This is a genomic window from Okibacterium endophyticum (assembly GCF_054780075.1).
Genome location: NZ_BAAGXA010000012.1, coordinates 284220 through 514905, shown reverse-complemented (window position 1 = coordinate 514905; position 230686 = coordinate 284220). Strand labels below are relative to the sequence as shown.

The 230686-nt window shown below is 66.6% G+C and carries 203 protein-coding genes, 1 tRNA gene and 1 pseudogene (1 of these 205 running past the window's edge); 67 read left to right on the top strand and 138 right to left on the bottom strand.

The window, feature by feature from the left end:
- Positions 1–76: 76 nt before the first annotated feature.
- Positions 77–1231, bottom strand: coding sequence for an alcohol dehydrogenase catalytic domain-containing protein (locus ACYVF5_RS16410; RefSeq protein ID WP_460948376.1), 1155 nt, complete (start codon positions 1229–1231; stop codon positions 77–79).
- A 227-nt stretch (positions 1232–1458) separates the two neighbouring features.
- On the opposite strand from ACYVF5_RS16410, the gene purS reads away from it, so the two are divergent.
- Complete coding sequence (purS, locus tag ACYVF5_RS16405) at positions 1459–1719, top strand: phosphoribosylformylglycinamidine synthase subunit PurS (protein ID WP_460948374.1); 261 nt, start codon at positions 1459–1461, stop codon at positions 1717–1719.
- Between the two features lie 2 nt (positions 1720–1721).
- Positions 1722–2417, top strand: coding sequence for a phosphoribosylformylglycinamidine synthase subunit PurQ (gene purQ, locus ACYVF5_RS16400; RefSeq protein WP_460948372.1), 696 nt, complete (start codon positions 1722–1724; stop codon positions 2415–2417).
- Between the two features lie 123 nt (positions 2418–2540).
- Here the strand turns inward: purQ and ACYVF5_RS16395 are convergent, their stop codons facing one another.
- Both ACYVF5_RS16395 and ACYVF5_RS16390 read right to left on the bottom strand, forming a co-directional pair.
- Complete coding sequence (locus tag ACYVF5_RS16395) at positions 2541–3386, bottom strand: ABC transporter permease (RefSeq protein WP_460948370.1); 846 nt, start codon at positions 3384–3386, stop codon at positions 2541–2543.
- Positions 3383–4291: an ABC transporter ATP-binding protein gene (locus ACYVF5_RS16390; RefSeq protein ID WP_460948368.1), complete on the bottom strand. Its 909-nt coding sequence runs from the start codon at positions 4289–4291 to the stop codon at positions 3383–3385. The genes ACYVF5_RS16395 and ACYVF5_RS16390 overlap by 4 nt, the downstream gene beginning before the upstream one ends.
- A 173-nt stretch (positions 4292–4464) precedes the next feature.
- Between ACYVF5_RS16390 and ACYVF5_RS16385 the strand changes: the two genes are divergently transcribed.
- Positions 4465–4935 carry a DUF3817 domain-containing protein gene (locus ACYVF5_RS16385; RefSeq protein ID WP_460948366.1) on the top strand — a complete coding sequence of 157 codons (471 nt, stop codon included), beginning with the start codon at positions 4465–4467 and terminating at the stop codon, positions 4933–4935.
- A 1-nt stretch (position 4936) separates the two neighbouring features.
- Here ACYVF5_RS16385 and ACYVF5_RS16380 read toward each other — a convergent pair whose 3' ends face one another.
- Complete coding sequence (locus ACYVF5_RS16380) at positions 4937–5569, bottom strand: hypothetical protein (RefSeq protein WP_460948364.1); 633 nt, start codon at positions 5567–5569, stop codon at positions 4937–4939.
- 122 nt (positions 5570–5691) lie between these two features.
- Between ACYVF5_RS16380 and purL the strand changes: the two genes are divergently transcribed.
- Positions 5692–8004, top strand: coding sequence for a phosphoribosylformylglycinamidine synthase subunit PurL (gene purL / locus ACYVF5_RS16375; protein WP_460948362.1), 2313 nt, complete (start codon positions 5692–5694; stop codon positions 8002–8004).
- Between the two features lie 196 nt (positions 8005–8200).
- On the opposite strand, the gene ACYVF5_RS16370 is transcribed toward purL, so the two are convergent.
- Positions 8201–8866 carry a TetR/AcrR family transcriptional regulator gene (locus tag ACYVF5_RS16370; protein ID WP_460948360.1) on the bottom strand — a complete coding sequence of 222 codons (666 nt, stop codon included), beginning with the start codon at positions 8864–8866 and terminating at the stop codon, positions 8201–8203.
- A 147-nt stretch (positions 8867–9013) separates the two neighbouring features.
- Here ACYVF5_RS16370 and ACYVF5_RS16365 point away from each other — a divergent pair, with 147 nt between their 5' ends.
- Complete coding sequence (locus tag ACYVF5_RS16365; RefSeq protein WP_460948358.1) at positions 9014–11842, top strand: MMPL family transporter; 2829 nt, start codon at positions 9014–9016, stop codon at positions 11840–11842.
- Positions 11839–13905, top strand: coding sequence for a YhgE/Pip family protein (locus ACYVF5_RS16360; protein ID WP_460948356.1), 2067 nt, complete (start codon positions 11839–11841; stop codon positions 13903–13905). The genes ACYVF5_RS16365 and ACYVF5_RS16360 overlap by 4 nt, the downstream gene beginning before the upstream one ends.
- A gap of 21 nt (positions 13906–13926) precedes the next feature.
- On the opposite strand, the gene ACYVF5_RS16355 is transcribed toward ACYVF5_RS16360, so the two are convergent.
- The 15 genes from ACYVF5_RS16355 to ACYVF5_RS16285 all read right to left on the bottom strand — a co-directional run bounded on the left by ACYVF5_RS16355 (position 13927) and on the right by ACYVF5_RS16285 (position 30464).
- The gene (locus ACYVF5_RS16355; RefSeq protein ID WP_460948355.1) at positions 13927–14625 is read right to left on the bottom strand and encodes a hypothetical protein; all 699 of its coding nucleotides are present in this window, start codon (positions 14623–14625) and stop codon (positions 13927–13929) included.
- Positions 14626–14630: 5 nt separating this feature from the next.
- Positions 14631–16328, bottom strand: coding sequence for an alpha/beta hydrolase (locus ACYVF5_RS16350; RefSeq protein ID WP_460948353.1), 1698 nt, complete (start codon positions 16326–16328; stop codon positions 14631–14633).
- A complete protein-coding gene (locus ACYVF5_RS16345; RefSeq protein ID WP_460948351.1) occupies positions 16325–16618 on the bottom strand; it encodes a hypothetical protein in 294 nt (97 codons plus the stop codon). Before ACYVF5_RS16345 ends, ACYVF5_RS16350 begins: the two co-directional genes overlap by 4 nt.
- Before the next feature lie 169 nt (positions 16619–16787).
- Positions 16788–17678, bottom strand: coding sequence for a hypothetical protein (locus ACYVF5_RS16340; protein WP_460948349.1), 891 nt, complete (start codon positions 17676–17678; stop codon positions 16788–16790).
- The gene (locus tag ACYVF5_RS16335) at positions 17675–18295 is read right to left on the bottom strand and encodes a hypothetical protein (protein WP_460948347.1); all 621 of its coding nucleotides are present in this window, start codon (positions 18293–18295) and stop codon (positions 17675–17677) included. The genes ACYVF5_RS16340 and ACYVF5_RS16335 overlap by 4 nt, the downstream gene beginning before the upstream one ends.
- On the bottom strand, positions 18282–18827 hold the full coding sequence (locus ACYVF5_RS16330; RefSeq protein ID WP_460948345.1) for a hypothetical protein: 546 nt from the start codon (positions 18825–18827) through the stop codon (positions 18282–18284). Before ACYVF5_RS16330 ends, ACYVF5_RS16335 begins: the two co-directional genes overlap by 14 nt.
- A gap of 17 nt (positions 18828–18844) precedes the next feature.
- Positions 18845–20119 carry a hypothetical protein gene (locus ACYVF5_RS16325; RefSeq protein ID WP_460948343.1) on the bottom strand — a complete coding sequence of 425 codons (1275 nt, stop codon included), beginning with the start codon at positions 20117–20119 and terminating at the stop codon, positions 18845–18847.
- A 5-nt stretch (positions 20120–20124) separates the two neighbouring features.
- Positions 20125–20454, bottom strand: coding sequence for a hypothetical protein (locus ACYVF5_RS16320; protein WP_460948341.1), 330 nt, complete (start codon positions 20452–20454; stop codon positions 20125–20127).
- Between the two features lie 81 nt (positions 20455–20535).
- The gene (locus ACYVF5_RS16315) at positions 20536–20823 is read right to left on the bottom strand and encodes a WXG100 family type VII secretion target (protein WP_460948339.1); all 288 of its coding nucleotides are present in this window, start codon (positions 20821–20823) and stop codon (positions 20536–20538) included.
- 151 nt (positions 20824–20974) lie between these two features.
- Complete coding sequence (locus ACYVF5_RS16310) at positions 20975–25486, bottom strand: FtsK/SpoIIIE domain-containing protein (protein WP_460948337.1); 4512 nt, start codon at positions 25484–25486, stop codon at positions 20975–20977.
- Between the two features lie 70 nt (positions 25487–25556).
- Complete coding sequence (locus tag ACYVF5_RS16305; RefSeq protein WP_460948335.1) at positions 25557–26816, bottom strand: RDD family protein; 1260 nt, start codon at positions 26814–26816, stop codon at positions 25557–25559.
- A 127-nt stretch (positions 26817–26943) separates the two neighbouring features.
- Positions 26944–27849, bottom strand: coding sequence for an SDR family NAD(P)-dependent oxidoreductase (locus tag ACYVF5_RS16300; RefSeq protein WP_460948333.1), 906 nt, complete (start codon positions 27847–27849; stop codon positions 26944–26946).
- Entirely contained in the window at positions 27846–28142 is a 297-nt protein-coding gene (locus ACYVF5_RS16295) for a chorismate mutase (protein WP_460948331.1), read from the bottom strand. The genes ACYVF5_RS16300 and ACYVF5_RS16295 overlap by 4 nt, the downstream gene beginning before the upstream one ends.
- A gap of 106 nt (positions 28143–28248) precedes the next feature.
- Entirely contained in the window at positions 28249–29625 is a 1377-nt protein-coding gene (locus ACYVF5_RS16290; RefSeq protein ID WP_460948329.1) for a permease, read from the bottom strand.
- Positions 29619–30464: an ABC transporter ATP-binding protein gene (locus ACYVF5_RS16285; protein ID WP_460948327.1), complete on the bottom strand. Its 846-nt coding sequence runs from the start codon at positions 30462–30464 to the stop codon at positions 29619–29621. The genes ACYVF5_RS16290 and ACYVF5_RS16285 overlap by 7 nt, the downstream gene beginning before the upstream one ends.
- Before the next feature lie 346 nt (positions 30465–30810).
- Here ACYVF5_RS16285 and ACYVF5_RS16280 point away from each other — a divergent pair, with 346 nt between their 5' ends.
- Positions 30811–31128 carry a hypothetical protein gene (locus tag ACYVF5_RS16280; protein WP_460948325.1) on the top strand — a complete coding sequence of 106 codons (318 nt, stop codon included), beginning with the start codon at positions 30811–30813 and terminating at the stop codon, positions 31126–31128.
- 3 nt (positions 31129–31131) lie between these two features.
- Complete coding sequence (locus ACYVF5_RS16275; protein ID WP_460948323.1) at positions 31132–31923, top strand: nitroreductase family protein; 792 nt, start codon at positions 31132–31134, stop codon at positions 31921–31923.
- Positions 31924–31967: 44 nt separating this feature from the next.
- Here the strand turns inward: ACYVF5_RS16275 and ACYVF5_RS16270 are convergent, their stop codons facing one another.
- Positions 31968–32501, bottom strand: coding sequence for a hypothetical protein (locus ACYVF5_RS16270; protein ID WP_460948321.1), 534 nt, complete (start codon positions 32499–32501; stop codon positions 31968–31970).
- Positions 32502–32553: 52 nt separating this feature from the next.
- A complete protein-coding gene (locus ACYVF5_RS16265) occupies positions 32554–33666 on the bottom strand; it encodes a lactonase family protein (protein ID WP_460948319.1) in 1113 nt (370 codons plus the stop codon).
- Positions 33667–33737: 71 nt separating this feature from the next.
- Here ACYVF5_RS16265 and ACYVF5_RS16260 point away from each other — a divergent pair, with 71 nt between their 5' ends.
- On the top strand, positions 33738–34346 hold the full coding sequence (locus tag ACYVF5_RS16260) for a maleylpyruvate isomerase N-terminal domain-containing protein (RefSeq protein ID WP_460948317.1): 609 nt from the start codon (positions 33738–33740) through the stop codon (positions 34344–34346).
- A 51-nt stretch (positions 34347–34397) separates the two neighbouring features.
- Here ACYVF5_RS16260 and ACYVF5_RS16255 read toward each other — a convergent pair whose 3' ends face one another.
- From ACYVF5_RS16255 to ACYVF5_RS16220, 8 genes are all read right to left on the bottom strand, one after another.
- Positions 34398–36308, bottom strand: coding sequence for a glycoside hydrolase family 15 protein (locus ACYVF5_RS16255; RefSeq protein ID WP_460948315.1), 1911 nt, complete (start codon positions 36306–36308; stop codon positions 34398–34400).
- Between the two features lie 56 nt (positions 36309–36364).
- A complete protein-coding gene (locus tag ACYVF5_RS16250; RefSeq protein ID WP_460948313.1) occupies positions 36365–37651 on the bottom strand; it encodes an adenylosuccinate synthase in 1287 nt (428 codons plus the stop codon).
- Between the two features lie 130 nt (positions 37652–37781).
- A complete protein-coding gene (locus tag ACYVF5_RS16245; RefSeq protein WP_460948311.1) occupies positions 37782–38261 on the bottom strand; it encodes a DUF3151 domain-containing protein in 480 nt (159 codons plus the stop codon).
- A gap of 104 nt (positions 38262–38365) precedes the next feature.
- Positions 38366–39295 (bottom strand): ABC transporter substrate-binding protein, encoded by a 930-nt coding sequence (locus tag ACYVF5_RS16240; RefSeq protein ID WP_460948309.1) that lies wholly within the window; start codon positions 39293–39295, stop codon positions 38366–38368.
- 9 nt (positions 39296–39304) lie between these two features.
- Entirely contained in the window at positions 39305–40060 is a 756-nt protein-coding gene (locus tag ACYVF5_RS16235; RefSeq protein WP_460948306.1) for an ABC transporter permease, read from the bottom strand.
- Entirely contained in the window at positions 40057–40740 is a 684-nt protein-coding gene (locus tag ACYVF5_RS16230; protein WP_460948304.1) for an ABC transporter permease, read from the bottom strand. Before ACYVF5_RS16230 ends, ACYVF5_RS16235 begins: the two co-directional genes overlap by 4 nt.
- On the bottom strand, positions 40737–41636 hold the full coding sequence (locus ACYVF5_RS16225) for an ABC transporter ATP-binding protein (protein WP_460948302.1): 900 nt from the start codon (positions 41634–41636) through the stop codon (positions 40737–40739). Before ACYVF5_RS16225 ends, ACYVF5_RS16230 begins: the two co-directional genes overlap by 4 nt.
- Positions 41637–41988: 352 nt before the next feature.
- Positions 41989–50655 carry a DUF7927 domain-containing protein gene (locus ACYVF5_RS16220; RefSeq protein WP_460948300.1) on the bottom strand — a complete coding sequence of 2889 codons (8667 nt, stop codon included), beginning with the start codon at positions 50653–50655 and terminating at the stop codon, positions 41989–41991.
- A gap of 621 nt (positions 50656–51276) precedes the next feature.
- On the opposite strand from ACYVF5_RS16220, the gene ACYVF5_RS16215 reads away from it, so the two are divergent.
- Positions 51277–52791 carry an HNH endonuclease signature motif containing protein gene (locus ACYVF5_RS16215; protein WP_460948298.1) on the top strand — a complete coding sequence of 505 codons (1515 nt, stop codon included), beginning with the start codon at positions 51277–51279 and terminating at the stop codon, positions 52789–52791.
- Positions 52792–53002: 211 nt separating this feature from the next.
- Here the strand turns inward: ACYVF5_RS16215 and ACYVF5_RS16210 are convergent, their stop codons facing one another.
- The 5 genes from ACYVF5_RS16210 to ACYVF5_RS16190 form a co-directional block, all read right to left on the bottom strand.
- Complete coding sequence (locus ACYVF5_RS16210) at positions 53003–55597, bottom strand: LuxR C-terminal-related transcriptional regulator (protein WP_460948296.1); 2595 nt, start codon at positions 55595–55597, stop codon at positions 53003–53005.
- Between the two features lie 82 nt (positions 55598–55679).
- Positions 55680–58256 carry a helix-turn-helix transcriptional regulator gene (locus ACYVF5_RS16205; protein ID WP_460948294.1) on the bottom strand — a complete coding sequence of 859 codons (2577 nt, stop codon included), beginning with the start codon at positions 58254–58256 and terminating at the stop codon, positions 55680–55682.
- A gap of 127 nt (positions 58257–58383) precedes the next feature.
- Complete coding sequence (locus ACYVF5_RS16200) at positions 58384–58584, bottom strand: hypothetical protein (protein WP_460948292.1); 201 nt, start codon at positions 58582–58584, stop codon at positions 58384–58386.
- 228 nt (positions 58585–58812) lie between these two features.
- The gene (locus ACYVF5_RS16195; RefSeq protein WP_460948290.1) at positions 58813–66066 is read right to left on the bottom strand and encodes a DUF5979 domain-containing protein; all 7254 of its coding nucleotides are present in this window, start codon (positions 66064–66066) and stop codon (positions 58813–58815) included.
- Between the two features lie 202 nt (positions 66067–66268).
- On the bottom strand, positions 66269–66925 hold the full coding sequence (locus tag ACYVF5_RS16190) for a TrmH family RNA methyltransferase (RefSeq protein ID WP_460948288.1): 657 nt from the start codon (positions 66923–66925) through the stop codon (positions 66269–66271).
- A gap of 162 nt (positions 66926–67087) precedes the next feature.
- Here ACYVF5_RS16190 and ACYVF5_RS16185 point away from each other — a divergent pair, with 162 nt between their 5' ends.
- From ACYVF5_RS16185 to ACYVF5_RS16165, 5 genes are all read left to right on the top strand, one after another.
- Positions 67088–68038, top strand: a complete 951-nt coding sequence (locus ACYVF5_RS16185) for a metal ABC transporter substrate-binding protein (RefSeq protein WP_460948286.1) — start codon at positions 67088–67090, stop codon at positions 68036–68038.
- Positions 68035–68793 (top strand): metal ABC transporter ATP-binding protein, encoded by a 759-nt coding sequence (locus tag ACYVF5_RS16180; RefSeq protein WP_460948284.1) that lies wholly within the window; start codon positions 68035–68037, stop codon positions 68791–68793. Before ACYVF5_RS16185 ends, ACYVF5_RS16180 begins: the two co-directional genes overlap by 4 nt.
- Positions 68793–69683: a metal ABC transporter permease gene (locus ACYVF5_RS16175; protein ID WP_460948412.1), complete on the top strand. Its 891-nt coding sequence runs from the start codon at positions 68793–68795 to the stop codon at positions 69681–69683. Before ACYVF5_RS16180 ends, ACYVF5_RS16175 begins: the two co-directional genes overlap by 1 nt.
- Before the next feature lie 127 nt (positions 69684–69810).
- On the top strand, positions 69811–70497 hold the full coding sequence (locus tag ACYVF5_RS16170) for a metal-dependent transcriptional regulator (RefSeq protein ID WP_460948281.1): 687 nt from the start codon (positions 69811–69813) through the stop codon (positions 70495–70497).
- A gap of 41 nt (positions 70498–70538) precedes the next feature.
- The gene (locus ACYVF5_RS16165) at positions 70539–71339 is read left to right on the top strand and encodes an HAD-IIA family hydrolase (RefSeq protein WP_460948279.1); all 801 of its coding nucleotides are present in this window, start codon (positions 70539–70541) and stop codon (positions 71337–71339) included.
- Positions 71340–71401: 62 nt separating this feature from the next.
- Here ACYVF5_RS16165 and ACYVF5_RS16160 read toward each other — a convergent pair whose 3' ends face one another.
- Together ACYVF5_RS16160 and pyrE are read right to left on the bottom strand one after the other, a co-directional pair.
- Entirely contained in the window at positions 71402–73888 is a 2487-nt protein-coding gene (locus tag ACYVF5_RS16160; protein WP_460948277.1) for a hypothetical protein, read from the bottom strand.
- Complete coding sequence (gene pyrE / locus ACYVF5_RS16155; RefSeq protein ID WP_460948275.1) at positions 73885–74436, bottom strand: orotate phosphoribosyltransferase; 552 nt, start codon at positions 74434–74436, stop codon at positions 73885–73887. Before pyrE ends, ACYVF5_RS16160 begins: the two co-directional genes overlap by 4 nt.
- 330 nt (positions 74437–74766) lie before the next feature.
- On the opposite strand from pyrE, the gene ACYVF5_RS16150 reads away from it, so the two are divergent.
- The 4 genes from ACYVF5_RS16150 (at position 74767) to cofD (ending at position 78778) form a co-directional block, all read left to right on the top strand.
- Positions 74767–75771, top strand: coding sequence for a putative F420-0 ABC transporter substrate-binding protein (locus ACYVF5_RS16150; RefSeq protein ID WP_460948273.1), 1005 nt, complete (start codon positions 74767–74769; stop codon positions 75769–75771).
- Positions 75771–76832, top strand: coding sequence for a putative F420-0 ABC transporter permease subunit (locus ACYVF5_RS16145; RefSeq protein ID WP_460948271.1), 1062 nt, complete (start codon positions 75771–75773; stop codon positions 76830–76832). The genes ACYVF5_RS16150 and ACYVF5_RS16145 overlap by 1 nt, the downstream gene beginning before the upstream one ends.
- Positions 76829–77686 (top strand): ABC transporter ATP-binding protein, encoded by an 858-nt coding sequence (locus tag ACYVF5_RS16140; RefSeq protein WP_460948269.1) that lies wholly within the window; start codon positions 76829–76831, stop codon positions 77684–77686. Before ACYVF5_RS16145 ends, ACYVF5_RS16140 begins: the two co-directional genes overlap by 4 nt.
- A gap of 84 nt (positions 77687–77770) precedes the next feature.
- Positions 77771–78778 carry a 2-phospho-L-lactate transferase gene (gene cofD, locus ACYVF5_RS16135; protein WP_460948267.1) on the top strand — a complete coding sequence of 336 codons (1008 nt, stop codon included), beginning with the start codon at positions 77771–77773 and terminating at the stop codon, positions 78776–78778.
- Positions 78779–78816: 38 nt separating this feature from the next.
- Here cofD and cofC read toward each other — a convergent pair whose 3' ends face one another.
- The 10 genes from cofC to ACYVF5_RS16085 all read right to left on the bottom strand — a co-directional run bounded on the left by cofC (position 78817) and on the right by ACYVF5_RS16085 (position 88133).
- Positions 78817–79473 (bottom strand): 2-phospho-L-lactate guanylyltransferase, encoded by a 657-nt coding sequence (cofC, locus tag ACYVF5_RS16130; protein WP_460948265.1) that lies wholly within the window; start codon positions 79471–79473, stop codon positions 78817–78819.
- A gap of 140 nt (positions 79474–79613) precedes the next feature.
- The gene (pcaDC, locus tag ACYVF5_RS16125; protein WP_460948263.1) at positions 79614–80846 is read right to left on the bottom strand and encodes a bifunctional 3-oxoadipate enol-lactonase/4-carboxymuconolactone decarboxylase PcaDC; all 1233 of its coding nucleotides are present in this window, start codon (positions 80844–80846) and stop codon (positions 79614–79616) included.
- Positions 80843–82312 carry a lyase family protein gene (locus ACYVF5_RS16120; protein ID WP_460948261.1) on the bottom strand — a complete coding sequence of 490 codons (1470 nt, stop codon included), beginning with the start codon at positions 82310–82312 and terminating at the stop codon, positions 80843–80845. The genes pcaDC and ACYVF5_RS16120 overlap by 4 nt, the downstream gene beginning before the upstream one ends.
- Entirely contained in the window at positions 82312–82917 is a 606-nt protein-coding gene (gene pcaG / locus ACYVF5_RS16115; RefSeq protein ID WP_460948259.1) for a protocatechuate 3,4-dioxygenase subunit alpha, read from the bottom strand. Before pcaG ends, ACYVF5_RS16120 begins: the two co-directional genes overlap by 1 nt.
- Positions 82901–83695, bottom strand: coding sequence for a protocatechuate 3,4-dioxygenase subunit beta (gene pcaH, locus ACYVF5_RS16110; RefSeq protein ID WP_460948257.1), 795 nt, complete (start codon positions 83693–83695; stop codon positions 82901–82903). Before pcaH ends, pcaG begins: the two co-directional genes overlap by 17 nt.
- A gap of 251 nt (positions 83696–83946) precedes the next feature.
- Positions 83947–84708, bottom strand: a complete 762-nt coding sequence (locus tag ACYVF5_RS16105; protein ID WP_460948255.1) for an IclR family transcriptional regulator — start codon at positions 84706–84708, stop codon at positions 83947–83949.
- A gap of 7 nt (positions 84709–84715) precedes the next feature.
- Entirely contained in the window at positions 84716–85540 is an 825-nt protein-coding gene (locus ACYVF5_RS16100; RefSeq protein ID WP_460948253.1) for an IclR family transcriptional regulator domain-containing protein, read from the bottom strand.
- An 18-nt stretch (positions 85541–85558) separates the two neighbouring features.
- A complete protein-coding gene (locus ACYVF5_RS16095; protein ID WP_460948251.1) occupies positions 85559–86731 on the bottom strand; it encodes a thiolase family protein in 1173 nt (390 codons plus the stop codon).
- Entirely contained in the window at positions 86728–87414 is a 687-nt protein-coding gene (locus tag ACYVF5_RS16090) for a 3-oxoacid CoA-transferase subunit B (RefSeq protein ID WP_460948249.1), read from the bottom strand. Before ACYVF5_RS16090 ends, ACYVF5_RS16095 begins: the two co-directional genes overlap by 4 nt.
- Positions 87411–88133: a 3-oxoacid CoA-transferase subunit A gene (locus ACYVF5_RS16085; RefSeq protein ID WP_460948247.1), complete on the bottom strand. Its 723-nt coding sequence runs from the start codon at positions 88131–88133 to the stop codon at positions 87411–87413. Before ACYVF5_RS16085 ends, ACYVF5_RS16090 begins: the two co-directional genes overlap by 4 nt.
- Positions 88134–88365: 232 nt before the next feature.
- Here ACYVF5_RS16085 and ACYVF5_RS16080 point away from each other — a divergent pair, with 232 nt between their 5' ends.
- Genes ACYVF5_RS16080 through ACYVF5_RS16065 form a run of 4 tightly spaced genes read left to right on the top strand, consistent with a single transcriptional unit; the run spans position 88366 to position 89919 of the window.
- Positions 88366–88785 carry a MarR family winged helix-turn-helix transcriptional regulator gene (locus ACYVF5_RS16080; protein ID WP_460948245.1) on the top strand — a complete coding sequence of 140 codons (420 nt, stop codon included), beginning with the start codon at positions 88366–88368 and terminating at the stop codon, positions 88783–88785.
- Positions 88786–88805: 20 nt separating this feature from the next.
- Complete coding sequence (locus tag ACYVF5_RS16075) at positions 88806–89330, top strand: hypothetical protein (RefSeq protein WP_460948243.1); 525 nt, start codon at positions 88806–88808, stop codon at positions 89328–89330.
- A complete protein-coding gene (locus tag ACYVF5_RS16070) occupies positions 89327–89590 on the top strand; it encodes a hypothetical protein (protein WP_460948241.1) in 264 nt (87 codons plus the stop codon). Before ACYVF5_RS16075 ends, ACYVF5_RS16070 begins: the two co-directional genes overlap by 4 nt.
- Positions 89587–89919: a rhodanese-like domain-containing protein gene (locus ACYVF5_RS16065; RefSeq protein ID WP_460948239.1), complete on the top strand. Its 333-nt coding sequence runs from the start codon at positions 89587–89589 to the stop codon at positions 89917–89919. Before ACYVF5_RS16070 ends, ACYVF5_RS16065 begins: the two co-directional genes overlap by 4 nt.
- 54 nt (positions 89920–89973) lie before the next feature.
- Here the strand turns inward: ACYVF5_RS16065 and map are convergent, their stop codons facing one another.
- Positions 89974–90750: a type I methionyl aminopeptidase gene (gene map, locus ACYVF5_RS16060; protein WP_460948237.1), complete on the bottom strand. Its 777-nt coding sequence runs from the start codon at positions 90748–90750 to the stop codon at positions 89974–89976.
- Between the two features lie 75 nt (positions 90751–90825).
- On the opposite strand from map, the gene ACYVF5_RS16055 reads away from it, so the two are divergent.
- Positions 90826–91128: a helix-turn-helix domain-containing protein gene (locus ACYVF5_RS16055; RefSeq protein WP_460948235.1), complete on the top strand. Its 303-nt coding sequence runs from the start codon at positions 90826–90828 to the stop codon at positions 91126–91128.
- Between the two features lie 308 nt (positions 91129–91436).
- Here ACYVF5_RS16055 and ACYVF5_RS16050 read toward each other — a convergent pair whose 3' ends face one another.
- From ACYVF5_RS16050 to ACYVF5_RS16040, 3 genes are read right to left on the bottom strand one after another with little or no spacing between them, the layout of a single operon-like run.
- Complete coding sequence (locus tag ACYVF5_RS16050; RefSeq protein WP_460948233.1) at positions 91437–92393, bottom strand: siderophore-interacting protein; 957 nt, start codon at positions 92391–92393, stop codon at positions 91437–91439.
- Between the two features lie 18 nt (positions 92394–92411).
- Positions 92412–93218 carry a coenzyme F420-0:L-glutamate ligase gene (locus ACYVF5_RS16045; RefSeq protein WP_460948231.1) on the bottom strand — a complete coding sequence of 269 codons (807 nt, stop codon included), beginning with the start codon at positions 93216–93218 and terminating at the stop codon, positions 92412–92414.
- Entirely contained in the window at positions 93218–94219 is a 1002-nt protein-coding gene (locus ACYVF5_RS16040; RefSeq protein WP_460948229.1) for a TIGR03557 family F420-dependent LLM class oxidoreductase, read from the bottom strand. Before ACYVF5_RS16040 ends, ACYVF5_RS16045 begins: the two co-directional genes overlap by 1 nt.
- Positions 94220–94399: 180 nt before the next feature.
- Between ACYVF5_RS16040 and ACYVF5_RS16035 the strand changes: the two genes are divergently transcribed.
- The 6 genes from ACYVF5_RS16035 (at position 94400) to ACYVF5_RS16010 (ending at position 100679) form a co-directional block, all read left to right on the top strand.
- Positions 94400–95281, top strand: a complete 882-nt coding sequence (locus tag ACYVF5_RS16035) for an exodeoxyribonuclease III (protein WP_460948227.1) — start codon at positions 94400–94402, stop codon at positions 95279–95281.
- A 221-nt stretch (positions 95282–95502) separates the two neighbouring features.
- Positions 95503–96378, top strand: coding sequence for an ABC transporter ATP-binding protein (locus ACYVF5_RS16030; RefSeq protein WP_460948225.1), 876 nt, complete (start codon positions 95503–95505; stop codon positions 96376–96378).
- 127 nt (positions 96379–96505) lie between these two features.
- Positions 96506–97513: an aliphatic sulfonate ABC transporter substrate-binding protein gene (locus ACYVF5_RS16025; RefSeq protein ID WP_460948223.1), complete on the top strand. Its 1008-nt coding sequence runs from the start codon at positions 96506–96508 to the stop codon at positions 97511–97513.
- 56 nt (positions 97514–97569) lie between these two features.
- A complete protein-coding gene (locus tag ACYVF5_RS16020; RefSeq protein WP_460948221.1) occupies positions 97570–98481 on the top strand; it encodes an ABC transporter permease in 912 nt (303 codons plus the stop codon).
- A 99-nt stretch (positions 98482–98580) separates the two neighbouring features.
- On the top strand, positions 98581–99960 hold the full coding sequence (locus ACYVF5_RS16015; RefSeq protein WP_460948219.1) for a sensor histidine kinase: 1380 nt from the start codon (positions 98581–98583) through the stop codon (positions 99958–99960).
- A 2-nt stretch (positions 99961–99962) separates the two neighbouring features.
- The gene (locus ACYVF5_RS16010) at positions 99963–100679 is read left to right on the top strand and encodes a response regulator (protein ID WP_460948217.1); all 717 of its coding nucleotides are present in this window, start codon (positions 99963–99965) and stop codon (positions 100677–100679) included.
- 53 nt (positions 100680–100732) lie between these two features.
- Here the strand turns inward: ACYVF5_RS16010 and ACYVF5_RS16005 are convergent, their stop codons facing one another.
- The gene (locus tag ACYVF5_RS16005; protein ID WP_460948216.1) at positions 100733–101044 is read right to left on the bottom strand and encodes a hypothetical protein; all 312 of its coding nucleotides are present in this window, start codon (positions 101042–101044) and stop codon (positions 100733–100735) included.
- A 162-nt stretch (positions 101045–101206) separates the two neighbouring features.
- On the opposite strand from ACYVF5_RS16005, the gene ACYVF5_RS16000 reads away from it, so the two are divergent.
- From ACYVF5_RS16000 to acs, 4 genes are all read left to right on the top strand, one after another.
- Positions 101207–102091, top strand: a complete 885-nt coding sequence (locus ACYVF5_RS16000) for an ABC transporter ATP-binding protein (protein ID WP_460948214.1) — start codon at positions 101207–101209, stop codon at positions 102089–102091.
- Positions 102088–103176, top strand: coding sequence for an ABC transporter permease (locus ACYVF5_RS15995; RefSeq protein ID WP_460948212.1), 1089 nt, complete (start codon positions 102088–102090; stop codon positions 103174–103176). Before ACYVF5_RS16000 ends, ACYVF5_RS15995 begins: the two co-directional genes overlap by 4 nt.
- 199 nt (positions 103177–103375) lie before the next feature.
- Positions 103376–105067, top strand: a complete 1692-nt coding sequence (locus tag ACYVF5_RS15990) for a long-chain-fatty-acid--CoA ligase (RefSeq protein ID WP_460948210.1) — start codon at positions 103376–103378, stop codon at positions 105065–105067.
- Between the two features lie 141 nt (positions 105068–105208).
- Positions 105209–107269: an acetate--CoA ligase gene (acs, locus tag ACYVF5_RS15985; RefSeq protein WP_460948208.1), complete on the top strand. Its 2061-nt coding sequence runs from the start codon at positions 105209–105211 to the stop codon at positions 107267–107269.
- Between the two features lie 104 nt (positions 107270–107373).
- Here the strand turns inward: acs and ACYVF5_RS15980 are convergent, their stop codons facing one another.
- The 20 genes from ACYVF5_RS15980 to ACYVF5_RS15885 form a co-directional block, all read right to left on the bottom strand.
- Positions 107374–108018: an SDR family NAD(P)-dependent oxidoreductase gene (locus tag ACYVF5_RS15980; RefSeq protein WP_460948206.1), complete on the bottom strand. Its 645-nt coding sequence runs from the start codon at positions 108016–108018 to the stop codon at positions 107374–107376.
- A gap of 98 nt (positions 108019–108116) precedes the next feature.
- Complete coding sequence (locus ACYVF5_RS15975) at positions 108117–108890, bottom strand: alpha/beta fold hydrolase (RefSeq protein WP_460948204.1); 774 nt, start codon at positions 108888–108890, stop codon at positions 108117–108119.
- Positions 108887–109411, bottom strand: coding sequence for a PadR family transcriptional regulator (locus ACYVF5_RS15970; protein ID WP_460948202.1), 525 nt, complete (start codon positions 109409–109411; stop codon positions 108887–108889). The genes ACYVF5_RS15975 and ACYVF5_RS15970 overlap by 4 nt, the downstream gene beginning before the upstream one ends.
- Positions 109412–109627: 216 nt before the next feature.
- Complete coding sequence (locus ACYVF5_RS15965) at positions 109628–111772, bottom strand: ATP-dependent Clp protease ATP-binding subunit (protein ID WP_460948410.1); 2145 nt, start codon at positions 111770–111772, stop codon at positions 109628–109630.
- A 414-nt stretch (positions 111773–112186) separates the two neighbouring features.
- Positions 112187–112543, bottom strand: a complete 357-nt coding sequence (locus ACYVF5_RS15960; protein ID WP_460948200.1) for a hypothetical protein — start codon at positions 112541–112543, stop codon at positions 112187–112189.
- Positions 112544–112683: 140 nt separating this feature from the next.
- Positions 112684–114069 carry an LLM class flavin-dependent oxidoreductase gene (locus ACYVF5_RS15955; protein WP_460948198.1) on the bottom strand — a complete coding sequence of 462 codons (1386 nt, stop codon included), beginning with the start codon at positions 114067–114069 and terminating at the stop codon, positions 112684–112686.
- A gap of 112 nt (positions 114070–114181) precedes the next feature.
- Positions 114182–115387 (bottom strand): glycosyltransferase, encoded by a 1206-nt coding sequence (locus ACYVF5_RS15950; protein WP_460948196.1) that lies wholly within the window; start codon positions 115385–115387, stop codon positions 114182–114184.
- A 124-nt stretch (positions 115388–115511) separates the two neighbouring features.
- Positions 115512–116069, bottom strand: coding sequence for a DUF2017 family protein (locus tag ACYVF5_RS15945; protein WP_460948194.1), 558 nt, complete (start codon positions 116067–116069; stop codon positions 115512–115514).
- Positions 116066–116350 carry an ATP-dependent Clp protease adapter ClpS gene (clpS, locus tag ACYVF5_RS15940; protein ID WP_460948192.1) on the bottom strand — a complete coding sequence of 95 codons (285 nt, stop codon included), beginning with the start codon at positions 116348–116350 and terminating at the stop codon, positions 116066–116068. Before clpS ends, ACYVF5_RS15945 begins: the two co-directional genes overlap by 4 nt.
- A 74-nt stretch (positions 116351–116424) precedes the next feature.
- Complete coding sequence (locus ACYVF5_RS15935; protein WP_460948190.1) at positions 116425–117315, bottom strand: glycine betaine ABC transporter substrate-binding protein; 891 nt, start codon at positions 117313–117315, stop codon at positions 116425–116427.
- A gap of 521 nt (positions 117316–117836) precedes the next feature.
- A complete protein-coding gene (locus ACYVF5_RS15930; RefSeq protein WP_460948188.1) occupies positions 117837–118301 on the bottom strand; it encodes a dihydrofolate reductase in 465 nt (154 codons plus the stop codon).
- Entirely contained in the window at positions 118298–119092 is a 795-nt protein-coding gene (locus tag ACYVF5_RS15925; protein ID WP_460948186.1) for a thymidylate synthase, read from the bottom strand. The genes ACYVF5_RS15930 and ACYVF5_RS15925 overlap by 4 nt, the downstream gene beginning before the upstream one ends.
- Positions 119093–119299: 207 nt before the next feature.
- Positions 119300–120421 carry a class I SAM-dependent methyltransferase gene (locus ACYVF5_RS15920; RefSeq protein WP_460948184.1) on the bottom strand — a complete coding sequence of 374 codons (1122 nt, stop codon included), beginning with the start codon at positions 120419–120421 and terminating at the stop codon, positions 119300–119302.
- 16 nt (positions 120422–120437) lie between these two features.
- Positions 120438–121391, bottom strand: a complete 954-nt coding sequence (locus tag ACYVF5_RS15915) for a hypothetical protein (RefSeq protein ID WP_460948182.1) — start codon at positions 121389–121391, stop codon at positions 120438–120440.
- A 249-nt stretch (positions 121392–121640) separates the two neighbouring features.
- Complete coding sequence (locus tag ACYVF5_RS15910) at positions 121641–122054, bottom strand: heat shock protein transcriptional repressor HspR (RefSeq protein WP_460948180.1); 414 nt, start codon at positions 122052–122054, stop codon at positions 121641–121643.
- Between the two features lie 54 nt (positions 122055–122108).
- Positions 122109–123110, bottom strand: coding sequence for a DnaJ C-terminal domain-containing protein (locus ACYVF5_RS15905; protein WP_460948178.1), 1002 nt, complete (start codon positions 123108–123110; stop codon positions 122109–122111).
- Positions 123111–123118: 8 nt separating this feature from the next.
- On the bottom strand, positions 123119–123766 hold the full coding sequence (locus ACYVF5_RS15900; protein WP_460948176.1) for a nucleotide exchange factor GrpE: 648 nt from the start codon (positions 123764–123766) through the stop codon (positions 123119–123121).
- Between the two features lie 3 nt (positions 123767–123769).
- On the bottom strand, positions 123770–125644 hold the full coding sequence (dnaK, locus tag ACYVF5_RS15895; RefSeq protein WP_460948174.1) for a molecular chaperone DnaK: 1875 nt from the start codon (positions 125642–125644) through the stop codon (positions 123770–123772).
- A gap of 353 nt (positions 125645–125997) precedes the next feature.
- Complete coding sequence (locus ACYVF5_RS15890; RefSeq protein WP_460948172.1) at positions 125998–126519, bottom strand: hypothetical protein; 522 nt, start codon at positions 126517–126519, stop codon at positions 125998–126000.
- Between the two features lie 2 nt (positions 126520–126521).
- The gene (locus ACYVF5_RS15885) at positions 126522–128252 is read right to left on the bottom strand and encodes a PspC domain-containing protein (RefSeq protein ID WP_460948170.1); all 1731 of its coding nucleotides are present in this window, start codon (positions 128250–128252) and stop codon (positions 126522–126524) included.
- A 233-nt stretch (positions 128253–128485) separates the two neighbouring features.
- Here ACYVF5_RS15885 and ACYVF5_RS15880 point away from each other — a divergent pair, with 233 nt between their 5' ends.
- From ACYVF5_RS15880 to ACYVF5_RS15860, 5 genes are all read left to right on the top strand, one after another.
- Positions 128486–129727 (top strand): ATP-binding protein, encoded by a 1242-nt coding sequence (locus ACYVF5_RS15880; RefSeq protein ID WP_460948168.1) that lies wholly within the window; start codon positions 128486–128488, stop codon positions 129725–129727.
- Positions 129724–130389: a LuxR C-terminal-related transcriptional regulator gene (locus ACYVF5_RS15875; protein WP_460948166.1), complete on the top strand. Its 666-nt coding sequence runs from the start codon at positions 129724–129726 to the stop codon at positions 130387–130389. The genes ACYVF5_RS15880 and ACYVF5_RS15875 overlap by 4 nt, the downstream gene beginning before the upstream one ends.
- A gap of 58 nt (positions 130390–130447) precedes the next feature.
- Complete coding sequence (locus ACYVF5_RS15870) at positions 130448–130996, top strand: TM2 domain-containing protein (RefSeq protein WP_460948164.1); 549 nt, start codon at positions 130448–130450, stop codon at positions 130994–130996.
- Between the two features lie 162 nt (positions 130997–131158).
- Positions 131159–132646: an MFS transporter gene (locus ACYVF5_RS15865; protein WP_460948162.1), complete on the top strand. Its 1488-nt coding sequence runs from the start codon at positions 131159–131161 to the stop codon at positions 132644–132646.
- 220 nt (positions 132647–132866) lie between these two features.
- Positions 132867–133349: a glutathione peroxidase gene (locus ACYVF5_RS15860; protein WP_460948408.1), complete on the top strand. Its 483-nt coding sequence runs from the start codon at positions 132867–132869 to the stop codon at positions 133347–133349.
- Positions 133350–133461: 112 nt separating this feature from the next.
- Here the strand turns inward: ACYVF5_RS15860 and ACYVF5_RS15855 are convergent, their stop codons facing one another.
- The 4 genes from ACYVF5_RS15855 to ACYVF5_RS15840 form a co-directional block, all read right to left on the bottom strand.
- Positions 133462–134106, bottom strand: coding sequence for an SIS domain-containing protein (locus ACYVF5_RS15855; protein WP_460948160.1), 645 nt, complete (start codon positions 134104–134106; stop codon positions 133462–133464).
- A 66-nt stretch (positions 134107–134172) separates the two neighbouring features.
- Positions 134173–135696, bottom strand: a complete 1524-nt coding sequence (locus ACYVF5_RS15850) for a sugar ABC transporter ATP-binding protein (protein ID WP_460948158.1) — start codon at positions 135694–135696, stop codon at positions 134173–134175.
- A 17-nt stretch (positions 135697–135713) separates the two neighbouring features.
- Positions 135714–136715: a substrate-binding domain-containing protein gene (locus tag ACYVF5_RS15845; RefSeq protein WP_460948156.1), complete on the bottom strand. Its 1002-nt coding sequence runs from the start codon at positions 136713–136715 to the stop codon at positions 135714–135716.
- Between the two features lie 31 nt (positions 136716–136746).
- Complete coding sequence (locus ACYVF5_RS15840) at positions 136747–137739, bottom strand: ABC transporter permease (RefSeq protein WP_460948154.1); 993 nt, start codon at positions 137737–137739, stop codon at positions 136747–136749.
- Positions 137740–137892: 153 nt separating this feature from the next.
- Here ACYVF5_RS15840 and ACYVF5_RS15835 point away from each other — a divergent pair, with 153 nt between their 5' ends.
- Positions 137893–138879 carry a sugar-binding transcriptional regulator gene (locus ACYVF5_RS15835; protein WP_460948152.1) on the top strand — a complete coding sequence of 329 codons (987 nt, stop codon included), beginning with the start codon at positions 137893–137895 and terminating at the stop codon, positions 138877–138879.
- A gap of 172 nt (positions 138880–139051) precedes the next feature.
- Here the strand turns inward: ACYVF5_RS15835 and ACYVF5_RS15830 are convergent, their stop codons facing one another.
- From ACYVF5_RS15830 to ACYVF5_RS15815, 4 genes are all read right to left on the bottom strand, one after another.
- Positions 139052–140425, bottom strand: a complete 1374-nt coding sequence (locus ACYVF5_RS15830) for a permease prefix domain 1-containing protein (RefSeq protein WP_460948151.1) — start codon at positions 140423–140425, stop codon at positions 139052–139054.
- Between the two features lie 16 nt (positions 140426–140441).
- Positions 140442–140798, bottom strand: coding sequence for a PadR family transcriptional regulator (locus ACYVF5_RS15825; RefSeq protein ID WP_460948149.1), 357 nt, complete (start codon positions 140796–140798; stop codon positions 140442–140444).
- 177 nt (positions 140799–140975) lie between these two features.
- Complete coding sequence (locus ACYVF5_RS15820) at positions 140976–143444, bottom strand: alpha-ketoacid dehydrogenase subunit alpha/beta (protein WP_460948147.1); 2469 nt, start codon at positions 143442–143444, stop codon at positions 140976–140978.
- Between the two features lie 13 nt (positions 143445–143457).
- Positions 143458–144870 (bottom strand): dihydrolipoamide acetyltransferase family protein, encoded by a 1413-nt coding sequence (locus ACYVF5_RS15815; RefSeq protein ID WP_460948145.1) that lies wholly within the window; start codon positions 144868–144870, stop codon positions 143458–143460.
- Between the two features lie 213 nt (positions 144871–145083).
- On the opposite strand from ACYVF5_RS15815, the gene ACYVF5_RS15810 reads away from it, so the two are divergent.
- Positions 145084–146043, top strand: a complete 960-nt coding sequence (locus ACYVF5_RS15810) for a sugar-binding transcriptional regulator (RefSeq protein WP_460948143.1) — start codon at positions 145084–145086, stop codon at positions 146041–146043.
- Between the two features lie 126 nt (positions 146044–146169).
- On the opposite strand, the gene ACYVF5_RS15805 is transcribed toward ACYVF5_RS15810, so the two are convergent.
- From ACYVF5_RS15805 to ACYVF5_RS15760, 10 genes are all read right to left on the bottom strand, one after another.
- Complete coding sequence (locus ACYVF5_RS15805; RefSeq protein WP_460948141.1) at positions 146170–147675, bottom strand: mannitol dehydrogenase family protein; 1506 nt, start codon at positions 147673–147675, stop codon at positions 146170–146172.
- Entirely contained in the window at positions 147675–148406 is a 732-nt protein-coding gene (locus ACYVF5_RS15800; protein WP_460948139.1) for an SDR family oxidoreductase, read from the bottom strand. Before ACYVF5_RS15800 ends, ACYVF5_RS15805 begins: the two co-directional genes overlap by 1 nt.
- Complete coding sequence (locus tag ACYVF5_RS15795) at positions 148403–149218, bottom strand: class II aldolase/adducin family protein (RefSeq protein ID WP_460948137.1); 816 nt, start codon at positions 149216–149218, stop codon at positions 148403–148405. Before ACYVF5_RS15795 ends, ACYVF5_RS15800 begins: the two co-directional genes overlap by 4 nt.
- The gene (locus ACYVF5_RS15790) at positions 149215–150726 is read right to left on the bottom strand and encodes a rhamnulokinase (protein WP_460948135.1); all 1512 of its coding nucleotides are present in this window, start codon (positions 150724–150726) and stop codon (positions 149215–149217) included. Before ACYVF5_RS15790 ends, ACYVF5_RS15795 begins: the two co-directional genes overlap by 4 nt.
- 143 nt (positions 150727–150869) lie before the next feature.
- On the bottom strand, positions 150870–151862 hold the full coding sequence (locus ACYVF5_RS15785) for an ABC transporter substrate-binding protein (protein ID WP_460948133.1): 993 nt from the start codon (positions 151860–151862) through the stop codon (positions 150870–150872).
- A gap of 47 nt (positions 151863–151909) precedes the next feature.
- Positions 151910–153001 carry an ABC transporter permease gene (locus tag ACYVF5_RS15780; protein ID WP_460948131.1) on the bottom strand — a complete coding sequence of 364 codons (1092 nt, stop codon included), beginning with the start codon at positions 152999–153001 and terminating at the stop codon, positions 151910–151912.
- Positions 152998–153759, bottom strand: a complete 762-nt coding sequence (locus tag ACYVF5_RS15775; protein ID WP_460948129.1) for an ATP-binding cassette domain-containing protein — start codon at positions 153757–153759, stop codon at positions 152998–153000. Before ACYVF5_RS15775 ends, ACYVF5_RS15780 begins: the two co-directional genes overlap by 4 nt.
- Before the next feature lie 12 nt (positions 153760–153771).
- Positions 153772–154845 carry a class I mannose-6-phosphate isomerase gene (locus ACYVF5_RS15770; RefSeq protein WP_460948128.1) on the bottom strand — a complete coding sequence of 358 codons (1074 nt, stop codon included), beginning with the start codon at positions 154843–154845 and terminating at the stop codon, positions 153772–153774.
- Positions 154842–155885 carry a LacI family DNA-binding transcriptional regulator gene (locus ACYVF5_RS15765; protein WP_460948126.1) on the bottom strand — a complete coding sequence of 348 codons (1044 nt, stop codon included), beginning with the start codon at positions 155883–155885 and terminating at the stop codon, positions 154842–154844. The genes ACYVF5_RS15770 and ACYVF5_RS15765 overlap by 4 nt, the downstream gene beginning before the upstream one ends.
- 382 nt (positions 155886–156267) lie before the next feature.
- Positions 156268–156993: an SDR family oxidoreductase gene (locus ACYVF5_RS15760; RefSeq protein ID WP_460948124.1), complete on the bottom strand. Its 726-nt coding sequence runs from the start codon at positions 156991–156993 to the stop codon at positions 156268–156270.
- A gap of 194 nt (positions 156994–157187) precedes the next feature.
- On the opposite strand from ACYVF5_RS15760, the gene xylB reads away from it, so the two are divergent.
- The gene (gene xylB / locus ACYVF5_RS15755) at positions 157188–158687 is read left to right on the top strand and encodes a xylulokinase (protein WP_460948122.1); all 1500 of its coding nucleotides are present in this window, start codon (positions 157188–157190) and stop codon (positions 158685–158687) included.
- Between the two features lie 15 nt (positions 158688–158702).
- Here xylB and ACYVF5_RS15750 read toward each other — a convergent pair whose 3' ends face one another.
- Complete coding sequence (locus ACYVF5_RS15750; protein ID WP_460948120.1) at positions 158703–159218, bottom strand: hypothetical protein; 516 nt, start codon at positions 159216–159218, stop codon at positions 158703–158705.
- Positions 159219–159240: 22 nt separating this feature from the next.
- Positions 159241–159846: a dCTP deaminase gene (dcd, locus tag ACYVF5_RS15745; protein WP_460948118.1), complete on the bottom strand. Its 606-nt coding sequence runs from the start codon at positions 159844–159846 to the stop codon at positions 159241–159243.
- A gap of 85 nt (positions 159847–159931) precedes the next feature.
- Between dcd and ACYVF5_RS15740 the strand changes: the two genes are divergently transcribed.
- The 5 genes from ACYVF5_RS15740 to ACYVF5_RS15720 all read left to right on the top strand — a co-directional run bounded on the left by ACYVF5_RS15740 (position 159932) and on the right by ACYVF5_RS15720 (position 163724).
- Positions 159932–160005, top strand: a tRNA-Gly gene (locus ACYVF5_RS15740).
- Positions 160006–160237: 232 nt separating this feature from the next.
- A complete protein-coding gene (locus ACYVF5_RS15735) occupies positions 160238–160990 on the top strand; it encodes a potassium channel family protein (RefSeq protein WP_460948116.1) in 753 nt (250 codons plus the stop codon).
- Positions 160991–161230: 240 nt separating this feature from the next.
- Positions 161231–162478, top strand: a complete 1248-nt coding sequence (locus tag ACYVF5_RS15730) for a sensor histidine kinase (RefSeq protein ID WP_460948114.1) — start codon at positions 161231–161233, stop codon at positions 162476–162478.
- Positions 162475–163149, top strand: a complete 675-nt coding sequence (locus tag ACYVF5_RS15725) for a response regulator (RefSeq protein ID WP_460948112.1) — start codon at positions 162475–162477, stop codon at positions 163147–163149. Before ACYVF5_RS15730 ends, ACYVF5_RS15725 begins: the two co-directional genes overlap by 4 nt.
- On the top strand, positions 163146–163724 hold the full coding sequence (locus ACYVF5_RS15720) for a hypothetical protein (protein ID WP_460948110.1): 579 nt from the start codon (positions 163146–163148) through the stop codon (positions 163722–163724). Before ACYVF5_RS15725 ends, ACYVF5_RS15720 begins: the two co-directional genes overlap by 4 nt.
- A gap of 73 nt (positions 163725–163797) precedes the next feature.
- Here ACYVF5_RS15720 and ACYVF5_RS15715 read toward each other — a convergent pair whose 3' ends face one another.
- Complete coding sequence (locus tag ACYVF5_RS15715) at positions 163798–164517, bottom strand: SDR family oxidoreductase (RefSeq protein WP_460948108.1); 720 nt, start codon at positions 164515–164517, stop codon at positions 163798–163800.
- An 85-nt stretch (positions 164518–164602) separates the two neighbouring features.
- Here ACYVF5_RS15715 and ACYVF5_RS15710 point away from each other — a divergent pair, with 85 nt between their 5' ends.
- Positions 164603–165175, top strand: a complete 573-nt coding sequence (locus ACYVF5_RS15710; protein WP_460948106.1) for a TetR/AcrR family transcriptional regulator — start codon at positions 164603–164605, stop codon at positions 165173–165175.
- A gap of 96 nt (positions 165176–165271) precedes the next feature.
- Positions 165272–166288: a DUF2510 domain-containing protein gene (locus tag ACYVF5_RS15705; RefSeq protein ID WP_460948104.1), complete on the top strand. Its 1017-nt coding sequence runs from the start codon at positions 165272–165274 to the stop codon at positions 166286–166288.
- Between the two features lie 129 nt (positions 166289–166417).
- Here ACYVF5_RS15705 and ACYVF5_RS15700 read toward each other — a convergent pair whose 3' ends face one another.
- Together ACYVF5_RS15700 and ACYVF5_RS15695 are read right to left on the bottom strand one after the other, a co-directional pair.
- A complete protein-coding gene (locus ACYVF5_RS15700) occupies positions 166418–167185 on the bottom strand; it encodes a Pr6Pr family membrane protein (RefSeq protein WP_460948102.1) in 768 nt (255 codons plus the stop codon).
- Positions 167186–167421: 236 nt separating this feature from the next.
- Positions 167422–167688: a hypothetical protein gene (locus tag ACYVF5_RS15695; protein WP_460948100.1), complete on the bottom strand. Its 267-nt coding sequence runs from the start codon at positions 167686–167688 to the stop codon at positions 167422–167424.
- Positions 167689–168268: 580 nt separating this feature from the next.
- Here ACYVF5_RS15695 and ACYVF5_RS15690 point away from each other — a divergent pair.
- Positions 168269–168823: a hypothetical protein gene (locus tag ACYVF5_RS15690; protein WP_460948098.1), complete on the top strand. Its 555-nt coding sequence runs from the start codon at positions 168269–168271 to the stop codon at positions 168821–168823.
- 187 nt (positions 168824–169010) lie between these two features.
- Here ACYVF5_RS15690 and ACYVF5_RS15685 read toward each other — a convergent pair whose 3' ends face one another.
- Entirely contained in the window at positions 169011–170300 is a 1290-nt protein-coding gene (locus tag ACYVF5_RS15685) for a serine hydrolase domain-containing protein (protein WP_460948096.1), read from the bottom strand.
- A gap of 86 nt (positions 170301–170386) precedes the next feature.
- Here ACYVF5_RS15685 and ACYVF5_RS15680 point away from each other — a divergent pair, with 86 nt between their 5' ends.
- The 4 genes from ACYVF5_RS15680 (at position 170387) to ACYVF5_RS15665 (ending at position 172575) form a co-directional block, all read left to right on the top strand.
- Positions 170387–170689, top strand: a complete 303-nt coding sequence (locus ACYVF5_RS15680; protein ID WP_460948094.1) for a DUF2470 domain-containing protein — start codon at positions 170387–170389, stop codon at positions 170687–170689.
- 85 nt (positions 170690–170774) lie between these two features.
- Positions 170775–171191: a DUF4383 domain-containing protein gene (locus ACYVF5_RS15675; RefSeq protein WP_460948092.1), complete on the top strand. Its 417-nt coding sequence runs from the start codon at positions 170775–170777 to the stop codon at positions 171189–171191.
- A 27-nt stretch (positions 171192–171218) separates the two neighbouring features.
- Positions 171219–171815, top strand: a complete 597-nt coding sequence (locus ACYVF5_RS15670; RefSeq protein WP_460948090.1) for a hypothetical protein — start codon at positions 171219–171221, stop codon at positions 171813–171815.
- A gap of 112 nt (positions 171816–171927) precedes the next feature.
- Positions 171928–172575, top strand: a complete 648-nt coding sequence (locus tag ACYVF5_RS15665; protein ID WP_460948088.1) for a biliverdin-producing heme oxygenase — start codon at positions 171928–171930, stop codon at positions 172573–172575.
- 164 nt (positions 172576–172739) lie between these two features.
- On the opposite strand, the gene ACYVF5_RS15660 is transcribed toward ACYVF5_RS15665, so the two are convergent.
- Positions 172740–174038, bottom strand: a complete 1299-nt coding sequence (locus ACYVF5_RS15660; RefSeq protein WP_460948086.1) for an ATP-dependent DNA helicase — start codon at positions 174036–174038, stop codon at positions 172740–172742.
- Between the two features lie 168 nt (positions 174039–174206).
- Between ACYVF5_RS15660 and ACYVF5_RS15655 the strand changes: the two genes are divergently transcribed.
- Positions 174207–175481, top strand: a complete 1275-nt coding sequence (locus ACYVF5_RS15655; RefSeq protein ID WP_460948084.1) for a hypothetical protein — start codon at positions 174207–174209, stop codon at positions 175479–175481.
- Between the two features lie 24 nt (positions 175482–175505).
- Here ACYVF5_RS15655 and ACYVF5_RS15650 read toward each other — a convergent pair whose 3' ends face one another.
- The 21 genes from ACYVF5_RS15650 to ACYVF5_RS15550 all read right to left on the bottom strand — a co-directional run bounded on the left by ACYVF5_RS15650 (position 175506) and on the right by ACYVF5_RS15550 (position 195424).
- Complete coding sequence (locus tag ACYVF5_RS15650; protein ID WP_460948082.1) at positions 175506–177479, bottom strand: cytochrome c oxidase assembly protein; 1974 nt, start codon at positions 177477–177479, stop codon at positions 175506–175508.
- Between the two features lie 105 nt (positions 177480–177584).
- The gene (locus tag ACYVF5_RS15645) at positions 177585–177872 is read right to left on the bottom strand and encodes an HU family DNA-binding protein (protein ID WP_460948080.1); all 288 of its coding nucleotides are present in this window, start codon (positions 177870–177872) and stop codon (positions 177585–177587) included.
- A gap of 379 nt (positions 177873–178251) precedes the next feature.
- Positions 178252–178557, bottom strand: coding sequence for a 30S ribosomal protein S14 (rpsN, locus tag ACYVF5_RS15640; RefSeq protein WP_460948078.1), 306 nt, complete (start codon positions 178555–178557; stop codon positions 178252–178254).
- Positions 178558–178561: 4 nt separating this feature from the next.
- On the bottom strand, positions 178562–178729 hold the full coding sequence (gene rpmG / locus ACYVF5_RS15635) for a 50S ribosomal protein L33 (RefSeq protein ID WP_091182394.1): 168 nt from the start codon (positions 178727–178729) through the stop codon (positions 178562–178564).
- The gene (rpmB, locus tag ACYVF5_RS15630) at positions 178729–178965 is read right to left on the bottom strand and encodes a 50S ribosomal protein L28 (protein WP_460948076.1); all 237 of its coding nucleotides are present in this window, start codon (positions 178963–178965) and stop codon (positions 178729–178731) included. Before rpmB ends, rpmG begins: the two co-directional genes overlap by 1 nt.
- A 289-nt stretch (positions 178966–179254) precedes the next feature.
- Positions 179255–179668, bottom strand: a complete 414-nt coding sequence (locus ACYVF5_RS15625) for a Fur family transcriptional regulator (RefSeq protein WP_460948074.1) — start codon at positions 179666–179668, stop codon at positions 179255–179257.
- A 46-nt stretch (positions 179669–179714) separates the two neighbouring features.
- Positions 179715–180572, bottom strand: a complete 858-nt coding sequence (locus ACYVF5_RS15620) for a metal ABC transporter permease (RefSeq protein ID WP_460948072.1) — start codon at positions 180570–180572, stop codon at positions 179715–179717.
- A gap of 136 nt (positions 180573–180708) precedes the next feature.
- Complete coding sequence (locus ACYVF5_RS15615; RefSeq protein WP_460948070.1) at positions 180709–181563, bottom strand: metal ABC transporter ATP-binding protein; 855 nt, start codon at positions 181561–181563, stop codon at positions 180709–180711.
- Complete coding sequence (locus ACYVF5_RS15610) at positions 181564–182544, bottom strand: metal ABC transporter solute-binding protein, Zn/Mn family (protein ID WP_460948068.1); 981 nt, start codon at positions 182542–182544, stop codon at positions 181564–181566.
- Between the two features lie 211 nt (positions 182545–182755).
- A complete protein-coding gene (locus ACYVF5_RS15605) occupies positions 182756–183655 on the bottom strand; it encodes a glycine betaine ABC transporter substrate-binding protein (RefSeq protein ID WP_460948066.1) in 900 nt (299 codons plus the stop codon).
- 86 nt (positions 183656–183741) lie between these two features.
- The gene (locus tag ACYVF5_RS15600; protein WP_460948064.1) at positions 183742–184671 is read right to left on the bottom strand and encodes an ABC transporter permease; all 930 of its coding nucleotides are present in this window, start codon (positions 184669–184671) and stop codon (positions 183742–183744) included.
- Complete coding sequence (locus ACYVF5_RS15595; RefSeq protein ID WP_460948062.1) at positions 184671–186023, bottom strand: quaternary amine ABC transporter ATP-binding protein; 1353 nt, start codon at positions 186021–186023, stop codon at positions 184671–184673. The genes ACYVF5_RS15600 and ACYVF5_RS15595 overlap by 1 nt, the downstream gene beginning before the upstream one ends.
- 409 nt (positions 186024–186432) lie before the next feature.
- A complete protein-coding gene (locus ACYVF5_RS15590) occupies positions 186433–187800 on the bottom strand; it encodes a dihydrolipoamide acetyltransferase family protein (RefSeq protein ID WP_460948060.1) in 1368 nt (455 codons plus the stop codon).
- Positions 187801–187842: 42 nt separating this feature from the next.
- Positions 187843–188802, bottom strand: coding sequence for an alpha-ketoacid dehydrogenase subunit beta (locus ACYVF5_RS15585; protein ID WP_460948406.1), 960 nt, complete (start codon positions 188800–188802; stop codon positions 187843–187845).
- 110 nt (positions 188803–188912) lie between these two features.
- Entirely contained in the window at positions 188913–190058 is a 1146-nt protein-coding gene (locus ACYVF5_RS15580) for a thiamine pyrophosphate-dependent dehydrogenase E1 component subunit alpha (RefSeq protein WP_460948058.1), read from the bottom strand.
- Between the two features lie 4 nt (positions 190059–190062).
- Positions 190063–191184: a histidinol-phosphate transaminase gene (locus ACYVF5_RS15575; protein ID WP_460948056.1), complete on the bottom strand. Its 1122-nt coding sequence runs from the start codon at positions 191182–191184 to the stop codon at positions 190063–190065.
- Between the two features lie 61 nt (positions 191185–191245).
- Positions 191246–192007: an ABC transporter permease gene (locus tag ACYVF5_RS15570; RefSeq protein ID WP_460948054.1), complete on the bottom strand. Its 762-nt coding sequence runs from the start codon at positions 192005–192007 to the stop codon at positions 191246–191248.
- Positions 192004–192825: an ABC transporter ATP-binding protein gene (locus ACYVF5_RS15565; RefSeq protein WP_460948052.1), complete on the bottom strand. Its 822-nt coding sequence runs from the start codon at positions 192823–192825 to the stop codon at positions 192004–192006. Before ACYVF5_RS15565 ends, ACYVF5_RS15570 begins: the two co-directional genes overlap by 4 nt.
- A gap of 82 nt (positions 192826–192907) precedes the next feature.
- Entirely contained in the window at positions 192908–193750 is an 843-nt protein-coding gene (locus ACYVF5_RS15560; RefSeq protein WP_460948050.1) for a DUF4097 family beta strand repeat-containing protein, read from the bottom strand.
- Between the two features lie 95 nt (positions 193751–193845).
- Complete coding sequence (locus ACYVF5_RS15555; protein WP_460948048.1) at positions 193846–194373, bottom strand: histidine kinase; 528 nt, start codon at positions 194371–194373, stop codon at positions 193846–193848.
- Positions 194374–194455: 82 nt separating this feature from the next.
- Positions 194456–195424, bottom strand: coding sequence for a DUF389 domain-containing protein (locus ACYVF5_RS15550; RefSeq protein WP_460948046.1), 969 nt, complete (start codon positions 195422–195424; stop codon positions 194456–194458).
- A 106-nt stretch (positions 195425–195530) separates the two neighbouring features.
- Here ACYVF5_RS15550 and ACYVF5_RS15545 point away from each other — a divergent pair, with 106 nt between their 5' ends.
- Entirely contained in the window at positions 195531–195920 is a 390-nt protein-coding gene (locus ACYVF5_RS15545; protein ID WP_460948044.1) for a phage holin family protein, read from the top strand.
- Between the two features lie 36 nt (positions 195921–195956).
- Here ACYVF5_RS15545 and ACYVF5_RS15540 read toward each other — a convergent pair whose 3' ends face one another.
- Together ACYVF5_RS15540 and ACYVF5_RS15535 are read right to left on the bottom strand one after the other, a co-directional pair.
- Positions 195957–197417, bottom strand: a complete 1461-nt coding sequence (locus ACYVF5_RS15540; RefSeq protein WP_460948042.1) for an alpha/beta hydrolase — start codon at positions 197415–197417, stop codon at positions 195957–195959.
- Positions 197414–197731: a hypothetical protein gene (locus ACYVF5_RS15535; protein ID WP_460948040.1), complete on the bottom strand. Its 318-nt coding sequence runs from the start codon at positions 197729–197731 to the stop codon at positions 197414–197416. The genes ACYVF5_RS15540 and ACYVF5_RS15535 overlap by 4 nt, the downstream gene beginning before the upstream one ends.
- Before the next feature lie 218 nt (positions 197732–197949).
- Between ACYVF5_RS15535 and purB the strand changes: the two genes are divergently transcribed.
- Positions 197950–199332 (top strand): adenylosuccinate lyase, encoded by a 1383-nt coding sequence (purB, locus tag ACYVF5_RS15530; RefSeq protein ID WP_460948038.1) that lies wholly within the window; start codon positions 197950–197952, stop codon positions 199330–199332.
- A gap of 18 nt (positions 199333–199350) precedes the next feature.
- On the opposite strand, the gene ACYVF5_RS15525 is transcribed toward purB, so the two are convergent.
- From ACYVF5_RS15525 to ACYVF5_RS15470, 12 genes and pseudogenes are all read right to left on the bottom strand, one after another.
- Positions 199351–199620 (bottom strand): hypothetical protein, encoded by a 270-nt coding sequence (locus ACYVF5_RS15525; RefSeq protein ID WP_460948036.1) that lies wholly within the window; start codon positions 199618–199620, stop codon positions 199351–199353.
- A complete protein-coding gene (locus tag ACYVF5_RS15520; RefSeq protein WP_460948034.1) occupies positions 199617–200282 on the bottom strand; it encodes a hypothetical protein in 666 nt (221 codons plus the stop codon). The genes ACYVF5_RS15525 and ACYVF5_RS15520 overlap by 4 nt, the downstream gene beginning before the upstream one ends.
- A 79-nt stretch (positions 200283–200361) precedes the next feature.
- A complete protein-coding gene (dnaB, locus tag ACYVF5_RS15515; protein WP_460948032.1) occupies positions 200362–201732 on the bottom strand; it encodes a replicative DNA helicase in 1371 nt (456 codons plus the stop codon).
- A 903-nt stretch (positions 201733–202635) separates the two neighbouring features.
- A complete protein-coding gene (gene rplI / locus ACYVF5_RS15510; protein ID WP_460948030.1) occupies positions 202636–203088 on the bottom strand; it encodes a 50S ribosomal protein L9 in 453 nt (150 codons plus the stop codon).
- Positions 203089–203099: 11 nt separating this feature from the next.
- Positions 203100–203360: a 30S ribosomal protein S18 gene (rpsR, locus tag ACYVF5_RS15505; protein WP_460948028.1), complete on the bottom strand. Its 261-nt coding sequence runs from the start codon at positions 203358–203360 to the stop codon at positions 203100–203102.
- A 70-nt stretch (positions 203361–203430) separates the two neighbouring features.
- The gene (locus ACYVF5_RS15500) at positions 203431–203931 is read right to left on the bottom strand and encodes a single-stranded DNA-binding protein (RefSeq protein ID WP_460948026.1); all 501 of its coding nucleotides are present in this window, start codon (positions 203929–203931) and stop codon (positions 203431–203433) included.
- 131 nt (positions 203932–204062) lie between these two features.
- Positions 204063–204392, bottom strand: a pseudogene (rpsF, locus tag ACYVF5_RS15495) (30S ribosomal protein S6); the annotation flags it as partial.
- A 225-nt stretch (positions 204393–204617) separates the two neighbouring features.
- Entirely contained in the window at positions 204618–205640 is a 1023-nt protein-coding gene (locus tag ACYVF5_RS15490; protein ID WP_460948024.1) for a hypothetical protein, read from the bottom strand.
- Between the two features lie 219 nt (positions 205641–205859).
- Positions 205860–207182 (bottom strand): ABC transporter substrate-binding protein, encoded by a 1323-nt coding sequence (locus ACYVF5_RS15485; protein ID WP_460948022.1) that lies wholly within the window; start codon positions 207180–207182, stop codon positions 205860–205862.
- Positions 207183–207459: 277 nt separating this feature from the next.
- Entirely contained in the window at positions 207460–207753 is a 294-nt protein-coding gene (locus ACYVF5_RS15480; RefSeq protein ID WP_460948020.1) for a hypothetical protein, read from the bottom strand.
- A gap of 63 nt (positions 207754–207816) precedes the next feature.
- Complete coding sequence (locus ACYVF5_RS15475) at positions 207817–209070, bottom strand: trans-sulfuration enzyme family protein (RefSeq protein ID WP_460948018.1); 1254 nt, start codon at positions 209068–209070, stop codon at positions 207817–207819.
- Positions 209071–209187: 117 nt separating this feature from the next.
- Positions 209188–210675, bottom strand: a complete 1488-nt coding sequence (locus tag ACYVF5_RS15470) for a CCA tRNA nucleotidyltransferase (RefSeq protein WP_460948016.1) — start codon at positions 210673–210675, stop codon at positions 209188–209190.
- Here ACYVF5_RS15470 and ACYVF5_RS15465 point away from each other — a divergent pair.
- Entirely contained in the window at positions 210665–212590 is a 1926-nt protein-coding gene (locus ACYVF5_RS15465; protein ID WP_460948014.1) for a 5-oxoprolinase subunit B/C family protein, read from the top strand. The genes ACYVF5_RS15470 and ACYVF5_RS15465 overlap by 11 nt on opposite strands.
- 37 nt (positions 212591–212627) lie before the next feature.
- Here the strand turns inward: ACYVF5_RS15465 and ACYVF5_RS15460 are convergent, their stop codons facing one another.
- Positions 212628–213374: a class E sortase gene (locus ACYVF5_RS15460; protein ID WP_460948012.1), complete on the bottom strand. Its 747-nt coding sequence runs from the start codon at positions 213372–213374 to the stop codon at positions 212628–212630.
- Between the two features lie 128 nt (positions 213375–213502).
- Between ACYVF5_RS15460 and ACYVF5_RS15455 the strand changes: the two genes are divergently transcribed.
- Positions 213503–213661, top strand: a complete 159-nt coding sequence (locus tag ACYVF5_RS15455) for a hypothetical protein (protein ID WP_460948011.1) — start codon at positions 213503–213505, stop codon at positions 213659–213661.
- A gap of 74 nt (positions 213662–213735) precedes the next feature.
- Here ACYVF5_RS15455 and ACYVF5_RS15450 read toward each other — a convergent pair whose 3' ends face one another.
- A complete protein-coding gene (locus tag ACYVF5_RS15450) occupies positions 213736–214239 on the bottom strand; it encodes a hypothetical protein (RefSeq protein ID WP_460948009.1) in 504 nt (167 codons plus the stop codon).
- Positions 214240–214507: 268 nt separating this feature from the next.
- On the opposite strand from ACYVF5_RS15450, the gene ACYVF5_RS15445 reads away from it, so the two are divergent.
- Both ACYVF5_RS15445 and ACYVF5_RS15440 read left to right on the top strand, forming a co-directional pair.
- Positions 214508–215752, top strand: coding sequence for a sensor histidine kinase (locus ACYVF5_RS15445; RefSeq protein WP_460948007.1), 1245 nt, complete (start codon positions 214508–214510; stop codon positions 215750–215752).
- Entirely contained in the window at positions 215745–216374 is a 630-nt protein-coding gene (locus ACYVF5_RS15440) for a response regulator transcription factor (RefSeq protein ID WP_460948005.1), read from the top strand. Before ACYVF5_RS15445 ends, ACYVF5_RS15440 begins: the two co-directional genes overlap by 8 nt.
- A gap of 121 nt (positions 216375–216495) precedes the next feature.
- On the opposite strand, the gene manA is transcribed toward ACYVF5_RS15440, so the two are convergent.
- Positions 216496–217692 carry a mannose-6-phosphate isomerase, class I gene (gene manA, locus ACYVF5_RS15435; protein ID WP_460948003.1) on the bottom strand — a complete coding sequence of 399 codons (1197 nt, stop codon included), beginning with the start codon at positions 217690–217692 and terminating at the stop codon, positions 216496–216498.
- Between the two features lie 550 nt (positions 217693–218242).
- Between manA and ACYVF5_RS15430 the strand changes: the two genes are divergently transcribed.
- Both ACYVF5_RS15430 and ACYVF5_RS15425 read left to right on the top strand, forming a co-directional pair.
- On the top strand, positions 218243–220336 hold the full coding sequence (locus tag ACYVF5_RS15430) for a RecQ family ATP-dependent DNA helicase (protein WP_460948001.1): 2094 nt from the start codon (positions 218243–218245) through the stop codon (positions 220334–220336).
- A gap of 58 nt (positions 220337–220394) precedes the next feature.
- The gene (locus tag ACYVF5_RS15425; protein WP_460947999.1) at positions 220395–221258 is read left to right on the top strand and encodes an Fpg/Nei family DNA glycosylase; all 864 of its coding nucleotides are present in this window, start codon (positions 220395–220397) and stop codon (positions 221256–221258) included.
- A 47-nt stretch (positions 221259–221305) separates the two neighbouring features.
- On the opposite strand, the gene ACYVF5_RS15420 is transcribed toward ACYVF5_RS15425, so the two are convergent.
- Positions 221306–222115, bottom strand: a complete 810-nt coding sequence (locus ACYVF5_RS15420) for an alpha/beta fold hydrolase (RefSeq protein WP_460947997.1) — start codon at positions 222113–222115, stop codon at positions 221306–221308.
- Between the two features lie 35 nt (positions 222116–222150).
- Positions 222151–223899 (bottom strand): MFS transporter, encoded by a 1749-nt coding sequence (locus ACYVF5_RS15415; protein WP_460947995.1) that lies wholly within the window; start codon positions 223897–223899, stop codon positions 222151–222153.
- Positions 223900–224056: 157 nt separating this feature from the next.
- Between ACYVF5_RS15415 and ACYVF5_RS15410 the strand changes: the two genes are divergently transcribed.
- Genes ACYVF5_RS15410 through ACYVF5_RS15400 form a run of 3 tightly spaced genes read left to right on the top strand, consistent with a single transcriptional unit; the run spans position 224057 to position 229550 of the window.
- Complete coding sequence (locus ACYVF5_RS15410; protein ID WP_460947993.1) at positions 224057–225352, top strand: SGNH/GDSL hydrolase family protein; 1296 nt, start codon at positions 224057–224059, stop codon at positions 225350–225352.
- Positions 225353–225377: 25 nt separating this feature from the next.
- Positions 225378–226058 (top strand): DNA-3-methyladenine glycosylase I, encoded by a 681-nt coding sequence (locus tag ACYVF5_RS15405; protein ID WP_460947991.1) that lies wholly within the window; start codon positions 225378–225380, stop codon positions 226056–226058.
- A 57-nt stretch (positions 226059–226115) separates the two neighbouring features.
- On the top strand, positions 226116–229550 hold the full coding sequence (locus ACYVF5_RS15400; protein WP_460947989.1) for a DEAD/DEAH box helicase: 3435 nt from the start codon (positions 226116–226118) through the stop codon (positions 229548–229550).
- Between the two features lie 131 nt (positions 229551–229681).
- Here ACYVF5_RS15400 and ACYVF5_RS15395 read toward each other — a convergent pair whose 3' ends face one another.
- Positions 229682–230467, bottom strand: coding sequence for an SDR family NAD(P)-dependent oxidoreductase (locus tag ACYVF5_RS15395; RefSeq protein ID WP_460947987.1), 786 nt, complete (start codon positions 230465–230467; stop codon positions 229682–229684).
- A gap of 93 nt (positions 230468–230560) precedes the next feature.
- On the opposite strand from ACYVF5_RS15395, the gene ACYVF5_RS15390 reads away from it, so the two are divergent.
- A protein-coding gene (locus ACYVF5_RS15390) for a MarR family winged helix-turn-helix transcriptional regulator (protein ID WP_460947985.1) crosses the window boundary here: on the top strand, positions 230561–230686 show its beginning. It continues 363 nt past the right edge of the window; the window shows 126 of its 489 coding nt (coding positions 1–126); it begins with the start codon at positions 230561–230563; its stop codon lies beyond the right edge, outside the window.

Sequence of the window (230686 nt, the reverse complement as noted above, 5' to 3'; positions counted from 1 at the left end):
CGGGGCCAGCCGTCGCTGTCCACGGCGCGGCACTCGGGCCGCTGTCATCGCCTGACCTGACGCCGCGTCCGGGCGGTCACACCCTCGGCGAGAGCCCCACACGCAGATGCTCGCCTGTCGCGGCGAGCTCGAGTGCGTCGTCTGCGCGGTCCAGAGCAAGTGTTGTGCCGACGAGCGCCGCGAACGGATAGCGATGCCAGGCCCGCGCGAGATAGCGCACAGCGCGCGCCAGCTGTTCGGCTGTGTAGTCCTGCACACCCCTGACCTGCAGGTGCCGAGTGACGATCTGCTGCGGATCGATCGTGACGATCCCTCCGGCCGACAGACTGCCGGCAAGGATGACGACGCCGCCGACGTCTGCCAGCGACAGCAGCGTGTGCACGGCGTCCGGCGTGCCTGCCATGTCCATCGCAACCAGGCATTCCCCCGCCCCAGAGGCCATAACAGTCCTCAGGGCGGACTGGATGCCTGTCGGCGCCCCGGCGCGGACCGACGGGTCTGCGACGGCAGCGGCTCCGAACTCGAAAGCCATGTCCCGGCGTCTGGTGTGGGGGTCGACGACGATCACCGTCGCACCGGCGTCGGTCGCCAAGGCCGTTGCGGCGAGCCCAAGCGCACCGGCGCCCATGATGACGACTGTCGTCCCGTCGAGCTCAACGGCGGAGACAGCCGCCTCGATGGCGGCGACGGCCGTTGCGACGGCGCCGGGAGCCAGCGCGGCGACTGTTGCCGGGATCACCTCGTCGACGAGCACCACCGCCGTGCCCGCGAGGACCTGCACGTGCGAGGCGAAGCCGCCGGAGAGCTCCCACCCTCGGTGAACACGGTCGTGGCCGTAGACGGCGAGGCTCCTGCACTTCTGCGTCAGGCCCCGCACGCACCTGTCGCAGACGCCGCAACTCACGCTGATCGACCAGACGACGCGCATGCCCACCACCAGCCGGGTGCCGTCGACGGCGACAGCTTCCCCGCCGACGGCGACGACCCGACCGACCTGTTCGTGCCCGAGCACGAGCGGAGGTGTCGACGACTGTTCACCTCTCACCATCTGCAGTTCACAGCCGCCGATCACGGCGAGCTCGACCTCCACGAGCAGGTCTCCGTCACCGAGAGACACCCCGGGCACGGCGATCTGAGCGTGTCGCTCGCCCGCTCCGGGCCAGACCATCGCGAACGGTGGCGGCTTGAGCAGAACCTCATGCGGCCGCTCAGTCTTCATCGTCTGTGGCATCGAAGTTTCCCGTCACGTTCATGCGGCTCCCCTGTGGCCGCTGCCCCACCGTATGCGGCGGCGTCGAACGAGCCGCCACGGGGTGGTAAACAGATCGTGAACCACGACGTAACGCTCGGCGGGATCGGCGTCAGGCCGTGCAGGACGGTGCGGGCCGGTGCGGACGTTCACCGGACTGCAGCGGGTAGCATGGTGGCATCCACCCCTTTGAGATCCGGGAGATCACGGTGCCCACAATCGTCGTCGACGTTATGCCGAAGTCCGAACTGCTCGACCCGCAGGGCAAGGCCGTCTCCGGGGCGCTCGCACGCCTCGGCGTGAACGAGTTCACCGAGGTGCGCATCGGCAAGCGTTTCGAGCTGACCGTCGACGGCCCCGTCACCGAAGACACCCTCAGCGCGGCGAAGAGGATCGCCGAAGACATCCTCTCGAACCAGGTGATCGAAGACGTCGTCGACATCCGTGTCGCCGACGAGGTCGTGGCCTGACCATGAGAATCGGCGTCATCACCTTTCCAGGCTCTCTCGACGAGCGCGATGCCCAGCGGGCGATCCGCCTCGCGGGTGCGGATCCCGTCGCGCTCTGGCACGGCACACACGACCTCGACGGCGTCGACGCGCTCGTCCTTCCCGGCGGATTCAGTTATGGCGACTATCTGCGCGCCGGCGCGATCGCGGCCGTGTCTCCGATCATGACGGAGGTCGTCGACGCCGCCCGTCGGGGGATGCCGGTGCTCGGCATCTGCAACGGGTTCCAGATGCTCACCGAAGCCCACCTGCTGCCCGGTGGCCTCATCCGCAACGACCACGGCACATTCGTTCGCCGCGACCAGCAGCTGAGGGTCGAGAACGACTCGACCGCGTGGACCCGTGACTTCGCCGCAGGCGACGAGATCATCATCCCGTTGAAGAACGGCGAGGGCGGGTTCATCGCGTCGGACGAGGAGCTCGATCGTCTCGAGGGCGAGGGCCAGGTGGTGTTCCGCTACCTCGGCGTGAACCCGAACGGCTCGCTGCGTGACATCGCCGGCATCACCAGTGCAGCCGGCAACGTCGTCGGGCTGATGCCGCACCCCGAGCACGCCGTCGAGCCCGGCTTCGGGCCGGACACTCCCGCGGCGATGCGCTCGGGAGTCGACGGGCTCACGCTCTTCACCTCGGCGATCCGGGCGCTTCAGGCCGTATAGCCCCTGGCCATCGGACGCGTGTCCAAAAAAGCAGCCAAGATCGGCCGGCCGGCCGTTCTTGGCTGCTTTTTTGGACGTTCACCCCCGTCACGCGGTGAAGGGGGCACGTCACGTCACGTCACGTCACGTCACGTCGCGCTTCCAGCTGACCAGGTAGCCGATTCCCGCCAGAACCACCGCATAGGCGAGCAGCACCAGGCCGCCCTGCCACCACTCGAGCGTCTCGGTACTCTCTCCAGACATCACGGTGTAGATGCTCGATCCCACAAGGGCGTCGCTGGCCGCCCCCGGCAGGAACTTGCCCACGACCGCTGCCCAGTCGACGAACGCCGTGGCCATTCGCAGGATCGGCTCGACGAACTGCGTGAACGCGAGCAGGATCACGATCGAGCCGACCTGGCTCGGCACGAGCACACCGAGCCCCACGCCGATGGCCGCCCACAGGGCCATGGCGAGCACGGCCCGGCCGAGCATCGCCCAGGTCTCCGACTCACCGAGTGCCGGGTCCACTCCGAAGACCGTGAACCCGAGAGCGCCGAGCCCGACCGTTGCCACAAGGCCGATCACCCCGAAGAGCGCGCCGAAGACGAGCATGGTGAGCCACTTCGCCGCGAGTCCGATACCCCGTTGCGGTGTGGCGAGGAATGTCGGTGTGAGAGTCTTGTGCCTGAACTCGTTCGTCACGGCCAGAGCACCGAGCAGCGCCGGGAACACGTACCCGATAGCGGTGACCAGGCTATAGACCACGGGCGCGACGACCGCGACGGGAATGCCCGCGAGAGTGTCGCCCTGGTCCGCCGGCGCCATGTTCTCGCCCGACATCGTGGTCTCCAACCCGCCAAGGCCGAACGAGATCGCCGCCGCGATCAGCCCGACATACGCGAAGAGGATCGTCAGGAGTATCCACCACATACGGGTGGTGAGGGTCTTGGTGAATTCGGCCCTCGTGGCCGCGACGAACACGCTCACAGCGCGCCCTCCTCTCCGACGAGTGCGAGGAACGAGTCTTCGAGACCGCTCGCCGCCTTCTGCTTGAACAGCGAACTCACCTCGACGCCCGCGGCGAACGCGACGTGACCGATCTGAGACGGTTCGGCACCGCTCACCACGAGCCCGTTCCGGCCGAGGTCGAACACGAGGCTCGCTGCCTCGAGGGCCGCGGCGAGCGCTGCGCGATCAGGCGAATCGACAACGACCTTCGAGACCGTGTCGGTCTCGAGGTCTGCGAGGGTGCCGCGGTGAACGAGCCGGCCCTTGGCGATGATGACCACTTCGTCGACCGTCTGCTGCACTTCGCTCAGCAGGTGAGATGAGACGAGCACCGTGCGGCCTTCGGCGGCGAGCGCTCGCAACACCGTCCTGATCCACTTGATCCCCTCGGGATCGAGGCCGTTGATCGGCTCATCGAGCACAAGAACCCCTGGGTCGCCCAGCAGGGCGTACGCGAGGCCGAGGCGCTGGCGCATGCCGAGCGAATATCCGCCGACACGGCGGTCTGCATACTGTGCCAGCCCGACCGTCTCGAGAACCACACCGACGCGTGACGGGGCGATCCGTCCCGCCTGCGCATAGACGGCGAGGTGCTGCCGCGCCGTTCGTCCGGGGTGAAAGCTCGCGGCCTCGAGCGCGGCGCCGACCGTGGCGAGCGGGCGCTCGAGCTTGCCATACGGTGCTCCGCCGATCGTGGCACTCCCGCTCGTCGGCTTCACGAGCCCGAGCAGCATCCGGAGCGTCGTCGTCTTTCCGGCCCCGTTCGGGCCCAGGAACCCGGTGACGCGACCGGGCTCGACAGTGAAGTTGAGGTCGGTCACGGCGCTGACCTGGCCGAAGCGCTTGGTCACCCCTGAGAACTCGATCGGTACGCCGACTGGCATAAGGCTCCTTACCCGTTGTCAGACTGGTGGATGCTCCGGACATCGCCGGAGCTCCTCCTACTCTCTCAGCTTCACCGAGTCGGCGCATCCGCCGTCAGGCGGAAATCGCTCTCAGGGCGCACCATTGAGAGAATGGCCATGCCCGGCCAGCGGGCCAGACCCCTAGGAGTTCCGTGTCTCCCCGTCAGTACTTTCGCACCGTCGCCATCGCAGAGGCCGTCACCTGGACGCTGCTGATCGTCGGGATGCTGATGAAATACGTCTGGATGCCCGGCGAGACCGGCGACACCGCTGTGCGGGTCGGCGGAGGAGTCCACGGTTTTGTGTTCCTGCTCTATGCGGCGAGTGTTGTTCTCATCGGGGTGAACCAGCACTGGGGTCCCGCCCTGATCGCGCTCGGTGTGCTGACGGCGATCGTTCCATACGCAACCATCCCGTTCGACGTGTGGGCCGACCGCCGCGGACGGCTCGATGGTGCGTGGCGCCGCGAGACGAGCGACGACCCGCGCGATCTGCGCTGGTTCGACCGGCTGATGCGCTGGCTCCTGAGGCACCCGCTTGTGCTCGGTGTGATCCTCGTCGTGGGCGTCGCCCTTGTGTTCACCGTTCTGCTGCTCGTCGGCCCTCCAGGCGGCAGGGACTGATCTACCAGTCGTCGAGTTCGTCGACGGCGGCACGGAGACCGCGCCGCCGTTCGAGGAGCTCGAGATCGACCTCCCGCACCGTGCGCATCCGCTCGGCCCGCATCCGCGTGTACTCCTCATCGTCGGCCAGCCGAGAGGTGTGCCTGAGCCGTGCGTCGATCGCGGAAGACACCTCGCTCCACAGATCGAGCCTCACCGTGTCGACGATGCTGCTCGTGAACGCGTCGTCCGACGACAGCCGGCGGAGCTCGGCCGCCAGGCCGCGGTACACATCGCGGCGGCGCAGCAACGCCTCGGCGTCTGCCTCACGGTAATCGTGCTGGTGCTCAGAGATGCTCCATCTGTTGTCGAGGTCTCGCAGTTCGGCGGTCATTCGCGCCGCAGAGGCATCCTGCTCCTCCGCTTGCAGATTCAGCTCGGTTTCGACGTCACGGCGGATCTGCTCACGGTCGAAACGACCGCCGTCGCGAATCACGCGGATGAGGGCACGGTTCTTGACGTCCATGGCGATCGCCTGCCTGGCGATCAGCAGACCCTCCTCCACAAGGCGTCCCGCCGGAGCGAGCGGAACCGGGTCGGGATCGACATACGGGGCCATCCTGACGCGGCGTCTGCGCCGGAACCACCGCATCATGACTCCCACCGCATCTCCAGCCCGCCTCCTCACCGTCCGCATTCGAGCGTACCCTGCGGCTCGCCGCCCGCCGGTAGGATTGAACGGACTTCCCTGCCCCTCGATCTAGGAGCGCCCTCCCCGTGAGCATCCCTGCGACAGCAGTCGCCGACACCGTTGAGAACGCCCTCGCCACCCCGGAGAAGGAGCAGCCGTACGCTGCGCTCGGGCTCAAGCAGGACGAGTACGAGAGCATCCGCGAGATTCTCGGCCGACGCCCCACGAGCGGTGAGCTCGCGATGTACTCGGTGATGTGGAGCGAGCACTGCTCGTACAAGAGCTCCAAGGTGTACCTGCGGCAGTTCGGCCAGAAGGTCACGCCCGAGATGACAAAGAACCTGATGGTGGGCATGGGCGAGAACGCCGGCGTCGTGGATGTCGGCGAGGGCTGGGCGGTGACCTTCAAGGTCGAGTCGCACAACCACCCCTCGTACATCGAGCCGTTCCAGGGCGCGGCGACCGGCGTGGGCGGCATCGTCCGCGACATCATCTCGATGGGCGCACGGCCGGTGGCGGTGATGGACCAGCTGCGCTTCGGACGCGTGGACCACCCGGACACGGCGCGCGTGGTCCACGGCGTGACGAGCGGCATCTCGTTCTACGGCAACTGCCTCGGCCTGCCCAACATCGGCGGCGAGACCTTCTTCGACCCGGTGTATCAGGGCAACCCGCTTGTGAACGCTCTCTCTGTCGGCGTTCTTCGGCACGAGGACCTGCACCTCGCGAACGCGTCAGGCGTCGGCAACAAGGTTGTGCTCTTCGGCGCACGCACCGGCGGCGACGGCATCGGCGGGGCGTCCATTCTCGCCTCGGACTCATTCGGCAGCACCGGCCCGACCAAGCGCCCGGCCGTGCAGGTCGGTGATCCGTTCGCCGAGAAGGTGCTCATCGAGTGCTGCCTCGAGCTCTACCGCGAACGGCTGGTCGAGGGCATCCAGGACCTCGGCGCCGCCGGCATCTCGTGCGCCACGAGCGAGCTGGCCGCGAACGGCGACGGCGGGATGTTCGTCGAGCTGTCGCACGTGCTGCTGCGCGACCCCTCCCTGACGCCGGAGGAGATCCTGATGTCGGAGTCGCAGGAGCGCATGATGGCCGTCGTCGAGCCCTCCAAACTCGACGCGTTCCTCGCCGTCACCGCGAAGTGGGATGTCGAGACGAGCGTCCTCGGCGAGGTCACCGACACCGGTCGTCTTGTCATCAACTGGCACGGCGAGGAGATCGTCAACGTCGACCCGAGCACCGTCGCCGTCGACGGACCCGTGTATGACCGGCCTGTCGCCTATCCGACGTGGCTCGATGCGCTGCAGGCGGACACGGCATCCGCGTTGCCTCGTTCGAGTGATCCGGATGTGCTGCGCGACCAGCTGCTGCAGCTGGCCGGCTCGGCCAACCTCGCAGACAAGAGCTGGATCACCGACCAGTACGACTACTACGTGATGGGGAACACGGCCCTGTCGTTCCCCGACGACGCCGGGATGATCCGGGTCGACGAGGAGTCCGGCCTCGGCCTCGCGATCGCGACAGACGCGAACGGGCGGTACTGCCAGCTCGACCCGAAGCAGGGCGCCGCGCTCGCTCTCGCCGAGGCGTACCGCAACGTCGCCACGACGGGAGCGGTTCCCGCCGCCGTGACCGACTGCCTCAACTTCGGCTCGCCCGAGAACCCCGAGGTGATGTGGCAGTTCTCGCAGGCCGTCGAGGGGCTGTCGGATGCCTGTCTCGAGCTGGGCATCCCGGTGACCGGCGGAAACGTGTCGTTCTACAACCAGACCGGCGACACCCCGATCTTCCCCACCCCCGTCGTCGGTGTGCTCGGCGTGATCGACGACGTCGCTCGGCGCGTCCCGAGCGGCTGGCAGGACGAGGGCGACAACATCTACCTCCTCGGCGTCACACGCGAGGAGCTCTCCGGCTCGGCGTGGGCCGGAACTGTGCACGGGCACCTCGGCGGGCTGCCCCCTGAGGTCGACCTCGGCCGGGAGAAAGACCTCGCCGCCCTGCTGCACGCCGCCTCGCAGTCGTCGCTCATCGCATCCGCCCACGACCTGTCGGACGGCGGTCTCGCGCAGGCGCTCGTCGAGAGCGTGCTCCGATTCGGAGTCGGCGCGCGCGTCTGGCTCGGCGAGGTCATGCAGCGCGACGGGGTGGATGCCGCCACGGCCCTGTTCTCGGAGTCGACAGGTCGTGTGATCGTGTCTGTGCCGCGTGAGGACGACGTGAAGTTCCGCGGGTTGTGCGAGGGCCGCGGCTACCCGGTGCTGCGCATCGGGGTGACGGACGGAACCGGTGCAGACGCCGCACTCGAGGTGCAGGACTTCTTCACTCTGAGCGTCGACGAGCTGCGCACCACACACCGGGCGACGCTTCCCGCCGCGTTCGGGGCGACGATCGAGTAGGTCCGGCTCGGGCCCACCCGCTGGCCGCCTCGGCTCACCGCCTCACGCACAGCCTCACGATGATAGGAAAGAGTCATGAGGATAGGACGGATCTGGCTGGATGACCCTTTTCTCGTGGCGTTTCCCTTTTGCCGAGGCACGATCCTGTGACAGAGATGACCGCTCCTGCGCGGCAGCCGGGACGGGCTGGAGCCCGTCAGGCGATCGGGCGCGTCAGGTTGTGGACCAGCGCCGGCAGAACCCTCATGGCGAGCCGGTGAGCTGCTCCGTCTTCGTCGTGCTCACCGGACAGGATCGCCTCTTGCACCGATGACTCGTAGACGTCGACCACAAGACGTGTCAGGTCAACGACATCGATTGTGAACTCGAGCCCGATCGCCCGGATCGCCGCCTGGAGCACGTTCGCCAGCTCACGCTGAAAGTGCTTCTGATAGCTCAAGAAGCGCGACGCCACCTCGGGGTCGCGCATCGCCTGCAGCCGGAACTCGTTCTGCACGAGGCACCAGCGCCGATCGTCGGACTGCATCGCGAGAAAACCCTCGATCAGCTGCGCGATGCCGTTCTCGTCGAGCTCGGGCACGTCGTCGCGCTCCGGCAACTCTTCGATCGCCTGCTCGAGCCGGGTGATGCGCGAGGTGTTCTCGCGCTCGGCCAGGGCGAAGAACAGCTCTTCTTTGGTCTCGAAGTTCGAATAGAACGCACCGCGCGTGAAGCCCGCGCGCTCGACGATCGTCTCGATCGCGGCCGCGTGCACCCCCTGCTCAGCGAACACCTCGTACGCCGCGTCGATGAGCCGCGCTCGGGTCTTCCGCCGACGCGTCGTCTCGTTCAGCGACTCGTGCTCCGTTGTGGCGCTCGGCATGCTGACACCTTCCTGACAATGAGTTGCGATACACCAGTGTATCGGATACGTTCATGTATTGGATACATCCGTGCATCCAATGGGGGTCGACCTCCTCCGGCACAACGTGGTGCGACGTGATATCAATCTACTCAGCCAGGAGCCTGCGTGTCCTCACTGCTCTATTCCCTCGGCCGCCGGGCCTACCGCGCGCGCAGACTCGTTGTGACGTTGTGGATCCTTGTGCTGGCCGCCGCTGGCGGTGCAGCCCTGGCGTTCAACCAGGGCCTCGACAACGCGATCTCGATCCCCGGCACAGAGTCGCAGGCCGCACTCGACTCGCTCGCCAATACGTTTCCGCAGGTGAGCGGATCCTCCGCGCAGGCGATCGTCGTCGCACCCGAGGGCGGTTCCGTGCACGACAACGACATTCAGGATGCCGTCAGCTCGGCCGTCGACGACCTGAACGACATCGAGCAGGTCGCCCAGGCCACCTCACCGTTCGACGAGAACATCACGGGCGCGATCAATGACGACGAAGACGCCGCGCTCATCAGCATTCAGCTCGACGGCGAGAACGCCGACATCACCGAGGCCACCAGGTCGGCGCTCGTCTCTGCCATCGACGAGCTGAACGCAGACCTGCCAGACGGCGCAGAGGCCGTGCTCGGCGGGCAGCTCTTCAGCCAGAACATGCCGGCGCTCAGCCTGGTCGAACTCGTCGGCGTCGGCGTTGCGCTCGTTGTGCTCGTGCTCACGTTCGGGTCGTTCCTGGCCGCGGGGATGCCGCTCCTCACGGCCATGCTCGGCGTCGGCATCTCTGTGGCGCTGCTCTTCTTCGCGACGCTGTTCGGCCCGATCACCTCGACAACCCCGATGCTCGCGCTGATGCTCGGCCTCGCCGTCGGCATCGACTACGCCCTGTTCATCATCGCGCGGCATCAGGATCAGCTGAGAGACGGCCTCGAGCCCGAGGAGTCGGCAGCACGAGCAGTGGCGACGTCTGGCTCTGCGGTGATCTTCGCCGGCCTCACCGTGATGATCGCGCTGCTCGGGCTCGCCGTCGCCGGCATCCCGTTCCTGACGGTGATGGGCGTCTGGGCGGCCGTCGCCGTTGCGGTGGCCGTGCTCATCTCGATCACCCTCATCCCGGCGATGCTCGGCTTCGCCGGAGAGCGGCTGCGCCCCAGGCCGAGCAAGCGCTCGGCCAGGCGTGCGGCGCACCACGCCGCTCGAGCGGCCGCCTCCGCCTCCACAGATCGGGCAGGAACGGCGTCCACGCCACCCCCGCAGCGCAACCGCTTCTTCACGAGCTGGGTGAAAGCCGTCACACGGTTTCCGATCGTCACGATCCTCGCCGTCGTCGCGGTTCTCGGACTCGCCGCGGCCCCGGCACTCGGCCTGAAGCTCGCCCTGCCGGACGCCGGCGGCCTGCCAGAAGACGATCCGGCTCGCATCACCTACGACCTCGTCTCGGAGCACTTCGGCGAAGGGTTCAACGGGCCGCTGATCGTGACGGGCAGCATCGTCACGAGCACGGATCCGGTCGGCCTGATGGACGACCTCGCGAACGAGATCGAGAAGCTCGACGGCGTCGACGCAGTGCCCCTCGCCACACCGAACGAGACGGCGGACACCGGAATCGTGCAGGTCATTCCAGAGGGCGGGCCGGACTCGGATTCCACGAAGGCGCTCGTCAATGAGATCCGCGACCTGCACGACCACTTTCTCGCTGAATACGACATCGACATCTCTGTGACCGGATTCACCGCGGTGGGCATCGATGTGTCAGACAAGCTCGGGGCCGCACTGCTGCCCTTCGGGCTGATCGTCGTCGGTCTGTCGCTCATCCTGCTCACGATGGTGTTCCGATCCGTCTGGGTGCCGATCAAGGCGACACTCGGCTACCTGCTCAGTGTGGCGGCGGCATTCGGCGTCGTCGCCCTCGTGTTCGAGCACGGCTGGTTCGCCGATGCCCTGCACGTTCCGCAGCAGGGGCCGGTGATCAGCTTTATGCCGATCATCCTGATGGGTGTGCTCTTCGGCCTCGCCATGGACTACGAGGTGTTCCTCGTCGCCCGCATGCGCGAGGACTACGTGCACTCGGGAGACGCGCGACACAGCATCGAGACCGGCTTCGTCGGCTCGGCCAAGGTCGTCACGGCCGCAGCCGTCATCATGTTCGCCGTCTTCGCGGCCTTTGTGCCAGAGGGAGACGTCAACATCAAGCCGATCGCCCTCGGACTGGCGGTCGGGGTGTTCGTCGACGCGTTCGTCGTGCGGATGACCCTCGTGCCGGCAGTTCTGGCCCTGCTCGGCGAAAAGGCCTGGTGGATGCCGCGGTGGCTCGACAGGGCGCTCCCCTCGTTCGACGTCGAGGGCGAGGGGCTTCGCCACGAGCTCGAGCTCAGGGACTGGCCGCACCCGGGCTCGACGTCGGTGATCGCCGCCGCGGGGCTCACGCTCGACGCGCCGGCCTCCGCCGCAGACGCGGCACCGCTCTACAGCGACGTGAGCATCGACCTCGAGCAGGGCGGCACCCTCATCGTGCGCGGCGAGCACAGACGCTCCGTCACCGCCATGCTGCTCACGCTCTCGGGCAGACTCCACCACGGCACGGGCCTGCTCAAAGTGACCGGACTCGTTCTGCCGGTGAGGGCTGCCGCCGTGCGATCCCGTGTGGCGTACGCCGATCTCGGCGACGAGCCGGTGGCATCCGTTCGCCGCGCGCTCGCCGAGCGTCCGAGTGTGATCGTGATCGACGGAATCGATGCGGTCGCCGACTCCGCGTCGCGTCGGCAGATCGGCCGGCAACTCACGGCGGCACAGACCTGGGCGACTGCACGGGGCAGAACCCTCTCGATGGTGATCGGAACGATCACGACGACCCCCCTCGACGACGTGCTGCCGACGACCGCAGACGCCGTCTCCATCGACCTGGCCGACACGGCCGCACAGTTATCCGGCCGATCCGGCCTGCAGGAGGCAACGGTATGAGCACACCACGCGAACGGGCCGCCCGGTTCACCCCGCTGGGCATCGTCGGCGTCATCCTCGTCCCCCTCGTCGTCGCGGGACTGCTCCTCTGGGCGTTCTGGAGCCCGGAGGACCGCCTTGAGACGGTCACCGCCGCCGTGGTGAACAACGACTCCCCGGTCGAGGTGAACGGCCAGACGGTGCCGCTCGGCAGGCAGCTCTCGGCCGAGCTCGTCGGCGGAGATGCAGAGACGAACTACACCTGGGTTCTCACCAGTGACGAGGATGCCGCTGCCGGCCTCGACGAGGGAACCTACGCGGCCGTCGTCACGATTCCCGACAACTTCTCAGAAGCCGCCACCTCGTTCTCTGGTGACCCTGCCGATGCGGAACGCGCGCTGATCGACGTCGAGACGGGAGACAAGGCTCGTCTCGTCGACGACGCCATCAGCCAGACCATCACCTCGACCGCCGCCAGCCTGATGGGACGCCAGCTCACCGAGACCTATCTCGACAATGTGTATGTCGGGTTCAACACCCTCGGGGATCAGCTCGGCGAGGCGTCTGACGGTGCGTCCGAGCTCGCAGACGGAGCAGTCTCGCTCGCAGACGGAGCCGGACAGCTCGCCGACGGAACGACATCGCTCGCGGACGGCGCCTCTGCACTGGCCGGTGGAGCGGGCTCCCTCGCCGACGGTGCGTCGCAGCTCGCAGACGGAGCAGCGACAGCTGCATCCGGTGCTTCTGAATTCGCCGGGCAGCTCGGCACCTTCACCGGCGGTGTCACACAGGTCACCGGCGGACTCGAGCAGCTGAAGCAGCAGACCGCCGCGCTGCCGGGAACGGCCTCCACGCTGGCGGGGTACACCTCGGGGGCGGCGTCGGATTCGCTCGCCGTGGCGGAATCGGTCGGCGCAGCTGCCAAAGAGATCGGAAAACTGGCGGCGACAGCATGCACTGAAGATCCCGCGTCACAGTTGTGCGCTGCATTGAGCGAGCAAGCCGAGTCTCTGGTCGGAACGGCGGAAAGGGCGGGGTCCGTGGCCGAGAACGCCGGCTACGCCAACGGCTACGCCCAGGCACTCGCCGGAAACGACCCCTCACAACCCGGAGGCTTGCCCGCCCTCGCCGGAGGCATCGCGAGCCTCGCAGACGGCGCCGCACCGCTCGCGGCGGGGGCGCCACAGGTCGCCGCGGGTGCCACCACACTGGCATCTGGGATCTCTGAGCTCTCGTCGGGAGCATCCGGGCTCGCCGGCGGCAGCGCCGAGCTCGCGAGCGGCACCACAGAGCTCGCCTCGGGAGCCGGTGAACTCGCCACCGGCGCCACGGGCATCGCCGACGGCTCGAGCCGGTTGAGCAACGGCAGCACCACCCTCGCAGACGGGCTCGGCCAGGCGACGGAAGAGATCCCGAGCTACACCGAGAGCGAACGAGAGAACCTCTCCGGCGTTGTGGCCGAGCCGGTCACGACCTCCGGCGAACCCTCGATCGGCTTCGGAAGCTCGTCGCTGCCGCTCTATGCCGTACTCGCCCTCTGGATCGGAGCGTTCGCGACATTCATCCTGCTCGGCGCGGTTCCCGCGCGCGTGCTCGGCTCGACCAGGCCCTCTGCGCTGCTCGCGCTTCGCGCCTTCGCGCTCCCGGCCGTCATCGGCGTGATCCAGGGACTGCTCGTCACCGTGGTGCTCGGCATCGCACAGAGCTTCTCGCCGTCTGAGTGGTTCGCCTTCGGCACCATCGCGGTACTCGCGGGGGTGACATTCGCCGCCGTGAACCAGGCACTCGTGGGCTGGCTCGGCGGAGCAGGCCGGTTCATCTCGATGATCGTCGCACTCGTGGTGCTCGCGACCGGTGTGATCTCGACAGTTCCCGCGATACTCGACATCGTTCGCGACGTGCTGCCCGTGCAACCCGTGATCAACGGAATGCAGGCGGTGCTCGCGAGTGACACGGGAAGCGTGGTGACGGCATCCGCTGCCGGACTCGTCGGGTGGACCCTTCTCGCGCTGATCGCCACAACCCTCGCGGTCGCCCGCACGCGCACGGTGAGCATCCGGCAGCTCGTCGCCCAGCCCGCCTGAGCTCGGACGGCGGCTCAGCGGCTACGCGCCGTAGGGGGCTTTCGGGTACTCGGTGACCACCGGCTGCGGAACGACAGGGGTTCCGTCCTCGTTGTAATAGACCGGGCCGTCAGCGGGAAAGTAGAACTGCGGAACGGAGTCCGGCCCCTCGAACGCGGGAAGACGGCGTGACACCCCCGCCGGGAGTCGTTCCTCGCCGAAGACCAGAGCGCTCACGTCGTGGGCGGAGCCGGGAGCGCATTCCGTGCGGGCCGTCACCCGCACCTGATCGTGTGCCGGCCGGATGGTCACTACCGCGCGCCCGATCCGCTCGCCCTCCGCCACAACGACGTGCTCCTCGCCTTCGCCCTCGCCTCGAACCGTGACCGCGGGTGTGAGGCCGAGCTCGTCGAAGGCGCTCGCTGCCGCGGCGCTCAGCGCCTCGGCGTCCAGGTCCTCGAGCGTGACGACGCGGACGTAGTTGAACATGTAGCCGAACTCATCGGCTCCTCGCTGGCAGGACGTCCCCTGCGCGCCGTAGCCTCCCTGATCCACTGTCCACTCGCCCTCGTGGATCGCCATGATCACACCGTGCATGTCCTCCGCCATCGGGAAGTACTGCTCTGAGGCCTCCTCGTAGAGCGCGTCGCCTTGAGGCGCCGCCTGCGCGCATCCCGTCATCGTCAGCACCAATCCGACGGACAGCGCCGCCGGTCCTCTCCATCTGTTCGAGTTTCGCATGTTCATCACAGACGATACGGGTCCACCGGGAGCCAGTCGGGAAGATCCCAGAATCCGCTCTCGCTGCCCTCACCGTCCATCTCCGTTCCGGGTTCACCGTTCGCGATGATCTGCTGGATGTTGTAGAACGACTCCGATCCGTCCATCAGGTAACCACCGGGCCCGTCGCCCGTGTGCGCGCCGTGCCCCGGTGTCGCGATCAGCGTCTCGTTGTTCGCGTCGACGCCTCCGTCGCTGCCGAACTCGATGACGCCGGTCATCGTCTCGGGGACCGTGCCGTGCTGCGAGAGCAGAAGCGGCTCCCGCCCGACGCGGGCCCACAGGTCGTCCTCTGAGAGGGTCGCGAAGATCTGCGGTGCGTCCTCGGATGCGAGGTTCGCCAAGACCTCCGGGTCGACGGGGAAGCCGGCGGAACCCACAGCGATGAACTGGTCCACACCGAGGCCGCCCGGGTCGCTCCCGATCGCCAGAGCCGCTGTTGTGCTGCCGTAGGAGTGGGCGACCACACTGATCTGGGCGGATTGCCTGAGTTCGTCGAGCCCGCGCAGGAACCCCGCGAGAGCGGCAGCGCCGTCCTCTGCACGCTCCATAAACGGCTCCTCGGGCTTGGTGGGCGAGTCGTAGCCGAACCAGACCACCGTCGCCGTGCCGGGTACGCCGTTGTTGAGATCGATCGCCGAGAGCCCCCACTCACCGACCCCCGCGACGTCTGAGTCCATTCCGGGCACCAGGACCGACACGTTCTCGGCGTCGAAGTCGCCGTACCAGAGGGCAGCCGTGGTCTGTTCAGAGCCATTCGGGTCGAAGGCGATCAGGTGGCCGCCGTTGATGTCCACCTCGTTCCAGAGCGCGTCGATCTCGGAACGCTTGGGCTCATCGAGGTCGGAGTTGTACATGTCTTCAAGGATGCTGTAGTTCGCCTCGCTGCGGATCTCGTAGGGGATCCCGTCGAGGTTTCCGATGATCTCCGGATGCTGGGCGAGGAGTTCGGTGTGCAACTCCGGATGCTCGTTCCACAGCCTCAGTATCTCGGCGGGGTCGTTCGCGGCGAGAAGATCGTCGAGCAGTGTCCGAGCGTCGAGGGTGAGGGTGGAGTCCGTGCCGGCGGCCAGCTCCGAGAGCGCAGCATCGTATGCCTCGTCCCAGGCGCTGTAATAGCCCTCGTACTCCGCCCAGAGCGCGTCGAGCGTCTCTTTGGCTGCGTCTCGCGCCGCGACTGCCTCTCGGGCGGCGTCGTTCGCCTCGGTGGCGTCGGTGGTCCCGGTGGCCTCGGTGGTCCCGGTGGCCTCGAGGTCGGCATCCTCGCTCGCCCGCGATGTCCACAGCGCACTGAGGGCTGCGTTCTCAGCGGCGCCCGCCGCTCGCTCCCACTCGGCGTGCGCGGACTCGATGTCGTCGATCATGCCGTTCGCGCGTTCTGCGGATGCCGAGAAGGCGTCTGCATATCGCTGCAGCACACCGGCCAGCAGCTCCGCCTCCACGATCTCGGTCGTCAGCACACCGGCGAGCTCTTGCGCATCGGAACGGGCCGCACGGATCGATGCGCCGACGCCTTCAAGCTCCGTCGCGCTCTGTGCGGCGGAGCGCAGGTCGCTGAGGTGGCCGCCGACCCTTGTGAAGAGACCGTTCCAGTACGACATGGATCCCGTGTTCCCCTCGATCCGCTCGAGCGGGTAGCCGCGGGCGGGCGACGTCAGGCTCACGGCTGCTCCTGCCCGGTGAGTTCGAGATCGAGATCGCTGTACCGGTCGGCGATCGCGGTGATCGTCGACGACAATGCCGAGGCCGTCTCGATCCGGTTGTAGGCGGCGTCGTGCAGAGCGGTCATCCGCCGGTGCATCTCCAACCGCAGGGAGACGCGCTGACCCGGATTCTCGATGCCGGTGTCTTCTCCGATCACGTTCGCCGCTTCGGTGAGCAGATTCGTTGTCGCCGTCTGGAGTGCGCTCGACGCACCGTTCAGCGCCGCATAGAACACCTGCACATCGCTCATGCGCGCTCAATCCCCGTTCCCCATGGCCGGCTCGCCCGGCAAGGACCAACACTACGAGACCGCGGACGACGAGTCGATGGGCACCACTCCCCTCGTCCCGCGAGAGATGCCGACGTGCCGTCTCAGACGCGGCGGAACTCGTCGGCCGGTCAGCCGCTCGCGCGGCCGGTCATGACGTGGGGAGGATCTCGGACACATCGATGTCGCCGTCGTAGAACACCCAGGTGAGCCACGCGGTGGGGGTCAGGGTCCGCGCCTGAGCGATGGTCCGGGCATCGACCCCACGCGCCTCGAGGCGGTCGAGCCGGCTCAGCCAGTCCGCGCTCCCTTCGGCAGCACGCCCCTGTTCACCACGGGCAAGGCGCTCGGCAGTGCGTCTCAGGTCACGCGTTCGGCTGACGCGGACGCGGCTGAGCTCGCGGGCGCCTGGTCTGTCGTCGACCTCTGCCGTGCGTCGACGTATGACGTCGAACCGCAACGAGACAAGCAGGAGCAGCAGGAAGATCGCCGAGGTCACAGGCGTCCAGAGCGCGACCTGCTCGAGGGTGAATCCCCGAGAGTCCGATTCACCGGCGAAGATCCGGAAGGCGAGCATCACCGCGACGACGATGGCGACGATCACTGTGCACACGGTGCCGTAGCGGGCCGCCTGCCCCCGCGGGACCGGAAGCAGAAGCAGCGCTACGAGCAGCACGGCGGCGATGATCGCGGCGGGCGTGGCGACGGCGAATGCCAGTTCCGCGGAGATGTACGTGTTCCTTCGCCCCGCCGGCCCGAACATCACGGCTGCCGTCATGGCGGCCGTCAGACCGATGCCGAGCAGGGCGCCCCAGGTCCCCTGCCAGGCGCGAGACGACTCCGAGGCGGGTGAGCTGATGGGCGCTGCACCCTCGACGGAGACCCCGGGCGCCGCGAGCTGACGGCGACCACTGTGCAGGTTCCACAGCTGCAGGAACAGGCTTCGCCGCACGTCGCGATCCGCCGCTATCGTCTTGGCGGCGGCCTGAGCGACGGCGATCACATCGCTGTCCTCACCCTGCAGCCTGATGACACCGGTCATGGAGCGGTGACCGCCTCGTCTGCGCGGACCCAGGCCACCGTCGATGCCATCGCGTCGAAGATCGAGTGCACAGCGGTGACGTACTCGTCGTCGTCAGGGGTGTCGATCCCGATCAGCGCGGTGCCTCTGAGCATAAGTGCCTGACGGCGATTCGAGCCGGGGACGGGGATGACGTATGTGCTCTGCGTCTGCTGGGTCTCGCCGTCCGTTCCCTCTGTGCGTGCATGCCAGAAGACGATCTTCCCCTCCGGGTCGAGCAGCTGCGCGCCCTCATGGATCCGGGCGGTGACCCATCCGTCCAGTGAGCGGTCGGGCGAGTCCACGAAGGTGATGATCATCGAGAGCGACAGCGGTGCCTTGTCTGCAGCCCGGTTCGTCGGCAGCAGGATGTACTTCGCACCCGCACGCTCGAGGCCCTGCATGCTGCGGTGCAGTTCGGCGGTGAACTGACCGTCCAGATCGGGTCGTCCCGCCTTCTTGAAGACTTCCCGGGTGCGAAGCTCGACCTCGTTGCCAAGATCCGGGGTGACGGGAAAACACTGCCACTCGTCCGGCAGCAGCATCCGGAACAGCGGCGTCGCCGGCGCCAGGCCCAGAAGCTCCTCACGCAGTGACACGGGACTGCTCCTTCTCAACGGACTCGCCGATGGTGATGCGCTCGATCAGCTCTGTGAACAACTGCATACCCGAGCCGAGATGCGGCAGGCTCGGGCTGGTTGCAATCACTTCGAGCAGTGCGCCGTCGCGCAGAAGCTCGAACTGCAGGGTGCCAACGACTCCCACGTCCGGAACCTGGGTGAGCGTGGAGACCACACGCCCCCTGCTCGACGGGTGCTCGCCGAGGGGAAGCACCTGGCGCGGAAGCGACGCTGGCGCAAGCTCGGGCAGGTCGTCCAGGGTCTCGAGCTGCGTCTCTTCGCCGTAGACGCTCACCAGGGCTCGCCCCGGCAGGCCGTCTGGGCAGAAGATCATCGTGGCGAGCGCTGAGTCGTCTGCAAGGGCGGCGAGCCTCGCCAGATCCTGCGCCGTCTGCTCCGGATCGTTGCGCTCCGGCTCCGAGTGCAGCATGGCGACGCGCTCCCGTGCCCACTCCTCGCGCGCCGGCTCATCCATCGTCGGCACGGCCAGCAGCCAGCGGTCGTCCAGCACGACGTCGATCCTCCGCACTATCCGATGCCCCATCCGCCGGTCGCCCGGTCGAAGCCGAAGCCGGCACCTGCCTTGCCGAGCCCGTCGAGAAAGTCGAGCGCCTGGTTCCCACCGCTCAGCATGTCCTGCATGATGCTGCCGCCTGCGCCCTGACCGGAGAGGAATCCGGTGAGATTGTCCACGGCCCGGTTCGACAGTCCGGATGCGGCATCGCTGATCGCCGCGCTCGCCGCACCCTCCCTGCCCAGCAGCAGCCGTGACAGCATGGACGGGTTGCCGATGTCGTTGAAGAACTCCCGCATCACCCGCGTGCCGTTCTGGTTGAGGACCTGAGGGGAGTGGAACACCTCGCCCACCCGGCCGGCCCGCAGCACGCCCGTGAGGTGCGCCCCGTTGCGCCACCCCGCGCCGACGATGTCGCTCCCCATTCCCAGCAGGCCGTTTCCGAGCGCGGTGAGACGTGTTCCCGCTGCCGCGCCGCGCACAGCGCTGAAGGCGGAGAAGGCCTTGCCGAAGGGGAAGACGCCGATCGCCGCCATCGCGATGTCCCAGCCGTTCCCACGACCACACGACACCTTCCAGACAGCTACCGCGAGCGCGGCCAGCCCGACGATCGCCGCGATGAGGATGAACGGCCCGCCGAGGATGCAGGCCACGATGGCGAGCGCTATGCCCGCGTACGAGAGGATGTCGCCGAGAACCTCAAGCCAGGGCAGCTGGTCGTCCCACCAGGAGTCCTCGACCCCGCGGTCGTTGGCTCCCTGGATTCCCCTGCGAGCGTCTTCGTACGCGGCCCACCAGGTGTCATAGACGCCCTCGTACTCGACAGCCTTGGCCTTCCAGGCATCGCGATCCTCGTCGACGTCCGCGGCGGTGGTGAGGTCCTCGTCCGGTTCGCCTTCGGCGGGCGGAAGCATCGCGTCGTCCGCCTGCTGTCCGGCCGTCGTCCGGTACGTCGTCCAGAGTTCCTCCAGTGCGGGCAGGAGCGTGTTGAGCCTGGCCTGAGCGTCATCCAGCGCGCGGGCGTAGCTCGTGATGTGCCCGCCGCTCGGGCTGTAGCGCTCGCCCGCCGTGCGCAGATCCTTCGCGACGTCGCCGACTGAGTCCTTGATGCTGTCGAGGCTCTTGCCACGGCACTCCGCCCCGAGCGAGATCGTGTCGAGAAGGTCGGCTGCCGCCGTCATCTGATCGCCGAGGCTCTCGATCTCGATGCCGCGACGCTCGATCGCGTAGGCGTCTCCCGTGATCGGGAGGATCTCGTAGTTCTTGCCTGCGGTAGGAGTGCGGTCCATCCCGCTCACATCCTCTCGGGGATCTGGGGAGTCGTCTCCGTCTGGTCGAGGTTCGCGGCCGCCTCGTCGTCGAAGTCTGCCCAGGCCTTCGCCACGTCCTGCACGCGCTCCTGAAGACTTTTCACGTCTTCTTTGAGGGTGTCTCTGCGGTCGTTCCACGCACCCTCGAAACGATCGACCTCGTCTCGCAGCGCGCCCTCGCCGTGCGGATTGCCGATGGCGGCCTCCAGCTCGTCACCGCGGGATCCTGCGTTCTCGAACTCGTTGACGATGTTCTTCAACGACGAGTTCAGACGCTCCAGGTCTGACATCGGGATGTTGACGTCGCGTCCCATATCGACTCTTTCTCACGGGGTGTGCAGAGGAAAAGGGGCCGGCCTGGTATCGCCGGCCCCCGCCAAACCACTATCGGGTGCTCAGCCGCCTGCGAGCTGCTGATCCAGATCCTGGATCGCACGCATCATGCCGAGCAGGGATTCGGACATGTCGTTGATGCCGTCCACGGCGCCCTTCAGACCCGTCGTCAGCTCTGTGTAGCCGTCACCGAACTTGCCAGACGCATGCTGCGTCTTGAAATCCTCACCCAGCAGCGTGTCCACCTGGCTCTTCAAGGTGTCCAGCTGCCCCTGAATGTCGTCGCGAGCCTGTGACAGCGACGACGCCACCTGCTCCATCTCCGAATAAGATGCACCGAAATCAGCCATCGTCAACTCCCTCGCTCATAAAAACCGGACCACTCGGCCCGACACCACATCGTACGGAACAACCGACGACCGTGTCGACGGGGAGAACTCCCCATCCTCCCCTCAAGACCCCTCAGCCCCATCCCTCAGCCCCATCCCTCAGCCCCATCCCTCAGCGGAGGGTCATTTCGTCGACGAGCGGCAGCTGCACGGTGACCTGGCGGCCCGCCTGCACGAAGATGCCCCTGCCTTCGGGAAAGTCACTGCGCTTGACCTTCGGGAACGGCACCTTGAACACGGCGTCGCCGTCGAAGGCATCCGGTTTGAGGATGATGCCCTTGCGTCCCGCCTTGAAATCGCCGATGAAGCCGAAGCCGCTTGTGACCTGCGTGACGTCGGCGTCGCCGACGAGCAGGTGATCGCTGCGGTTGATCGCCTGGAACATCTCTTTCATCTGGCGCTCCGCCGGCCCGTCGGCGAACAGGGGCACGTCTTCGACGATCACGAGCATACGCGCGGTGATGGACTCGTCGACGGCGATCTCGGCGATCTCCTTCGCGAGCTCCTTGGCGTCGTCTGGGGTGACGGCGCTCCGCGTCCACGGCGCGTAGCCCTTGAGCTGAGCTCGTCGGCCGCCGAAGTGGAACAGTTTGACGTCGGGGTCGAAACGCCGCATGGCGGTGATGATGGCCTTCATCGCCGTGGTCTTGCCCGACAACGGCGGGCCGGCCACCACGAAGGTCCCCACCGGGTCGAAGTCCCGCGGGGCCAGAGTGTCTTCGGCCACACCCAGCACGGGGAAGTCACCGACCCGGTCTGGCAAGTCCTGCACGGCGAGGCGCGTCGGGAGCGCACCGATCTCGGCGACCTCCCGAGCCCCGGCAGAACGCAGCTCGGTCGCGAGCTGTTCGAGCAGCTTGGTCTGCTCCGCCACGTTCGGGGTGCCGCCGAGCGTGGCGATCTGGGTCTCACGGCCGTCGACGATCGCTCGTCCAGGGGACGACCTCTCGTCGAGCACGTCTTTCGGGGCGTTCAGCATCGCGTACCCGGACTCATCCGCGAGCCGCAGCACCACACGCCGCGAGACGTTCGCGCTCACGGCTGTCGGCACAGAGCCGGAGCGGTCCGCGCTCGCGACGACGTGCACTCCCAGGGGGCGGCCTTCGCCCAGAATCCGCATAAAGGTCTGATAGAACGGCATACGCGCCGTCGTCGACTCCCATTCGCCCCTGAACTGCGGAAGGCCGTCGATCAGCAGCAGGATGCGAGATTCGCTTGTGCCGGTGATCTCGCGATACTCGGTCAGGCTCGACGCGTTGGCGGCGCTGAAGCGTTTGCCCCGGTCGTCGAGCACGCGCGCCAGCGACCGCAGAATGCGCTGCACGCGCTCGGCGTCGTCGCCAGAGATGATGGAGCCGACGTGCGGGAGCAGCTCGAGGCTCTTCAGCGACCCCGAGCCGAAGTCGAGCCCGTACACCTCGACGTTCGACGCACCCTTGTCGAGCCCGGCGGCGATCGCCAGAGCGCGGAGCACCGTCGACTTGCCCGAGCCGCTCGTGCCGTAGACGAGAAGCGAACCGTCTTTGTCTGGAGAGAAGTACGCCGGCTCCTGCAGCTGCCGTTCCGGAACATCCGTTTTGCCCAGCGGGATCTTCCTGTCGCCGAAGACCGGCAGATCACGGATGTCGACCGTCGGCTCGAGATCGTCGAGCCACGGTCGGCGCGGGGCCGGGATGCGAGCCTGCGCGGCGGCCTTCACAAGACTGGCCACTATGCGCTTCTGATCGTTCGGCCCCAGGTCTTCATCGTGAGAGTCCGATTCCGGCGGCTGATCCGCTTCCCAGACCTGGATCGAGCCGAACCGCAGTTCGGCGACCTTGACCTCTGCGATCTGGGCCTCGTCGCTCGTCCAGCCGCCGGCATACGCGGACTGGAACGGCACAAGGCGACCCGGACCGGTTTTCGCGATTCCACGGCCGGGGATCGAGGGAGGGAAACTGGCCGCGATCGGGTCGTCGACGACATCTTTCGAATCCGATTCGTCCGCCATGCGCAGGGCGACCCTCAGGTTGGTGTTCGCCCGCAGGTTGTCTTTGATGACTCCGGCCGGTCGCTGCGTCGCCATGATCAGGTGGATGCCGAGGGACCTCCCGCGCTGGGCGATGTCGACGACGCCGTCGACGAACTCGGGGACCTCGGCCGCGAGCGCGGCGAACTCGTCGATGACGAGCACAAGGGCCGGTGGTGTCTCTGGGTCACGCCGTTTCTCGAGCTCGAGAAGGTCTTTGGCCTTCTTGCGGTTGAACAGGTGCTCACGGTGATGGAGCTCGGCACGCAGACTCGTCAGAGCGCGCCGGACCAGGTGAGGGCTGAGGTCGGTGACGAGTCCGACGCAGTGCGGAAGCTCAACGCAGTCAGCGAACGCCGAACCGCCCTTGTAGTCGACGAACAGGAACGTGACACGATCGGGGCTGTGGGCAGCGGCCATGCCGAGCACCCAGGCCTGCAGGAACTCGCTTTTTCCGGCGCCCGTTGTGCCGCCGACGAGAGCGTGCGGGCCCTGGGTCCGCAGGTCGAGGGTCATGGCATCCGTCTGCGACTGACCGATGATCGCGCGCAGGTTTCCCGCTTTCTTCAACCGCGGCTGCGGTGCGCCCGAGCGGTCGAGGATCGTGTTGTTCTGCCGCCAGCGGTCGATCGCCGCGTTCGGATCATCGGCGATCTCAGGGCCGACGAGTGAGAGGAACATCACGGAGTCCGGGATGTCTGACGAGTCCTCGATGACCGTGCTCGAGTCGACGACGGGCGCCAGCCGTTTGGCGAGCATGGTCATGTAGGCGTGTGAGACGCCTTCGAGCCGCACGTTCCGGTAATCGACCCCGCTCCGCACCGTGCCGACGGATGCTCTGTCGAGCCCGAGCGTGACGTCGACGAACGTGCGGCACACGGCGGGCAGGGCCTCGACGACGGGGGCGACGAAGAGACCGTACACCCCGACGTCGGCTCCGCGCTCGAGGATCTGCGTCAGCCGGGCACGGTCGACCGGAGCATCGTTTGTGACGATGACGAGAATGGCCGTCTGCCCGGGGAACGTCGCCTCTTCTGCGGCTCGCTTCACGTCTGTGCCGTACAGCATCGGGTCCCAGTCGTCACCGTATGGCGGTCGGGGAGAGGCCGCCTGGCGTGCACGGCGCAGCACGATCTCTTCGAGCCCGCTCAGCAGCGCGTTCCCGGTCGACGCAGAATCGGCGAGCGGCATGTCCTTCAAGGGATTCCGCTCGCTCGAGGTGTGGGGCAGCCACTTCAGCCAATCGAGTTCACTCGCCCATCCGGGCTCCGTCAACGCGACGGTGACGAGCTCATTGGGCGAGTGCATCCCGAAGAGCTGGACGGCTATCCCGCGCAGTGCGTCACTCGCGAGCGGTGTGGGCCCGGCGACCCCGATGGATCCGACGCTCTGCAGCGACTCGAGGATCGGGACGTCGTCGATCATCGCGTAGCGTTCTTCGAGCCGGTCCACCCGCTCGACGTATTCGACGAGGGCGTCGTTGGACTCGGTGCGCTTGATGGCCGTTCGGGCCTTGTCCGTGCATTCACCGAGCCGCACGGCGAGGAAGTTCCAGTGCTCTGGACGGCGGGTCCACAGCATCGGACCGAGTCTCATCGCCTCGTCGAAGACGACGGCGACGGCGGGGACCTCGTTCTGACGCACCTCCTGTTCCTGCGGATGCGCGTGGTACAGCCTCTCTTCAAGGCGTTCGAACTGCTCCTCGAACGAGGCGACTTCTTTTTTGAGCCGCTGGCCGAGGTTCGTCCGCTGAGAGATGAAGTTGCCGAACATCATCATCGGCGACGCCGCGATCATCAGCAGCGACAGGGCTCGCCCTGTCATCGAGAAGACAGTGATGCCCAGCAGGATCGGCGCGATGAGCATGGGCCACGGGAACAGACGCTGCACCTGATCGCGCGGAAAACGGGGCTCGGGGAGTTCTTGACCGCTGTATCTCTCTTCGACCCGAGGGCTGCGGTTGAACAGAAGGGCGCCTCCACGCTCGAGAACGGGGTCGGCGTCGTGAGAACCGCCGGTCTCGTTCATCAGGCGCACAACGAGTTCGGAGTCACCGAGTGTGAACTTCTGGCCCGGGATGACTCTGAGCCGCTGCACAAGGCCGCCGTCGACGAGGATTCCATTCGCGGAGTTGAGGTCGACGATTTCGACGAATGTTCCCGCGACCTCGACCCGTGCATGCCGTTTCGACACAAGAGGATCAGCGAGAGTGACGTCGTTGCGTTCGTCACGGCCAATGAGGAAATGCCCGATCGGCAGGGGGAACTCCTGCCCCGCCGACGGGCCTGAGACCACCGTGAGCACCGCAGAGGGCCGCGCCCGCACTGCTCCCGCTGCGGCACGACTCGAGCCGACGTCGACGACCTCGGCGAGAAAGCCGGAGCCGATCGGTGCGTCTCCGACGAGAAGGTCTGGGCTCAGCGTCTCGAGACGATCGCTCGTCGGCGGCGCGACAGAGAGGGTGAGAGTCGCCGATCGGGCGGCGGGAATGCTCCGCATCGGATCGGTCGTCGCGATCTGGCGTGCGACATCCGCCACCGTCGCTGTGGAGTCGGTCATCACGAGGATGTCTGTGAGCGGCGCAGCCGGGCGGCGCAGTGTGAGCTTGATCCTCATCGAACGGCCTTCCCGGGCTCTATGGTCTCGGTGCCCGTGGTCTCGGTGCCCGACATGTCGTGGATCTGGGTCATAACTGCGCCACCGTCAGGGAGCGGTCGCCGAAACGCACGGTGTCACCCACGTGGAGCTCTGCGGGTTCGCCTGCAGCGAGGGGCACCTCGGTGTCAGCGCGGACGATCGCGCTGCCGTTCGTCGACGCGCGGTCGACGACGAAGACGCCTCGGCGCGCGGGCACAATGGCGAGGTGGGTCTTCGAGACGGTGAGGGTGTCGTCGGCCAGCGGCACGGTCCGGGTGACGGACTCCCCGGCTGCGGCGCTCGGGTCGCGTCCGATGAGCGTCACTCCGCGCACCTCGAGAGGTTCACCTGTGTCGAGAACGAGGACGGCCCGCACCCCGTTCTGCACCCGGGTGGCTGGAGACGGGACCGGCGCGTGGGCAGGAGCGGGAGCGGAGGGCGCGGAGGGCCGAGGGCCGGGTGCCTGCGCCGGGAACGCGGGCGGAGCAGCAGAGGCCACCAGCGGGGTCGCGAGAGCGCCGGCGCCCGAGGTGGCTGTGCGCACAGCGGGCTCTGCGGGCACACGGTGTGCGCCGAGCACTCCCCCGGACAGGCGCGCACCCGGGGTGTACGGGGCGGCGGCGCCAGGGGCCACCGAGGTCGACAACGACGGCAGCGGCCGCTTCTCTGCGCGTTCCGGGGTGTTCAGGCGCTTGCGGGCGATGCGCATACGCTTCTCGTCATAGGGATTCAATCCACGGCGCGTGTCGACGAACCAGGTCGCGGCCGCGAGATCCAGCCAGCCGCGCCCTCGCCGTTCCCCGTCGAAGAAGGGTGACAGCGCGATCACGAACAGCGGTCCGACGAGGGGCACCGCGAAAGAGGCACAGGCCACGAGATACCTGACCACTGCACCACGCCAGAACCCCGGGCGCTCGAGGGTTCTGACGTTCACCGACCTGATGCCGACGATCGCCTTGCCGAGCGTGACACCCTTGCGACCGTGAAGGACGAGCTGCACGATCGTGTACGCGGTGATCAGGCCGTTCGAAGCGGCCACGGCGACGATGATCCAGACGAGATCGCTCCTCTGCAGGAACGCGGCCGGGTCGAAACCGTCGCTCGTGGCCTGCACGACAACGGGAACGACGAAGACCACTGCGGGCAGGGCGATCAGGACGGCGAGCGACCACTCGAGCACGGCGGCGAGCACACGCGGTCCCGTGCGTGCGGGCAGAAGCCCGAGCGATCGGGCATAGCCCGGATCAGGGCGTCCGTTCTCGTCGAGTCCCTCGATCGCCCGTTTACGGTCATCGATCTCCCAGATCAATCCGCGTCTCCTTCAGCTTCATCGGCCCGTGACCGATCAACGGGGCAGGCGCGCCCGCCCCCGGCTCGGCGTGCGCCCCGACAACCATACCGAGCAGCGACCGACGTGTCGTCAATGAGCGTTGTCATCACAACAGGCGGACGCCGGCGACCCGCTCGGCCTCCGCCCAGAACGCCGCGGCGACAGCACGATCCAGCGTGAGCGCGTTCGGCTTCGCGAGAACAGGACGCCCCTTCATCAGAAAAAGCGGCCCGACGTACTCGCCGCCCTGCACCGTGTCGGTCGCCGCACGCACGATGGGCCAGGCCCCTCGGTCCTTGCCCTGGGCGAACGGCCACTGCAGGTTGTCGACGAACCGTTTTCTGAGGCTCGGCTCTTTGACGCCCGGAACAGCCGGGCTGCGGCCGCTGATCGAATACCCCGGGTGCGCGCACACCGAGCGCACGTGGCTGCCTGCCTCGCGCAGGCGACGATCGAGCTCGAATCCGAATGACTGGGTCGCCACCTTCGAGCGGGCATACGCCGTCCAGCCGTCGTAGTGCCTGCGGAGCTGCAGGTCGTCCAGCCTCGGCTGCACCATCAGGGTCGACAGGCTGCCGAGGGTCACCACCCGCGCGCCAGGAGTGCGTTCAAGCGCGGGCATCGCGTGAGCGGTCAGCGCGACATGCCCGACGTAGTTCGTGGCGAGCACGAACTCGATCCCGTCGACGCTCTCGCGCCGGCGAACCGGAACGTGCACGACCCCCGCGTTCTCGATCAGAACGTCGAGCCGATCGAACGCGGCGAGTTCTTCGCCGGCTCGGCGCACCGACCCGAGGTCGGCGAGATCCAGGTCGACGACGCTCACGACGGCATCCGGAACCCGTCGCAGGATGGCCGCGCGTGCGGCATCCGCCTTCTCACGATTGCGGCAGCACAGCACAACCGATGCACCGGCCTCGGCGAGCTGCAGGCTCGTCCAGAACCCGAGACCCGCGTTCCCGCCCGTCACAGCGATGACCCTGCCGTGCTGCGGCAGCACCGTCCAGGTCATGCGCGGCCGGCTATGCGCTCGTGGTGGTGGATCACCTCTGCCACAACGAAAGTGAACCATTTCTCGGCAAAGGCCGGGTCGAGGTCGGCTTCGACCGCCAGGTTGCGCAGCCTCTCGATCTGCCGGGCCTCGCGTTCAGGATCCGCCGCGGGCAGGCCGTGCTCAGCCTTGAGCCTGCCGACCTCCTGAGTGAATTTGAAGCGCTCGGCCAGCAGGTGGATCAGTGCCGCATCGATGTTGTCGATGCTCTTGCGCTGGCGGGAGAGCTGTGCGGATACCTCGGAATCGGCCATGCCTTAAATGTATCGGCTGCAGGCCGCATCCGCCGGTGTGATTCGCACACCGGCGGATGCGGCCAAGGGCTCGGCGAAGCCTGCCGAGCCCGCCCGAGCGCGGGCCCTACGCGCGTTCGGGTGTGCTGAGGACCCGTGTCAGGACGGGCCGCGTCGAGCGGAGCGCCAGCCACACGAGTGTGAGGCCGGCTGCGAAGCAGGCGACGATGATCAGCATCGACACCGGTGCGAAGATCAGCGCGAAACCGGCGAGCGGCAGAACGAGCACCGCACCGACGAGCGCCGAGCCGATGACGACGAACCGCAGGGGCACCATTGTGGTGCGAGACCTCGCGCTCTCCATAACGTCGCGCGGCATGCCGACGCGATCGAGGTTGACGTACAGGTCGCGGCGGTCGAGGATCGCCGCCGCCTGGTTGACCCCGACAGAGCAGGCCACCATCACGAACGAGGCGATCAGGGTGATCAGGATGCCGGTGCGCACGTCGTTCAGAAGCGGATCGTCCGACTGCGCTCCCGCTTCGAACGTGTTGGCGAAAGCCACCCCCGTGCCGGCGACGACGGTGACGAAGCTCGTCATGGCCATGCCGCTGACCTGGCGCCACGCCGCCTTCGGCGACTCGAGGATTCCCCTCGCCGCGATGAGCTTCGCGGCGGTGCGAGCACGTTTGACCTGAATCTTCGCCACCACTCCGATCGCCCACGGGCCGATGAGGTTGAGCACGGCCACGCCGACGGCGAAGGTGAGCGCGAGCACAAGCACAATCGCCGCCAGGCCGGGGAGCACACCGAGGGAGCTGAGCACGATGTACGAGACGATGACGACAGCCGCTCCGACGACTCCGCGCAGCCAGTGCATCGTGGGGGCGGTCTGCCTGGTGCGAACGCCGAGCGGAGACACGATCACCTGGCGCAGGCCGACGACAGCGCTGAGCGCGGCCAGCAGGGCGACACCGGCGATGACCGCCGCGATGATCGGAACACCGAGCCAGAGCGAAGCCGCACCGATCGCCTCGCCGTTGAACGGGATCAGGCCGACGAGCGGCATCGAGAGCAGATAGAGCACAACGCCCGCGAGCGCCCCGATCACGGCGACGGCCGTCGACTCGAGAACGGTGATCCGCATCACCACTCCCGGTGTCGCGCCGAGCAGTCGCAGGGTGGCGAGCCGGTCGTCGCGCCTGCGCGCCGAGAGCCGTGCCGCGGCTCCGCTCAAGGTCGCGAGCGGCACAACGAGCAGCGCGAGGGCGAGCATGCTGAGCAGCTGGTACAGACCGGCGGTCTCTCCCGTCCACGACCAGAACATCAGCGCACCGCCGAGCACGATGAGCAGGAGTGCGGTGGTGACCGCGAAGGCGACGGCGGGCAGCACGATCGTCGCGCTGCTCTGGGCGCTCGGCCTGGCGAGCAGCCAGGTCAGGCGGGCGACGGGTGCTCCGCCACGGGCCTTCGGCAGAGCCGGAACGGCGGATGCGGCTACCACCGTGCACCGCCCTGCGGGGTCTGAGCACCCTGGACGTTCAGCGGGTTCTGGGGCGGAGCGGGCATGTCCGGCACCCGCACACCTCCGGCGACCGGCACGGACGTGGTGTGTGCGGCATCCGCTTCGACCCGTCCGTCGCGCAGACGCACGATTCTGGAGCAGCGTGCCGCGACCTGTTCGTCGTGGGTCACCAGCACAAGCGAGTGCCCCTGCCCGGTCGTCGACTCGAGCAGCGCCGTCATCACGTCGACGGAGGTGGCTGAGTCGAGAGCACCCGTCGGCTCATCGGCGAAGACCACTGTCGCCCCCGTGACCTGCGCGCGCCCAATCGCCACCCGCTGCGCCTGACCGCCGGACAGCTCGCCGATGCGCCTCGACTCGAGACCCGCGAGCCCGAGCACGGCGAGCCAGTGCTGGGCGCGGCCTTCCGCCTCACGACGTGGGTAGCCCGCGAGCATCAGCGGAAGGGCGACGTTCTCGACGGCCGTGAGCTCGGGGATCAGCAGCCCCTGCTGAAACACGAAGCCGAACGCCTCGCGGCGCAACCGCGACCGTTCCGTCTCGCCGAGCTCGTTCACCCGCACGAGACCGTGCGGGGCGAGCAGGGTGACGGTTCCGGCCTCCGGTGTGATGATGCCCGCGAGTGTGTGCAGCAGTGTCGTTTTGCCCGAACCCGAAGCGCCCATGATGGCCACGGACTCCCCCGCGAAAACGGCTATGTCGACGCCGGCGAGCGCGTAGGTACCTCCGTAGGTCTTGACCAGCTGCGTCCCGGTCAGAATGGGTGCCGACGGTGCGACCCCGGCCGGGCCGGTTGTGTATTCGCCTGTAGTGTTCATGCCTTTAATGGTCGTCGGCGGCGGCACACCGCGCGTCGTGCGCGAGGTGCATCCTCGTCATCCGAGAGGTGTATCTCGGTCAGAACATCTCGAACAGTGCGATGCACGTCGCGGATGCAGGCGGCGATCGTCGCCCGCGAGCACGGCCTCGAGTGAGCCTGGCCTCGCATGAGCCTGGCCTCGCTGAACGCCCCGGCGCGGGAGGAGGAAAAAGCCACGAGGCGAGGCCTCGCGCGCCCAAAACGTCCTTTCCCCGCGCCGTTTTCCTCTTCTCGGGCCGCTTGAGCATAACGCGCAGCTGCCGTACGGTCGAAAGCACACCCGGGTGACCGTCAGAAGGAGCACCGTGAGACCACTGGTCACCGCCGCCGCGGTCAGCTACGCGGCGAACTGCGCGCTCGGTGTGAGTGCGGCCACCGGGCGAGTCGACACCTCGCGCAGCCGATGGGTGCACCACGCCCTCTACGTGTGCACGGCAGCGCTGGCCGGTGCCGCCATGTCCTCAGGCATCCGGAACCGGTCGCGAGCCGGTTATCTGCTGATGCCGGCGGCGGTTCCGCTCACGCTCATCCCCTTCGCCGGTTCCCGCGGCCGGCGGCACACCGTCATCGCCCTTGCGGCCGCGCCGTTCTTCGTGCTGAGCCTGCTGAGAGCCTGGAGGTGACGCGTGGAGTTCCTCGACGTGGTGCGCAGGCGCAAAACGACGAACGGGCCGTTTCTGCCAGACGCCGTGAGCGACGAGCACCAGCGCCTGCTTATGGAGGTCGCGGCACGGGCACCGTCACAGCTGAACAGCCAGCCGTGGCGATTCGTGCTCATCGAAGAACGCTCCCGCATCGAGCAGATCGCCGCGATCAGCGGTGAGAGCATGACAGAGGCGATGTCGAACGGCACGTTCTTCGAGAGATATAAGCCGTACTTCCGCTTCAGCAGAAAAGAGATGCGAGAGAAGCGCAGCGGGATGCTGTTCGACAAGCTCCCCGCCGTCTTGCGGCCGTTCACCAGCCAGGTGTTCACCCCGCGCGGACAGAAGCTGATGAACGAGCTCCGTGTGCCGAAGACCCTCGGTGAGGAGAACCGCAGGCTCGTCGCCGGTTCGCCCCTGCTGCTCGGGGTGATGCTCGACCGCTCCGAGTACCGACCGGGCGAGCTCTCGTCGTTCTACTCGGTGTTCAGCATGGGCGCCGCCATGGAGAACGTCTGGCTGACGACCGTGGAACTGGGCATGGGCATCCAGTTCGTCTCGTTCCCGATGGAGGCGCCCGGCCAGTGGGCGCGCATCGAGAAGCTGCTCGAGGTGCCGGACGATCTCGAGCTGATGGCCGTCTACCGGCTCGGATACCTGCCGGAGCATCAGCGCCGCCCCGCGATCGACTGGTCGAGCCACGAACGACGGCTTCCGTCGCAGTATGTCTTCAGGGGGACCTGTGCGACGCCCCAGACCGGGTGGGACGCCTGACACGCTCCGCGCTGGTTCCCGCCCTCCGGGCGGTCCGGTGCCGCCTACAGGGTGTGGGCGAGGAACTCGAGGAGGATGGCAAGTCCTCCGACGCCGGCGAGGATGCCGGCGAGGAACAGCCTGCGCCAGAGCGTCAGCCGAACACGCCGGAGCGCGCCGAGGGCGAAGGCTCCGAGCGATATGGCGAGGATGACCTGGCCTGCGCCCAGTGCGGTTGATATGGTGACGACGCCGAGCGCGGCGAGGCCGAAGAGGAGCATCGGAAGAGCGATGGCGCCGAGAGCGCCGATGCTCACGCTCACCATGTGCTGGAGCTGGCGGCTCGTCGGCATCATGGAGTGCGTAGCGGCATGCGAGATCACGTCGGCCGCGAACCCGGCGAGGAGAACCCCGGCGGTCGTGACCAGAACGTTCAGCGCGGCCGTGCCCGCTGTGACGCTCTCGCTATGAGAGTTGAGCGCGATCAGAACGGCGAGCGCCGTGAAGGTCACATAGACGCGCTCCTTGAGGCGATCCGCCCGTTCCTCCGGCGTCCCCTCGTCTCGTTGAGCACGGCCTCTCGGAGGGCGCTGAGTCATTGCCTGTTCCTCTCTGGTCCCGTCACGCCCGATCCCGTCACGCCCGATCCCGTCAGGCCCTCGCGAGGCACGCGGGCGACCCGATCTCCAGGCGCCCGACGAGCGTGCGCGGCACACCGCGCTCATCGAGGCGCAGCGACGACACATGACCGGACCTCTCGTTGGCGACATGCAGAACATCGCCGTCCTCGAGGTGGTGTCTCGGCCCGTCTCCCCCGCTCTCGACATCCGCTATCGGTCGCAGCTCAGACCCGTCGCCGCGCACCTGCAGCGTGGCTATGCGGTTCGAACCCCTGACTCCCACGTGCAGCTGCTCCTGAGAGGGCGCGATCGAGATCTCGGACGCGGAGTCCCCGGTCTCGAGCGAGTCGGCTGTCGCGATGACGGATGCCGCGACGGACCAGCTGCCGTCGCGTGCCTCTCGCAGGGTGAACACCTCGTTCGAATACTCGGTCACAACGTGCAGGTGTCCGCTGGGGTGACGCACGAGGTGCCGAGGTCCCACACCGAACGGCAGTGTCACGCTGCCCGTCTTATGCAGGCCAACGCCCGACCGCCGCCAGAATCGCACCGTGTCGTGACCGAGGTCCGTGGTCACGAACCCGCCGCCGGGCAGGTCGAGTGAGGTGTGAGCGCGTGACGGTCTCAGCTGGGTGTCTGCCTCCACCGCGCTTCGCAGCGCCAGGTCGGCGAATGCGTTCTCTCCGAATCCCTCGCTCCCCTCGACGGCCCCGGCGAACGGATGGGCGTATGGATCGGTCGACGCCGCCGCGACGAGCGGCTCACCCGCCAGCGACCCGTTGGCGCCGAGCGGCACTGACACAACCCGGCCGTCGCCGTAGCAGGCGGCGACAAGGGCGTCCCCGGTCGCAGACAGGTGGCAGACGGAGTCGCCCACCTCGAGCGGGTCGCCGAGGGGGCGCAATCGGGTCTCACCGCTGCGCGCGAAAGCCTGCACGGTTCCGGATGCCTCGAGCGCCGCATAGACAACGGGCAGCGTGGGGTGCGTGGTCACCCACGAGGGCGAAGCCGCCACCGCCGCGCGATCGACGAGCTGGAGTGTTCCCGCCTGCTCCCGCCGAAGCAGGCTGATTCCCGTGCCGCTTCCTCCGGAGTCAGAGGTGTAGCTGCCGAGCCAGAAAAGTGCCGCATCAGAGGGAGCCATGTCGACAGTCTGCCAGCTCCGGGCGTCAGGATGCCGCTTCACTCCTGTCGCAGAACGTGCAACGATGAACCATGGTCACCGCGGATCGGTTCGCCCGAGCATCAGAGACGTTCTGCACGGTCGTGAGAGCGATCACACCCGACCAGTGGGAGTGGAACGCTCTCGGGGTGTGGGATGTGAGGTCGCTCGTCGGCCACACGGCCAGAGCCCTGATCACCGTGATCGACTATCTCGAGCTCGACCCGGCCGAACGGGCGGACATGCCGACGGCCGGCGACTACTACGGCCAGATCTATCTTGTGTACACCAACCCCGAGGCCATCGCGAAACGCGGAGTCGAGGCCGGCGAAGCGCTCAGGGACGATCCGGTCGGGGGCATCGAACGGCTGCGATCGCGAGCGCTCCAGCTCATCGACGCGCAGGACGCCTCGCGTCTGGTCTCACTCGGGGGCATGGGCATCCCCCTCGACGAATACCTGCGCACTCGTGTGTTCGAGCTCGTTGTGCACACTCTCGACATCGCGAGGGCGACGGGGCAGCATCCGCAGTTCGGCCCCGATCTCATCGAAGAGACGGCAGCGCTCGCCGCGGGAATCGCCGCCAGGACCGGGCGTGGCGAGCAGGTCATCCTCGCGCTCACCGGGCGCGAAGACCTGCCTCAGGGATTCACGGTGGTGTGAGGCGCGGTCGACGCTCGTTCACCCTGCCTGCACCGGCGGCTCGAGAACCGCTCAGGCGTCGCGCTCTCCGAGATGCGGGTGATCCTGCGGCCCGCCCGCGCCGACATAGTCGGTCCTCTTCTCGTCGAGCGGCGTCTCGCCCGTGGATTCCTCGCCTCTGGGCGTGCTGCCCGCTCCCCGCAGGCCGGCGCCCTGCGCCTTGCTGATGGCATCAGCCGCACGCACCAGCGTCAGGTGCGAGAACGCCTGCGGCGTGTTGCCGACGTGCCTGCCGGTCGCCGGGTCGACCTCTTCGGCGAGCAGCCCGACGTCGGAACAGAATCCGACAAGACGATCCATCAGCCTGATCGCGTCGGCCAGGCGCCCGCCGTGTGCATACTGCTCCACCAGCCAGAACGAGCACGCGAGAAACGGATGCTCCCCCGGAGGGAGGCCGTCGACGCCGACCTCTGTGCGATACCGCAGCAGCAGGCCGTTATGCAGAAGCTCACGCTCGATCATCGCGACCGTTCCGAGCATTCTCGGATCGTCATACGCGCAGAAGCCCACCTGCGGCAACTGCAGGAGCGATGCATCCACAGTGCCCGACCCGTAGTGCTGTGTGTACGAATTGAGCCGGGTGTCGAACCCCTTCTCGTTGATCTCGTCTGCGATCCGGTCGCGGAGTTCGGCCCAGTCGTCGGCGGGGCCGTCGAGGCCGTCATCGCGAACGGCGCTCACCGCGCGATCCAGCGCAGCCCAGACCATCACCCGTGAGTGGGTGAAGTACTGCGCCGGCCCGCGTATCTCCCAGATTCCCTGATCGGGGTTCTGCCAGGTGTCCTGCACGAACTTGACGAGCGCGCGCTGGAGCGGCCACGAGAAATCGGTCTCTTCGAGGCCGGCTTTTCTCGCCTTGTCGAGGGCGACCATCACCTCACCGATCACATCGGACTGGAATTGATCGACGGCCCCGTTTCCGATGCGCACCGGTGCCGCGCCGCGATAACCGGGAAGGCTTGTGATCTCGCGCTCCGGAAGATCACGCTCGCCGGCGAGCCCATACATGATCTGCACGTCGGCGGGGTCTCCGGCGATGGCGCGCAGCAGCCATGCGCGCCAGTTCTGCGCCTCGCCCTCGAAGCTGTGCAGGAGCAGGGCCTCGAGGGTGAGCGACGCGTCGCGCAGCCACACATAGCGGTAGTCCCAGTTGCGCTCACCGCCGAAGCTCTCGGGCAGCGACGTCGTCGCCGCCGCCACGATTCCCCCCGTGGACTCGTGCGTGAGGGCGCGCAGAACGAGCAGGGAACGGATGACCTCTTCGTAATACGGCCCCTCGTGGGCGCAGGTGCTGGCCCAGTCCGTCCACCAGGCGGTTGTGTTCTTCAGCGCCAGGTCGACCTCGGGCGCCGACGGCGTCGCGCGGTGCGAGGGGAACCAGGTCATGGTGATGTCGATGGTGTGGCCCTCGCTCACCGAGAACTCGCTCACGTGGGTGTGGTCGGCCGCGGTGAAATGCGGTCCCCGCACCACAACGGCATCCGGTCCGGCGACAGCGATCACGCCGACGTGGTCGTCTTCGCGCAGCTGTCGCACCCACGGCATCGCCGTCCCGTAGCCGAAGCGGATGCGCAGGTCCATCCCCATCTCGACGGTTCCGCGGATGCCTGTGACACGGCGCACGAGGTCGGCACGCCCGTCTCCGTGCGGCATGAAGTCGGTCACCTCGACCTCGCCGTCTCTCGTCACCCACCTGCTGACGAGAACGAACGTGTCACCCGCATAACTCCGGGTGACACGTGCGCCTGCGTCTTTCGGCGCGAGCTTCCACCTGCCGTGGTTCTCATCCCCGAGCAGGGCGCCGAACATCGACGCGGAGTCGTACCGCGGCATGCAGAGCCAGTCGATGCTGCCGTCACGCCCGACGAGTGCTGCCGTGTGGCTGTCACTGATCAGCGCATAGTCTTCGATGTTCTGGGGCATGCTCGGCTCTCTCACCTTTCGTTGGTGTGGCACATCGCCCGTGAAAGGCGTGCAGGTCAGTCGATCAGATCGTGCCTCACAACGATGGCATCCCTGCCCGGGCCGACGCCGATCGCCGAGATGCGGGAGCCGGACATCCGCTCAAGCGCGAGAACGTAATCCTGCGCGTTCTTCGGAAGGTCTTCGAAGGTGCGGCATGCTGTGATGTCCTGCTTCCAGCCGGGGAACTCTTCGTAGACGGGCTTGGCGTGGTGAAAATCCGACTGCGACACGGGCACGTCGTCGAAGCGCACGCCGTCGACCTCATAGGCGACACAGACCGGGATGGTCTCGAGATCGTCGAGAATGTCGAGTTTCGTGAGCACGAAGTCCGTGACCCCGTTGACGCGCGCTGCATACCGCGCGATCGGCGCGTCATACCAGCCCACCCTGCGCGGGCGGCCGGTGGTGGTGCCGAACTCGAAGCCCTTCGAGCGCAGGTAGTCCCCTGACGCGTCGAACAGCTCGGTCGGGAACGGACCGGCGCCGACACGGGTTGTGTAGGCCTTGACGATCGCGATCACACGATCGATGCGGTTCGGGGCGATACCAGACCCTGTCGAGGCTCCCCCGGATGTCGCGTTCGACGAGGTGACGAACGGGTACGTGCCGTGGTCGACGTCGAGCATCGTCGCCTGACCGCCCTCGAACAGCACGATCTCGCCGCGCTCGAGGGCGTTGTGCAATTCGAGAGAGGTGTCTGTCACCATCGGCCGCAGCCGTTCGGCGTACGAGAGCAGGTCTTCGACGATCTCGTCTGCCGTGATGGCTCGCCGGTTGTAGATCTTGACGAGCATGTGGTTCTTGACGTCGAGGGCGCCCTCGACCTTCTGCCGCAGGATGTTCTCGTCGAAGAGGTCCTGCACGCGAATGCCCACACGGTTGATCTTGTCGGCATATGTCGGGCCGATTCCCCTGCCGGTTGTGCCGATCTGCCGCTTGCCGAGAAAACGCTCCGTCACCTTGTCGAGGGTGCGGTGGTACTGCGTGATGATGTGGGCGTTGGCACTCACTTTGAGCTTCGAGACGTCGACGCCGCGTGCGCTCAGCGCTTCGAGCTCGTCGAAGAGCACCTCGAGGTCGATGACGACGCCGTTGGCGATCACCGGCGTGACGCCGTCTGTGAGGATGCCTGAGGGCAGCAGGTGCAGTGCATACTTCTCGTCACCCACCACGACGGTGTGCCCCGCGTTGTTTCCGCCGTTGAACTTGACGACGTAGTCGATGCGACTGCCGAGCAGATCGGTGGCCTTGCCCTTGCCCTCGTCGCCCCACTGGGCGCCGACGATCACGATTGCTGGCATAGCGGATGCCTCTTTCTCTTGTGGACGAATATCGGTGCGCCGTCACGGGGTGGGCGACGCGCGGGTGTTCTCACCGTGTGGGGGTGTCCGGACACCCGCACGAGGTGCAAAGACGCGCGCGCACGGCACGCTAGTCCTGTCCGCGGATGAAAAACGACTCGGTGGGCGGCTGTGGTTCACTCGGCAGGTGTTCCGTCTCGATACGGGCGAGAACCGTCTCGTCTGCGCCGCTCAGGAACGCCGTCAGTCGTTCGACCTCGTCTGCCTCGCCGATCGCCCCCGCAGACTTGCGCAGCTGATAGAGCGCGCGCAGCACACCGCGGTTGGGCTCGTGCGACCAGGGGATCGGGCCGCTGCCACGCCAGCCCGCCTTGCGCAGCGCGTCGAGACCGCGATGGTAACCGACGCGTGCATAGGCATACGATGTGACCGGATGGGCGGCGTTGAACGTGACCTCGGCGAGACGAGCCCAGGCGAGGGCAGAAGACGGATGCTCCATCACAACAGCAGAGATCTCGTTCGCCGTGGTCGCCGTTTCGAGGGCCGCGACGACCTCGGGCTCAGCAGGCAGACGGGTCTCAGGGGTTCCGAGCAAATCCTGTGAAGTCACGCGTCAAGCCTATCGGACGCTCGATTGCGACAGCTGAAGGCGGGCTGAGCCAGTCCGTGACGCTGGCGGGGGATGTCACACCCGCGCCCGGCGAACCATACGCGTCACGACAGGGACTCGGCGAGCCAGTCACTCGCAAGCACAGACGGTGACGCCTTCTCGTCTCCCTGGTTGCGCGCGTTGAGCTCGATCAGGTCTTCGGTGGTCAGAGCGGCCGAGATCTCGTTGAGGATCTCGACGACGTCGTCTGACGCCGCATCGGAGCTGATCAGCGGCAACACGTTCTGCGGCAGGATCATGTTCTCGGGGTCGTCGAGGGTGACGAAGTCGTTCTCAGCGATCGCGGGGGTCGTCGAGAAGAGATCGACCATGTTCGCCGTGCCGTCGGTGAGCGCCTGCACGGTGAGCGGGCCGCCCCCGTCGCTGATCGGAACAAAGGTCATCAGGTCGGCGGGAACCCCATAGATCTCGGTGAGGCCCTGGGGTCCGTACGGTCGTTCCTGCAGCTCAGGCGGGCCGCCGATCACCAGCTGAACACCGGCATCCGCCAGATCGGCGAGGCTGGTGATGCCGTGCTCCTCGCTGAACTCGGCTGTGATGTTGTAGCTGTCTTTGTCTTCTGCGCTCGACTGCTCGAGCACCTCGAACCCCTCTGGCACCGCCTCGACGAGTGCGTCGTACACCTCGTCGCTCGATACGGCAGTGGAGTCCTCGTCGAAGAACTGCAGCAGGTTGCCCGAGTACTCGGGAACGAGGTCGATCGATCCGTCTTCGAGAGCGGAGACATACACGTCGCGAGCGCCGATCTGCATGGTGCGATCCACCTCGAAGCCTGCCTCTTCAAGCGCCTGCGCATAGATCTCTGCGATGATCTCTGACTCGGCGAAACCCGCCGACCCGATCGCGATGGCGCCAGAGCCCGAGTCCGTCGGTGACCCGCCGTCGATGCTGTCGGCCGAGCCACACGCGGTGAGCGTGAGAAGACCGGCGGCGACGAGTGCTGTGGCCGCAATGCTGCGTCGTGAACTGAACATGGTGTGTCCTTACTGCCCCGCGGGGGCATAAACGTCAGAGAGGGATGAAGAGTTCGCGGGCCGGCGCGAGCCGAGCGCGCGGTCGGAGCGGATGCCTCGCACACCACGCGGCACGACAAAGCGTTGCACGATGGCGAACAGGCCGTCAAGAACGAGGGCGAGCACGATCACGAGCACGGCGCCGGCGATCATCTTCCCGTAGTCACGCACCGGAAGCGCGTCGATCAGGTAGCGGCCGAGGCCACCGAGGCCGATGTACGCTGCCACTGTTGCTGTGGCGATGACCTGCAGCACCGCAGAACGGATGCCGCCGATGATGAGCGGAAGGGCCAGCGGGACCTCGACCCTGACGAGGATCTGCCATTCGCTCATGCCGACGGCCCGCGCGGCGTCGACGGTCTGCGAATCGACGGATTCGACTCCCGAGTACGCCCCGGCGAGCAGCGGAGGGATGGCGAGAACAACGAGCACCGTCACCGTCGGTATCAGCGCGAACTGCACACCGAAGCCGAGGGCGACGGCGAGGTAGACAAGGAGCCCGAGGGTGGGCAATGCCCTGAGCGCGCCCGTCACGAGAATCGCCGCCGAACGGAACCGGCCGGTGTGCCCGATGAAGAGCCCGATGCTGATCGCTATCGCTGCCGCGATCATCACCGTCAGGGCTGTATAGAACAGGTGCTCGGCGATGCGAGCCGGGATGCCGTCTGGACCGGACCAGTGCACGGGGTCGAGGATCCAGAAGACGGCTTCGACGAACAGATTCATGCCGTCGCCGCCCTGCGCACAGCGCCCGAGGCGCGGCCACGAGCATCCGTCACACGAACCCAGGGCATCAGCAGTCGTCCGCCGCCCACGAGAATGAGGTCGAACACCACGGCGATGACCACCGTGCCGACGACGCCGGTGAGGGCCTCGGTGGGAAAACTGCGGTTGTAGCCGTCGGTGAAGAGGTAGCCGAGACTCGGCACGCCGAGCAGTGCTCCCACGCTCACCAGGCTGATCGTCGATGCGCTGACGACGCGCAGGCCGGCGAGGAGCACGGGACCGGCGAGGGGCAGGTCGACCTTCCAGAACCGGCCCCAGCCCGAGTAACCGACGGCTGTCGCCGAGCGCCTCACCCCCGGCTCGACCGAATCGAAGGCATCCGCCGCGGTTCGAGCCAGCAGGGCCACCGCATAGGCGCTCAGGGCGATGACCACGTTGGCCGGATCGAGGATCTGCGTGCCGATGATGACCGGCATCAGAAAGAACAGGGGCAGGGACGGAAGCGCGTACAGCAGGCCGCAGACCGTGAGGATCACACCTCGCGAGAGGCGATAGCGGTGGGCGATCCACCCGAGAGGCACCGCCAGCAGGAACCCGACCACGATCGGCGGCACGCTGAGCGCGATGTGGTCGAGGGTGAGCTGCCAGATCTGGCCGAAGTTCGCGATGACCCAGGTCATCCCCGCCCCACCGTCTCGTCCGCCGAAGGCGTGAGGGGGTCTGTGCTGTCTGCGCTGTCTGCGCCGTCTGCGCCGCCTGCGCCGCCTGGCGTCAGCACACCGGCCAGACGCCCGGTTCCGTCGACCACGAGCTGCCGATCGCCGTCTTGCCTGAGGTGCAGGGCTCGCCGCCCCCGGTCCGCCCCGACGAAACCGGTGACGAAGTCGTTCGCCGGGTGCGCCAGAATCTCGTCAGGGGTTCCGGCCTGGGCGATGTGACCGCCCTGGCTGAGGATGACCACCTGATCGCCGAGCAGGAACGCCTCGTCGATGTCGTGGGTGACGAACACTATCGTTTTGGCCAGGCTCTTCTGGATTCTCAGGAGCTCGTCCTGCAGCTCACCCCTGACGATCGGATCGACGGCTCCGAACGGTTCGTCCATAAGCAGGATGTTCGGGTCGATGGCCAGTCCGCGTGCGACCCCCACGCGCTGTTGCTGCCCGCCGGAGAGCTGCGCCGGATAGCGTTCGGCGAGCGAACGGTCGAGGCCGACGGTGTCGAGCAGGTCGAGGGCGGATGCGTGGGCCTGCTTCTTCTTGACACCCTCGAGCAGCGGCACGGTCGCCACGTTGTCGATCACCGTGCGATGGGGAAGCAATCCTCCGTTCTGCATCACATATCCGATGCGTCGGCGAAGGGCGACGGGTTCGAGGGTCGAGATGTCGTCATCGTCGATCGCTATCGATCCGCTCGTCGGGTCGACCATCCGGTTGATCATCCTCAGCAGGGTCGTTTTGCCGCTGCCTGACGACCCGACGAGCACGGTCACCTGCCTCGAGGGAATCGTCAGGCTGAAGTCGTCGACCGCCAGCGTTCCGCCGGGGAACCGTTTTGTGACGCCATCGAACCGGATCATCGGACCTCCTGCCCAGTCGGTGGCTTACCAGCCTAGAACCCACCACCGACATAACACCACGCGAGCGAGAGGCATTCCGCGTCTCGCGGATTCAGGTCGCCACGAGCGGGTTCAGGTCACCACGAGCGGAAGCGAAAGAACTCAACCAACGGAAGGTCTCGACGGGCTCGACGACCGAGGATGCTCGACCCGCGGAAGGTCTCGACAGGCTCGACCACCGAGGATGCTCGACCCGCGGAAGGTCTCGACAGGCCCGACCACCGAGGCACAAGGTGCTCGACTACCGGTGAGAGGCGATCGCCGGCTGTGCCCCGCCGGGGGTTGACGGGGCACAGCGGCTAGACCGGAGGTCTCAGAGCATCCGGTCGCTCTCGTCCACATCGACACCTGCCGCGTTCGCCGTCTCACGACGCCTGCGGGTGATCATCACCGCTCCCCCGCCAAGGACGAGCAGAGCGAGGGCGCCGACCAGCGCGGCCCAGGCGATGTCGCCACCGGTCACCGAGAGACCCGGCGGCGGCGGTGTCAGCTCGTGCGAGGTGCACAGCTGGGTGTCCGGCGCGCAGATCGGCTCTTCACCGGTCACCGCGATCACGTTGCCCAGGTGATGGTCACCCTGCCGGTCATACGCCTTCACCGTCACCGTGTAGGTGACCGTGACCTTCTCACCGGATGCCACAGCCCCGGTCACCCGGATGGTGTCACCCTCGGTGGCGACCGTCACCGACGCGTCTGACGAGGTCGGGCCACTGGTGATCGTCGCGTCGTCGAGCACACCGGCCATGTGGTCGGTGTAGTCGATCGGCGCAGGCGCAGCGTCCGGGTTCGTCGACACGTTCTCGAACGTGAGTGTGTAGGTCACCTGCTCACCCTGCGCGACCTTCGCACCCGATGCCGGGTTCGCGGACTTCGACGGCACCACGTTCGACACGTGGTTCACCGTGCAGTCCGGGCGCTCCTCGTCGGTCGGCACACACTCCTCCGGCGGCACCTCACCGTTCGGAACCAGCACGTTGCCGAGCCGGTCGTCGCCGCGAGCGCCGTCAGGGTTCACCGTCACCGTGTAGGTCACCGTGACGACCTGGCCAGGGATCAGCGTGCCGGTGACCGTGAACCGGTCACCGTTCAGAGCCGATACCGTGAGCGCAGAATCGGAGCTCGCCGGCATCGTGGTGATCGTCGCGTCGTCCAGGACCTTCGTCAGCACGTCGTCGCGGTTCACGTCCACATCCGCCTTTCCGGTGTTCTGGAAGTGCAGTGTGTACGTCACCTCCTGACCCGGCCGAACCGTGCCACCCGAAGCCGGATCGACGGTCTTCCAGTCGTCGAGCTCCCCGAGCGGATGCTCGGTCACCGGCGGCGGGAACTCCTCGCAGTCGGCATCCCCGTCGGCACACACCTCCGGCGGAACGTCTGGGGTCAGCACGTTCCGGGCGATGTTGTTGCCGCGATCGCCGTCCGGGTTGATGGTCACCTGGTAGGTCACCGTGATGGTCTGATCCTTCTGGATCGGGCCCGTGATCCTGATCTCGTCGCCGTTCCGCACCACGGTCACCGCGGGATCGGAGGGCACCGGCTCGGAGCTGACCGTGCCGTCGTCGAGGATGTCGGACAGATCGTCCGTCGCATCCACAACACCGGCGGCTTCACCGTCGTTCGTCCAGGTCAGCGTGTAGGTCACCACGTCGCCGGCCTGCAGTTCCTCGCCGGATGCCGGTTCGGACGACTTGCCCGGGACGACGTGCGGCAGGGGCGTTGTCACCACGACCGGAGGGTCACAGATCTCGGGATCGGCACACACCGGACCCGCCGTGTTCTCCAGCACATGGTTACCGGCGTTCGTCACCGTCACCGTGTAGGTGAAGGTCTCCGTGTCGCCAGATGCCAGGGCACCCGTCCAGGTCAGGATCGGCGCGGTGTACGACACCGTCCCAGCCGAGGCATCCGCGTCACCGTTGTAGGTGGCGTCGTCGATCACATCGGTCAGGTCGTCCCGAGCAACCGCCGGCTCCTGATCGGTGTAGTCGCCCTTACCGTCGTTCTTCACCGTCACCGTGTACTCCACGGTGTCGCCAGCCTTGACGTTCGCCGCGGCATCCGAAGTCTTCGTCACCGTCAGATGACGGATCGGGTTCTCGGTGCGACAGGTGTCGTCGTCCTCGGCACAGTCCTCACCGAGCACGTTGCCGAGAACGTGGTCACCCTGCTGGGCATATTCGTTCACCGTCACCGTGTAGGTCACCGTCACAACACCGTTCAGCGGGATCGTGCCGTCGATGTCGATCTGCGTGCCGTTCAGCGTCGGCGTCAGAACGGCATCCGACCTCGTCGGGCCGCCCGTCAGCGCCGCGTCGTCAAGCACACCAGACAGGTCGTCGAACGTGTCGACATCCACCGGCGCCTTGCCGACGTTCTTGAACGTCAGGGTGTAGGTCACGTCCTGACCGGCGACCACCGAGGTGCCAGACGCCGGGTTCGACGTCTTCGACTTCTCGAGCTCACCGATCGGATGCTCGGTCACCGGCGGCGGGAACTCCTCGCAGTCGACATCGCCGTCCTCACACACATAGGGCGGGATGTCGGGTGTGAGGACGTTCTTCGCAACGTTGTTGCCACGCTCTCCATCCGGCCTGATCGTCACCTCATAGGTCACGGTGACGACCTCGCCGATCCCGATCGGACCGGTCACCCGGATCTGATCACCGGTGCGCAGCACCGTGATCGCCGGGTTCACCGGCACCACGGCGGGCTCCGCCGTGACGTCGCCGTCGTCGAGCACGTCGGACAGGTCGTCCGTCGCATCCACAACACCGGCGGCTTCACCGTCGTTCGTCCAGGTCAGCGTGTAGGTCACCACGTCGCCCGCGTTGACACCCTCACCCGAGGCGGGTGCCGACGACTTCGCCGGCACAACGTGCGGCAGCGGCGTTGTCACCACGACCGGAGGGTCACAGATCTCGGGATCGGCACACACCGGACCCGCCGTGTTCTCCAGCACATGGTCACCGGCGTTCGTCACCGTCACCGTGTAGGTGAAGGTCTCCGTGTCGCCAGATGCCAGGGCACCCGTCCAGGTCAGGATCGGCGCGGTGTACGACACCGTCCCAGCCGAGGCATCCGCGTCACCGTTGTAGGTGGCGTCGTCGATCACATCGGTCAGGTCGTCCCGAGCAACCGCCGGCTCCTGATCGGTGTAGTCGCCCTTACCGTCGTTCTTCACCGTCACCGTGTACTCCACGGTGTCGCCAGCCTTGACGTTCGCCGCGGCATCCGAAGTCTTCGTCACCGTCAGATGACGGATCGGGTTCTCGGTGCGACACGTCGGATCGTCGGCAGGGCATCCCTCGTCCCCGCCGAGCACGTTGCCCAGAATATGGTCGCCCTGCTGGTCGAACGCGTTCACCGTCACCGTGTAGGTCACCGTGTAGATCGTGTTGACGGGAACAGTGCCCGTGATGCCGATCTGGTTACCGTTCAGAGTCGCCGTGAGCGCCGGGTCCGAGGTCGTCGGGCCACCCGTCAGCACCGCGTCGTCGAGCACGTTCGACAGATCGTCGAACGTGTCGACAGTGGCGTCCGCCTGGCCCGTGTTCTCGAAGTACAGCGTGTAGGTCACCTCCTGGCCCGCGACCACCGAGGTGCCCGAGGCCGGGTTCACACTCTTGCGGTCCTGCAGGTCTGAACCGGGGATCTGCACCGACCGGCACGGATCCGCCGGATTCTGCGCCAGCTCCACGGGAAGACATGCGACGTTCACCAGGCTGTTGTCACCCGTCGACGAGTCGTAGGTCACCGTGTAAGTGATCGTCGCGACCTCGCCGACACCGAGTGCACCCTCCCACGCGATCGACTCACCGGTCGCATCGAAAGTAGCCGTGCCGACATCCGCCGACGGGCCACCCGTCACCGTGCCGTCATCCAGCACACCGGACAGGTCGTCCGAGATCGAGCCGGGCTTCGCGTCTGTGAAGACACCCGGACCGGCGTTGGTCACCGTGATCGTGTACTCCACCTCGCCGCCGTCGACCGGCAGCTCGGTTGTGTTCGCGACCTTCGTGTGGGTCAGTTTCGGCAGCAGCAGCTCGCTCTCGGCGCACGGGATGCCCGTGGTCGGGTCGGTGCCGCCCGTCGGCGGATCGCACTCGGGAGTGGTTGTGACGCAATCCGGATCGGCGGGGACGCAGCCCGGCGCGAACGCCACGTTCCGCACAACACCGTCGCCGCCACCGGCGATCGTCACCGTGTACTCGATGGTCACGACATCGCCTGAGGCGAGCGGACCTGACCAGCTGATCAGGGGCGACGCATAGCTCGGCGTCGACCCGTCGGATGCCTGCGCATCGTTGTTATAGACGCCGTCGTCGAGCACACCGCTCAGGTCGTCGAGCACAACAGCGGGATTCGCCGCCGTGTAGTCGCCGGCACCCGAGTTCGTCGCCGTCACCGTGTAGGTCACGTCGTCACCGGGGCGGGTGTCCTCAGTCGCGTTCGAGGTCTTCTCGATCTCGAGACCCGGCTGCAACACCGTGACCAGGTAGTCCTCGACCTCTCCCGCCGCCGCGGTGCCCGTCGGCTGCGGGTCGGCGACGACCTCGCCGTAGATGCGGAAACGGGCATAGGTGTCCGCCGTCGTCGCCAGCACCGGGAAGTCGAGCTGGTAGTCGGCGGCCGGCGAGTTCGCCGGCACCGTCACCACAACACGCTCCGCTGTGTCGAAGACGCCGTCGCCGTTGAGGTCGATCCAGCCCGCAAGCGTGACGTCCTCATCGGTGTCGTTCGTCGCCCTGACCGTCACTGCACCCTCGGCGCCGACCGAGATCGCAATCGGAGCGGCAACGCCGTCCTCGTCGTCCGGTGTTCCCACCGTGTCGTCGCCGTCTGCGGTTGCGTTGGGCTGGCCATTCGCCTCGGTGTCGCGCTCAGTGCCGAGTGTGGGACCTGTCGCGATGTGACCGGCGCCGTCATTGGAGATCAGCGTGCCGTACGAGTCAGGCGCGTCGCCGAACTCGCACACCGGCGAGAAGCTGATGTCATCGATGGCGAGGTCGTTGCCGGTTCCGCCCGGACCGTTGTTCGCCAGCTCCAACCGCACTGTCGACTGGGTCGCGGTGAACTGCAGGCCGTGACGCTCCCAGACCAGCGACGACTTGTTCGAGATGTCACCGGTCTCGCCCTGCGCCAGCACGGTTCCGGTCGCCGGGTCGACCACGCGGAACGCGACGTTGGGCAGGATCGGAGAGTTGCTGGCGTTCGCATTCGTGATCCACGCCGAGAAGTCATAATCGGCTCCCGGCACCAACTGGGTGAACGTGCGCTGGAAGAAGATGCCTTCCGTGTAGCTGGCGTTGATCAACATCAACCGGCCATCGGAATCATCCGGAGTGTGGTCACCTCCGGTGTGCCACCAGCTGCCTGCGTTGCCCGGCAGATTCGACACCAGTCCATACATGCCGTCGTTGACGACACCGGATCCCCGGTACTGGTAGGTCGTCTGACCCGCTGGGAGCGGCGGCCCATAGCCCGTGCCCGCCCCGAAGGTCTCCACAAACGGGTCAACACACGAGATCGGGACCCGTGTCGCGATCTGGGCGAGGTGATCCTCCACCTCACCGTTCGTCGCAGCACCCAAAGAACGCTCATCCACGCCGATCGTGCCCGCATTGTCGGCCAGCGCATCGGTCGTCAACCGCAACCGGACGGCGGGGCTCGTGCCGTCGGTCGTCGCGGGGATGCCCGCGAATGCCAGATCGACGCTCGTCGCACCGACGGGCACCGGCACCGAGGTGAACTCGGATGCCTCGAAGCGGCCGTTGTTGTTCGAGTCGATCCAGCCGTACAGCGTCGCCGCTGCACCCGTACTGTTCGTCACCGGAACCGTCAGAGTCGCCTCCGTCACACCCGGGTTCAGGATGATCGGCTCCGTGAAGGCATCCTCGTCGTCGATCCTGTTCGTGTCGTCGCCGTCTGCACCAGGGCTCGGCTGGCCGTCGGGGTCGAAGTCGATCAGAGACCCGATCATCAGACCCGGAACGATCGTGTGGTTCGGACCGTTGTTCCCCAGGTCTGTTCCATACGTGTCCGGTGCGTCACCGAAGTCCTGGCAGGCGGGCGGCTGGATGCCGATGTCGCCGTCCCCGTCGAAGCTGAAGCCCGCGTTGCTCGACCCCTGCCACTTCACTTCGAACGTGCTCTTGCCCTCGAGCACGACCTGGAACCGACTCACCGGGTCACCATTGTTGAGCCCGTGGCCGGTGAACGTCACAGAGCCACCGGATTCGGCGATCACGACGCGGCTTCCCTGCGTGATGGCATAGGCCGCCAGATCATCCGCGTCCCACGTGCTGACCTCGTCCGTGGTATCGGGCGTGCCGTCCATGTCGTTCACGGTGAACACCGCATTGATGTCGACCGGGGTGGTTGTCCCCGCCTCGTAGAAGCTATACCGGACGGTGCCGTTCGCGTTGACATTCCACGCCGGATCGTCGCCTCCTGCGAAGAAGAAGCCCGTTGAGCTCAACGTCCCCGCGGTGACCTCGACCACCATATCGACAGCGACACCATCGATCACCGTCACGTTCTCGTAACGAGCCGTCGAACCGACCCCACCGTTGCCCTGCCGGTCGACCGGAGCAGCGAACGTGAAGGCGTAGTACTCGGTGCCGCTCACCGTGCAGGTGTCAGGCTGAACCAGGCGCTCGAAGAGCACCCGGTAGTCCTCGACCTCGCCATCGGGCGCGGCGCCGGTCGGTGCCGCGATCGACGCCGCGTCCGTGCTGTAGCGCACACGCACATACGACTCGATGCCGGCCGGGTTCGTGCCCTGAGTGAAGGTCACATCGTTGCTGCCCGCGGTCACCGCCTGAGCGTTCGCGACCTGCTCACCGGCATCCAAGAAGTCACCGTCCTGGTTCCAGTCCACCCATACGCTGGCGAAACCGTCGGCGGATGCCTCGAGCTCGAGAGTGTTCGAGATCGGCTGCTGCGAGTTCGGGTCCGTGCCCGTCCGAATCGTCGGGTTCGGGTAGCTCAACGACGGGTTGAACGTCACACCGTCCTCGTCGGCAACGTTGTTGTCGTCGTCACCGGTGGCAGCGGCGTTCGGCTGACCGTCGGTCTCGCCATCAATTTCCGTTCCGAGATTGATCCCCGGCACAATGTTGTGCCGCGGGCCGTCGCTCGCCAGATCGGTGCCATAGGAGTTAGGCGCATCGCCGAGGTCGACATCGAACTCACACTCGAACAGGTGGAAGTCGTCGAAGTTCATCCACACCTGACCGGCGGCCGTCGCATTGTTGGCCGGAGTTTCGTTACGAACCTCGACCCGTAGATACGGCCACGCCTGGCCGGCGTTCAGCGTGAACGGGATCTGTTCCCACTGCGGAGTGACGCCGACCCCAGGGAAATCCACAACGGGAGTGGTGAAGAGCAGTTCGCTGTTGGCTGCCGTCGGCGGCACCGTCGTCGTGGTGGGGACGCTGCCGATGGCCGGGTCGTTGACGCCGTAGAACTGCATATAGCCGTTGCCCTGGCGACTGTAGCCGCCCGCGGCCATCGAGAAGTAGCCGACGTACGTCGACAGCGGGTTGAGCGGAGCGATCAGGGTGTTCGTCGCTCCCTCGCCCGTATCGGGCGTGGAGGAGTGTCCACCCATGAATCCGTATCCCTCCGCGCCGGCCCTGATCGGCATCACCGCAGCGGCAGGGCCAGAGTCGAAGGTCGGGGAGAAGACGTGGTACTGACCGCCGGTGGGGTGGCTGTCGTACCATCCGGTGGCGTAGTTGATCGAGTTCGCCACCGAGTTAGAGAAGTTCCCGGTCCGGCTCTCGAAGCTGGGGTTCTGGATGAGATCGACAGGAACCAACGTTCCGCCTGGCCCACACTGAACCGGCCCGTCGACGACCTCGAGGGTGGTGTCGGCATCCGGGATCAGGTTCGCGACACCGGAACTGAGGTTGTCGTTGTCGTTGGTGTAAGAGCCGACGGTGTCTGAGGTGACGTTGACCGTCACCGTGCAGGTCGCGCCGACGGCGACGCTGACGTCGGCGGCGCTGATCTCGGTGCCACCGGCCGCGAGCGCGGCACCTCCGGGCGCGGTAACCGCCGGCGTGCCGCAGCTGCCGTTGTCGGTGACGGTGCCGTCGGCGAGGGTGACCCCGGTCGGCAGGCTGTCGGCGAACGACAGCTGCGACATGTCGGGCTGAGCCGAGTCATTCGGGTTCGTGAGGGAGAAGGTCAGCTGGCTGGTGCCGCCCACCGGGATCTGCGTCGGCGAGAACTCCTTGGTCAGCGGCAACGTCGGGAACGACAGGGTGTAAGCCCACGAATCGCCGCTGATCGACCCGACGTTGGTAAGGGTGAAGGACTGGATGAGACCGCTCGTCCCACCGAGGCGGATCGAACCGCAGCCGGCGGTGGGGTTCGCTCCTGCGTTGGTCTGGCACCCAGCCGCGGATGACTGGGCGGGAGTGCTGTTGAGCCTGTTTCCGGTGATCTCCAGCGCGTTGTTCTTCACGACCGGGGTGAGCGTGATCGGATCGCCTGTCGTGGTGGTCCCCGTGACCTCTACGTAACTGCCGTCGAGGTTCACAACGTGCAGCATCGGTGCAAGCACCGGCTTGTCGAGCGTGATCGTCTGAGTGATCGTGTGCCCCTGGGAGAGGGCCTGTGTGACACTGGCGGAGGCAGCCGGTGCGTCTGGCTCGAGGTACGTCGCGACGTTGGTGCTCCCGGCTGCGCTGGTGATCGTTCCCCCGCTGCCCGGCATGCCTAGGAAGCCGGTGCTCGTGCCGCTGACGGTCGCGGTGATGGATGCGGTCACCCCGCTGGTACCGAACTGGGCGTTCATCGTGTCGCCCGACGTCGTGGTGTTGGGGCCGACAGCCGTCATGAACACCTGTGATGGGCTCGTAGCGGCAGAGGCCGGTGTTCCCTCATCGAACGCCACCGTGGCGCCGACGGTGAACAGCCCCGCGACCAGAGTGGCGATGGCGACCGTGGCAGGAAGCTTCCTCGGGCGCACGGCGAGACCATTGCCCCGTCTTGCGAACCCGCCCATCGTCACACGTTCTCTGAACCAAGCCATACGACTCACGGAGCCCCCCATTTAACTGTTGTGTAACGCATTGCTGTGCGTGGTGCTGCGTAGTTCCGAAACACACACCGTTAGGTTGTCTACCAGTAAATACACAGGGGATTGCGAGGTTTCACCCTCAGTTTCACCCTCGGGCCGAGTCGAGCAAGCGTCCGGTGGTCGAGCTTGTCGAGACTTCCCGTCGGGCGAGCCCACCCCGCGGTGGTCGAGCCCGTCGAGACCCTCGTCGGTCGATCCCATCGACGATGAGGGGGTTTCGACACGGTCCGGCGTCGCTTCGCTCTGTCGGGCCTGCTCAATCACCGGCGCAGTGTCGAGCCCTACTGGTGGTCGAGCCTGTCGAGACCCTCGTGCGTCGATCCCAGACGCCCGCGGTGGATAGTCCTAGAGATGTCAAGTGATGAGGAGGTCGGTTTTGAGGGCGGTGAATACTTCTCGGGCGATGTAGCGTTTCCGGGCTCGGATGGTGTCTTTGGTGGAGCCTCGGTGATTCCAGGGTCCGCGGACGACGTTGAGTGGATGTCGGTGGTCACTGATTGACTGTCGGGTATGACGACGAACGAGCGAGACGACGCAGGGTCTCCTGCCGTAGCGCGGCGCGCGGATGCGCTTGCACTCGCGCTCACCGGTCGGGATCGAGCAGACGCCGAGCTCGCCGAGCGGGTCGGCGCTGTCGTCGAGGTCGAGGCCGAGATCGCCCGTCTGCACGCAAGACGTGCGATCCTCATCGACCAGACTCGGCACGCGTCCGAGAAATACGCAGAGTCCACTGTGCTGGGCTACACGGAGCGAAGCAACGGAAGACGGGCCGCATTGGCCCGTCTCGCACTCGTGACGGAGCTCGCGGCCGCACTACACGTGTCTGAACCCGCAGCCGAGAGCCTCGTGGCAGAGAGCGAACTGCTCTGCGGGCCCCTGCCCGGCACCCTCCGCGCACTGAATGAGGGCACGATCTCATACCGGCACGCACAAGTCATCGCAGACCAGGCATCCAGCTTGAGAGAACAAGCCCGGCCCGACGAGACATCCGACCAGACCTGGGACCGTCTCGAACGAGACTCCGCCGTGCTCGACGCGTTCGAAGAAGCCGTCCTTCCCGACGCGAGCACGTCGACCGCCGCCCGGTTGCGGCAGAAAGCACGCCGGATCCGGGAACGAGTCCACCCCGAGTCCATCGAAGTGCGCCGCGCCCACGCCGCAACCGACCGCTCAGTGACCTTCGAGCCGGCACACGACGGGATGGGCTGGCTCCATCTCTATGGGGAAGCCCCTGTTCTGTCGGCGGCCTATTCCCGGATCAACGACGCGGCGACCGGATTGCAGGGCCCGGACGAGCCACGCACTCTGACCCAACTCCGCGCAGACGTGCTCTGCGATGCACTCATCGGGGAAGCACATACAGAGGCCAGAACCACCGGCACTGGGGACACTGGGGCCAACGGTGCTGCGGAACACGCGCGCCACCCCGACCGATCACCAGAAGCGAAAAAAGACCCGGCGACGAACACAGATCCGGCGGGCAGGAGCCCGGGTTCGGATTCGTCCCCCAGAACCCGCGACGATCGGGCCGGCGGTTCACGGTTCGCAGGCATCCGGCCCACCGTGCACGTCACCGTCCCCGTGCTGAGCCTTCTCGGCCTCAGCGACGAACCGGCCCAGCTCGACGGCTACGGGCCCATCGATCCAGATACCGCACGTGAACTGTGCGCGGAAGCGCCCAGCTTCACGAGAATCCTCGCTCACCCCGAGACCGGGGCTGTGCTCTCCGTAGGCCGAGACTCCTACACCGTCCCGGCAGACCTGCGACGAGCGTTGCGGGTTCGCGACGGAACCTGCCGCTTTCCCGGATGCGGACGAGCAGCGGCCCGGTCCGATCTCGACCACACCCTGGACTGGCAATACGGCGGAACAACCGAGCTGACGAACCTCGCACACCTCTGCCCGAAACATCACATGCTGAAACACTCCACCACCTGGCGAGTCTCTCAGCGACCGGGAGGTATCCTCGAGTGGATTTCACCAGCCGGACGGCACCACACCACCCACCCCGAAAACACCATCTGAAACACCGACACCAGACCCCCTCGCCGGCACCGGACAGATCACCGGCTGACCCATGGGAGGTCTCGACACAATCGCTCGTTCCTCGCAGACTGCTCGACCACCGAGGGTCTCGACAGGCTCGACCACCGATGGCGGGCGCGATCACGAGGGTCTCGACAAGCTCGACCACCGCAGTTTGCTCGACACCGACGGAGGGAGCTCCGGGCAGGACTCAGTCGACAGGAGGAACGAGCTGCCGGGCGATCGCCGCGGTGATGGCCTCCTCTCGGGTGGTCGCTCCCAGTTTTCGGTAGATGCTGCGCAGCTGGCTCTTGACCGTGTTCGCCGAGACGAAGAGCTCCTCGGCCATCCGCGTCGCCGAAGCCGTGCGCATCAAAGCCTCGAGCACAACACGCTCACGATCCGTGAGCGACACCTGCGGACGATCGACGAGTACGGGACGAACGCTCGCTCGGCGAACCAGATCATCCTCACCCGCTCTCAATCCCATCTCGCGAATCTCAGCAAGATCTCTCTGCGTCACCAGCATCAGAGGCATCACAAGCTCATGCTCCCTCAGCAGTGCGCACATGCTCGCGAAAGCGGGCTCCGCCTGTTTCTCTGCGCCCGTCCGGAGGACGGCGGCGACCTTGATCACCGCTGCCTCCGCCCTCGTCCGTGCCGAAGCACCGTCGAGAAGATCGTCGTGCAACATCCGCAGAGCATCCCTGGGCAGTCCCATGATGAGCGCCACCCGCGCACGCCCGACGACGGTCTGAGCAGCACGAAGCGAGGCATCGTGTCTCAAGATGGACTCAGCGGCACCGGGATCTCCCATCGCAGCACGGAGCAACGCGCGCATCGAATTGAGTTCTCTGCGAGCAACGCCGTTCTCACCGATTCGGCTTCGCGACTCGGCATACGAATCGAGACGGGCGAGAGCATGGGCCGGTTCTCCACGAAGCAGATCGACGAGGGCCTCGAGGCGTGCGATGAGCGGCCAATGCTCACTCGTCTCCCGCTCAGCGCCAAAGCTCTGCACGTGAGCCACGGCGCGATCCAGGTCTGCCTGCTCGATCGCGAGGATCGTCTCTGCGGCGTGATAGAACGTGCCATAGTAACCGGCCACGAAGTCGGGCGGCCAGTCACCGGCGCGCACGCTTTCGACATAACGGCGAGCCTCGGGGATGTCACCCTGCATCGCGTGGATTCCGGCGAGCAATGACAGACAGTGAAATGGAGGATCGAGCTGCCTCGAATCGGCCTCTGCCAGGCCGATGACGAGGGCCTCGATCGCGTGGTCGATCTGCCCGCCGTAATACAGGCTGATGCCGATCTGAGCGTAGAGGTGCGGGAGCTGAAGAGCGAGAACCTCCCTCTCGTCCGGCTCCAGCCCGTTCAGCAGCCTGAACGCGTCTTCGGCGGGCGACACCGCTTTGTCGAGACGCCCCGTCACTCTGAGAGCCGCGCTCTCGCCCGCGCTGAGGAGGATCCGCTGAACGGGGGTGACGTCGACCTTCCCGGCACGGAACGCCGAGACAGCCATTGAGAACAGCTGGAGGGCCCTCGCTCGCCGGATCCCCCTCGCGTTGAAACAGAGCGCCAGCATCATCAGGAGCAGGGGGTGGGGCTTGAGCTGGGTAATCGGGACGGCGACCAAGATGTCGCGCACCTCGGACCCGTGTTCTCTCAGCAGTATGAACCACCACCGCTCGACCACCTCGTCAGCGAGACCGAGATCGCCGATCTCGGCGGCAAGAGACAAGGCTCGAACAGGATGCCCGTTCCGGTTGTTCCAGCGGGCAAGCAGCGCTGTTCTCACAGGCACCTCGGCAGGAAGGCGCCGCTCAAGCTCGCGGCGCAGAAGCCGCCGCGCAAGCGGAACGAACGTGAAGATCCTCCCACCCCCCGAACCGCTCCACCTGCCGAGGCCGTCGCGCTCCGCCTCGGTCAAGATCCTGGCGATCTCTGCCCGCCCCGTCAGCTCGGTCGCAAGATCGGGAGTGAGCTCTTCTGCGACGCTCGCGCGCAAGAGGGCAGTGAGGTCGTCAGGGTGCAGATAGTTCGATCGCATACTCGCCGATATGTACTCCTCGACGGCACCCACAGCAGCGTCGAGAACCGGGCCGCGGAACTCACCGATGCGCTGGGACCTCACCAGACCGTGCACTGCCGCGGGAAAGCCGGCGGTCCACTCGATCAGCTCGTCTGCCGCGGATCGGTCCAGATCCAGAACTGCCATCACCTCGTCCGAGGTGAACATCAGATCCGCACCCGTGACCGTCACGCGATCGAGCATAAGGTCGAGCCGTTCCTCGTCGAGAACCGTCGAGCGATCCTCAGCGGCGATCACCTGGAGCGAGCGAACGGCGCGCACAAGATCGATTAATCCCTGAAGTGTCTCATGTTCCGCGTGTCCGGCATTGTCCACCACAAGGGTCACCGGCTGCCACACGCCCTCGATGGCGTCTCTCAGCACCCGCCACCGGCCGTCACCGCTCCTGATAGCGGTGAGCGCCGTGTGGACCAGATCCGGGCTGGCCAAGCCGTCCACTCTCAAACGCCGCAGCACGGCGACGATGAACGCCTCAGGGGCCGCGGTCTCCTTATCGACAGAGATCCAGAGAAGCCGGCGCGAGGTCGCCAACGCCCATTGGGCGAGCAGAACCGTTTTGCCCACTCCGACAGGTCCGCGAACGACGACGAGCCCCGCATCGGTGTCGAGACGATGGCGAAGGTGAGGGCGTTCGGCAAGTCCAGACGGAAGACGGGGAACGCCCCTCGCAGAAACTGTGTCTGAGAGGCTGCCGTTCGGCGCTCGATTCACGCGGTCGCCCTCCTCTGCGGTTCTGCACCGCAGGCTCGTGTTGTCATCATCAGCATTGTCGTGTCATCTGTTCACCGGCGATCTACAGAAAACCGAAGGTCTGAGAGGCAGCGAGCGCCTGATCTCGAGACTCGACATCGAGTTTGCGGTAGATACTGCGCAACTGCGATTTAATCGTGTTCGGCGACACATGCAAAGAGCGTGCGATCTCGGGGACGCTTCCCTCTCGGGCGAGCACACGGAGCACCACAAGCTCCCTGTCTGTCAGCGACGGAACGGGTTTCAGCGACCGCAACGGGTGGGGAATCGGCGTATCGCGCAGGATCCCGGATGCGTGCTCGAGCCCGGCGGAGTCGGCGAGGGCGAGGACCGCCTCGAAGTCGCCGACGGGGAGAACGATCAACGGCAACCGCAGATTCCGTTCGTCGAGCAGGGCAGCGAGCAGGCGAATCGCCGAGACAGCGGCGTCCTCTTTGCCCGCACGCAAAAGCGCCGCTGCTTCGAGGACCGTGTGCTCGGCTCGCGACCGGCTCGAGCCGAGCCCGTGCCCTGCTGCGAGGCTCAGATGACGTAGCGCCTGTTCCGTGTCTCCGGTGACCACGGCCACCCGCGCCAGCGCGAGCGCCGACCACACGTCGGCCTTCGAGCCGCTCACCACGGCAACCGCACGCGAAGGATGCCCAAGGGCCAGCTGCAGCAGGGATTCGACGTCTGCCAGGCGCTTCGAGAGAAATCCTGTTGTACCGGCCCGTGACGCATGCGAACGCTTTGCGGATTGAAGCCGTTCGAGTCCCAGCGCCGGTTCTCCGAGCGCAAGATCCGTGAGTCCCCGCACAAGCGCGATCACGGGCCAGTGTTCGATGGTGTGCTGATGCCGATCCAGACGCCGAAGGTGCGTGTCTGCGACATCGGGCCGGCCACGTTCGAGAGCTGCCGTGGCCTCTGCGATCTGATAGAAGCTGCCGAGGTAGGAATCGACCCAGCCGTCCGGCCACTCGCGGGAGCGCGCGTCGTCGATCAACGCGCTCGCCTCGGGCATGTCGCCAGAGAGAGCCTGAATACCCGACATCAGCGAAAGGGCTTGCAGTCCTCTCACCCCGTCGAGGGTGTCGCCGAGCGCAACGCTGTGTCCGAGCCTGTCGAGGGCCAGGTCGATCTCGCCCTGCTGGTAGAACGTCACACCGAGGTGTGCATACAGCGTCGGCAACAGGTCTCTGAGCGCATCGCGTTGGTCGAGACTCAGATCGTCGACGGCCTGAGAGCCCGCTCTGGCGGACTTCAGCGCCTGATCGTGCCGGCCGATGACCCTGAGCGACACCGCCTCCATGGTGCGCAACAGCGCTTTGTCTGCGGTGGACTGTTTTGTCGCCGCGCGCGACGACGCGATCGAGAGGCCGAACATCTCGATGGCCTTCTTATGGTGTGTTCCGGTTGCGTTGAAGCTCAGCCCGAGCACCATCGTCGCGAGCGGCATCCGGCTGAGCCGCGTCAACGGCACCGTCGTGAGAACCGCCCGAGCTGCAGCACCGTGCTCCATCAGCAGCGACCACCATGCCCGTCGTATCACCTCTTCCGTCAGGGCATGATCGCGGATCTCGATCGCCGCCCGCAGAGCGGTGAGCGGGCGGCCATTGGCGAGAGACCATCGAACGACTGTCCTCTTGAGACCGACGACATCGGCCTCGAGACGCCTGTCACGCTCCCTCACCAGCACATCGTGGACGACGGGGGTATACGTGAAGATCTCTCCCGCCGAGACACGCGACCACAGGCCGATGCCGTTCTCTTCGGCGAGTCGCAGCATCCGTTCGCTGTCGCTGTTGCCCGACAGCTCGCGAGCGAGCTCGACGGTGAGGACTTCTGCTGTCGATGTGCGCAGGGCGAACTCCATGAACTCGTCTCCGCCGATCCCCTCGACGGCCGGAAGGATGTTCTCATCGACGACGACGAATGCCCGCTCGACAAGCCTCTCCGCCACAGCAGCGGGTTCCGCGGCCAGCTCGAGCACGATGGCGTGAACGGCGAGGGGATGCCCTCCGGTTGCGTCGATGACCGCGTCGATCTGCGGGGAGTCGGCGCCCGGGAGCATCGTGGCGACCACCTCGTGGGTGAACGTCAGCTCAGAGGGTTCGACAACCGTCACATCGAGGGTGCGAAGCGTCGACGGCGACTCCAGACCGTTACGCAGCCTGGTGCTCGCCACCACCCGCACCATCTCGACATCCGCCACGAGCCGGACCAGGTCGTCGACGATGTCGTCATCGACGAGATGAACGTCGTCGATGACGAGCACCACCTCGGTGGCAAGCTGTGTGAACGACCGGGCGAGCAGCGAGGAGAGGTCGTCGGTCGTGGCGACGGCGTCTGCCGCCGTGTGCATGATCGTGCCAGAAGGCACCTGCCCGGAGTCGGTCATGATGGATGTGACCGCCCGCCAGAAGGCGAGCCTCGATGCGCGTTCCGGTGTGCACCCGATCCACACGGCCATGCCATCCGGGCGGTGCGATCTCGCCCAGTCGGCCAGAAGCAGGGTCTTGCCGGATCCGGCCGGCGCCCGCACGACCGTGAGCGCGGATCCGGTGTCGATGCGCGCCCTGAGAGCCGGCCGATCGACGAAGGATGCGGGCACGCGCGGGGCACCGTACACGGACCTGCTCATCTGACCCCTTCGCGTCCCATCGACGACGCTCTGATGACACGTAGACGAGCGTCCCGGCCGACGCATCGAACCGATGCGTTTGACATCATTCCGCGGCGGACCCCCGAGTTGCACGCAGAGCCTCAGTCTACGACCGCACCGGCACGCGGTGCACCACGTCGGGGTATGTCTCCCGGTCGACCCGACGCCGTCGCTCCGGCCCCTCGCGATGACCCGATCCGCTCCTGTCGAGAAGAGCGCCGATCGCGCGAGCGCCTGCTCCGACCAGACCGAGAAGCAGGGTGATCACGGCGAAGGTGATCGGAATACCGACAATGGACTCGTGCATATCTTGAGAGAGTGTCCCCCGGCCGGATCATGACGGCAGTGGCGCGACTTTCTCGGTGTGCCGCTCGCATACGACAGAACCTCGCGTACGACAGAACAGGGTGGAGCGGAGGCCTCGGGGAAGACCTCCGCTCCATATCGAGATGCGCCTCCGGGGAACGAGGTCATCTCCACCTGCCGGCGGAGCCGGCGCGGCGAAACGGTTTCGGGGTCGTTCCGCCGCGGTTTCTCACTGCTCGATGCGGCGCCTCCTCGAGGCAGCCAGCATCAGCAGCAGACCCATCACGAGCACCGCGAACGCGATGCCGAAAACGGTGAGCATACTCGTCGCACCTGTCATCGCCAGGGTGAGCACACCGACACTCGCGCACGCGGCAGACTCGTTGTCTGCACAGGCGTGCTGGACGTCGACCGGCTTCCACGGGCCGGACGGGTTGGAGACCGTCGCGGTGTTCGCATACGAACCGGCCTCGTGATACCTCACGGTGACGGTGAACGATGCCTGCGCGCCGACGGCGAGTGCGTCGATCGTCCAGGTGAGCGTGCGCCCGTCGACCCGAGCGGACGGGTTCGAAGAGAGGAACGTCGCGCCTTCGGGCAGCCGGTCCGTCACGGTGAGATCGGCCGCGTCGATCTGGCCCGTGTTGCGCACGGTGACCGTGTAGACGACGTCTTCACCCACCGAGACCGTGGGGCGATCGACGGTCTTGTCGATCTGGAGCTGGCCCACATCGAACTGGTTCGTCACCACAACCGTCGCCGGTTCCTCTGCGAGGGCCGGGTCGAGGATCGTGACGATCCCGTTCTCAGGCGTCATCCGGTTCGCCGTCGCCAGTCCGGCATCCGTCTCGACGACCGCGCACTCGGCGCCGACGATGATGCCGTCGATTCGCGCGCGGTATTCGTTGTCTGCGTCGAGCGAGACGAGACCGCCGTTGGCGATCGGAACGGTGAGGGTCTCGCCGTCCTTCACCCAGGTGCAGGTGACCTGCATCTGGAACGGACCAGCTCCGAAGTCCTCGACACCGTCACCGACGCGCTCCTTCACCAGGTCGAGCGAGCCGACCGTGAAGTGGTTGGTGACGAGCGCCGTCACGGCGCCGATCTCCTGACCGTCCTCTGGCCCGGTGATCACAACGGCGGCCGGGTTCTCGGTCTCGTTCGCTCCGCCGGTGAGAACCTCTTCGACCTCGCAGAGTGTTCCGACGGGGAAGACCGCGTCGATGAGCACCGCTTCGTCTGGCACGATCGCGAGCGAGCCGTTCTCGTACAGCACCTGGTTACCGTAGGTGCAGGTGACGGATGCCGTGAACGGCCCGTCGCCATAACCTTCGGCCCCATCCCCGACGACTGTCTTGAGAACGGAGAGGGTTCCGGCCTCGTAGTGGTTGGTCGCCGTCACGGCAGCCGTGTCGGGGCCGACCGTCACAACGGCGGATGCGTCTGCGCCGTCGACGACAGCTGTTCCGGTGAACGCCACTGAATCGGCGCCGTCCGTCTCGGTCTCGGTGACCTCGCACTCCGAGCCGACGGGGATGGTGCCGTCGGTGACGGTGTGCGTCTGTCCGCTCGAGAGGGTGAACGCCGCGTCGCCCGGTGTGAGCGCGACAGGGTCGCCGAGACCCGTGACGCAGCTGAGGGTGAAGTCGAAGGGTCCGAACTCGCCGACGGTCGCCCGGGTGTCTATCGCCTTGGTGACGCTCAGGCCGCCGAAGTCGTAGACGTTGGTGATCGTGACGCTCTGCTCGGCCGCAACGGGACCAACGGCATCCCGGGTCAGGATCGACACGGTTGCCGGGGATCCTGTGCGGCTTGTCTCGCCGAACTCGCCCGGCTCACCCTGCTCGGTGACCGTGCAGTCTGCCGAGAGGGGTATCCCGTTGATGCGGGCGGTGTGATCGTTCGCCTCGGTGAGCCGGAGAACGGCCTCGTCACCGAGAGCGACGGGGGCGCCGGCGACGGTGCACACCACGTCGACGAGGAACTCGGCGGGTGCGTATCCGGTCGCATCTCCGGCGATCGCCTTCGTCACCTGCAGGGGTCCGCCGAGCAGCGTCACACCGGCTTTCACCGGCGCGCGCTGCAGGGTCTTGCCCGTGGTGAGCGTTGCGACGGCGCCGAACTGGTTCCAGGCGAACTCGTCGGTCACGGGAACGTCGACAGGCGCACGGTCCGCGTCTTCAGCTGTCGCGGGCAGGTTGACCGTGTGATAGAGCAGCTTCACACCCTCACCCGGCTTCATCACGCCGTTCGGCGTTCCGGTGAAGTCGAACGTCGCACGCAGGCCTGTGACGTCTGCCCAGTCGCCGCCGTACTCGTCGCTGTTGACCCAGGTCGAGTCGGAGCACTCGGGGTTGTCCGGCCACATCGTGGTGTCGCCGTCGAAGCAGACACCGGCATCCGTGGTGACCTGCCAGACCACGGCTGTCCCTTCCGGCGCTCCGCTGATCTGAAGGCCGAAGGCGCCGTCGAGGACGGGACGGTAGGTCGAGCCGCGGGCGCTGCCCGTTGCAAGCATCTTGTCGTCCGCCGTCGGCAGGGGCTCGACGAGAGTGAGGTGTGTGTAGTCCTCCGTGCCGCTGTTGACGGCCTTCAGCTTCCACTCGTCACTCGCACCGACAACGGAGTAGGCGGCGCACGGTGCACGGTAGTACCCCTCGTCGTCCTGCACGCAGCTGCCGTCAGGGTTCACGGTGTTCACCGCCCCGTCGACGAGATCGCCGTCGACCTCACCCTTCACGCCCTTGTAGGTCGCGAGCGATGCCCCGGGGATCGGCTGAACGAAGTTGCTCGTGCCGCACTCGGTCGCCGCGAGGCCGGCCAGAACACCCTGGCCGTTCCCCGACTCGTTGGTGCACGCCGAGAGCTGCTGCTGCACGGTCACGACGAACTGGTTGGTCGTGTGCTCGCCGATGCGCAGGCCCGGCTCGAGAACCAGTCCGAGAGTGATCGTGAACGTCTCGCCAGGAGCCATCCGCTGCCCTCCAGCTGGCCACGTGAATGCGATGGTGCGGTCAGCGGCGTTATATGCCGCCTCGGCACCCGTCGACAGCGTTCCGCCGTCCGAGGTCTGATACGTCGGATCTTCGCCGTCCCAGGTCAGCTGGGCGGGAAGCTGGTCGACGAGGGAGTCGACAGTGAGATAACCGCTCCCGCTGTTCGTGAACTCGAGGGTCCACGGAACAACCTGGCCGGCCTCGACCGTGTGGACGTTGTTGTATGGCGCTTTCGCGACGTCGATCCGGTAGGTTCCCGTGGCGAGCTGGATGTCGTCTGCCGCGTCTGCTGTCGCCGAGCCGTACAGCTCGGGGTCTTCGGTGCGCGACGAGATCGTGGTGATCTCGTTGTCGACGGAGCCGGGGAACACGATCGGGTCATCCGTGCCGCGCAGCGTGTCGCGCAGGCCGACGGTCATCGCCGCGCTCGCCAGCCAGCCGGCCGGTGGTGCCGTGTGCGAGAACACTCCGCCGTCTGCGCGCGTGAAGACGAAGCGGATGCCCGTCACCGTGTCGAGGCCGACCTCCGGAAGCGCCGCTGCCGCACCCGTTGCACCCTCCTGCCAGGTGTCAGACCCCTCGGTCTGCACGTCGACGCGCACCTGGTCGGCGCCGGCCGGAAGAGCCACCTCGCCGAGCGCCGTGAGCGCGAAGCTGTTCCAGAAGTCCTGGTCGGTGTCTTCGATCACCACCTGGTTGGTGGCGACTGTCGCGTCGCCGTCTGTGGCCTTGAGCACAACGCCGACGGGCGTCGTGCGGTCCTTCTCGAGAAGAGAGCTCGGTGTGATCGTCTTCTCAGCGGTCACGTCGAGGCGTCCGCCGACGAGTTCGAAACCGTCGAAGGCGACGTCGTAGGGCTCGTCCTCGTCGGCCAGCACCGGGTCGTATCCTTGCGCGAAGGTGTAGTTGTCGACGGTGAACGGTTCGACGACGGTGTCCGGCTCACTGCGCTCGGTGACGCGAAGCTGGGTCGAGAGCGTCATCCGGAGCTGCTTGCCAGACGAGATGGTTCCGCCTGTCGTCTCTGGCGACGCGCCCTGGTAGAGCACGCTCACCCCGACGACATCGGCCAGTGCCGCTGCCTGCAACGCCTGCGCCGTTGTGACGCTGAGCACCTCGGTGCTCAGCGTTCCGTCTGCGGCGAGCCTCCACAGGGTCACCTGCGAGGCATCCGCGCTGACGTCGGCGCCGCCGAGGTCGAAAGCGATGTGCGTGAGGTTGAGACGCTCGAACGGATTGCTGCCCGCGTTGTACGCCACGCCGGCGAAGGGATCGGCGGCCCATGCGTTCGCAGCGCTCTTGCACTCGTCCACCGCCTCGTCCGTGCAGGTCATCGGGTCGGTCACCCGGATGTACGAGGCACGCGACGACGACTCGTTCTCTGCGGTGATGGTGAAGTTCACGGTCGGATAGTCGGCAGGCGCCACGTCACCGTCGAACGGCACGGGGATCACCGTCTTGTCCGCATCTTTGGTGACGGAGACGGCCGGCGGCTGGTCGACGAGCATGATGTTGTCGCGTGCTCCGCGTGGCCCGACGGGGGTGCCGTTCAGGATGCCGGAGACGCCGACGGTGTTCCACACCGTGGCCAGGTTCTCATCGTTGTATCCGTGTGTGGCCGATGCCCACTGGCCCTCCGCCCCCGGCACACGCACGAGGTTGCGCAGCTTCCAGGTGAGGTCGAAGATGCGTGGGGTGTCTGTGGCGCTCGTCGCAACGCCGGAGTCCACCGGCGGCGCCAGGGGATCGGTGCTGTTCGCGCGGGCGTCGTTGTTCGGCACGACGGTGATGCGCACGCCGGTCGCCGCCGCGGACTGCTCTGCGCTCGGCTTGTATCCGGTGAAGCCGTCCGCATTCATCCAGCTTCCGCCCGGCGGCGTGATCTCCTGCCATGCGCCGTCGATGAAGAGCTCGACCGTCGAGACGGTGTCCCATCGGAGCAGAGGGTCCTGCGCGAAGGTGACGCGGGGGATGTCGATCAGGTCGAACGCCTGGAACACCGTGTCTTCCGGAGTGTTCTCGCCGCCGTTGGGGTCTGCGATGGTGACGGAGGAGTATCCGGTCGATGCGACTCCCCAGCGCAGGCGGGTGCTCGCTGTCTCGCCCGACTGTGAGCTGACGAGATCTTTGTTCCACGCCTTGCCCGCGAGAAGACTGCCGCGATCGTCGGTGTACGAGATGATCTTCGCCTCGGCGGTGTCGTCGACGACATCGCTCTCGACGACGGCTCCGCCCTCGACGAGGCCCTCGGCCTGAGCGGATCCGAGGTTCTCGTATGTGGTGGAGTTGTTCTCACCAGCACCGTTCGGCACCGAGGTCGGCGCACCACCGTCACGCAGCGTGGACCTGGCCTCGAAAACGGCGTTCGGACTCACCATGGTGCCCGCCGCGAACCCGTTGGGGTCGGTGAAGGTGTAGCGGATGCCCGTGATGTCGGTCACGTCGATTCCGAGCCCCGCGTCGGTGACGAGCGTCGAGACGTCGCCCGAGAAGACTGTCGGGCCGTCCGGAGAGCTGATGACCGTCAGCTCGTGCCAGGTGTCGCCGCCGTCGGTGGAGACGTCGATGGTCATCGTGCTGCCGGCGAGAACCTGGGTCGGAGCGATCGCCGTCAGGTTGAAAGCGTTCCAGAAGTCGTTGTCTTCGCCGTCTCGCCAGACGTCTTCGACGACTATCGAGCTCGGAGCGACGTAGGCGGAGTCCGTCCCCGTGGTCGTCGGCAGCTGGACGACGACTGTTCCGCCCGCCATAACGGGGCCGGCCGGGGAGATGGTCTTCTCGATGCTGATGTCGATGCTCGGGTGGAACACCTTGAGCGGAGCCGAGGCGTCTGCTGTGGCCTCTCCTGCCGAGTTGACACCCGTGACGACGACGGTGTTGTCCGCATCGACCGGGCTGTTGCCGGCGTCAGGCACGTAACCGACGCCGGCGTCGATGGAGAAGGCAATGGATGTTGTGTGGCCCGCAGGGATCTCGCCGGTGAAGGTCACGGCGAATCCGGTGAGGTGCTCGCCGGACGGCGCAGCGGCGGGAACCGGGGTCTCACCGTTCGCCAGGGTGGCCTCGACCGAGGAGTCATCGCTGTAGAACCAGGTGACCGAAGCGCCGGTTGCGCCGTCGGGGTAGCCGATCGGTGCGGTGAACCCGCCGAAGGCCAGGTTCTCGGTGAAGTAGTCGGTGTCGCTGAGCGTCAACGACTCGAGCGGACCGTTCGAGCCGTTTTTGCCCGTGATGGTCGCCTGTGTCTGCGAGCCCGCGGGAATGCGGGCGGGCGTGATGGTCTTGCCCGCCGAGACCTTCACGTCGAGCGCGCCGATCGTGTAGGGGGCGGATGCCGTCTTCGACACGGGATCGGCTCCGGGCGCCGTGACGGTGCCCGTCACCTCGTTCGTCACGCTGGCGCCCGAGAGAAGGGACGCCTCTGTGTTGCGCTCCTGCTCGCGCTGCGCCACGGTCACCTGCACAGCACCGGCTGTGCCGCCCGGCACGATGCTCGCCGTGTCGCCCACGGCGGAGAAGGTGATGCGCAGGCCGCCGACGAGCGGGGCCGAAACGCCATCGGGGAGGGCTATCGAGGCGATGTCGGTGGCGGTCCCGGTGATCCAGGTCCATGACCCGGCGTTGTAGACGTATGCGTCGACGGTCACGCGATCTGCGCCCTCAGGCGCCGTCACGGCACCGAAGCCCGTGAAGTCGACGATGCGGAAGGGGTTCGAGGCGTGAAGGTCCGCTGCGCCGTCGTCTGCGGTGGTCGGATCCTGCAGGCTGAGAGACTGGGCCGCGACATTGGACGTGTTCCGCACGTCGAGCGAGATCGTCGACGGGGCGCCGGGGAGGAACTGCTGACTCTCGGGGGACCAGCTCTTGCCGACGGCGACGTCGATCGCCGTGGGGATCGACACCGTCACGGTCGCCGTGTCGGTCTTCGGCGAGGCGTTCTCGGCCGTCACCTCTGCCGTGTTCGTCACGGGCGTGCCGTTGCTCGGCCAGCTCGGCGCGAGGTCCTGCGGCGCCTTCAGCGTGAGTGTGACCTGGTAGGTGTCGCCCGCGCGGATGCCCGTTCCACCCGCGTCGAGCGGGGCGAGGAAGCTCGCGGCGATCGCGCAGTCCTCTGTCACAACGGTGTCGCAGCCGCGCAGCTCGAGTGCGGCCGGCTGCGACGGGGGGTTCACCGAGCTGCCGATGATCGCGAACCCGGCCAGCTCGGCCGGGATCACGTCGACGAGCTCGGCGTCAATGCAGTCCGCATCGTCGCATCCGACGGTGATCGTGTAGGTGAACTCGTCGCCGGGAACGTAGTTTCCCGCGTCTGCGCCGTCGACGGTCTTGTTGATCGTGAGCGCACCGGTCGCGGCGTATGCCGGAGTCGCCGTGAGCGTTCCGCCGACGAGCACAAGCGCCAGCGTTGCGGCGGCGACACCGATGCGCTGGTACCACGGACGACGGATTGAGGTGCGATGGGCCGGTTTCGAGGCTCGAGAAAGCAAACGTATCCCCCAGGACAACGTAGGCGCGCACGAGTTGCGCCGGTGCTTATTCGGGCGAAGCACCGACGCACGCACTCATGCGTCGTTCGGGTAAGAGTGTCGGCCGCACTCGTTGTTGCGGGTCGAGTGCCGACACGGACTCTCTTAAACTAGCGATCTTTCTTGTGTGCTTCTGCCACGGCTGGTGATTTCACCCTGCATTTCACCCCCGGTTCTCCGGCGGGTCGAAGCGGACGTGCTGCATCACCCAGGCGTGCATCGCCACGGCGGCGGCTGCTGACGCGTTGATCGACCGCGTGGAGCCGAACTGGCTGATCTCGAGGATCACGTCGCACGCACTGATGGCCTCATCCGAGAGCCCGGGCCCCTCCTGTCCGAACAGCATCAGGCAGCGCTCCGGAAGGGCGAACGTCTCGATGAGCACAGAGCCGGGAACGTTGTCGATCCCGATGACGGGCAGCTCCTCGTTCGACGCCCACCTTGTCAGGTCGGCGACATCGTTGTGGTGGATCACATGCTGATAGCGGTCGGTGACCATGGCGCCGCGTTTGTTCCAACGTCTGCGACCCACGATGTGCACAGTGTCTGCGCCGAACGCGTTCGCGCTGCGCACGATCGACCCGATGTTCATGTCGTGCTGCCAGTTCTCGATCCCGACGTGAAACGGATGCCGGTGCTCATCGAGGTCCGCGACGATCGCATCCATCGTCCAATAGCGATACCTGTCGATCACGTTGCGGGTGTCGCCGCGCGCGAGCAGATCGGGGTCGTACCTGTCGTCGTCCGGCCACTCGCCCCGCCAGGGCCCCACCCCGCTCGTCGAGAGCTCGTGTGTGGGATTCTCGTGGGTCTCTGGCACGTCACCAACCCTAATAGCGGCGGATCGGGGCCGGGTGACCTTCGCGTAGGTGACCTTTGCGGACGCACGTGGCCGGCGGAACGCGCACCTACGTCCGCAAAGGTCACCTCGACACGGGAAACGGAGCTTTCGGCCCACCGAAAAACGGTATAAGATTTCGGTATGCCGAAATCGTTCAGGTCAGCGGGCGTCGCCCTGGGGCTCGGCCTGCTCGCGGTCGCGATGGGCGCGTGCGCCCCGCTGCCGCAGCAGTCCGAACCGGCACCAGGATCGCCGGACACCCGATCCACAGACGATCGCCCCCTGGTGCTGACCACGTTCACCGTGCTTCAAGACCTCGCGCAGCAGATCGCCGGTGACCACCTGCGGGTGGAGTCGATCACGAAAACCGGTGCAGAGATCCACGGTTATGAGCCCACGCCGTCTGACCTCACCCGAGCAGAGGGAGCGGACCTGATCCTGGCGAACGGGATGGGGCTCGAGAGCTGGTTCGAGCAGTTCATGCATAACGTCGACGCCCCCACTGTCACGCTGACAGACGGCATCGACCCCATCCCCGTCACGGTCGGTGAATATCAGGGGCAGCCGAATCCGCACGCGTGGATGTCGCCGATCGCGGCCGAGACGTATGTCGCGAACACGGTTGCCGCGTTCAGCGAGCTGCTGCCCGCCGAGGCGGCATCGTTCACCGCGAACGCCGACGCCCTCACTGCCCGCCTGCGCGGCCTCTCGGCCGAGCTCGAAGACGCGGTCTCGTCCATCCCGCCCGGCCAGCGTGTTCTCGCGACCTGCGAGGGCGCGTTCAGCTATCTGGCCAGGGACGCCGGGCTCGATGAGGCGTATCTCTGGGCGGTGAACCAAGAGAGCCAGGGAACTCCGCAGCAGGCCGTGAATCTGATCGACACGGTGCGCGAGCGGCACGTTCGGGCCGTCTTCTGCGAGTCCACGGTGAGCGACGCCGTCGCGCAGCAGGTGGTGGCAGACACCGACGCCGTCTTCGGCGGAACCCTCTATGTGGACTCGCTCTCGGACGGCCCGCCCGTCGAGACCTATCTCGATCTGCTCCACCACGACATCCGCACAATCGTCACGGCACTGGGAGGAGACACATGATCCAGCCGTCCAGAAGACCCCAGGGCGACGAGTCGCCCGAGCCCGCCATCGATGTCAGCAACCTCACTGTGCGCTACGGCGACGTGACGGCCCTCGCCGACGTGACCCTCACCGTCGCGGCCGGGCGTGTGACGGGTCTTCTCGGGATGAACGGCTCGGGCAAGTCGACCCTGTTCAAGACCGTGATGGGCCTCGTCAGGGAAGAGGCCGGCCTCGTGCGTGTGCTCGGCAGGCAGGGCGCGGCTGCGCGTGCGGGAAACGCCGTCGCGTACGTTCCCCAGTCGGAATCCGTCGACTGGAACTTTCCGGTGAACGTGAGGGAGGTGGTGATGATGGGACGGTACGGCCGCATGGGATTCACCAGGACTCCTCGTCGCTCAGACCATGCAGCCGTCGACTCCGCCATCGAACGCGTCGGGTTGGGCGACCTCGCCACTCGGCAGATCGGCGCATTGAGCGGCGGGCAGCGCAAACGCGCCTTCGTCGCGCGCGGGATCGCCCAGGATGCCCGCCTGCTGCTGCTCGACGAACCCTTCGCCGGCGTCGACACCGGCAGTCAGGCGACGGTGTCCGCGCTCCTGGGCGAGCTTCGCGACGAGGGCAGGAGCATCCTGATCTCGACACACGATCTGGCCGGTGTCCCCGGCCTCTGTGACGACGTCGTCCTGCTGCAGCACCGTGTTCTCTTTCACGGGCCGCCCGAGGAGGCACTCACGCCGGAGCGGCTCGCACTGACGTTCGGAGCGTCCGCATGATCGACGTCGTGTCATGGTTCACAGAACCCCTGCAGTACGGCTTTATGCTCCGAGCGATTCTCAGCACGGTGATCGCCGCGGTCAGCTGCGGCCTGCTGTCGTGCTGGCTGGTGCAGATCGGCTGGTCGCTGATGGGCGATGCGGTCTCTCACGCGGTGCTTCCCGGTGTTGTGCTCGCCTACCTCATCGGATGGCCTTTCGCCGTCGGGGCGTTCGTGTTCGGGGTGGGAGCCGTCGCCCTGATCGGCGGCATCCAGTCGACCACGCGGATCAGGGCGGACGCCGCGATCGGCGTCGTCTTCACGAGCCTCTTCGCACTCGGGATCGTGCTCGTCTCTGTGACCCCGAGCCAGATCGACCTCTCGCACATTCTCTTCGGCAACGTGCTCGGCGTGAGCCCGGGCGACCTGGCGCAGGTCGCCGCGATCGGGTTCATCGTGTGTGCGGTGCTGCTCGTCAAGCGGCGCGATTTCACGCTGTTCGCCTTCGACCCGATGCACGCGCACGCCATCGGGCTGAACACCCGCGCACTGCGAACGGTGCTGCTCGGCATGCTCGCGCTGACCGTCGTCGTGACCCTGCAGTCCGTCGGGATCGTGCTCGTGGTCGCCATGCTCATCATCCCGGGGGCGACCGCCTACCTGGTGGCGGCGAGCATGGGCCGGATGCTTGTGGTCGCCACCGCCGCGACGACGGCAGCGGCTCTCGTCGGCACCTACGTGAGCTTCTACGCGGACTGGTCGACGGGCGGATCCGTTGTGCTCGCTCAGGCGACCCTGTTCGCGCTCGCCTATCTGTTCGGGCCGGCGGGCGGCGTCATCCCCCGCCGGATGCGCGCACGCCGCGCGGGCCAGGCCCCCGCTGTCGCCGGTTCTTCTCGGGCCGTGTAGGCAGACGATGCTCGTTGCGCGTGTGTTCGGCGGTGCGCGGGTGGGAGGCGGGCGCACAGCCCGAAGGCCCTCGCAAGCCGAAGGCGCCTCGGGCACGAACCGACAGCGGCGATAGGCTGACAACGCCATGAAACAGAGCGCACACGCCGTCGAGGACTACCTCAAGACCATCTACGCGCACACCGAGTGGCAGGATGAGCCGATCCTGCCCTCCGCCCTCGCCGCGCGCCTCGGGCTCGCACCGTCGACAGTGACCGAGATGGTCAAGAAACTCGCGGCGTCCGGTCTTGTGACACACGTGCCCTATGGGGCGGTGACCCTCACCGACGAAGGACGCGCACGCGCGGTGGCAGTGGTGCGGCGGCATCGGCTCGTCGAGACCTGGCTCGTGCGCGACATGGGTTACGGCTGGGATGCCGTGCACGATGAGGCAGAGATCCTCGAACACGCGATCAGCGACCGGCTTCTCGATGCGATCAGCGCCAAGCTCGGCCACCCCGACCGTGACCCCCACGGCGACCCCATTCCTGCCGCCGACGGCACCGTCAGGCGGGAACCGGCTGTGCTGCTCGAGCGGACAGCACCCGGACACCACGGAACAGTGCTGCGCATCAGCGATCGCGACCCCGCTCTGCTGCGCACGCTCGAGGCATCCGGAGTCACCGTCGGCGCACCGATCACGGTCTGGTCGGCTCGCCCCCTCGTTGTGTCACCGGGCAAACCGTCTGGAGCGGATGCCGTCGCCCCTGTCGAGGCGGGCGCCGAGATCACGCTCCCGGCCGACGCCGCCTCTGCCATCTGGCTGAGCGAGTGACGGCGCTCAGGTCGCGGCCGATGGGCGAATAGACTGTCACCATGTCGAAGCGCGAAGAAGTCGAGTGTTGGCTGACCGATATGGACGGTGTGCTCGTTCACGAGAACCGTGCTCTTCCCGGCGCCGCAGAGCTCCTGCAGCAGTGGCGCGATCAGGATCGCCCGTTCCTCGTTCTCACGAACAACTCCATCTTCACACCGCGTGACCTGAGCGCGCGGCTGCGGGCTTCGGGCCTCGATGTTCCCGAGGAGTACATCTGGACCTCTGCGCTCGCCACGGCCGACTTCCTCAAGAATCAGACACCGGGCGGAACCGCATTCGTCGTCGGAGAGGCCGGGCTCACCACCGCACTCCACGAGGCCGGGTTCATCATGACGGAGTCCAGCCCCGACTACGTTGTCGTCGGCGAGACCCGCAATTACTCCTTCGAGGCCATCACAAAGGCGATCAGGCTCATCCGAAGCGGGGCGCGTTTCATCGTCACCAATCCGGATGCCACCGGCCCGAGCGCAGAAGGCCCGATGCCGGCGACAGGCGCCATCGCCGCGCTCATCACCAAGGCCACGGATCGGGAGCCCTATGTCGTCGGCAAGCCGAACCCGATGATGTTCCGGTCGGCGCTCAACCGCATAGGTGCACACTCGGAGAACACCGGGATGATCGGCGACCGCATGGACACGGACATCGTCGCCGGCATCGAGGCGGGCCTCCACACGATCCTCGTGCTCACGGGCATCAGCGATCAGGCCGAGGTCGAACGGTACCCGTTCCGCCCTGACGAGATCATCAACGGTGTCTCTGACCTGCTCTCCGATGTTCCGATCGAGTCAGAGGTCGTCTGATTCGATCGTCTCACTCGATCGTCTGACTGCTGTCGTCTGACTCGATCGTCTGCCTGCGGGGCTCACGCCGCGACCGGCACCGCGAGGGAGCCGGTGAGCGGCTCGCCGCTCGACCTCGACACAAAGCAGTAGTAGTTGCGCAGCCCCTCGTTCCACTGCTCTTCGTTCACCGGGTATGTTCCCTGCACCTGGATGTCGGTGTAGGCGCTCGTCGCCTGCAGGTCGATGTGGTCCGGCGAGCTGCACCACAGGTAGATCTGCGCGGCGATCGCGCCTTCTCCGGGGTAGGCGGCAGCGGGGTCTGGGTTGACCGGTGCCGCATAGGTCATCTGCGCGGAGTGCGGCACGGCGCAGTCGACGACGGTGAACCGCTCTGCCCACGGCGTTGTATACGGCTCAAGGCATTCGCCGCCCCGCAGTGCTGTCCACTCGTGCTCCCCGGGGGTGGCCGGACCGGCGGCAGGCTCGACCGCTGTCGGGATCGGCGTCGGAGCGGAGGTCGCCGAGGCCGGGGCGCTCACCGTCGGCGCAGGAGCCGGCGCCGCGAACAGCAGCGGGATCCTCGTCCCCAGGTAGAACAGGCCCACGAGGACCAGCACTGCGATCAGGGCGAGCGCCGCCCAGATCAGCGCTCTCGGGGGGCCGTTCGACCCGCCGGCGCGCCGCACGCCGGCTGCGGGTGACGAGCCGGCAGGCGCCGGATCCATCGGCGCGGGGGTGGCAGGTCCCCCGATGGCCGGAGCGGGTGGCTGCGCAGCGGATGCCGCGTCGCCGGTGACGCCGCGTACAGCATCCGTGTGTGCCGCGCGGCTCTCTGCAGCCCCCGCGCTCATGTCGAGCAGACGCGTCTGCGCGTCTGCTCGTGTCGTCTCTGTTTCTGTTTCTGTGTCTGTTTCTGTCGTTTCTGCGGCTGTCGTTTCTGCGGCTGTCGTTTCTGCGGCTGTCGTCTCTGCGCCTGCTGCGTTGTTCTGCGGCTCGTCGGTGCCCGGCGTCACCGTGTCGATGAGCTGCGTCGACTCCGAGTCTGCCTCGTAATCCGCCGACAGCAGCCACCCGCCGTCGTCGCTCTCTGCCTCGGTGCTCTCGGGTTCGGCCCGGGTGCTCTCGGGTACAGCCTCGGTGCCCTCGGGTTCGGCCCGGGTGCTCTCGGGTACAGCCTCGGTGCCCTCGGGTTCGGCCCGGGTGCTCTCGGGTACAGCCTCGGTGCCCTCGGGTTCGGCCGGGGTGTCGATGGCGGGGGGAACAGCTGACGCGAGAGGGGCTGCCTGCTGGATCGGCTCGGGAACAGACGGAGCAGGCTCGTGGCCCTCTTGCGCCGTAAACGGCGGCTCATCGGCTTCGTGTACCACCGGATCCAGCTCGTCGTTGGGCGTCAGCGACCAGACGAACACATCAGCCGTCTCGTTCGCCGGCGAACCGTCGCTCCGCTCGGGCACGGCTCTCGGTTCCGGTTCTGACGGGGGCTGGGCATCCCGGGCATCCTGTTCGGATTCGGGTTCGGCCTCGGCTTCGCCATCGGGTTCGGACTCGACCCCGGCTTCGGCCTCGGGCTCGACCTCGGGCGTCACGTCGGCCGCTCGCCGTCGAGGCGGGGCCGGGTCGAGCGGGTTGCTGATGATCGGAATCGACGTGACATCGGTCGCCGGCTCGACGAGCGGTTCCACGGGCTCCGGTGCGATGTCGGCCTGCTCTGTTCGAGCACCGCTCTCCGCCGCCACCTCGCGTTCGCCAGAAGGCTCCGGCGCCTCGACGGGCGCTGCCGGAGTGCGCTGCGCACCCGACCGGGCCGACGGCCGGCGGAAGATGCGTTCATCGTTGTGCCCGGCATCCGCCCGCGTCTCTGCGCCGTCGTCATCCGTGCGGTCGTCACCTGTGCCGTCGTCATCTGTGCCAGAAGGCGCCTCGCGGCTCTTGCTCCACCACGGCGCCAGCTCTGGCTGAGGTTCTGGATCCGCGTCTGCTCCGGCCGGAACGGGCGGCGAAGGAGCCGCAACCGGGAGCATCGACGCTGACCCGACGACGGGCATAGACAATGTCTCGTCTGCGGGGAGCGGATCGTGTTCCGTGTGCTCCGGCGACGGTCCGTCATCTGCGGGCTCAGCGGGCGGCGTCTGCGCTCCAGCCGCCTCGGCGGGAAGACCGACGATTCCGGCGAGATCGGCCCTGGGCTCTTCTGGCGGCACCCAGGTCTGCCGCGCTTTCGCGGGGCGGGCGAGAAGACCGCTGTCTTCTGTCGCCGTGGTGTCGGCATCGGCTCCCGAAACCGTTCCGGCATCAGGGGCGGTGTCGCTCTCGTCGTCGCGACGCGGCTCCTGGCGTGCTTCATCCGCACCGAGCTCGTCACCGATCCCATCGCCGGTGTCGTCGCCGTCCGCGACGTCACCGTCCGCGTCGCCACCGTCCGCGACGACCGGAAGCTGCCCGGTGGCATCCGCTTTCAACTGCGACAGCAGCCATTCCGTCCCGAGGTCGAGGCCGTCGGTCTCCTGGCCATACGGATCGGCGTCGTGCGGCTGCTCGCCCTCGCGCGGGTCGCGGTCGTCTGTCACGTGTCCAGCCCCAGGTCCCGCAACCCGATGGCCGCGTAATACGGATACCCGGCCGCCTCGATGACCTCTTTCGCGCCGGTGTCGCGGTCGACGACGACAGCTACAGCGGCGATCTCGGCCCCCACCTTCTTGAGCGCCTCAATCGCCTGCAACGGTGAGCCTCCCGTCGTCGAGGTGTCTTCGAGCACGATCACGCGCTTGCCCTCGAGGTCCGGCCCCTCGACCTGCCTGCCCCTGCCGTGGTCCTTGGGCTCCTTGCGCACAACGAACGCGTCGTATGCCAGGCCTCGCGCGGCACCCTGGTGAAGGATCGCGGATGCCACGGGGTCTGCCCCCATGGTCATCCCGCCGACGGCGACGACACCGTCGACCTCGGCGATCAGGTCGAGCATAACCTGACCGATCAACGGGGCGACGCGGTGATCGAGACTGACTTTGCGCAGGTCGACGTAGTAGCTCGCCTTCTTGCCGCTGGTCAGCGTGAAGTCGCCGTGGAACACCGCCTCGGCAGAGATGAAGTCGATGAGTTGTTTACGCACGTCGGTCACGGCTCCCAAGTCTACTGATCATACGGGCCGCATGCGGCGCTCAGTCGTGTCGGAACGCCGAGGCGATGCCACCGTGACGCGTGAGAACGCCGTCCGGCCATCCTGCCGCTGCGAGCGGGCATCCAGACAACTGTGGACGGGGTCTCGTCTCACAGAGCTTCAGCACGGCCATGCTGCCCCACCTCGCCGAACGACGAGCGGGGCTCGAGCTCGAGCGCGTAAGCTTGTTGCGACCCTCCGGTTCTCTCTGACCGGTTGCAGCTGACCCGGATTTGGGCGGCAGGTCACTGGCCCGGCCAGTCCTTGCCCTAACCCCTGCCGTGAGGTCACATGTCTGCTCTCCTTCGCCGTTCGCTGTCCGTCGCCGCCGCCGGCGCTCTGACGCTGTTCGCGGCCTCGTGCGCCTCAGCCCCCGGTTCCGCCGAACCCACACCCGATCCGTCCGAGCCCGCCGCGTACCCGCTCGTCCTCGACAACTGCGGAACGGAGGTCACGTTCGAGAAGGCACCGCAGCGCGTCGTGACGATCAAGTCGGCGACGACCGAGCTCCTCGTCGCCCTCGGCCTGGCCGACCGCATCGTCGGCCAGGGATTCCCGGACGGCGCCATTCCGGAGCAGATAGCCGGCCGACCGACCGGCGACGTCGACATCCCCGTGATCAGCGACACGGTCCCCGGCCAGGAAGCCGTGCTCGACCTCGAGCCCGACATGGTCTTCGGCGGCTGGGAGTCGAACTTCAGCGCCGACGGCGTCGGCGACCGCGGCACGCTTGCCGCCCTCGGCGTCACCGGATACGTCGCGCCGTCCGCCTGCAAGGAGCCCGGCTACCAACCGGACCCGCTCACCTTCGACGACGTCTTCACACACATCGAAGAGGCCGGTGCGATCTTCGACGTCGCCGACACCGCAGAGACGCTCGTCGACGAGCAGCGGGCCGTTCTCGCCGGAATCGAGCCCGTGAGCGACGTGACGGCGCTCTGGTGGTCGAGCGGCGGGGACTCCCCGTATGTCGGCGGCGGCATCGGCGCACCGCAGATGATCATGGACGCGGTGGGGTTGACCAACATCGCGGCGAGCATCCAGGACACGTGGGGAGCGGCCAACTGGGAGTCGGTCGTCGACGCGAACCCGGACGTGCTTGTGCTCGTCGACGCCGCATGGAACCCGGCCGACACGAAGATCGAGTCGCTCAGGTCGAATCCGGCCACCGCTCAGCTCGACGCCGTTGTGAACGAGCGATTCATCGTTGTGCCGTTCGCCTCGACGGAGGCCGGTGTGCGGAACGCCGATGCGGCGGCGGCCATCGCCGCGCAGCTGGAGGACCTGGGCTACTGATGACAGCGACGCCAGCACCCGCCCCAGACGCTCGCACACACGGTGCGGCGGTCAGGCGCGTCCCGACGACCGTCTGGACCGGAGCACTGCTCGTGGCGCTCGTGCTCTCCGTGCTGACGGCGGTGACGGTCGGGCCGGCCGACATCACGGTGGGTGAGGTCTGGGGATCGCTGCTCTCGCACCTCGGCCTCGGTGACACCTCGCTCTCCCCCCTTCGGGACGGCATCGTGTGGGAACTGCGGATGCCGCGGGTGCTGACCGCCGGCGCCGTCGGCGCCGGCCTGGCGCTGAGCGGAACGGTTATGCAATCGCTCACCCGCAACCCTCTCGCCGACCCTTATCTGCTGGGACTGTCGTCCGGGGCGTCACTCGGAGCCGTCGCCGTGATCGTGCTCGGTGTCGGCCTGCTCCTGCCCGTCGCCGCGTTCATCGGCGCGCTCACCGCCCTCGCCTTCACCCTCGCCCTCGCGAACACGGCGGGCACGCTCACCCCGACGCGCACGGTTCTCGCCGGCCTGGCGATCTCGTCGTTCTTCGGCGCGCTCGTGAGCCTCGTGATCTTCTGGTCGGCGGCGGGGGACGCCTATCAAGAGATCCTGAGCTGGCTGCTCGGCTCGCTGGCCGGGGCTCGCTGGCCGGCCGTCGCGCTCTCTGTCGGCGCGGTCATCGTCGTCGGTGTGCCGCTGATGCTCACCGGGCGCACACTCGACGCGTTCACGTTCGGCGACAAAGCGGCATCCGCTCTCGGCGTCGGGGTCACGGGCACCAGGTGGATCCTGCTCACCGCGACAGCGCTGCTCACCGGGGCGATGGTCGCGGTGAGCGGATCGATCGGCTTCGTCGGCCTGATCCTGCCGCACATGGTGCGACTCGTCGTCGGCCAGCGCAACCGCGCCGTCCTCCCGCTCGCCGCGCTCACGGGTGCGACCTTCCTGATCTGGATCGACACAGCCGCCCGCACCGTCTTCGACCCGCGTGAACTGCCCGTCGGCATCCTCACCGCCGTGATCGGGGCGCCCGTCTTCGCCCTGCTGCTCCTTCGTGCCCGGAGGCTCGTATGACGCACACCCCATCCGCATCGTCCGAATCCACGCTCGACCTGCGAGACCGGTCGCTCGACGCGCCACAGGCCCGACAGAGTCTCGTCGCCCGCGACATCACGTTCACCCGCGAAGGGCGCCTGGTGGTCGACGGCGTCGACTGCACGGTCCCCGTCGGCGCCTTCGGGGCCGTGATCGGGCCGAACGGCGCGGGCAAGAGCACCCTGTTGCACCTCATCGCCGGCATCCTGCCCGCGGGCGCGGCGGCATCCATCGCCTTCGACGGGAACGACCTCGTGCGGATGCGCCGCAGTGAGCGGGCGCGGATGCTCGCTCTCGCCGAGCAGCACGGGGACTCGGACACAGCACTGCGGGTGAGCGACGTCGTGATGCTCGGACGCACACCGCACCTCGGGCGCTGGAAGGCCGAGGGGCGGCACGACCACACGATCGTCGCCGACGCGCTGCAGGCGGTCGAGATGAGCGCCTTCGCCGATCGCGCCTTCGACACACTCTCGGGCGGGGAGCGCCAACGGGTGCAACTCGCTCGCGCGCTCGCCCAGCAGCCCCGTCTGCTGCTGCTCGACGAGCCGACCAACCACCTCGACATCCACGCGCAGCTGTCGTTGTTGTCGCTCGTGCGGGCGCAGACCGCCGGCGGGCTCACCGCGATCGCCGCCCTGCACGATCTCAACATGGCCGCAGCCTACGCCGACCGTGTCGTTGTGCTGGCCGGCGGGCGCGTCGTCACCTCTGGGCCGACGGCCGAGGTCCTCACCTCGGAGCTCGTCTCTGACGTCTACGGTGTGCACGCGGATGTTCTGGAGCATCCGCGGACGGGCCGCCCGGTCATCGCGTTCGACACACGGTCGTGACACGCCCCCACCCGCAACGGGTGTCCGAAGAATCATCCGCAGCCGGATCTCCCGGCCGTGTCTGAGTGACTTCTTGGACTCTCGATGAAAACAGTTGGAGAGATCATGACCCACCCGAACCGCATCACGGTGCTCGCCGGCGGAGTGGGCGGCGCCCGCTTCACACGTGGGCTGCTGCATCACATCAACCGGATCGGCTCACCGACCGAGGTCACGGTCGTCGTCAACACCGGCGACGACATGTGGCTCACCGGGCTGCGCGTCTGCCCGGACCTCGACACCGTGATGTACACCCTCGGCGGCGGCATCAACGAGGAGCAGGGCTGGGGGCGGCCGGATGAGTCGTCTCGCACAGCAGGCGAGATCCACGCCTATGGGCGGGGCTGGCCGTGGTTCACGCTCGGCGACCTCGACCTCGGCACCCACATCGTCCGCAGCGACCTTCTCCGCGACGGGCACACCCTCAGTGAGGCGACAGCCGTCCTCTGCGAACGCTGGCGGCCCGGCGCGCGACTGCTGCCGATGAGCGATCAGCCGGTGGAGACACACGTGCGGCTCATCACCGATGTGGATGAGCACCGCGCGGGTGAGCTCATCCACTTCGAGGAGTGGTGGGTGCGTTACCGCGCGCGCGTCGACGTGGCCGAGTTCGTGCAGGTCGGGGTGGACGACGCCTCGCCTGCACCGGGTGTGATCGATGCGATCACGACTGCAGACACGGTGATCCTCCCGCCGTCGAACCCCGTTGTGTCGGTCGGCACGATCCTCGGTGTGCCGGGCATCCGCGACGCCGTGCGGGCGACGGGGGCACGCGTGGTCGGCGTCTCTCCGATCATCGGCGATGCAGCTGTCCGCGGAATGGCGGACAGCTGCCTGAGTGTGATCGACCTCGAGACGAGCGCCGCGGCCGTCGGCCTGCACTACGGCTCGCGGGTGTCGGAGGGTGTGCTCGACGCGTGGCTGGTCGACGAGGTGGATGCCGCCGCCGTTCCCGTGCTCGAGGCGTCCGGCATCCACTCACGAGCAGTGCCGCTCTGGATGCGCGACCTGTCCTCCAGCGCCGCCATCGCGCGTGCGACGCTCGCCCTCTGACGCCGGACAGCCCGCCTCGATGGCGTCACACCGGTGGCTCAGGGCGACGGCACGGTGGCCGCGTATGAGGTGCTCGCGATCAGTGTGCTCGTATGCTCCCCGACGCCCAGCCGCAGGGCGTGCGCCAGGTCGTCGACGACGTCGACGTCGCGCCGGATCGCCGCGGCCGGCGGGATGTCGAGCGGCACGTGCCCGTCGCCCTCGTGAGCGGCACGGGAGCCGGCGCCGAAACGCGGGGTGAGGGATGCCCCGGCGCGCGCGAGCAGGGCGACAGTGCCGGCGCCGCACGCATCCGGGATCATCGCCCGGGTGAGATGCGCCGCCTGGCCGAGCGCGGCATCGACCTCTGCCGCGTCGAGCGCGGGAAGGTCGCTTGCGAACACAACGATGTCGCACAGGGGGTTGCGGCCGAGAGCGGCCTCGATCCCCTGCAGGATCGCGTCGTTGAGAGGGTCAGCGGGCGCACGGATCTGCTCCGGCACCACACGGGACCCCAGATGCGCGGCATCTTCAGCGATCCGCTGGTCGCGTGTGACCACGATCACGCCGTCCACAAGCGATGCCCCCGTGAGAGCGACGATCGTGTCGAGCGCGAAAGCACGCGCGAGCGCGACCCTGGCCGCGAGGGGTTCGAGCCGGCTCTTCGACGCCGACGTGCCCTTGACCGGCACAACCGCCGTCCACGTCCCGCTCACAACAACACCTCGATGCCCACCGTTGCAGACTAGCGTCGCGCGGGTCGGCTTGTCAGATCGGCCCGGGCGCCCGTCGCGTCCATCGGGTCATCGGGCCTCGACCCCCGCCCAGAGCCCGCATCCGGGCCAGACGCTCACCTTCAGGAGCCCGGCGACTCCTCGGCGAACACCTCACGGACGATCGCGAACGCCGCATTGGCCGCCGGAAGACCGGCATACAACGCGGTGTGCAGGATGACCTCGCTGATCTGCTCGCGGCTGAGCCCGTTGCGGAGCGCCGCGCGCACGTGCATGGCGATCTCGTTCTCGTGACCGCCGGTCACGAGGCTCGCCAGCGTCGCTATGCTGCGCTCCTGTCGTTCAAGCTGAGGGCGTGCCCAGATCTCGCCCCACGCATAGCGCGTGATGAAGTCTTGAAACCCCTCGGTCTCTGCGGTGGTCCGGGCGACGGCCGCATCCACGTGGGCATCGCCGAGCACCTCTCTGCGCACGCTCATGCCGATGCGGTGCCGGCCCGCGCGTGTGTCGGCCTCTGAAAGCGTCGCCTCACGCACATCGGCGACCTGGCCGGGAGCACCCGCACCGGCGACCAGGTCGGCAAGCATGCCCGCGGCGACCTCTGGCCTCTCGAGCGGGGCGAGATGAGAAGCGCCATCGATCCGGTGTGACGTTGCGCCCGGGATAGCGCGGGCGAGCGCCTCGAGGTCCGCGGGCGTTGTGACCGTGTCTTCTTCACCGCTCACGGCGATGGTCTGGACGGAGACGCCGGCCAGGTCGTCACGACGGTCGAAACGCGCGAGGGCCTCGACGCACAGTGCATACGACTCACCGTCGACGTCCCGCAGCTCGGTGAGGGCACGAGAGGCAGACGCCGGGTCCCGAGCCACGAACCCGTCTGCGAACCAGCGTGACGAACTGCCATCGACGAGGGCCGCCGTGCCCTGGGTCCTGACCGTGTTCGCACGTTCTGCCCAGCCTTCCGCCGTTCCGATCTTTGCATCGGTGCAGAACAAGCCGAGCGACAGCATCCGTTCGGGATGCCTGAGGGCAAGCTCGATGCCGAGCGAGCCGGCGAGCGACACACCCGCGTAGTGAAAACGTCCGCCTCCGGTCTCGTCGACGAGCCGCACGACCGCGTCCGCGAGGTCGGCGAGCGAGAACGGGCTGCCTGTGGCCGGTGAGGCGCCGTGCCCGGGCAGGTCGAACCTCAGGATGCGCACGTGCGAGAGACGGCCGGAACGACGCAGGGCAGAGATCACCGGGTCCCAGAGCGCTGTCGTTGTGCCGAGGGATGGCCCGAGAACGAGCAGTTCCGTCGAGCGTTCCCTCAGTGCAGCCGGGTTGATCGAGCAGGTGAGAGTGGGTGTGGTCACCGGGCTTCCTCTCTGTCTGTTGGCCCTGTTGGCCCTGTTGGCCCTGTTGGCCGGCGGATGCTCTGGGCAGGCGTGCGGATGCCGGTGAAGCGGGTGACTGACCTGTCGACCAGGTCGTCCGACACCGTGAAGACGATCCCGAGCAGAGCGGCAGGGGTGACGAGGTCTTCTGGGGCGCCCGCCGGCAGCAGCAGGCGAACGGCATCCTCGAACGGCGTGCCCTCTGAGGTGGTGAGCGCGACGGCGTCTTTCACGATCTGCGCGGACTGCGCCCGGCCGAGCTCTCTCGTCAGCACTGCTCCGGTCAGTTCAGAGAACACGAGTCCGTTCGTCGAGTCGAGGTTTCTTCTCATCCGCTCGGTGTCGACGCGGAGCCTGCCTGTCAGGTCTCGAACCGCATCTGCGCATTCGAGGGCGAGGGCGAGCAGCGACCGGAACGCCTGCCATTCGGTGTGCCAGCTCCCCGCCGGGCGCTGGTCTTCGGCCACCATCGCCCTGTGCACCTCGGCGAGGGCGCCAGATGCGCGGCGGGCCGCCGCCACCAGCAGCACAGCGGTGACCGGGTTCTGCTTCTGCGGCATCGCCGAGGATCCCCCGCCTCCGTCGAGAGACTCAGAGACTTCGCCGATCTCGGTTCGGGCGAGCACCGCCAGGTCGGCGCCGATGCGACCCGCGACGCCAGCGGCATCCGCCATCGCAGAGGCGATCGCGATCAGAGGGCTGCGCTCGGTGTGCCACCCCCGCCCCGGATCGTCGAGCCCCAGGCGCTCACAGAGCACCGCACGCAGGCGGGCGTGTGCGCCGGCGTCACCAGAGAACGCGGCGAAGGCCGCGCCGTTCCCCACCGAACCGGCCAGCTGGGCCGGAAAACTCGTGAGTGCCAGCTGTTCGAGAGATGCTCTCACCCCGTCGAGCCACGACGAGGCGACGGCGCCGAAGGTGGTGGGAGACGCGTGTTGCGTCAGCGTGCGACCGACGCCAGGAGTACGCCTGTGCGCCTCGGCGAGCGCAACCAGGTTGTCGCCGGCCTCGCCCAGCGCTGAGACGATGCGGGCGGACACCCTCGAGGCGACGAGCACAAGCGCCGAATCGACGATGTCCTGGCTTGTCGCCCCGCGGTGTATCCAGTGCCGCGCCTCGTCGTCATCGACCGCTCGCCTGAGTCCCGCGACCACCGCGATCACCGGGTTTCCGTTGAGCCGGTTCGACGAGGCCATCTCGTGCCGGTCGAGGTCGTCTGCCGACAGCCGCGCCACCGAGTCGCGCACCTCGGCGGGGGCGAACCCGGTCGCGATCCAGGCAGAGACGAGCGCCTTCTCGACATCGACCATCGCATCGAGAACCGCGTCGTCGCCGATCAGACGCCCCTGCTCGGCGGCTCGAAGCGGCTCGAGCAGTCCCCAGTCGACGGCCTGGAGCGGATCGCCCGGACCGCGAGCGCCACCCGGCCCCGCCTCTTCCGCCATCAGGCCTCCGGGAACTCGAGGAATACCGTCTCGCCTTCGCCCTGGAGCCGGATGTCGAACCGATAGCTCTCCACGCCGTCCGCGACGGCCACGAGCGTCTCACGGCGCGACGGGTCTATCGAGGCCAGGAACTGATCGTTGTCGTTCGCCGTCGTCTCGTCTGAGAAGTACGCACGGGTGAAGAGGTGGTGCAGAAGCCCGCGTGCGAACACGGTGATGAGGACGTGCGGTGCAGCCCCCGGCCGCGTCGCCCCGGGCTTGACCGTGGCGAAGGTGAACTGGCCGGCCCCGTCGACGCCGGTCCTTCCGAACCCGGTGAACGTGTAGCCGTCCCGTTCGAGACTGCCGCGTTCGCTCGACATCGAACCGGCGGCATCCGCCTGCCAGATCTCGACCATGGCGTCTGGGACAGGGGCGCCAGAGCCGTCGTACACCGTGCCGTGGATCCGGATCGAACCTCGCGAGTGGGGCGGAACCAGGTGCGACCCGCCCTCGTAGGGGAGGGCGAGCCCGAAGAACGGGCCGACGGTCTGCGACGGCGTCTGCCCGAACACCCTCTGAGTGGTGGCCGGCCGGCCGGCCGGAGCCTCATGCGTGGTCGTCATCTTCGCCCTCCATCCAGGTGGCCTTCGATCCGGTCAGAACGATGTCCCAGCGGTAGCCGAGCGCAATCTCGGGGACCGTGACGTCGTGATCGTACTGGGCGATCAATCTCTCTCTGGCGTCGTGGTCCGCGATGGACTGGAAGATCGGGTCGAGAGGAAAAAGGGGGTCGCCCGGAAAGTACATCTGGGTGACGAGCCGCTGGGTGAACTGCGAGCCGAACAGCGAGAAGTGGATGTGCGCGGGGCGCCACGCGTTCCGGTGATTGCGCCACGGGTATGCCCCTGGCTTGATCGTGGTGAACCGGTAGCTGCCGTCGTCGCCGGTGATCATCCGCCCGACACCTGTGAAGTTCGGGTCGAGGGGTGCAGGATGCTGGTCGTGCTTGTGCTGATAGCGGCCGGCCGCGTTCGCCTGCCACACCTCGACGAGCTGATGGCGAACGGGGCGGCCCTCGCCGTCGAGCACACGGCCGGTGACGACGATGCGCTCGCCGAGCGGTTCTCCGGAGTGCTGGATGGTGAGGTCGCTCTCGAACGGGTCGACGTCGCTGTGCCCGAAGGCAGGAGAAACGAGTTCGATCTCTTCGGGGTCTGCGCGCACGAGCTCATGCGTCGGATGCCGAAGCACTGTGCTCTTGTATGCGCTGAATCCGCGATCGGGATGCGCCGGCCTCGTGCCGCTCGACGCGGCCTCGTGCTCGGCCTGCTTGTGCAGACGGGCGATCTCTGCGCTGACGGCGTGCTGTTCGGCGTTCACGGTCTGCTCGACGTTCACCATGCGGCGCCTCCCGCGGTGAGGGAGCGCACGGGCTGCGTCGATGGGCAGGGCGTGCCTGCTCCGAGGATTGTGACGGGTGTGTTCATGGGACTCGGGCGGCCTTTCGCGACGGTGCGAGTATATCTCCCTCATCTTCGCGCCCCGATGCCCCGTGTGCCACAACGACTTCCGTTCAGTGGAAGAATCCACCACGCCACGATGTCGCCGACGTGTTGTGCTGTTCGTTCGGTTTCACCGGTCCGGCCCCCCTCTCAGCCCCGCCAGCCGAGCGCGCGCGAGATGCCCCGGCCAGCGACCCGCACCGCGAGCGGGTACTCGGGGTTCTCTCTCTGGTCCGGGTGCGCGATGATCGAGACCGCGGCCACCACGTCGCCCGTGCGGTCCCGGATGGGCGACGCCACCGAATAGGTGTGCTCTGACATCTCGTTGACGCTGACCGCGAGACCCGTCGCACGGATGTCGGCGAGACGCGGTCGAAGCTCGGCCTCGGTCGTCTGGGTGTTCGGCAGGTATTTCTGGGGACGGGAGTCGAGCAGGTCGTCGAGCACCTCGTCTTCCGAGAACGCGAGAAGCACCAGTCCGACACCCGTCGCGTGGAGCGGAAGCCTGCTGCCGACGTCAGAGATGATCGGCACGGCGCCGCGCGTCGACAGCCGCTCGAGGTAGAGCGCGGCGAGTCCGTCGCGCACCGCGAGGTTCACGTTCTGCCTGGTCACCTCGACCAGGTCTTCGAGAAAGGGAAGAGCTGCTGTCCGCAGGAGCCTGGCCGTCGGCGTTCTGACTCCGATCTTCCAGAAGCGCATGCCCAGGCTGTAGAGGCCGTCGTCTCCGCGCACGAGTCCGCCCCACTGCACCCACTCCGCCGCGAGCCGGTGTGCCGTCGACAGGGGAAGCCCTGCGCGCCCGGCGATCTCGGTGAGTGTCAGCCGGCCGTTGCCCTGGCGGTCGAAGGCATCGGCGATCGCGAAGACCTTCTGCGCGACCGACCGCGCATCGCCGCCATTTCTCGCCATGTCGCCCCTATAGGAGTCCGCCCGCACGAGAGTGCGGCGAGCTGTCCTGCCCCAGCCAGCGAAAGCCGTCGAGATCTGTGCTGATGCGGGCGGCCGTCTGAAGAAGTGCCGGCACGAACTCGTCGGTGATCTTCTCGAGGGAGGACCTGCCCGATGTCGTCGAGACGTTGATCGCCGCGATCACCTCGCCGCTGCGCCTCACGGGCGCCGCCACCGCGCGCAGGCCGAGCTCGAGCTCCTGGTCGACGATCGTCCAGCCCTGTTCGCGCACACGATCGAGCTCCGCATGCAACGCAGGCCGGTCTGTCAGCGTGTGGGCGGTGAACGCGAGGGGTTCGACGGACGCGAGGCAGGCATCCCGTTCGGCAGCCGGCAGCGCCGCAAGCAGCACACGGCCCATCGACGTGGCGTGGGCGGGGAACCTGGTGCCGATCGTGATGCCGACCGTCATGATGCGCCTGGTGTGAACGCGGGCGATATAGGTGATCTCGCCGCCGTCGAGCACGGATGCCGACGTGGACTCGCGCAGGTCGCGCGAGAGGTTCTCCAGGTGGGGCTGGGCGATCTCTGGAAGCGACAGCGCGGTGAGATAGCTGAACCCGAGGTCGAGCACCCGCGGGGTGAGTTCGAAGAGCTTGCCGTCGGTGCGCACATAACCGAGCTCGACGAGTGTCAGCAGGAACCGGCGCGCAGTCGCCCGGGTGAGATCCGTGGCCCTGGCGATGTCGGTGAGCGTCATCGCCGGGGAATCGGCCGAGAACGCCCTGATGACGTCGAGACCCCTGGCCAGCGACTGGACGAACTCGGGACTCGGCTGGGGCTGCGCGATCACGGATCAGCCGGTCGGTCGTCAGCGCTCGAGCACAACGGCAAGCCCCTGGCCGACGCCTATGCAGATGGCGGCGACACCGACACCGCCCCCGCGGCGTTTCAGCTCGTGCGCGACGTGGCCGATGATCCGACCACCGGAGGCGCCGAGCGGGTGCCCCATGGCGATCGCACCGCCGTGGATGTTCATCTTCTCCGGGTCGAGCTCGGTCCAGAGCTTGAGGCAGGCAAGGCTCTGCGATGCGAACGCCTCGTTGAGCTCGACGACGTCGACATCCGCCCAGGTCTTGCCCGCCCTGGCCAACGCTCGGTTCGCTGCGTCGACAGGCGCGATGCCGAAGACATCCGGATTGTTTCCCGCAACTCCCCTGCCGGTGATCCTGGCAAGCGGTTCTGCATCGACTGGTGCGTTCTCACCGCCGACGAGCACCATCGACGAACCGTCGGTCAGCGGCGAGGCGTTGCCTGCTGTCACCGTGCCGTCTGGGCGGAAGACCGGCTTCAGTCCAGACAGGGACTCGACGGTGGAGTCGGGGCGGATGCCTTCGTCCCGTGCCAGGTCCGTTCCGGGCACTGAGACGATCTCGTCGTCGTAGACACCGTTGTCCCAGGCGGCTGCGGCGAGCCGATGGCTGCGCGCGGCGAAGGCGTCCTGCGCCTCCCGGCTGATCTGATAGCGGTCGGCGAGGATCTCGGCAGACTCCCCGAGTGCGATCGTCCATTCCTTGGGCATCCGCGGGTTGACCAGCCGCCAGCCGAGGGTGGTGGAGTGCATGGTGGCGTCCCCGGCGGGGTACGCCCTGCCCGGTTTCGGCACGACCCAGGGAGCACGGGTCATCGACTCGACGCCACCGGCCACGATGACAGACGCGTCACCGGCCTCGATCGCCCGGCTCGCCTGGATCACCGCTTCGACGCTCGAACCGCAGAGACGGTTCACCGTCGCACCGGGTATCGAGGTCGGAAGCCCCGCGAGCAGAACGGCCATGCGGGCGACGTTGCGGTTGTCCTCACCCGACTGGTTGGCTGCGCCGAGAAAAACATCGTCGATGCGTTCGGCGTCGAAACCGGGATGCCTGTCGAGGAGTGCGGTGAGCGTGTGCGCGGCGAGGTCGTCCGGTCGCACGTCGGCGAGAGCCTTTCCGAGGCGGCCGAACGGCGTGCGGACAGCGTCGTAGACAAAGCTGGCGGTCATGCGTGTTTTCCTCCCGTGCCGGCGGATGCCGCTGGTTCTCGTGTGGAGTCGACGAGCCGGAGCCCGGTCAGCTCACGGAGCTCGTCGACGGTTGTGTCGCCGAAGGTCTCGGTGACGCTGAGCCCCTCGGCCGTGACATCGAAGATGCCCCTGTCGGTGTAGATACGGCTGACACAGCGGACTCCGGTCAGCGGATAGCTGCACTCGGCGACGACCTTCGACGTGCCGTCACGACCCAGCAGGTCGGTCATCACGTAGACGCTCTTCGCTCCGATGGCGAGGTCCATGGCACCGCCGACGGCGGGGATGGCATCGGGGGCGCCCGTGTGCCAGTTCGCCAGGTCGCCGGTCTCCGACACCTGGAACGCGCCGAGCACGCAGATGTCCAGATGACCTCCGCGCATCATTCCGAAGGAGTCCGCGTGGTGAAAATATGCGGCACCCGGCAGTTCGGTGACCGGTTGCTTGCCCGCATTGATGAGGTCCGGGTCGATGGCGCCCTCGTCAGGCTGCGGACCCATGCCGAGCATCCCGTTCTCGGTGTGCAGGATGATCTCGAGATCGTCTGGCAGGTAGTTCGAGATGAGTGTCGGCGCACCGATGCCGAGGTTGACGTAGCTGCCCTCGGGGATGTCTGCGGCGATGCGCGCGGCGAGCGCCTTCCGGTCGATGCCCGTGCTCATGCCGCGCTCTCCGCTCCGGCTGTTCCGACGAACTCGCCGTTCCTCAGCCAGGCGCGTTCGCCGACGGCGACCACCCTGTCGACGAAGATCCCGGGTGTGACGACACGCTCGGGGTCGAGGTCGCCCAGATCGACGATGCGGTCCACCTGCACGATGCTCACGGCAGCCGCGGACACCATCAGCGGCCCGAAGTTGCGTGCGGTCTTGCGGTACACGAGGTTGCCCCAGCGATCTGCCTCGAAGGCGCTGACCAGCGCGTAGTCCGCGTGGAGCGGGTATTCGAGAATGTAGTCGCGCCCGTTGATGGAACGCGCCTCTTTGCCCTCGGCCACGAGGGTGCCGACGCCCGTCGGCGTGTAGAAGGCGCCGATGCCGGCACCCGCGGCACGGATGCGTTCGGCGAGGTTCCCCTGCGGAACGAGTTCGAGCTCGATCTCACCCGCACGGTAGAGCCTGTCGAAGATGTGCGAGTCGCTCTGTCGCGGGAACGAGCACACGATCTTCCGCACACGCCCCGCGCCGAGCAGGGCGGCAAGGCCTGTGTCGCCGTTGCCCGCGTTGTTGTTGACGACCGTCAGGTCCGTCGCTCCGTGCTCAAGCAGCGCGTCGATCAGCTCGACGGGTTGGCCGGCGCGGCCGAAGCCGCCGATCATCACCGTCGAGCCGTCCTCTATGCAGGCAACGGCATCCGCGACGTCGCGTCTGACCTTCGAAATCATTCGTCTGCTCCTCGCCGAACACAGTTTGTTCGCTCAGTGAACTCTTGTTCGCATGATAGTCCAACAATGGCTGTCTGTGCACCCCCTCACCTCACCCCAGCACCCCAGCACCCCTCAGCTGCCTCCACGTGACAATTGCGGACAGAGGTGGCCGTTGTTTCGAGCACATACGTCCGGAAAGGTCACCGAGGGCCAGGCGCAACGCGCTCAGCACGGAGATTAGTCTGCTCTTATGCCCGAGATGCCGAGGTTCAGCCCGACGATCGCCCTGTTGACGATCGGACGCGTTTGGGAAGCCGCCTTCGCCGAAGCACTCAAGCCGCTCGGCCTGACGACCCGAAAGTACGGTCTTCTCGGGCACATCCGCGCAACCCCGGGCATCTCGTTCAGCGAGCTCGCCAGACGTTCGCGCATCACCGTGCAGAGCGCCCACACGGCGGTGGCCGGCTTCACCGCCGCCGGCCTCGTCGAAGACGCGTCGGCCCGCGCAGGGGCGGCTTCTCGGCTGCAGGTCACCGAGGGGGGTGAGCGGCTGCTCTCCGAGGCGGCCGCGGCCGTCGCCGAACTCGACGCCGAGTTCTTGGCCGCGCACCCCGCACTCAGCGAAGCCCTGCGTCAGCACGTTCTGGAGCTGATGTCTCGCAGCACCTAACCTTCAGTTACACTGAAGGTATGGAACATCTGCTGCTGGCCGCGCACGTGCTCGCGGGCATCCTCTTCGTTGGCCCCGTGGCCGTGACCACAAGCCTCTTCCCGCGCTTCGCACCCATCGCCCCCGCCGCGGCCGGCACCGGTGACGCGCTCACCGCGTCCGCGCCGTTCGACACCGCACCATCGCAGGCGCATACCGCGTCGGCGGGACGATCCGGTCCGGGCGGGCGCAGCACCGCCGTCGCGCGGCTGCTGCATCGCGTGACGCGCGTGTACGGGCTGCTCGCACTCATCGTTCCCGTTGTCGGGCTTGTGCTTGCCATGGTGCAGGGCCGCCTCGGCGAAGTATGGATCACCGTGGCGATGGTGCTCACCGCTCTCGCCGGCGGACTGCTCGCACTTCGCATCGCACCCGCACAACGCGAGGCACTCGATTCGCCGGACGATGGCACGAGACTCCGCGCGCTCGCCGTCTTCACCGGGATCTTCAATCTGCTCTGGGCAGCTGTCGTTGTGCTGATGATCGTTCGACCGGGCGCCGCATGAGGCCGCTGCTGCGCGCGCTCGAGGTGTTCTCCGTGCTCGAGCTCATCAGCATCGCGCTTCTTCTCGCGAATCTCGCCACAGTTCACATCGCCGGTGTCGCATCGGTGCTCGGCCCGGTGCACGGCGCGTTCTATCTCGCCGTCGCCGTCACGGCGCTGCTTGGCCGCGGTCTGCTCATGCGCACGCGACTGCTCGCGCTCGTACCTGTGCTCGGCGGTGTCTTCACCCTCGTGAACGCGCGGCGCGAAGCGCGGCGATGAGCATCAGGCACTTCTTCCGGCGGCCCACGGCAGTGTCGGCCGTGGAGGCCAAGCGGCTGATCGCCGCCGGCGCGCTCGTGGTCGACGTACGCGGGGAGCGCGAGTGGCGCCGCCAACACATTCCCGGCTCCATGCACATCCCGCTCGACCGGCTCGAAGCCCGCGCCGAGGAACTGCCCGACGACGTTCTCCTCATCACGTTCTGCACCGGTGGTCTTCTCTCCAGCGGAGCCGCCAACCTCCTCGTCGAGCTGGGATTCGACGCCGTCAGCCTCTCACACGGGCTTATGGAATGGCGTGCATCGGGCGGAGCACTGGAGGGCGCATGACCGGCGCAGACCGTGTGCCCGTGACGGATGCCGTGCCAGGTCGCGACCTCACGGTCACGCCCGCTTCGGCACGGTGAGGATCTCGGCTCCGCTGTGGGTGATGGCGATGGTGTGCTCGCTGTGCGCCGTCCGGCAGCCCGTCGCACTTCGGAGCGTCCACCCATCGGCATCCGTGACGAGCTCGGCGGTGTCCGCCATGACCCACGGCTCGAGCGCCAGCAGCAGCCCGGGGCGCAGTGTGTATCCACGGCCCGGCCGTCCGGTGTTCGGAACGTGCGGATCCTGGTGCATCGTCGATCCGATGCCGTGACCCCCGAATTCGGTGTTGATCGGATAGCCTGCCTCACTGAGGACCGAGCCGATGGCATGGGAGAGGTCGCCGATGCGAGCCCCGGGTCCGGCAGCTGCTATCCCAGCTCTCAATGCCCGTTCGGTCGCGCTGATCATCGCGACGCTCTCTGGCGGCCGAGACTCGCCCACGATGAAGCTGATGGCGGAGTCTGCTGCGACTCCGCCGGCTGAGACGGCGAGGTCGAGTGTCAGCAGGTCGCCGTCGGCAAGCGTGTAGTCGTGTGGCATCCCGTGGAGCACGGCATCGTTGACGGCCGTGCAGATGTAGTGACCGAACGGCCCGCGTCCGAAGGACGGCGCGTAGTCGACGTAGCAGGACTGCGCCCCAGCCTCGACGATCATCGTCTCGGCCCACCGGTCGATGTCCAGGAGGTTCGTGCCCACCGTGCTACGGCTCTTCAGGCTCTGCAGAATATCGGCGACCAGGGCGCCCGCCTCCCGCGCTCGGACCAGTTCGGCTGGGTTCAGGATCTCGATCAATGCGCGCCTTTCTTATGCGACTCCTATGCGACCAATAACTATACCGGCCATGTTATCCCGGTATATGATCGGAGCATGGTCAGGTTGCCGCTCACACCCGCAGAGGTCGAGCGCGGAAAGCGCCTCGGCGCCCTGTTGCGTCGCGCGAGGGGAGGGCGCTCGATGCTCGAGACCGCACTCGATGCACGTGTCTCACCGGAGACCCTCCGCAAGATCGAGTCCGGCCGCGTGGCCACCCCCGCGTTCCCGACCATCGCTGCGATAGCACATGTTCTCGGTCTCTCGCTCGATGCGGTGTGGGACGAGATCAACCAGCCCCAACCCGGTGTCGAACCGACGAGCTCTCGTCACACGACACGTGAGCGGCTGGCCTCGTAAACCTCAGGTCCTCTGTCAGACTGAAACCATGCCTCGGAGAAGGGTCTTTCTCGCACTCGGAAGCGTCGTGTGCTTTCTGCTGGCTTGGCTTGTGAGCCGAATACCCGACGTCGGAGTGATGTGTCTGAGCCTGGGCGATCCACTGTGCACAGATGCGTACCTGATCGGGAAAGACGGGGCACGGGACAGCGCGGTACTCGTTCTTATTCTCGCGGGCCTTGCGCTGGCCGTATGGGCGTTGTTCCGCAGGCGAACGATACCGGCCAAAAACCGCACGTTGCCGGCGCAGGCACCGGAACGCACATAGGCTACTGCGCCTCGGCCCGACCGAGCCGCCAGTACCCCATAAACGAGATGCGCTTGCGGTCGATGCCGGTCTCAGACACGAGGTGACGCCTCAGGGTCTTGATGACACTCGCCTCACCCGCGAGCCAGGCATAGAATCCGCCGCCGATCGGCTCGCCGAACGAATCCCACAGCAGTGCCGTATCGACATCGACGTCGTCGAGCTGCTGGGCGGATGCCGACAGCGCCGACCGATAGACGTGACGGTTGTCCGCGACCCAGCGGCGCACGGCAGGGTCGAGGGCACTGCCGACCTCGGCGTCTCCCCTGGCCAGCCACGTCACGGCACAGGCATCATGGGTCGAGAGCTCGAGCCGGTCAGCGGCATCCGGCACCTCGATGAACGCGTGCGCCGTTCGGCCGGGGGGCAGGGATTCGAGGATCGCGCAGATGGCGGGGGCCGCCGTCTCGTCTCCGACGAGCAGCAGCTGGTCTGCATCGCCTGGCTGCCAGTCGATGCCGACGTGCGAATCGATGCTCCGAGCATCCGGCCCGACGAGGATCAGCTCGTCGCCGACGGATGCCCCGGCCAGCCACCGCGCCGCAGGCCCGGCGCTCTCGTCGACCGGGTGCACCACCATGTCGACGTCGACCTCGCGCTCGGCCTGCCGCACGGCACGCACCGTGTAGGTGCGGAAGGGAGAGCGCCGGTCGTCTGGGAGCTCGCGCCAGCGTGAGTACCAGGTGCCATCCGCGATGGTCTGTGGGTCACGCGCGCCGATGTCGCAGAGCCCGAACTCCGGGTCGGGGAGAATGAGCTTCACCCGCTGGTCGAGGCCGTCCGTGCCGAAGATCCCGAGCTCGTCGCCTGCGAGCGTGATCCTCGAGAAGTGCGGGCTGAGCCGCCGAACCTGCGCCACGGTGACGATGAACGGGCGGTAGGCGGGGCGTGCGTCTTTCACCTGACTCTGAGTAAGCATCACCTAAGTAAAGCATGCCTAACTTGACGAGGGAAGACTCTCTCCCTGGGTGCCGGCATCTCTCTCGCGCTGTTCACGCTCGCGCCGCTCCAGCTCACGCCCGAGCGCTATCGCCTCTTCTGCGCCCAGGCGGAACATGTCCTTCTCGGGCGAGCGCACGAGCACTCGGGCGCCGGGCAGATCGAGGTCTCCGACGATGTGCCCCAGGCCGCGCACCACAGCGACAGGGCTGCCGCTCGTCTTGCCCTTCACCAGGTCCGCCGCAGCGGTGATCTCGTCGGCGGTGGCCGTGATCGTGGCGGTCATCTCGCGACCGGCCGAATCCAGCTCACCCCGCAGGTCGTCGAGCACCTTCACACCGGCTGCGCCGATCGCGGCATCGGTCTGCCCCTCGCGCCAGGGTCGTCCGAGCGTGTCAGAGACGATGACCCCGATGCGCAGGCCGAGCCGTGAACGCAACTCGCTCGCGAGAGCGTGCGCAGAGGCATCCGGATCCTCTGGCAGCAGCAGCACTGTGCCATCGGGGGTGTTGCTCGCGTCGACACCCGCCGCCGCCAGCACAAGCCCCTGCCGGTTCTCGACGATGCGGGTGACGCCACCGGCGTGCTCCCTGGTGGCGACGACGCGCACGGTCTCGTCTGTGATCGCCTGCTCCCTGTCGTCGGCCGCGACCTGGCGCCCCTCGGCCTTCGAGACGATCTTGCTCGTCACCACAAGGATGTCTCCGCCCTTCAGCGTGCCGGCGGCGGCATCCGTGATGATCGCGGCGAGATCGTCGCCTGCAGTGATCTCGGGAATGCCGGTCAGGGCGAACACCTGCAGCATCAGCGCACCAGCCGTGGGAGCACGTCGCGGCCGAAGCGTTCGATCCACTCACGCTGGTTGCGTCCGACGTTGTGCAGGTAGATGCGGTCGAAGCCGAGGTCGGCATAACGCTGGATCTGCCGCAGGTGCACGTCGGGGTCGCTCGACACGATCATCCGATCGGCGAAGTCCTCCGGGCGAAGCAGCCGGGCGAACTGGTCGAACTCGAAGGGCGAACGGATGTCTCCGCGCGCGAACCGCATTCCGCCGTTCGGCCACTCGGTCATCGCGTTCCGCATCGCTTCGGCGTCGGTCTCAGCCCACGACAGGTGCAGCTGAAGCACCTTCGTCAGTGTCGACGGGTCTTTGCCGCCGTCGCGCGCGCCTGCATCGAACCTGCCGAGCAGCTGGTCGAGCTTCTCGACGGCAGTGCCGACCGCGATGAGGCCGTCGACGGTTCGGCCGGCCCTGCGGGCCGTGACCGGCCCTGCCGTGGCGACGAGTATCCGGGGAGCCGTCTGCGGCATCGTCCACAACCGCGTCGACTCGAGCTTGAAGTACTGGCCGGAGAACTTGGTGTCCTTGCCCGCGAGCGACGCGGCGAAGAGCTTCTTGATCAGGTCGATGGCCTCGAACAGCCTGTTGATGCGCTCAGGGGCCTCAGGCCAGTACTCACCGGTGATGTGCTCGTTCAGCGCTTCGCCCGCGCCGAGACCGAGCCAGTGCCTGCCCGGATACATCGAGGCGAGGGTCGCAGCGGCCTGCGCGACCATCGCCGGATGCCACCTGAACGTCGGAGTCGTCACACCGGGCCCGATGTCGCCGCGGGTGCGTTCGGCCATCGCGGCGAGCACACTCCACACGAACGACGCCTCGCCCTGCTGCGGCACCCACGGCTGAAAGTGATCGCTCGCCATCACACCGCTGAAGCCGTTCTGCTCGGCGAACTCGGTGAGCGCGACGGCCTCGGCCGGGGCGAACTGCTCGAGCGCGGCCGCATACCCGACCTGGACGGAACCCATGCACCTATCTTGGCCGTTGTGCCGTGCGCGCGCGACCCGGGTGGGCGGTGGCCCGCTCGCGACCCGGCTCTTGTGCACAACGTCGGAGAACTTCTCACGAGATGCCTCGGCAGCGGCGTGTCGACCGCGCCAGAGGCGCAGTCTCCGAAGTTGTGCACGTGGTCGGCTAGCGTTGAGGGCATGCGTATCGCCACCTGGAACGTCAACTCCATCAGGGCGCGCGCCGGTCGGGTCGTCGACTGGCTCGTGCGTGAAGACATCGACGTGCTCGGAATGCAAGAGATCAAGTGCCGCCCGAGCCAGTTCCCCGTCGAGGCCTTCGCCGAGGCGGGTTATGAGGTCGAGCTGCACGGTCTGAACCAGTGGAACGGCGTCGCCTTCGCGAGTCGCCTGCCGATGCACGACGTCGAGATCGGGTTCCAGGGGATGCCAGGATTCGGCAAGCCCATCGCGCCGACTCTCGACACACCCGTCGGGGGTCACGGAGTCGATGGAGATGGCCTGCCCCTCGAGGCGCGCGCCATCGGGGTGACGGTCGACGGCATCCGCCTGTATTCGCTGTATGTGCCGAACGGCCGCTCTCTCGACGACCCGCATTTCGGCTACAAGCTGCGCTGGCTCGACCAGCTGCGCACGCAGACCGCGCAGTGGCTGGCAGAGAAGCCGGACCTGCCCCTCGCGTTGATGGGCGACTTCAACATCGCCCCGACAGACGAGGACATGGGCGACCCGAGCCACGTCGTCGGCGTCTCGACACACGTCTCGCCAGAGGAACGGCGGGCGTTCGCCGCGTTCGCCGAGGCCGGGCTGAGCGATGTGGTGCGGCCGTTCGTGCCCGAGGGCTACACCTTCTGGGATTACAAGAGGCTGCGGTTTCCGCGCAACGAGGGCATGCGCATCGACTTCATCCTCGGTTCGCACGCCTTCGCCGACCTGGTCGCAGACGCGTCGATCCACCGCAACGAGCGCAAGGGCGACGCCCCGAGCGACCACGTGCCGGTCGTCGTCGACCTGGCCGTCGAGGCAGAGGACGACGACGATCGCCCGATGATCTTCGGCTGACCGGGTTCGTGCCGGGCGGATGATCGGTGGTCCCGTCTTCGCCGGCGTCGAGATCGTTCACCGTCGCGGATCGCGAGATCGACCGCCCACGGCCGCTCTGGCCGGGCTCCATCGCGAGCCGGCCAGCACACACGAAGTGTTACGGAGTGTTTCGGGCGTCGTGCGCAGCGGGTGCAAGATGAATAGTGTGGTGAGGACCCCTATCCCTCGGAGCCACAGTCATGCCCGCTGCCACCGCCGCTGCCGCCTCGGCCGTATCGGCGCGCGACAATGCGGCGTACACGGTGGAGTTCGACGGCATCGGGCGGTCGTTCGCTCCCGAGCGCGGCAAGGGGCTGCCGCACAAGGTGCTCCGCGATGTGTCGATCGCCGTCGATCCCGGAGAAGTGCTCGCCATCCTCGGCACCTCGGGGTGCGGCAAGTCGACGCTCCTGCGCATCGCGGGCGGACTGGATTCCCCGACCGCAGGAACGGTGCGCATCGACGGCACACCCGTGTCTGGCATCGACACGAGAACCGCCGTCGGATTCCAGGAGCCACGGCTTCTGCCCTGGCGCAGCGTCACGGACAACGTCGCGCTCGGCCTGCCGAAGGGCACACCGAAGGCGAGCGGCGCCGAGCGTGTGGCGAGACTGATCGAGCTCGTCGGCCTCGGCGCGTTCGCGGGTCACCGCCCGCGCGAGATCTCGGGGGGAATGGCCCAACGGGCATCCCTCGCCCGGGCGCTCGCCCGCAACCCCGGTGTTCTGCTGCTCGATGAGCCGTTCGGCGCGCTCGACGCGCTCACACGGCTCAAGATGCAGGATCTTCTCCTCGACATCCACGAAGCGGCGCCGACAACAGTCCTGCTCGTCACCCACGACGTCGACGAAGCGCTGCAGCTCGCCGACCGCATCATTCTGCTCGGGCGGGATGAGGGCGTGGAGGGTGCCTACATCACGCAGGAGCTCACGGTTCCAGGGCGTCGCCCGCGAGACCGCGGATCAGCCGAGCTGGCCGAGCTGAGGGGCCGTCTGCTCGACGGACTCGGCATCGACCGCCACGGAAAAGCCCGCGGCGTCGCCACGTCGACGAACATCCCCCACTACCCGTTCTGAGGCCGCCACGGTCGCAGTCGCAACCCCCGCCCACGTCACACCCGCACACCACACAGACCCAGCACATCACACAGGCCCAGCACATCCCGACCACCACGAGCACAGGCATCCACAGCAAAGGACACCCATGAAAACCACACGATTCGCCGCCATCGCGGCCGCAGCCGCCACAACGGCGCTGCTGCTCACCGGCTGCGTCGCCGGAGAAGGCGACACCGGCACGGAATCCGGGGGCGAGCTCAACATCGACTTCGCCACCTACAACCCGCTGTCGCTGATCATCAAGGATCAGGGCTGGCTCGAAGACGCCCTCGCCGAACAGGACATCACGGTGAACTGGGTGCAGTCCGCCGGCTCGAACAAGGCGAACGAGGCGCTGCGCGCGGAGGCCGTCGATGTCGGCTCGACAGCCGGATCGGCGGCTCTGCTCGCCCGTGCGAACGGCTCGCCGATCCAGGTCATCGACATCTATTCGCAGCCGGAGTGGTCTGCGATCGTCGTCGGTCCGGGTTCAGAGATCACCGACATCTCGCAGCTGCGCGGAAAGACCATAGCCGCGACGAAGGGCACAGACCCCTACTTCTTCCTGCTCCAGGCCCTCGAGGCGGCGGGCATCGGCCAGGACGAGGTGTCGATCCAGAACCTGCAGCACGCAGACGGCTGGGCAGCGTTGCAGAACGGCTCTGTGGATGCCTGGGCCGGCCTCGACCCGATCATGGCCGGCGCAGAAGAAGACGGCGCCACGCTCATCTACCGCAACGTCGACTTCAACAGCTATGGCTTTTTGAACGCCACAGAGAGCTTCATCGAAGAGCGCCCCGAGATCGCCCAGATCGTGGTGAACGCCTATGAGCACGCGAGACAGTGGGCAGAGGAGAACCCCGAAGAGACGGCGCAGATCCTCGCGGACGTGGCCGGACTCGACCAGGCCGTCGCCACACGCGTCATCGACGAGCGTTCGAACCTCGATGTCGACCCTGTTCCCGGTCAGGCTCAGATCGACGTTCTCTCGATCATCGGCCCCATCTTCGTCGAGTCCGGTGACGTCCAGTCGAACGAAGAAGTCGCCGAGGCGCTCGACACCCTCGTCAACGACACCTTCGCGAAGGCGGCAGACCCCGACTCGATCGGCTGACCCCGTGTGGTGCCGGCCCTGCCGGCACCACACACTCCCACCCCTGAGGACACCAGATGACCGACAAGCGCACCGGCGGCACCCGCGCAGAGGACGACTCTGCCGTCACGACGCACAGCCGGTTCCAGAACTCGGTTGCGGCTGTCGGCTATTACGGTTCCTCCGGCATCGACAGGCGTCCGCCTCGTGACCCGCGAGCGCGTCGCAAGCTGACGAGCAGAACCTGGTTCATCATCGTCGGCGGCGCCATCCTGCCCCTCGTCATCCTCGTCGCCTGGCAGCTGAGCACCTCGCTCGGGCTCGTGCCGGCCTCGCAGCTGCCCTCGCCCGCGACGGTGTGGGATGCCGGCGTCGATCTTCTGCAGCGCGGGCTGCTCGGGCAATACGTCGCAATCTCGATGCAGCGTGTGCTGATCGGGTTCGTCATCGGCGCCGCCCTCGGCATCCTGTTCGGCGCCGTCGTCGGTCTCTCGAAGCTCGGCGACATCATGCTCGCGCCGACGCTCGGCGCCATCCGCGCCGTTCCGTCGCTCGCGTGGATCCCGCTGCTCATTCTCTGGCTGAAGATCGGCGAGGAATCGAAGATCACCCTGATCGCGATCGGCGCCTTCTTTCCCGTCTACACAACGGTGTCCGCAGCGCTCAGGCACGTCGACAAGCAGCTGGTCGAAGCCGGTCGCGCGTTCGGGCTCGGCGGAGTGAAGCTCTTCACCACTGTGCAGCTCCCCGCCGTGCTCCCCTCGGTGATCTCGGGCCTGCGCCTCGCACTGGCCCAGGCCTGGCTGTTCCTCGTGGCCGCCGAGCTCATCGCGTCGTCGATGGGTCTCGGGTTCCTGCTCACCGACTCGCAGAACAACGGCCGCATCGACCGGATCCTGCTCGCGATCATCATGCTCGCCCTGCTCGGCAAGCTGACGGATGCCCTCGTCGGCCTCTTCGAACGCTGGGCCAACAAGCGCTGGGCCTGACGCCAGGCCGGCGCTGATCACTCCCCCGCACGGCGGATGCCGGCGTCGGCTCGACTCGGTACCGTTAAGCCGATGAGCAGCGAACCACAGGTTAGGCCGATGAGCAGCGAACCACAGGTGCCGGAACAGGCAGACCCGTTCGACCCGTCGTGGCACCGGCCGGCCATCACGCACGCGCAGATGCGTCGCGACGCGATTCTGGCGGGCGCACTGTTCCTCGGAGCCGTCCTCGCCACCCCGCTGTACTCCATTGCCGGGGTCTACGCCGAGCCGGCCAACGGCTGGATAGCCGTGGTGTGGGCCGTTGTGATCACCCTCCCGCTCGCGTTCAGGCGACGCTGGCCGATCCCGGTCGCCGTTGTCGTCTCGATCGCGTTCATCGTCGGCGGTGAGCTCTCGGTGCCGGAGGCCCTCATCAGCAGCATCGCCCTCTTCACCGCCATCTATTCGGTCGGCGCGTGGGTGAGCAACCGACGTGTGGCTGCGCTCTCGCGCATCGTCATCACGACTGTGATGTTCATCTGGCTGGTGATCGGCATCTTCCGCGCCGCCACGAACCCCGAGACACTCGAGTCCTTCCCGAACGCGGGAGCACTGTCGCCGTTCGTCTCGGTCATGATGATCCAGGTGCTCACGAACCTGCTCTACTTCGGGGGCGCGTACTACTTCGGCGATGCCGCGTTCGCCTCCGCACGCCAACGCGCGGTGCTCGAGCAGCGTTCAGACGAGCTCGAGGTCGAGCGGGAGCGCAACGCGGCGCAGGCCGTCACCCTCGAACGGGTGCGCATCGCCCGCGAGCTGCACGACGTCGTCGCCCACCACGTCTCGCTTATGGGTGTGCAGGCCGCTGCCGCACGTACCGTGCTCGACACAGATCCTGCCGCTGCACGCGAGTCGCTCGAGGGGGTCGAGGCCGGCGCCCGCACGGCCATCGACGAACTGCACAACCTGCTGCACACCCTGCGAGGCTCCGGGCCGGATGCTCCGGCGCACGAGAGCGCGTCGACCCTCGGCGTCGCCGCCCTGCCCGCCCTGGCGGAGGAATCCAGTGCGGCCGGTCTGCCGACGACATTCGGGGTGATCGGCGAACAGGGGCCGATCACCGCCCTCATCTCGCTGAACCTCTATCGCATCGCGCAAGAAGCGCTCACCAACGCCCGCAAGTACGCGGGGCCGGGGGCGACGGCCGATGTGCGGCTGCGCCACCTCGACCACTCCCTCGAGCTCGAGGTCACCAACACGGGTATTGTGCCCGCCCGCACGCGGGCGAGAGGGCTGGGCCATGCGGGCATGCGCGAGCGAGCGGATGCCATGGGCGCAACCCTCGAACTCGGCCCGCGTTCCCGGGGCGGTTATCTCGTGCGCGTGAGCATCCCTCGACCTGCCGCAGAGCGAATGCCCGCCGATCGCCTCGCCGCGTCACGGCCGTCGACCCCGAGAACCGCCCCGACCGTCTCTTCTGCAGAAAGAAGCCGCTGACCATGACTCGAGTGCTCCTCGTCGACGACCATGAGATGGTGCGCACCGGTTTTCGTGTGATCCTCGGCGCCCAACCCGACCTCGACGTGGTGGGCGAAGCATCCACCGGCCGAGAGGCCATCACCGCGGCGAGCGCCCTCAGCCCGGACGTCATCTGCATGGACGTGCAGATGCCGGACATGGACGGGATAGAAGCGACGGCGCTGATCGTGGCCGACCCGGCCGTGACGGCAGCTGTGCTGATTCTCACGACCTTCGACCGCGACGACTATCTCTTCGAGGCCCTGCACGCCGGGGCGAGCGGGTTCCTGCTCAAGAACTCGTCGCCCGACCAGCTGATCGATGCCGTTCGTGTGGTCGCCTCTGGGGACGCCCTGCTCTCTCCGGCCGTCACCAGGCGGGTCATCGAGCAGTTCGCGACGCCGGAGGCAGGCGCCGCGCCTGTTGCGACAACCAGTTCGCCGCCGAGACAGACGGCGGCATCCTCACCTGTCGTCGAACGGCCGGCCGCTCTCGACAGCCTCACCGAACGCGAGTCAGAGGTGCTGACACTCGTCGCACAGGGACTGTCGAACGCCGAGATCGCCGCGGCCCTGTGGGTCGGAGAGGCGACGGTGAAGACCCACGTGTCGAAGGTGCTGCAGAAGCTCGCGCTGCGCGACCGCATCCAGGCCGTTGTGTATGCCTACGAGCACGGCGTGACGGTGCCGGGCGTCTGAGCGTTTGCGCCGCCGCGGGAGTTCCGCACCGTCGACACCGATACACCGACCGCTCAGCCGAGCTCAGGAGCCGCCTCGAGAAAGGCCTCGGAGATCTCGGCCCGCTCGAAGGGGCCTCTGCCGTCTGCGAGATACGCGGGCTCGTCGAATGCGACCACCCAGACGCGACCCGTGCGCGCGTTTCTCGTGATTCCCGCGTAGGGCAGCGCTGACCCCAGTGAAACGATCACCCCCGTCGGTTCGCCCACGAACGCGTCAGCGGCGCCCTCCGATTCGACCACGTGCACCTGAACACCGACGCCGAACGGCGACCCGTTCGCATCCGTCGTCTGGTTGAGCCGCAGGCCGTCACGTCGTTTGCGCATGCTCCGATTCTCGCATCTGCGGGCGTCGCAACGAGCATCCGCCCGCGCTGTTTCCGTGCTGTCCTCCCCCTCGGGGCGGATGCTGTGAAACCCGCCGCCAGGCGGATGCCGCCGGCCGGCCCCGGTGCGTAGCGTGAAAGCACGCGACGAGAAAGCGAGACCATGCTCGAGATACGCAGCATCAACAAGTCATACGGCACGAGGCAGGTGCTGAGCGATGTGAGCTTCGACGTGGTGCCCGGGCACATGACCGGGTTCGTCGGGGGGAACGGTGCCGGAAAAACGACGACGATGCGCATCATCCTCGGTGTGCTCTCTGCGGACAGTGGCGCTGTGAGTCTTCGCGGCGAGCGGCTCACCGCCGATGACAGGCGTCTCTTCGGATACATGCCGGAAGAGCGAGGGCTCTACCCGAAGATGAAGGTGCACGAGCAGATCGTGTACCTCGCCAGGCTGCACGGCCTCTCGTCACAACGTGCCGCCCAGAACGCCACAGAGCTTCTCGACAGGCTCGGGCTCGGCGAGCGCCGCAACGACCAGGTCGAGAGCCTGTCGCTCGGCAACCAGCAACGTGCCCAGATCGCCGCAGCCCTTGTGCACGACCCCGAAGTCCTTGTGCTTGACGAGCCGTTCTCGGGTCTCGACCCGCTCGCCGTCGACGTGGTCGTCGATGTGCTCAAAGACCGGGCCACCTCCGGCGCACCAGTGATCTTCTCGAGCCATCAGCTCGACATCGTCGAGCGCCTCTGCGACGACCTCGTCATCATCGCGGACGGTGAGATCAAGGCGAGCGGCCCGCGCGAACGGCTGCGCGATGAGCACAGCGTCAACCGCTACGAGCTGCGGGTGCCGACGGATGCCGGGTGGGTGCGCGACATGCGGGGCATCACCGTCGTCGACTTCGACGGCGGGTATGCCGTGTTCGACGCAGACGACGATGAGAGCGCGCAGCAGGTGCTGCGCAGGGCCGTCGACATGGGCGAGGTCACGGAGTTCAGTCAACAGCATCCGTCACTTGCACAGATCTTCAGGGAGGTCATCAAATGAGCACCACCGCTCCATCCTTCGTCCAGAGCGTCTGGCTGGTGAGCGAGCGCGAGGTGATGACCAAGCTGCGCAGCAAGTCATTCCTGATCTCGACGGGCATCCTTCTGCTCATCGTTCTCGCGTCGATCCTCATCGGAGGGTTCAGCGCCCAGAACGCCTCAGACACCAAGATCGCCGCTGTGGGCGAGGCAGCGTCCAGCATCGAGGGTGTTGAGGGACTCGACGTGACGCCTGTCGACACCAGAGAGGCCGCTGAGCGGATGGTGCGCGACGGAGACGTCGAAGCCGCAGTTGTGGTCGACGCCGGGTCTCCCGTCGGCTTCGAAGTCATCGCAGACACGAGTCCTCCGACAGGCCTCATCAACCAGCTGAGCGTCACACCACCGGTCACGCTGCTCGACGAAGATGCCGAGAACCCTCTTATCATCTATTTCGTCGCCCTCGGCTTCGGGCTCGTCTTCTTTGCCTCGGCGATGACATTCGGGACCACCATCTCGCAGTCCGTCGTCGAAGAGAAGCAGACCCGTGTTGTCGAGATCCTGATGTCGGCGATCCCCGTGCGCGCCCTGCTCGCCGGAAAAGTGATCGGAAACTCGGTGCTGGCCTTCGCTCAGATCGCCGTCATCGCGGCGCTCGCGATCATCGGTTTGACGATCACCGGGCAGAACGATCTGCTCACCGGCCTCGGAACACCGATCGTCTGGTTCGTGTTCTTCTTCATCGTCGGATTCATCCTGCTCGCCGCGATGTTCGCGGCGGCGGGTGCGATGGTGTCGCGGCAAGAGGACATCGGCTCTACGACCGCGCCCGTGACGACGCTCATCATGATCCCGTACTTTCTCGTGATCTTCTTCAACGACAACGATCTCGTGATGACGATCATGTCGTACGTGCCGTTCTCCGCCCCGGTCGGCATGCCCGTCAGGCTCTTTCTCGGAGATGCCCAGTGGTGGGAGCCCGTGCTCTCGCTCGGCATCCTCGCGGTGTCGACCCTCGTCGTCATCGCGATCGGCGCTCGCATCTACAGCAACTCCCTGCTGCGAATGGGCTCGCGCGTGAAGCTGCGCGAGGCGCTCCGCACCTGAACTGGCCGAGGCGGGCCGACAACCACGCGCTACATGATGTGTGACGCGCTCTCCTAGTGAGGAGAGCGCGTCACACATCGTGTAGCGCGGGCGGGTCTGCTCTGGCGGATGCCGACGCGCGTCGAGCGAATATCGCCGGTCCGCCTGCGATCGGCTTGACCCCGCTTGGGCGCTGAGGGTTGTGCTGCAGAATGGGCTTATGAGCGACTTCGACTCGAAGCCCTGGCTGAACGCGTACGCCCCGGGAGTGCCGCACGCGATCCCCCCGGTCACCGAGACCCTCGTCGATATGCTGCGAAGCTCGGTGAAGAGGTTCAGGCGACACGTGGCCCTCGACTTCTTCGGCGCCACGACCAGCTACGGGGAGCTGGGTGAGCAGGTCGAACGGGTCGCGAAAGGCCTGCATCAGCTCGGCGTTCGACGTGGCGACCGGGTTGCGCTCGTGCTGCCGAACTGCCCCCAGCACATCGTCGCTTTCTATGCGGTGCTGCGCCTCGGCGCCATCGTCGTCGAGCACAACCCGCTCTACACCGAGCGCGAGATGCGACACCAGTTCGAAGACCACCGCGCGACCGTGGCGATCGTCTGGGACAAGGTCTATCAGACGGTGACGGATTTTCCGCGAGACCTGGGAGTGGACACGATCGTCGCCGTGGACGTGACCCGCGCGATGCCGTTCGGAACGCGCGCTGCACTCCGGCTTCCGATCAAGAAGGCGCGGCAATCGCGCAGCCAGCTCACCGTCGGCAGGCTCCCCCGAGGCGCACGGCTGTGGGAAAACCTGACAGAGGCGAGGCGGCTGTCTCGTTCCCACCCCCACCCCGGCCTCGACGACACGGCAGTGCTGCAGTACACGAGCGGAACAACAGGCGTCCCGAAGGGCGTTGTGCTCAGCCACGCGAACCTTCGGGCGAACGCCATGCAGGGCGAAGCCTGGGTGCAGGGGCTGCGACCGGGCCGTGAGGTCTTCTACGGCGTGCTGCCCATGTTCCACGCCTACGGGCTCACCCTCTGCCTGACCTTCGCCATGAGCATCGGCGCCAGGCTCGTGCTGCTGCCCAAATTCGACGAAGACCTCGTTCTCGACGCCATGAAACGCACTCCGGCGACGTTCCTTCCCGCCGTTCCGCCGATCTACGCCCGCCTCGCAGAGGCCGCGGCCAAGCGACGGGTGCCGCTCACCGGCATCCGCTTTGCGATCTCGGGAGCGATGAACCTGCCCACCTCCACCGTCGAGACCTGGGAGAAGGCGACGGGCGGTCTGCTCGTCGAGGGCTACGGAATGACCGAGTCGTCACCCGTGGCACTCGGCAACCCGATCGGGCCGACGCGCAGACCCGGCACCGTCGGTGTGCCATTCCCGAGCACAGACATCCGTGTCGTCGATCCCGATGACCCGGCGAAAGTCTTGGGCTTCGGCGACGAGGGCGAGCTTCTGGTGCGCGGGCCACAGGTGTTCGGCGGCTACTGGAACAAGCCCGGCGAGACACGCGCCACCCTGCTGCCGGGCGGCTGGCTGCGAACCGGTGACATCGTGCGGGTCTCTCCAGACGGCTTCGTGACGATCGTGGACCGCATCAAAGAGCTGATCATCACCGGCGGCTTCAACGTCTCGCCGAGCGAGGTCGAAGAAGCCATCGTCACACACCCGGACGTCGTCGATGCTGCCGTCGTCGGGGTGCCGAGCCGTGACGGCGGTGAGGATGTCACTGCGGTCGTTGTTCTCGCACCCGGCGCCACGCTCGATGAGGGTGCCCTGCGCGATCACTGCCGTTCGATGCTCGCCGGGTACAAGGTGCCGAGAAGCATCACCGCGGTCGATGAGCTGCCCCGCTCGATGATCGGCAAGGTTCTGCGGCGCCAGGTGCGCGCTCAGCTGCTCGAGGGCTGAACACCGGCCGAACACCGGTCGAACACCGGTCCGTCACGGCCGCGGCACATCGGCGTCACGGGTATTCGTGCCCGAACAACGGATATGACGGATGGTTTCACCCGATTTCGAGCACACGCCTCAGAGACGTAACGTCGTGGTATGCCCGCACCCGAATCATCCGCCGCCCGGAGCCCTGACAGCGCAGGTCACACGATCGTGAACCTGCTCGATGAGAACAGGGTGTATCCGGCGCCTGCAGCGTTCGCAGCCCAGGCGAACGTGGGCGCAGGCGAGTGGGACCGCGCGAACGCCGACCCTGTCGCGTTCTGGGAGGACGCCGCGAGGCGACTCGACTGGACGGAGCCCTGGCACACAGCACACACCTGGGAACCGGTGCGTGAACTCGACGACGGCACGCTCAGTGTGCCGAAGGCGGAGTGGTTCGCGGGCGGAAGGCTCAACGTCGCCGTGAACTGCGTCGACCGCCATGTGCGCGCGGGCAACGGAGACAAGGTCGCCCTCTATTTCGAGGGTGAGCCGGGCGATCGGCGTGCGATCACCTACGCAGAGCTGGAACGCGAGGTGTCGAAGGCGGCGAACGCGCTCACCGAGCTCGGCATCGGGACCGGCGATCGTGTGGTGATCTACCTGCCCGTGATCCCCGAGACCGTGATCGCCACCCTCGCGGTCGCGCGGATCGGCGCGATCCACTCGCTCGTCTTCGGCGGGTTCAGCGCCGAAGCGCTCGCGTTCCGCGTCGAAGACACACGTGCGAAGCTGCTCATCACCACCGATGGGCAGTTCCGCCGTGGCAGCGCCGTCCCCGTCAAGGCGAACGCTGATGCCGCCGTCGCGAATGCGCCGCAGGTCGAGCATGTGCTCGTGGTGCGTCGCACCGGCGACCTCACTCCGGACATCCCGTGGACGCCAGGCCGAGACCTCTGGTGGCACGACACCGTCGATGTCGCTTCTGACCGGCACGAGGCAGAGTCGTTCGACGCGGAGACGCCGCTGTTCATCATCTACACCTCCGGAACGACCGGCAAGCCGAAGGGGCTGGTGCACACCTCGGGCGGCTACCTGACGCAGGCGAACTACACCCACTGGGCGATCTTCGACGCCAAGCCAGACGATGTGCACTGGTGCACAGCAGACCTCGCCTGGGTCACGGCTCACACTTACGAGATCTATGGTCCCCTCTCGAACGGGCTCACGCAGGTGATCTATGAGGGCACACCGAACACCCCGCACCAGGCGAGGCACTTCGAGATCATCGAGCGCTACGGCGTGACCACCTACTACACGGCCCCGACTCTCATCCGCACACTGATGACCTGGTTCCCCGACGGCGTTCCGGCCGGTCACGACCTCTCGTCGATCCGCCTGCTCGGCACCGTCGGCGAGGCCATCAACCCCGAGGCATGGGTGTGGTTCCATCGTGAGGTGGGCCGCGGCGAGACGCCCATCATCGACACCTGGTGGCAGTCAGAGACGGGGGCGAGCATCATGGCCCCGCTGCCGGGGGCATCCGCTCTCAAGCCCGGGTCGGCGAACCGCGCACTGCCGGGTGTGAGCACACGCATCGTCGATGACGAGGGTGAGACCGTGCCGTACGGCCAGGGCGGATACCTCGTGGTCGACCGTGTCGGCCCGGGCCTCGCGCGAACGGTGTGGGGTGACGCCGAGCGCTACCGGGACTCCTACTGGTCGCGGTACTGGAAGCAGGGATACTTCTTCTCGGGAGACGGCGCCAAATGGGACGCAGACGGAGACATCTGGGTTCTCGGTCGCGTCGACGATGTGATCAACGTCTCTGGCCACCGCCTCTCGACGATCGAGATCGAGTCGGCGCTTGTCGCGCATCCGCTCGTCGCCGAGGCCGGCGTGGTCGGTGTGCACGATGCCATCACCGGACAGGCCATCGCGGCGTTCGTCATCCCCGCCCGCGGTGAGCGCGACACGGACGACCCGGCCTATTGGCAGTCGCGGTGCGACGAACTGAGCCGTGTGCTTCGCGAGCACATCGCACGCGAGATCGGGCCGATCGCCAAACCACGCGACGTGATAGCGGTGCCGGATCTGCCCAAAACGCGCTCAGGAAAGATCATGCGCAGGCTGCTCGGCGACATCTCGGACGGGCGCCCCCTCGGCGACACCACCTCGCTGCAGGACGAGACGGTGCCCGCGCGCATCCATACGATTCACACTGGCCTGCGCTGACCTGGGCGGTCCTGCCGCATAAAGCCACTTGCGGGGAATCGTCGTCCAGCGATGGCGACGGGCAGCAGAAATCCGCACCCCGCGAGACCCGGGCGACACACAGCTCAGAAGATCGGGTCGGCCAGCGCGAACCGCCGGCCATTGACCGCGGCTGCCTCTGCCGCGAACAGCTCGGCGACACGATCGGCGAGCTGGTGCTCGTGCCCGCCGAGTGTCTTCGCCACGATCACGGATGCCGCGGCATCCGTCGACGTCAACTCGTCTGCGACCGCGAACGTCCACGCCTCTGTGGCGGCTTTCACGGCCGCATAGTTCGCGCTGCCCGCGCGAGGGGCGGATGCCATCGGTGACGACACCGAGATCAGGCGCCCCGTTCCGCCGGCGATCTCGCCGATGAACTGCCTCGACGCGATGCGGAGTGCATCGAGTGAGGTGACGAGAAACTCCCAGTCCTCGTCGCTCTGTCCGGCGATTCCGCCACCGCCCCTCCATCCGCCCACGAGGTGAACGAGTGACGAGACGACGACGGACTCCGCTGTGAGCCGTTCGGCGAGCGCACCCACCTCGCCGGCGTCGGCCATGTCGCACCGCTCCACAGAGACATCCGGAACCGAGGCCTGCAACCGGGCGAGCCTGTCGCTGTCGCGCGAGACGGCGACGACCGGGTGCCCGAGCTGAACCAGTCGTGCGCAGACCGCATGGCCCGACGCACTCGTCGCCCCGCTGACCAGCGTGATCCGGTGGGTCATGTGATACTCCCGTCGCTCCGGCCTCTGCCGTTTCTCCACGATAGCGCCCCACCCGGGCACTCGGCTTCTCTCATCAAGCCCGTGCCCCGTGCATATGCTCATGGAACGGGCATCAGGTCGTCGAGCGGATGCCCGTGCTCGACCCAGGTGCGCACACTGCGGTTGAACAGGTCGACGTCTTCGATGCTCCAGATGTGGTGCATCCCCGGCGCGAGCCGGAATTGGGCGCCCGGCAGGTGCGCTGCGACCGCGGGGAACGACCTTCTCACCACCGACGATTCCTTCTCACCCGCGATCATCAGCAGAGGCGAGCTGTATGCAGAGAGCCCGTCTGGAACGACGCCGTTATAGACGTCTGTCATCATTCGACGAGCCGTCTCTTTGCGGACGGCCATTCCCTGTTCGACATAGAACTCCCGTGAATCCTCAGGCAACCGGAACGCGGCTGCCTGCCCCTGCCAGAACCACCGTTTGTCCCAGAACGCGAGCTGAGCGCCGGCCAGCATGCGGCTCGCCGGGTGGACACCGGTGAGCGGTGCCCCCGTGACGAAGGCGCTGCTGACGCTGCCCGGATGCCGGGCGAGCACCCTGAGCGCGACGACGCCGCCGAGCGAGAGGCCGACGAGATGGAACGGTTCCGGCCCGGCAAGCGCCTCGACGCGTGAGACGACATCGTCGGCGACGGCATCGAGGCCGGCCCAGTCTTCGGCGGTTCGCGAGCCGAACCCCGGCAGGTCGGGGGTGACCACACGAAAGTCAGGCAGCGCGGATACCTGTGGTTCCCACATCCAGTTGCCCACGTTGCCGCCGTGCAGAAAAACGATGGTGCCCCGAGACGGGTCGGCGGGGTGCACCTCGGGGTAGACGTTCACGGCAGCTCCCTCATCGTGCGTTCGACCCAGTCGAGATCGGCCCGCGCGTGGGTGATCCCGTTCTCGAGGGTGGCCAATCTGAGAAAGAGCCCACGGTCGCCCTTCGGCTCGGGCTGCTCGGCTCGCATACCCTCGAGCTCTGCGAGAAGCTTCTCTGCGTCTGCCCGACGGTTCTCGAGCAGCTCTGCAACGCCGCCGCGATCGAGTTCGGAGGCGAAGAAGAGCCTCGCGAGGAACGGCTCGCGTTCCGGCAGGCGTTCGGGTTCCGACGTCAGCCATTCGCGCAGCAGAGCCCGCCCGCTCGGCGTGATGTGGTGCAGCTGCCGGGCCGGTGCTTTCTCTTGCGGCATCACCTGAACCGTGGCATGGCCGCTGTCGACGAGACCGGCGAGAGTGCGATACACCTGTGCCTTATCTGCTGCCCAGAAGTGCGAGATCGTGGTATCGAGGTGCTTCTTGATGTCATAGCCGGTCATCGGGGCGATGCTGAGCAGGCCCAGGATCAGTCGTGCGAGGATCATCTCCCCATGATGACACATCGACTAGTAGATTTGTCAACTAGCTGCCGAAGGTGAGCGCGGTTCGCGATCTCGGGCTCGGCTCACGCATACATTTCGTCACGCGCCACACGTTTTGTGTCGCGCTACGTGAAATAGGGTGGCGCGACACAAAACGTGTAGCGCGTGACGGTTGTGACCGATGTGCACAACACCAGATCGACTCCTTAGATCGACGCCTTAGACCGACTCCACGGTCAGCGCGTCTATCGCCGTGTCGAGATCCACGCGCACGGTGTCGCCGTCACGGATGGTGCCGTCGAGCAGCGCCGTCGCAAGCCTGTCGTCGATCTCGTTCTGCATAAGCCTGCGAAGCGGGCGCGCACCGTAGATCGGATCATAGCCGCGCTCCGCCAGCCAGGACCTGGCGTCGGGCGTGACAGCGAGCTCGAGCCGACGCTCGCCGAGCCGACGTTGAAGCCTGTCGATGTACAGCTCGACGATCGAGCCGAGCTCGGCCTCACTCAGCGCGGAGAACACCACGATGTCGTCGAGGCGGTTCACGAACTCGGGTTTGAACGCCTGCCGCACAAGCTGCTGAACGGCCTGCTCCTTCTCCGTCCACGAGGTGGCGGGGTCGATCAGGTACTGCGAGCCGAGGTTCGACGTCAGGATGAGGATCGTGTTGCGGAAATCAACTGTGCGCCCCTGACCGTCGGTCAGACGCCCGTCATCGAGCACCTGCAGCAGCACGTCGAACACCTCTGGATGGGCCTTCTCGATCTCGTCGAGCAGGATCACCGAGTACGGACGCCGCCGCACCGCTTCGGTGAGCTGACCACCCTGTTCGTACCCGATATATCCGGGAGGGGCGCCGACGAGCCGCGAGACCGTGTGCTTCTCGCCGTATTCAGACATGTCGATGCGCACAAGAGCCTTCTCGTCGTCGAACAGAAACTCGGCGAGGGCCTTGGCGAGCTCGGTCTTTCCGACACCCGTCGGGCCGAGGAACATAAAGGAGCCGGTCGGCCGATCGGGATCCGAGATTCCCGCACGAGTGCGCCTGACGGCATCCGCGACGGCTTTGACGGCCTGCTTCTGCCCGATCAGCCGCTTGCCGAGCTCCTGCTCGAGGTGCAGCAGCTTCTCGGTCTCGCCCTGCAGCAGCCGGCCGACGGGGATGCCCGTCCAGGCGGCGATCACGGCCGCGATGTCCTCGGCCGTCACCTGGTCGTTGACCATCAGCGGCCCCTCTGCCTCGGTCTCTTCTGCGGCCTTCAGCTCACGCTCGATCACCGGGATGTCTCCGTAGAGCAGCCGGGACGCCTTCTCGAGGTTGCCCTCGCGCTGAGCACGCTCGGCGTCGATGCGCGCCTGGTCCAGGCGTTCCTTGAGCGACCCGACCCGGTTGAGGTTCGCACGCTCGAGCTCCCAGCGCCGCTGCAGCTCACCGAGTGTCGTCTCACGCTCACGCAGGTCGTCGCGCAGTTTCGCAAGGCGTTCCTTCGACGCGTCGTCCTTCTCCTTCTTGAGGGCGAGCTCTTCGAGCTTGAGCCGGTCGACGGCACGACGGAGCTCGTCGATCTCGACGGGAGCGGAGTCGATCTCCATACGCAGACGGGATGCCGCCTCGTCGATCAGGTCGATCGCCTTGTCCGGCAGCTGCCTGGCCGTGATGTACCGGTTCGACAGGGATGCCGCGGCCACCAGAGCGGTGTCGGCGATCGTCACCTTGTGATGGGCTTCGTACCGCTCCTTCAGCCCGCGAAGGATGGCCACGGTGTCTTCAACGCTCGGCTCACCGACGAACACCTGCTGGAACCGACGCTCCATCGCGGCATCCTTCTCGATGTACTCGCGATACTCGTTGAGAGTCGTCGCGCCGATCATACGCAGCTCACCACGAGCGAGCATCGGCTTGAGCATGTTCGCGGCCGCCACCGAACCCTCGCCCGCGCCGGCACCCATCAGGGTGTGCAGCTCGTCGATGAAGGTGATGATCTGGCCCTCTGCATCGTTGATCTCTTGCAGCACGGCCTTGAGACGTTCTTCGAATTCACCGCGGTACTTCGCACCGGCGACGAGTGCCGCTAAGTCGAGCGCCACAAGCTGCTTTCCCTTGAGCGAGTCGGCGACGTCACCCGCGATGATGCGTTGCGCGAGCCCTTCGACGACGGCCGTCTTTCCGACACCCGGCTCGCCGATCAGCACCGGGTTGTTCTTCGTGCGCCGGGTGAGCACCTGGCTCACCCGGCGGATCTCGGCGTCTCGGCCGATCACCGGATCGAGTTTGCCCGCAGCCGCGATGTCTGTGAGGTTGACGCCGTACTGCTCGAGGGCGCTCTTCTGTTCCTCTTGCTGCTGGGGGTTCTGCCCTGCCTGCATGGGATCCATGCCCTTTCTCTGAAAAGTTGAGTCTGCCTGACTCAACTTTAGCAAATCCCCACCAGGAGTGCCAGAGCAGAAGGCCCATCGTCATCCTTCGACCGGCAGGATGCAAACGCCTGTTCATGCGGCGGCCCCGGTGGTTTCGTGGATGTGACGAAGACAGCCACAGACGATTCAGGAACACGCCTCCGGTGCCCGGTGTGCCTCCGAACGCTGCAGAGCCGCGCCGCTGAGGCATGGGCCACTGCTGCAGAGGACCCGCCGGTCGGAAGGCCCGACGGAGCGGTCGTCGGTCTCGACAAGCTCGACCACCGATAGGGGTCCCGACCACCGATAAGGGTCTCGACAAGCTCGACCACCGATAGGGGTCCCGACCACCGATAGGGGTCTCGACAAGCTCGACCACCGATACTACGGAACGTTCGGGTGCGTCTTCTGCTGATGACGCGCGGCCTTCTCCTCGCCGCGTTTGCCCGTCATGCCCAGTTCATCGATGGGGCTGTGCGGCTCTTCTTTCGGCGGCACGCGCACCGGGCATTTCAGGAGCGGGTCTGGAGTGCTGTGGTCGATCTCGTGCTCAGACATGTCGTGACCGCAGACCGGGCACACACCCTCGACGGGACTGTTGTGCTCGCGCTCGTGCTGAGCCGACTCGCCGCTCTCGTCCGGCTGCTCCGTGCGATGCATGTCGCCCGAGCGATTCCCAGCGGCCGGTGGCGTCGGATTCTCGCTGTTCTCGTGCGCAGACGAGTTCTCGTTGTTGGACATGACTCACTGTACGTCTGGCGCCCGACGGTCACCAGGGCAACGACCCGGGCCCTCACCCGTCGACAGACGGATGCCGCGGCTCCTCGCCAGGCATCCGGCCGTTGACCAACCCGTCGATCACGGTGGCCCAGGCCCGTCGATCAGGCGGTCGCGACAGCTGCGCCGACGCGGTATCGGGCGGCCCGATGCTCGTCTGGCACACGATCGCCGCGGCCGTGCAGCTTGTTGCGCAGGGTGCCTGGCGCGTAGTCGGTCGCATAGGCGTCCCTGGCCTGAAGCTCGGGAATCACGTACTCCACGATGTCTTCGAACGTGCCAGGCGTGATCGCATACGCCAGGTTGAAGCCGTCGACGTCTGTCTCGTCGACCCACTCCTGCAGCTGGTCGGCGATCTCTGCCCCGGATCCCACGAACCGCACACCCAACCCGCCGATGCTCGCCTTCTCGGCGATGTCGCGCACCGTCCACTCGCGGCCACCATGGGCATCCGACTGAAAGTTGGCGACCGCAGACTGGATGGCGTTGCTCTCGACGTTGCCGATCGGATCGTCGAGGTCGTACTTCGAGAGGTCGACGCCCATCCAGCCCGACATAAAAACAAGGCCGCCCTCGACGCTCGCGTACTGCTTGTACTCCTCGTGCTTGGCTGCGGCCTTCTCGGACGTCTCATCCGTGATGATCGTGACCAGCTGGTAGATGCGCGCCGCGTACCTGTCGCGCCCGGCCGCTTCGAGGGCATCGCGGATCTTCTTCACCGTGGCCGTGAGCACCCCCTTGGTCGGTGAGCCCACGAAGATCGCCTCGGCGTTCTCGGCGGCGAACCTGATGCCGCGGCCAGACGCTCCGGCCTGGAAGATCACGGGAGTGCGCTGCACACTCGGTTCGCTGAGGTGGATCCCGGGAACAGTGAAATGCTCCCCGTAGTGCCCGATCTCATGCACCTTCGCGGGGTCGGCGAACACACCCGTCTCTCGGTCGCGCACAACCGCATCGTCTTCCCACGAGCCCTCCCACAGCTTGTAGAGCACCTCGAGGTATTCATCCGCGATGTCGTAGCGCTTGTCGTGCTCGACCTGATCGTCATGGCCCATGTTGCGCGCCGCACTCGGCAGGTATCCGGTCACCACGTTCCACCCGATGCGCCCGTTGGTCAGGTGATCGAGTGTGGACAGCCTGCGGGCGAACGGGTACGGATGCTCGTACGCCGTTCCCGCGGTGATCCCGAACCCGAGGTTCTCGGTGACGGCGGCCATGGCAGAGGCGAGCAGGAGCGGGTCGTTCACGGGAACCTGCGCACCCTGCCGGATCGCCGCCTCGTTGCTGCCGCCATAGACGTCATAGGTGCCGAGCACATCCGCGATGAACAGCGCGTCGAACTTGCCGCGTTCGAGCAGCTTCGCGAGCTCGGTCCAGTAGCCGAGCTCGCGGTACCGGTGCGACTGGTCTTTCGGATGCCGCCACATGCCCGGCGACTGGTGGGCGACGCAGTTCATGTCGAAGGCGTTGAAGCGGATGTGTCTGGGCATGCGGTCAATGGTCCGCCGCTCGGTGCCGTGTGACAAGGGAGACTGCAACACGGCGTCACATTCGGTTGTCGGTGTGGGCCTTCGCCGAACCGGCTGGGTGCGGCCTTCGGCCTCAGCCCCGCCCCAGCACGCGCTCGTAAACCGCGATCATCCGTGTGGTCTGGTGCGACTGCCGAAACTCGACACTCGTCTGGGGCGCCGGTCTGAGCGCAACACCCGCGGTGACCTGGCCGGCGACGAGGGCGATGGCATCCGCGAGCGCCTGCACGGAGTGGTCTTCGGGCTGCCAGTACGTGCCGCGCGGAAGCTCTCCGGCGATGTTCGGGTCGCTGACGATGGAGGGCGTGCCGAGTGCGGCGGCCTCGAACACGGTCATGCCCTGCGTTTCGAAACCGATGGATGTCTGCACAAGGGCGTCGGCATCGGCGATGCCGGCGAGGGAGTCCCGATAGGGAACGGAGCCCATGAACCTCACCCTGCCTGTCAGGCCGTGTGTCGCGACAAAGGCCCTCGCCTTCTTCAGAAGCAGTCCCCCGCCGTAGATGCGGAACTCGGCGTCGGCACGCGACGTATACACGGCCTCGAGAAACTCGAGGATGCGTTTCTCGTGGCTCATCCGCCCCGTCCAGACGAACACCGGCCGCGGCCGGGAAAGGAGGCCTTCACCCCTCTCGCCGCCTGGGGCGGCGAGCACGTCGTCGATGATCTCGTCGTCGACGCCGTTCCAGATCACATCGATGTTCGGGGCAACGCCCTTGCTCTCGAGAAGCCGGGCGAAGTGCCCGCTCGGGGTGGTGACGGCATCCGCCCTCAGGGTGTATTCGTGCAGGAACCGCCAGGCTCCGGCCGGCAACGTCGACCTCGTGGGCCCGAGCATCAGCCGCTGCCAGAGAAGCAGCGCCCGCGCCGCGAGCCGAGGCACGGGCACAACCTGCCCCATTCCGAACTCGAGGTTGTTGTGCATGGTGTGCACAACGGGCACACCATGTCGTGCGGCGAAGCGGTACCCGACGAGGGCACCCCAGAAATCGCCCTGCACGTGAACGACGTCGACAGGCGGGCGCCCTCGCAACGCCCGGTCCAGGTGGCGGTCCTCGCGCCTGCCCGCCAGGCTCATCGAGTATTCGCGATCCACGGTGATCGGCATGGACGGCAGGTCGACGTAGTCCGGATCACCCGAATGCTCACGGAACAGCTTCGTCGCGACCACCGTCACCCTGTGCCCGGCACGCTCGAGGAACCTCTTCTGCAGCCTGATCGACACCTGCACCCCGCCGAGCGATTCGGCGTGCTGGTCTGTCGTGATCAGGATGTGCATGGTGACTCAAGCGTAATGCCGGGCGGACGGGAGCGGTGTCGATATGCACACCGGCGTATACGTGTCAGCGCATATGCCCCAGCGCCTGCCGGCATCGTGTCAGCGCCTGCCGGTATCCACCGTGTCAGCGCCTGCGCCCCAGCGCCTCGTCATCACCCCGCTCCATCACCCCGATGATGGTCTCTTGCATCATGCCCAGCCAGTCGCTCACACTCCGGAAGTGGTCGATGTCGTCATCGTCGAGCGGTGCGGCGAGAGTGGCCGGGTCCTGGTTCATGCGCGCGTCGAGCGTCAGCCGGAGGTCGGTGATCGTGCGCAGCCACGGCAGGATCCGGTCCGGTGTGATCCGCACGATGGTCGGCAGGTCCTCTGGGATCGGCGTCATCGACGTGAAGTGCTCGAACGAGCTCATCACCCGGAACGAGTCGTCGAGTTTCTGCTCGATCAGCTCGTCGCGGGTGAACCGGCTGAACTCCAGCGCCGCGTCTGCGTCGTCTGCGTACCCGGCGGGCAACAGTCGTGCGAGCGCTGCGTCGTCGATGAGCTCGGGATGCTTGTCCAGGTGTTGCGCGCTGTCGATCAGCGACCCGACGAGCCCGACGGTCTCGGTGAAGATACCCACCTCGATCGGCTCGAAGACCACAACCACGTCTGCCGTGGCCTCGTCGCGGATGATGTTCATACGTCCGCCCGCTGCACTGTCGCGAGCAGGCCGTATCCGTGCATCGCCGCCACGTGTCGTTCCATCTCTTCGCGGGTTCCGCTCGCCACCACCGCCCGCCCGTTGTTGTGCACCTGCAGCATCAGCTCTTCGGCCTTCTGGCGACTGAACCCGAAATACGAGCGGAAGACATACGACACATAGGTCATCAGATTCACCGGGTCGTCCCACACGACCGTGTTCCAGACCGCACCGAGAGTGAGCTGCTCGCTCAGGTCGGTGCGTTCATCGAGATCAGGCATACCTTTAGCTTTGCAGCTTCACCGCCCGATTGAGAACCCGTCCGAAGGGGATTCGTTGTGCGGGACGAGCCCGCTCAAGACGTCAGCGTGTCGACCCAGTCACGGTTCTCGTCGACCCAGTCTTGGGTGAGCTGCTGCGTGTCGCCTTCTGCGTTCTCGTTGAAAAGCAGGTTGCACAGAGGAAGCAGGTACTCGTCACCCATGTCGAAGTTCTCGAACCACCGGGTCATCGTCGGGTAGTCGTCTTCGAAGCCGGAGCGCGACGTCGACCTGATCTCTTCCGGCTCACCGAGGGCGCCTTCCGGATCGTCGAGATCTCGGATCGGATACGCGTCATATGCCCAGTATGGCCTGGCGAGAGTTGCAACAACGTTGTCCCCGGCGTCAGTCGCGGCCTTGATCTCGGTGAGAAGCGCCGTTGTCGATGACGTCATGAAGTCCATGTTCTCGAGACCGTAAGCGGGAATGACCTGCTCTGCCGTGATCTTCGTCAGCCCGGCTCCCGGCTCCATTCCCACGATCCGATTGCCGAAGAGATCGGCCTGATCGCCGAGTTCGGTGAGCGACGTGATCGGAGCGTCCTCGTTCACGACAATGGTGTTGCGAGCGTTGTGATACCACGCGCCGAGGTTCACGAGGTCTTCCCCGTATTCCTCCCAATAACTCGCGTGGGTTGTCGGCATCCAGCTGTCGAGCACAAGGTCGTAGTCCCCGTCGGCCACCCCGGCATACGCGGGGGCGGCGTCCGCGGTGGTGAGAGTCACGTCATAACCCTGCTCCTCGAGCACAACACGCCACAGCTCCGAGACCGCGACCCCTTCCGGCCACCCCGCGAACACCGCGATCTCCACGTCTTTCCTGTCACCGTTGTCCAGCGTCTCGGGTTCAGACGTTGCCGAACAGGCTGCGCTCGACGCGACGACGAACGCCCCGATGAACGTTGCTTGGACGATACGTTTCCACATACTGTTTTCCTTTCCATGGCGCGCAGAGTGATGACGCGCAGGCTCTTGGCGCACGGGTGTGTGACGCACTGTGTGTGACGCCGGCACTGCGGAGGCGCCGCACCTGAGAAACGGCCTGGCCGGGCCTCGGGCACACCGTTGCGGTCGCGTCGAATCACACACGAAGCTGCCGTCGACGGCCTCGACCATCGATATCAGGGGCGAACCGGCGGCAGTCGCCGTGACGCCGACCCGAGCTACGGGGTTTGAGTGACCGCCCCCGCGTGCACGGTGAACTCATTCCAGAACGATGCCCAGCCACGACCTGAGCGATCCACAACGTGCACGCCCGCCGACAGGATGTCACTGCTCGCGTGGTTAAGAATCGTTCTGACTTTCGGTGAGTGGGCTACGACGAGAGACGTCGGCTGAATGGCTCACTTCTCAGAATAGCGACGCGGCCGACCCTCGGCCAATCGCGGCGCTCAGGCGGCGTGCACCCTCAGACCCGGCGGCGTCAGCGTTCAACACGACCCGTGGCCTCAGACCCGCTCCCAGGTGACGAAGTCGAATCCCTCGTGTGGTTCGCGGGCTGTCTCGACCCACTCGTCTCGTGACCACTCCGGAAACCAGGTGTCGCCCTCCGGCACGGCATGCACTTCTGTCAACTCAAGGCGGTCGGCGATCGGCAATGCCTGGGCATAGATCTCGCCACCGCCGACAACGAAAACGGATGCCCCGTCGCCGGCGAGGGCGACGGCATCCGGCAGCGAGTGCGCCACTTCAACACCCTCGAACGACCACCCGGTATCGCGGGTGACCACGATCGACCTGCGGCCGGGAAGCGGGCGCCCGATCGAGTCGAAGGTCTTGCGGCCCATGACCATCACACCGCCCATGGTTGTGCGCTTGAAGTGGGCGAGGTCGTCGGGCAGGTGCCAGGGCATTCCCCCGCCGGCGCCGATCACCCGGTTGCGGCCGAGGGCGGCGACGAGCGTGACCCTCATACGGCTATCGGCGCCTTGATCGATGGAGCCGCGACGTACTTGACAAGGGTGAAGTCGTCGAGCTCGAACTCATCGATCTTCGTGCGCTCCGGGTTGATCTGCATCACGGGCAGCGCACCGGGCTCACGGGTGAGCTGCAGCTTCGCCTGCTCGATGTGGTTGAGGTAGAGGTGCGCGTCGCCGAGGGTGTGCACGAACTCGCCCGCCTTGAGGCCCGTCACCTGGGCGACCATCTGCGTGAGCAGCGCATATGAGGCGATGTTGAACGGTACACCGAGAAAGATGTCTGCCGACCGCTGATAGAGCTGGCACGAGAGTGTGCCGTTCGCCACATAGAACTGGAACATGGTGTGGCACGGCGGCAGTGCCATGTCGTCGACCTCGGCGACGTTCCACGCGCTCACGACATGCCTGCGCGAATCCGGGTTGTTCCTGATCGAGTCGATGACCTTCGCGATCTGGTCGATGGTGTGGCCATCGGGCGCCGGCCACGATCGCCACTGATGCCCATAGACCGGGCCGAGGTCGCCGTTCTCGTCTGCCCACTCGTCCCAGATCGTGATGCCGCGCTCCTGCAGCCAGCGCACGTTGGTGTCGCCGCGCAGGAACCAGATCAACTCACCGATGATGCTCGTGAGATGCAGCTTCTTGGTGGTGAGCGCGGGGAATCCGTCTGCGAGGTCGAACCGCATCTGACGTCCGAAGACGCTGAGGGTTCCCGTGCCCGTTCTGTCGGACTTCTCGGTGCCGTTCTCGAGCACATCGCTGAGCAGATCAAGATATTGCCGCATGACTTCAGGGTAGTCGCAGTCGCCGACATACAGGGTCGTGATGCACCGGATGTCGCGGCCCTCTGCCCCGAATCGGACAGGCGGAACCCTCTGTCGCGCGGGCGTTCGCCCTGAGTGCGGGCATACGGACACCGGTGCCAGCGCATGGACCGGCGCCCATACGACAGGCGCACGCACAGCAGGCCGGCTCGCCCGTCGCGACAGACCCTAGCGCGTCGACACGGTGACCGTGAACTTGGTGTTGCGGCCTGCCTGCTTCGTCGGCCCGACGATCCGCTCGAGCGCGTCTCGGTATGCCAGGTGTGAGTTCCAGACCGTCCAGAGCTCGCCGCCCGGGCGCAGTACCCTCGCGGCGTGCTCGAACAGGCGCGGCGCCACCCCCGTGTGCACAGCCGCCCCCACGTGGAACGGCGGGTTCAGCATCACGAGGTCGGCCGACCCCGTCGCCTGTGACTCGAGGCCGTCATCACGCACCACGTGAACCATGCCCGTGACTCCGTTCGCCTCTGCTGTCGCGAGGGCGGATGCGACGGCGGCCGCCGACTGGTCGCTGGCCGTCACGTGGACGCCGGGCCGCGCTCGCGCGAACGCTGCCGCCAGAATCCCCGTTCCACAGCCGAGGTCAACGGCGTCGACGGCTGTCGGCAGCATGTCATCGATGAACCCGAGCAGAAAGCGGGTGCCGATGTCCACCCTCGTTCCCGCGAACACGGCGCCGCGTGCGCAGACCCACAGATCGAGGTCGGGGTGATGCTCCCTGGCGGGCCAGGTGGCGAGCCGCGAGAGCGCCTCACGTCGTCTCGGCCCGTGCGCGATGAGCAGCCGTGACTTCTGCCTGGCCAGGGTGGCGGTCACCGATTCGAAGGAACGCCCGATCACCTCGTTCATCGCGTTTGTCATGTGTTTGACGCGACCACCGGCCACAAGCTCGACCCCGTCCGACGCGAAGGCGGCGACGGTCGTCACGATCTCATCGAGCGCGTCGAGCTCACGAGTGAGCTGCATCAGCACCAGGTCGGCGCCGCTCACCAGATCGGAGCCGAGCTGCAGGTTGCGGTACCTGCCGCTCAACCCGAAACGCTCGGCGTTCGCGGCGAGCGCACGTTCTCCTGACAGCGGATCCTGATGAACACGGATGCCGTGCGGCGGCACCCGCTCGGGGACCATCGATGCCGTGCCGAGTGTGAGCGCACCGTACCGATCGCCGATCACCGCGACGGCGGCATCCGGCTGCTGCGCCAGAACGGGCGCGGCGTGGTCGAGAATCAGCCGGTCGCTCGCGTCGACGGCGAACAGGTTCGGCGCCTCGACGTCGGGCCAGCGGCGCAACCCGTCGAGAGAGAAATCAGGGCTGCCGATATCCGTGTCCCTCTGGTGTTCTCGCCTGATACGGCTGGTGCTGTGAATACGGCTGCGACGGTGCGTACGGCGGTTGCTGGAAGGGGTGCTGCTGGTACGGGTGCTGCTGGTACGGCGGTTGCTGATCGGTCTCGGGGCGCGGCCGCATGGCGTGAGCCATCCACCACCACGAGAGAAGTCCCAACCCCGCGGCCAGAACCACCGCGAGCACCGCGAGCACAATACCGACGCCGACCGCGCCGTCCGGGTTGAACTCGCCGTTCCCCACACTGATAACGGGTACGAGGATCCCCGAGAACGGTGTGATGACCGTTGAGACAAGCCACCACACCACAACGGCGATGCCGAGTCCGCTCCAGGTGATGGCAGCTCGTCGCTCGATGCCGTGCCCTTTGAGAATGAGGATGCTCACGAGATAGCCGAGCACCCAGATCACGATCCCGATGACGACGAAAATGACGAAGACCAGCCACGACGCCTCAATGCCGACCCCGAACCACTCCCCCATCACGTCTGCCCATTCACGATCGGTTGATGCCGCCGTGAGAAAACCGAAGAACGACGCGAACAGGGCGACGATCATTGCTATGGCGAGCGGGATCATGGCAATGGTGAAACCGATGGTCATCAGTGTGAAGCCGAGGGCTCCCGCGAGCATCGCTCCGCGTTTCGCTTTCGAGGTGAGGGGTGGTCGCGGCTGTCTCAGGGGAACCTGGTAGACCGGCGGCTGCTGGTATGCCGGGTATCGCTGCTGCCCGTAAGCGGGCTGCTGGTACTGCGGCTGCTGGTACTGCGGCTGCCCGTAGACCGGCTGCTGCCCGTAGGCGGGCTGTGGTTGCTGCGGCAGCGAGTGCTGCGGTGGCGCTCCCTGTCCCGTTGGCGGAGCGTACGCGTCTGACGACGGTGCCTGCGAAGGGTCCCGGGGTGGCTGCTGGCTCATGCTGATGAGCTTAGCCGCACGCCCCGGCATGCGCCCGAGCTGTTCTTCTGCATCTCGTTTCACGGGGCCTGTCGCACCTCCGCCGCCCGAAGGCAGTGGGGTTCTTGTGTGGAGACCTCGTCGTCGACCCTCGTCGTCGCTGATGGCCCACAGCGACGTGCGGCACACTTCATGGCCGCCATCGGCCCCAGCGCGGGATTGTCTCTGCCGAGAGCGCTCTGCGCGTGCTGTCGAACTCGACACACCGGGTCAGGAGCCGCGGGGCCGCCACACCATGATCTCTGTGCGGCGCTGCGCGCGCGTCCCGTTCTTCAGGGTGACGACGTCACCTTCAGCCCCGGCGGCGAAGACACGGGTTCCCGGCGTCTTGAGCACCTGCTCGGCGAGTGCGTGCTCGAGTTCCCGCACGCGCTTGCCGAGCTCGGCCACCTGGTTCTCGAGACTGAGGATGCGGGCGATCCCCTCGAGGCTCACACCCTCGCCGCTGAGCCTCGCGACCTCGCGCAACTGCTGAACATCGCGCATGGAATAGCGGCGGCTCTTGCCCGCCGTGCGACGGGGAGAGACGAGGCCAAGACGGTCGTACTGCCTGAGCGTCTGCGGGTGCATTCCCGCCAGCTCTGCCGCGACGGCGATCGCGAACACCGGTGAGTACTCGTCCATTCTTCCTCCTCCCCGCCTGGCACATCACCGCGCTCGCGCACGAAGACGCAGCGGCTACCCTCGCGCCTTCGCCAGCAGGTCTTCCCTCGGATTCTCGTGCGGTTCGAGATCGCGGTACCGCTCCAGGGCTTCTTTCGCCTCGGCGTTCAGGTGCGACGGCACAGCGACCTGCACCACCGCAAGCAGGTCGCCCGTTCCCTTCGGGGTCACGACCCCTCTGCCCTTGACCCGCAGCACCCGGCCAGACGGCGTGCCCGGGGCCACCTTGAGCTTCACGGGTTCGCCGCCGAGAGTGGGCACTTCGATGGTGGCGCCCAACGCCGCCTCGACAAAGGTCACCGGCACGGTCACGCGCAGGTTCAGTCCATCACGTTCGAACACGGGGTGCTTTCTGACAGAAACGGTCAATACGAGGTCGCCGGCCGGACCGCCGTCAGGTGACGGATGCCCCTTGCCACGCAGTTTGATCTTCTGGCCGTCCGAGACGCCGGCCGGTATCTTGACTTTGATCGTGCTACCTTCAGCGGTCTGCAGGGTGACGGTGTCTCCCTTGGTCGCCGTGACGAAGTCGATGGTGGTGGATGCCGTGACGTCGCGCCCGGGCGTCGGCCCGCCGAATCCCCGGTAGCCGCCGGACGGCTGGCCGAAGCCACCCTGTCCCTGTCCGCCGAACATCCCCCCGAGGATGTCTTCGAAGCCTGCGCCGCCCTGCTGGTAGCTGTAGCTCTGCCCGCGGGAGCCGCCCCCGAACATCCCGCCGAAGACGTCGTCGAAGCCGCCCGCGCCGCCGCCCGAACCCGGCGCCGTGAACCTGGCGCCGGAGCCCATGGCCCTGACCGCGTCGTACTCTTTGCGCTGCTCGGGGTCGTTCAGAACCGAGTAGGCCTCGGAGATCTCTTTGAACTTGGCTTCGGCCTTGGCATCGCCCGGCTTGGAATCCGGGTGGTACGCGCGAGCGAGCTTGCGATACACCTTCTTGAGCTCGGCCGGCGTCACGTCTTTCGAGACGCCGAGGACCTTGTAGAAGTCCTTGTCAAACCAGTCCTGGCTTGCCATCGATCACCTCACTCCGCCGGAACGGCGACAACAACCTTTGCCGCTCGCACCAGGGTGTCGCCGATTCTGTAACCGGTCTCGACAACGTCGAGCACCGTCTCGGCAGAGACGTCCGGGGTCGGCTGCTGAAAGATCGCCTCGTGCAGGTTGGGGTCGAAGGGGTCGCCGGCGGCACCGAACGAGGTGAGTCCGAGCTTCTGCACCGTGGCTCGCAGCTTTCCGGCGATCGTGGCGAACGGGGTGTCTCCCTCGAGGTCGCCGTGCTTCTCGGCCCGGTCGAGATCGTCGAGCACCGGGAGCAGCACCTTCACGACGTCTCCGCGTGTGCGATCGCGTTCGACGCCCGCCTGCGCTTCACGAGCCCGCCGAAAGTTGAAGAACGATGCCTGCTCGCGGGCGAGTTCGTCCTTCACCCTGGCGAGTTCCGCGGCGAGGCCCTCAACGGATGCCTCATCCTGGTCGTCGCCAGCGGCGTCGAGAATGTCTTGCACCGTCAGGTCGTCGGCCTCACCCGCATCGTCGAGCGGATCGGGCGCGACAGCCTCTGATTCCGGGGTCACCTGCGGCTCGGGGCCGGAAGCCTGTGCTTCCGACCCCTCGCCCTGCGGCTGAACCTCGTCACCGTTCTCTTCGGGTGTGGGGTTCTGGTCCGTCATTGCCTATCGTCCCTGCTCTGAGTCTTTCGACTCCTCGTCGTCAACGACCTCTGCGTCGACCACGTCTTCGTCAGAGGCGTTCTCGGCGGTGGGCTGCTCAGCGCCGGCTTCGGGCTCCGCCGACTCGGACTGCGCGTTCGCGTAGATCGCCTCGCCGAGCTTCACCTGGCTCTCGTTGAGCTTGTCGAAGGCCGTCTTCACAGCGTCGTCGTCGTCACCGGCGAGAGCGCTCTTGAGTGCGTCGACGTCGCCCTGCACCTCGTTCTTGACGTCTTCGGGCAGCTTGTCCTCGTTGTCTTTGATGAGCTTGTCGATCGAGTAGGCGAGCTGTTCGGCGTTGTTCCGCGTCTCAGCACGCTCACGCCGCTTCTTGTCCTCTTCGGCGTTCTCTTCTGCGTCGCGCACCATACGCTCGATGTCTTCCTTCGAGAGCGACGATCCGCCCGAGATGGTGATCTTCTGCTCTTTTCCGGTGCCCTTGTCTTTCGCTGACACCTGCACGATGCCGTTCGCGTCGATGTCGAACGTGACCTCGACCTGCGGAACACCGCGTGGTGCGGGAGCGATGCCCGTGAGCTCGAAGGTTCCGAGGTTCTTGTTGTCGCGGGTGAACTCGCGCTCGCCCTGGAACACCTGGATCGCGACGGAGGGCTGGTTGTCGTCTGCGGTGGTGAAGGTCTCGCTGCGCTTGGTCGGGATGGCTGTGTTGCGCTCGATGAGCTTCGTCATGATGCCGCCCTTGGTCTCGATGCCGAGAGACAGCGGCGTGACGTCGATCAGCAGAACGTCTTTGCGCTCGCCCTTCAGCACACCGGCCTGCAGGGCAGCGCCGACGGCGACGACCTCATCCGGGTTCACGCCCTTGTTGGGCTCCTTGCCGGTCTCTTTCTTCACGAGCTCGCTCACGGCGGGCATACGCGTCGACCCACCGACGAGCACAACGTGCGCGATGTCGGCGAGCTTGATGCCCGCCTCGCGGATGACGTCTTCGAACGGCTTCTTCGTGCGGTCGAGCAGGTCGCTCGTCATGTTCTCGAACTGTGCGCGGGTCAGGGTCTCGTCGAGGTTGGCCGGGCCGTTCTCGGTAAGCGAGAGGTATGGCAGCTGGATGCTCGTCGAGGTCGAGCTCGAGAGCTCCTTCTTCGCCTGCTCAGCGGCTTCTTTCAGCCGCTGCTTCGCGATCTTGTCGTTCGAGACGTCGACGCCCGTCGAGTCCTTGAAGCGCTTGATGAGGTGGTCGACGACGCGGTTGTCCCAGTCGTCACCGCCGAGACGGTTGTCACCGCTCGTCGCACGCACCTGGATCGTCGAGAAGTCGTCGTCTTTGCCCACCTCGAGAAGCGAGACGTCGAAGGTTCCGCCACCGAGGTCGAAGACGAGGATGAGCTCGTCTTCTTTGCCCTTGTCGAGGCCGTAGGCGAGAGCGGCGGCCGTCGGCTCGTTGATGATGCGGAGCACGTTCAGCCCGGCGATCTCACCGGCTTCTTTCGTGGCCTGGCGCTCGGCGTCGTTGAAGTATGCGGGAACCGTGATGACGGCATCCGTCACCGTGTCACCGAGGTACTGCTCGGCGTCACGCTTGAGCTTGCCGAGAATGCGCGCCGAGATCTCTTGCGGCGTGTATTTCTTGTCGTCGACGGCGAAGGTCCAGTCGGTGCCCATGTGGCGCTTGACCGACGCGATCGTGCGGTCGACGTTGGTGACGGCCTGGCGCTTCGCGGTCTCGCCGACAAGCACCTCGCCGTCTTTGGTGAAGGCGACCACCGACGGGGTGGTGCGGAAGCCCTCGGCGTTGGCGATGACCTTCGGCTCACCACCCTCGAGAACGCTCACCACGGAGTTGGTGGTTCCGAGGTCGATTCCTACTGCACGTGCCATGTGTTTTTCTCTCCTTTTAGACCGGTGGGTCTGGGTGATTCGGCCTGGTGCGGCGATGGATCCGCCGCGGCCCGCAATCGAAGTCTCAGGTAACCCTCGATAGTTGAGCAGCTACGACTCAAGTTTACGCACAGGTCAGAAATTGTCAAGAAAGTTGAGTGATACCCACTCAACTTTCAGCGATCGCTCCCTCCCCGTGTGCCGCAGCCGGTGCGGAGGACGCAGGTGACGCCGGTTCAGACGACCCGCAGGGCTGCTCGTCGTCGAGACGAACAGCCCTGTGCCCTCTGGACTGCTGTGCCCTCTGGACTGCTGTGCCCTCTGGACTGCTGTGCCCTCTGGACTCGCGTCGTTCAGCGGCGCCGCATGGCAGCGGCGATGCCGGCCACCACAAGCACGAGTCCGATGGCGATGAGCCCGCCGGTGATCCAGGTGACGGGATCGAGCGCGAACGGCAGCATCCGGCCCGCGATCATCAGACCGGCGAAGACGAGAAGCAGCACCCCCCAGAGGATCGTGCCGAACCTCGCCGGATGACGCCCAGACGCCGCCCCCGGCCTCTGCCCCTCGTGCGAGTATGCAGCGGTGAAGGGCTGCTGTGCGGTCGGCCGCGTCGAGGTGTGTCCCGCGCCGGTCTGTGGCGCGCCAGCCTGTGGCGCGCCGGTCTGTGGCGCGCCAGCCTGTGGCGCGCCGGTCTGTGCCGGCGCTGTCCGCACGGATGCCGTGGGCGCGTTACCCGTTGATGCGGCGCCAGTGGAGGCGGATGCGGATCCGGCGGGTGCGGATCCGACGGATGCGGATCCGGCGGATGCGGCCTGGGCCTCGGTCGCCGTTTCTTCTGCCCGCTCGTCGCGCGGCTGGGTGTTGTCGGTCATGATCACTCCCTGGTCTCTGTGATGTCGACGTTTCCGATGAACGTCCAGACGCGGACCGTGGTGACCTCAGAGGCGCCTCGATCGCCGTACTCGGCGTCGTCTCCGTAGAACATGCCCCCGCGGTGGTTCTCATCACCCTCGCCCGGACGATCCATTCCGCCGATGAAGGCGTTCACCTCGACGAGTGTCTTGGCCTCGTCTGGCACGATCAGCTCGAGGTTGCCGAAGGCGAGCCAGACGTCGACGACCCCTCCGGTCTCTGCCGCACGAGCCTCATCGAGATCGGCGAGGTCGAGCGTGGCGTCACCGGCGAACATCGCATAGCCCCTCTCGTCTGAGGGAGCGATTTCGCTCGTGCTCCAGTTGGCCTTGCCGAACGGCATCACCTGAGTCGACCGCGGGAACACCCCTGTGAATAGCATGCCGATCACCGCGATCACGGCGAAGAAGCCGAGCCATCCGCTCTCTCTGCCTCTGATGCCGGCCACGATCGTCGCGATCGCTATCACTCCGAGTGCGGCCCCCAGGCCGACGAGCGTCGTATGGTCGTTCCAGTCACCGGAGCGTGTGGCCAGCGACGCGGCCACAGCACCGGCGACAACGGCGAGGCCGAGTGCGATCGCCACGAACGCCGCACCGGGCTGCCGCAGCTTTCTGCGTTCGGCATGCTCTCTGGCCGCGCGGTCGATGTCTGCGCTCATGCGTTCCCCCTGTGCGCCTATGCGTTCCCCCCAGGCTCCGGTTCGCTCGCCCCAGGTGCCGGCCCATTCGCCCCAGTCCCCTGGACGTGTGCCCCCGTACGGATCGAATCCGTGTCGACTCTGTCCGTACTCGTCTCCGCCGGCCTCAGGGCGGCCACTGCCGCCGCTGCCGAACGGAACCTGTCCCGCTCCCGCGGTCTGGTCAGGGTCTGCCTGTGCACCGGGTCTGCCCGGAGCATCTTCGGGCACCGTGTTTCCTGCGGTATCAGGTGCAGGATGCCGCGCGCCGGCATCCTGCGAAAAGGCTGCTCCGGTCGTGCCCGCAGTCCAGGTCACACCGGTTGCGGCTCCCTGCGGAGGCCGCGGCGGTGTTGCCTGCGGGCTCGTCCAGAACTCCGAGTGCGAACGGCCGCCACCGTGAGGCGCACCACCGTTCCGCGACTGCGGCGCGCGGCGCGCGATATAGACGATGAGCCAGATGACGCCGGCGACCAACGCGAGGACCCACCCGGTGCGCATCGTGGCTTCGAGCCAGTCGGGCATGTTCCACCAGACCGGAGGTCCCTGCCACCAGATGCCGCGCATAAACGGAAGGAAGGTCAGGGCGACGAACGCAGCGATGACGATGATCGCGGGGTCGAAGACGCCTCTGAAGAGCCGTTCCACGTGGATATTCCCTCTGGCGTCCGGCATCAGCGCCCAACCTGCTGCATAGGCGAGAAAAACCGGTCCGCCGAGCAGCGCGACGACTATCGCGATGCCGCGGATGATCATGGGGTCGAGTCCCGTACGCTGGGCGATGCCGGCGCACACTCCGGCGAGCCAGCGGTCATCCGCTCGTCGCAGACCGGAGTTGCGGATCCAGTCGAAGAAGTTCGTCGGCCGCTCGTCGTGAGCGGTGCCGTGACCGCCGGGCGCCTGACCGTTCGGCGCCTGACCGTTCGCCCCGTTCGGCGCCTGCCCGGCGTCCCGGTCCGCTCCCCGGCGGTCGTCGGCGTTCTGGCCGGAGTTGTCTCTGGTTGCCTCGTTCATGCTTCGAGTCTGGCGGCGGCACCACCCTCGCACTATCGGGTATCACCCTGATCCGTCCCTGAGCTGGTGTGACGCGATGTGGGGGTGCACAACTTCGGAGATTCACCGAAGAATGCTCTTTTCACCGGCAGTGTCACCCCATCCGCCTGCGATCTCCGAGGTTGTGTACGGGTTCACCCTGAACTTCGTCTCTGGGCGATGCGCGTTGCACAGGCCCGTGCTTGTATTGAGCCATGCAGAACCCTGTGACCGCCACGCTGACCAGGCCTCGCCTGAGGCTCGTCGGCGGTGTGTGCGCGGGTTTCGCCCAGCACACGGGAGCGCCGGTTGCCGTCGTTCGGACGGCAACACTCGTGCTCACCCTCTGCGGCGGCGCCGGAGCCCTGCTCTATGCCTGGCTGTGGGCGACGACACCGACGGTGACGGCAACCGACCGTCCGTTGCGGAGCACCCTGGTTCGCCCGCACGAGCAGAGGCCTGACCCGGAACAGGACGCCGCCATCGGCATCCGCTCTGCACCGATCACCGAGATCCTGCTCGGCGTCGCGCTGATCGCCGCGGGCGCAGCGCTCGTGGCCTCACGACTGGGGGCGGATGTCCCCCTCGATTTCGTTGTGCCCGCCATCGTTGTGCTTGCCGGCACCGGGCTGGCCTGGCGGCAGTTCGACGACCTGCGCCACGGCACCACCACGAGGTCGTCTGCGATGCTCGTGCGGGTGCTCGGCGCGCTCGTGCTCGTCGCGCTCGGCATTCTGCTCTTCTTCGTCACGGGCTCAGAGCCCAACGTCTGGACCGTGTTCGCCGCCGCGATAGCTGTGCTCGTCGGTGTCGCCGTTGTCGTGGCGCCCTGGCTCGTGCGGCTGAACCACGACCTGGCCGAAGAGCGCGCCGCGCGCTCGCGAGAGCTCGAACGTGCGGAGATCGCCGCCCACCTGCACGACTCCGTGCTGCAGACCCTCGCCCTCATCCAGCAGAAGTCACCGCACAGCGAGGCCTCTCGCCTGGCTCGGGCACAGGAACGCGAGCTGCGCGAATGGCTCTTCGAGAGCGCGAGCGGTTCGAGCTCCGACCTGGCAGGCGAGATCCGGGCGATAGCGGCCACAATCGAGCAGGACTATGCGGCCCAGATCGACATCGTCACAACCGGAACGGTGTCTGGCACCGTTCCCGACGGCTTCGTCGCGGCTGCGCGTGAAGCCATGCTCAACGCGGCCAGGCACGCCGGCGGCACCGTCTCGGTCTATCTGGAGGCATCCTCAGACCGCATCGAACTCACCGTCACCGACCGCGGTCCCGGTTTCACACTCGATGACATTCCCACCGATCGAATGGGCGTCAAGGAGTCGATCATCGGAAGGATGCATCGCATCGGAGGCACGGCGACGCTTCACCCGGGGCCGGGCGGCAGCGGCGCAGAGGTGCGGCTGGCGCTGCGACTCGCCGCGACAACCCGACAGGCAGGCACCCCATCATGACCGGGACGGAACGCACGCTCACCGTTGTGATCGTCGACGACCACTCCATCTTCCGGTCCGGTCTGCGCGCAGATCTCGACCCCGACATCGATGTGCTCGGCGAGGCCGCGACAGTCGACGAGGCGATCTCACTGATCGCCGAGGCCAGGCCTCGAGTGGTGCTGCTCGACGTGCACCTTCCCGGCGGCACAGGAGGCGGTGGTGCCGAGGTGATCAGGCAGAGTGCAGCGCGGGTGCCCGGCACTCTCTTTCTGGCACTGAGTGTGTCTGATGCTGCCGACGACGTTGTGAGCGTCATTCGCGCAGGCGCACGCGGATACATCACCAAGAGCGCCTCTGGTGCAGACGTGTCGGATGCTGCGCGACGCGTCGCAGACGGCGACGCCGTGTTCTCACCGCGCCTCGCGGGTTTTGTGCTGGATGCCTTCGGCGCGGTCTCGGGCGAGACCGCGCAGGCGTCAGACGAACTCGATCGCCTCTCGGCGCGCGAACAAGAGGTCATGCGGCTGATCGCACGCGGATACGCCTATAAAGAAGTGGCGGCAGAGCTCTTCATCTCGGTGAAGACCGTCGAGACGCATGTGTCGAATGTTCTGCGCAAACTGCAGCTCTCGTCGCGGCACGAGCTCACCGCGTGGGCGCTCGAGCGCAAACTGCTGTGAGGCGGGTGCGGCACAACCGGCACCCCTCGGTTCACCCCGGATCGCTATGATGAACGGCATGACCGACCCGAAGCATCCAGAAGGCACACAGGACCCGAACCAGCCCGCCGAATCGCAGGCGCAGTTCCAGGGCACATCGGTTCCCCCGCCGCCCGTTCCGCCCGCGTATGGCCAGGAATCGCAGTTCCCGCCCGCTCCCCCATACGGACAGCCCTCCCCGGAGCAGGGCAACCAGCAGCCGCAGCCCGGGTACGAGCAGTACCCCCAGAACGACTACGCACAGCAGGGCTACCAGCAGGCGCCGCCTCCCGGTTACGGGCAGCAGCCGTACGGTTACCAGCCGTACGGCTACCAGCAGCCGTACGACCCGAACGCCAAGAGCCGCCTCGCCGCCGGTCTGTTCGGCATCTTCCTCGGTGCCTTCGGTGTGCACCGCTTCTATCTGGGCTACGTGGGCATCGGCGTCGCGCAGGTGCTCATCACGGTTCTGTCTCTCGGCATGCTCTCGTTCGTCAGTGCGATCTGGGGCCTCGTCGAGGGCATCATGATCCTCGCGCGCACGCAGAACTTCAACACGGATGCCACGGGTCGCCCCCTGCGCGACTGACGTCACCACGATCACCACTGAACGGCTCTTCGGCACTGAACGGCTCTTCGGCACTGAACGGCTCTTCGGCACTGAGGCGAGGAGCCGTTCGTGCATTCTGTGGATGCCCGGGCGCATCGCGTCGTTCTCCGACCGTTCACCGTGTGACGCTAGCCTGACGACATGACTTCACAGCCCGAAGCCGATGACAACGATGTCGCGGACACAAGACTCCCGCTGATCGCAGGTGAACCCCCGGCCGAAGCCATCGGGCACGGCCCGCCTGACGGTCCACAGGCATCCGATCGGGAGCAGGCATCGGGCGAGCACAAGATCCCGCGCAAGCGCGTGGTCTCGTGGGCGCTGTGGGACTGGGGATCCGCCTCGTTCAATGCGGTGGTGACGACCTTCGTCTTCAGCGCCTACCTGGCGAGCAATCTGTTCGTCGACCCGGCCGTCGTCGACGCCGCGACCGATGCGGCGGGTGAGCGCGCACTGGATGCCGCGCTCGCGGCGAACGCGACGCTGATCGGCACCGCTCTCCTGATCGCCGGTGTGCTCGTCGCCCTGTTCGCACCCGTGATGGGGCAGCGGTCAGACGGTTCGGGCAGACGCAAGTTCTGGCTCGGTGTGAACACCCTGCTCGTGTGCCTGGCGATGGGGGCGATGTTCTTCGTCGAGGGCGCACCGGCATACCTCGTTCTGGGGGCTGTGCTGCTCGCGGTCGGAAACGTGTTCTTCGAGTTCGCGGATGTCAACTACAACGCCATGCTCGTGCAGGTGTCGAACCGCGGCAACGTCGGAAGGATCTCCGGCCTCGGCTGGGGACTCGGCTACGTCGGCGGCATCGTTCTGCTCGCGCTGCTCCTGCTGCTCTTCATCCAGGGCTTCGGAGTCGACGGGCAGGCCGGGGTGCTCGGCATCACCACTGAAGCCGGCCTGAACATCCGCCTCTCGATAGTTCTCGCCGCCGTCTGGTTCGCGGTGTTCGCTCTTCCGCTGATGTTCGCTGTGCCCGAGATCCCGGCGCGCGCACAAGCACACCGTGTGAGCTTTTTCACGTCGTACGCGATCCTCTTCCGCACCATCCGCACCCTCGCGAAGAAGAGCCCTCAGGTGCTGCTCTTTCTCGTGGCCAGTGCTGTGTTCCGCGACGGCCTCGCCGGCGTTTTCACCTTCGGCGCCATCATCGCGGCAGTCGTCTTCGGGTTCAGCTCGTCCGAGGTACTCTACTTCGCGGTCGCCGCGAACGTCGTCGCCGGCATCGGCACCTTCGCGGGCGGATGGCTCGACGACCGCCTCGGGGCGAAGAGAATCATCATCGGGTCTCTCGTCGGGCTCGTCCTCGCCGGCACATCGGTGCTCTTCATCGGCGACGCGCAGGCGGGCTTCTGGGTAGCCGGGCTGTTCCTCTGCCTGTTCGTCGGCCCGGTCCAGTCTGCGAGCCGCAGCTTTCTCTCGCGCATCATCCCACGCGGGCGCGAGGGCGAGATCTTCGGGCTCTACGCCACGACCGGCCGGGCCGTGAGCTTTCTCGCACCCGGCCTCTTCGCGCTCTTCGTCGGCATAACGGGAGACACCCGCTTCGGCATCCTGGGCATCGTGATCGTTCTGCTCGCCGGGCTCGTGCTGATGATTCCCGTCAGGCCGAAACCGGCCGAGATCGACTAGCGGGTCTCTCAAAGCTGTGACGAGTGCCCAAGCTGTGACGAGTGCACGGCTCGTGAGGGGGATGCAGGGCGGAGCCCGAAGATCGCGCGGGTTCGCGGGTCACAGGTCGGCGGCGCCGCCGACCTCCGCGACGCGCAACGGGCTGGAGTTGTGAAGAACACATGTCAGCTGTTTCGTCCGCAACGGGGACTAATCCGCGTGTCAGGGTGTTGTTATGACCATGACTCTCAACGACATCCCCGTGACCACCATCGACGGCGAGACGAAGACCCTCGCGGAATGGGGCGACAAGGTCAAGCTCATCGTCAACGTCGCGTCGCGCTGCGGGCTCGCCCCTCAGTACGAGAAGCTCGAAGAGCTGCAGAAGACCTATGGCGAGCGCGGCTTCACGGTGCTCGGGTTTCCGAGCAACCAGTTTCTGCAGGAGCTCGGTGACAACAACAAGATCAAGGAATACTGCTCAACGACCTGGGGCGTGACCTTCCCGATGTTCGACCGTGTGAAGGTCAACGGCAGGTCACGGCATCCGCTCTATGCCGAGCTGACCAGAACCCCGGATGCCGATGGCAAGGCGGGCAATGTGAAGTGGAACTTCGAGAAGTTCCTCGTCACACCGGACGGGCAGGTGCACCGCTTCCGCCCGACCGTCGAGCCGGATGCTCCCCAGATCGTCGAGCTGATCGAGGCGTCGCTGCCCGCCTGATGCCGTGGCGCCTGATGCCGTGGATGTACGTGACATTTCCGGCCCCAGGTGCCCGCTGCAACGCGCACATACGTCCGGAAAGGTCACTGAGACAGGCAGCACGCCTGCGGGCTCAACGTGACGAAGTCGGCGCGTCGATCGCGTCGAGGGCGTCCGGCAGTTCTGTGATGAGCCCGACGGCGCCGGCCGGATGCGTTTCGAGCACCTGGTCCCACCCGTATCCGCGCCTGCGCATCAGCACACAGGCGAGGGCATCACCCCAGACGGCCGTCACGAGGGTGCTCCCCATGGCGATGACCCCGCCCGGGTCGGCATCACCCTCTGTGGTGAGCGTCACCGTGATGTCGGCCAGCGTGCCGAAAGTGGACGCCGCTTCCGCCGTCAGCGCGACGACGGTCACCGAGCGCTTCTGGGCACGTCGGCACAGGTCGTTGATCTCTGCCGATTCTCCCCCGCGCGAGATCGCGATCAGCACGTCGCCCGGCGCGAGCACACCCATCGTTCCGTGGAGCGCATCCATCGGGTGGATGAACGCGGACGGCGTTCCGCAGACGGCGAGAAGGTGCGCCATGCGGCGGGCGATCGTGCCCGACGTTCCCGAGCCGGTCACGAACACCTTGCCGGTGCAGGCATAGAGCAGATCGGCGACCTGCGTGAACGTGTCGTCGATCTGCGAGGCGACGGCGAGAACGCCGGCTGCCTCGCTTCGCACCACCTCTCTGGCCACCTCGAGTGCCGATGGTGTGGAGTCCGTCATAGTTGTCCTTTCATCACGGGTGAGCTCATCAGGGTGAGCGCTGGATCACGAGGATCGGCCGCCGCGTCACGCGGCGTCCCACGCCAGGTGACGCAGCGAAGCGGCGCTCAACGTCGCCGGGTCGAGAAGCTCGCCCGTCGCCGAGCCCCCGCTCATCACCATGACGTCGTCTGCGACGTCGCAGATCTCTTCTTCTTCACTCGAGACGATGATCACCGTCAGCCCGTCGTCGGCGGCGAGCCTGCGGATGATGCGGTGGATCTCGGCCTTCACCCCGAGGTCGACACCCTTCGTCGGCTCGTCGAGCAACAGCACCTTCGGATGCTGCGCCAAGGCCCGGGCGAGCAGAACCTTCTGCTGATTGCCCCCGGACAGACTGACGATCGGCGCCGTGCGGTCACCCTTCACCTTCAGGCGGTCCATCAGCTCGGTGGCATTGCTTCTGAGCGCGCGCCGGTCGAGGAGCCCCGCGCGATAGTTGCGCCTCAACACGGGGAGCATGGTGTTGAGCGATGAATCGAGCAGCGGCACGATGCCGTCGATCTTGCGCTCCTCGGTGACGTAGACGACGCCGGCCCTCATCGCTGCTCCCGCATCGCGCGGACGGTAGGGGCGTCCGAACAGCTCGATCGACCCCTCGTGAACGGCTTCGAGCCCGACCAGTGTGCGCAGCAGCTCTGTGCGCCCCGCACCGACGAGCCCGTAGATGCCGAGAACGCGCCCGGCCCGGGCTTCGAGCTCCACACCGTTCAGGGCGGAGGATCGGAGCCCGCTCACGCGGAGGGTGACCTCTGACGCGGCACGCTCCGCCTCGTGCTCACTGCGGTCGATGGCCACCGGCGAGCTCGCGACGGCGTCCTCGCCCGCTATCGCATGAACGACATCCGCTCGGCTCACCGACGAGACGGCGGCGTCGATCCGCACCTCGCCGTCGACGAGGGCGATGATCCTCGATGCCACCGCGTAGAGCTCTTCGAGCTTGTGATTGACGAGCACGATCCCGAGGCCCTGGTCGGCCATCGTGCTGACCAGGTCGAGGAACCTGTTGATCTGGGACCCCTCGAGACTCGTTGTCGGCTCGTCGAGAAGCAGATATCGCGCTTTCCTGTGCGTGGCGATCGCCACCTCGAGAAGCTGCCGCGTTGCGACGGGGTATGCGCCGACCTTGCGGTCGACATCGACGTCGAGCCCGAATGAGCGCACCAGGTCGTTGGCCTGCTCCTTCATGGCCTCACGGCTGAGAAAACCTGCTCGGCGAAGCTCGGCGCCGAGAAACACGTTCTGCGTGACCGTGAGGTTCGGCAGCAGAGAGAGCTCCTGATAGACGGTCGCGATGCCGGCGGCGATCGCATCTGCCGGCGAGCCGAGCGGAGCAGGTCTTCCGTCGACCCGCACCTCGCCGGAGTCCGGCTTGACGGCGCCGGAGATCACCCGCATCAGCGTCGATTTGCCCGCGCCGTTGTGCCCAACGAGCCCGACGACCTCGCCGGGGCGAACGGCGACGGACACACCCTTGAGCACGATCTGGCCCGAGTAGCTCTTCACAACGTCGTCGACCTCGAGCCCACCCGCTCTCATGCGCTCGTCCATCGCCGTCGCCTCCACGACTACCCGACCTCGCCCGGTGCCGGTGTCTCGCCCGTCACGAACATCTTCAGCGGAAGCAGGATCTCGGGCTCGGGTGTCGCCCCGTCGAGCCAGCCCTTGACCTGCTCGACGACCTGGCGTCCGTATGACTCCGGTTCCTGAGCGACGCAGCCGGCATACTGACCGGTGAGCGGCTCTTCTGATGCGCAGAACCCGTACAGCGCCACACTCGTGTTGCCGCCGAGCGCCTGCAGCGCCCCGTAGGTTGCCGGGCCGGTGCTCGCGAAGATCACGTTGAGATCCGGGTTGCCAGACAGCAGCTCGGTTGTCGCCTTCAGGCTGTCGTCCGGCTTCACGTTGCCGTCGACCTTTGCCACGACCTCGGCGTTGCCGTTCTCAGAGATGGTCTCTTCGAAACCGCTATCGCGTTCGAGGGTGGGCACCTCGTCTGGTTCGGTCACGAAGCCGATTGTGAGCGCGGCGTCCTCACCGAGATCGGTGAGCACCTGCTCGGCCATCTGGGCGCCGCCCGCATAGTTGTCGGCGCCGAGGTACTGCACGACCTGAGCGCCCTGCGCCTCGAGCGCCTCTTCCGACACCGTCACGTTCACCGTGAAGACCGGAACCCCCGCTTCGTTCGCCGCCTTCACGATCGCCGCAGCCGGGTCGGATTTCACAGCGTTGAGCGCAAGAGCGCACGGCTGCTTCTGCAGCATCGCCTGCACCTGCGACAGCTGAGCGGCATCGTCGTCGTTCGCGATCTGAACTTCGACGTCGAAGCCCTGGGCCTCGCCCTCTTCTTCGAACCCCTGCTTCATGGCCACGTAGTAGGGGTTCGTGAGGTTCGGCAGAGCCACGGCGAGGTAGGGGTTCTCTTCGTCGCACGCTGCAGGGCGCGGGATCGATCCGTCGTCTGAGCCGGCGGATCCGTCACCTGTGCCGGTGTCGAGCGCTCCGCTGCAGCCCGACAGCAGCAGTGCGAGAGCGGCGAGCGATGACATCAATGCGATGCGTCTTTGCATGGGATATCTCCTGTTTCTCTGGTGGTGGGAATTACGTTGTGACGGATGCCTGTGCCGTCGGTTTTCCGCGCATGCGTCTCAGAAGCTCCGAGACCGACAGCTGGCGCCGGTGGGTGTCGATGATGACGCCGATGAGAATGATGACGCCGATCACAAGCGGCTGCCAGTAGCTCTCGACACCGATCACGTTCATGCCGTTCGACACCGTCGCAATCAGCACGGCTCCGAGCAGGGCACCGCCGATCGTGCCGATGCCCCCGAAGAGACTGACACCGCCGACGACGGCTGCGGCGATCGAATAGAAGAGCTCGTTTCCCGAGCCTGCGCTCGGATAGCCCACCATCAGCCTGCTCGTGGTGATCAGTCCGCCCATCGCCGCGCAGAGCCCGCTCATCGCGTAGGCCAGCATGATCACGCGGCCGCTGCGCACACCGGCAAGGCGGCTCGTCTCGGCGTTGCCGCCGACGGAATAGATGTGCACGCCGGTGGCGGTGAAGCGCAGCAGAACACTGAAGACGACCGCCGCCAGGGCCACGAGCACCACGGGCATCGGGATCCCGAAGAGTGCGCCGCGGCCGATGATCGCGAAGAACGGGTCTCGCACGTTCACCGAGTTGGCGCTCGTGAGAATGAGGGGGATGCTTGCGGCGACTCCGAAGGTGGCGAATGTCACGATGAACGGCGGCAGCTTCAGGTAGTGCACGAACGCGCCGTTCATCGCGCCGACGGCGAGCCCGACGACGATGGCCGCGAGCGCGGCCAGGTACCAGGGGGCACCGCCGGCCGTGATGAGAGCGGCGACCATACCGGTGAGGGCGATGTTGGATCCGGTCGACAGGTCGATGCCGCCCGTCAACAGCACAAACGTCTGCCCGAGGGCCAGAAACGCGATCACCGCGCCGTTGAGCAGCAGGATCTGCGCGTTGTCGATCGTGCGGAACGTCGGCGACATGATGCTGAGCGCCACGGCCACGAGCACAACCACCGCCGCGATGCCGACTTCGTTGGGTATCCGTCGCCGCATCTGTCTGCCTCCTCGCAGGTGTTCCTCTGGGCGGAAAGCCCGGTTTCTCTATCGCTTGCTCATTTGAGCAGAAATTTCGCTCATCTGTCCCGCCATACTAGAGTGATTGTTGCAGAGCTGCAAGCCGCGCCATGCCAGACGGAAAGGCGACGAATGGATCACAACCAGCGCGCGTCATCCGCGCCGTCAGAAGACATCTCACCCTCTGAGCGATCGAGGGTTCTCGCCGCCGCCCGCCTGTTCTACCTCGAAGACCGAAGCAAGATCGAGATCGCCGACTCCCTGGGCGTCTCGCGGTTCAAGGTCGCGCGGATGCTCGAGCTCGCCAAGTCGCTCGGCCTCATCACCATCACGCTCAACGACGAGGGCATCATCGACGAGGCGCTGTCGGCCGAACTCGCCGATCACCTCGGTCTGAGAGAGGCGGTTGTGGTCGAGGTCCACGGCGACGACGACGCCGCCAGGCACGAGGTGGGACGAGCCGCCGCTGAGCTGCTGAGCACAACACTGACCGATGGCGAGGTGCTCGGCATGAGCTGGGGCCGCACCCTCAGTGCCATGACCGAGTCACTGCCCAATCTGCCCGCCATGTCGATCGTGCAGCTGACGGGAGCGGCCGGAGCGAACATCTACCAGTCTCCCGTCGAACTTGTGCGCAAGGTCGCACAAAACTCAGGTGGCTCTGCGCATCCGATCTTCGCACCGCTGGTTGTGGGCGATCCAGAGATCGCCGCCGCGCTGCGGAGCCAGTCGGACATCGCGAAGGCGCTGGCGATGTTCTCAGAGATCACCACCGCCGTGATGTCGATCGGTGCGTGGTCGCCGCCCGAATCCCAGCTCTACGAGTCGGTTCACCCCGAGCACCGCGATGCCCTGGTCGCACGAGGGGTGGTCGCCGAGATCGCTTCGACGCTGGTCGCTGCCGACGGCTCGGAGATCGCTCCAGACTTCGCCGAGCGCTGCATCTCGGTCACCTCCGAGCAGCTGCGCCGGATCCCTCGAGTGATCGCGGTGGCGGCGGGAGCCCGCAAGGCCCTTGCCGTGGCATCCGTCGCCCGCGCCGGCCTGATCTCGGGGATCGTGACCGATCGCGCGCTGGCCGAGCAGATTCTGGGTCGTGGCCCCCGCGGCGAGGAGTGAGCGGTGCCCGCCCCGCCACCCCCCTCTTCGCCCCGCCAGCCCCCTTCGCCCCGCCAGCCCCCTCTTCGCCCGCTCTAGGTGACGTTTCCGGACGTAAGTGGCCGAACTATCGCGCACCTGCGTCCGGAAACGTCACCTAGAGCGGGGTACGAGGGCGGGGGCTCACAGCCCGTCAGGCGAAGCCGAAAAGCGGTGGCACGACGAGCACGACCACAAGCGCCCACGCGCCGAACACCGGGAGGTATCCGGTCTGCCAGCGCTCGAGCCGCACAGCCGGCGCCTTGCCCATCAGCAGGCGAACGATGAGCCAGGCGGCAACCGCGAGATTCACGAGCAGCACCAGGTTCAGCCCGAGTGCGGCCACGCGGTTCGCAGTGAAGCCGAACTCACCCACTCGAGCCAGCATGGAGCCGAGCACAAGTGCATCGAGCACGATCGCTGCACCGACCGCGACGAGGCGCAGAACATCCATCACACCGCCCGCACGCCTCGTGTCCCGCGCCGAGATGCCATAGACGACGAGGGCGACGACCACGAGCAACAGCACGTCGAACACCGTCAGCAGGTCGCGGTCGAAGTCACGCCCGACACCGGCGACGGCATAGACGACAACGGAGACCAACAGCATCACGGCGAACAGGGGCGTGAAGATCACGGTCAGCACAGGCGCCAGATTCTCGATGATGCTCTTCTTCGCCTCGACGAGCCATGCTGCAACCAGCACGGCGCCCGCTGCCCCCGAGGGAAGCACCCACGCCATCACCTCGGATATCGCGCCCGGGGCGATCGGTGCGAGCACAAGAGAGGTCAGACCCAGCAGTACCGCGCCGCCGAGGGCGATGAGTGCGTAATAGATCGCCCATTCACCCGTGAATCTGATGAAGTCCATACGGCGAGAGGATGACCGCACGTCACCTCTCACATAGGCGAAGCCGACGACGAACCAGAGCACGATCGGCAGGTGGATCGCGACGAGCGCGTCTGTGCTCGCGCCCGGTGCGAACGGAAAAACGTTGACCACGCTCCCCAGCACCGCAAACGTCAGCACAAGCCCGAGCGCCTGTCCCCACGAGACCCGCCGCACCACCGCGAAGTATCCGGCGAGAACGGGCAGCACGAAGAAGCTGAGATCCCGAACGAACCATAGACCGTTCGTGCCAGGCATCTGCGCAAGAAGACGGGCGGCCTGTATGAGCACGGCGGCGAGTGCGGCGAACCCGAGCATCGTCAGGATCGACCTGCTCGATTGACTCGGTTGATTCGATTGGCTCGACGAACGCCCTCCGCTCGCCGAGGGCGACAGGGCCAGTTGTTTCCACAGCCGATCGCCGTGCTCGCGGGCGAACTCCGCGGTGATGAGATCCACTTCGCCGAGCCGTTTGACGGCGATGAGGAAGGCTTCATCCGGCGAGAGCCCCGACGTCTCGAGGTCCGTGATCTGCTCCCGCAGGTGACCCTCGAGTTCGTCGGCGTCGTCTGCGTCGACGGCACGACCGCGTTCGACCGCTGTGCGCCATTGACTGATCTGGTTCTCGAGCGCATCCATGTTCATACCTCCGCGTTCATGCGCCTGCCGCGCCTGTGGCCGGGGCGGCGAGCCCCCAGAGTCCGCCGAGGGTCCGCGTCGCGGCGTCCCACTGCCGGCGCTGGTCAGCGAGCTGGGCGCGACCGGCGTCGGTGATCTCGTAATAGCGACGGCGCCTGCCCTCCGGCGACACCCCCCACTCGGCACGGATGGAACCCAGCCGTTCGAGTCGGTGGAGCAGCGGATACAGCATGCCGTCCGTCCATTCGAGATCGCCGCCAGAGAGCTCGCGCACCCTTTTGAGAATCGCGTATCCGTAGCTGGTGCCCTCGAGGAGAATGGCGAGCACAAGCGGTGTCGCCATCGCGGCGACCAGGTCCTTGTCGATGTTCATAGCGGCTGCGCCTCCGTTCCCTGCCAGCATACCTCGCAGATCTAGGCATTGCAGCTCTAGGCACGTTTCTCACAGGAAGAACAGGTGCTTCCGGTTCGATTTACTGCGTGGGCCAGATGGCGCGACGGATTCGGACGGTGTCGTCCTACACAAACGAGAGGAGAAGGGGCTCCGCGGCTACAGCCCGAGCGCAGACTCCTCCGCCGTCCCCTCAGCGCCAGGGCCGTCCTGCACAGTGTGGCCGGCGAGGGGCACGATCTGCGTGTGCACGGCGTCGAGGATGTCGTCAGGCGTCACGAAGTACTCCCACTCCAGCTCGGCCGGCGGCGCGATCCAGTTGCGTGCGCCGAGAACGATCACCGGCGCGTCGAGGTCGTCGAAGGCATCCGTCTGCACACGCGAGGCGACCGTCTGCATCCAGCTGCCGCGCAGGTTCGCGTCTGAGGCGAGCACAAGCCGGCCGGTCTTCGCCACGGACCGCAGAAGCAGTGTGTAGTCGAACGGCACCATGGAGCGCGCGTCGATGACCTCGACAGACATTCCGTGTACTGCCCGCAGCCGGTCTGCCGCCTCGAGCGCTCGGTAGAGGGCGGCGCCCACCGTCATGATCGTGAGATCCGACCCCTCGCGCACGACCGCCGGCTTGCCGATCTCGGTGGTGTAGTATTCGGCGGGCACCCCGTCGGGATGCACGGTCTCGACCTGGTCATAGAGTCTCTGGCTCTCGAAGAACACCACCGGGTCGTTGCCGGACAGCGCTGCGGCCATAAGCCCTTTGGCGTCGCGGGGTGTCGCGGGGAACACGACTTTGAGGCCGGGCACGAGCGCGACCATCGACGACCAGTCCTGTGAGTGCTGTGCGCCGTATTTGCTGCCGACGGAGACCCTGAGCACCATCGGCAGGTCGACGAGTCCGCCGCTCATCGCACGCCACTTGGCCATCTGATTGAAGATCTCGTCGCCCGCCGTGCCGATGAAGTCCGCGTACATCAGCTCGACGACGGGTCGTCCTCCGGCGAGCGCGAAGCCCACGCCAGAGCCGACTATCGTGCCCTCAGAGATCGGTGTGTTGAAGAGACGGTGGCGGGGAAGGAACTCGGTCATCCCCCGGTAGACGCCGAAGGCGCCGTCCCAATCGCGGTTCTCCTCACCCCAGAAGGCGACCCGGTCGTCGGCATCCGCGTGATGCACGAGAGGCTCGAACAGGGCGTCGCGGAAGGTGATGGCCTTCGCGCCGCTCAGAACGGTGTCGTCGACGATCCCCGTCCGGGATTTCTTCGCGAGCGCGACGACACGGCCGACCTCGGAAAGCGGCTTGAGCGTCTCGCCCTTCGGCGCGGTCTCGAGATCGACCGCCGAGTTCGAGAATGTGATGTCGCCCATGACCGTCGGGTCTTGACGCAGGCGAAGCCGCGGAGACACCGTCTGGTCTATCGCGACCTCGAGAGCCGCCGACACCGTCTCTTCTGCCCATGACCTGAGCACCGCACGGTGCTCGGCGGTTGTGACGCCGGCCTCGATGAGACGAGCGAAGTGCTCGTCGATCGGGTCGACAGCAGCCCACAGGTCGAGCTCGTCTTTGCTCCGGTAACTCGACGCGTCCGACGGCGAGTGGCCCGACTGCCGGTAGGTCTGCACATCGAGCAGCACCGGACCCGTGCCATCTGCGATGTGGCTGCGGGCATCCGTCATCGCCTGGATCACGGCGAGGGGATTGTTGCCGTCGACGGTCTGCGCGTGCATGTTGTGCACGTTGAACCCGGCTCCGAGACGGGAGAGCCTGTCGTAGGCCATCGTCTCGCCGATGGTCTGGCCGCCCATGCCATAGAAGTTGTTGACGATGAAGAACACGATCGGCAGTCCGCCGGAGTGACGCTCGTCCATCAGGGTGTGCAGCTGACCCATGCCCGCGAAGTTGAACGACTCGAGCACCGGTCCGCGGCCCGTCGCAGCGTCGCCGACGCTCGCGACGACGATGCCGGCCTGCGCACGCATGCGGTTGTGAAGCGCCGCACCCGTCGCGAGGGGGCCTGACCCGCCGACGATCGCATTGTTGGGAAGGATGCCGAGCGGCGGAAAGAACGCGTGCATGCTGCCGCCGAGCCCACGATTGAACCCGGTGCTGCGGCCGAAGGTCTCCGCCGTCATTCCGTAGAGCAGGTAGTTGATGGCCTGCTGCTCGGGGTCGGATGCCGACAGGCGAGCCTCGACGACGTTCCAGATCGCACCGTTCGACCAGTCGCGCATCGCCTGCTCGACACCGGCCGGTGTCGCCGAGGTGATGGCGGAGAGCCCTTTGGCGATGACCTCGCCGTGACTGCGGTGACTGCCGAACACACGGTCTTCGACGCCCAGTGTGAACGCCTGGCCGACGGCCGCGGCCTCCTGCCCGATCGAGAGGTGCGCCGGGCCGGCGTGCACGTAGTCGATGCCGCGATACGAGCCCTCGCGCTTGATGCTGTTGAGCATCAGCTCGAACTCGCGCACGAGGATCATGTCGCGGCCGATGCGCACGAGCGCGGCGTCGCCGTGCAGCTCGCGCTCTGCGTCGAGGTCCGGTGTGTATGCGTTGACCGGGATCGGCGCGATGTCGATGCGGCCGCCCCGACGGGCGATGGTGGGGTCGACGAGAAGTTCCTTGGCCATGAGGGCGGTTTCCTTATGCGGTGAATGCCGACAGCACGTCGACGGTCTCGATGGTCTGGGCGATCTCGGCGAGCAGCTTCGCCGCTGCGGCGCCGTCGAGTGCCCGGTGGTCGAACGTGAGTGAGAGGGGAAGCTGGCGCGGGGCATCCGGGTATGCCTGGTGCGCGGCGCCGATGCCGAGGATGCAGGCCTGCGGCGGGTTGAGCACCGGGGTGAACCAGTGCACGCCGAGACCTCCGAGGTTGGAGACGGTGAAGGTTCCGCCGCCCATCTCTGCCGTCCCGAGTTCACCGGACTTCGCCCGGTCGATGGCCTCGTGGGCGCGCTCGGCGAGCTGCTGCAACGAGATCGAGTCAGCGTCTGGGATCACCGGAACGAGCAGTGCCTGCCCCGTGTCGACGGCGAATCCGAGGTTGACCCTCGTGTAGCGCCGGATGCCGTCCCAGTCGAAAGCGGCATTCGCCTCCGGATGCCGCACAACGGCTCTGGCGACCGCGAACAGCAGCAGGTCGTTGATTCCGATGTGTTGGCGCCCGGTCTCTGCTGTCACCTCTTTCAGCCGAGCCGCATAGTCGAACAGGCGAGTGGCATCCGCATACCGCGTGAGCGTGACCTGCGCGGTGGACTGCAGGGACTCGTGCATACGCTGAGCCGTGACTTTGCGGGCACCCCGCACCGGAACGAGGTGGTACTCGTCTGTCTGCGCGGCGGGTGCGGCTTCGCGCGACGGCCCGGCCGAACGGGCGGTGGGCGCGGCGGGGTGGTGCGCGGGCGACGACGCCGGCTGCGCCGCGGCCTGCGCAGAAGCGGCCGAATCGGCAGCAGCCTTCGCCGCGATGACGTCTGAGACGATGATGCGCCCGCGCGGGCCCGAGCCGGCGAGCCCGACGAGGCTGATTCCGCTGCGCTCTGCCATGATCGCCGCGCGCGGCGAGACCTTGATGCGGTCGCTCGTGTTCTCACCTGTCACAGCTCGCGGCAGTTCTGGCGTTGCCAACGTGGTCTCGCTCGTCGCGGTGGTGTCCGGTATCTCCGTGGTGTCCGGCATCGCGGCGGCATCCGGCATCGCGGTCCCGGGCGTATGAGCGCTCTCGGACACAGTGTCTGCGGACGCTCCGTCCGACTGCGGCGGGCGATGCGGCTCTTCGCCCTCCGGAGTCGCGGGCTGCTCGGGTGAGGTGATCTCGCCAGGCTCGCCGATGATGCCGATCACGGCGAACTCGGCAACCTCATCACCTTCGTCGGCGCTGACCTGCAGAAGTGTCCCGCTCACGGGCGCCTCGACGTCGACTGTCGATTTCGCCGTCTCGAGCACCACAAGGGTCTCGCCGGCCCGCACGGTCTCGCCGACAGACACCGCCCACTGCGCGATGACAACGTCTTCACCGGCATTGCCGGTGGTGGGAACCCGAACCTCGGTGCTCAATGCCGCTCCATTTCGCCGCTCCATATTCGTGGAGTCACGTTCGCTCATTTGATATCTCACTGCTCATACGAGCGCCCTGCTACTGTACACTGGCACCTGCGCGGGGGCAACGCGTGTCAGGTTTCGGCCCGGTCTCGACAGGCTCGACCACCGAGGGGCCCGGGTCTCGACAGGCCCGACCACCGAGAGGCTCGACCAGCGAAAGGAGGCCAGATGTCGCTTGAACACCGCGGCACGCCTCTGCGTGCGCGACTCGAAGCGGCGATCGTGGCGCGTCGGTACTACCTCGACAACAGGCAGAAGAGCGAGATCGCCGACGAGCTCGGCATCTCGCGTTTCAAGGTGGCGCGGTTGCTCGACGAGGCACGCGCGCAGGGCATCGTGCAGATCCACATCGAGATGCCGGCCGAAGTCGACCTGCATCTGGGCGAAAAGCTGGCGCGGCACTACGGCATCCCGCGCGCCATCGTCGTCACGACAACAGATCCTTCGCCAGACGTCGTCGGACCTCTCATCGGCCAGGCCTGCGCCGAGCTTCTGCAGTCGAGTCTCGACGCAGACGACGTGCTCGGAATCTCGTGGGGCACCAGCCTGACGAACGTCGTGGATGCTGTCTCGGCCCTTCCGGCCTGTGATCTGGTGCAGCTCGTCGGCGGCCTGCCGAGCGTCGATCTCAACGTCAACGGGGTCGAACTTCTCAGGCGCCTCGCCCAGAAGACACGCGGGCGCACCTGGGCCCTGCACGCCCCCCTGCTGATGCGCAGCGCCGCCGTCGCCGATGAGCTCCGGGCAGAGCCGGGCATCGCCGCAACGCTCGATCGCTACTCCGACCTGACAGTTGCCCTCGTGGGCGTCGGGTCGTGGTCGCCGCCCAAATCCACGCTCTATGCGCAGATCGAGGAGCCTGAGCGGCGGGAGCTGCTCGAGCGAGGCGCGACGGCAGACATGTGCGCGTTCGTGCTCGACAACACCGGGCGGCCGCTGCCGTCGCCCGTCACCGAACGGGCGGTCGGAATCTCCATGAGCGAGCTGCGTGCGGTGCCAGAGGTGATCGCGGTCGCCGGAGGGTCAGACAAACTCGAGTCGATTCGCGCGGTGCTCGCCAGCGGCATCCCGCACACCCTCGTGACGGACTCGATCACGGGATCCGCCCTGCTCACCCCACTCGGCTGACGCGCGCGAATCGCAGCACCTGTGCACGATCTCACCTCGTCCGGACGTTTTCACCCCGCATACCGGGTGCATATGTCCAGATGAGGTGAAATCGCCGGGCCGGCGGCCTGCCCGCGCGGCGCGGCCTCAGCCCAGCTCGTCGAGCAGGGTCTCGAGCGTCTTCCGCACGCCGACCTCGTGCATCAGCGCGAGGGCGTGATCGTATTCGGCGACGAATCGCGGGTCGTCGATCAGGCGGCCGAACAGACGCTCGTCGTCGAGAAACGCGTACGGATGCTCCGGGTACTGTCGCGCCCTCGCGATCAGCTCATCGCGCAGCCGGTCCACCACCTCGAACGGCTGCCCGTTCTCGTCGACCCCTGTCGCATAACGCGCCCAGCTGGCGACTATCGCCGCCGAGAGTGCGACGTCGCCGCCGCCGGCGAGCGCGTCGCGGATGACGGGACCGACGAACTTCGGGATGCGGTCAGAGGTGTCTGCGCACAGCCGGGCGATGGTGTCGCGCACACCCGGGTTGGCGAAGCGCTCGACGAGCTGCTCCGGGTAGCGCTCGAGGTCGATGCCGGGAACGGGCCGGAGCGTCGGCGCAGCCTCGCGGCGCATGTATTCGAGCAGGAATCGCGCGATGACGGGGTCGTTCGCGGCATCGTGCACGTATTCATAGCCCAGCAGGTGACCGACGTATGCCATCGCCTGGTGGCTGGCGTTGAGCATCCGCAGTTTCATCATCTCGTAGGGTTCGACGTCGTCGACGACCTGCACACCCGCCCGCTCGAAGGGCGGCCGGCCGGCGGTGAACGAATCCTCGAGCACCCACTGGGTGAACGGTTCGGCGACGACGGGCCAGGCGTCGTCGATGCCGAACTGCCGCGCGAGCTCGGCACGGTCAGCGTCTGTCGTCACCGGTGTGATCCTGTCGACCATCGAACTCGGGAACAGCACGTTCCGCGCGATCCAGTCGCCGAGCTCCCGATCGAGGGCTGTCGCGAACGTGACGACGGCTGTGCGCGCGATCCGCCCGTTGTGCTGCAGGTTGTCGCACGACATCACGGTGAACGGCCCGATGCCGCGGTCACGCCGCCGTCTGAGCGCTTCGGCGAGGTAGCCGAAGACCGTCGTCGGCGTCTCGGCTGTGAGCTCGCCGGCGATCCCGTCGGCGCCGAGGTCGAACTCCCCCGTCACCTGGTCGACGTTGTATCCGCCTTCGGTGATCGTCAGCGAGACGATGCGCGTCTCGGGCGACGCCATCCGCTCGAGCACCGCGTCCGGATCGTCAGGTGCATACAGGAACTCGACGATCGACCCGATCACGCGCGCCGTGCGGCCGCCGTCCGGATGCTTCTCGACGAGTGTGTAGAGGCCATCCTGCGCCTCGAGTGCGTCTCGGATGCGCCTGCTGCCCTCACGAAGGCCGACTCCGCAGATCGCCCAGTCGCGTGCGCCGCCGCCGCCGGCGAGCAGATCATCGATCACCACGGCCTGGTGCGAACGGTGGAATGCGCCGACGCCGATGTGCACGATGCCGGTCGTGAGACCCGCGCGGTCATAGGCGGGCACCGTGAGGTCGGGCGCCTGCTTCAGCTGCGGCAGAGCAGCCGACGAGAGACGCACAGGAGTCGCAGGCTCCGCCATCAGATGTCCTGCCCGGTCGGGAGGATGACGAGGTCACGGATGACCACGTGCTTCGGCCGGCTGAGCATGAACAGCATCGCGTCAGCAACGTCTTCGGAGCGGATGCCGGTGCCCGCTGCCACATGCTCGGCCTCTGCGGCGGAGCCCGGCTCGAAACCCCAGAGAGGATTGAGCACCACGCCGGGAGCGACGGCGCCGATGCGCACCCCGGTTGCGGCGACCTGCCGCCTGACGGAGTGCACAAAAGACTGCACTGCATGCTTGCTCGCCGAATAGACGGGCTCCCAGTGGATGTCCTGATGCCCGGCCACCGAGCTCGTCACGAGGATGTCTCCGTGACCCTGATCGATGAGTTTGGGCAGCGCCGCCCTGACGAGGGAGAACACCCCTGTGACGTTTGTGCTCACGAGGTCGGCGATCGGCTGCTGCCCGGTGTCGGCGAGATCGCCGCCGACATAGATCCCGGCGTTCGGCATCACGATGTCCAGGCCGCCGAATCGTGTGACGGCTGCGTCGACGATGGCGTCTGCCGACCCTGCCCGCCCGACGTCGATGGCAAGGGTCGCCACCGACCCAGGGTTCTTCTCGCTCAGGGGGAGAAGCCTGTCCTCCGACCTGCCGACCGCCAGCACACGGCATCCGCTCTCGACGAGCGCCAGCGTGGCAGCGAGCCCGATGCCCGAACTCGCCCCGGTCACCACGGCCACCCTGCCGGCCATGCTCTCGGTCATGATGCTCCTTCTCTCATCGCCATCGGCGGAACGGACCGCGCATCGCCCGGCGACTCGGCGAGGCGCTGGCGGCGGAAGATCTCGTCCGGCCTCGTGTTGATGCGGTCGACCTCGTGCTTCGGCATGAACCGCACACCGCCGAAGGCGACAGCCGCCTGCAGCACACGAGCGCATTTCACGGCCATCGCCGTGATCTGGCGCACCTCGTGCGCCGAGGCCCCGAGGGCGAACATTCCGTGATTGCGCAGATAGATCACCTTGGGAGCATGCCCGTGGTCATCCACGTACCTCACGAGTTTGTCGCGCACAACGCGCGCGAGTGCGAGCCCCGGATCGACGTACTCGACGAGCAGCGGCTCGGTTCCGAGCACCACGATCTGGTCGGGAAAGAGCGAACCCTGGGTGAGAAGCGGGGCGTTGACCGAGCACAGGATCGCGTTCACGGCGATCGGATGCGTGTGCCCGGCCGCCCGCACCTCGTCGACCTCGAGACAGACCGCGTGAAGCAGTGCCTCGACCGACGGGCGTCTGCCGTCGTGACGGTCCTGCACCGCGCTGAACAGCCGATCCACATCGATCTCGCCTGCGGCCCGATCGGTGATCAGGTCGAGCACGTCTGCCACGCGCATCCGCACGAAATCCGACGGCGTCACTGTCGCCATCGCGGCGCCGCTCGCTTTGACGAGCATGTCCGCGCCGTCTTGCAGCGAGGTGTTGCCCTCGCCGAGGATCACGAGATCGGCGGACGGATCGCCGAGGTCCCGCGAGAGCGAGACGAGGTCGAGAAGCGCGTGGGGCGTCTCGTGTGTCATAGAACGGCCTTTCGTGACGTGTCGGTGCGCCGCTCGTGAGCGGGTGTGTGTGCGTTCGGAGTATGTGCGTTCGGAGTGTAGCGGGCCGGGGTGTCGTCGCCGGCACGGATGAGCGAGCGAGCGGCGGCGGCATCCGGCAGACGCCCGCTGGCGACCGCGAGGCGGAACACGATGCCGAGGCTCGTCGCCTCAGCCGGGCCGGCCTCGACAGGAAGGCCTGAGAGGTCGGCGGTCAGGCGGCAGAGCAGCGCGTTGCGGGATCCGCCGCTGATGATGCGGATGCCGTCCGGCCGTTTGCCGACCAGGCGAGCCGCCTCGTTCACGGTGTCGCGATAGGCGACGGCGAGACTGCGAAGGATCACCATAACCGTGTCCGCCTCCCGTGCCGGCCGCGGATGACCGGCGGCCTCGCAACGGTCGCCGATCCGCTCGGCCAGTCCTCCTGGAAGCTGGAGCTGCGGATCGGACACGTCGATGACGCCCGGGTGCTCAGACTGCTCGGCCTCTCGAAGCAGGTCGAGAAGGTCGACCCGCTCGCCCGTGGCCTCGCTCCAGGCGCGCACACACTCCTGCAGCAGCCACATGCCGCTGAGGTTGCGCACGAGCAGGTTGCATCCCTGTGCGCCGAGCTCGTTGGTGAAGCCGAGCTGTCTGGCCTCTTCGCTGAGCACCGGCACGTCGCACTGCACTCCCGTGACCGCCCAGCTTCCCGCAGAGACGATCCCGGTGACCGTATCGGGATCAGGGTCTGGATCCGGCACGGTGATGGCGGCGCTCGCTGTGTCATGACCGGCGACGTAGTACACCGGGAGCGCGGAAGCCGACCCGATGCGTCCTGTCACCTCTGGCCGCGTGTATCCGGCGAACGTGCCGTCGTCGACAAGCGGGGGAAGAATGACGCGGATGCCCCAGGCATCCGTCAGTTCCTGTGACCAGGTGCCACTGGTCCTGTCGAGAAGCCCTGTGGTCGACGCGATGGTGCGTTCGGCGCCGATGGCACCCGTGAGCCTCTGCACCCAGAGGTCCGGCACGAGCAGAACGGTCTGATCGGGGGCGAGCTCACCGCCTGAGGCGTCTGTGCGCAGCTGGTGCGACGTGTTGATGGCCTGGTCGAGCACCCCGGTCACCGCCCACGCCGTTTCGGGAGAGACGAGTGCGGCGGATGCCCGCGGCATGTCGTGATCTGCTGCCCTGTGGTGCTTGACCACACCGAGCAAGTCGCCGTTCGGCGCGAGCCTGGCATAGTCGACGCCCCAGGCGCTCACACCGATGCCGCGAATCCGAACCCCGTTGTCGGCGGCGAACGCCACGGCGAGCGCGAGCCCGTCGAGGGTCTCGCTGAAGAGAGCGTCGACGTCCCAGGCGAGGGTGCCGCCCCGGAGCGGGACGTTGGCGAAGCGGTGGATGGTGTGCAGGTCGCACCGCTCGTCGTCGACGATGCCGAGCATCACCCGTCCGTTCGACGATCCGAGGTCGATGGCGACGAAACCGGTTCTCTCGCCTGGCATGTTCTCCTCGAGGATTCGATTCTGTGATCTCAGGTGTGAGCAGTGGTGCAGACCCGCGCGGCTGACGGGCCCCGTGAGGACGTGTCCGACGATTCTCGCCGAAGCGAGCGACGTGAGGCGAGAATCGTCAGACACGCCTCCTCTCAGCAGGAGGACTTGTAGACGGCGTCCGCACCCTCGCCGTCGATGTTCTCCTGCGTGAGGATGGTGAAGCCGGTCTGGATCTCTTCTTCGACGGTCTCGCCGTTCAGCGAGGCTATCGCCTGCTCCACCGCCTGTGTGCCGATGTTCTCCGGCTCCTGCGCGACGAGCGCCTGCACAACGCCGTTCTTGAGCTGCTCGACCTGAGCAGGGCCGGCGTCGAACCCGACGATGGTGACGCTGTCGGTCTTGCCCGCCTGTTGCACACCCGTCGCGGTGCCTTCGGCCGCGAAGAGGTTGGCCGCGAAGATCCCGACGATGTCAGGGTCCTTCTGCAGCGCTGCCGTCACGAGCTCGGCAGCTGTCGCCGGCTCGTTGTGGCTGTACTGCACACCGAGGTACTCGAAGCTCTCGTCCTCTGCGGCAGCTTCTTCGAAGCCCTGCACGCGCATGTCGAGCGTCGAGACACCGGGGTCCGTCGAGATGACGAGCACCTTGCCGCCGTCGGGGTTCTGCTCCTTGATCGCCTCGAACGCGGCAGCTCCGCCCCCGACGTTGTCCGAGGCGATGCGCGAGACGGCCATCGACGGGTTGTCGAGGGTGGTGTCGACGAGAACGACGGTGATCCCCGCATCCGCCGCCGCCTGGATCGGAGCCTCCATCGCCGTGACGTCTGTCGGCGCGACCAGGAGCACGTCTGGGTTCGACGAGACGACGGAGTCGACGATCGGCTTCTGCAGGGTCGGGTTGAACTTCTCCGGGCCCTGCGTCTCGACAGCGGCACCTGCCTCTTCGGCCGCCGCTTCGATTCCGCACTGCATCGAGATGTAGAACTCGTCGCCCGAGACGCCCTGGACGAAGGCGATCTCGACGCTGTCGTCGCCGCCCCCGGCGTCGCCGCCGCCACCGCCGTCGCCACCCGAACATCCAGCGAGCACGAGCCCGGCAGACGCCGCGACGGCGAGTGCCCCGAATGCTGATTTCTTCCACTTCATTGTGATCACTCCTTGTTATCCATTGGTGTGGTGGTGCAGGTCTCTCCTCAGTCCGGTCTGCCCCTGAGAAGCCTCGTCCATGGGTTCTCTTTCTTCGCGCCGCGCATGGCAGAGGCGCGGCGTGCCTGGTCGACGTACACCGCGCCGATCAGCACGGCACCGACGGCGACCTGCTGCCAGAACGGCTGAACGCCGGTGATGACGAACCCGTTCTGCAGAACGGCCGGAATGAACAGGCCGACGATGGTGCCGAAGATCGTTCCGATGCCGCCGAACAGCGAGGTGCCGCCGATCACGACGGCTGCGATGACGTTCAGATTGGTGGTCGACTGCCCGGCGATCGCCGTGGTGTTGAACTGCGACAGCGAGAGGATGCCGCCCAGACCGGCCAGGGCGCCCGCGAACATGTAGACCTTGAGCAGGTGCCTGTCGACGTTGACGCCCACGCGACGCGACGCCTCGTTGCTCGAGCCGATGGCATACGTGTACCTGCCGAACCTCGTGAAGTGCAGGACGACCGCGCCGATCACCACAACGACGAGGGCGATCACCGAGATGACGGGGATGATCCCGAAGACATTGCCGTATCCGATCACGGAGCTCAGCACACTCGGCACCTCGCGAATGTCCACGCCGCCGGTGAGGATCTGTGCGAATCCGAGCGCCATGCCCATGGTGCCGAGGGTCACGATGAGCGGCGGCACCTTCGCCTTGGTGATGAGGATGCCGTTGACGGCGCCCCAGAACAGTCCGGCGACGATCGCGACGATGATCCCGACCGTCGCCACTCCCCAGCCTTCACCGCCGATCGTTCGCATGACCATGGCCGACACCACACCGGAGAAAACGAGAACGGAGCCGACGGAGAGGTCGATCCCCGAGGTCACGATGATGAAGGTCATTCCGACGCCGAGCACCGCGAGGATCGAGGCGTTCTGCATGATCAGCCGCATGTTGCTCCACTGCGCGAAGGTGTCCGGCGCGAGCAGGCTGAAGATCAGCACGATGACGAGCAGCACAAGCAGGATCTGGAACGACTGCGCCTTGAGCAGCCGCTTCACCAGGCCATCGTTCTGGTCCGGTTCGCCCCCTGGCGGCGCGACGACGGCATCCGTGTCCCGGGGTTCGATGATGCTCATGCCGTTCCCCCCACCGTCGCGCCGGTCATCATGCCGACGAGTTCTTCCATGGATGTCTTGGGGGTCTCGAGCGATGCGACGCGGGTGCCGAGACGCAGCACCTGCACGCGGTCAGAGACGTCGATCACGTGCGGCATCGAGTGGCTGATGAAGACGACGGCAACCCCCTGGTCCCTGACCCTGCGAATGGTCTCGAGCACGTTCTTGGTCTGCCGAACGCCGAGTGCAGCGGTCGGCTCGTCGAGAAAGATGACCTTGTTCGCCCAGGCCACAGCGCGGGCGATGGCGACGGCCTGTCGCTGACCGCCCGACATGCTTCCGACGGGAGTGGTGAGCGATCCGACGGTCGCGCCGAGGTCGTCGAACGCCTTGCGTGAGCGCTCCCGCATCTCTTTGTTGCGCATGAAGCCGAACAGCCCGCCGATGCCCGGCTGCATAAGCTCACGGCCGAGGAACATGTTGTCTGCGGGGCTCAGGTGCGGCGCGAGCGCGAGGTCCTGGTGCACCGTCTCGATGCCGAGCGCGCTCGCCTGCGTCGGGCTCGTCAGTGAGACCGGTTCGCCCTCGAAGAGGATCTGGCCGCTGTCGATCGGCAGGTTGCCCGAGAGCGCTTTCACGAGCGTCGACTTGCCCGCGCCGTTGTCGCCGATGAGGGCGACGACCTCACCCCGGTGCACATCGAAGTCGGCGTTGTCGAGTGCGCGCACGTGACCGAACGCCCTCGAAAGCCCTCTCGCTTCCAATATCGGCACAGGCATTGTGGTCTCCTCTCAGTTGACGACCCGGTTGGCGGTTTCGCCTGTCGCCTCGTTCAGGGTCGCCGGCCAGCCGTCGCCCGGTGTTCCGACGAGAAGTCCGGCGTCGCCAGACACCCGCCAGTCCCCGAATGAGTGCGGAACGGCCAGCACGTCGCCGGCGTTCACCGTGACGGTCTCGGTGCTGCCGCAGAGCTCGGCCGATCCGCTCAGAACCAGCACAACGGCGAATCCTGCCGCGAACCTGTTCACCCCGCCGGGTTCCGGGGCGGCGTGGAACAGCCGAAAGAAGGGGGCGGTGTCTGCCGCGAGCAGCGGCAGCGGCTCGCGAGTCGTGCGAGACAGGTCGTTTCTCGTGACGAGCCGCTCAACGGTGCCGAGCGGAAGCCGGGCTTTCGACACAGCGGGCATCACGGCGTCGAATCCCAGCCCGAGGTGGGACTCGTTCCTCGTCAAGGTCGTCCCCGACCACTCGAGCAGGATCGACATGTCTGTCGGCTCCTGAACCTCGGCGAGAAGAATCCCCGCATCGATGGCGTGGGCCGTGCCCGCGGGAACCACGATCCCCATACCGGGCGCGACCTCGATGCGGTTCATGTGCGAGAGCATCCACTCGCTGTCTTGCGCGTCACGACGATCGTCGAGTTCCCCGCGGTCGACGTCGGTGTTCCAGCCCAGGTAGACGGCTGCTCCAGAGGCGCTCTCGAGCACGAACCACGCCTCGGTCTTGCCATAGGGGCAGCCCAGGTGCGAGGTCGCGAACTCTCGTGAGGGGTGCACGTGCACCGGAAGCCGCTGCCTGGCGTCGAGCAGTTTGACGAGAATGCCGACATCCGCCCGACCCCACGCTGCCGCGGCATCCGGCCCCACCCATGCGGTGTGGTCTGCAGAGACGAGGTCGCGCAGCAGGGTGCCGTCGGCGGTTCTCGAGAGCCCCGCCGGCGACTCACCCGCGCGGGCGACGGTCGAGGCGAGCCACTCCTCCGGCTGGAACTCAGAGGTTGTGGCGATGCCGCGGAGTGCGGCGATGCGCTCGCCGCCGCGATAGAAGTGCTCGACCAGGTTCGGCGCGAGGCTCACCGGTTTCATGTGCGGGTCCTCTCTTCTGCGGATGCCCGTTCTGCCGCGGGGCCGGCGGGCGGCAGGATCTCGCCCGACCCCCTCGTGTGCAGTTCGGTCTCGACCGAAATGTCTTTCGGCTCGAGGGCTGGGTCGGCGATGAGCGCCATCAGTCGATCGAAGGCAGCGTTGCCGATGCGGTAGGGGTCTTGGTCGATGCACGAGACAGCGGGCTTCAGCACGTCCGCCAGCGAGAAGTCACCGAACGAGATGAACGCGATGTCTGTCCGCTCGACCTCGTGCAGTGCTGTCACCACACCGATGCCGGCGCGTGAATTGGCGGCGAAGATAGCCGTCGGCACGTTCTCGCCCGCGAGGATCTCGAGGGTGGCGAGCCTGGCCGTCTCTGTCTCCGCGGTGCTCCCCGGCATCAGATCGGCGTCTGCTGTGAGACCGTGGTCGGCGAGAGCACCAGCAAATCCCCGAACGCGCCTGACGATGGTCTGGTAGCGCTCGTCGCGCCCGACCAGGGCGATCCGGCGGTGCCCGAGGGCGATGAGCCCCTCGACGCCCTCGCGCGTCGCGCCCTCGTCGTCGACGGTGACCGAGTCATAACCGTGCTGAGAGCGGTCGACCATCACCACGGGCATGTGCGGCCTGTGGTCCTGCAGATAGTCGTGACTCTCGCCGACGGGCGACAGGATGATTCCCCGCACCCTCTGGCCGGCCAGGCGCAGCAGCTGATCCTGCTCGCGCTCTGCGCTGAACCCGGTGCTCGCGATCACCAGGCCGAGTTCGTCGTGCTCGGCTCGCTGCTCGATGGCGCTCACGAGCGAGGCGAAGAACACGTCGTCGATGGTGTCGATCACCACGCCGATGGCATCCGCTATGCCCGACTTCAGCGCTCGCGCCATCGGGTTCGGCACGTAGTTCAGCTCAGAGATCGCCTGCTCGACGCGCAGCCTCGTGTCTGGCATCACAGTCGTGATGCCGTTGACCACCCGTGACACGGTCTTGATGCTCACACCGGCGCGGGCGGCGACATCCTTGATGCCGGGACTCTGCCTCATCGCGCTCCTTCGAGACAACGTTGTCATTGCGGGAAAGGCAACGAGTCCGAGAGCCAGGAGTGTGGCGAGACAGTGTGGCGAGACAACGTTGTCTTTCGAGGTTGGGTCCATCGTGCACAGGTGTCTTTCACCCTGTCAAGTCACGATGCGGTCTCGGTGGCGACCCGCCTCTCTGCACGAGTTGCGGACTTCTGCGGCCCCAGCGTCCCATGGGCGACAGAATCCCGCAACTCGCCCGGTTCTCGCCGCACCCCCGCAGCGCGCTGCAGGGGTCTGCCCACCCTCTTCTATGTGACCTTTGCGGACGCATGGGGCCGGATTTTCGAGCACGTACGTCCGCAAAGGTCACGTAGAGGGGTCCGAAGTCGAGGCCGGAGAGGGCTCAGACGCTCGTGAATCCGCCGTCGATCGGCAGAGAGACGCCGCTGATCATCGAGGCGTCATCACTCAGCAGAAACACGATCGGCCCCGCGATCTCGTCTTCGGTCGCCCAGCGCCCGAGCGGCATCTGCTCGAGGAACGGGCCGGCGATCTCGGGGCGGCCCCAGTAGAACGCAGACATCTCGGTCATCACCACCGTCGGGTTCACGCTGTTCACACGGATGTTGTGCTCGCCGAGTTCGAGGGCAGAGACCCTGGTGATGTTGTCGAGCGCGGCCTTGGACGAGCCGTATGAGACATGCCCGCGCAGGGCGACGAGGCTCGCCTGGCTCGACACGTTCACGATCGAGCCTCCACCGGCGGCGATCATCGCGGGCGCCGTGTGCTTGATCACGAGCAGAGCACCACGTGCGTTGATGCTGATCACCCTGTCGAACACATCGATGTCCGTGTCTTGGGGAGTCGCTATCTCGCCGCCGAAACCGCCGCAGTTCACAACACCCCACAGCTCGAGGCCCTCGACGGCGTCTCGGACCGAGTCTTCACTCTCCAGGTCGAATGCGAGAGGCGTAGCGCCTGTTTCGTCAGCGAGCTTCTCGAGTGTCTCGAGCGAACGGCCGCTCGCGATCACCGTCGCGCCCCTGGCGACCAGGCGTCTGACGGTGGCACCGCCGATGCCGCCGCTCGCCCCGGTGACAAGAACTGTTCTTCCGGTGAAATCTGTCATCGTGTGCATCGCTTTCTCTGCTCGGTGGGCGCCTCGTCTCCGCTGACGCGCCCGGCAGCAGCCAGTGTACGTGCCAGCCGGCAGCAAATCTGCGACAGCCGGCAGGCGATAATGTGAGTGCAGGTGGCGAGGGCGCCCGCGCGCGAACCGCATCGGTCATGCGCCGGCCGTGTCTGCGACGAGAGGAATCGACGATGATCATCGCCCACGACCTGGGAACCACAGGCGACAAGGCCTCCCTGCACGAAGACGACGGTCGCCTCGTGACCGCGGTGACCGTGGGCTATGGCGTGCGGTTCGCCGACGGCGGCGTCGCCGAGCAGGACCCTGCCGACTGGTGGAACGCTGTCGTCGAGGCCACGCGCACGCTCGTCGAGAAGTCCGCGGTCGACCCGAGACAGGTGACCGGGCTGACGGTCAGCGGGCAGATGATGGGCGCTGTGCTGCTCGACGAGTCCTACGAGCCGGTGCGCCCGGCCATGATCTGGGCCGACACCCGCAGCGGCCCTCAGACGACGGCTCTCGTCGACGCACTCGGAGAAGCAGCTGCCTACGAGAAGCTCGGCCACAGACTCAACCCCACCTATTCGGTGGAGAAGGTCATGTGGGTGCGAGACAACGAGCCGGATGCCTGGCGTCGCGTTCGGCACTTCTGCGTCGCCAAGGACTTCGTGGTGCACCGCCTCACCGGCCGTCTCGCGACCGATCGTTCGGATGCGTCCGGCACCAACGCCTATGACCAGCAGCGGGATGCGTGGTCGCCGGACGTTCTGCGGGCCGCGGGGCTCGACCCCGCCATCTTTCCTGAGATCATCGACTCGACGGCGATCGTCGGCACCCTCACCGCCGACGCCGCCTCTGCGACGGGGCTGCCGGGTGAGACACGTGTGGTGATGGGCGGCGGCGACGGTCCGATCGCGGCCGTCGGAGCCGGGATCGTCGCCCCGGAGGACGGCGCGTTCGTCTGCCTCGGCACGTCGAGCTGGATCTCTTTCGCGTCTGACACCCCCATTCTCGATCCCGCGCTTCGCACCTTCACCTTCAACAACGTCGTGCCAGGCAGTTTCGTGCCGACGGCGACGATGCAGGCCGGAGGAGCATCCGTCCAGTGGATCAGCGAACTGCTCTCGCCCGAGCCCTCGGGCGCTTCTCTGCGTGCGCTCATCGCCGACGCAGACACGGCAGGCGCAGCAACCGGAGGGCTCTACTTCCTCCCTTATCTGCTCGGTGAGCGCGCACCGCTCTGGAATCCGCAGGCACGCGGTGCCTTCCTCGGAATCAGCATGCACCACGGGCGTGCCCACATGATGCGCGCGGTTCTCGAGGGTGTCGCCTTCAACCTGCTCACCTGCCTGCAGGCGTTCAGAGACGCCGGGGCGTCGGTCGATCGCATCGATGCGATCGGCGGTGGTGCCGCGAGCGATGTCTGGCTGCAGATCATGGCGGACGTCTGGGGTGTGCCCGTTCGGCGTCGCACAGTCGTCGAAGAGGGCAACAGTCTCGGCGCCGCGGTGACGGCTGCGGTCGGCCTCGGCCTCGTCGACGGTTTCGGCGCAGCACGCAGCCTCTCTGAGGTGACGGCCCAGTTCACCCCGGACACCGCGAGGCACAACGACTACGCAGCCCGTCATGCCGTCTTCACCAGCGGCTATGAGCGCCTGGAGCCTTGGTTCCGGATGCGGTCCGGCGTCTGACGGGACCCACGCCCCTCAGCCGACGCGAACGCCCTCGTTGTGCTCGGTGAGCACCCAGGTCGTGCCTTCGTCATCAGACACGAAGCTCTCCCAGGTGTAGGCGTCGCTCGTGATGCCGCTGAAGTTCCAGCGGATCAAGTGGCCGTCGTTGCGTGTGCCGTCCTGCCTGATGCCGTCGCGCCGAAAGCCGCTCGCCACCAGGTGGCAGTACTCGCCTCGCACCGGCTCGAAATAGCTCACCCGCCACGCGCCCATGCTCGCGTCGTACACGCGCACGGCCGTCGCGATCGTGTCGTGGCCATCGACGGCATCGACCAGCGCGACATCCTGCACCGCACGACCGCCGAGAATGTACGACACCGTCCAGGTGAACTCGCAATCCTGCCAGTCACCTGTGCCCTCGTCGAGGCGGCTGGAGTGAACGCGCCAGGTGCCCACCAGCCGGCCGAACAGGTTCATGGCCGTCGGGTACTCCGACGTGGGGCCGGATGCCGTGAGCGCGCTCGCGAAGTCGATGGTCTCGTCACTCATGGCTTCCCCCTTATAAACCTGCTCACGTGCCGGTTCTGCCGGCTTCTGCCGCCGCGATGTCTGTGCGATGGAAGTTCTGGAACGACCGTGAAGCGGTCGGGCCCCGTTGCCCCTGGTAGCGCGAGGCGTACTCGGCCGAGCCGTACGGGCGCTCGGCCGGGCTGGTGAGCTGAAAGAAGCACATCTGCCCGATCTTCATTCCGGGCCAGAGCTTGATCGGGAGCGTCGCCACATTGCTCAGCTCAAGCGTGACGTGGCCAGAGAAACCGGGGTCGATGAACCCAGCCGTCGAGTGCGTCAGCAGACCGAGACGGCCAAGCGAGCTCTTGCCCTCGAGCCTGGCCGCGACGTCGTCTGGCAGGGTGACCAGCTCGTAGGTCGAGCCGAGCACGAACTCGCCCGGGTGCAGAATGAACGGCTCGTCTGGCTTGGCCTCGATCAGCCTGGTGAGATCCGGCTGGTCTTCGGCCGGATCGATGTACGGGTACTTGTGGTTGTCGAACAGCCGAAAGAAACGGTCGAGTCGCACATCGATGCTCGACGGCTGAATCATCTCGGGCAGATAGGGGTCGAGCCCGATTCTTTGCGCGTCGAGCTGGGCTTTGATGTCGCGGTCCGAGAGCAGCACGCACTCAGTTTATCGGCGCGCGCGGATGCCACGGCTCACGTCGTGTAAACAGCTTGCTAAGATGTGGGTGCGCGTTGCGCGACACGCGGATGTAGTTCAATGGCAGAACTTCAGCTTCCCAAGCTGATAGCGCGGGTTCGATTCCCGTCATCCGCTCCATTGCTCTAGCTCTGTCGCAATATTCGGCGATTCTCGTCGCATAAGTCGGCGAGAGCCGCTTGGAATCCCTGATCGCAGTGAGCGTGGGAGGGGCACGTACGCTTCGGACTCGAGCTCCGCGTCCGGGTCGCCAGTGCAGTACAGCTCATGCGTGGCAATGAAAGCAGCCTCAACTTCATCCAGTATTTCCATGCACACGAAGCGGGAGCACCGACATTGACTTCGCCCGGGCTTGCGCTGGAACACCGGGGGCGTCGTTCGTTCAGATGCTTGGTGGCAGAAGCTCACGGAATGGCCGCTGACCGCGATCGCGGTTCTCTTTCTCGTGGCTTACGCATGGCAGATCATTGCAAGCCTGGAGGGGTCCGCGGCCGTCGCCACCGAATCCATCATCTGGACCACATGGGGATTGTTCCTCGTCGACTACGTCGTGAACCTCACGCTCGCGAAACAACGCTGGCGATGGTTCTACCGGCACTTCTTCGACCTTCTGATCGTTGTCCTCCCGATGCTCAGACCTCTCCGACTGCTCCGACTCGTCACGCTTCTCTCGATTCTTCAACGCACTGCAGGTTCTGCCTTCCGAGGTCGAGTAGTTGTCTATGTCGCCGGTGCTTCCGGGCTCCTCGTACTCATTGCAGCGCTCGCCGTGCTTGATGTCGAACGCAACGCACCCGGCGCGAACATCGTAGATTTCAGTGACGCCCTCTGGTGGGCTTTCGTCACCATCACGACGGTCGGCTACGGGGACTACTCACCCGTGACCATGGAAGGGCGCCTGATAGCAGTCGGATTGATGCTGGGTGGGATCGCGCTCCTCGGTGTGGTTACAGCCACTCTCGCTTCGTGGATAGTGGAGCGTGTTGCTCAGCAGGACGCCGATGAGCAAGCTGCAACAGCTGGACATATCAAAGCACTCTCTCAGCAGATAGCCGAGCTGCAGGAGGTTCAGAACGGCAAGGACGCACAGGCGAAAGGCAGCTGATTCCGGCGTGCCGGTTTGACCGACGTACCTGCCAGCAGAGGGCGGTCGCACGAACGGCACAACAACAAACGACCACGGTGAGATGGAGCAGATGGTCCCTCACCTGTCCCGAGACGGCCCCGTCTGGACATCCGTCGCAGGACCGAGAGCTGTGAGGGCCTCCGTCGTGACCGTCATGCGCTGCAGACTTCTGCCCTCCGACAGAGGCGCGTCATGAGCACGTCGATCAGAATTGAGGGCATGACCTCCTCATCGGCCGCTCACGAAGACCACGGCCTGAGCCCGTCACGGCGCTCCCCGGTGCTGGCCGTGACGGTGGTCGGCGGCCTCAGCATCGTTGTCAGTGCGTTCTACGTCTGGGCCATCCACCTCGCCGCGCAGAACGACCCGATGCTCTCGGTCCCGCCCATCTGGGCACACGCGGCATGGGCATTCTGCACTGTTGCATCGGCCGCGGTGCTGTGGTGGCATCAGCGGTATCCGATCATCGTGTTCACGGTCGTGTTCGCCTTACATCTTGTCGGTTCTGTCTTGATCGGCAATGGAGGGCTCGGCGGTGTCGCCCTGCCGCTGTGGTTCAGCGTCTATGCGCTGGCCGCGTTCGGGCCCCCGCTGATCGCGGGCGCCCTGGTGCTCGGTGCATGGGTTCTCGCGACGATCGTGCAACTCCTCGTCGCGGCAGCGGCAGGGCTGTCACTCTCCGCACCAGAGGTAGTGGTCGTGGCGCTCGGCCAGGGGTTCTTCTTCATCGCCTGCTTTTTGATCGGCGTTGGCATGCGTGCTCAGCGGCAGCGTGCCCACGACGCCGCGGAGCGCGCTTCTTTGGCCGAAGCCCGCGTGCGCGCCGAGGCCGCCGAGGCCGTCTCACGTGAACGCAATCGCATGGCGAGAGAGCTGCACGACCTTGCTGCGCATCAGATCATGGACGTGCTGCTGACGACACGTGCGGCACTGCTGGCCGACCCGAACCCGGTCCTGGAAGAAGTCGAGCAGAAGACCGCAGAGGCGCTGGACAGTGTTCGATCCGTCGTCGGAGCGCTCCGCGAGACAGACGCCGATACCTCAGACGGTGAACCCCTGGCCGACGCCGCGGTGCGCGTGATCGAACGAGTGGCTCACGAACGCGATCTGCGCGCCGATCACCAGATCGACGTCTCGCACGAACCGGGCAGCGCGGCCACGGCGACCGTCGTCAGCGTGCTGATCGAGGCGCTCGTCAACGCCGCCACGCACGCACCCGGCGCGCCGGTCGCCGTCACGCTGCGCAGCGACCGCGACACGCTCCGGCTGGACGTGCGAAACCCTTTGCCCCTTCCGCGCACGAGCACGGAGTGCCGACCCGTCGATTCCGGGTACGGGCTGCTCGGCGCAGCGGAGCGAGCGCATATCCTGTCCGGCCTCTTGGAGACCGGGATCACAGACAACGGCGACTGGAAGCTCAGCCTCACCCTACCGACCACGCCCACGCAGAAGGAGGTGACGCCGTGATCCGGGTGCTCATCGCCGACGATCAGCCCAGCGTCCGCCGCGCCCTTCGCACGTTCCTGCACACACAAGACGACATCCGGGTCACCGCCGAAGCAGGAAGCGGCCCCGAAGCTGTCACGAAGGCCAGAGAACAACGCCCCGATGTGGTGCTGATGGATGTCCGGATGCCGGGGGGCGACGGAATTTCCGCCACCGCGTCACTCACAGGAAACGGCGTCGCCGATCCGATTCCAGTCGTTGTGATCACAACGTTCGATCTTGACGAGTACCTCTTCGGAGCGCTGGAGAACGGTGCCGTCGGCTTCCTGCTCAAAGACGCGCAACCCGCGCACATCATCGACGCCGTCCGCGCGGCCGCCACCGGAGACGGACTCGTCTCACCCGCGGTCACCCGGCGAGTGATCGGCGAGTTCGCCCGACGCCGTACCCCTGCGCCTCCGGGATCGTCCATACCGGACCTGACGCCCCGAGAGCGAGACGTGCTCGACTCCCTCACCCGCGGACTCAGCAACGCTGAAATCGCTGCGCGGCTGTTCATCGAGATCGGCACCGTGAAAACCCACGTCTCCAGCATCATCCGGCGACTCGGAGTACGCGACCGTGTTCAAGCCATCGTCTGGGCCTACCAGACGCCCGGATGGCAGACCGACCGTGAAGGAGAACAGTCATGACCGCACTGCCTACAGCCCAGCCCCGGAGGCCGCGCACGGGAGCGATCGCCACCCTCATCATCGGGGCGATCCTGACCATCACCGGCCCCATCTTCGGTGTGCTCGCGGGCAGCTTCGCCATGGTCCCCGGCGCGCTCGGCATCGCCGACGACACGGCGGAGGTCTCGCCGACCGGCACCGTCACGCTTGACGCCGGAGAGTCCGTCTACCTTCTCGTGCCCGTCGCCAGCCTGGAGAACGTCAGCCACGAAAGCTGCACAGCCACAGGACCAGAAGGCGCCGTGACAACAGTGGCCTTCGCACCAGCAAGCGCCCTCAACACGCTCGTGAGCGGAAGCCGCTACGAGTCCTTCGCGCTCGTCACCGCGACCGAGAGAGGGCCGCAAAGCATCACCTGCGCGACAGAGAACACCCCGGTGGTCGCTGCCCCGCCCTTCATGGTGGAAGCACTGCTCGGCCCACTCGCCTGGTGGTCAATCGGAGGACTTGCCGTCTCTATCGTCGGTGTCGTCATGGTGATCATCGGCATCGTCGGCATCGCCCGAAAAGACAAACCCGCATCCGCCGATGCCTAGATGAGGCTCGTCAGCTTGCGGCTGGTCCGCACGAGGCGGGATGCGCCTGCTCGCGGAGATTCACGAAGCCGAATCAGTTCCCGGCCAGGGTCGAGAACAACTGCTCATACCGTTCCGACGGATCGAGCGTGAGTCCAGACTTCACGAACCTCGCCCAGTCGTCCGCCAGCACCTCGTCGAGACCCGATTCGATCGCATCCAGGCCGGCAGCCGCCAAGGCCGAGGGTGAGATCTTGGGCGCGTGCGTGCCCTTGGCCATGTCTGTGTCGACCAGGCCCATGTGCACGCCGACGACCTGTGTGCCTTGGCCCGCGAGCTCGAGCCGCGCACTGTCGGTGAGACTCCAGGCCGCAGCCTTGGAGGCGGCGTAGGCGCCAGCCCCCGGGACGGTGAACCACGACAGTGCCGAGATGACGTTGAGAATGGCGCCTCCCCCGTTGGCCTTCAGGATCGGAGCGAACGCACGAGTTGTGAGCAACGGGCCGTAGAAGTTCGTGTCCATCTCTCGCCTGATGTCCGCCACGTCGCCGGAGACCACTGACGTACCGGTGGATATGCCCGCATTGTTGATCAGGATCTGGACGTCGCCTGCTGCGTCGGCAGCAGCCTGGACCTGTGAGGGGTCCGTGATGTCGAGCTGGATCGGCTCGACGCCGTCCACATCGACGGCGCTCGCATTGCGCGAAGCCGCGTAGATCTTCGCCGCTCCGCGCTCCTTGAGCTGCGCGACGAACTCCGCGCCGATGCCTCGGTTGGCTCCGGTCACCAACACCACTGCGTCCTTCAACTGCATAAGAATATCCCTTTCCGTAGCGATCACTATGTATTGGGTTCGACAGTACCACATTCCATAGTGGTCGCTACGGTATACTCGAGACATGGCCGGCAGACCACGAAGCTTCGACCGCGACACCGCGCTAGCGGCAGCCGTCGAGCAGTTCTGGCGCACAGGCTACGAAGAAACCACCATTGCCATGCTGACGAGCGCCATGGGCGTGACTCCCCCGAGTCTGTACGCGGCATTCGGTGACAAGGACAGCCTGTTCGAGGAAGCCTCCGCCCTCTACTTCCGCCGGACGTGCGAGGCCGTCGATCGAGCCGCCACACGCGCGACAGCTCGCGACGCGATTGCCAAGATGCTCGACGACACCGCCCGAGCGCACACCGGCGCGGGAACGCCCCCCGGGTGCCTCATGCTGACCGAGCCCCGGCTTGCCGCCCAACGGGACGCCCTGCACCGTCGGCTCGAGGACCGGATCAACCGAGGCGTGAGTGACGGCGATCTGCCCGCGACCGTTCAAGCCGACCGGCTCGCCTCGTTCCTGGTGGCGGTCATGCGCGGCATGTCCGGATGCGCCAGAGACGGCGGTTCCACCGAAGACCTCCTCGGCATCGCCGACGTGGCGATGACCGCCCTGCCGGACCCGCCGCACCCCCGAGATCAGGGGTGACGCGCTGCTGCCGAGTCAGATCGAGCGCCCGTTAAGTGTTGAAACACTCATCTATACTGCTGTCTGACCTGACGCCAGCCCGAACAAAGGATCCAGATGACCGCGCCACCGGGATGGTATGAGGCGGGGGCATCGGGACGACTGCGCTGGTGGGATGGCCAGCAGTGGACAGGACATGAGGCCGCCGCACCGGCTGCTGTCTCCGGGAGCCCCCTCTCCGGGGTTCCCCTCTCCCTGTCCCCGGTCGCGTCACCGCAGATCACCGAGCCCCGGCTGGGCCAGCACTCGATCGCTCAGCCCACCGTCGGCGCCTCAGTGGCAGCCTCGGTCGCACGCCCTGCCTCCGCGACCGTCTCGCCCACTGCCTCTGCGCTTCCGCACCCCGGCTGGTACGCCGACCCGAACGGCCGCATCCGCTGGTGGAGTGCTCGGTATTGGACCGGTTTCACCCTGAAAGACGGACGCCCCGCCACAGACGGCTACGTGACGGAACAGCCGTCGATAGCCTGGGCATCCGGCTTCGTCTTCCTCATGCTCGCCGGGGCCCAGTTCGGGCTGTCGGTTCTCGCGCCCGTCTCCGCCGTCAGCGGCGCGGCGATGCTCATCCTCGCCGCACTGTGGTTCACACTGGCGGCGCGAACGGCGTCCCTTCGCAAACTCGCCGCGCCCGTGACCGCTCCCGTTCCCACGGATGTTGTCCGCCCCCTTCCCGGAGAACGGGAGGCTGCGGGAGCGAACTGGTACCCGGTGACAGCTCAGGCGTCACGGTGGTGGACCGGAACACGATGGGCGGCGTACGTGTGGAGCCAGAGCGGTGTGACACCGACCTTCCACGGCCAGCGCATGGTCGCCATGCTCCGCTTGACCGGGTGGATCTTCCTCGGAATCGGCGTTGCCGGTGTCATCGGCGGCATCCTCGCCCTGGTCGTCGAAGCGGGCTCCCCCACACCGTGGCCCCTGAGCGGCATCGGTGCCATCGCGCTCATCGCCGGGTTGGCGTTCGCGATCGTGTCCCCGGTCGCCCTGGCCCTTGCGCGCACGCACGCTCGCATGCTGCTCATCCCGGCCGGACCGCCGGTGCCTCCGCCCGGGTTCCCCATTCCGCACCGCTGATCTGGATCCTCGCACCGGCCGCATCCGGAGACACGCTCCGCCCGTTCCCGCTTCGCCCCGGGCTGACGCTCGAGCACGGGTTCGCAAAGCGGCGCACCTCACGGGCTGAAAGCTGCGAAAAGGCCCAGGCTACTTCAGCGAGCGGCGCGACCTCGAGCGTGCGCCTGCGCCGCGTTGGACGTCGACACCCTCAGACGATGGGGCCTCCCGCTTCTCGAAGACGCGGCGTCTCGACGTCCAGATGAGCACCGCGGCGACGACGACGATGGTCGCGGCTATCGCGGCCACATAGAACGCGACGCTGGTGTATCCGCCGCCGGGCAGGTTGGGGTTCAAAAAGGGGTACGGGTACCAGTACGCCTCACCGGACAGCTGGTCGAGGGTGAGCGGACCGCGGACCAGCGTGTAGCCCACCCACACGATCGGATACACAACGATCCAGCCGAGTGAGCGCCACTGCACGGGCCGACGGCCGGGGGCGAAGAGCCAGTCCAGCAGAACATACAGCGGGGCGACGAGGTGCAGCACCTCATTCGACCACGCCAGCGTCGAGCCCTGGGGAAGCTCGATCCCGCGAAGCAGAAGGTTGTAGACGATGCCGGTCGTCACCATGTATGTCGTGACAGACGCCCTGAAGACCGGGAACCATACCGGTTCGCTGTGCCTGATCAGCACAACCGCCCCGAACGCGAGCATAACCGCGGCGATGACATTCGACTGGATGGTGAAGAAGCTGAAGAAGTTCACGACATCGATGTCGATCCTCTCGTCACCCCGCGACTGCCAGTGCGAGATGCTCACCATCAGCTGTCCCACGACAGCGGCGACGATGCCAAGACCGGCTACGCCTCGAGCGAGTGCGTACACCCTCTGTTGTCTCAGATCGTCTGATCTCATGGATCCGCTCTCTCCATCGGTCGACTGAGTCGTCGACAGTCGCTCAAGCAAACCAGTTCATCGCGCCGGGCACAACGGTGGGCCCGCATCGGAGTGAGGGGATGAGGCCCTGAGCTCTTACCAGCGCCCATCCTCCGCAACCTCTCCGGAGGATGGGCTGCCTGGCCTCACACAGCTACAGCTAGGTGACCGCGCGCGGCGCAGGCACACCAAGGCACCGATGGGCTGCCTGGCCTTCAATACAGCTCGTCGTAGTTGTAGGAGTGGAGGACGTCGGGATCGGGCTCGTCGTCGACCTCGTCGGTCACGGTCGTCGATACCACGGTGACCGGGATGGCGGGCGTGATGAGCGCCGTCATCTTGCGTGCGCCGACCACCGGGATGTCGACCATGCCGGCGCCGTTGCGCGCAGCACTGACGAGTTGCGCCTGCAACCGGTCGAGATCCACGTCTGATGACAGGGTGTAGCTCTGCTTGTCGATGGTGAGCTTGACTAACTGCATTCGACTGCTGTCGCCTCCTACGTCCTCTTGATGCGCCTCCGTCTGATGCCCCGAGCTTTGAGCTTACGGCTGCTGCGTGGATGAAGCTAGGGCGTTACCGGCCGGTGGCTCGAGCAGCATGGGTCCCCACCAGAGCAGGACGACAGCTCATGCAGCCGATGTGTGTCGGGCTTTCGGGCTCTCCTCGGCGGATTCGTCTGTGTGAGCGGCTGGCTGGAGATCTCGTCCGGGTTTGCTCACACCCAATCTCCTCTCCTCTCATTCATGTGAGCCATCGGCGGGTACGAGGTTCATGTCAGAGCCGCACGGCGCGGGCGGGTAGCACCTTCCACCGGTTTCATCCCTCGTGAACCCGACGACGCGAGTTCGCCACTCACGATTCCGGCGCCGCTTTCGGCGGATGGCACCGCGCCCTTTGCACGGAGCGGCACCCGCCCCTAGACTTCATGCGGTGCGCCGGAAACTCTTGGCGGCGAAGGGAAATTCACCCGCCAAAACAGGCATACTATGGTCTTTCCAGATAACGACAGGCACGAACGATGAAGGGCGATGACGGCAAGCGCCGGACGCTGAGCATCCAATGAAGAACACATCACCTATAGCCCTCGTGGGGCACTTGAGCGGCATCGGCCCGCTCCTCAAAGATGAATTCGACGACGCGGGCTTCCAGACCCTGTGTGCAGGCGACATCCCGTCGCTCATCGCGAACCAGGGTCCTCAGCTCGGTGGCGCGGTGGTGGGCGTCGACATCGACGACATTCCCAAGCGCCGTGAGCTCACCAAGCGCACAAAAGCGCTCGGAACCGACCTGCACCTGCTGCTCCCGTTCCTGACGGACTCGGCACCGATCCTCGTCATCGCTTATGCGAACGACCGGATCATCGCCTCACGTCTCGACGAGCTGCTTGCCACGACCCTGCGCAAGGTGCACACAGAGGCAGAACTCGAGCGCGCGTGTCAGATCACGGTGAATGCGCTCGACGTCACCGGCTCGATGGACTACCGCCTCGCCGCCTCGCGCATCGTTGACTTCTTCGAACGGCAGGACATCCCGGTGAGTGGCGAGCTCATCTCTGCACAACAGATCCAGAACCAGTCTCTGTGCTCGGCCCTGGCATCGAACTTCGCGATCTGAGCAGCCCGGCACTGAGCAAACAGCCCGGCACTCTGAGCAAACTCAGGCGAACTCAGGCAATCTGAGCAACTCGGCACACGGCCCGGGTGACCGGCGTGCGTGCGACGAGGAAAAAGTCACGAGAAGAGGACGAAACGGCGAACAGTAGCCTCGCCTCGTGACGAAGTCCGGATATGGGGCCCGGAGCTTATTCTGCGGGCGGAGCTGCGGGCTGGCAGACGGCACGGGCGGCCAGCTGCTCTGACATCTGCTCCTGCGACCACGGAAGCGCGATGGCCGGGAGCTCTCGTCCCTCTGCGGGCTCTGCCTTCCCGCCGATGGCGGCGAGTTTCATCGCCAGGGCTTCGATGAAGGCGACCCCCGCGGTGGAATTGTTCAGCATCACCACAACTGTGAGGCCGGACTCCGGATCGGTGAGCATCGCAGACATCTGACCAGGCATCGACCCGAACTGCCCGCGCATCGGACCGAACTGATACGCACCGGCCTGTGCGAACTCCTGCCAGGATTCATGATCGCCGCCGAGGGGGATGGTCTGCCACACAACATCTTTCGTCGCAGCACCCCGCAGTGCCCCCGTCGCAAGCGCCTGCGAATATGCGTGCAGATCCTCGATGGTCGACACCACCCCGCCAGCGGTGGACATCATCGAGTTCGACAGCTTGGACTGGTCCGTCGGCGCATCGCACGCGTATGTTCCATCCGGGAGCGGCAATGCCTGCCAGGCGGATGCCGCCGGTGAAGGGAGTGTGTAGTTCGCCGGCCCGGGAAACGACGAATCGTTTAGACCGAGCGGCTCGAAGATGTAGCGGTCATAGAGTTCGGGCCACGTCTCATCCATCACGGACTCGAGCACGAGCCCCAGCAGAATGTAACCGGTGTCCGACTGAGCGTACGCGGCTCCCGGGGTTCCGGAGCGCCGAGCGACACCATCCGCGACAAGCTCCATGCGCGCCCATTCGCGGGTGGGGTTCCGCTCGAACTGCGCACCGAAGGTCGCCGCCGAATCGCTGATGCCTGACGTGCTCTGGCACAGCTGTCCGAACGTGATGCCAGAGACGCCGACGAGGTCTGGCAGGTAGTCCGTCACGTTGTCGTCGAGCGAAACCACCCCCTCGTCGACGAGCGCGAAGAGCACCTCACAGGTCATCGGCTTGGTGTTGTCCGCGATGCGAAAATGCATGTCCGTCGACATCTCGCTGCCGCCGCCCGGTTCGGTGGTGCCCGATGCCGTGACCCACGTGCCGGACCACGGTGCCCAGACGCCCGCGATCGCACCAGATGCACCCGACAACGCCATAGCATCCGTCAGCGCCGCGTTCAACTGCTCGACGCTCGCACCCGGAAGCTCGCCCTCGACCTGTTCGGGAAGATCGATCGTCGCATTCGCGACCTCGGCACACGACCCGAGCGACAGGATGAGTGCACCCGCGAGCACGGCGGAGACAGCCATGCGCATAACGCGTGTGCGTTTCAAATCGAATCCCCCCGGACTGCCCTGGGCAAAGTCTAATCGAGCGGCAGCTGGACAAACGCCCAGACACTCTGCTGTTGTCTAGTGTTATGACCTCACACGCATTTTCCCCAGACATCGTCACAGCTGTTCTCACGCACATGAACGGCGACCACCCTGAAGACAGCCTCGTCATCGTGCGCGCCTTCGCTCGCCCCGATGCAGAGGCCGCGACCATGATCGGCCTCGACGGCGACGGGGGCGTCTGGGCCGCGACCTCGACTGACGGCGAATCGGAGGTGCGCGTGCAGTGGTCTCGCCCGATCACCGAACGAGCGGAGATCAGGCGCGAGGTCGTTGTGCTCTACAACAGGGCCTGCGACGCACTCGGCATACCGCGTCGAGCACACTGAAGTCAAACCCCTACCCGCGGTTCTTCCCTTTGGGCCTAATGGGCACATAGACGCAGCTTGCGTTGTCAAAAAAGGAGGGACCATCATGGCTCAATCACCCAACCGCCTGGTCGCTGTGATCTTCGGTGCTGTATATCTGCTTGTCGGGCTGCTCGGATGGCTTGCCACAAGCGGCATCGGGTTCATCTCGACAGAGGGCGGGCTGCTGCTCGGCGTCTTCGAAGTCAACCCTCTGCACAACATCGTGCACCTGCTGATCGGCGCGGCACTGCTGATCGCCGGGCTCAAGGGAGTCTCCGCGGCAAAGGGGATGAACATCACGGTGGGAGCCGTCTACCTGCTCGTGGGCATCATCGGCTTCTTCATCGCAGACACGGCTGCGAACATCCTCGCGCTGAACACCGCAGACCACTTCTTGCACCTCGCAAGCGCGATCATCCTGTTGGCTGTCGGACTCGCCGCGGACAAAGACGTTTCGACGTCGCGTACGCGCACGGTCTGACCTCATCGGACAAGAGGGGAGTACAGCGTGCCGATCATCATTCGCTGCTGGATCGCACTGGCCTCAGTCGGGGCAGGGCTGGTGTGCCTGGCCGTCGGCGCGAGCTCCCCTCTTGTTCTTCAGATCGCACTCGTCGCGGTCGGCGCGGGCCAGGTCGTCTGGGCCGTGCTCGCGTTCGCGCGGAACACCCTTCCCGCGCCGCGTCAGGCTCTCTGGCTGATGCTTGCACCCGTCATCGGGTGGGCCATGCTGCTGGTCGTCGGAATCGTGTCGGGGCAGGCGGTGTTCTCGTGGACCCTGCCGGTGTTCCCCATGGCCGTCGCGTCGCTCCTCAGCCTGGCCGCTGCGGCCATGCTCACACTGTCGCGTCGACGGGAGGATGTTCGCCGACGGTCGGATGCCGTCTGGTCTGATTCGAGGGGCCCCGACTCGAGGAACACCGACTCGAGGAACACCGGCGACTCCTCACAGAGGGGACATCCGGCATCCGGGCCGGCAGGCACCACCCGATTTCTCGTTGGGCTCGCCGCCGGTTCGTTTCTCGTGGCCGGCCTCGTGACCCCCGCTCTTGCGGCGACGGATGCCGGCAGCCACGCGGTGCCACACGGCGAGCACCGTCACTGATCTGCGGCTGCGCCGCCGGTCAGGCGCTCGGCAGCGGCGGCCGGCCGCGAGGGATGTCAATCGCAGCCTCGGCCCGCTAGACTAAGGATACCCTTACCAGTGCGGAGTCCCGATGACAGGCGTCACCCCTTTCTCTGAGCAACTGAAAGAGCGCACGCGCTCCGTGCACTCCGACAGCGAGGGTGCCGGGTTCATAAACGATCTGATGCGTGGCGACGGCACTCGCGCGGACTACGTGGCCCTCGTTGTGCAGCACTGGTACATCTACGATGCGCTCGAGCGGATCGCGAGCGACCTCGCCGATGACCCGGTCGCCGCCCCGTTCTTGGACGATGCGCTCATCAGGACGCCCGCCATCGAGCTCGACCTCGACTACCTCGTTGGCCCGAACTGGCGAGACGACATCAGTCCGCTCACGGCAACGCGGGCCTACGTCGACCGCATCAACGCCGTTGCCGACTGGCCGGGCGGTGTCATCGCACACCACTACACGCGGTACCTCGGCGACCTCTCCGGCGGCCAGTTCATCGCGCGTCTGATGCGCAGGCACCTCGGCCTCGGTGACGACGGTGTGCGGTTCTACACCTTCGACATCGACGATCTCGCCGCCTTCAAGAATGCATACCGGGCGAAGCTCGATCACGCGCCATGGGACGCAGACGAACGCGAGCGGTTCATCGATGAGGTCGTGCAAGCCTATGCCCTCAACACCAGGCTGTTCGAAGACCTCGCTGCGGTGAAGGCCGGTGCAGCAGCCTGACGACGCGTGGCCCGCCACGACGTACCGGTCTCGATCATCTCGACGACGTTCCCCGCAGACCAGATGCGATCTCTGCCCGCAGACGGGCACCCGTGCTCGCCGAACTCGGTCGCATCCCACGGTTCGGGATCATCGACCTGCCCCTCTGGTCAACGCTTCTCCGGTCACACGCTTCGCGTCCGACCCTCGGACATAAACCGTTGCACGTCGGCGTCGACGATGATGTCCGACGGACGAAGAGGTCGTGTGAGATACAACCCCTCGATCGAGGTCAGCCTGCTCAGGGCGACATAGGTCTGCCCGGGGCTGAACGCCCGTGACCCGAGATCGATCACGGCGCGGTCATATGTCTTGCCCTGCGACTTGTGGATCGTCACCGCCCACGCCAGGCGCAGCGGGAACTGAGTGAACTCGGCCACGATCTCACGCTTGATCTGCTTGGTCGCCGGTGAGTACGAGTACCGGAACTTCTCCCACACCGTCGGCTCGACCTCGTGGACCTCGCCGTCGACCTCGACCCACACGTTCGTATCGATCTTGGTCACCTGCCCGATCGTGCCGTTGACCCAGCGCTGGCCCTCACCACCCGTGTCGTTGCGCAAGAACATCACCTGAGCACCGACCTTCAGCTCAAGCGATTCGTCCGCGGGGTACGCCGCCTTGCCGAACTCACCGCTCACCTCTGCGGCAGCGGTGAGCGTGCGCCCGCCCAATCGGGCGAGTGACGCTTTGTTGATGCGGGTGACGATGTCGTTCCGCGAGGCCAGCGTGATCGTGCCGTCGTCAGGCGGCATCCTCGCGCCGGCCTCGTTCAGGGCTCCCGCGATCTCGGCGGTGACCTGCCCGAAGCGCACCGCATTGAGCATGTACTTGAAGTGGTCGTCTGCCTGCCGGTGAATCTCGTTGAGCTCCACCACTTTGAGCGGGGTCTCTCGCCAGACCTTCGCGTCGAAGAACCAGAACGAACGGTAGTGGTCGTCGATGTAGTGCCGTTCGTCACCGTGACCCGGCACCGGTGCCAGCTGATAGGGGTCGCCGAACAGAACCACCTGCACACCCCCGAATGGCTCGTGCTTGCGTTGTCTGGCCTGTCGGAGGCTGCGGTCGATCGCGTCCATCAGGTCGGCGTTGACCATCGACACCTCATCGATCACGATCGTGTCTATCGTGTTCAGCAGTTTCTTGAGCTGATCAGGTTGGTCGAGCTGCTGGTCTGCGATCAGCCCGATGGGCAGTCGGAACAGGGAGTGGATGGTCTGTCCGCCGACGTTCAACGCGGCCACACCCGTCGGCGCGCTGATGACGATCTGCTTCGAGGTGTTCCACGACAGGTGGTTGAGCAGGGTCGATTTTCCGGTGCCCGCCCGCCCGGTGACGAACACGTGCTCGCGAGTGCCCTCGATCAGGTCATAGACCCACTGCTGCTCAGCCGAGAGCGATGGGGGTTTCTGACTGGTGTTCACTGATTCCTTCTGTCCGGGTCTGGATCCGGGTCTGCTTTCCAGGTCTGCATTCCTGGTCTTCATCCAAGCGGGGTTCGACCACGCTGCGTGCCCGATATGCCCCATCCACTGTATTCCGCGCAGCCGAGTGGTCGGGCCAGGAACGTCTGTTGTGCATAAGATGGCGGGGTGAGTGACCTTCAGCCGCCCCGCCCGTTCTCCGGCGAGCCCGGGCACACGCCTCCGCAGTCCCACCAGGGAGCGCCGAGCCAGCCGGCACCAGGCCAGCCCACCCATCCCCCTGGCTACCCGCAGCAGCAACCGCAACAGCGGGTGCAGCAACCCCCGCAACAGCAGATCCAGACCGGGCCGATGCAGCCGGCAGCGGCCTACGGGCATCCGGTTCCTCCGTCTGCTCCTGCTCGCAAGCCGATGTCTGCGCGCGCCCGTCTCACCGTGACATGGGGCGTCATCGGGGTGATGCTGCTGGTGACGGCACTCGCCGCCATCGGCGCGCTGAACCGCGACGTCTATGGCGCGGGTGCGTTCGTCGGACGCTACCTCGACGCGCTCGCCGCCAAAGACGCCGCCGCCGCCCTCGAGATGCCGGGTGTGGAGTTCGACGACGCCGAACTCCAGAGCGCAGGGCTTCCCGAGGGCAGCGCAGATCTGCTTCTGCGCAGTGACGCGCTTTCCGGCCTGACCGAGATCGAAGAGCTGGGCACCGAAGACATCGGTGGCGGAGTTCACGAGGTTCGTTATGCCTACGAAGCGGGCGGATCGTATGGCGAGTCGACCTTTTATGTGAAGCAGGCGGGTCACCGCTTTCCCCTGATCCCGGTCTGGCAGTTCGATGAGAGCCCGCTCGCGGTCGTCAACCTGTCCGTGCAGCACTCCACATCGTTCGCGGTGAATGGTTTCGCCGTCGACACCAGGCAGGTGACCGGTGACGAGCAGGAGCCTGCTTTCGACAACATCGTCAACCTGCTTGTGCTCTCTCCCGGTCGCTACGAGTTCGCGACGGCCACCGACCTGCTCGAGTCACAGCCGGAGCAGGTGATCGTCGATGAACCGTCGCAGGTGCACGAGGCGATCGTCGACGCGCAACCGACCGAGGATCTGCTCGAGCGGGTGCAAGAGGCCGTGAACGCTCACCTCGACGAGTGTGCGACCCAGGCGGTTCTTCAGCCGACCGGATGCCCGTTCGGGATCAACATCGAAGATCGTGTCTCCGGTGAGCCGAAATGGGAGATCGACACCTACCCCGAGGTTGAGATCGAGCCCGGCGAGGACGGATGGGAGATCGCCGAGGTCGAGGGCTCCGCGAGTGTGGATGTCGACGTGCAGTCCCTGTTCGACGGTTCGGTGAGGAGCGTGAACGAGCGCGTCGGCTTTGAGATGACCGGTCAGGTCTACGTGCAGGGAGACGGATCCGTGGACGTGCAGATCGAGGTCGCGAGCTAGCCACTCGGCGGATCGAGGGGCGCCTCAGCGAGTCGAGTCGCGCTCGGCGAGCTTGGCAAGCCTGTTGTTGTATTCGTTGAGCTCGACGTCTCCGGTGCGATCGGCTGTGCGGTCCAGCCGCCTCTGCAGCCGGGTGTCACTGCGGCTCCACTGGATGGCGACGGTGATCGCGAGCGCAAGGGTCGGAATCTCTCCGATGCTCCAGGTGATTCCGCCGCCGACCTGCTGGTCGCCGAGCGCCGTCGGCCCCCACTCGCGACCCATGGCACCGAACCAGTCGGCGAGGAACAGTCCTGTGCTCGACATGATCGCGAGCCCGAAGAACGCGTGCGACGCCATCGTCACCAGCAGCAGCATCAGTCTGAGCGGGTATGGAAGGCGGAACGGCACAGGGTCGATGCCGATGATCGATTGCACGAACAGAAAGCCGGTGATCAGAAAGTGCGCGACCATCCACTCGTGCCCGATGTGGTCGACCATCGCCCAGCGCAGCAGCGGCGAGTAGTAGAACAGCCATAGCGAGCCGACGAACAGCACGGCAGCCACGATCGGGTTGGCCACCACCGCCGCGAACCTGGAGTGCACGGCGAGCATGATCCACTCTCTGGCCCCCCTCGACCCGTCCGTGCGCTTGGCGATCGCCCGCGCGGCGAGAGTGACCGGCGCACCCGGCACAAGCAGCACCGGAACCGCCATCGCCAGGCCCATGTGGCCGAGCATGTGCACACTGAAGAGGTACTGCTGATAGACGTTCACAACGCCGCTGGTCAGGTAGAACAGCAGCAGGATGCCGGCGATCCAGAGAATCGTGCGGTACAACGGCCAGGTGTCACCGCGGCGACGCAGCCGCACAACACCCGCGACGTAGAAGAAGATGGCGAACGCGCAGAACAACAGCCAGATCAGGTCGAAGTTCCACAGCGTGAAATAGCGTTCGAACGTCAGCTGAGGCGGCAGTGGTTCCCCGGTGAGGATCTGCGCCGGAGTCTGCTCAGGCGGAACCTCTTCGGTGACGGGGGTTGCGGTGCGGGCGAGCGCCGCAGCCAGGCCGCTGGCGATCCCCATAAAACCGAGCTCGGCGACGATGAGCCACCAGAAGTGGCGACCCGCCCTGCCGCCCGCCCGCGACATCCGTTCGATGAGCCAGCTGCGCTGCAGCGCCCCGAACAAGCCGATCGCGATGAGTGCGGCGACCTTGCCGAGAACGAGCACCCCATACGGTGTGAGCAGGCTCTCCCACGAGCCGATCCGCAGCTCCGCGCTGGCATACCCCGACACGGCAACCACAACGAATGACACGAGCGCGATCGTCGAGTAGCGCGTGATCACGGGCACCAGGCGTCCGGGTTCGAGCGCGCGCCTGACCATGACGATCGTCACCAGCCCGCCCAGCCAGACGGCGGCGAAGACCAGGTGAAGCCCGAGCGCCGTGACGGCGTTGTTGTGCCCGGTGGCCCCTGCGGCATGTCCCTGCTCCGCCATCGGCACGAGCGAGACGAGGGCCAGAACGCCCACGAAGAAGATCAGGGTCTGCCCACGCACGGCGAAGCACAGGACCGTGACGGCGGCGGCGATCAGAGTGGTCGTCAGCCACGCCTGCCCGAGCTCGATGTCGGTGAAGAACATGCCGAGCTGAGCGCCGAACTGGTCGCTGAACGACAGTGGCGTCCCGGTGACGTTGAGAAAAGTGAGAAAGCCGGTGAACCCGGACGCGACGGTGTACACGGCCGCACCGCCTGCGGCCACGTCCAGCGCGAGCGTGTACTCGTCTCTCTTGGCGCTCAGGGCGAAGAGCGAGAGCGCCAGAGCACCGATTGCGACGGCGGCGCCGATGTTGACCATGAGCTTGGCCACCGGCAGCCCGTAGCGCACCACCGCGCCCGGGTCGCTGAGCTGCCTCTCATCAGCCCCTCCGCCGTACTGCAGCCCCACGATGAGCACAACGAGGGCGACGGCGACGAGGACTGCTGGTCCGACGATTCGGGTGAGGCGGGGCACTCGTCCAGCCTATGCGACCGCTCGAACGGCAACGTCCCGGCGTCCTGCCCTCAGACGCCAAACGGGGCGCCACGCACCGCGCGACGCCCCGTTATCGAAGATGAACTACTTGGCGGCAGCCTTGAGCTTGGAGCCCGCCGAAACCTTCACCGAGTAGCCGGCGGGAATCTGGATCTCGGCGCCGGTCTGCGGGTTGCGTCCCGTTCGAGCGGCACGCGATGTGCGCTCGACGGCGAGCCAGCCCGGGATCGAAACCTTGACGTCGTTGCTGACGGAGTCAGCAAGCACCGAGAACAGACTATCGAGCACGCCACCGACGGCAGCCTGGCTCTGGCCGGTCTCCGAAGCGATCTTTGCGACGAGCTCGGTCTTGTTAAGCGACTTATCAGCCATTGAGTTGTCCTCCTCGGACTTTGCTATACAGCCTTATTACTGGTGTGGATGCCGGAGGCATTCACTACCCCCAACCGGTCTGTTTGACCGCCTCGAATGTATCAGAGTCCCGCATGTTTTCAACGAATTTCGGGGGTGTGGGACCCTTTTTCGGCGTGTTTTGTGTGCATTCGTCACTTCTGCCACAGATTCAGGGGTCCGAGAGCGGAGAACCGGACGAGAGCGGGGGTCCCCGGTTTTCTCCCCTGCCGGCCCGCGGCATCCGATGACGACCAGACATCCCAAGAACACCAGACACCCGAAGAACCAGACACCCGAAGAACACGAGAGCGGATGCCGACCGAGGTCGGCATCCGCTCTGGATGTTGGGTGCTGGTGGTTACCAGCTGGACTTGGTGATGCCGGGCAGTTCGCCTCGGTGAGCCATGTCACGGAACCGCACACGCGAGATTCCGAACTTCGAGAGGTTACCGCGGGGACGGCCGTCGACGGCGTCGCGGTTGCGCACGCGAATCGGCGATGCGTTGCGGGGCAGCTTCTGGAGCCCGAGACGCGCAGCCTCGCGGGACTCTGCGGTGCCGTTCGGGTCGACGAGGGCCTTCTTCAGCTCACGGCGCTTCTCGGCATAGCGGGCGACGATTACCTTGCGCTGCTCGTTACGAGCGATTTTGCTTTTCTTAGCCATATGTCTACCGCTCCTCGCGGAACTCAACGTGCTTGCGCACTACGGGATCGTACTTCTTGAGCACGAGACGGTCGGGGTTGTTACGACGGTTCTTCTTGGTCACGTAGGTGTAACCGGTGCCCGCCGTCGAACGGAGCTTGATGATCGGACGAACGTCCTGAGCCTTTGCCATTAGATCTTCTCCCCACGAGCGAGCAGGTCCTTGACCACTGCTTCGATGCCACGGGAGTCGATGACCTTGATGCCCTTGGCGCTCAGCGTGAGCGTGACGTTGCGGCGAAGCGACGGAACGAAGTACGTCTTCTTCTGGATGTTCGGGTCGAAACGGCGCTTCGTACGCCGGTGCGAGTGTGAGATGTTGTGCCCGAAGCCTGGAACGGCCCCGGTCACCTGGCACACTGCTGCCATAGTGATTCTCCTGTCAATACCGCGAGACGGATGCCTCGCCCAAGATCTCTTGTCGGCGCACTCGATCACCCTGTTCTGATGGGGAGGAGACCTGTGCACGACTGAATGGGGGGAGTCCCGTTCAGCCAAGGGTCCATCCTAAGCGCCGCAGCGCTGTCTCGCAAGTTGGGCCTCTGTGCCTCGACCCCGCTCACTGTCTCGCTCTCTGTGGCCGTTCCGGACGTGGGGGACGATTCCGCCGACCACCTATGTCCGCAAAGGTCACAGAGAGCCGGGATGGGAGCGCACACTACTGCTTCTGTGCGCCGAGCTCGGCGCACTTCGCGCACAGCCCGAAGATGTCGACGATGTGCTGCGCATCGGTGAAGCCGTGCTCGGTCGCGACCCTCCGTGCCCATGCCTCGACCTCCGTGGCCTCGATCTCGACGGTCAGCCCGCAGTTGCGGCAGATCAGGTGATGATGGTGACCCGTCGACTCGCACGCACGGTAGAGACTCTCGCCCTCTGGCGACTGCAGCGAATCCGCTTCTCCGGTCGTGGTCAGGTCGGAGAGGGCCCGGTAGACGGTGGCGAGCCCGATCGGGGAGCCACCGTCGCGCAGCTGCGAGTGCAGGCTCTGCGCACTGATGAATCCCTCGGTCTCATCGAGCGCCTCACGCACAGCCTCACGCTGCCAGGTGTTCCGTTTCACCGCCACGGGCATCCGTTCGTCGTCATTCGCGAGCGACTCGCGCTCTGCTGATCTGCGTCTAGCGTAGCCCGGGTCGCGGCTTGCTGCGCAGCCCGAGCAGCCTGCAGACGAGGTAGATCACGAACGAGATGGTGGTGATGTACGGACTGATCGGAAGGGAACCGCCGAGAGCGAGCATGATGCCGCCGACGGCGGACACGAAGCCGAACACCATCGCGAGCACCGGCACGAGCACAGGAGACGCAGAGACCCTGAGCGCCGCGGCCGCGGGAGTCACGAGCAGCGCCATCACGAGTAGGGCTCCGATGATCTGGACGGAGACCGCGACGATGAGGCCGAGCAGCACCATAAACGCGAGTGAGACGAAACGGGTCGGCACTCCCCTGGCGGCGGCGACATCGGCGTCGAGGCTGTCGAAGCTGAGCGGACGCCAGATCAGCAGCAGGCCGATCAGAACCAGGATGCTGATGGCAGCCAGCCAGACGAGGTGCGGGCCGTCGACAGCGATGATCTGACCGGTCAGCAGACTGAACTTGTTCGCGCTTCGCCCGGGATAGAGCGCGAGAAAGAGAATGCCGAGGCCGAGGCCCGCCGGCATCAGCACACCGATGATGGAGTTGCGGTCCCGCGCCCTGGCGCCGAGCAGGCCGATCATCACGGCCGCGGCGAGTGAGCCGACGAGGGCACCCGCCACAACACTCAGCCCGAACAGCAGGGCGGCGGCGGCGCCCGCGAACGAGAGCTCGCTGATGCCGTGCACGGCGAACGCCATGTCACGCTGCATCACGAAGACGCCGATCAGGCCGCCGACGATGCCGAGAACGGCTGCCGCGATGATCGAGTTCTGCACGAGCCCGAGCAGCTCGCCGTAGTCGGCGAAGTTGAACAGCCGTGACCAGAGGTCTTCTTCGGTCATCTCCCGGCTCCCCGCTGCGCGACTGTCACCCGGTTCTCACCCGATTCGGACGTGTTCATCCCGCATACCGGGTGAATAGGTCCAAGACGGGTGATGTCGCCAGCTGCTGCCGCAGAACGACGGATGCCACCGGCGGTCACGCGCGCGCGCCAGACGGATGCGTGTGGTGATGATGGTGATGCGTCTCGGCGTCCGGGATGCCGACGACCACAACGCGTTCGCCGGTTCGGATGACGTCGACGGGCGTGCCGTAGAGATCGCTCAGCACGTCTGACTGCAGCACCTCGGCCGGAGTCCCCTCGCGGAACCGCCCGCCCGCGAGATAGAGGATGCGATCGACCAGGCCGAGCACCGGATTCACGTCGTGTGTCACGAACACGACGGGGGTGCCGTGCTCGCGTCGTCTGGTCTCGATGAGGTCAGAGACACCGCGCTGGTGCTGCAGGTCGAGGCTCAGCAGCGGCTCGTCGCAGAGCAGCAGCAGCGGATCGCCGGCGAGCGCCTGTCCGACGCGCAGTCGCTGCTGTTCTCCACCGGAGAGGTTGCCGACCGGTTCGTCTGCATACTCGGCTGCGCCGACGGACTCGAGCAGCTCGTCGACCCTGGCGCGATCGGCCGGCCCTGACACGGGGAGCCCGAATCGATGGCCGTTCACCCCGAGGGCGACGAGGTCCCTCGCGCGCATCGGCGTGCCTCCGGGGATCAGCTTCTGCTGCGGGATGTAGCCGATCCGCCTGTCGCCGCGCGTGACCGGATGGCCGTTGAACTCAACGGTTCCCGCATCGAGCTGCTGTTGCCCGAGAACCGCCTTGAGCAGACTGGTCTTGCCGGATCCGTTCGGGCCGAGCACCGCGAGAAACTCTCCCTGGCAGACGTCGAGATCGAGACCGCTCCAGAGCGTGCGCTCGCCGAACGCCAGCTCGGCGCCGTGCAGGCTGAGCACGGGGTCGGACGGATGCCTGTGTGCATGCGCACCATGCGCCGCCGTCACCTAGGCCAGTGCCTCTGCGATCGCGTCGAGATTAGCGGTCATCCAACTCACGTAGTCCTCGCCGTCCGGAAGCGTCTCGGTGAAGCTCACCACCGCGACGCCGGCGTCTTCTGCCGCCTCGAGCACGCGTTCGGTCTCAGCGCTGCTCGTCTGCTCATTGTAAGCGAGCAGTCGCACATCGCCGGATTCGACGACCTGAAGGGTCTCGCTCAGAACGGCCGGAGAGACGTCTGTGCCCTCTTCGATCGCCTCGCTGAACTCGGGCGGAGTCAGGTCCGTGAACCCGGATGCCTCGAGCAGGTACCCGGGAACGGGCTCGGTCACGAGCGCCCCTGCGCCGTCGACAGTCGCAGAGAGCTGCTCCGCCTGTTCTTCGAGGCCGTGGATCTGCTCGGCGAAGGCCTCGAGGTTCTCGTCGAAGTCCTGTGCGTGCTCCGGTGCCGCCTCACCGAGTGCGTGCGCGAGCTCGCGGGCGAGGTTCTCGATCGCCGCCGGGCTGTACCAGACGTGCTCGTTGAACCCCTCGATGTGGTCGTGGCCGGCGTGCGCGTCCCCGGTTGCGTCGGCGTCCGCCTCGTCGGTGTGCTCGTGGTCGTGCTCTTCTGCGGCGTCGCCCGGCATCAGCCCAGACAGCTCAGAGGCGCTCAGCACCTCTGCGTCGTGGTCTGCGGCCTCGAGCAGAGTGTCGATGAACGGGTCGTATCCGCCTCCGTTCTCGATCACGATGTCTGCCTTCGACAGGGCGAGCTGGTCCTGCGCACTGGCTTCGTAGCTGTGCGGGTCCTGGGCGCCGCTCGTGATGATGCTCGTCACCTCGGCGTACTCGCCGGCTATGGCCTCTGCGACATCGCCATAGACGTTTGTGGATGCCACGACCTGCGGAAGACCCGACCCGTCGCCGGCGTCTGCCGTGCCGGAACATGCGCTCAGCACAAGGGCTGCGGCGGGAATGAGCGCGAGGGCGATATACGATTTCTTCACCGCACAAGACTATGCCTAATGATAACTATTATCAAAACGGAAGTGCTCCGCCCCGACCCGATTCCCGTCGCCGCCACATCTCACCGCCCGGGTGTGCCGTCGAGCGGCGTCCAGGCGCGCGCCACGCGTGAACACCGACGCGTGGATCGAGCGATGAACGAAGAGCACCCCGGCCGGGTGGACCCGGCCGGGGTGCTCGCAGCGAACGTGACTAGCTGGTCAGCCCGTCGACGTACTCCTGGTTGTCTTCGATCCACTGCTCGAGAATGGGGGCGTAGTCATCACCCTCGTAGTCGATGAACATCGCCTTGATCAGCGAGTTCAGCTTCTCGTTGTCCATCGTGAAGTTCTCGAGCCACTCGGCGGCCTGCGGAGAGTTCTCGACGAACTCCTCGCTTCCGTAGGTGTAGAGGCTCTCGGTCTCGCCGAGGGCGCCCTCGGGGTCTTCGAGGTTCTTGATGGGGAACTGGCTGTAGGCGCGGTGCGGCTCCCACAGCGTGACGACGATGTTCTCACCGGCGTCTGTCGCGGCTTTGAGCTCGGTGAGCATCGCGGCCGTCGACGCGGTCTGGAACTCCATGCCGTCGAGGCCGTAGGTCGGGATGACCTCGTTCTCCATGGCGAGGGTGAGGCCGGCGCCCGGCTCGATGCCGACGATCTTGTTGTCGAAGAGCTCTGCATTCTCTGCGAGCTCCGCGATCGAGTCGATCGGGGCGTCTTCGTTCACCGCGAGGGTGAGCTTGGACTCGTTGTTCCATGCGCCGATCTCAACGATGTCGTCGCCGTAGGTTTCGAGGTACTCGGCGTGTGTGTTCGGCAGCCAGACGTCTGTGGTGAAGTCGTAGTCACCCGATGACAGTCCCTCGAACACGGGGGCGACGTCTGCGTTCTCGAGTTCGACGGTGTAGCCCTGCTCCTCGAGAACCGTCTTCCAGAGCCAGCTCGTGGCGGTGCCTTCGTCCCAGCCGTTGAACACGGCGAGGGTGAGGTCCATTTTCTCTCCGCCGTCGCCGCCTCCGGCGTTGCCGTCATCGCCGTTGGCGCAGCCGGCGAGACCGATCATGCTCGCTGTGGCAATGGCCGCGATGGCGAGTGTGCTGTGTTTCTTCATTGTTTCCTCTCGTTGGTGCGATTGGACGGATCAGATCGCGCGCACGCCGCTGAACGGCGGCACCGAACTGACGGTGAGTGGCCTGTTCAGGGCGCGGTGGGTGCCCGCCGCGGACCGGCGGCGACAAGCGTCTCGGCCTCGTCTGCAGCATCGCCTGACGCGCCGATCGTCGCCTGGGACGTGCGCGCCCGGCGCTTTCTGGTGCCGAGGGATGCCGTCAGCCGGTCGAGCACGATCGCGAGGATCACCACAGACAGGCCGGCTTCGAAACCGAGGCCGATGTCGATGCGGTTCAAGCTCGCGACCACGTCGGCTCCCAGACCGCCTGCGCCGACCATACCGGCGATGACGACCATCGACAGCGAGAGCATGATGACCTGGTTGACACCGGCCATGATGCTCGGCATCGCGAGTGGCAGCTGGATCTGGCGCAGGATGCGGAACGGAGAGGATCCGAAGGCCTGGCCAGCCTCGACGACCTCTTTGTCCACTCCCCTGATGCCGAGCTCGGTGAGCCTCACACCGGGTGCCAGCGCGAACACGATGGTCGCGACGATGCCGGGCACAACGCCGACGCGGAACAGGATCAGCGCAGGAATCAGGTAGACGAACGCGGGCATGGTCTGCAGAAAGTCGAGGATCGGCCTGATGATCTGCGACGCCGTGTCAGACCGGGCGGCGAGGATGCCGAGGGGGATGCTGATGACGACGGCGATCAGGCTGGCGACGAGCACGAGTGACAGCGAGTCCATCGCGTTGTCCCACTGGTCGACGGCGACGATCAGGCTGAAGCCGACGACGACGCCCACGGCGAGCTTCCAGCCCTTCGCGAAGAACGCGAGAACGGCGACGGCGACGATGATCCCCCAGAACGGAGGGGTCTGCAGCACCCAGTTCACGGCCTCGTACAGGCCGAGAAAGATCGTGCGCAGCACGGTGAAGACCGGCTGCAGGGTATCGGTGAGCACATCGACGAAGTCTTCGACCCACTGGCCGAGCGGAATACGGAAGTCCATCAGGCGAGACTCCCTTCTCTGGAGGCATCCGCATCGCCGGAGCGACCTGCCGTCTCTCTGAGTGTTGCGGTGATGAGGTCGACGGGCACCGTGGCCATCGGCTCGATGATCTGCTGCTCCCCGGTCGTGGCCGGCAGATTGGCGAGCGCCGCGAGCAGGGTGACGCGCGGGATCGCACCGATCAGGCGGCCGCGCTCGTCGACGACGGCGACGGGCAGCGGGCTCTCTGCGGCCGGCTCGAACAACTCGACCAGGTACTGGTCCGGCCCGACGGTCGCCGCATCGTTTTTGACGACGGCCATCAGATCGGTCTCGCTGTTCTTCACCTGTCGAAGAACGTCTTTGTCGTGCACAACACCGACGAGCTTGCGGCCGCTTCCGACGACGAAGGCCGCGGAGGTCTGCAGATCGCGCATGGTGCGCAGCGCCGCGCGGGGTCCCGCGGTCGCCGAGACGACGGAACGCGGCGGCTCCATCACACTCGATGCGGTGAGCACCCTCGCGCGGTCGACATCCTGCACGAACTGTGCAACATAGTCGTTGGCGGGGTCGGTGAGGATGTCGTCTGGCGTGCCGATCTGCACCGTGCGTCCGTCGCGCATCACGGCTATGCGGTCACCGAGGAACATGGCCTCGTTGAGGTCGTGGGTGATGAACACGATGGTTTTTCCGAGCTCCTGCTGAAGCTCGACGAGCTGTTCCTGCATCTCGCGGCGGATGAGCGGGTCGAGTGCGGAGAACGCCTCGTCCATCAGCAGCACGTCCGTGTCTGCGGCCAAGGCGCGGGCGAGCCCGACTCGCTGCTGCATTCCGCCGGAGAGCTCGCTGGGCAGCTTGTTCTCCCAGCCTTTCAGCCCGACGCGTTCAATGACGCCGAGAGCGCGCTCCCGGCGCTCGGCGAGCGGTGTGCCCTGAACCTCGAGCCCGTATGCGGCGTTGTCGAGAACAGTGCGGTGCGGCAGCAGCGCGAAGTGCTGGAACACCATCGAGATGTGCTTCTTGCGCACCTCGCGAAGCTGGGCGTCTGGCAGGCCGACGATCTCGGTGCCGAGCACCTTCACGGATCCGGCCGTCGAGTCGAGCAGCCCGTTGAGCATACGGATGAGCGTGGATTTTCCTGAGCCGCTCAGCCCCATCACCACGAAGATCTCACCCTCGCGCACCGAGAAGCTCGCGTCGATGACCGCCGCGGTGCCGAGCGACGAGAGCTCGTCACGGCTCTGACCGGCTTGGAGTCTTTTGACGACCTCTTTGGGACGACGCCCGAAGACCTTGTAGAGGCGGGATGCCTCGATGGCGATGGGCGGTTCTGCGGCGGGAATGGTGTGGGAGTCTGGAAGTGTTTGGGTCACGGGTTCCTTGCGCACACACCCAGGGGCAGGGCAGTCTCGGGTGTGTGGGTGATCTCACGGCCGGGTCTCAGTCAGACTGCAGCAGGCCGATCACAACACCGGCGGCGCAACAAGGGTTTTGGCGCTCTTCCAGGTGAAACGAATCTGCTGCCGGGAGATCATCTTGACCGTTCCCAACGACTGAAGACCATACGTTCGCGCCACCGCTTCTCACGGGTGACACGGTCGCGGACTGGTTTTCTGGCCATCAAGGCCACCAACCACCGTATCGACCGAAGGCCGGACTGGCAAGGCGAGACCGGGGGAACACACGCGTCGGATCCCGCGGAATCATCACCCCATCGGTGATTTCTTCCGTTGCCGTTTCGTTATCTGCGCCGGCTTGATGTCGGCGCCCGCCCTGGTCGTCTCAGTCGAGCAGCAGAGCAGGCTCCTCGACGATCGACGCCACATCGGCGACGAATCGCGACACGACGTCACCGTCGACGACACGGTGGTCGAACGAGCCGCCGATCGTCGTCACGTAGCGCGGGCGCACCTCGCCGTCGACGACCCACGGCTTCTGCTTGATCGTTCCGAGGGCCATGATCCCCACCTCACCGGGGTTCAGGATCGGGGTTCCCGTGTCCATTCCGAACACACCGATGTTGGTCACCGTGATCGTGCCGCCAGACAGGTCCGACGGCGGCGTCTTGCCGTCTCTCGCGGTGAGCGTCAGCTGCTCGAGAGCCTGCGCGAGCTGCAGCAGGCTCATCGACTGCGCCTCTTTGACGTTCGGCACAAGCAGTCCGCGGGGCGTCGCCGCGGCGATGCCGAGGTTCACGTAGTGATGCACGATGATCTCTTCGTCCGTCCACGTCGCATTCACGGTGGGGTTGCGGCGCACGGCCCAGATGATCGCCTTCGCCATGATGAGGAGTGGCGACACCTTCACGCCCGCGAAATCGGTCGACGCCTTCAGCCGTTTGACGAACTCCATGGTGCGGGTGGCATCCACGTCGACGAAAACGCTGACGTGCGGCGCCTGGAATGCGCTCTGCACCATCGCTTTGGCGATCTGCTTGCGCACACCCTTCACCGGGATCCGCTCTTCGCGCTCCTCAGCCCAGTCCGGGGTCTCGATGTTGCGGAACACGCTGGCCTGCCCCGCGTGCCTCACAACGTCTTCTCGTGTGATCTCGCCGACGAGGCCTGTGCCCTGAACCTCGCTCAGGTCGACGCCGAGGTCGCGCGCCAGCTTGCGGATCGGCGGCTTCGCGATGATCGGGCTTGCAGCGGCCGCAGGAACGGATGCCGGTGCCGCCTGCGCGTGCCCCGTCGGCGGCTTCGTGGTGCGCCCACGGCGCCTCGAGCTCACCTGGCCTCCGGTGCCGTACCCGACGAGCACGGCACCCGTCGAACCCGCCGGCGACTGCGTCGTCTCTGGCGCCTCGTGCGCGATGGTGGCGTTCGTGTCTGCCACGTCGGCAGCGATGTCTTCTGCGATCCCCGGCGACGTGACGGCCGCAGCCTGTGCGGGCGACGCACCAGGGGCATCTGTCGTCGACACCCTGATGATCGGTGTGCCGACCTCGACGGTGTCGCCCTCGCCCACCAGAAGCTCGCCGACCGTTCCGGCGAACGGCGACGGCAGCTCGACGAGCGACTTGGCCGTCTCGATCTCGACGAGAACCTGGTTCAGCTCGACCGGGTCGCCCGGCGCCACCTTCCAGGAGACGATCTCTGCCTCTGTGAGTCCTTCACCGACGTCGGGCAGCTGGAATTCCGACTGGCTCATGATGATTCCCTCCTGTGCTGGTGCACAATCAGTGTGCGGGCGTCAGTACGCGAGGGCACGGTCGACGGCTTCGAGAATGCGGTCCGCGTCTGGCAGGAACAACCCTTCGAGCTTCGCCGGCGGGAACGGCACGTCGAAGCCAGAGACTCGGAGCACGGGCGCCTCGAGCGAATAGAAGGCCTGTTCCGCGATCGTCGCGGCGATCTCAGACCCGACAGACACGAAGCCCGCCGCCTCTTGCGCGACGATCAGCCTGCCCGTCTTGCGCACGGAGTCGAGGATGGGGCCGTAGTCGATCGGCGAGATCGAGCGCAGGTCGACCACCTCGAGCGAGATGCCCTCTGCGTGGGCGAGCTCTGCGGCCTGCAGCAGCACGGTGACCATCGCGCCGTGGGCGAGCACTGTGACGTCGGTGCCGGCGCGAACCACACGGCTCGCGTGCAGCGGTGCCGCCGGAGCGGAGAAGTCGACCTCGCCCTTCGGCCAGTAACGGCTTTTGGGCTCGAAGAACATCACCGGGTCGTTCGAGGCAATCGCCTCTTGGATCATCCAATAGGCGTCGTTCGGCGACGCGGGGCTCACCGAGCGCAGCCCCGCAGTGTGTGCGAAGTATGCCTCCGGGCTCTCTTGGTGGTGCTCGATGGCGCCGATGTGGCCGCCGTACGGCACCCGGATCACCACGGGCATCGTGAGCGTGCCCTCGTGACGGTTCGTGAGTTTGGCCAGCTGAGACGTGATCTGATCGAAGCCGGGGTAGATGAAGCCGTCGAACTGCACTTCGCAGACCGGGCGATAACCACGCATGGCGAGCCCGATGGCCGTGCCGAAGATGCCGGACTCCGCCAGCGGGGTGTCGAGCACCCTGTTCTCACCGAACTCGGCCTGCAGGCCCTCCGTGATGCGGAAGACGCCGCCGAGGCGCCCGATGTCCTCGCCCATCATCAGCACACGCGGGTCGTCGAGCATCGCCTGCCGAAGCCCGGCGTTGATCGCCTTCGACATCGGCAGCGAACGGATGCCCGCCTGTGTCGCGTCGGCGGATGTCGCGTCGGCAGGTGTCGCGTCGTCGACTGCGTCGTTCGCGACCGGCTGTCCGTCGTGCACGCTGTTGCTCACCTGTCGTCACCGCCCTGCATCTGAGTTTCGTACTGCTCGAGCCAGTCGGCCTGCGCGGCCGTCAGGGGGTGGTCCTCCGAATACACGAAGTCGAAGACCTTGCCCACCGGAGGGTCGCCGAGTTCGAGCGTGCGGCGACGGGTGTCCGCCGCCATGTCTTTCGCCTCTTCTTCGACCTCGAGGAAGAGCGCATCCGATGCGCCCCGGCTGCGCAGCCAGGCCTCGAAACGGCTGATCGGGTCACGTGCGATCCAGGAGTCGAGCTCTGCCTGGGTGCGATACTTCGAGGGATCGTCGCTTGTGGTGTGAGCACCGACCCGATAGGTCAGGGCTTCGATGAACTGCGGCCCGCCGCCCGCACGTGCGTCGTCGAGGTGCCTGGCCGTCACCGCGTAGCTCGCGAGCACGTCATTGCCGTCGATCTGCACACTCGGGATGCCGAATCCGGTGCCACGGTTGACGAGGGGTGTGCGCGACTGTCGCGAGACCGGAACGCTGATCGCCCACTGGTTGTTCTGCAGAAAGAACACCTGCGGTGTCTGGTAGCTCGCCGCGAAGACCATGGCCTCGCTGACGTCGCCCTGGCTCGATGCGCCGTCCCCGAAATAGACCATCACGGCCTGGTCGCCTGCCGGGTCACCGGTTCCGCTCGCGCCGTCGAGTCCGATACCCATCGCATACCCCGTGGCATGCAGGGCTTGCGACCCGATGACCAGTGTGTAGAGATGAAAGTTGCCGTTGCGGGGATCGGCGGGGTCCCACCCGCCGTGGCTGATGCCGCGCATGATCTCGATGATCTTCATCACGTCGATGCCTCTGATCATGCCGACAGCGTGCTCGCGGTACGAGGGGAAGATGTGATCCTGAGGCCGTGCGGCGTGCGCAGAGCCGACCTGGGCGCCCTCCTGCCCGTTGCTCGGAGGCCACAGCGCGAGCTGACCCTGCCGCTGCAGGTTCTCGGCCTCATGGTCGAACGCGCGGATCACAACCATGTCGCGATAGAACCGCCTGTGGTCGTCGTCGCCGAGGCGGTCGAGCATCGGTGTGTACTCTTCGGCTGCCGCCGTGGGAGCGAACGCTCCCTCTGCGGTGAGGAAGCGCACCGGGGCTGACGTGCTCGTGGAGATGTCTCGATCCGTCATCGTTTTACGCTATCCGCTTCGCCGGGTGGTTCTCTGGTAGATCTCGCACAATGTCCGCCGTCGCCTGCAGTATCTTCTCCACAGATTCGATCTCGCCGACGCTCACCCTGATGCCGCTCGCACTGAAGGCGCGTGCCACGACACCCGCCTCGCGCAGTGTGTCGTCGGCGGCATCCGTCTGTTCGCCGGTGGCGAGCCAGATGAAGTTGGCCTGCGACTCCGGCACGTTCCAGCCCTGGGCGGTGAGGGATGCCCGCACACGGTCGCGCAGCGCGGCCAGCGTGTGCACCCGCTCGAGCAACTCGATCTCGGCATCGAGCGACGCGATCGCCGCCTCTTGGGCGATTCCGGTGACCGAGAGCGGGATGGCGGCGGCACGGGCGCCGTCGAGCACCCGGTGGTGCCCGACCGCCCAGCCGATGCGAAGGCCTGCAAGGCCGTATGCCTTCGAGAAGGTGCGCAGCACAACGAGATTCGGATGGCGTCCGATGAGCCGCAGGCCGTTCACCGCGTCGTCTCGTGTGACGAACTCGGCGTAGGCCTCGTCGAGCAGCACCAGTACGTCGCCGGGGACCTTTGCCAGGAATCTGTCGAAATCGCGTGCGGTGACAACGGTGCCCGTCGGGTTGTTCGGCGAGCAGACGATCACAGCCCTTGTGCTGTCGGTGATCGCCGCGGCCATCGCCTCGAGGTCGTGCCCGCCGTCTGGACGGTTGTCGACCTGAACACTCGTCGCGCCGGCGACGGTGACAAGGCCGGGGTAGGCCTCGAACGACCGCCAGGAGTAGACGACGTCGTCGCCGGGCCCCGCGGCAGCGGCGATGAACTGACTGAGCAGTGCGACGGAGCCCGACCCGACGTGCACCTCGTCGACCGAGACTCCGTGACGCGCGGCGAGCGCGTCACGGAGTCTCAGTGCCCCGGCGTCCGGGTATCGGTTCATCGTGCCCGCTTCGCGTGCGACGACGTCGACGATGCTCGGCAGGGGCGGATACGGATTCTCGTTGCTCGACAGCTTGAACGAGTCCTCGCCGGCAGGTCGGCCCTGCCGGTATGGCGCTGCCGCGAGAATCTCCGGGCGGAGCCTCACAGGGGCCGGGTCGAGGGGTTGTGCGTCTGATGTCACCTGTCGAGTCTAGACAGTCGGTTCATTCCGCAGCGGGCATGCGCGCGATCTGCCCAATACCTCAGGCGATCTTGCGCCGGTACGACGCCATGGCGAGGATGTAGCCGACGACGAGGATGCCGACGCACCACGCGAGAGCGATCCAGATGTCGCCGCCGACCGGTCGCTCGGCGAACAGGTCCTGGATCGTGTTCACGATCGAGGTGACCGGCTGGTTCTCAGCGAACCAGCGCACGGGCCCCGGCATGGTGTCCGTCGGAACGAAGGCCGAGCTGATGAACGGCAGAAAGATCATCGGATACGAGAACCCCGTGGCGCCGTCGACCGACTTCGCGGCGAGGCCGGCGAGGATGGCGATCCAGGTCAGCGCGAGGGTGAACAGTCCCAGGATTCCGACCACGGCAAGCCACGCCAGCGGGCCTGCTCCGGTGCGGAAGCCCATCAGCAGGCCCACAAGCACGATGATCACGAGTGTGATTCCGTTGGCCACGAGCGACGTCACCACGTGGGCCCAGAGCACCGACGATCGTGCGATCGGCATGGAATGGAACCGCTCGAAGATGCCGCCCTGCAGATCGTTGAACATCCGAAGAGCCGTATAGGCGATCCCAGACGCGATGGCGATGAGCAGGATGCCGGGCATCAGGTAATTGACGTAGTTGTCGGTGTCTGTCTGGATGGCGCCGCCGAACACATAGACGAACAGCAGCATCAGGGCGATCGGCGTGATCGCCGTGGTGATGATGGTGTCCATGCTGCGGGTGATGTGCCGCATGGAGCGGCCGAGGAGAACCGTTGTGTCTGACAAGAAGTGGGTGCTCATGACCTGTCCTTCTGTGTGTGCTCGTTGTGTGATGTGTTATCGCCTGTGTCGCCGACAAGCGCGAGGAAGATCTCCTCCAGGCTCGGCTGCTTCTCGACATATGCGACCTCCGCCGGCGGCAGGAGCTTCTTCAGCTCGTCGAGGGTGCCGTTCGCGATGATGGTGCCCTGATGAAGAATCGCGATCCGATCCGCGAGTTGCTCGGCCTCGTCGAGGTACTGGGTGGTGAGCAGAACCGTTGTCCCCTGCGCCGCGAGGTCTTTGACGACCTTCCACACGTCGATGCGGGCTTCAGGGTCGAGTCCGGTGGTCGGCTCATCGAGAAAGATCACCTTCGGCCGCCCGATCAGGCTCATGGCGATGTCGAGACGACGACGCATGCCACCTGAGTACGTTGCTGCTCTCCGCGCGCCCGCATCGGTCAGATTAAAGCGGGCGAGGAGCTCATCGGCGACCTGGCCCGGGTTCTTCAGATGCCGCAGCTTCGCCACGAGCACCAGGTTCTCCCGACCGGAGAGGATCTCGTCGACGGCTGCGAACTGCCCCGTCAAGCTGATCGACTCCCGGACTCGGAGCGGGTCGGTTGTCACGGTGAAGCCATTGACCGTGGCTGCGCCGGCGTCTGGCCTGAGCAGCGTGGAGAGGATTCTCACCACCGTGGTCTTGCCTGCTCCGTTCGAGCCGAGAAGAGCGAAGATGCTGCCGGGCGCGACCTCGAAGTCCACACCCCGCAGCACGTGCAGATCCCTGTAGGACTTCTTCAGGCCCCGCACACGGATGGCGGGCTCGCGGCTCTGTGTGTTCGTTGTGATGCTCATATCGCCTTCTCTTCTCTTGTGGCCGCCGCGGTGAGGCGGCGGGTCTCGTGTGCGTCCTTCTGGCTGTGTGCCTGGTGGATGTTCATCTGGCGACCGTGATGTCGCCCCAGGTGGTGCGGGCACGGACCTCGACGGTCTCGTCTGTCGGGTCAGGGGCCGCATGGGCCTCGAGCTGGTTGCGGACCCGGCCGCGTTCCGAGCGGACATCGAGCCATGCGGCAGTGCCCTCACGGATGCCGATGTCGAGTGCGCCGTATGACGACTCGAGCAGCACGGAGCCGCGCATCACCTCGCCGATCCGCACGGCGCCGTGAGAGGTCTTGATCTCGACGGAGGAGTGAGCGCTGTCCACCGAGATCTGACCGTGGGCTCCCTTCGCCCGAAGATCGCCGAAGACCTCCTCGACGAGGGTGGATCCGTTGGTGTTCTTCAGGACGACGTCTCCATCTGCCCTTCTGATGCGGATGTCGCCGGTTCCCGTTGACACATCCGTCGTTCCTGAGATGTGGTCGACCGTGACGTTGCCCGCGCCGGTCTGCGCGTCGAGGTCTGCGACCCGCTCGAGACGGATGTCGCCGGCGCCGAGCTTCATCCGGCATTCGCCGAGGCGACCCTGGCCATGGAATCCGCCGGAGGCGCATTCGCCGCGCACACGGGAGCCGGAGGGCAGTTCGACGGTGATGTCGACCAATCCGTTCGAGCCGAATGGGGAGTACTTCCAGACCTTCGGGGTCTGGAGACGGAGTGTTCCGTCGGCGAAGCTCACCTGGGTCTGCTCGGCGGCCTTGGCGTCTGCCGACCGGCCTTGCCTGCGCGGGCTCACGGTGACGACGGTGTCGAGGCGATCGCTCGCGAGGAACGAGAGGTCGCCTGCGCTGACGTCGACGGTCACCGAGATCGGTTCTGGTGTGTTGAAAGTCGGCATAGCTGTGCCCTTCTTGTGTGGTGTGTGCGTTCAGCGGACGAGCTGAGCGAAAAGTGAAACGGCGCCGGGAACGGTGCGCTACAGCGGCTGTCGGGTCAGCGAACCCAGCCGGTGAAATGGTCGCTGGCGGCTGAGGGTTCTCTCTGGATCGGACGTTTTCCCTTCGGCGTGTCGAGAGCGGCGCTCACCGCGCGGACGAGCCAGGAGTTGACGGAGATGCCCTCTCGGCTCGCTGCCTCTTCTGCCCGCTGTTTGAGCTGGTCGGGCAGACGCAGAGTCGTTCGTGTCGTTGAGGTGTCGTCGACATCGGTCGCCGGCGCCTCGGCTGCGGCACCGCTCGGCGGTGCCTCGGCCGCTGTCACCTCGTCGAAGTGCGAGGTCGCCGGGAGCGTGACGACGAATTCGGGGTCGCGTCCGCGCAGGCGGACGTCGATTGAGCCCGGGGCGAGCTCACGGGTGATCTCCCCCGCAGCAGCAGAGAGCGCCTCGAGAAGAACAAGCCGCGAGCTGGCTTCGAGGGGCGCCGTCAGCCGTTCGGCGAGCGCCCTGGCGTCGTCGCCGCCCGCGGCTGCGGCGACCTCCAGCTGTCGTCGAAGTTCATCTGTGTACTGCGTGAGATCCATGACACCATGGTGACACCATTATGGTGTCATGTCAACCGTGAGGTGATGTCAAATGACACCACGTGGTGTCAGACGCGAGGTGTCAGACGCGAGGTGTCACCCTCGTGACGATCGATACCGGCTTGCGGAAGGTCCGGTGCCGCAGCCGCCAGACCAGCCACTGCACGGCGAGAGTCCCCGTTCCGGCGATGATCAGGCCGGCGAGGTTGATCCCCAGTTGACCGAGTGACGCAAGCGCTTCATCCCACGCTCCGACCGCGAGGGTCAGACCGATGGTGCCGACGGCGGGGACCGTGGTGATCGAGATGAAGACTCCGACCAGGGCAGACGACTTGGCCGTCGTCAGCGAGAGCACACCGGCGACTCCCGCCAGCAGCGCGATCACGAATGACCAGACGTCCGGTCGAACGATGAACTCGGTGAGCCTGCCCGTCGTCGCCCCCTCGACAGTGATGCCGCCGAAGGCATAGACGACCGACCAGACCAGCCACGAGACGGCCGCCCCGAGCGCGAACCCCACGAACAGCGTCGACATCGAGGGCAGGATCAGCCCGCCGCGTCTCCGGGCCAGGCCCACGCAGAGGGCGGCGATGGGCGCGAACTCAGGGCCGACGACCATCGCCGCGATGATGAGCACCGGTTGATCGAGGTATCGCCCGACACCTGCGATGAGGCAGGCGAGCACAAGAAAGATCGCGAACGACCATGACAGGCGGGAATTGCTGCGCGCGTCTGCTTCGATCTGCGCCCAGATGACCGCATCTGAGGGACTGCCGAGGGCCGAGCCCTCTGCCCTGTCCGCATCGCTCGAGATCACCGCGAGCGGCTCGCTCAGCCGGATGGATCCCGATTCGGCGATGCCGAGGGCCCGCAGCATGTCGATCGCCGTGTTCGCGTTCTCACGTGCGATGTCGAAGAGAAGAAGGTTCGCCGTGCCGCTCTGTGCCGCTCCCCGCACCACCACGAGGTTGGATGTCGTCGGGTCTGCTTCAAGCGCCTCGACCGCCGCGTCACAGGCATCCTGTGGGGCGATCACACTGACATGGAGCATGCGATCATCATGGCAGAACACGTTCGGCTGGCCGGTACCACGCGCGCCGCCGTCTTATGCCGGGCATGTGCTGGCCCGAGGGCCGGCGCAGTGCCATAGTGAACACATGAAGTTTCTGCTTCGCATCGTCATCAACGCCGTAGCGATCTGGCTCACCGCTCTCATCGTCGGCGGCATCAACGTGACACCGTTCGGCTCTGGCGACACACTGTCGTGGGTTCTCACCTATGTCGTTGTCGGCGTGATCTTCGCGATCGTCAACGGGGTGGTCGGAACAGTTGTGCGGATCGTGGCGTTCCCGCTGTACATCCTGTCTCTCGGCCTGATCTCGTTCATCGTGAACGGTCTGCTGCTGATGCTCGTCGGCTGGATCATGTCGTTCTTCGGCTGGGGCCTCACCGTCGAGGGATTCTGGTGGGGTGTGCTCGGTGCTCTTGTGCTGAGCATCATCAACTGGATCCTCACCGCCATCCTGCGACCCAAGAACAGGCGCTGAGGCGACGGGCTTTCGCATCGTGCGCCCGTCATCGTCTCACCGCACACGCTCTGCGCGGTAGTGGGTCGCCGTGCCAGATACGGCACCCGCACCAAATGCGGCACCCGCACCCGCGACTGTGGTGAGCACGGCGGCGACTCTCGGATCGTCGGATCCGTCGATCATCGCCGCGGTCTGCTCATAGAGTTCCATGTCATGCGCCGGCATGGCACCGGCCTCGGCGGGCGGGCCGGCGGGGAACGCCTGGCGCGACACCACCAGCCGGTCTGAGCCCTGCCCTCCGCCGAGCGGAACACCACCGAGCGCGGGAACCAGGTCGTCCGTGTGCTCGACGGCCAATTGCGCGACGGTCGAGGGAACATCCACCTGCCCGCTCGGTGACCCGAACGTCACGAGTGAGCCGACCGAATAGTCCCCTGACGACGCGATCCGGGCGGCGACGAGCCCTCCCTGCGAATGCCCGAACAGGGCGACGTCGTCTTCGGCAGAGATACCGGCCAAGCGCATGGCCTCTGTGGTCGCACGAACGGCGGCGGCATCTGCACCCGCCACGGCGGCGACGTTGCTCGTCATGTCGAACGGCTCATCGCTCGACACGGCGAAATCGGCGGTTCCGGCGATGTACACGGCGAAGCTCATGTTCCCCTCGGCATCGAGATACCTCTCGACGCGCACCTGCGGTTCTCCCGCCTCGGCGTCGGGGATGCGAGTCGCGGCGTCAGCGAGCGACACGGGAGGGGCCGCTGGCGTCGTCGACGCCCGCGACACGCGAACCGCCGTCTCGGTGAAGGCGTGTCTGCCGCCGAGGACCATCACGGCCGCCGCCGCGATGTCGAGCCCGACGATTCCGGCACCATGGTCGCCGAGTGCTCCCGCGAACGAGACGGGAAGCCCGCCGAAACCCATCAGCACATCGTCGGCAGACGAGACGAGCAGCCTGACCAGGTGCACTACGGCCGGGTTGGCGAGCAGGCCGTCCTGCCCGGCGAGAGCTCCGGCAAGGGGCGCACCGAGCACGGCTATGGCGCGTCTGGCCTCTGGCTGCCGCATCGTCAGCACGGCGAGCGCAATGGGCGATGCAAGCGGCAGCATCCCGATCGCTGCATTGCGCACGAGCATTCCCGCGGCGAATCCTGCCGCCGCGCCGAGCACCTGCCCGAATCCCGAGCTGCGCTGTTCGCCGACCTCATAGTTCTGCGCCGCCCGCTCGACGCGGGCAGAGAGCGAGCGCGAGACCTCTGCCGCTTCGTCCAGTCGTGACCGTGCGAGGTTCAACGGCCCCTCTGCGAGCCCGTAGCGCGCGGCGAGCCCCGAGTCGGCGGTGAGTGACGCTGCCCGGGATGCCTGAGCGGACCAGTCCCTCGCGTCACCGGAGAGGACCGCGAGCACGGCAGCGAGCTCGAACATCGAATCGGTGCTGACACTCGTCTGCCCTCCGTTCGACACGGTCAGCTGTCCTGCACTCGCGGCGTCCTGGCTCGTTCGTTTCGGGCTCATACGCCCGCTCCCGCTCGCACCATCGGCGTTTCCGCAGCGAGCGCGTTCACGTGCCTGGTGGCACGATCGCATTCCTCGAGTGCGTCGCGCAGGTGCACGATGCAGCCGTCGAGCTCATTGATGAGCTCGGCGGCGCTCACGGTGAACGCCGCATGGCTCTCGCCGGTCCACGCCGCGGTCCCGATACGCTCACTGATAAGCGAACGCGCCCGGATCGCGGCCGTCGTCTGCTCTTCGATGCGTCGCTTCTGCTCCGCCAGGATCTCGAGCACCAGCTGTCTGTCGGTCTCATCCAGCTCCTCCCCGGTCGCCATCGGGCCTCCTTCCGTCGAGGAGTCCAGGGTGGCGTGCATAACCGCCTGCATACGGAAGGGAACGGAATCTGTGCACAGCGGAACGTGCGCCTGGCGCTGTGCAGGAGCATCCGGAATCGCTGTGTGTCGAAGGTTCGACCGGGTATTGGGCATGATTGAGGGGGCGAGCAGATAATTGCTCTGCCGGCTCGGACCCTCGATCAGACAGGGAGTCACTCGTGACCTCACTTCCGCCACAACCCCTCAGCCCGCTCGATGGCCGGTACCAGGCCGTTGTCGAAGAGCTCGGGGAGTTCCTCAGCGAGGCCGGGCTCAACCGGGCGAGGGTGCAGGTCGAGGTGGAGTGGCTCATCTACCTGACCGACCACGGGATGTTCGGCTCCACGCCCCTGAGCGAGCGCCACCAGGCTCAGCTGCGAGAGCTCTACACCCGCTTCGGCCAGGCCGAGATCGACTGGCTGGCCGAGAAAGAGGCCGTCACCCGCCACGACGTGAAGGCCGTCGAGTATCTCGTGCGTGACAGGCTCTCGGCGCTCGGCCTTGACTCCATCGCGGAACTGACGCATTTCGCCTGCACAAGCGAAGACATCAACAACCTGTCGTATGCGCTCACCGTCTCAGCGGCTGTGAACCAGGTCTGGCTCCCGGGCATCCGCCAGGTGATCGACGTTCTGCGCTCGCTCGCACACGAGTACCGGGCCGACGCGATGCTCTCGCGCACACACGGACAGCCGGCGACGCCGACGACGATGGGTCGCGAGATCGCCGTGGTGGCCTGGCGCCTCGAACGCATTGTGAAGCAGGTGAACAGCACGGAATACCTCGGCAAGTTCTCGGGAGCGACCGGCACCTTCGCCGCGCATGTCGCGGCGGCGCCAGGCGCAGATTGGCCCCGCATCTCTCGTGAGTTCGTCGAGTCGCTCGGCCTCACCTGGAACCCGCTCACCACCCAGATCGAATCGCACGACTGGCAGGCGGAGCTCTACAACCGGGTGTCACACGCCAACAGGGTGCTGCACAATCTGGCGACGGACGTCTGGACGTATATCTCGCTCGGTTACTTCCGCCAGATCCCGCAGGAGGGCGCGACCGGCTCGTCGACGATGCCGCACAAGATCAACCCGATCCGCTTCGAGAACGCCGAGGCGAACCTCGAGCTGTCGTCTGCTGTGCTCGACTCGCTCGCCTCGACGCTCGTGACATCGAGGCTGCAGCGTGACCTCACCGATTCGACGACGCAGCGCAACATCGGCGTCGGCTTCGGGCACTCCCTGCTCGCTCTCGACAACCTGCGCCGCGGGTTGGGCGAGATCGACCTCGACCGCTCGGCTCTCGAGGCCGACCTCGATGCGAACTGGGAGATCCTCGGAGAGGCCATCCAGACGGTGATCAGGGCAGAGGTGGTGGCCGGGCGCTCGAAGATCACCGACCCGTACGCGATGCTCAAAGAGCTCACGAGGGGCAAGCGCATCGGGCGCGATGACCTGGTGGCCTTCGTCGAGAAGCTCGACATCGGCGAGGCCGCCAAGCGCCGCCTGCTCGAGCTCACCCCCGCCGGCTACATCGGCCTGGCAGACGAGCTCGTCGACCGCCTGCCGTAGCGGGCCGCACGATCGCGCTCAGTGCCCGCTGTTCTGCTCGTCGATGTCTCGCTGTTCGATTTCGCCCGGCTTGATCGACAGCACGAACAGCGCGATGACCACGAGCGTGACGATGAAGGCGACACCGGCGAAGATCGATGAGAGCACGAGGTCGCGTGTCGACATCAGCGCGATGAGCCCGGTGAAGACTCCAGCGATCGCAGCCATCACGAGCAGCTCGACGGGCTTGAGGATCTCCCGCCGTGACGGTTTGCGGGATCCGGGCTGTGGCGGCTTCTTCGGGGTCATCGCTGCATTTCTCGTCGTCTGGCGGTGGCGTGTGGAGCGGACGCCCACTTGAGCGAGAGCCCGCCGATGATGAAGTGAACGGCAAGGATCGCCGCATACGCGCCGAGAACTCCGACAACGACGACGGATGCCGTGAGCGCGCCCTCTACGTTCTCGATTCCGCCGTACTGCTGGTTGAGCCCCGGGGGAACCAGCAGGTAGGCCACGGCGAGCAGGATGGTCAGCGTGCCGGCGATCATCCAGTCGCGTGAGACGGCGCTATAGGCCGTGCGACGCGCGTGAAGGCCGCTGTAGAGCTCGAGTGCACCGGTGATGAGGGCCCAGATGATGATCACCGCGTAGAGCGCGGGGAGCGGCGACGGCTGGGCGGCGAAGACCAGGGCGACAACGGCGGCGACAACGGAGAGCGCGGCCTGGGCGATGAGCATCGAACGCCCCACGCGGTCCGCCCGGATGGGCCTCACTCCGAGTGACAACGTGACGATCGCGCTGACGGCGGCGAAACATCCGAAGACCGCGAGACCCCGTGCGGCGGAGTGGTCGGGCGAGAAGGTGATGACGAGTGCGGTGATCGCCGCGACGATCGCGCGGGCGATGGGAAGCATCCAGACTGCGCTGGGGACCGCTGCGCCTGCGGTTTGACCGGCATCCGGCTTCGCCACGGACACACCTCTCTCACGCGGAATCGAACGACCCCAGTCTATCGCCGCCGATACGTGCGGCCGACCGTGCGGCGGGCGATCAGGCCGGCGCGAGGTCGGCGAACCGCGAGTAGTGGCCGTGGAAGGCGACGGTCACGGTGCGGGTCGGGCCGTTGCGGTGCTTGGCCACGATGAGGTCTGCCTCGCCCGCGCGCGGGCTGTCTTTCTCATAGGCGCTCTCGCGGTGCAGCAGAATCACCATGTCGGCGTCCTGCTCGAGCGATCCGGACTCTCGCAGGTCGCTGATCGCCGGCATCTTGTCTGATCGCTGCTCCGGCCCGCGGTTCAGCTGGGACAGCGCGATCACGGGCACGTGCAGCTCTTTGGCCAGCAGCTTCAGTGCACGGGAGAACTCCGAGACCTCTTGTTGGCGGCTCTCGACGCGTTTGCCGCTCGTGAGCAGCTGCAGATAGTCGATCACGATCATCTTCAGCCCGATGCGCTGTTTGAGCTTTCGGCATTTCGCCCTGATCTCGACGAGGGTCATGTTGGGGCTGTCGTCGATGTAGAGCGGGGCGTCGTTGATCTTGCCCCTCGTCGAGGCGATCTTCGTCCAGTCACGCTGTTCGACAGTGCCCTTGCGCATGCTCTGCAGCGGCACGGCCGCTTCGGCCGCGATCAGGCGCATGGCGATCTCGCTCCGCCCCATCTCGAGCGAGAAGAAGATCGAGGGCATGTCGTTGCCGATGGATGCCGCCCGGGCGAAGTCGAGAGCGAGCGTCGATTTTCCCATGGCCGGCCTCGCCGCCACGATGATCATCTGCCCCGGGTGGAAACCGTTGGTGAGGTCGTCGAGCTCGATGAAGCCCGTCGGAACCCCTGTCATCTTGCCGTCGGTATGGCTGGCGGCCTCGATCTCGTCGATCGCGACGCCCACGGCGTCGCTCAGCGGAACATAGTCCTCGGTCTCGCTCGAGCCCGTCACCGCATAGATCTCGGCCTGCGCCGTGTTGACGACGTCGAGCACCTCACCCTCGCCGGCATAGCCCATCTGCACGATGCGCGTGCCCGCTTCGACGAGCCGGCGCAGCACGGCCCGTTCGGCGACGATCGACGCATAGAAACCCGCATTGGCCGCCGTCGGCACCAGACTCGTCAGGGAGTGCAGATAGTCGGCACCGCCGGCCCTGGACAGCTCACCCTGCTTGATGAGCTCGTCTGTGACGGCGATCACGTCTGTGGGCTCGCCGTGCGAATAGAGCGAGAGGATCGCGTCGAAGACGATCTCGTGCTTCGGAACGTAGAAGTCTGTCGCTCGAACGGTTTCGACGACGTCTGCCACCGCGTCTGCCGAGAGCAGCATGCCCCCGAGCGCGGACTGCTCCGCCAGCAGGTCATGGGGAGGAGTGCGCTCCGCTCGAGACTCCCCCGATGGCAGCTGGTCCGACAGTCCCAGATGAGCGATCGACACTCATTCCTCCTCGCAATTGTGAGCTCGTGTACGGCAAATTTCACCGAGATCGGCCCGGCCAAGCGGCGCTGTCATCAAGTAGACCAGCGACCCCCGACACCCCCACTGGTCGGTCAGATCGCAGCCGCGAAAATGGCGCTGCCTCACCATACGGAGTCGTCGCACCAGCCCACAAGTGCGCCTGTGGATAACTCTGTGGAGAGTTAAGGCGAAACGCCGGTGTCTGTGTGCAGAATCTGTGGGTAAAGCTGTGGAGAACTTAAAATTTAACTTTCTGTAATTCGCCGTGATCTGCGCTTTGTTTCTGAACACCCTGTGGGTATAGAGGTGTTTAGAGTTCTGCTTGAATGTTGAAAGGCTCGACGTTCACCTGTGCACAGATCTGTAAGAAAAGTGGCGCCGAAGCTTGACGCACGCCGCTCGCGGGGTGTAGAAACTACCCGACTGAGCAGACCGAAGAAGGTGCCCGAGCCGTCTTACAGAGGTGCCCGCACACACCCCGTACACACACACCGCACACACCACAGGCACCGCGCAGCTCCCGCGTCGCCACGGCCCAGAGGCGCGCCCCCAGACGTGTGCACGGCCGCACCGTTATGCACGGGCACACCGGATGCACGGGCACACCGGATGCACGGGCACACCGGATGCACGCCCCACACCGGATGCACGCCCCACACCGTATGCACGGCGCAGCTCGCGGCACGGTGGCAGCTCGCGGCACGGCGCGACCCACTGTGTGCCGGCACGTGCGCAAACGGGGCGACCCGCGCCGCCGACCATCGACACACCCGTTGCGCGGGCGCGATGGGGCCTCGTCCGCCCTGCCGGCACCGGATCGCGTCGGATCGCGTTAACGGTGTGAAGGCGGCGGGCAGACGCCCACCGCCTTCACACCGGGTGTTACTTGGCCGCGACCACCTGAAGGGTGATCACTGCGCTGAGGTCTTCGTGCAGACGCACGGTGGCCTCGTATTCCCCGACGGACTTGATGGCCGTTGGGATTTCGATCTTGCGCTTGTCGATCTGCCCGAGGCCGGCCTCGGCAACGGCGCCGGCGACATCCGTCGCTTTCACCGAACCGAAGAGACGACCCTCGGCACCGGCCTTGACGACCAGCTTGACCTTGGTGTTCTCGAGCGATGCCTTGAGCGCCTGTGCTTCGTCGAGCGTTGCGAGCTCACGCGCCGTGCGGGCGGCCTTGATCTGCTCGATCTGCTTCTCTGCACCACGGGTCCACGCCACGGCGAAGCCCTGCGGGATCAGGTAGTTGCGTGCGAAGCCGTTCTTGACATCAACGACGTCACCGGGTGTGCCGAGGCCTGTGACCTCGTGCGTCAGGATGAGTTTTGACATGTGGTTGCTCCCTAGCGGCCAGAGCCGGCGTAAGGCAGAAGTGCCATCTCACGTGCGTTCTTGACGGCACGTGCGATGAGACGCTGCTCCTGAACGGAGACACCGGTGATACGGCGAGCACGGATCTTGCCACGCTCCGAGATGAACTTGCGAAGAGTTGCGACATCTTTGTAGTCGATCACGCCGACGCGGATCGACTTCGCGGGCGCTGTTACCTTCGCGCCCTTGCCGCGACCGGGCTTGCGGCCCTGGCCACTTGACTTTCCAGCCATGGATTTTCCTTACTTGCGAGAGGCCGTGCCTCGCCGGCGTATATCGCCGGCGCCGGACGGCCCGTGAATATTAGAACGGAGTGTCGTCGCCGTATGAACCCGGCGTGTTCCAGCTGTCGACGCCCTGAGCCTGCGGTGCTGCAGGAGCACTCGCCGCCCATGGTTCGTCTTGGACCGCGGCAGGGCCGCGGCCTCCGCCACCGCTGGACTGGGCACGGGTCACCTGGGCTGTCGCATAACGAAGAGACGGGCCGATTTCATCGACGTCGATCTCGAACGAGGTGCGCTTCTCGCCCTCTTTCGTTTCGTATGAGCGCTGCTTGAGCCGACCGGTAGCGATGACACGGCTCCCCTTGGTGAGGGATCCGGCGACATGCTCGGCGAACTCGCGCCAGACGCTTGCGCGCAGGAACAGCGCCTCACCGTCTTTCCACTCGTTCGCCTGACGGTCGAACGTGCGAGGAGTGGATGCGATGGTGAAGTTGGCAACCGCCAACCCGTTCTGCGTATAACGCAGCTCAGGATCTGCGGTGAGGTTGCCCACCACGGTGATTACGGTCTCGCCGGCCATCGGGACTAGGCTTCCTCGGTCGCAGGCTCAGCAGCCTTGGGCTCAGCAGCCTTGGGCTCAGCGGCCTTGGGCTCTGCAGCCTTGGCGTCTGCGACGGCCTTGGCTTCAGCGGCGGCCTTCGCCTTCGGAGACGCGGCCTTGCGAGCGGCCTTCTCTTCTGAGCGCTTCTGTTCGAACTGAACCTGTGCAATAGCCTCTTCTGCACGCAACACCTTGGTGCGCATCACTGCTTCTGAGAGCTTCAGCTGACGGTCGAGTTCCTGTGTGGCCTCGCTCGATGCGGTGAAGTCGACGACGGCGTAGATGCCCTCGGTCTTCTTGTTGATCTCGTATGCCAGGCGACGACGGCCCCAGATGTCGACGTTGTCGATGGTTCCACCATCGGTTCTGACGACATTGAGGAACTTGTCGAGGCTCGGTGCAACCGTGCGCTCGTCAATTTCCGGGTCGAGGATGACCATGAGTTCGTACTGATGCGTCACTAACCCACCTCCTTCGGACTCGAACGGCTGCAGACTGTCTGCAGCAGGAGGGTTCTAGCATCGATGCGCCGTTTGATCTCAGAGTGATCTCGCCCGGGCAACTGACATAGCTTACCGCACGCTCACCGCGGATGCGACCGGCATCCCCTGCATCCGCTACTGCGGCGGTCCAACCTCTCACATTTTCACCTGTTTCGGACATTGTCACTTCGCGTACCGAGTGAAAACATCCGCGAGGGACGAAAACCCGATAGTCGTCCGTGTGCTCGGCAACCCGGCACCGTTCAAGAGCACAGCCAGGCGGCTCGCGTCGAGCGCATCAGCCCACAACCAACGCACCATCGACCAACCACGTGCGCGCATGCGGTCTTCTCGTTGTTTCTCGGCCCAGACGATGTCTTCGATGGATGCTCCTCGAGTGAGTTGTCCCCTGGTGTATTTCGTATATCCGTCGAACTCACCGAGCAGGCGAAACTCTGGCCAGGCGAAGTCGGCATATCCGACGAGCCCTCGTTCGTCGTCGACCCGGTATTGCAGAACCGGCGGCGGAAAGCCGTGTGTCAGCATCCCGACCCTGCTGAGCGACTCACCGGGTGACTCGGCAAGATGTGTCGAGAGGCACAGGACAGAACGAGCGCGACGGGTCCCCGGCGCGGTTCCCAGCGCCGCCAAGCGATCAGACAGCTCTATGAGGGCCCGCGCCCCCGCGTCGCGTTCTCGATTCCGACGCGGTGACAGCCTGTGCAGCTCTGCGTCGAGCAGCATAACGGATGCCTCGGTGCTGTTCGATCTCGCGACGTCGAGAACCGTTCGCAAACGGGACGTGGCGAGCATCCCGCCGACCTCATCGACGTCGTCGGATGCGACGACTCCCGTATGCCATGCGATGCCATTCTTCGAGGAGCGGCGGCTGCCGTCTGTGGTCGTCGCATGCACACTCCGAAGATCACGCGTCAGCACCGGGTATCCCCAGAGGAGGGCGGCCGATGTATGAGAAAAGACCGGCGCCGCCCGTCGTGTCTCGGCGACAGCTCGTATGTGGAGCAGGTGACGGTCGTGCTCCGACAGCTCTGCCCAATGGTCGGTGTCCGCGTATACGCCGGGTCGTAGGCGGACCGCCGTTCCCCCGGCGTACTCGCGTCTGAGCTCTCGACCGTCCGCCCCCACCAGCGCGTTCGAACGTGAGAAGAGCAACGCCTTGTGGTTCCGCGGTTCATCTGGGCTCATGAGTCCAGCGTCGCGTTCGTCGGGCGATCGATGGTGTGCCGGCGCTGATCTGTGCACAGGGTGTTCGCTGATGTTGCCTGTGCAGAACACGGCGAGTCCACGTGCCCGACACGTGTTTTCATCTGCTTCGGACGTTTTCACCCGGCATGCGGCGTGAAAACGTCCGAAGCAGGTGAAGAGGCGGGCAGAGGGCAGCCGGCAGAGGAGAGGGCGAGACCGCTACCGGGTGATCGCCGCATTCGCGGCATCCTGTGCCCGTTGCAACCCGCTGGCGGGTTCGAGCTCGCCGGCGAAGACCTGGCGCACGATCGGGTCGTAGGCCTCGAAACCTGCCTCGAAGCTCGATCCGGCCGGTGCGGGGATCGAATCGTTCTTGTCGATCACGTCGAAGAACGGGTCGAGTTCGATGTCCTGCTGCTCCCAGTAGTCGAAGTAGGTCTTCTGCGCGCTCTTCACGGCGGGAACAGCAGCACCGGATTCACCCAGATACGCGTTGCCCTCCGCGGAACCGAGCCAGGCGAGCACCTGCTTCACCGCGGCAGGATGCTCGCTGTCGGCATTGCCCGCCGCGATGATGCCGTTCGTCACCGAGACCCTGCCCTCGGGACCGGCCGGTATCGGAGCGACGCCCCACTCGAACGCCGCCTCGTCTGCGATGTGCTTGAGGTTGTAGAGACCGGACTGGAACATGGCCATGTTGCCCTGCACGAACTGGTCGCGGCTGAAGTCCGAATCGTCATTCGTTTCTGTGGCGCTCGGGGCCACCTTGGCTGTGTGGATGGCGTTGACGAGGTACGAGACGGCCTCGACCGATTTGGAGCCGGCGAACGCGAACCGCTCGCCGTCTTGGAAATCGCCGCCGTTCGATCCGATATAGGGCAGCAGGATTGCCTGCAGGTCATAACCGATGTTCGTGCCGTACTGCACGGGAGTGCCGTCGAAGCCCTCTGTGGCGGCGTTGACCCCGGCTGCGTCGACGGTCAGTTGCTGCGCGACCGGCAGGAAGGTGTCTTTCTGGGGGTCTGGCGACCACTCGAGGTCTCGCAGGGTCTCGGCAGAGACATCCGCCGCCTCGAGCAGGTCGGCGTTGTAGTAGACGGCGCTTCCCGCGTCGTACAGCTGGGGAACTCCCCACAGCACGTCGTCCCTGGTGAACTCGTCGACGACAGACGGCTCCCAGTCCTGAGCGGCGTCGGCACCGACGGCAGCAGAGACGTCGACGAGCTTGTTGCCGTCTGCGTACGCCTCGAAATAGGAGTTGTTGAGCCAATAGACGTCGTCCATCGTCTTGTCGGCGACATCGGTGCGCAGCTGCGTCCAGTAATCGGCCCAGTCGACGACGTTGACGTTCACCGTGATCGTCGGGTTCTGCTCTTCGAACGCCTCGAACGACTGCTCGTACCCTTCGGCGACTGTCTCGTCCCACAGCCGAAAGGTGATAGTCGTCTCTTCGGATTGCGCCGGGGCAGCGATGGCGCACCCGACGAGGGCAAATGCGGATGCCGCGGCCATGCCGGTGGCTGCGAGGGTACGTCTGAACATTCGGGTCCTTCGATGGTGCGAGACCGGGTGTCCGAACGAGTGATGTCGACCTCGCTGCGCGGCATCGGCTATGCGCATGAACGGCCACGACGCGGCGGGCTAGGGGTGCCGCCGCCACCACGAGCGTTCGAAATGCCCGGAGCGTGAGAGTGGCAGGTTAGCATCTGCGACGGGCAGGCCGCGAGCTCACACGCCTCTCACCGGCGCATCACAACACAACGCGAGGCCGGATCTCGCCGGAGCAGAGACCCGGTTCCCACCGGATCAGCACCCGGCATCAGATGTCGTCGTCACCGTCGTCTTCGTCGAGGAGCGCGGCCTCCTGTTCGAGGGGAGCGCCTGGAGTCGCGTGTCGCAGATGCTCCTCGGCCTCGTGTTCGGGGGACTCGAAGGGGTTGCCGGGCGTTGTGTACTCCACGTCGTCCCCGGCCCCGTCGCGCTGCTCGAGCGGGGGGCCCGTCGTGGCGTCTCTGTCATCCTCTTCGTCGCGGTACTGCTCGGATTCGAGTGGTTCTCCCGGCGTTGTGTACTCGGGCTCACCGCTGTTCCTGCCGCCATTGTTCTCGCTCATGATGCCGAGGCTACGCCGGGTGGGGGTGTGACGAAAGGGGGTGCCCGCTCTTCGGCGACCGGTTCAGCCGAATGTCGCGTCGAGGGCAGCCGCCAGGTCTGCGATCAGGTCGTCTGGGTCTTCGAGACCGACCGAGAACCGCAGGTGGCCGAGGCGCTTGAACTCATCCGGATAGAACGCCACTCGCGGGCCGGCATCGTCTCCGCCGGCGACGTGCACGATGAGCGACTCGTCGTGACCGAGCGAGACCGCGGAGGTGATGAGCCTGAGGTTCGAGACGAACCGGTTCTGGGCGGCGGAGTCGCCGTCGACGGCGAACGCCATCATGGCTCCGAAACCGCGACCGCCGAACTGCCGCGCGGCAAGCGCGTGCTGCGGATGCCCCGGGAGTCCCGGGTATACGACGTATGCCACGCGCGGGTCGGCCTCGAGGAACTCCGCAACCCGCTGCGCGCTGTCGAGGTGCTGCCGCAGTCGCAGCGGGAGCGTCACGGAGCCGCGCATGATCAGCCAGGCGTTGAACGGCGAGACGACCCCGCCGACGTCGACCATGGCATCCGATCTGATCTCGGCGATGAGGTCGCGGCGGCCGATGACGGCTCCGCCCATGGCATCTCCGTGACCGTTGATGTATTTGGTGAGCGAGTGGACGACCAGGTCGGCGCCGTGCTCGAGCGGACGATACAACGGCGGCGGCGTGAAGGTGGAGTCGACGCTCAGGAGGGCACCCGCGTCATGTGCGATGCGCGCCATGGCCGCGATGTCGGTGACCTTGGTGGTCGGATTGCCGATCGCCTCCACGTGCACAAGCCGTGTGTTCGTCCGGACGGCCGCCCGGACGGCATCCGGGTCGCTTGTGTCGGCGAATGTCGCCTCGATGCCGTATTTCTCGGGGAGCAGCTCGGTGAAGAGCCGGTAGACGGCCTCGTAGGTGACATCGCCGACGACCACGTGGTCACCCGTCTTGAGCGTCGTGAAGAACACTCCGTGCAATGCGGCGACCCCGCTCGCCAGGACCACGGCCTCGATGTCGTCGCCGATGTCGTCTGCGGCGAGGTCAGTGGCACGCGGGCGCTCGAGGGAGGCGAGTTTCTGCTGCAGTCCGAGCTGGTTCACACCCGAATTGCGGCTGTAGAGCGGCTGCTCGGTTCCCGACCAGCTCATCGTCGAGGGATCGTCAGGCAGCTCGTAGGAGTTCGCCATCACGATCGGGGTGCGGATCGCCCCGAGCCCACCCTGGTTCCCCGCGTGCACGGCCCTGCTCGTGAAGCCGAGCGTGGACGGGTCGTGCTTGTCGGGGCGGGGCGAGGCAGTCATGGGTTCAGGCTAAAGCAGACCGCCGACCCCGCGCTCGAGTGTGACGACCTGTGGCGACGGAGTGGGTCCGGATCGGGGTCGCCGGCTCGCGGGATGGACCCGCCCGTGGATCCGCCGTCAGCCGTCTGCCCCGCCGTCACCCCGGCTCGGGGTCTGCCGGCCGGCCCACCATGCTCGCAGACGACGCTCGGCCTCGGCCTCACCGAGAACACCCTCGTCGAGACGCAGCTCGAGCAGCCACGCGTACGCCTCGCCGACCTCTCGCCCCGGGCGGATGCCGAGCACCTGCTGAATCCGGTTGCCGTCGAGTTCTGGCCGGACGGCATCCATCTCTTCTTGCTGCTGCAGTTCGGCGATGCGCGTCTCGAGGTCGTCGTACGCGAATCCGAGCCGATCGGCCTTCCGCCGGTTGCGGGTGGTCACGTCTGCGCGAGTGAGCATGTGCAGCCGTTCGAGGAGCGGCCCGGCGTCGCGCACATAGCGCCTGACCGCCGAGTCCGTCCAGGTGCCCTCCGTGTATCCGAAGAAGCGCAGGTGCAGCTCGATCAGGCGCGCGACGTCTTTGATCGTCTGGTTGTCGTAGCGCAGCGCGGAGAGGCGCTTCTTCGCGAGCTTCGAGCCGACCACGTCGTGGTGATAGAAGCTGACGGCGCCGCCCGGCTCGAGCCGGCGGGTGGCCGGCTTGCCGATGTCGTGCAGCAGCGCCGCGAGCCGGAGCACGAGGTCGGGGTCGTCGCCCGGGTGCCGTGACCTCTCATAGTCGATCGCCTGCTCGAGCACGGTGAGCGAGTGCTCGTACACGTCTTTGTGGTGGTGGTGCTCGTCGATCTCGAGCCGCAGGGCGGGTATCTCGGGCAGCACGATGTCGCAGAGGCCCGTGTTCACGAGCAGCCGGATGCCGCGGCCCGGCCGGTCGGTCAGCAGCAGTTTCGAGATCTCGGCCCTGACGCGTTCGGCCGACACGATCTCGATGCTCGCGGCCATGTCGTGCATGGCGCTCTTGGTCTCGTCGTCGACCCTGAAGTCGAGCTGGCTCGCGAAACGGGCGGCGCGGAGCATCCGCAGGGGGTCGTCGCCGAAGCTCACCGCCGGAGTGCTCGGGGTCCGCAGCACACCCGAGAGCAGGTCTTCGACACCGCCGGACGGGTCGACGAGCTTTGTGTCGGGCACCCGCAACGCCATGGCGTTCACCGTGAAGTCGCGACGCTTGAGGTCACCCTCGAGGGAATCCCCGAATGCGACGACGGGCTTGCGTGTGACGCCGTCATAGGCATCCGCGCGATACGTGGTGATCTCGACGGTCTCGACGAGCGGCTCGCCCGATGCCTCGCGCACGCTGACGCGCGCGCCGATGGTGCCGAACTCCCGCCCGATGTCCCAGTGCGCGTCTGAGATCGGAGAGACGACCTCGAGGATCTGCTCCGGCGTCGCATTGCTCGTGAAATCGAGGTCGTGCACCTCTCGGCCGAGCATCGCATCGCGCACGGGCCCGCCCACGAGAGCCAGTTCGAAGCCGGCGTCGGCGAAGGCGCGCGCCACCACGTCGACAACGGGAGAGGTTGCGAGGGCGCGCAGGCGCTCCAATGACTCCGCCATGCTGACCATATTCTCCATCGTACTTGGGCGTCGGGTGCCGCCGGGGTCGACGCCGGGCCGTGCGGGGTGGGAGGGTGGAACCATGCTCGACGAGGCCACCCTCACCGGTCGCGAACCCGGCGTCCTGATGACCGCGCGGGCGAGCGGCGACGCGGCGGTTGTGGTCGAGGCGTCTGGCGGTGACGAGGATGCCCGCTGGCGCGCGGTGCACGGGCTGCGGCTCGGCCTGCTCGAGAGCGGGTTCCCGGGCTTCGTCGACCTCGTCTCGTCGTTCGAGCACGTGCTCGTCCAGTTCGATCCGGCCGTGACCGATGCCGCCGAGGTGCTCAGCGCACTCCGCGACCGGGCGGCGGATGCGGGCGTGCGGCATCCGCCCGCGCCTCGCGTCTTCATCGTCCCGGTTGTGTTCGGGGGAGGACACGGCCCAGACCTCGACGCGCTCGCCCGTGCGCACGGGCTCTCACCGGGTGAGCTCGTCGATCGGGCGACGTCGGTGGACTTCACCGTGCGTTTTCTCGGAACAGCCATGCAGCCGATGTGCGCCGGCTCCGTCGTCTCGGACCCGGTCGCGAGACAACGGACCCCGCGCACGCGTCTGCCAGGGGGGAGCATCGGGCTCGCCGCGCACACGATGACGATCTATCCGTTCGACTCCCCCGGCGGCTGGCAGCTGATCGGCCGCACACCGCTCACCGTCGTCGATCTGGCGCGGGACCCGGCCGCGCCGTACGACCCCGGGGACATCCTGCGGCTGCGGGCGATCACCCCGGACGAGTGGCACGAGCTCGCGGCCCGCCCGCTCGAAGCGGATGCCACGGCGCAGAGCGGCGGGCGCTCACCGAGAACCGCGACAACAGGACGGGCAACGGGAACGGTTCCGAACACGGCGCGTGCCCGGGCGACGGGCGCGACTGCGACGAGCGGACACCTGCGCGCGGGCGTCCACACCGGCGCACTGCGGGTCAGCCGACCCGGCTACGCCCAGTTGCAGGACCTCGGCCGCCCGGGGCACGAGCGCGACGGCGTCGGGGTCAACGGCGCTGCGGATCAGATGGCGGCCCAGCAGGCGAACATCCTCGTCGGCAATCCACGATCGGCTCCCCTGATCGAGGCGACGCTGCTCGATCTCGAGCTCACGGCAGAGTCGGATGCACTCGTCGCCGTCACGGGCGCACCCTGCGAGGTCTCCGTCGACGGCGTTCCCCGCCCGCGCCTGACCCCGCTCCCCCTTCGTGCCGGCCAGCGGATCGCGATCACGGGAATCCACGACGGCACCCGCGTCTCGCTCGCGATCGCGGGCGCCGTCGACGCCCCCACACTGATGGGGAGCTGCGCACCGGACCCGGTTGTCGGCTTCTCGACCCGTCTCGCAGCCGGCGACCTCGTCCGATTCACCGGGGACTACCGCGACCACACCGACCCGCTCTTCGGGCAGCCGCTGTTCCGGTTCGCCGTTCCCCGGCGAAACACACCGCCGGTATGGAGTGTTCCGGTGACCACAGCGACAGAGACAGACGAGCTCGTCGGAGGCATCGGATCGATCACGGCGAAGACGTTCACCGTGTGCGCGCAGAGCGACGCCGTCGGCATCCGCCTCGAGGGGGAGCCGATCACGCGGACCACCTCTCGTGAGCTCATCTCACGGGGTATCCCGGTCGGCGGTGTCGAGCTCGTTCCGACCGGGGATCTCATCGTTGTGATGCGCGGCCGCTACATCACCGCTGGATACCCCGTCGTCGCCGCCGTCACTCGCGTCGGGCTCAGCACTCTGGCGCAGGCGGAACCGGGCAGGCGCGTGCGGTTCGAGCTGCAGTCACGGGCGGATGCCTCGGCCGACTGGCGACGTCAGCTCGCCGCGCTCGACGACCTCGAGCGACGCGTCACAACAGCCTTCAGAGCCGCGGGGGTGCGCCCTTCGCTCTGACGCTTCTGACGCTTCTGACGCTTCTGAGGTCGGGGGCTCAGCTAGGGCGCGGGACGAACCTCTCGAAAACGCCGTACGCGATCACACGTTCAGCAGTGGAGTAGAGCGGGTTGCATGCCGTGAGCGTGATGTACTTGCCCGCCGGCTGCTCCGAGCCGCGGGGAACCGCATTCAGAACGTCGACCGCCGACGGCTGCACGTATTCGCTTGCGCGGTAGCGATAGCTGTACCAGCCCTCCGCCGTCTCCACGATCATGGCGTCGCCGATCACCAGGTTCTGGATGTTGAGGAACGGTGCGTGGTACGAGGTCCGGTGCCCGGCGATCGCGAAGTTCCCGTCACCGCCGGGGAGCGCCGTTCCCGGGTAGTGCCCGACGTTGCTGGCCAGCACACTGTGCTCGGCGGTGCCCTCGGCGATGGTGGCCGTCCAGTCCGTGCCGAACCGCGGGATCCGCAGGGTGCCGATCTGCTCACCGGTTCGCAGGGTGTTCACCGCTGTCGTCGCAGGTGGGCCGGGATGCGTGGCGGCGCCGGATGCCGTTCCGACGGTGGCGCTGTTGACGAACGCGTTCTCGCGGACCGTTTCGGACGAGACAGTGACCGGTGCAGCGACGCCGGGCGCGGCATCCGTGCCCGTCGCACCGTGCGCGCCGTCGTCTGCAGAAGCTGCCCCCGCGGCGCCGAATGCGAGGGAGAGGGCGAGGACCGCGCAGGCGATGCCGTCACCGCGCGACGGCATCGACGATCGTGTGATGCGGTGCGGTCGACGTGTCAGACCGGTCATGGCTCCATCCCTGGGGTACAACGCCGGTTCGGCGTACAGTCACAACGGTACGCACTGTCGCCGTCGACGGCAATCGCCCAGAAGACGGCAATCTCACACAAGAGTCAACGAGGCTGACCGGAGGCACCATGGATGACGACGAGAAACGCCACGATCAGCTGACCACCGCTCCGAAGTCGGACGACCGCGACGCCGCGCCACGGATCGATGTGAGCGAGCCGGACGAGGGGGTCACCCGGGTCGACGTGCGCGACGATGCGCCGATCAGGCCGGGTAAGGCTGAGTAGCGACCCAGCGACGATCAGCGGATCGACACGTCCGGGTCAGCGAGTCAGCGGATCAGCGGATCGACACGTTCGGGTCAGCGAGTCAGCGAGACACCGAATGTGGCGAGCACACCGAAGACGACTCCCCAGACGATGATCGAGATGATCTGCCAGAGGATCACAGCGTTTCGGTTCGCACCGAACGAGACCATCGCGGCCGACGTGATCTGGCTCGGAAGGATCGTCTGCCCGAGCAGGCTCACGCCGGCGACTCCGTACTTGTCGAACTGGGCGCGGAGCTTCTGGCGTCGCGGTGATTCTTCTGGTGCGGCATCGAGGGTTGCGACATTCCGCGCAGACGCTCTGCGCGTGGTGACCGTCGAGCGGACCCGGTGCGCACTCATCACGAAGATCAACATCGAGACGACGTTGCCGACCACCGCGGCGAGAACCGCGAGAACCGGGTTGACTCCGATGACGACTCCGATGACGGAGCCGAAGTACGACTCGACGAAGGGGATGGCTGCGACGATCATCACGCCCAGCCACTGGAACACGGCCGGGAACGACGAGGTGAAGTCCTGCAGTGCGTCGATCATATGGTGAGCCTTTCGACGTTCGTTGTGAGGTCCTGCCGAAGCGGGCGGCCTCGTGGTGACGACTCAATCCTTCTCGACCGCGTCGAGGAGGACAACGGCGTTGTGTCATCGTCTCAGGGGCGTTTTCGCCCGCCGCCCCATGACAAATGTCATTGCTCTACGCTCAGAGCATGCCCCACCCGATCCGGTTCCCGGAACCGTGCGCATGATGCGACCAGACCCGTCCGAGTCCGGTCACACGGGTTGCGTGTCGGGCCAGACGGGTTCCGTGTCCGGTCAGAGGGGTTCCGGCGAGCACGGCACAGGTGAAGACCCCCGCACCGCCGAGCACGGCCGCAGCGTTCGCGCCACCTGGCTGTACACACTCGGCTCGATCGTGTTCTTCTTCGTCATCTTCGACGCCGCCCTCGTGCTGACGATGACCTCGCTGGTCTCGACGTCTCGGAACCCGGTCGACGTGGCGCTCATCGTTCTGATGCTCGTCTCAGCGAGCCTGCAGGTGCGCTACTGCTGGTTTCTTCGTGTGGGAAGGGGCGGAGGCCTTCCCCGCCCCGTGTGGACGATCGCACTCGTCGGCACCGGTACTCTCGTCTGGGTGCTCGGTATTCTGGCCGGCGGCCGCGGTCTGATCACCGCCCTGCCGTTGTGGATGGGCATCAGCCTGGTCGCCTGCCTGTTGCAGAGACGACAGCGGTGGACGCTTCTCGTGCTCGGCGCTGCGCTCACCATCGCTCACCCGGTCATCGCCGCTGCCATGTTCGCCCGCCCTCTCGAGATCGGCGACGGCGGCGGTCCGCTCATCGTGATCTACACGGCACTGCTGCCGTTTATGGTCCTGACCAGCATCTGGTGGTGGGAGATCGTCGTGACGCTCGACCGCAACCGTCGCACGGCAGGCGACCTCGCCGTCGCCCAAGAGCGGTTGCGCTTCGCGTCTGATCTGCACGACATCCAGGGGCACCACCTTCAGGTCATCGCGCTCAAGTCCGAGTTGGCCGAACGCCTGCTCCCCATCGACCCTCAGGCGGCTCGAGAGCACGTGCACGAGACCCGCATGATCGCGAGACAGGCCCTCGAAGAGACGAGGTCGCTCGTCGCCGGGTACCGGCACATCGCGCTCGACGACGAGCTCGAGAACGCCAGGGAGGTGCTCTCTGCCGCCGGTGCGCAGTGTGATCTCGTGACCGCGGCGCTCCCCGTCGACACCGAGGTGCGACGCGCCCTCGCGATGGTCGTGCGCGAGGCGACGACAAACATCCTTCGCCACAGCAACGCCACGCGCGCACAGATTCGCGTGACCGCGGGCATCGACGGCAGCACCCTCACCATCAGCAACAACGGCCTCTCCGGAACAGCCGGTGCCCCAGGCCTCACCGCCAGCAGCGGGCTCACCGGCCTGCGCGACCGTGTGGTCGCGGTGGGCGGCAGTCTCGAGACGGATGCCGACGTGCCCGGTGACCGATTCGAGCTGCGTATCTGGGTGCCGACGCAGGCGGGAGGCCGAGATGCCTGACGCCGCGACACACCCACGTGTCATCCGCCTGCTCATCGCAGACGATGAGCTGATGATACGAGGCGCCCTGAGCGCCCTGCTCAGCCTCGAACCCGACATCGAGGTCGTCGCGAGCGCCGACGACGGTGTGACAGCCGCCGAGCTAGCCCTCGAAACCCGGCCCGACGTCTGCCTGCTGGACCTCGAGATGCCGCGAGCAGACGGACTCGAGGCGGCCACACGCATCCTCTCAACGGTCTCGACCCGCGTTGTCATCGTCACCAGGCACGCACGCCCCGGTGTGCTGCGGCGCGCGCTCGCAGCCCGTGTCTCTGGGTTCGTGCCCAAATCGACGCCGGCCGAAGACCTCGCCGACGTGATCCGCGACGTCGCCGCAGGAAAACGCTACATCGACCCCGAGATCGCGGCCACGGCTCTCACCGCGGAGAGATGTCCGCTCACGGATCGCGAGCTGGACGCTCTTCGGTTCAGCCGATCCACCATGAGTGTGCAGCAGATCGCCGATCGGCTGCACCTCGCCCCCGGCACGGTGCGCAACTACCTCTCCTCTGCGATGACCAAGCTCGACGCGGCCTCGCGGCACGAAGCCGCCGAGAGGGCGTGGGAGCAAGGCTGGATCTGAGCCGGCCGGCTTCACCGCGCTACACCATTTGTGACGCGCCACACGAAATAGAGTAGCGCGACACAAATGGTGTAGCGGCTGGCACCGACTCGGCCCCGAGGTCGAGCGGGCGCCAGGCCGCTCAGGCCGCGGGGACCCCCGCGAGCACAAGGCTGCCGTCACCGTTCGCGGTGAGCGCTGCGTCGGCATCCGACAGGAAGGCAGCGTCGCCGGTGGCGAGGGTGAGATCACGGCCGGGTGCCCCCTCGACGCTCAGGGTGACCGAACCGTGTGTGCAGACGACGATGCGAGGGCCCCTCCCCTCGAGGTGCACATCGACACCCGGTCGAGGGGTCAGCGCATAGACCTCGAACTCGCGGGCGTCCGGACGCAGGGCACGAACACCGGGCTGCACCTCATCGGCCGGGAGCAGCGCGGGCGGGCCGAACTCGAAGATGGTGTTCTCGAGCAGGCCCTCGACGTCGACGTGTTTGCCGGTGAGGCCGGCGCGGATCACGTTGTCCGAGTTCGCCATCACCTCGACAGCGAGTCCGCTGATGTAGGCGTGCGGCATGCCGGACGCCACGAACACACCCTGCCCGGGCGAGAAGCGGATGCGGTTGAGCAGCAGAGAGGCCACGGTGCCCGCGTCGCCCGGGTAATACTCCGCGAGCTCGACGACCGTGCGGAACGCATCGGCATCCGCTTCGTCTGCCGCTGCCGCGAGAGCGTCACTCTCGGCGACGATCTCGTCGACGTCGCCGGCCGCCAGCTGCACGAGCTGCCCCAGAACCCGTCTGGCGCCGTCGACGTCAGGCGCTGCGGCGATCGCATCGTGCGCCGCGCGCATGGCCGGATGCCGGTATTCCCCGAGCAGGCGCGTCACCTGGTCGAGGGGGCGCAGACCGACGAGCCCGTCGAAGTCGGTGAGGGCGAACACCATCTCTGGTTTGTGCGAGGTGTCTTTGAACGTGCGGTCGAAGGCGTCCACGGCCACTCCGGCCGCGTTCTCTCGCTCGAACCCGACGGCTGCGCGTTCGGGCGACGGGTGCACCTGGAGCGAGACCGGCTGCCCAGGGGCGAGGAACTTGAGCAGGAACGGCAGCCGGCCCCCGTGCCGCGAGCTGACCGCATCGCCGAGCACCGCCTTCGGCTCTGAGGCGATGAGCTCGTCGAGGGTGTCTGCGCGCGGATCGTCGACGAGGCTCGGCCCGGTCGGGTGAGCACCGAACCACACCTCGGCGAGGGGCTGGCCGTCTGCCGGCCGGCCAAGAAGGTTCTGGATCGCCGAGGTGGAGCCCCAGGAGTATCCGCGTTCGATTCCGGTCAGTCTGTGCATGGTCTCATCCTTCCATGTGAGTCCCGTCCGTCGGCGACCACGAGCGCACCGGCGCGACGCCGACGCGAGTCGTCCTCTGCGCCGGCCGAGAGGCGCATGCCGAGGCGTCGAGCTGAGCCGCCGCGCCGAGCCCGCCGCGCCGAGGCGCCGAGCCGAGGCGCCGAGCCGAGGCGCCGAGCCGAGGCGCCGAGCCGAGGCGCCGAGCCGAGGCGCGCACCGGGCCGAGCCCGCCGCGCCGCCGAGCCGCGCCGAGGCGCCGAGGCGAGCTGAGGCGAGCTGAGCCGCCGCGCCGAGGAAAAGCCACGAGAATAGGTGGAAGCGGCCGATCGCATCCTATCCTCGTGACTATTTCGGCTCCTCGTGACTGTTTCGGCTCCTCGCGACTATTTCCTCGACGACGATCCGGCCGCTGCGGAACAGCCCTGGCCCGATCAACCGCTCCGCGGACAACGCCGGATCAGCTGATCCACAGGCCGCGGGGTGCCCGCGAGTTGTCCACAGCACGGGCCCCGGCTCGTGCTGTGTCTGGAGCGCATGCCAGGCTGGGGCGGTGACAGAAACCCGAGACCAGGCCGCGCACGTGCTCAGAGCACTCGTCGGCCGAGACGATGCCGAATTTCACGAGGGCCAGTTCGAGGCGATCGAGACCCTCGTCGACCAGAAGAAGCGGGCGCTCGTCGTGCAGCGCACCGGGTGGGGCAAGTCTGCTGTCTACTTCGTCGCGACGCTGCTGCTCAGGCAGCGAGGTGCGGGACCGACCATCCTGGTGAGCCCGCTGCTCGCACTCATGCGCGACCAGGTCGCATCCGCCGCGCGGGCGGGTGTTCGCGCGGTCGCCATCAACTCGGCCAACGCCCACGAGTGGAACGAGGTGATGCAGAGGCTGCGGAACGACGAGGTCGACGTGCTGCTCGTGTCTCCGGAACGACTCAACAACCCGACGTTCCGCGATGACCAGTTGCCGGCGCTCGTCGCACGCGCGGGGCTCGTCGTCGTCGACGAAGCGCACTGCATCTCGGACTGGGGTCACGACTTCCGTCCGGACTACCGACGCCTGCGCGACCTGATCGCATCGCTCCCAGAGGGTGTGCCCGTGCTCGCGACCACGGCAACGGCGAACAGCCGTGTCGTCGACGACGTCGCAGAGCAGCTCGAGCACGGGCTCACCGAGCACGTGGTCACCATCCGCGGCCCGCTCGCCCGCGCCTCGCTGCGGCTCGGTGTGCTGCGCCTGCCGGATGCCGAGGCTCGCCTTGCCTGGCTGCTCACCCACCTCGATGAGCTGCCCGGCAGCGGAATCATCTACACACTCACCGTCTCGGCCGCCGAAGACACGGCCAGGCTGCTGCGCGACGCGGGCCACAGCGTGCAGGCGTACACCGGGCGCACGGACACCGGCGATCGCGAGGCTCTCGAGGGTGCTCTCAAGAACAACGCGGTGAAGGCGCTCGTGGCGACGAGCGCCCTCGGCATGGGATTCGACAAGCCTGACCTCGGCTTCGTGCTCCACCTCGGCGCACCGTCGTCGCCCGTCGCGTACTACCAGCAGGTGGGGCGCGCCGGCAGGGCCACAGACCGTGCGGACGTGCTGCTCCTGCCCGGACAAGAGGACCAGGCGATCTGGGAGTATTTCGCCACGGCATCCATGCCCAGTGAAGAGAAGGCGAGCCGGGTGATCGCGGAGCTCGGCGACCAGCCGCTGTCGACTCCCGCGCTCGAGGCACTCGTCGACATCAAGCGCTCGCGTCTCGAACTGCTGCTGAAGGTGCTCGACGTCGACGGCGCGGTTCAACGCGTGCGAGGCGGGTGGATCGCAACCGGCCGCCCCTGGGCCTATGACCGCGAACGCTACGAACGCATCGCAGAGGCCAGGCTCGCCGAGCAGCGGTCCATGATCGAATACGAACGGACGTCGACGTGCCGCATGGAGTACCTGCAGCGTTCCCTCGACGACCAGACAGCGCAGCCGTGCGGCAGGTGCGACAACTGCGCGGGCGTCTGGTACCCGACAGACGCGGCGCCGGATGCCGTGAGCACCGCCGCGTCGTCGCTCGACCGGGTGGGGGTCGAGATCGAACCGCGCGCGCAGTGGCCGAGCGGCATGCAGCGCTTGGGCATCCCACTGAAGGGCAACATCCCGGCCGACGAGCGCCTCTCTGCCGGCAGGGCCCTCGCACGCCTCACGGACCTCGGCTGGGGCAATTCGTTGCGCGACCTGTTCGCGCCGAACGCTCCGGATGCCCCTGCGAGCCAGGCCATGCTGGCCGCCTGTGTCCGAGTGCTCACCGACTGGGGATGGGATGAACGACCGACAGCAGTCGTCAGCCTGCCGTCGCGCAGGCATCCGCAGCTCGTGGATTCTGTGGCACGTGGGCTCGCCGAGGCCGGCCGGTTGCCGTACCTCGGCTCGCTACAGCCGGTCGACGGCGGGCCCGAGGGCGGCGCCGGCGGCAACAGCGCGTATCGCCTCGCGAGTGTGTGGGGCAGATTCAGCGCCGACGGCCTGGACATCCCGGCCGGCCGGCCCGTTCTGCTCGTCGACGACCTCGTCGACAGCAGGTGGACGATGACCGTCGCCGGACGACTGCTGAGGCGGGCGGGGGCATCCGCCGTGCTGCCGTTCGCGCTGGCCGTGCAGGGCTAGTCGCACGCGATCAGGCCGAGAGTGGACGGATGTCACCGGTCTGGCGGAGACTTGAGACGTGCCAGAGCTGCCAGAAGTACACGCGCTCGTCGCCGATCTCGGCGCGCGCCTGACCGGTCGTGTGGTCGACCGGCTCGACATCGTGTCGTTCGCGGCCCTGAAGACCTTCGATCCCCCGGTCTCCGCCCTGTCGGGCCAGACGATCGGCGGTGTTCGGCGACACGGCAAGTTCCTCGACATCTGCGTGGGAGAGCTCCACCTCGTGATGCACCTGGCGCGCGCCGGCTGGATCCGCTGGCGAGAGGGCCCGCCACCCCGACCGAGCGGACGTCCGGGCAAAGGGCCTCTCGCGGCGCGCCTCATCCTCGACGACGCCTCCGGCTTCGATGTCACCGAGGCCGGAACCAAGAAGAGCCTGTTGATCTCCGTCGTCTCCGACCCCTCTCAGGTGCCCGGCATCGCACGCCTCGGACCAGACCCCCTCGCCGCCGACTTCACGGAGAAGGCCTTCGCGGGCATCCTGGCCGCCGCAGGCCGCTCGCAGATCAAGGGTGTGCTGCGCAACCAGTCGATCATCGCGGGCATCGGCAACGCCTACTCCGACGAGATCCTGCACGTCGCGCGGATGTCGCCGTTCAAACCCGCGTCGATGAGTGCCGAAGAGACGAGCCGCCTCTTCGACGCGATGCAGACGACGCTTCGGGCGGCGGTCGAGCGCGCAGACGGCCTCGCGGCATCTGAGCTGAAGAGGGAGAAGAAGTCCGGCCTGCGCGTACACGGCCGCACGGGCCAAGCGTGCCCGGTCTGCGGCGATACCATCCGCCAGGTGACCTTCGCCGATTCGACCCTGCAGTACTGCCCCACCTGCCAGACCGGCGGAAAACCACTGGCAGACCGGGTGCTCTCCCGTCTGCTGAAGTAGCACCCGCGAGCGAATGCCAGAGACCCGAGCGGCGACCTGCAGCAGGGTCAGCGCGTGAACCAGTCGCGCAGCACGGGCGCGAGCGCCTCGGCGGATGCACCGTGGTCCTGTCCAGGCAGGGTCACGCGTTCGGCGTTCGGGAGGGCGCGCGCCGCGCGTTCCGCTGCCGCACGCATAAACGGCTGGCTGGCATCCCCGTCGATGACGAGAGCCGGTTGGGTCACGCTCCGCCAGCGCCCGTCGTCGAGCGCAGAGCCGGCCACCCGGTCCATGATCGCGTGGTCGTAGCGAAGGGTCGGGGCCACCGCCACCAGGTCGGGCCACATCGGCGACTGTTTCATCTGCTCGGGCACCTCTGGCGGCAGCCCGACGGCCTCGACCATGAACTGCACAAGAGCCTGTTCGTGGCGACCGGCATCGATGTGCTCGTTCAGCCGCCGCTCATAGTCGTCGGATTCGGTGCCGGCAGAGGTGCCGCCGTCTTCAGACGACAACGGAGGCTCATACAGCGCAAGACGCGAGATCGGCAGCCCGGCGAGTGCCGCCTCGACCGCGAGCACGGCTCCGGACGAATGCCCGAAAAGCCGCACCTCGCCTCCGCGCATGCTGATGAGGGCTGCGATGTCTTCGATCTCGCGCTCCACGGCATATGGCGGGGTGTCGCAGCTCTCGCCGCGACCCCTTCTGTCATACACGGCGACAGTGAACGAGTCGGCGAGCGCCCGAGCGAGTTCTCGTGTGCCGCTGTCGATCGCCCGGTACTGCGTGGCTCCCGTGACCAGGATCAGGCACGGCCCCGTTCCGTGCTTCTCGTACCCGATGCGCGTTCCATCTGCAGAGGTTGCAACGCCGTGCATGGGATGTCCTTTCGTCGTCCGGTGCTCCCGGGCTCTTACGGTTCTGTTCTGTTGAGAGCGGATGCGTCTGGTGCGGCGCCGCCATCAGCCGGCCGGCGCGAGTCGACCGGCTCCGCACCCGCCGCCGCTCGGTCCGCCCGCATCGGGTCCGCGTTCGGGGAGTCGTCCGGCGCCGCCTCGCCGTTGGCGTCACCCTGCGCACCGAGGGGGCGCACGTGCCTCAGGTTCACGAGCGCCAGCACGCCGACCATAAGCGCAATGGCCGCTGTCGCCCAGCCGACCACGTGCACGCTGGTCATAAACGCCTCCCGCGCCGCCACGAGGAGTGTCTCGCCGGCCGAGCCGAGGGCATCCGCCGCAGTCACGGCGCCGGCAAGACTCTCACGAGCCCCTGACGCAACGGATGCCGGCGCATCGGCCGAAGACAACGCCAGGCGATAGACGATGGTGCCGATGCTGCCCATCACAGCGATGCCGAGCCCGTAGCCGAGTTCGGCACTCGTCTCTGACATGGCTGAGGCCGACCCCACCTTCGTCGACGGCACGGAGCTCACCACGATGCCGGTTCCGAGGGTGATGAACGGCCCACAGCCGAGGTTCATCACCGCCAAGCCGCAGATCACCGCGATCAGGCCACCGGGGTCGTCTGCGGATGCCGAGGCGTCTGCTGTGACGTAGAGCAGGCATCCGACTGCCGCGACGGCCATGCCCCCGGCTGTGAGCCAGACGGGACGGATCCGCTGGGCGAGAAACGGAGCGCCCCCGAAGCTGATCACCGATGTGAGAGCTGCGGGCAGCATCGCGAAACCGGCCTGCAGCGGGGTCAGTCCGGCGACCAGCTGCAGGTACTGCGCGGTGAACAACATCAGGGAGCCCATGACCGTGATCATCATCATGCCGACGACGACCGTGGTGAACGCCCGATTGCGGAACAGGCTGAAGTCGACGATCGGATCGGCGAGCAGTCGCTGGCGCCTGACGAACAGCCAACCGAACACCAGTCCGACAACGATGCTGACGAACGGCAGGATTCCCCAGCCGTTCGAGGCGAGTTCTTTCAGCCCGGCGACCAACGGCAGAATCCCGGCGAGCGATAGCACAACGCTGATGAGGTCGATGCGCCCGGCGTTCGGGTCCCGTTCCTCTGGCAGCAGGATGGGGCCGAGCACGAGCAGCAGAACCATCGCGGGCACGCCGAGCAGAAACACGGATCCCCACCAGAAGTTCTCGAGAAGCACTCCGCCTATAACGGGGCCGATGGCGGCCCCGCCCATAAACCCCACCATCCAGAGGCCGATCGCGACACCCCGCTGCCTGGCGTCGCGGAACATGGTGCTGATCAGACCGAGCGTCGACGGCGCGAGGGTCGCTCCGGCGACGCCGAGCAGGGCCCGGGCCGCAATGAGCATCTCGGCGCTCGTCGAGAACGCCGCGATGACAGAGGCCACGGCGAATGCCGCTCCACCGATCAGCAGCAGGCGCCTGCGGCCGATGCGATCGCCGAGTGTGCCAGCGGTGAGCATAAAGCCGACGAGCAGAAATCCGTAGACGTCCATGATCCACAGCTGCTGGGTGGCAGAGGCACCGAGGTCCGTCGCGATGCTGGGCAGTGCGAGCAGCAGCACGAACACGTCGATCGAGACGAGCAGTGAGGCCAGTCCGAGAACTCCGAGGCCTACCCATTCGCGCAGCGAGGCGCGTGGACCGGGGACGTACGGTGTGCGACGGGGCGACTCGTCGCTCGTGCCTGAGGGCACGGTCGTACCCGTGTCGGAGTTCGTCATGTTCACAGCGTACACATTCTTGTGTGCGGGAGCAAGAGAAAATTCGGCGGGATGCCCGCGGGCATCCTCTCTGCCCGACCCGTTCCATCCGCGACATTCGCCCCTCGCGCCGGGGCACGGACATGTGATTGAATCCGAGGGGCTTCCCCGAGGATCCATGACCGAATCGAGCATGATGACACGACGCACACCGGCAGAGGCATCTTCACGCCGAACACCACGCCGCCCGAGCTCGCGCGCTCTGCCGTCATCGCTCACCGCCGTGCTCGGTCTTCTGCTCGCATCGGCGGCCGTGACCGCGCCGGCGACCGGCGCGTCAGCGTCAGCGTCAGCGGAGCCCACCTCCGGACTCGAATACGTCGCGCTCGGCGACTCGTATTCGGCCGGGTTCGGCATCGAGCCGCACACGAACCTTCCTGCGCCCGGGTGTTACCAGGCCGAGCAGAACTATCCGCACCTCGTCGCGGCCGAACTCGGGCTCTCGCTCACCGACGTCACGTGCAGCGGTGCCGTCACCGAGAACATCACGACAACTCCGCAGATCACCATGACGGGCAGCACGGCGCCTCTCCAGTCGGATGCCCTCAGCGCAGAGACCGACATCGTCACGGTCACCATCGGCGGAAACGACCTCGGTTTCTCGGTGATCGCCGAGTCCTGCCTGGCCGCCGGCCCGACAGGGCCGCTTCTCAGCGACGAGCCCGACTGCCGTTCCCTCTATGTGCAAGACGGCTTCGACATTCTCGCCGCACGCATCGCCGACGAGGTCGCGCCGGCCGTGCTCGCGGCGTTCACCGACATCGCCACGAAGGCGCCGAACGCCGAGATCTTTGTGGTGGGATACCCCGCGATCGCCCCGAGCGCCGCAGACACACCGGCCGCCGGCTGCTTCTCGTCCCTGCTCAACGAGACACCTCCCCCGGCGTTCACCGAGAACGCATACCCGTTCACCGACATCGACGTTCCCTACCTGCACAAGATCGAACGGCTTCTCGACGAGGCGATCCGCGCACAAGCGGATGCCGTCGGCGCCACCTTCCTGCCGACGTTCGAGCTGACATCCGCTCACAGCCCGTGCGCGCCGGAGGGCGAGGCCTACGTCAACGGAATCACCCTCGAGTCGTATAACCCCGCGACACCGCCAGAGGACGACGAGATGCAGCTGAGACTCGGTGCGCTGCACCCGAACGCGGCTGGGGTCGGATTCCTGCACACAACGGTGGCGGATGCGATCAGGGCCGCGGACCTGCCCGGCGACCCGACGGCGCCGGACCCGGACGAGACCTCTGGCCCCGGTGCGCCCGGCGCCGACGATGCCGAATCGTCACAGGATTCACTCGCAGAGTCAGGTGCAGCCGGAGCATTCGGATGGGCTGCATCTGCGCTCCTCGCCCTTGCCCTCGGCGCGACATTGATCATCACCTGGCGCTCACGGGAGACGAACCGGGACTGACCGCCCGGTCGGACCGACAGGAATGATGGCCTCCACACACCCTTCTGACGTGCCGCGCCCGGGTTCGCCGGTCGCCGCATCGCGTCGAGCGCGCACCGGCCCTCCGGAGCCGAGCGCACAGGGTCTTGTGGTGGGCGACGACGGCCTGTCCCGCCCGGCCTGGGCCTCTGCCGACCCGATGCTGCGCGAGTACTACGACACCGAGTGGGGGATGCCGGTGCGAGACGAACGCGGTCTCTATGAGCGGATCTCGCTCGAGGCGTTCCAGGCGGGCCTGTCGTGGGCGACGATCCTGCGCAAGCGCGAGGCCTTCCGTGCGGCGTTCAGAGATTTCGATCCCGATGCCGTTTCACTCTTCACGGATGCCGACGTGGAGCGAATGCTCGGCGACACCGCGATCGTGCGCAACCGGGCGAAGATCCTCGCCGCGATCACCAACGCGCGTGCGACGCTCGCCCTGCGCGACGAGGGCGGCCTCGTGGACTTCGTGTGGTCGTTCCAGCCGGCAAAGACACCGGCGCCGCGCACCGTGGCCGAGATCCCGACGACCTCTGCGGAATCGATTGCGCTCTCGAAGGCGCTGCGGGCGAAGGGGTTCACGTTCGTGGGCCCGACCACCATGTTCGCCCTGATGGAGGCCATCGGCATGGTCGACACCCACCTCATCGGCAGCCATCGCCGCGGAACCTCCGGCGTCTGGTCGTAGCGATTGAACGACCACCTGCCCGGTGGTGTTGTCTGCTGTGCGTGAGAGCATAAGCGTATGTCCGTCGACACTCCTCCCCTTGTCGACACGGCAGAGATCGTGCGTGTCGTCGGCCGCGGCGCTTTCGACCGCGCGCGGGTGTATGCCAGGCAGGATGCCGTGCTGCGCTGGAGCTGGGCCGTCGCCGAGAAGCAGCTGACGGGCTTCGTCGCGGGCAGTGAGCCGCGACCGTACTCGGTGAGGATTCTGCTCGCCCCCTCTGCCAAGGGATACCACCGCGTACTCGGCTCCTCGTGCTCATGCCCCCTCGGCGCCGACTGCAAGCATGTCGCCGCCACACTGCTCGCGAGCAACGAGGCACACGTGCTCGAACAGGGGCGGGGCCGGTCGACCCGTGCCGGAGCATCCGCCGCCGACCACAACGCGCTGCCGGAGTGGAAACGCGCGCTGGATGCACTGGCCGGCCGGCCGGCGGCCTCCGCCCGTGATCGGCAGGGCAACTCTCGAAACGACGGCCCGGCGGCGATGGGGCTCCAGTTCGAGATGCGCGAGAACACAACACACGCCGCCTACCGCTGGAGCGGGCCGGTGAGTGCGCCGCTCACCGCGGCATCCGCACGCGGTGGCGAACGGCGTCTCTGTGTGCGCCCGGTGATGCGCAACGCCCGCGGCAACTGGGTCAAAGCCGACCTCACCTGGAACCGCGTCACTCATCAGCGCGGCCTGGATGTCGATCGGGAACACCAGCGCTGGATGGTGCAGTTCGCGGCGCTCAGCCGCACCACACGCGACGTCTATTACGGGCAGAGCACCGAGTGGCTGCAACTCGACGACTTTCAGAGCCCGCTGTTGTGGAGTGTTCTCGCCGATGCCGTGCGCCTGGGCATCGGGCTGGTCGGAACCAAAAAGGGTGCGGTGGTGCGCGTGGGCGACACCGCCGACCTGCGCCTCGACGCGAGCCGAGGCGCAGGCGCAGGCCCAGGCGCCGATCTCACCCTCACGCCGGTGCTCACGATCGACGGCGAAACGCATGATCCCGTCGACGCAGGCGTGATCGGCGACCACGGGGTCTACACCTGGTCGTTCTCGCCCGCCGCAGAGATCACCCTCGCGCCGACCGTCGCACCGCTGACGGCCGAGCAGCGCGGCCTTGTGGGGGCCTCGACGCCGCTGACGGTGCCGAGCGCAGACGTCGACGAGTTCATGGCCCACTACTACCCGCGGTTGCGGCGCACCGTCGAGATCTCGAGTGCGGATGCCACTGTGCAGTTCCCAGAGATCCGCTCGCCAGAGCTCGTGCTCACCGCCGCGTTCAAGCCGAAGCACGTGCTCACCCTCGACTGGGCGTGGGAGTACCCCGAAGACGGCTCACGGTTTCTGCTGGACGATGGCGGGCGTCGAGGCGCAGGCTCCTCGAATGCCGCCGGGCTCGCCGCCGCTTCCTCCGATCTGAGGGATGGGACCCTCGAGAGCGGCATCATCGAACGGGTGACGGATGCACTCGGCGAACCCCCGCGAACCGGCAGCCTGTCCGGACTCGACGCAGCCGAGTTCGCCGAGAACGTTCTCGACACCCTCGATGCCGTCGACGGCGTTCGCGTCGCCGTCGTGGGCGACCGCCCCGACTACCGCGAACTGAGCGATACCCCGACGTTCACCGTCACAACCGTCGAGACCGAGGAACGCGACTGGTTCGACCTCGGCGTGATCGTGAAGATCGAGGGGCGCGAGATTCCGTTCGGCCCGCTCTTCACGGCTCTGGCGACGGGCAGAAAAAAGCTGCTGCTCATCGACGGCAGCTATTTCTCGCTGCAGCATCCGGCGTTCGACCGGCTGCGCGAACTTCTCGTCGAAGCCGAATCGCTGCAGGAGTGGGAGCCGGAGAACCTGCGGATCAGCCGATACCAGGCCGGGCTCTGGGCCGAGTTCGAAGACCTCGCGGACGAGACACACGAAGCGGTGAGCTGGCGTGCGACGGTCAGCGGCCTGAGCGAGCTCAGCACGATCGCTCCCCCGTCGGTTCCGGTCGGCGTGCACGCAGATCTGCGCGACTATCAGCTCAACGGGTTCGCCTGGCTCGCCTTTCTGCACGACAACGGGCTCGGAGGAATCCTCGCCGACGACATGGGCCTCGGCAAGACGCTTCAGACCCTGGCGCTCATCGCCCACGCGCGCGAGACGCGCTCGTCTGCCCGGGCCGGCCGTGAGCATCCGTTTCTCGTCGTCGCGCCCACATCCGTGGTGTCGAACTGGGTCGCAGAGGCACGGCGGTTCACGCCGGGACTCGCGGTCACCGCCGTCACGGCGACGCGCGGCAAACGACGGATGCCGTTGGCCGACATCGCGGGCGACGCCGACATCGTGGTCACCTCGTACGCTCTCTTCCGTCTCGACGCCGATGAGTACAAGGGGCACCAGTGGAGTGGCCTGATCCTCGACGAGGCACAGTTCGTGAAGAACCGCGCCTCTCGTGCGCATGCTGTGGCGCGGGAGCTGCCTGCGCCGTTCAAACTCGCGATCACGGGCACGCCGATGGAGAACAACCTTATGGAGCTGTGGTCGCTGTTCGCGATCGTCGCTCCCGGCCTGTTCCCGTCTGCGAGGCAGTTCACCGAGCGCTACGTGCGGCCGATCGAGGGCACGAGGAGCGGGGTTCGCAACCGTGGTGAGGCGCGCGAGCCTGAGCACGACCAGGGCGAGGTGCTTGCGCGGCTGCACCGGCGCATCCGCCCGCTGATGATGCGGCGCACCAAAGAACTGGTCGCCACCGAGCTGCCCGAGAAGCAGGAGCAGGTGCTGCGGGTCGAGCTGGCGCCACGGCATAAGAAGATCTATGACACCTATCTGCAGCGCGAGCGGCGCAAGCTGCTCGGACTGATCGACGACCTCGACCGCAACCGGTTCATCGTGTTCCGTTCGCTGACGCTGCTGCGCATGCTGAGCCTCGATGCCTCCCTCGTCGACGACGACTACGCGGGGGTGCCGTCGAGCAAACTCGACGCGCTGTTCGAGCAGCTCGACGACGTGATCGCCGAGGGGCACCGTGCGCTCGTGTTCAGCCAGTTCACGTCGTTCCTCGGCAAGGCCGCGCAGCGGCTCGACGCGATCGGTGTGCCGTATGCCTCCCTCGACGGGTCGACGACGAACCGCGGTGAGGTGATCTCGAGGTTCACGAACGGTGAGGCGCCCGTGTTCCTGATCAGCCTCAAGGCCGGCGGATTCGGCCTCAATCTGACCGAGGCGGACTACGTCTTTCTGCTCGACCCATGGTGGAACCCCGCGAGCGAGGCGCAGGCCATCGACCGGACGCATCGAATCGGGCAGACCAAGAACGTGATGGTGTACCGGCTCGTCGCGAGCGACACGATCGAAGAGAAGGTCATGGCGCTCAAAGAGAAGAAGGCGAAGCTGTTCAGCCAGGTGATGGACGACGAGTCCGGGGCGTTCAGCTCGGCGCTGTCTGCCGACGACATCCGCGGGTTGCTCGAGTAACCACTCCGCCGCCATGCCCGCCCCAACCGATAGAGTCGCCATCACTCAAGACTGCTGCCTGGCGCCCCCACCCATCCCTCCAGTCGCCAGCCAGGTGAACACGAACCACCGCGCGCTTTCGCCCGTGACACTCACAAGATGGTCGGCAAGGCGCCTCCGTCGGCTCGCAATGCTGCGCCGTTGGTGGCCGAAGAAAGTGGGCTGGCAAGGTATGCCACAAGATTGGCGATCTCGACCGGTTCGATGAATCGCTGGATGAGCGAAGACTCGCGCACCAGCGCGGACTTCAGCTCGCCGGGAGCCATCCCTTGCGCTGCCGCGAGGTGCTCGACGGTGCTCGCGACGCCGTCGGAGTACGTTGGACCGCCGAGGACCGTGTTTACGGTCACACCCGTACCTCGGGTGAGTGTGGCCAGGCCGTTGCTCACGGCGAGAGCTGCCGCTTTGGTCGCGCCGTAATGGATCATATTGCCCGGAACGTCAACGGCGGACTCGGTGCCGATGAAGATGATCCGCCCCCACCCCTTCGCGAGCATCGGAGCGAGGAGATGGCGCGATAGCCGGACCGCGCCCATCACATTGACATCGAAGTACCTCGCCCACTCCGCATCAGAGACATCCTCGAATGCCTGGACGTCGAAGACGCCGACGTTGTTGACCAGAACATCGACTGTTCCGATCGCGTCAAGAAGTCCCTCGACGTGGCGCGGCTCGGCGAAGTCGGCGGCCAGCCCGGAGACGTTCGCGTCGGGGTACGCACCTCGGAGACGGGCTACGGCTGCATCGACCCGTTGCCGGGTGCGGCCGTTGATGATCACCGACGCCCCCTCAGACGCGCAGACCGAAGCAATGGCATATCCGATTCCCTGCGTCGATCCACTGATGAATGTTGTTTTGTCTGCCAGCTTGAGGTCCATGTCTTCTTTCTGAGGTGCGTTCCGGACTTACTTTCCTAGACAAGCAACCTAGACCGATTTACTTTCCTGAGCAAGTTTCAGTATGCTGGCGGCATGGTCGACACACGGTCGCAGCCCGCGTTCGACGGGGAGGAACTCGACACCTGGTCGGCTGTGGCGACGCTTCTCGAGTGGCTGCCCGCGGCGCTTGACGCTCAGCTGCAGCGGGATTCGGGGATC

Coding starts and splice junctions, on each gene's coding strand:
- ACYVF5_RS16150 (WP_460948273.1), top strand. CDS start 74,767: ATGTCTGCTCTCCTTCGCCGTTCGCTGTCCGTCGCCGCCGCCGGCGCT.
- ACYVF5_RS16325 (WP_460948343.1), bottom strand. CDS start 20,119: ATGGACCGCACTCCTACCGCAGGCAAGAACTACGAGATCCTCCCGATC.
- xylB (WP_460948122.1), top strand. CDS start 157,188: ATGATCATCGCCCACGACCTGGGAACCACAGGCGACAAGGCCTCCCTG.
- ACYVF5_RS15460 (WP_460948012.1), bottom strand. CDS start 213,374: ATGACCGGTCTGACACGTCGACCGCACCGCATCACACGATCGTCGATG.
- ACYVF5_RS15675 (WP_460948092.1), top strand. CDS start 170,775: ATGGCTCAATCACCCAACCGCCTGGTCGCTGTGATCTTCGGTGCTGTA.
- rpmB (WP_460948076.1), bottom strand. CDS start 178,965: ATGGCAGCAGTGTGCCAGGTGACCGGGGCCGTTCCAGGCTTCGGGCAC.
- ACYVF5_RS15485 (WP_460948022.1), bottom strand. CDS start 207,182: ATGTTCAGACGTACCCTCGCAGCCACCGGCATGGCCGCGGCATCCGCA.
- ACYVF5_RS15800 (WP_460948139.1), bottom strand. CDS start 148,406: ATGACCGAGAGCATGGCCGGCAGGGTGGCCGTGGTGACCGGGGCGAGT.
- ACYVF5_RS15400 (WP_460947989.1), top strand. CDS start 226,116: ATGTCCGTCGACACTCCTCCCCTTGTCGACACGGCAGAGATCGTGCGT.
- ACYVF5_RS15625 (WP_460948074.1), bottom strand. CDS start 179,668: ATGCCCGTGGCGGTGAAACGGAACACCTGGCAGCGTGAGGCTGTGCGT.
- dnaK (WP_460948174.1), bottom strand. CDS start 125,644: ATGGCACGTGCAGTAGGAATCGACCTCGGAACCACCAACTCCGTGGTG.
- ACYVF5_RS16165 (WP_460948279.1), top strand. CDS start 70,539: ATGTCGAAGCGCGAAGAAGTCGAGTGTTGGCTGACCGATATGGACGGT.
- ACYVF5_RS15415 (WP_460947995.1), bottom strand. CDS start 223,899: ATGACGAACTCCGACACGGGTACGACCGTGCCCTCAGGCACGAGCGAC.
- acs (WP_460948208.1), top strand. CDS start 105,209: ATGCCCGCACCCGAATCATCCGCCGCCCGGAGCCCTGACAGCGCAGGT.
- ACYVF5_RS15915 (WP_460948182.1), bottom strand. CDS start 121,391: ATGAGCCAGCAGCCACCCCGGGACCCTTCGCAGGCACCGTCGTCAGAC.
- ACYVF5_RS15880 (WP_460948168.1), top strand. CDS start 128,486: ATGCAGAACCCTGTGACCGCCACGCTGACCAGGCCTCGCCTGAGGCTC.
- ACYVF5_RS16355 (WP_460948355.1), bottom strand. CDS start 14,625: ATGCGAAACTCGAACAGATGGAGAGGACCGGCGGCGCTGTCCGTCGGA.
- ACYVF5_RS15910 (WP_460948180.1), bottom strand. CDS start 122,054: ATGGACGAGTACTCACCGGTGTTCGCGATCGCCGTCGCGGCAGAGCTG.
- ACYVF5_RS16310 (WP_460948337.1), bottom strand. CDS start 25,486: ATGAGGATCAAGCTCACACTGCGCCGCCCGGCTGCGCCGCTCACAGAC.
- ACYVF5_RS15900 (WP_460948176.1), bottom strand. CDS start 123,766: ATGACGGACCAGAACCCCACACCCGAAGAGAACGGTGACGAGGTTCAG.
- ACYVF5_RS15535 (WP_460948040.1), bottom strand. CDS start 197,731: ATGGCGACCGGGGAGGAGCTGGATGAGACCGACAGACAGCTGGTGCTC.
- ACYVF5_RS15870 (WP_460948164.1), top strand. CDS start 130,448: ATGACCGACCCGAAGCATCCAGAAGGCACACAGGACCCGAACCAGCCC.
- ACYVF5_RS16255 (WP_460948315.1), bottom strand. CDS start 36,308: ATGCCCCAGAACATCGAAGACTATGCGCTGATCAGTGACAGCCACACG.
- ACYVF5_RS15825 (WP_460948149.1), bottom strand. CDS start 140,798: ATGAACATCGACAAGGACCTGGTCGCCGCGATGGCGACACCGCTTGTG.
- ACYVF5_RS16380 (WP_460948364.1), bottom strand. CDS start 5,569: ATGATGCGGTGGTTCCGGCGCAGACGCCGCGTCAGGATGGCCCCGTAT.
- ACYVF5_RS15555 (WP_460948048.1), bottom strand. CDS start 194,373: ATGGATCTCACGCAGTACACAGATGAACTTCGACGACAGCTGGAGGTC.
- ACYVF5_RS16005 (WP_460948216.1), bottom strand. CDS start 101,044: ATGCGCAAACGACGTGACGGCCTGCGGCTCAACCAGACGACGGATGCG.
- ACYVF5_RS16040 (WP_460948229.1), bottom strand. CDS start 94,219: ATGGGTTCCGTCCAGGTCGGGTATGCGGCCGCGCTCGAGCAGTTCGCC.
- clpS (WP_460948192.1), bottom strand. CDS start 116,350: ATGCCTGATCTCGATGAACGCACCGACCTGAGCGAGCAGCTCACTCTC.
- ACYVF5_RS15730 (WP_460948114.1), top strand. CDS start 161,231: ATGACCTCCTCATCGGCCGCTCACGAAGACCACGGCCTGAGCCCGTCA.
- ACYVF5_RS16215 (WP_460948298.1), top strand. CDS start 51,277: ATGACGACGAACGAGCGAGACGACGCAGGGTCTCCTGCCGTAGCGCGG.
- ACYVF5_RS15780 (WP_460948131.1), bottom strand. CDS start 153,001: ATGAGCATCATCGAACCCCGGGACACGGATGCCGTCGTCGCGCCGCCA.
- ACYVF5_RS15405 (WP_460947991.1), top strand. CDS start 225,378: ATGGCCTCCACACACCCTTCTGACGTGCCGCGCCCGGGTTCGCCGGTC.
- cofD (WP_460948267.1), top strand. CDS start 77,771: ATGAAAACAGTTGGAGAGATCATGACCCACCCGAACCGCATCACGGTG.
- ACYVF5_RS16065 (WP_460948239.1), top strand. CDS start 89,587: ATGAGCATCAGGCACTTCTTCCGGCGGCCCACGGCAGTGTCGGCCGTG.
- ACYVF5_RS16265 (WP_460948319.1), bottom strand. CDS start 33,666: ATGGCTCCCTCTGATGCGGCACTTTTCTGGCTCGGCAGCTACACCTCT.
- ACYVF5_RS15695 (WP_460948100.1), bottom strand. CDS start 167,688: ATGCAGTTAGTCAAGCTCACCATCGACAAGCAGAGCTACACCCTGTCA.
- ACYVF5_RS15550 (WP_460948046.1), bottom strand. CDS start 195,424: ATGCTCCATGTCAGTGTGATCGCCCCACAGGATGCCTGTGACGCGGCG.
- ACYVF5_RS15965 (WP_460948410.1), bottom strand. CDS start 111,772: ATGCAGGCAGGGCAGAACCCCCAGCAGCAAGAGGAACAGAAGAGCGCC.
- ACYVF5_RS16340 (WP_460948349.1), bottom strand. CDS start 17,678: ATGACCGGTGTCATCAGGCTGCAGGGTGAGGACAGCGATGTGATCGCC.
- ACYVF5_RS16170 (WP_460948281.1), top strand. CDS start 69,811: ATGAAACAGAGCGCACACGCCGTCGAGGACTACCTCAAGACCATCTAC.
- ACYVF5_RS15830 (WP_460948151.1), bottom strand. CDS start 140,425: ATGGATGCGCTCGAGAACCAGATCAGTCAATGGCGCACAGCGGTCGAA.
- ACYVF5_RS16050 (WP_460948233.1), bottom strand. CDS start 92,393: ATGCTTACTCAGAGTCAGGTGAAAGACGCACGCCCCGCCTACCGCCCG.
- ACYVF5_RS16270 (WP_460948321.1), bottom strand. CDS start 32,501: ATGACTCAGCGCCCTCCGAGAGGCCGTGCTCAACGAGACGAGGGGACG.
- ACYVF5_RS15925 (WP_460948186.1), bottom strand. CDS start 119,092: ATGCGGCAATATCTTGATCTGCTCAGCGATGTGCTCGAGAACGGCACC.
- ACYVF5_RS15720 (WP_460948110.1), top strand. CDS start 163,146: ATGACCGCACTGCCTACAGCCCAGCCCCGGAGGCCGCGCACGGGAGCG.
- ACYVF5_RS15970 (WP_460948202.1), bottom strand. CDS start 109,411: ATGATCCTCGCACGACTGATCCTGGGCCTGCTCAGCATCGCCCCGATG.
- ACYVF5_RS15580 (WP_460948058.1), bottom strand. CDS start 190,058: ATGACGGATCGAGACATCTCCACGAGCACGTCAGCCCCGGTGCGCTTC.
- ACYVF5_RS15585 (WP_460948406.1), bottom strand. CDS start 188,802: ATGTCGAAGGCGATCAACGCCGGGCTTCGGCAGGCGATGCTCGACGAC.
- ACYVF5_RS15980 (WP_460948206.1), bottom strand. CDS start 108,018: ATGACCCACCGGATCACGCTGGTCAGCGGGGCGACGAGTGCGTCGGGC.
- ACYVF5_RS15935 (WP_460948190.1), bottom strand. CDS start 117,315: ATGTGGAAACGTATCGTCCAAGCAACGTTCATCGGGGCGTTCGTCGTC.
- ACYVF5_RS16390 (WP_460948368.1), bottom strand. CDS start 4,291: ATGCCAGTCGGCGTACCGATCGAGTTCTCAGGGGTGACCAAGCGCTTC.
- ACYVF5_RS15955 (WP_460948198.1), bottom strand. CDS start 114,069: ATGCCCAGACACATCCGCTTCAACGCCTTCGACATGAACTGCGTCGCC.
- ACYVF5_RS16230 (WP_460948304.1), bottom strand. CDS start 40,740: ATGACCTGGGTCATCGCGAACTTCGGCCAGATCTGGCAGCTCACCCTC.
- ACYVF5_RS15420 (WP_460947997.1), bottom strand. CDS start 222,115: ATGCACGGCGTTGCAACCTCTGCAGATGGAACGCGCATCGGGTACGAG.
- ACYVF5_RS15475 (WP_460948018.1), bottom strand. CDS start 209,070: ATGACTGCCTCGCCCCGCCCCGACAAGCACGACCCGTCCACGCTCGGC.
- ACYVF5_RS15455 (WP_460948011.1), top strand. CDS start 213,503: ATGGATGACGACGAGAAACGCCACGATCAGCTGACCACCGCTCCGAAG.
- ACYVF5_RS15875 (WP_460948166.1), top strand. CDS start 129,724: ATGACCGGGACGGAACGCACGCTCACCGTTGTGATCGTCGACGACCAC.
- ACYVF5_RS15410 (WP_460947993.1), top strand. CDS start 224,057: ATGACCGAATCGAGCATGATGACACGACGCACACCGGCAGAGGCATCT.
- ACYVF5_RS16205 (WP_460948294.1), bottom strand. CDS start 58,256: ATGAGCAGGTCCGTGTACGGTGCCCCGCGCGTGCCCGCATCCTTCGTC.
- ACYVF5_RS15480 (WP_460948020.1), bottom strand. CDS start 207,753: ATGAGCGAGAACAATGGCGGCAGGAACAGCGGTGAGCCCGAGTACACA.
- ACYVF5_RS15500 (WP_460948026.1), bottom strand. CDS start 203,931: ATGGCCGGCGAGACCGTAATCACCGTGGTGGGCAACCTCACCGCAGAT.
- ACYVF5_RS15620 (WP_460948072.1), bottom strand. CDS start 180,572: ATGACCGAAGAAGACCTCTGGTCACGGCTGTTCAACTTCGCCGACTAC.
- ACYVF5_RS15890 (WP_460948172.1), bottom strand. CDS start 126,519: ATGACCGACAACACCCAGCCGCGCGACGAGCGGGCAGAAGAAACGGCG.
- ACYVF5_RS15470 (WP_460948016.1), bottom strand. CDS start 210,675: ATGGTCAGCATGGCGGAGTCATTGGAGCGCCTGCGCGCCCTCGCAACC.
- ACYVF5_RS16180 (WP_460948284.1), top strand. CDS start 68,035: ATGATCCAGCCGTCCAGAAGACCCCAGGGCGACGAGTCGCCCGAGCCC.
- ACYVF5_RS16055 (WP_460948235.1), top strand. CDS start 90,826: ATGGTCAGGTTGCCGCTCACACCCGCAGAGGTCGAGCGCGGAAAGCGC.
- ACYVF5_RS15465 (WP_460948014.1), top strand. CDS start 210,665: ATGCTGACCATATTCTCCATCGTACTTGGGCGTCGGGTGCCGCCGGGG.
- rplI (WP_460948030.1), bottom strand. CDS start 203,088: ATGTCAAAACTCATCCTGACGCACGAGGTCACAGGCCTCGGCACACCC.
- ACYVF5_RS15995 (WP_460948212.1), top strand. CDS start 102,088: ATGAGCACCACCGCTCCATCCTTCGTCCAGAGCGTCTGGCTGGTGAGC.
- ACYVF5_RS16370 (WP_460948360.1), bottom strand. CDS start 8,866: ATGCCGAGCGCCACAACGGAGCACGAGTCGCTGAACGAGACGACGCGT.
- ACYVF5_RS15990 (WP_460948210.1), top strand. CDS start 103,376: ATGAGCGACTTCGACTCGAAGCCCTGGCTGAACGCGTACGCCCCGGGA.
- rpsR (WP_460948028.1), bottom strand. CDS start 203,360: ATGGCTGGAAAGTCAAGTGGCCAGGGCCGCAAGCCCGGTCGCGGCAAG.
- ACYVF5_RS15960 (WP_460948200.1), bottom strand. CDS start 112,543: ATGTCCAACAACGAGAACTCGTCTGCGCACGAGAACAGCGAGAATCCG.
- ACYVF5_RS15810 (WP_460948143.1), top strand. CDS start 145,084: ATGTCGCTTGAACACCGCGGCACGCCTCTGCGTGCGCGACTCGAAGCG.
- ACYVF5_RS15850 (WP_460948158.1), bottom strand. CDS start 135,696: ATGGACGAGCGCATGAGAGCGGGTGGGCTCGAGGTCGACGACGTTGTG.
- ACYVF5_RS15820 (WP_460948147.1), bottom strand. CDS start 143,444: ATGGCCAAGGAACTTCTCGTCGACCCCACCATCGCCCGTCGGGGCGGC.
- ACYVF5_RS16300 (WP_460948333.1), bottom strand. CDS start 27,849: ATGACCTGGACGGTGCTGCCGCAGCACGGCAGGGTCATCGCTGTGACG.
- manA (WP_460948003.1), bottom strand. CDS start 217,692: ATGCACAGACTGACCGGAATCGAACGCGGATACTCCTGGGGCTCCACC.
- ACYVF5_RS15840 (WP_460948154.1), bottom strand. CDS start 137,739: ATGCGGCGACGGATACCCAACGAAGTCGGCATCGCGGCGGTGGTTGTG.
- ACYVF5_RS15805 (WP_460948141.1), bottom strand. CDS start 147,675: ATGGCGGAGCCTGCGACTCCTGTGCGTCTCTCGTCGGCTGCTCTGCCG.
- ACYVF5_RS15785 (WP_460948133.1), bottom strand. CDS start 151,862: ATGAAGTGGAAGAAATCAGCATTCGGGGCACTCGCCGTCGCGGCGTCT.
- ACYVF5_RS16030 (WP_460948225.1), top strand. CDS start 95,503: ATGCCCGCTGCCACCGCCGCTGCCGCCTCGGCCGTATCGGCGCGCGAC.
- ACYVF5_RS16250 (WP_460948313.1), bottom strand. CDS start 37,651: ATGCCAGCAATCGTGATCGTCGGCGCCCAGTGGGGCGACGAGGGCAAG.
- ACYVF5_RS16140 (WP_460948269.1), top strand. CDS start 76,829: ATGACGCACACCCCATCCGCATCGTCCGAATCCACGCTCGACCTGCGA.
- ACYVF5_RS15545 (WP_460948044.1), top strand. CDS start 195,531: ATGAAGTTTCTGCTTCGCATCGTCATCAACGCCGTAGCGATCTGGCTC.
- ACYVF5_RS15590 (WP_460948060.1), bottom strand. CDS start 187,800: ATGAGCCAGTCGGAATTCCAGCTGCCCGACGTCGGTGAAGGACTCACA.
- ACYVF5_RS15665 (WP_460948088.1), top strand. CDS start 171,928: ATGACAGGCGTCACCCCTTTCTCTGAGCAACTGAAAGAGCGCACGCGC.
- ACYVF5_RS16020 (WP_460948221.1), top strand. CDS start 97,570: ATGACCGACAAGCGCACCGGCGGCACCCGCGCAGAGGACGACTCTGCC.
- ACYVF5_RS15885 (WP_460948170.1), bottom strand. CDS start 128,252: ATGAACGAGGCAACCAGAGACAACTCCGGCCAGAACGCCGACGACCGC.
- ACYVF5_RS16000 (WP_460948214.1), top strand. CDS start 101,207: ATGCTCGAGATACGCAGCATCAACAAGTCATACGGCACGAGGCAGGTG.
- ACYVF5_RS15760 (WP_460948124.1), bottom strand. CDS start 156,993: ATGACAGATTTCACCGGAAGAACAGTTCTTGTCACCGGGGCGAGCGGC.
- ACYVF5_RS15450 (WP_460948009.1), bottom strand. CDS start 214,239: ATGATCGACGCACTGCAGGACTTCACCTCGTCGTTCCCGGCCGTGTTC.
- ACYVF5_RS15705 (WP_460948104.1), top strand. CDS start 165,272: ATGACCGCGCCACCGGGATGGTATGAGGCGGGGGCATCGGGACGACTG.
- ACYVF5_RS16225 (WP_460948302.1), bottom strand. CDS start 41,636: ATGATCCGGTTCGATGGCGTCACAAAACGGTTCCCCGGCGGAACGCTG.
- ACYVF5_RS15565 (WP_460948052.1), bottom strand. CDS start 192,825: ATGAGCATCACAACGAACACACAGAGCCGCGAGCCCGCCATCCGTGTG.
- ACYVF5_RS15605 (WP_460948066.1), bottom strand. CDS start 183,655: ATGAAGAAACACAGCACACTCGCCATCGCGGCCATTGCCACAGCGAGC.
- ACYVF5_RS16200 (WP_460948292.1), bottom strand. CDS start 58,584: ATGCACGAGTCCATTGTCGGTATTCCGATCACCTTCGCCGTGATCACC.
- ACYVF5_RS16240 (WP_460948309.1), bottom strand. CDS start 39,295: ATGTTCAGTTCACGACGCAGCATTGCGGCCACAGCACTCGTCGCCGCC.
- rpsN (WP_460948078.1), bottom strand. CDS start 178,557: ATGGCTAAGAAAAGCAAAATCGCTCGTAACGAGCAGCGCAAGGTAATC.
- ACYVF5_RS16090 (WP_460948249.1), bottom strand. CDS start 87,414: ATGAGCACGGGCATCGACCGGAAGGCGCTCGCCGCGCGCATCGCCGCA.
- ACYVF5_RS16080 (WP_460948245.1), top strand. CDS start 88,366: ATGCCCGAGATGCCGAGGTTCAGCCCGACGATCGCCCTGTTGACGATC.
- ACYVF5_RS15525 (WP_460948036.1), bottom strand. CDS start 199,620: ATGACCCCGAAGAAGCCGCCACAGCCCGGATCCCGCAAACCGTCACGG.
- ACYVF5_RS15835 (WP_460948152.1), top strand. CDS start 137,893: ATGGATCACAACCAGCGCGCGTCATCCGCGCCGTCAGAAGACATCTCA.
- ACYVF5_RS16035 (WP_460948227.1), top strand. CDS start 94,400: ATGCGTATCGCCACCTGGAACGTCAACTCCATCAGGGCGCGCGCCGGT.
- ACYVF5_RS15775 (WP_460948129.1), bottom strand. CDS start 153,759: ATGCCTGTGCCGATATTGGAAGCGAGAGGGCTTTCGAGGGCGTTCGGT.
- ACYVF5_RS16320 (WP_460948341.1), bottom strand. CDS start 20,454: ATGGGACGCGACGTCAACATCCCGATGTCAGACCTGGAGCGTCTGAAC.
- ACYVF5_RS15905 (WP_460948178.1), bottom strand. CDS start 123,110: ATGGCAAGCCAGGACTGGTTTGACAAGGACTTCTACAAGGTCCTCGGC.
- ACYVF5_RS16235 (WP_460948306.1), bottom strand. CDS start 40,060: ATGAATCTGTTCGTCGAAGCCGTCTTCTGGATCCTCGACCCCGTGCAC.
- ACYVF5_RS16260 (WP_460948317.1), top strand. CDS start 33,738: ATGGTCACCGCGGATCGGTTCGCCCGAGCATCAGAGACGTTCTGCACG.
- ACYVF5_RS15570 (WP_460948054.1), bottom strand. CDS start 192,007: ATGAGCACCCACTTCTTGTCAGACACAACGGTTCTCCTCGGCCGCTCC.
- ACYVF5_RS15860 (WP_460948408.1), top strand. CDS start 132,867: ATGACTCTCAACGACATCCCCGTGACCACCATCGACGGCGAGACGAAG.
- ACYVF5_RS16185 (WP_460948286.1), top strand. CDS start 67,088: ATGCCGAAATCGTTCAGGTCAGCGGGCGTCGCCCTGGGGCTCGGCCTG.
- ACYVF5_RS15715 (WP_460948108.1), bottom strand. CDS start 164,517: ATGCAGTTGAAGGACGCAGTGGTGTTGGTGACCGGAGCCAACCGAGGC.
- ACYVF5_RS16025 (WP_460948223.1), top strand. CDS start 96,506: ATGAAAACCACACGATTCGCCGCCATCGCGGCCGCAGCCGCCACAACG.
- ACYVF5_RS16010 (WP_460948217.1), top strand. CDS start 99,963: ATGACTCGAGTGCTCCTCGTCGACGACCATGAGATGGTGCGCACCGGT.
- ACYVF5_RS15950 (WP_460948196.1), bottom strand. CDS start 115,387: ATGCACATCCTGATCACGACAGACCAGCACGCCGAATCGCTCGGCGGG.
- purQ (WP_460948372.1), top strand. CDS start 1,722: ATGAGAATCGGCGTCATCACCTTTCCAGGCTCTCTCGACGAGCGCGAT.
- ACYVF5_RS15490 (WP_460948024.1), bottom strand. CDS start 205,640: ATGAGCCCAGATGAACCGCGGAACCACAAGGCGTTGCTCTTCTCACGT.
- ACYVF5_RS15560 (WP_460948050.1), bottom strand. CDS start 193,750: ATGCCGACTTTCAACACACCAGAACCGATCTCGGTGACCGTCGACGTC.
- ACYVF5_RS15845 (WP_460948156.1), bottom strand. CDS start 136,715: ATGCAAAGACGCATCGCATTGATGTCATCGCTCGCCGCTCTCGCACTG.
- ACYVF5_RS15930 (WP_460948188.1), bottom strand. CDS start 118,301: ATGAGGGTCACGCTCGTCGCCGCCCTCGGCCGCAACCGGGTGATCGGC.
- ACYVF5_RS16345 (WP_460948351.1), bottom strand. CDS start 16,618: ATGAGCGATGTGCAGGTGTTCTATGCGGCGCTGAACGGTGCGTCGAGC.
- pcaH (WP_460948257.1), bottom strand. CDS start 83,695: ATGGTGAACGTCGAGCAGACCGTGAACGCCGAACAGCACGCCGTCAGC.
- ACYVF5_RS15945 (WP_460948194.1), bottom strand. CDS start 116,069: ATGAACATCATCCGCGACGAGGCCACGGCAGACGTGGTTGTGGTCTTC.
- ACYVF5_RS15395 (WP_460947987.1), bottom strand. CDS start 230,467: ATGGACCTCAAGCTGGCAGACAAAACAACATTCATCAGTGGATCGACG.
- ACYVF5_RS16095 (WP_460948251.1), bottom strand. CDS start 86,731: ATGACCGCCAGCTTTGTCTACGACGCTGTCCGCACGCCGTTCGGCCGC.
- ACYVF5_RS16045 (WP_460948231.1), bottom strand. CDS start 93,218: ATGCTGCAGGTGTTCGCCCTGACCGGCATTCCCGAGATCACTGCAGGC.
- ACYVF5_RS15710 (WP_460948106.1), top strand. CDS start 164,603: ATGGCCGGCAGACCACGAAGCTTCGACCGCGACACCGCGCTAGCGGCA.
- ACYVF5_RS15750 (WP_460948120.1), bottom strand. CDS start 159,218: ATGAGTGACGAGACCATCGACTTCGCGAGCGCGCTCACGGCATCCGGC.
- ACYVF5_RS16145 (WP_460948271.1), top strand. CDS start 75,771: ATGACAGCGACGCCAGCACCCGCCCCAGACGCTCGCACACACGGTGCG.
- ACYVF5_RS16105 (WP_460948255.1), bottom strand. CDS start 84,708: ATGGCGAGAAATGGCGGCGATGCGCGGTCGGTCGCGCAGAAGGTCTTC.
- ACYVF5_RS16075 (WP_460948243.1), top strand. CDS start 88,806: ATGGAACATCTGCTGCTGGCCGCGCACGTGCTCGCGGGCATCCTCTTC.
- ACYVF5_RS16120 (WP_460948261.1), bottom strand. CDS start 82,312: ATGGCGGAAGAGGCGGGGCCGGGTGGCGCTCGCGGTCCGGGCGATCCG.
- ACYVF5_RS15855 (WP_460948160.1), bottom strand. CDS start 134,106: ATGACGGACTCCACACCATCGGCACTCGAGGTGGCCAGAGAGGTGGTG.
- pcaG (WP_460948259.1), bottom strand. CDS start 82,917: ATGACGACCACGCATGAGGCTCCGGCCGGCCGGCCGGCCACCACTCAG.
- ACYVF5_RS16015 (WP_460948219.1), top strand. CDS start 98,581: ATGAGCAGCGAACCACAGGTGCCGGAACAGGCAGACCCGTTCGACCCG.
- ACYVF5_RS16360 (WP_460948356.1), top strand. CDS start 11,839: ATGAGCACACCACGCGAACGGGCCGCCCGGTTCACCCCGCTGGGCATC.
- ACYVF5_RS16085 (WP_460948247.1), bottom strand. CDS start 88,133: ATGATTTCGAAGGTCAGACGCGACGTCGCGGATGCCGTTGCCTGCATA.
- ACYVF5_RS15645 (WP_460948080.1), bottom strand. CDS start 177,872: ATGGCTGATAAGTCGCTTAACAAGACCGAGCTCGTCGCAAAGATCGCT.
- ACYVF5_RS15600 (WP_460948064.1), bottom strand. CDS start 184,671: ATGGACTTCCGTATTCCGCTCGGCCAGTGGGTCGAAGACTTCGTCGAT.
- ACYVF5_RS15795 (WP_460948137.1), bottom strand. CDS start 149,218: ATGACACACGAGACGCCCCACGCGCTTCTCGACCTCGTCTCGCTCTCG.
- ACYVF5_RS15700 (WP_460948102.1), bottom strand. CDS start 167,185: ATGAGATCAGACGATCTGAGACAACAGAGGGTGTACGCACTCGCTCGA.
- ACYVF5_RS15790 (WP_460948135.1), bottom strand. CDS start 150,726: ATGCCAGGCGAGAGAACCGGTTTCGTCGCCATCGACCTCGGATCGTCG.
- rpmG (WP_091182394.1), bottom strand. CDS start 178,729: ATGGCAAAGGCTCAGGACGTTCGTCCGATCATCAAGCTCCGTTCGACG.
- ACYVF5_RS15770 (WP_460948128.1), bottom strand. CDS start 154,845: ATGAAACCGGTGAGCCTCGCGCCGAACCTGGTCGAGCACTTCTATCGC.
- ACYVF5_RS15680 (WP_460948094.1), top strand. CDS start 170,387: ATGACCTCACACGCATTTTCCCCAGACATCGTCACAGCTGTTCTCACG.
- ACYVF5_RS15765 (WP_460948126.1), bottom strand. CDS start 155,885: ATGAGGCAGAGTCCCGGCATCAAGGATGTCGCCGCCCGCGCCGGTGTG.
- ACYVF5_RS16315 (WP_460948339.1), bottom strand. CDS start 20,823: ATGGCTGATTTCGGTGCATCTTATTCGGAGATGGAGCAGGTGGCGTCG.
- ACYVF5_RS16410 (WP_460948376.1), bottom strand. CDS start 1,231: ATGCCACAGACGATGAAGACTGAGCGGCCGCATGAGGTTCTGCTCAAG.
- ACYVF5_RS16070 (WP_460948241.1), top strand. CDS start 89,327: ATGAGGCCGCTGCTGCGCGCGCTCGAGGTGTTCTCCGTGCTCGAGCTC.
- ACYVF5_RS15440 (WP_460948005.1), top strand. CDS start 215,745: ATGCCTGACGCCGCGACACACCCACGTGTCATCCGCCTGCTCATCGCA.
- ACYVF5_RS16295 (WP_460948331.1), bottom strand. CDS start 28,142: ATGGCCGATTCCGAGGTATCCGCACAGCTCTCCCGCCAGCGCAAGAGC.
- ACYVF5_RS15865 (WP_460948162.1), top strand. CDS start 131,159: ATGACTTCACAGCCCGAAGCCGATGACAACGATGTCGCGGACACAAGA.
- ACYVF5_RS15690 (WP_460948098.1), top strand. CDS start 168,269: ATGAAGAACACATCACCTATAGCCCTCGTGGGGCACTTGAGCGGCATC.
- ACYVF5_RS15540 (WP_460948042.1), bottom strand. CDS start 197,417: ATGAGCCCGAAACGAACGAGCCAGGACGCCGCGAGTGCAGGACAGCTG.
- ACYVF5_RS16285 (WP_460948327.1), bottom strand. CDS start 30,464: ATGAACACTACAGGCGAATACACAACCGGCCCGGCCGGGGTCGCACCG.